We start from the raw sequence: 223,618 nt of genomic DNA on the forward strand, positions 1-223,618 counted from the left end.
GGAAACGCCCGGACCCATTCCGAACCCGGAAGCTAAGACTCGCAGCGCCGATGGTACTGCAGGGGCGACCCTGTGGGAGAGTAGGACACCGCCGGACATCCTTCACAGAAGAGCCGCCCAACGCCGGGCGGCTCTTCTGCAGTTAACGCGACACCCGGCGCGCCTACGCTGGGGCCATGGGGAACCGCCTGGCCGATGCGCTGAGCCCGTACCTGCGCGCCCACGCCGACAACCCCGTGGACTGGTACCCCTGGGGAGAGGCCGCATTCGACGAGGCCCGGCGCCGGGACGTTCCCCTCCTCGTGTCGATCGGGTACGCGACGTGCCACTGGTGCCATGTGATGGCGCGCGAGAGCTTCAGCGACCCGGAGACGGCGTCGGCGATCAATTCGCGGTTCGTCGCGATCAAGGTCGACCGGGAGGAGCACCCCGAGGTCGATGCCGCCTTCCTCGCCGCCGCATCCGCGTTCACACGTCAGCTCGGCTGGCCGCTCACGGTGTTCGCACGACCCGACGGGCGGGCGTTCTACGCCGGCACCTACTTCCCACCCCGCGCGACGTCCGGGATCCCCGCCTTCGTCGACGTGCTCGATGCCGCGGACGAGGCATGGCGAACGCGTCGCGGCGACCTGGACCGCACCGCTGAGGCCGTCGGCGATGCGCTGGCCTCCGCCTCCCGGGCCGCGACGCATGGAGGACTGCCCGACCGGTCGGCGCTCGACAACGCCGTCCGCCGCCTCGCGGACGACGAGGACCCGGTGCACGGCGGATTCGGGACGGCGCCCAAGTTCCCCGTCGCACCCGTCCTCGGGTTCCTGGCCTCATCCGGGCCGGACGGTCGAGGGCTCGCGACGCGGACCCTGAAGCGGATGGGCGCATCGCCGCTGCGCGATCCGGTCGAGGGCGGATTCTTCCGCTACGCGACGAGGGCGGACTGGTCCGAGCCGCACTACGAGCGCATGCTCACCGACAACGCCCTGCTCCTCGCCGTCGCGGCGGACCTGGCCACGGGCGAGGATCCGCCTCCGTTCCTGGACGACCTCGCGGCCGGCCTGGTCGCGTTCCTCACCGAACGCCTGCAGCTTCCGAGCGGTGGCTTCGCGAGCGCGCAGGACTCGGAGAGCGTGATCGACGGACGTCGCGACGAGGGCGGGTACTACCGACGCGACGAGGTGGGGCGTGAGGGCCTGGATCCGCCGAGTCTCGACGAGAAGCTCCTCACCGGATGGAACGGCCTCGCGATCGGGGCAGCCGCCCGGGCCGGGCAGGTCTTCGCCGACGAACGAGCACTGGCGGCCGCGCGGCGCGCGGCCGACCTGATGCTGGCGTCCCATATGCGCGCGGACGGCGCACTCGTGCGCGCGTCACTCGGCGGCGACGCGTCGGGGGCACCGGCGACCCTCGAGGACACGGGGATGCTCGCGGGCGGGCTCCTCCGGCTGGCACTCGCGACCGGATCGGTCGAGTACGCGGTCGCGGCCCGCGACCTCGTGGACGCGGCCGCCGAGGGGGCCCGGCAGCGCGGAGTCGACGCGGCGTTCTCCGCTCCGGGCGGCGGCGATCCGGTGCTCGCGGCACGGGGGCTGAGCTTCGCCGACGACCCCGCCGAGGGTGCGACCCCGTCGGGGATCTCGGCCTGCGCGGACGCGGCGCTGCTGCTCTCGGCGATGGGGTCCGGGGCGCGCTACGGCGAGCTGGCGGCGGCGGCGATGCGAGGCGTGGCGGGCATCGCGCCCGAGCGCCCCATCGCGTTCGGCGGTGCGCTGGGCGTGATGGCCCGGCTCGCGGAGCCCCCCGTCCAGCTCGTCGTGGTCGTGCCCGACGACCTCGAGGACGTCGCCCGGCGCGACTCCCGTGCCGTCGACGGTGCCGCGGACCGTCGGAGTCGATCCGCGGAACTCGTTCGCGCGGCTCGGCGGGTCGCGTCCTCGCTGACCGCCGTCGTGACGGCTTCCCAGGCCGACGGGTTCACGGACGCGGGATTCGAGCTGTTCGCCGGCCGCTCGATCGGACGCGACACGGCCACCGCCTACTTCTGCCGGGCCTTCGTCTGCGAACTGCCCGTGACCGACGCGGCCGCGCTCCGGGAGCTCTCGTCCGGACCCGGTGCGACACGACCTACGATCGAGGGATGACCCGAACCCCGCCCGGCCGCGGCATCGCCGCCGCCTTCTTCGCACTGGACGCCGTCCTCGTCGTGGTGTTCGCCGGGATCGGCCGTGCGAGCCACCAGGAGGGGCTCGACGCCGCGGGGGTCTGGGCGACCGCGTGGCCGTTCCTGCTCGGCCTCGGCGCCGGATGGCTGCTCGTTCGCGCGTGGCGCCGCCCGGCCGCGCTGATCCCCACGGGCATCGCGGCCTGGCTCGCGACGGTCGTCATCGGCATGCTCGCGCGCATCGCGACCGGGGAGGATGCGGCCGCGGCCTTCGTCATCGTCGCCACGGCGACGCTCGCGCTGCTGCTGCTCGGCTGGCGCGCGCTCGTCGCCCTCGTTCGCCGCATCCGAGCGTCCAGGGGACCGGCACTCGCGGGCTGACGCGGTCGCGCCCGCTCACCAGGTCGAGGGCACCCGCCCGATCAGTGCCCAGACCGCCGAGCTGAGTTCGGGGTGATCCAGCGCGATCTCGCGGAGGAGTTCGTACTCGAAGCGCTCGACGGCGCCCCGCCGAGCCGTCGGGTGGTACGCGCGGGCGCGTGCCGGACCCCACTTGTCGGAGTGCAGCCGCTCCTCGCGCAGGGTCGCGACGACCTGCTCGTCGACCGACGGCATCTCGGGCAGGAACGCCCACGGGTCCTCGCCGAGCCGGCAGCGCAACTCGATGAGCGCGGCGAGTTCGTCGCGTGCGTCCTGTCGCAGCCGTTCCAGCGTCCGCGGCTCCGCCATGTGCGACCTCCCCTCGCTCGTCCGATGGTAACCGACCGTACGCGGCCCGTGTGTCGTGCGGGTTACACGGCGCGGCCGGGCCGTGGACCCCGGATGACGGGCGGGTGACCGTCGGGTGTCCGCGGCCCCGTGCGTCCGACCCGCTCGCCGGGGAGGCTGGTTGAATGGTCCGGTGACGACGCTGCGCGGGGAGCACCCCGTGGACCCCGCCGGCCGCGACGCGGATCCGGCCCTCATCGATCGCCTCGCCGCCGACCTCGAGGCCGCCGGCTTCGCGGTCGGTCGGATCGAGGCGCTCTGGGAGCGGGGTGCCGCCGCCACATCGACGCATCCGGGTGCTGCGCTCCGCCGCGGGCACCGCGTCCCCGCGCTCCGCGCGCTCGACCACGTCGATGCGCCGGACCGGGCCCTCGCGACCCTGGTGCGCTGCGTCGTCCTCGGCCGGTCCGTTCCGGAGGCGGACCTCGCCGAGGCGCTGCCGAGCCTGGGCCTCGAGGGCGCGGTCGGGCTCGGGCTCATCCGCCTCGACGGCGGGCGCGCTCGGCCCGCGATGGACCTGCGACCCTATGCCTTCTCCGACCCCGCCGGAGCGGGCGAATGGTGGATCGCGTCGGACCCCGGCGAGCTCGCCACGGGTGGCGCGCTTCCCGAGGAATACGTCCTCGGCGTCGGCGGTGCGTCCACGACGCTGAGCGGACAGCTGCTGCAGCGTCGCACCGGGACCACGCTGGACCTGGGCACCGGGTGCGGCATCCAGGCGATGCACGCCGCCAGGTTCAGCGACCGCGTCATCGCGAGCGACATCTCCGAGCGGGCACTGCGCTTCGCCCGGTTGAATGCGCGGCTCAACGGCGTCGACGGCGTCGACTTCCGGCTCGGCAGCCTCTACGACCCGCTCGGCGGCGAGCGGGTCGACCGCATCGTCTCGAACCCGCCCTTCGTGATCACGCCGCGGGTCGCGGGCGTGCCCGCATACGAGTACCGGGACGGCGGGCTCGTCGGCGACTCGATCGTGGAGGCGGTCGTACGGGGCGCGGGCGATCACCTGCGCAGCGGCGGGATCGCGCAGCTCCTCGGCAATTGGGAGTACCGGCGCGCCGCCGACGACCTCGAGGACGGGCTCGAGCGGATCGCGGGCTGGGCGGCGGACGCTGGCCTGGAGTACTGGATCGTCGAACGCGAGCGGCAGGACCCGAGCGAGTACGCCGAGACCTGGATCCGAGACGGCGGAACCCGTCCAGGGACGTCCGAGTTCGAGGACCTGCACGACGCGTGGCTCGAGGACTTCGCCGCGCGCGGCGTCGAGTCGGTCGGGTTCGGCTACGTGCTCCTCCGCCGCCCGGTGGCCGGCCGCGCGCCGACGCTCGCGCGCGCGGAGCGCCTGCACGGGCCGCTCGGCGACACCTCTGGAGGACTCGCCGCCCACCTCGACGCGTGCCTCGCGGCATCCGACCTCGTCGACGCCCTCGACGACGCGGCCCTGCGCGCCCTGCGCGTCGCCGTGGCCGACGACGTGACCGAGGAGCGGCACCACTGGCCGGGCGCCGAGCAGCCCACCGTCATCCTGCTGCGCCAGGGCGGCGGATTCGGTCGCGTGGTCGACGCCGGCACCGGACTCGCGGCGCTCGTCGGCGCCGCCGACGGCGAGCTGCCGCTCGGCGTGCTCGTCGACGCCATCGCCGACCTGCTCGAGGTCGACCGCGCCGCCCTGTGGGACGAGCTCGCGGCCGCGACGCGCGAACTCGTGGCGGGCGGGATGCTCCGCCCGGTGGTCGACTGACCGGACGGCCCGCGCACCGGCCCGCGGTCAGGTCGTCCCGGCCGGCGGCCACACGCCGATGATGACGGCCATGACGAGGAAGGTCACGGCCTCGTGGGCCACGTTCACCGCCGTGAGCCCGGCGGGCCTGCCCTCGAAGGCGTCGTGGGTGAGGAACCGCGCCGCCGTGAACCCGGTCCACAGCAGCGCCGCCGTGCCGACCGCCACGAGGACGTAGGGCCCGCCGAACGCCGTCCAGGCGACCCCCACGGCGACCGCGAGCACCCAGGCCGACACCGCGCTCATGAGGACCGTGGTCGCGATGGGGGCCAACGCGCCCCGGTCGCCGGAGTCGTCGACGCGCGCGACGCGCATCCAGTAGTTGCCGAAGACCCGCGGCGTGTACCAGAACGAGCCGATGACGAGCGCCGCGACCGTCGCCACGAGCACGGCCCACCAGTTGACGTCCCACACCATCGCGTCCTCCCGCCCCGGACGATCCGGAGTCTATCCACCGCGGGCGGTCGCGCGCGGGCGACGCTCGGCGACATCCCGGACCGCGACGGTATCCTCGTGCTCGCCCACCGAAAGCGAGCCCATGCCCGACTCCCCGCTCTCCGATTCGCCGTACGAGGTCCTCGGCGTGCCCGCCGATGCCGACCTCACGACCCTGCGGGCGGCGTACCGGCGCGCCCTGCGGCACGCGCATCCGGACACGGGCGGCGACGCGGAGCACTTCCATGCGGTGCAGCGCGCGTGGGAGCTCGTCGGCACGCCCGAGGCTCGCGCGGCATTCGACCGCGGCTCGGGACCGGGCATGGCCGAGCCGCAGCACGCGCCGTGGGCGCCGTCGGCGCCGAGGCCGCGCAGGGATTCGCGTCCGCTCGCGCGCACGTACGGACATCCGGGCGGCTGGTCGAGGCAGCGCTACCTCGACCTGATCCGGGAGTGGGCCGGTCGGGGCGTCACCCTCGACGACCCGTACGACCCGGCGCTCGTCCGGAGCGCGCCGCGCGACATCCGGCACGTCCTGGCCGATGCGCTCGCGGAGGAGGAGACGGCGAGGTCGCTCTCCACGCTCGGGATCGCATACACGGTCTGGCACGACCTCGCGACCGACGCCGCGGGCCCGTCGCTGCCGCCGAAGCTCGACCACCTCGTGCTCGGGCCGACGGGCCTCATCGCGATCCAGTCGGAGGACTGGGGCGGGCCCGTCGCGTTCAAGCGCGGCGAGCTCGTCGGCGAGGCGCTGGCGGGGGAGCGGCCGATGCGAGAGCTCGCGGCACGGGCCAAGTCGGTGACCCGGCCGGCCCGGGTCAAGCCCACCGCGCTCGTCGTGGCGGTGCCCGACGACGACGCGTCGACCCCGCTCGAGATCGGCGGATCGGTCCGCGGCGCCGCCGTGGCCCTGGTGCGTCGCTCGCGGCTCGCGAGCGCCATCCGCGAGGGCATCCCCGGCGCGCCGGTGCTGGGCGGGTCCGACGCGATGGAGGTGCGCGCGCGGCTGCAGGCCGCCGTGCGGTTCGCCTGAGCGGAGCCGCGCGGGCGCCGGGTCCGCCGGCGCCACGGGTTTGCGAAGATGGGGGGATGGGCATTCCCGACGTCGACGCGTACCTCGATGACTTCTCCGCATTCGTGACGGCTTCGCCGTCGTCGTACCACGCCGCCGCCGAGGTGGCTCGGCGGCTCGAGGAGGCGGGCTTCGAACGGCTCGACGAGCTCGACGCGTGGCCGTCGGGCCCGGGTCGGCGCGTGGTGGTCCGCGACGGCGCGGTGATCGCCTGGGTGCAGCCCGACGGCGCCACCGCGACGACGCCGTTCCGGATCCTCGGCGCGCACACCGACTCGCCGTCGTTCAAGCTCAAGCCGAACCCCTCGAGCGCAGCCGCCGGCCTCGCGCAGGCGAACGTGGAGGTCTACGGCGGCCCGCTGCTGAACTCGTGGCTCGATCGCGAGCTGCGGCTGGCCGGGCGCCTGTCGACGCGCGACGGCGCGATGCACCTCGTGGCCACCGGGCCGATGCTGCGGATCCCTCAGCTGGCCGTCCACCTGGATCGCGGCGTGAACAAGGACGGCCTCGTGCTCGACAAGCAGCGCCACGTGCAGCCGATCTGGGGGGTGGAGCCCGTGGGCGGCGAGCCGTCGGACGTGGTCGCGCACCTCGCCGCGCTCGCCGGGGTGGCGCCGGAGCACGTCGCCGGCCACGACGTGCACGTCGTCGACGCCGCGGCGCCCGCGCGCTTCGGCCGCGGCGACGTCTTCTTCGCGTCCGGTCGCATGGACAACCTGACCTCGGTGCACGCGGGCGCCACCGCGCTCGTCGACACGCCGTCCGACGTGGACCACATCAGCGTGCTCGCCGCCTTCGACCACGAGGAGCTCGGATCGGCGTCCCGCTCGGGTGCGAGCGGCCCGTTCCTCGAGGACGTCCTCGCGCGCATCGGCGCCGGGTTCGGCGCGAGCATCGAGGAGTCGCGTCGCGCCTTCGCGGCCTCGTGGCACGTCTCGAGCGATGCCGGCCACGCCGTGCACCCCAACTACCCGGAACGGCACGACCCGGTGAACCGGCCGGTGCTCGGAGGCGGCACCCTGCTGAAGCTCAACGCGAACCAGCGGTACGCGACGGATGCCGCGGGCGCCGCGCTCTGGGCGGCCGCCTGCGATGCGGCGGGCGTGCCGATGCAGCCCTTCGTCTCGAACAACACCATCCCGTGCGGTTCGACGATCGGCCCGCTCACGGCGACGCGCCTCGGCATCCGCACCGTCGACGTCGGTCCGCCCCTGCTGTCGATGCACTCGGCGCGCGAGCTCGCGCACGTCGACGACCTCGCCGCGCTCGGCGGGGCCGTCGCGGCGTTCCTCGCCGGGGCCTGATCCGTCCGCGCGGGCATTGGCGCGATCTCCTGCATCGACGACCGGATGCGGTGGGGCTGCAGGGCGGCCGGGATGCGAGCATCGTCACCATGACGACCGCCACGCCCTCCACCGCCAGCACGCCGCACGGCTCGGCCGACGCCGCGTCGGACGCCCTCGCCGACGGACTCTTCGCCCACGTCGCCCCGCCGGAGGAGGCCGTCCGCCACTTCCGGGCGCGACTGTCGTTCGAGACCGACGTCTCGGACGTCGCGAGCGGCCTGTCGAGGGGCGCGCCCGGGTTCGCGCTCGTCGACACGCGCAGCGATGCGGCGTGGTCCGCAGGCCGCATCCCGGGCGCCCTGCACCTGCCCGGCCGACGAATCCTCGAGGAGGGCCGGGGTCGCCTCGCGCCCGGCACGCCCGTGGTCGTCTACTGCTGGGGTCCCGGCTGCAACGGCGCGACGCGAGCCGCGCTCGCGTTCGCGACCCTCGGTCACCCGGTCAAGGAGATGCTCGGCGGATTCGAGTACTGGGTGCGCGAGGGCTTCGACGTCGAGACCGATGAGGGACGCGCCCGTCGCGAGGTCGACGTGCTCACCAACGTGGCCGGAACGGCTCCGGCGGTGACCTGCGCCTGCTGACCTGGCCCGCCCGGATCAGCGGATCGGGCCGCGCCGCTGCTCGAGCCAGAGGGTGTGCTCGCGGAGCCCGTTCCGGACGGCGGCCTTGATGACCAGGTAGCCGATCCAGATGCTGAGGGCGAGGATCGCCAGGTAGATCAGCGAGCCGATGAGGAGGGCGGCGAAGCCGGCGCCGGTGAGGTAGTCGAGGTCCACCCGGCCTACCCTGTCAGGCCCACTGGCCGCCGAGGAAGGAACCCGTTCGGGGGACAGGAACGGCCACGGGCGTCCTCAGCACTCGATCACGTTCACCGCGAGGCCGCCCTCGCTCGTCTCCTTGTACTTCGTCATCATGTCGATGCCGGTCTGGCGCATGGTCTCGATCACGGTGTCGAGCGAGACGATGTGGGTGCCGTCGCCGTGCAGTGCGAGCCGTGCCGCGGAGACCGCCGTCGAGGCGGCGATGGCGTTGCGCTCGATGCACGGCACCTGCACGAGGCCGGCGACGGGGTCGCACGTGAGTCCGAGGTGGTGCTCCATCGCGATCTCGGCCGCGTTCTCGATCTGCTGCGGCGTCCCGCCGAGCACCGCGCACAGGCCGCCGGCGGCCATCGCGCACGCCGAGCCGACCTCGGCCTGGCATCCGCCCTCGGCGCCGGAGATCGAGGCGTTCTTCTTCACGAGGCTCGCGATCGCCGACGCGGTGAGCAGGTAGCGCCGGATGCCCTCGCGGTCGGCACCGGGGACGAATCGAAGGTAGTAGTGCCCGACGGCCGGGATGATGCCGGCGGCGCCGTTCGTGGGCGCGGTGACCACACGCCCGCCGGACGCGTTCTCCTCGTTCACCGCGAGCGCGAACGCGTGCAGCCATTCGGTGGAGGTGTCGCGCAGGTGCTCGTCGCGGTCGTGCTCCTCGAGCCGGCGCCGCACCTCGGGCGCGCGGCGCTTCACCCGGAGGCCGCCCGGCAGTGTGCCCTCGGTGTGCAGGCCGTGCTCGACGCACTCGGCCATCGCATCCCAGATCGCGTCCAGGCCGGCGACGATGCCCTCCTCGCCGTGCGCGGCGACCTCGTTGCGCCACGCGATGTCGCAGAGGCTCACGCCGTGCTCCTCGCAGAGCTCGAGCAGCTCCGCGGCGGTGGAGTAGGGCAGCGGATGGCGCAGCGCCTCGGCCTGCTCGGGCGCGTCGCCGTCGCGGCGGATGAACCCGCCGCCGACGGAGTAGTAGGTCTCCTCGGCGATCGGCAGGGCGTCGTCGTCGCCCCAGGCCTGCAGTGCGAGCGCGTTCGGGTGGCCCGGCAGCCGCGTCCGCGGCTCGAGCGACACGTCCGACTGCGCCATCCGGATCGGGTGCCGCCCTGCGAGGTGCACCTCGGCACCGTCGGCCAGCCTCGTCCACGCGCTGCGCACGTCGTCAGGGTCGCAGTCGTGCGGCGCGAGCCCGCCGAGCCCGGCGATGACGGCGTCCGGGGTGCCGTGCCCGAGGCCGGTGGCGCCGAGCGAGCCGTAGAGCGAGCAGGTGACCCGGCGCACGCGGTCGAGGTGTCCGCCCTGGTCGAGCGCGTCGACGAAGATCCGAGCGGCCCGCATGGGTCCGACCGTGTGCGAACTCGAGGGGCCGATGCCGATCGAGAACAGGTCGAGGGCTGAGACGAACGCTGTCACCCTCCAAGGCTACGTCGCAGCACGCGCAGGGATTCGCCGCGGATTCGAAGAATCGTGCGCGGCCGGGCGTCACGTGCCGCGCTGGGCGCGGCGGCGGCGGTAGGCGAGCATCGCGACCCCGTGGGCGACGACGAGGATGCCGACGAGCCACGCGAGCGCGACCCAGAGCTCCGGGCCCACCGGCTGCCCGGCGAACAGCGCGCGGATGGTGTCGACGATCGCCGTCACCGGCTGGACCTCGGCGAACACGCGGACCGGCCCCGGCATGCTCTCGGTCGGCACGAACGCCGAGCTGATGAAGGGCAGCAGGATGAGCGGGTACGAGAAGGCGCTCGCCCCGTCGACGGACTTCGCCGTGAGGCCGGGGATCACCGCGAGCCAGGTCAGGGCGAGCGTGAAGAGGACCATGATCCCGCCGACCGCGAGCCAGGCGGCGACGCCGGCACCGGTGCGGAAGCCCATGAGCAGGGCCACTCCCACGACGATCGCGAGGGAGGCGAGGTTCGCGACGAGCGACGTGAGCACGTGCGCCCACAGCACGCTCGCGCGAGCGATGGGCATCGACTGGAATCGCTCGAAGATCCCGCCCTGCAGGTCGAGGAACAGGCGGTAGGCGGTGTACGACACCCCGGACGCGACGGTGATGAGCAGGATGCCGGGCAGCAGGTAGTCCACGTAGGCCGCGTCGGAGCCGGTGTCGATCGCGCCGCCGAAGACGAACACGAACAGCAGCATGAAGGCGATCGGCATGATCGCAGTCGTGATCACGGTGTCGAGGCTGCGCGTGATGTGCCGGAGCGAGCGGCCGGTGAGCACGGCCGTGTCGCCGAGGACGTGGGTGGACGTCGTCATCGTCGGAGTCGTGGTGGTCATCATCGTTCCGTTCCGGTCGTGGGGCGGGCGGCCGTGTCGGCCGGGTCGTGGACGGAGCGGCCCTCGCCGACGAGCGCCAGGAAGACCTCCTCGAGGGTGGGCTGCTTCTCGACGTACTCGACCGTCGTCGGCGGCAGGAGCCGCTTCAGCTCGGCGAGCGTGCCGTTCACGAGGATCCGGCCCTCGTGCAGGATGGCGATCCGGTCGGCGAGGTGCTCGGCCTCGTCGAGGACCTGCGTCGTGAGCAGCACGGTGGTGCCGTTCGCGGCGAGCTCCTTCACCGCCTGCCACACCTCCAGTCGCGACTGCGGGTCGAGCCCGGTCGTCGGTTCGTCGAGGAAGATGACGGGCGGCTCGCCGATGAGGCTCATCGCGAGGTCGAGGCGACGGCGCATGCCGCCCGAGTACTCCGAGACGCGCCGACCGCCGGCCGCGGTGAGCGAGAACCGAGCGAGGAGGTCGTCGGCGATCCGGCCCGGGGCCGGCAGGTGCCGCAGCCGCGCCACCAGGATCAGGTTCTCGCGTCCGCTGAGCACCTCGTCGACGGCGGCGAACTGCCCGGTCAGGCTGATCGACGCGCGGACCGCCGCCCCGTTCGCGGCCACGTCGAGGCCGTTCACCTCGGCCGATCCCGCGTCGGCGCGGAGCAGCGTGGAGAGGATCCTGACGACGGTGGTCTTGCCGGCGCCGTTGGCGCCGAGGAGGGCGAAGATGCTGCCCGGTGCGACGTCGAAGTCGACGCCGCGCAGCACCTGTTCGTCCTTGCGGTAGGACTTCTCGAGGCCGCGCGCGCGGATGGCGGGGGCCCGGGTCTGGTCGATGGTCATGGTGGATGCTCCGTCTCTCGTCGGACCGCGTGGCACGGTCGTGCCGTGCGCGGCGGGGTTCGTGGATGGTGGTGCGGGCGCGCTCGACCGCCCCGACGTCGGACTCGGTGGTCCGGCGCCTGGTGCGGTCCCGGTTCGGCGGGGCTAGCGGGCGGGCGCGGAGCTCGGGCGGCGGATCAGGATGTCGCCCCAGCTCGTGCGGGCGTGCAGTTCGACGGTGGTCTCGTCGGCGTCCGGTGCGTCGGCGGGTTGGAGGGTGTTGCGGACCGCCCCGTGCTGGCTCGACACGTCGAGCCAGGCCGCGGTGCCCTCGGCGACGCCCACCTCGATGCCGCCGTAGCCCGCCTCGAGCCGGACGCTGCCGCCGTCGATGCGCTCGACGAGCAGGTTGCCGTGGCTGGTCCGCGCGGTGACCGAGCCTCGGGCGTCGGCGACGGTGACGTCGCCGTGGGCGCCCCGGACGACGAGGGTGCCGGTGACCTCGCCGATGGTCGTCGAGCCGTTCGGGTTCTTGATCAGCGCCTCGCCCGAGAGCTCGCGGATGCGGATGCTGCCGGCCGACGACGTGAGCTCGACGGCGCCGGTCGCGCGACCGACGATGATCGAGCCGGACGAGGTGCGCGCCGTGACGCGTTCGGCCTCGTCGACCCGGACGTCGCCCGCGCCCGTGCGGTACCCGACGGCGCCGAACGCGCCCTCGGCGAGGAGCCGGCCGGCGCCGGCGGCGCCGCGCACCTCGGACCCCTCGGGCACCCGGATCAGCACCTCGACCTGCCCCGCGCCGCCGAACGGCGTGTAGTGCAGCCATCCCCTCGTGGTGCGCACGGTGAGCACGTCGCCGACGAGATCGACCGCCGCGTCGGCGGCGGCCCTGACGTCGGCCGGCTTCTCCGGGTCGGCGGGCAGGACCTCGACGTGGGTGTCCGAGCGCTCCGATGCGACGACATGGAGGTCGCCCCAGCCGAGGTCGACGTCGACGACGACGGGTTCGGGGGTCTGGTACGCGGTCATGACGGCTCCTCGAAGGTGATCGTTCAGCGGACCCAGCCGGTGATGCGGTTCGCGTCGCCACCGGCCGGGCGGGTGTCGGAGGGTCGCCGCGCGGGGGGCGGGGCGACGGCGGCGGCGATCGCCCGGACGAGCCAGGTGTTCACGGAGACGCCGTCGCGGGATGCCGCCTGCTCGACCTGCGCCTTCAGCTGGTCGGGCAGGCGCAGGGTGGTGCGCGCCGTCGCTGCGGACTCGTCGCTCGTCGCCGGCGGGGGGATGATCGCCGCCGCGCCGTCGTCGGCGGCCGGCTCGAACGTCGTCGACGCGGGCGTGGTCACGACGAACTCGGGATCGCGGCCGCGCAGGCGGACGTCGACGGACCCGGGAGCGAGCTCGGCCGTGATCTCGCCGGCCGCGGCGGACAGCGCCTCGAGCAGCACCAGCCTGGTCGCGGCGTCCAGCGGCGCGCTCAGACGCCGGGCGAGTTCCAGGGCCTCGTCGCCGCCCATCTCGGCGGCGACGGTGAGCCGTCGCTGGAGGTCGTCGACGTACGGGTTCAAGTCCATGACGCCAGAGTGACACCATCGTGGTGTCATGTCAAGTGTCACTGGGGGGAGGGCATGGTGTCACGGTGCTGTCGTCGCGTGGTCCGGTCTCGGCGGAGCCACAGGCACGCGCGCCTAGGCTGGTGGGGATGTCCACGATCGATCCGTCTCCCGGGCGTACACCGTCCACCCCCGCCGCCGGCGGCCTGCAGTTCCGACGCATGCGCGACGACGAGACGCGACTGGTCGGGCGGCTCGTCCGCGACGCCTACGCCGGCGACTACGAGCTCACCGACGCGTACCTCGACGAGATCGAGGCGGTCGGCGACCGGGCTCGCGAGCACGAGGTGTGGGTCGCCGCCGACGCGGCGACCGGCGAGGTGCTCGGCACGGTGACGACGCCCCGCCCGGGCCGGCGCATGTCGGCGGTCGCGCGCCAGGAGGACGAACTCGACTTCCGCTTCCTCGGCGTCTCCGGTGCGGCCCGCGGACGCGGGGTCGGCGAGGCGATGGTGCGGCACGTCGTCGCGCTCGCCGCCGCCCGCGGCCTCCGCCGGGTCGTGCTGAACACGGGCGAGCAGATGGCCGCTGCCCGTCGGCTGTACGAGCGGCTCGGCTTCGAGCGCCTGCTCGAGCGCGAGTTCACCTTCGAACGGCCCGACGGCACGCCGGTGCACATCCTGGCCTTCGGCATCGACGTGCGTGGGAGCATCTCCGGCCCGGCCGTCGCCACGGCGCCCGCCGCCTGACGCCCGTCCACCCGGCGTAGTCTCGTGGCGTGGCCACCATCGACGACGTTCGAGACGCCGCTGCGCGGCTGCCCGGCAGCGAGGAGCGTGCGACCACGGGCGGCGCCGCCTGGTTCGTGCGTCGGAGGCTCTACGCGTGGGAGTGCCATCCGTGGCCCAGCATCCCCGCCGAGATCCGAGAGATCATCGCGGCCGAGCCCGTGGTGGGCGTCAAGGTCGCCGACCGGGTCGATGCCCTGGCCCTCGTCCAGATGGCGCCGGACGTCTTCCTCCGGACGACGACGCCGTGGGGCGAGCCGAAGGTCGCGTTCCGCCTCGCCGCCATCGAGCGCGACCACCTCGTCGAGCTCGTGACCGAGGCCTGGCGGGTGCAGGCGCCGAAGTACCTGCGCGCCGAGCACGACGCAGCCACGGCCTGAGTCCGGACGGCGATCGCGCGCCGTCGCGACTCAGCACCCGCGGCGGCTTCGTCCCCGCCGCGTCTCAGCGCCCGCCGCGACGGCTCGAGATCTGCCCGGTGTCGAAGCCGAGCAGGTGCAGGCCGCCGTGGAAGCGCGCGTGCTCGACCTTGATGCACCGGTCCATCACGACCGTGAGGCCCTGCTCCTCGGCGGAGTACGCGGCGTCCTCGTTCCAGATGCCGAGCTGGACCCAGATCGCCTTCGCGCCGACCGCGACGACGTCGTCGACGACCGACGGGATGTCGCTGCCGCGCCGGAACACCACGACGACGTCGGGGACCTCGGGGAGGTCGGCCAGGCTCGCATACGCGGGCTGCCCGAGGATCTCGGTCTCGTTCGGGTTGACGAAGTACACGCGATAGCCGCTCGACTGCTGGAGGTAGGTGCCGACGAAGTAGCTCGAGCGCTGCGGCTTCGGCGAGGCGCCGACGATCGCGACCGACGATGCGGCGTCGAGGATCCGGCGACGCTGCTTCGCGTCAGGTCCGGTCCACGTGCGCTGGGACTTCAGCAGCTTCGCCAGGGGCGAGCTCGCCGGGAGCTCGCACGACAGTCCGTTGACCAGTCGCACCGTCTCGAGGTCGGTGGCGCCCTCCGCCGTCGCCGTGGCCAGGTCGGTCTCGTTCACGATGCTCATCGGTCGCCTCCCACGGCGGTCAGGGCGCGCTCGCGCGTCGCGCTGGTCAGGGCCTGGTCGAGGTCGGCGACGATGTCCTCGACGTCCTCGATGCCCACCGAGAGGCGCACGACGCCCGGCCGTACGCCCGCGTCGACGAGCTGCTGGTCGGTCAGTTGCGCGTGCGTCGTCGAGGCCGGGTGGATGATGAGCGTCTTCGCGTCGCCGATGTTCGCGAGGTGACTCGCGAGCCGGACCGATTCGATGAGCTTGCGTCCGACCTCGCGGCCGCCCTTCACCTCGAAGCTGAACACCGAGCCCGGCCCCTTCGGCAGGTACTTCCCAGCGCGCGCGAAGTGCGGGTGGTCGGGCAGTCCGGCCCAGAGCACGCGCTCGACGCGCGGGTCGGCGGCGAGCCACGCCGCCACCTCGCGCGCGTTGTCCAGGTGCGCCTGGATGCGGTACGGCAGGGTCTCGACGCCCTGGGCGAGGAGGAACGCCGAGTGCGGTGCCAGGGCCGGGCCGATGTCGCGCAGCTGCTCGGCCCGGAGGCGCGTGAGGAACGCGTACTCGCCGAAGTTGCCCGACCACTGCAGCCCGCCGTAGCTCGGTACGGGCTCGCCGAACAGCGGGAACTTCTCGGAGTGCCAGTCGAACCGGCCCGACTCGACGACGACCCCGCCGAGCGTCGTGCCGTGCCCGCCGAGGAACTTCGTCGCCGAGTGCGTGACCAGGTCGGCGCCCCACTCGATCGGCCGGTTCAGGTACGGCGTCGCGATCGTGGAGTCGACGATGAGCGGGATGCCGTGCGCGTGCGCGACGTCGGCGAGGCCCTCCAGGTCGGCGATCTCGCCCGACGGGTTCGCGATCGTCTCGACGAAGATCGCCTTGGTGCGCTCCGTGATCGCGGGGGCGTAGTCGGCCGGGTCCGACGAGTTCACGAAGGTGGTCTCGACGCCGAATCGGCGGAGCGTGACGTCCAGCTGGGTGATCGAGCCGCCGTACAGGTTCGCCGAGGCGACGATGTGGTCGCCGGAGCCGGCGAGGCTCGCGAAGGTGATGTACTGCGCCGACAGGCCGCTCGCGGTCGCGACCGCGCCGAGGCCGCCCTCGAGGCTCGCGATCCGCTCCTCGAACGCCGCGACCGTGGGGTTCGCCAGGCGCGAGTAGATGTTGCCGTACTTCTGCAGCGCGAAGCGCGCCGCCGCGTCGGCCGTGTCGTCGAAGACGAATGCGCTCGACTGGTAGATCGGGAGCGCGCGGGCGCCCGTGTCCGCGTCGGGGATGTTGCCGGCGTGGATTGCGCGGGTCTTGAAGCCGTATTCGCGGTCTGCCATGGCGCCACGGTAGCCGCGCCGGGCGCCCCGGCCGCTGTCGTCCGTAACGGGGGGCAACGGATGCCGCGTGCGCGACCTACCCGCCCAGCACGTCGTCGGTCGTCGCGACGGTGGCGAAGCCGCCGCCGTGGAGGTTCACCGCAGTCGCCCGAGCGAGGTCGGCCGCGGCGAGGCGGATGCCGCCGGGTCCCTCCATCTCGAACGTGTGCGTCGCGTCGATCGGCAGCACGACGTCGTAGCCGAGGTTGCCCGCCATCCGGGCGGTCGTCTCGACGCACTGGTTCGTCTGGATGCCGCAGACCACGAGCCGGCGGATGCCGCGCTCGTCGAGCCACGCCTGCAGGTCGGGGTCGCCGTAGAAGGCCGAGTTCACGTGCTTCGTCACGAACAGGTCGTGCGGGGCGTCGGCGACGACGGGCTTCAGGGCGTTGCCGGGCGTGCCGGGCTCGAGCGGCGATCCGGGCGTGCGCGAATCGTGGCGCACGAGCACGATCGGCGCCTCGGCCTCCGCCCACGCTCCGACCAGCCTGCCGATGTTCGCCTCGGCGTCGGGGTTGTCGCGCTCGCCCCAGTACGGGTCGTCGAACCCCTGCTGCACGTCGATCACGATGAGGGCGGTCTCCCGGTCCAGGTCCATGGGTCCATCGTGGCGCCCCGGCGTCGCGCCCGCGTCGGCGGCGGCTGCCAATCCTGCGCGACCGCCTGCCAACGGGCGCGGTAGCGTTGGCGCGTGATCCTGGAGCACCTGCGCGCGGTCGCGTCGGAGCGGCCCGGGGGCCGGTGACATGACCGGCGTCGTCGGCGTCGAGACCGTCGTGGTCGGCGGCGGTGCGATGGGCGCCGCCACCGCCTGGCAGCTGGCGCGGCGCGGGCGCGAGGTGACGCTGCTCGAGCGGTTCGAGCCGGGCCACCGGAACGGGTCGTCGCACGGGGCCTCGCGCAACTTCAACGTCGGGTACGCCGACCCGGCGTATGTCGCGATGCTCGTCGAGGCGCTGCCGCTGTGGCGCGAGCTCGAGGCCGAGTCCGGTGCGTCGCTGCTCGACCTGGTCGGCGTGGCGAACCACGGCCCGACGCCGCACTTCGACGTCGTGCACGCGGCGCTCACGGCGGCCGGGATCCCTGCGGAGTTCCTGCCCGTCGAGGAGGCGTCCCGCCGCTGGCCCGGCATCCGCTTCGACACCCGCGTGCTGTTCAACGAGCGCGCGGGCCGGGTGGATGCCGATGCCGCGGTCGCGGCACTGCACGCCCGGGCCGCCGCGCTCGGCGCCGACGTGCGGCACCGGACGCGAGCCACGGCGATCGAGGTCGTCGGCGGCGACCGCGTGCGGGTCGCGTCGACGTCGGACGACGGGGCCGAGCAGGTCTTCGAGGCCCGCACGGCGGTCGTCACGCTCGGCGCGTGGACGACGAAGTTCATCGGGGCACTCCCGCTTCCGCCGCTGGTGGTCACCCAGGAGCAGCCGGCGCACTTCGCGGTGCGCGACGACGGCATGCCCTGGCCGAGCTACAACCAATTCCCCGGGAGCCCGGCCGACGGGTACGGCTACTGGCGCTCGCCGGTCTACGGCATGCTGACGCCGGGTGAGGGCGTCAAGGCCGGATGGCACGGGGTCGGCCCACTCGCGGATCCCGACGCGCGTGACTTCCTCCCCGTGCCCGACCAGCTCGCCGACCTGCAGCGCTACGCGCGCGACTGGCTCCCCGGCGTGGACGCCGACGCGGTCACGCCGATCAGCTGCACCTACACCACCACGCCCGACGAGCACTTCGTGCTCGACCGGATCGGCCCGATCGTGGTCGGTGCCGGGTTCTCCGGCCACGGGTTCAAGTTCACGCCCGTCGTGGGGCGGATCCTGGCCGACCTCGCGGACGGGACGGGTCCGGCGCCCCCCAGGTTCGCGGCGGACCGCGCGGCCGTGCCCGGCAGCAGCTCGCCGACGGAGCTCGCGGGGCGCTGAGCAGTCGCCGTCCGTGCGCGCGCTGCCGGTGCACAGGCCGTGATCAGGGCCCGTTGCTAGCCTTCGAGCAGGTCGCCGCACGGCGGCCCCGGACGAGGGAACCCAGTACCCGGAACGCGACAAGACTGGCCGAAGGAGTGTCGTCATGTCGTGGATCGTCCTCATCGTCTCAGGCGTGCTGGAGGCCGTCTGGGCCACCGCCCTCGGGAAGTCCGAGGGGTTTACCAGGCTCTGGCCGTCGATCGTGTTCGGCGTCGCGCTGGTCGTCTCGATGGGCGGCCTCGCCTGGGCGATGCGCGGCATCCCGGTCGGCACCGCCTACGCGGTCTGGGTCGGGATCGGCGCGGCGCTCACCGTGGGCTGGGCGATGCTCACCGGCGAGACGGAGGTCTCGTGGGCGCGGCTCGCGCTCATCGCGGGACTCGTCGGCTGCGTCGTCGGCCTGAAGCTGGTCGGCGGCGCCGAGCACTAGCCGCGCTGCCCGGCGCTGCCCCGAGGCAGGTGCGCCGCCCGGCGGCGCGGTCCGCTCTGTAAAGAATACTTGACACCATGTCGATTCTGCTTGACACTGGATGTCAAGCATTCTTGACATCCGGAAGGGAAGACGACATGGACGCGAACGGAGCGGGCGCGACGCGCACCGCGGAGGGGCCGATCGGGTGGTTCGCCTCGGCGGGCGCCCTGGCGCTCATGGCCGTGCTCGGATTCGCGGCGCTCGGCGCGATCGCGGAACTCGGATCGACGGCGGCACCCGACGAGGTCATCGCCCGGTCGGACGGACGGTTCGGCTGGGTGGTCCTCGCGCTGTACGGCATCGCGGTCCTCGACGTCGTCGTCGCCTGGGGACTCTGGGTCGTGCTGCGCACCCGGGACCCGCGCGGTGCCGTCCTCGCCGCGGCGCTGCGCCTCGTCTACGCGGCGGCGTTCGTCGCCGCGATCGGCCACGTCGGCCACGCCGTTCGGATCGCCGACGGTGCGGACGCCCCGGCGATCGGCCGCGCCGATCGCGCCGCGCTCGTGCAGGAGCAGCTGCAGGCGTTCGACGCGGCCTGGAACGGCGCGCTGCTGGTCTTCGGCGCGCACCTCGTCGTGGTCGGGGTCCTCCTCGTCCGACGCGCGGGCGTCGCCGCGACCGTGGTCGGCGTGCTCGTCGGCGTGGCAGGCCTCGGGTACGCGGCCGACACGGTCATCCGGCTCCTCGCGTCGCAGGCCGACCCGGGCATCGCGATGTTCACCTTCATCGGGGAGGTCGTGCTCATCGGATGGCTCGTGGCCGGCGGCATCCGTTCGGCGCGATCCCGCGGCGAGGTCGACGACCCGCCGACCTCGCGCCCGTCACGCCGGGCGCTCGCCGGGGAAGGGGCGTGAGCATGTCGTACGAGGAGAAGGGCACCTGGGTCTACCTCGTCGTCTCCGTCGTCGGATACGGGGTGTACCTCTCGCTGGTCCTGCCCCAGCTCGCGGGTGGTGTCGCGGTCGGCGACATCGGCTACGTGGCTCCGATGCTCTGGACGATCGGCGGCGCGATCGTCGCCTCGATCGTCGGCCGGATCCTGGTCGAGATCGTGTTCCCGAGCGAGAGCACGAAGGGCGACGTGCGGGATCGCGAGATCGACCGGCTCGGCAGCCGCGTCGGCAGCTCGTTCGTCGTCATCGGCGCGCTCGGCGCGCTCGTGCTGTCGATGCTCGAGGCCGACTGGTTCTGGATCGCGAACGTCATCTACCTGTGCTTCCTGCTCGCCGCGGTGCTCGAGAGCGTGACGCGGCTGTTCGCCTATCGCCGGGGGGTGCCCGCATGGTGAAGCCCACGCGGGTCACCAACGAGATCCGCGCGCTCCGCTTCCGCCACGGCGAGATGACCCAGGCGGAGCTCGCGACTCGGCTCGGCGTCACGCGACAGACCGTCATCGCCATCGAGCAGGGTCGGTACTCGCCGTCGCTCGAGATGGCCTTCCAGATCGCTCGGGTGTTCGGGGTGCCGCTCGACGAGGTCTTCCAGTACCCCCATGAGGAGGTGTCGGCGCCATGAGGATCGCCGCATATCACCGGTACGGTGCCCCCGAGGTCGTCGGGGTCGAGGAGCGGGAACGTCCGGAACCGGGCCAGCGCGAGGTGCGCGTGCGCGTGCATGCGGCCTCGGTCGGGGCGGCGGATGCGGCGGGGCGCTCGGGTTCGCCCTGGTTCGCCCGGCTCGCCTTCGGGCTGCGCCGCCCGCGCAACGCGGTGCTGGGCTCGGACTTCGCCGGCGTCGTCGACTCGGTCGGCGCCGAGGTCACGCGGTTCGCGGTCGGCGACCGGGTCTTCGGGGCGACGGGCGCCGACGGCGGCGCGCACGCCGAGGCCGTCGTGGTCCGTGAGGACGGCGCGATCGTGCCGTTGCCGGGCGACGTCTCCGTCGAGACCGCCGTCGCGATCTGCGACGGCGCGATGACGGCCCTGCCGTTCCTGCGCGACGCCGGGCGGGTCGGAGCGGGCAGTCGCGTGCTGGTGAACGGCGCGTCGGGCGCGGTCGGGGCGGCTGCGGTGCAGATCGCCGCGCACCTCGGCGCCGAGGTGACCGCGGTGTGCGGTCCGGCGCACGTCGACCTCGTCGGAGGGCTCGGCGCCGCCCGCGTCGTCGACTACTCCCGCGAGGACCCGATGCGGTCGGATGCCGCGGGCGCACCGTTCGACGTCGTGTTCGATGCGGTCGGCAAGGCGACCTACCGGCGGGCCCGCGCGGTGCTCGCGCCGGACGGCCGGTACCTGACGACCGTCCCGTCGTGGACCCTGCTGGCGCAGCAGGCGGCCTCGCGGCTGGGCCGCCGGCGCGCGATCGTCAGGTTCACGGGGCTCCGCTCCGCCGAGGCGAAGCGACCCGACCTCGAGCAGCTCGCCGCGCTCGCGGCCGCGGGCGCGTTCACCCCCCTCGTCGAACGGGTGCTCCCGCTCGACGACATCGCCGGTGCGCACCGCATCGTCGACACCGGACACAAGGCCGGCACGGTCGTCGTCACGCCCGTGCCCGAGTACCAGGAGGCATGATGCGCGCGATCGTCCAGACCGGCTACGGGGGCCCCGAGGTGCTCGCGGTCGCCGAGGTGCCGGAGCCGGCCCGGCCCGGCGCCGGCGAAGTCGCCGTCGCCGTGACCGCTGCCGGCGTGCACGCGGGCGACGTGTGGATCATGCGCGGCGAGCCGCTCATGATCCGCGCCGCCTTCGGCCGGACCAGGCCGCGCCGTCCCGTCGCCGGGCGCGACATCGCCGGCGTCGTCTCCGTCGTCGGCGAGGGCGTCACCGCGCTCGCCGTCGGCGACCGCGTGTACGCCGAGTCGGATCGGGGAGGCTTCGCCGAGACGGTGGTGCTGCGGGCGACCCACGTGCGACGCGCCCCTGCGAACCTCGACGACGCGCACGCCGCGGTCATCCCGGTGTCCGCGGCGACCGCGCTGCAGGCGCTGCGCCTCGGCCGCGTCGGACCGGGCGATCGCGTGCTGGTGATCGGTGCGTCCGGCGGCGTCGGCACGTACGCCGTGCAGCTCGCGACCGCGCTCGGTGCCGCGGTCACGGGCGTCGCGAGCGGCGCGAAGGCCGACCACGTGCGCGCCGCGGGCGCGATCCGGGTCATCGACCACCGGACCGAGGACCCGACGACCGACGGCGCGACGTACGACGTCATCCTCGACCTCGTCGCCGCGCAGTCGCTCGCCGCGCTCGTGCGCATCCTCGCGCCCCGCGGCACCCTCGTGCTGTCGGCGGGCACGGGCTCGCGGGTGCTCGGACCCCTGCCGCGCATGGTCGCGGCCGCGCTGCGAGCGCCGTTCACGAGACGGCGATTGAAGCCGCTCGCGGCCGCGCACCGCGGCGACGACCTCGACGAGCTGCGCGGGTTCGCGGAGGCGGGCCGCCTACGGCCCGTGGTCGACGAGGTCTTCCCGATGGACCGGGGGCCGGAGGCGCTCGCCCGGCTGGCGTCGGGCGGGGTGCGCGGCAAGGTCGCGATCCGCATCCGAGCGGACGCGGGGACGGACGGAGCGGGCGGCGCCGCGGGCGCCGCCGGAGTTCAGCCGAGCAGCACCGCGCCGTAGGCGAGCGCGGCGACCAGCACCCACGACGCCAGTCCGGTGACGAGGGCGCGCCACCCGGTGTGCAGCAGCGCGGCGACCCGGATGGAGGCGCCGAGCGCGAACAGCGCCATCGCGAGGAGCGTCGTCTGCACGACGTCGGCCGCCGTCAGCACCGCCTCGGGCACCGGCAGGAACGTGCGCACCAGCACGGCCGCCAGGAAGCCGACGATGAACAGGGGCACGATCGCCGGCCGCGGGCCGGTCGCCTCCACGGCGCGCCGGCGCTCGACGGCCGCCGTGATGGCGACCATCGGCGCGAGCAGCAGCACGCGCGTGAGCTTCACGACGACCGCGACGGCCAGCGCCGATGCGCCGGCGATCTGCGCGGTCGCGACGACCTGCCCGACGTCGTGCACCCCGGCGCCCACCCAGTGCCCGAACTGCGGCGCCGTGAGGCCGAGCGGATGCCACAGCGCGGGCAGCACGGCGATGGCGAGCGTGCCGCACAACGTCACGAGCGCCACCGGCCGGGCCTGCTCCTCGTCGCGCGCGCGGACGGTCGCGGCCATCGCACCGATCGCCGAGGCGCCGCAGATCGCGAAGCCGCTCGCGATGAGCAGCGGTTCGTGGCCCGGCAGGCGCATCGCGCGCCCCAATCCCAGGGTGCCCGCGAAGGTGAGCACCACGACCCCGACCGTCGTGAGGATCGTGAGCCAGCCGAGCCCGGCGATGTCGCCGAGGCTGAGCTTCAGCCCGAGGAGCACGATGCCCGTCCGCAGGAGGGTGCGCGCCGAGAACGCCAGCCCCGGGCGCAGGGCGCCGTCCAGCGTGGGACGCAGGCTCGGGACCTGGCCGACCACGATGCCCGTCGCCACGGCGACGGTGAGCAGCGGCAGTACGGGCGCCCCGAGGTGCACGAGCCACGCGAACGCCGCGGCGAGCGCGGCGACGCCGACTCCGGGCATCCGCTCGCGCCATCGGTGGATGGTCGGCCGGGCGCCGATCGGCCCCGTGCCGCTCACCACCACTCCGACGATCCCGCCCCGTGGCCCCATCCCGGGAGCCAGAAGTGCAGCTGGCGGAACTCGGGGCTGACGGGCATCGCGCTCCAGAGCGGGAAGAAGAACGCCGAGACGGCGACCGCGACGCCGAGGAAGACGGCGGTCGTCGCGAGGCCCTGGCTCCGACGCCATCGCGGCGCGTCCCGCGGACCGAGCACGACGCCGATCACCGCGGCGAGCGCGAGCAGCACGTACGGCTCGTAGGCGATCGTGTAGAACTGGAACACGGTCCGGTCCAGGTAGAGCAGCCACGGCAGGTAGCCGGCGGCGACGCCCGTGAGGATCGCGCCCGCGGTCCACTCGCGGTACCGGGCGAACCGGTAGACGAGGTACCCGGCGGCCAGGGTCGCCGCCCACCAGATGAGCGGGTTCGGGATCCCCATGATCGACGACCAGCACTCCGCCTGCCCGCACCCGCCCGAGCCGTCGTCGGTCGAGGCGAAGTACATGTTCGTCGGACGCCACGTGATCGGCCACGCCAGCGGGTTCGACTGCCACGGGTGCGCCGAGTGCACGCCGAGGTGGTAGCCGTACGCCGCCTGGTGGTAGTGCCAGAGGCTCTGCAGCGAATGCGGCACCCACGACCAGAACCCGGTCGCCGCGTTGCCGGCCTCGTCGGCCCAGTGCCGGTAGTACCCGCCGCCGGTGACGAGCCATCCGGTCCACGACGCGAGGTAGGTGACGAGGGCGACGGGGACGAGCAGCAGGAACGTGACCGGCGCCTGCTTGAACAGCGCGCCCTCGATCCAGAACGACAGGCCCGCCCGGCGCCGGGCGAGGAGGTCGACGAGCACGAGGTAGATGCCGAAGGCGGCGAGGAAGTAGAGCCCGGACCACTTCACGGCGGCCGCCGCGCCGAACGCGACCCCGGCCGCGATCACCCATGGCCGGGCCCAGATCGCCGGGCCCCACTGCGGATCGCCGCCCGCTGCGCGGCGCTCCTCGATGCGCTCGCGCAGGTGCGACTCGGTGCGCGCGCGGTCGAGCAGCACGAAGAGGAACCCGAGCAGGCAGAACAGCATGACCCAGTTGTCGAGCAGCGCGACCCGGCTCATGACGATCGCGTTGCCGTCGATCGCGAGGAGCAATCCGGCGATGACCGCGACGAGGGTCGAGCGGAAGAGCAGTCGGCCGGCCATCGTCATGAGGAACACGGCCGCCGTACCCGCGAGTGCGGTCGAGGCGCGCCACCAGAACGCGCTGTCGGCGCCGAAGAGCGCCATGCCGAGACCGATCATCCACTTGCCGAGGGGCGGGTGCACGACGTACGAGGGGTCGTCGCCGAAGACGTCGGTGTCCCCACGCGCGAAGTCCTCGTTCGCACCCTCGGGCCACGACGACTCGTAGCCGTTCGCGAGCAGGGTCCAGGCGTCTTTGACGTAGTAGGTCTCGTCGAACACGATCGCCTGCGGGTGCCCGAGGTTCCAGAACCGGAGGACCGCGGCGAGCAGCGTGACCGCGATCGGGCCGCCCCAGGTCCAGAGCGCGCGCCGACGCGGCGTGGAGTGGAGTCCGGACCACCAGTCGTCGAGCCGACTGCCGACCGGCTCCCGCGCGTGACCCGGGGACGTCGAGGTCGCGCCGGTCGTCGCCGTGCCGACCGGCCCGGTCGCAACGGGCCGGGCCCCGGCCGGCTCCGGTTCCGCAGTCGCCTCCGCGGTGCCGCGGCGGTCGATCGGCTCGAGCGTGGCTCCCGGGTGCTCGTCGCGCGCGCCCGCGCCGACCCCGTGGAGATCCATGCGGTCCACTGTATCCGCGGCGCCGCCGGCGCCCGTGCGTCAGACTGGAGCGGTGATCATCCTCGCCGCCACGCCGATCGGCAACCTCGGCGACGCCTCGACGCGCCTCCGTCAGGCGCTCGAGGACGCGGACGTCGTCGCCTCGGAGGACACGCGCGTCACGCAGCGCCTGCTCGCCGCGCTCGGCATCGCCAACCGCCCTCGCCTCATCGCGCTCCACGAGCACAACGAGCGGGCGAGGGCCGACGACCTCGTGGCGCTCGCCCGCGACGGCGACCTGCTCGTGCTGAGCGACGCCGGCATGCCGACGGTCTCCGATCCGGGGTTCCCGCTCGTGCAGGCGGCGGTCGCGGCCGACGTCGAGGTCACCGCGATCCCCGGCCCGAGCGCGGTGATCACCGCGCTCGCCGTCGCCGGGCTGCCGACCGATCGATTCGCGTTCGAGGGGTTCCTGCCCCGGAAGGCCGGGGACCGGTCACGGCGTCTCGCCGAGCTCGCCGGGGATCGCCGCACCCTCGTCTTCTTCGAAGCGCCGTCCCGCCTCGCGGCGAGCCTGACCGCGCTCGCCGAGGCGTTCGGGGGCGACCGGCCCGCCGCCGTGTGCCGCGAACTGACCAAGCTGCACGAGGAGGTCCGGCGAGGCCCGCTGGCCGACCTCGCGGAGTGGGCCGCGGGCGGCGTGCGAGGCGAGATCTGCCTGGTGGTCGGCGGCGCACCGGAGGGGCCGGGGGCGGATGCCGGCGACGCCGTCGCACGCGTCGTCGCGCTCGCCGCATCCGGGACCCGACTGAAGGAGGCGGCCGCGCTCGTGGCCGCCGAGACCGGGCTGTCGAAGCGGGATCTCTACGAGGCGGCACTCGACGAACGCGGAGCCCGCTCCCAGTGAATTCGCACGCCCCGGGAGCACGATGAAATCAGTCGAGTCTCGGGGGTGCGACATGACGCAGGCGGTTCGGTTCTCATCGTTCGGAGGGCCCGAGGTCCTCGAGGTCGTCGAGGTCGACGACCCGAGTCCCGGCCCGGGCGAGGTGCTCGTCGAGGTGTTCGCGAGCGGGATCTCCCCGGTCGAGACGGCGGTCCGGACGGGCGACCACACCGACCACTGGCCGGTCGACTTCCCGTCCGGCCAGGGCCGCGAGTTCGCGGGCGTCGTCGACGCGGTCGGCGAGGGGGTGACGCGCTTCCGGCGCGGCGACGAGGTCATGGGCTACATCGATCGCGGCGCCCAGGCCACCTACCTCGCGGTGCCCGAGGCGCAGCTGGTCCGCAAGCCGATCTCCCTGTCGTGGGAGGTCGCCGGCTCGCTCTACGTCGCCGGGACGACCGCGCTCGGCGCGGTCGACGGACTGAACCTCGGCGCGGGTGACCTCGTCGTCGTGACCGCCGCGGCCGGTGGCATCGGGTGCCTCGCCGCCCAGCTCGCGCGGGCGCGCGGTGCCGAGGTGATCGGCACGACCGCCGAGGAGCGCTTCGACTTCATCCGCCAGTTCGGGATCACGCCCCTGGAGTACGGACCCGACCTCGCGGCGCGCGTGCAGGCCGTCGCGGGCCGGCCCGTGACCGCCTTCCTCGACTTCCTCGGCGGTGGGGCCGAGGTGGCCGCCGAGCTCGGGGTGCCGGCGTCGCGAGTGTTCACGACCACCGACTGGGCCGCGGTCGAGGACCATGGCGCGGTCAAGCTGTACGCGGGGGACACCATCGCGCTCGGCCGGATCGCGCAGCTCGTCGCCGACCGCCAGGTGCGCCTGCCGATCGCCGACGTGTTCTCGCTCGCCGAGGTCGCCGACGCCTACCGGCAGCTCGACCACCGCGATTCCGCCGGGAAGATCGTGATCGGCATGAAGCTGGTCGACTATCCGGGGCAGAAGGTGCGGGGAGCCCGAGGGCTCCGCGAGCAGGACCTCACGATCGGCGTCCCCACGCCGCACGAGCGGATGGTCGTCGAGGAGCAGGTTCCGCCGGTCATCGGCGACGGCCGCGCCCGGCAGCGCCGGGGCCCCGCGGAGGACGCGCTCGGGAACGGCACGGACGCCGCCTGAGCCCTGCTCCCACGCGCTGGGCGGCGGCGACCCGCCCGGCGTCTCGGTGCCGTGAGCGCCCGTAGGATTGAGCGCATGGCCGACGCCTCCTCGTTCTACATCACGACCCCGATCTTCTACGTCAACGACGTGCCCCACATCGGGCACGCCTACACCGAGGTCGCCGCCGACGTGCTCGCCCGGTGGAACCGGCAGGCGGGTCGCGACACGTGGATGCTCACCGGCACCGATGAGCACGGCCAGAAGATCCTGCGCACCGCGACGGCCAACGGCGTGAGCCCCCAGGAATGGGCCGACAAGCTCGTCGCCGACGCGTGGAAGCCGCTGCTCGACACGGTCGGCGTCGCGAACGACGACTTCATCCGCACGACCGACGAGCGGCACGAGCGCAACGTCCAGAAGTTCCTGCAGCACCTCTTCGACGAGGGATGGATCTACACGGGCGAGTACGAGGGCTACTACTGCGTCGGCTGCGAGGAGTACAAGCAGCAGTCGGAGCTCGTCGAGGGCACGGGCGAGTACGAGGGGCAGCTCGTCTGCGCCATCCACTCGAAGCCGGTCGAGCTGCTGCACGAGAAGAACTACTTCTTCCGGATGTCGGCCTTCCAGGACCGCCTGCTCGAGCTCTACGAGACGCAGCCCGACTTCGTGCGCCCCGACTCCGCCCGCAACGAGGTCGTGAGCTTCGTGCGCCGCGGCCTCGACGACCTGTCGATCTCGCGCTCCACGTTCGACTGGGGCGTGAAGGTCCCCTGGGACGAGACCCACGTCGTCTACGTCTGGTTCGACGCGCTCCTGAACTACATCACGGCCGTCGGGTACGGCGAGGACGACGAGCAGTTCGCCCGCCGCTGGCCCGCCCTGCACCTCGTCGGCAAGGACATCCTGCGCTTCCACGCCGTCATCTGGCCGGCCATGCTCATGGCCGCGGGCCTCGAGGTGCCGAAGGGCATCTTCGGCCACGGATGGCTGCTGGTCGGCGGCGAGAAGATGTCGAAGTCGAAGCTCACCGGCATCGCCCCCTCGCAGATCACCGACACGTTCGGCTCCGACGCCTTCCGCTACTACTTCCTGTCGGCGATCTCGTTCGGCCAGGACGGCTCGTTCTCGTGGGAGGACCTCGCCGCCCGGTACCAGGCCGAGCTCGCCAACGGCTTCGGCAACCTCGCCTCGCGCGTGGTCGCCATGATCGGCCGGTACTGCGGCGGTGAGGTTCCCGCGGGCGAGGCGGGGCGGACCGAGGCCGACGAGGCGATCCGGCGGATCGAGGTCGAGGCCACGGAGGCGGCATGGCAGGCGATCGAGCGGCTCCAGGTGCACGAGGCGATCGCCGCGACCTGGACCCTCGTCGACGCGCTGAACGGCTACCTCACCGAGCAGGAGCCGTGGACGCTCGCGAAGGACGAGGCCCGGCGCGATCGGCTCGAGGCGGTGCTCGCGACCGCGTACCACGGACTCGGCACGCTGGCCGTGCTGCTCTCGCCGGTGCTGCCCGAGTCGACGGCGAAGCTCTGGACGGCGCTCGGCGCGCCGGGCACCGTGCAGGAGCAGCGGATCGACCGCGCCCACGAGTGGGTGGTCGGTTCGCGGGTCGAGGCCCTGCAGCCGCTGTTCCCCCGCGTGGAGGCCACCGCGTGACGGCGGGCGCCGACCACCTGCGCACCCGCTCGGACGGCGGTCGCGCCGCCGAGTACCCGCCGCCGCCCGAGCCGCTCGCGGTCCCCGTCTACGACAACCACACCCACCTCGAGATCGCCGACGGTGCGCTGCCGCTGACCGCGCACGAGCACCTCGAGCGCGCCGCGGCGGTCGGCATCGCCGGTGCCGTGCAGGTCGGAACGGACGTCGCGACCAGCCGCTGGTCCGCCGAGATCGCGGCACGCGAGCCCCGGCTGCTCGCCGCCGTCGCGCTCCACCCGAACGAGGCGCCGGAGCTCGACGCGCGCGGCGCGCTCGACGAGGCGATCGCCGTCATCGACGGACTCGCCGCGCAGCCGCGCGTGCGAGCCGTCGGCGAGACGGGGCTCGACTTCTACCGGACGGGTGACGACGGGCGCGGCGCGCAGTTCCGGTCGTTCGAGGCGCACATCGACATCGCGAAGCGGCACGGGGTCGCCCTGCAGATCCACGACCGGGACGCGCACGACGACGTCGTGGCCACCCTGCGCCGCGTCGGCGCGCCGGAGACGACGGTCTTCCACTGCTTCTCGGGCGGCGAGGAGCTGGCACGGCTCGCCGCAGACGCCGGCTGGTACTGCTCGTTCGCGGGCAACGTCACGTTCAAGAACGCGGAGAACCTGCGCGAGGCGCTGCGAGTGCTCCCGCGCGAGCGCATCCTGGTCGAGACGGATGCCCCGTACCTCACGCCGGTTCCGATGCGGGGACGTCCGAATGCGCCGTACCTGGTGCCGCACACCATGCGGTTCATGGCCGAGGTGCTCGGCACCGACCTCGACGAGCTCTGCACGGACGTCGCCGCGAACTCCGTCCGGGCGTACGGTTCGTGGGAGGACGGACTCGGGGCGGGTTCGGCATGACGCGGCGTGCCGCGCGCCGGCGCGTCCGCGCGTGGCGGAGCATCGTGAGCGTGCGGGGGAGCAGGGCGTGAACGCGCATCGGCACGAAGCCGAGGGCGGGGCGGTGACGCCGCGCCTGCTCGGTCCGGCCGAGATCCGCGACCTCGCCGAGACGCTCGACGTGACCCCGACGAAGAAGCTCGGCCAGAACTTCGTGCACGACGCGAACACGGTGCGCCGCATCGTGCAGTCGGCCGGCGTGCGCTCCGGTGAGACGGTGCTCGAGATCGGGCCGGGGCTCGGCTCGCTCACGCTCGGGCTGCTCGAGGCCGGCGCCGCCGTGGTCGCCGTCGAGATCGACGCCCGCCTCGCGGCTCAGCTGCCGCACACGGTCCGGCTCATGCAGCCCGGCGCCTCGCTCACCGTGGTCCGCGACGACGCGCTGCGCGTCGAGGAGCTGCCCGGCGAGCCGACCCGGCTCGTCGCCAACCTGCCGTACAACGTCTCGGTGCCCGTGCTGCTGCACCTGCTCGAACGCTTCCCGTCGCTCGGGTCGGGCATCGTCATGGTGCAGTCCGAGGTCGGGCACCGGCTCGCGGCGACGCCGGGGTCCAAGGTCTACGGCGCGCCGAGCGTGAAGGCCGCCTGGTACGGCGACTGGCGGATCGCGGGGCAGGTCTCGCGCATGGTGTTCTGGCCCGTGCCGAACGTGGACTCGGTGCTCGTCGGCTTCGAGCGCGGCGACGCGCCCGGCGACCCGGTCGGCACGGAGGAGGAGCGGACCGCCGTGTTCGCGCTCGTCGACGCGGCGTTCCAGCAGCGACGCAAGATGCTGCGCCAGTCGCTCTCGGGCGTGCTCGGCGGGTCCGCGGCCACGGCGAGCGCCGTGCTCGAGCGTGCGGGCGTCGATCCCCGCTCGCGCGGCGAGCAGCTCTCGGTCGAGGACTTCCTGCGCATCGCCCGAGCCGCGGCCTCGGACTGATCCGGAGCCCACTGCCGATCGCCTCGCGCGCGTGCGACCTGCGATGCAGCGCGTCGGCTAGCGTGGTCCCATGACGTTCCCGGCGACCGACGCGGCAGTGCACGTCCGGGCTCCCGGGAAGGTCAACCTGTTCATGCGGGTCGGTGCAGCCGGCGAGGACGGATACCACGACGTGGCGACCGCCTACCAGGCGGTCTCGCTGTACGAGGACGTCCGCGCGTGGCCCGACGACGAGTTCTCGGTGGGGTTCTCCGGCTCCGTCGACACCACCGACCTGCCGACGGATGCCTCGAACCTGGCGATCCGCGCCGCGAAGCTGCTCGCACGCCACGCCGGCGTGCCGGGCGGCGTGCGCCTCGAGATCGACAAGCACGTGCCGATCGCCGGCGGCATGGGCGGCGGTTCGGCGGACGCGGCCGGCACGCTCGTCGCATGCGACGCGCTGTGGGGGACGGCGCTGCCCAAGGAGGAGCTCCACGCACTCGCCGCGTCGCTCGGCGCCGACGTGCCGTTCGCGCTCACGGGCGGCACCGCGATCGGCACGGGTCGGGGCGACCGGCTGAGTCCTGCGCTCGCGACGGGCTCGTTCCACTGGGTGCTGGTGGTCGCCGACCACGGCCTGTCGACGCCTGCGGTGTACCACGAGGTCGACCGGCTGCGCGACGCGGGCCTCGACCCGGACTGGCGCGACGGCGTGCACGGCGTCCGTGCCGGCCTCGACTCGCCGACCGTCGACGCCGAGGTGCTGCAGGCGCTGCGGGCGGGCGACCCGCGCAAGCTGGCGTCGGCGCTGCACAACGACCTGCAGGCCGCATCCATCTCGCTCGACCCGACGCTGGCCACGACGCTGAACGTCGGCGAGCAGAACGGGGCGCTCGCCGCCATCGTCTCCGGTTCGGGCCCGACCGTCGCGATGCTCGTCGACGATGCCGACTCCGCCCTCGAGCTGCAGGTCGGGCTCTCGGCGGCCGGCCGCAGGGCGCTGCACGTGCACGGGCCCGTGCACGGCGCTCGGGTGATGTCCTTCTAGCGCGCCGCCACGGCCGCGACGACGCCGCGACCACGCCGCACCGGGGCCGCGCCGCGCCGCCGACTAGGGTTGAGGCCGACATGGCTCACCTCCTCGGCGCCGAGCGCCTGCACCTCGAGTTCCCCACGCGCACCGTCTTCGACGCCGTCACCGTCGGCATCGACGAGGGCGATCGCATCGGCGTCGTGGGCCGCAACGGCGACGGCAAGTCGACGCTCCTGAAGCTCCTGGCCGGGCGGCTCGAGCCCGACGCCGGCCGCGTCACCGTGCGCCGCGGCGTGCGCATCGGGATGCTCGACCAGTCCGACACGGCCGACCCCGATGCAACGGTCGCCGAGGCCGTGGTCGGCGGCATCGAGGAGCACGTGTGGGCGGGCGACCCGAAGGTGCGGGACGTCATCGCCGGCCTGCTCGGCGACGTGCCCTGGCAGGGTCGGATCCGCTCGCTCTCGGGCGGCCAGCGCCGCCGGGTCGGCCTCGCGGCGCTCCTGATCGGCGACTGGGACGTGCTGTTCCTCGACGAGCCGACGAACCACCTCGACGTGGAGGGCATCGCCTGGCTCGCCCGCCACGTGAGGTCCCGGTGGGCGTCGAACGACGGGGCACTCGTCGTCGTGACGCACGACCGCTGGTTCCTCGACGAGGTCTGCACGGCGACGTGGGAGGTGCACGACGGGATCGTCGAACCCTTCGAGGGCGGGTACGCGGCATACGTGCTGCAGCGCGTCGAGCGCGACCGGATGGCCGCCGCCGCCGAGGCGAAGCGCCAGAACCTGATGCGAAAGGAGCTGGCCTGGCTGCGCCGGGGCGCCCCTGCACGCACGTCGAAGCCGAAGTTCCGCATCGAGGCGGCGAACCAGCTCATCGAGGACGAGCCGCCGCCCCGCGACCGGGTCGAGCTGAACCGCCTCGCGGTGTCCCGGCTCGGCAAGGACGTCGTCGACCTGCTCGACGTGACCGTCGAGTACCCCGTGGCGGACGCGGTGGCGGGCGACCCGGCCACCCGGACCGTGCTGCACGAACTCGAGTGGCGGATCGCACCGGGGGAGCGCACCGGGATCCTCGGCGTCAACGGCGCCGGGAAGTCCACGCTGCTGAAGCTGGTCACGGGCGACGTGCAACCGACCACGGGTCGCGTGAAGCGCGGCAAGACGGTGCGGATCGCGGTGCTCAGCCAGGAGCTCGCCGAACTCGCCGAGTGGGCCGACGACCGGGTGAGCGCGGTCGTCGCGGCCCAGAAGACGAGCTACGTGCTCGGCAGCGGCTCGAAGGCGGTCGAGCTCACGCCCGGGCAGCTGCTCGAGCGGCTCGGATTCACGAACGCGCAGCTCGCCACCCCCGTGAAGGACCTCTCCGGCGGGCAGAAGCGCCGACTCCAGCTGCTGCTCATCCTGTTGCAGGAGCCGAACGTGCTCATCCTCGACGAGCCGACGAACGACCTCGACACCGACATGCTCGCCGCGATCGAGGACCTGCTCGACGCGTGGCCGGGCACGCTCCTCGTCGTGAGCCACGACCGCTACCTCGTCGAGCGCGTCACGGACCGCCAGGTCGCGATCCTCGACGGGCACCTCCGCGACCTGCCCCGCGGCGTCGACCAGTACCTCGAGCTCCGGAGCCAGCAGGCGACGGACGGCGGGTCCGCGTCCGGCACGCCGGCCACGCGCCCGTCGGCCGCCGCCGGCCCGACGGCGGGGGCGCCGGCCGTCCCGGCACTCGCCGGCGCCGACCGTCGCGCCGCGGAGAAGGAGCTCGCCTCGATCGACCGCCGACTCGAGAAGCTCCAGGGGCAGATCGCGGCGCAGCACGAGAAGCTCGCCCGCCACGACCAGTCCGACTACGTCGGCCTCGGTGCGCTCGGCGACGAGCTGCGCGACCTCGAAGGCGCCGTGGCCGACCTCGAGACGCGCTGGCTCGAAGTTTCCGAGCAGCTCGAAGGGTGACATCGCAGGATCTGTGACTCCTGATGACCAGGCGGTCATTCGCACGCAGATCCTTCGCCTAACGTGGGAGCGCGCCCGCGATCGCGGCACCGATGCCCCACCGCCACCAGCGGTGGGGTTCGTCGTGCCCGAGGCACCACCGCCACCAGCATCCGATCGCGCGCGCCCACGCGAAAGGGAACCCCCGCCATGCCCGGCACCACCACCAAGCTCATCGTGGCGCTCGCCGCCGCACCGCTCGCCATCGGCCTCGCCGCCTGCTCGTCGGCCGGCGCCGCCGAGGGCGGCGACGTCGTCCGCATCGGCGTGGTCGGCAAGTCCGACCCGCAGTGGCCCGCGTTCGAGGAGGCGGCGGCCGACGCCGGGATCGACGTGGAGATCGTCGACTTCGCCGACTACACCCAGCCCAATCCGGCCGTGAGCGAGGGCGAGCTCGACCTCAACCAGTTCCAGCACATCGTCTACCTCGCCGACTACAACGTGTCGGCCGACGCCGACCTCGTGCCGATCGGCGCGACCGCGATCTATCCGCTCGGCCTCTACTCGCTCGGGTACGACTCGGTCGAGGACATCCCCGCCGGCAGCACCGTCGCCGTACCGGACGACCCCTCCAACCTCGCGCGCTCGCTGCTGGTGCTGCAGTCCGCCGGCCTCATCGAGCTCGCCGGCGGCGGCTCGATCTTCTCGACCGTGGACGACATCGTCGAGGCGGACTCGCGCGTGCAGGTCACCCCGCTCGAGGCCTCGCTCACGCCGACGAGCCTGCCCGACGTCGCCGCGGCGATCATCAACAACGACTTCGTCGAGGACGCGGGCCTGACCTTCGCCGACGCCATCGCACAGGACGACCCGAGCGACCCGAACGCGCTCCCGTACGTGAACGTCTTCGCGACCCGGGCCGAGGACGCCGACGATGCGACGCTGCGGAGGCTCGTCGAGATCTTCCAGACCGATCCCGCGGTGCAGGCGGGCCTGCTCCGGGCATCCGGCGACACCGCCGTCGCGCTGACCACGCCGGTCGACGAACTCCTGGCCTCGCTGGCGACCGTCGAGGACGACACCCGCGCGCGGAACTGATCGCCCGCACCGAACCACCCCCCCACGCGCCGGGGGCGGCGCGCGCCCCGACCGGGCGCGCCCGCCCGCGCGCGCGTGCGTGCGACCAGGAGGTACCGCATGGCGCTCGTGACCCTCGAGCACGTCAGCAAGTCCTATCCCGCCGCCGACCGGCGATCCGCACCGGTGACGGCCGTCGACGACGTCACGCTCGACATCGAGGCCGGCGACGTCCTCGGCATCATCGGCTACTCGGGCGCCGGGAAGTCGACGCTCGTCCGCCTGCTCAACGCGCTCGAACCCGCCACCAGCGGCTCGATCCGCATCGACGGCCGCGAGATCACCACCCTGCGCGAGCGTGAGCTCCGCGCCATCCGGCTCGGCATCGGCATGGTCTTCCAGCAGTTCGAGCTGTTCGAGGCCAGGACCGTGCGCGCGAACGTCGCCTACCCCCTGAAGGTCGCCGGCTGGTCGCGTGCCGACATCCGGTCCCGGGTCGACGAGCTGCTCGCGTTCGTCGGGCTCGCCGACCGGGCCGACGCCCGACCCGACCAGCTCTCCGGCGGGCAGAAGCAGCGCGTCGGGATCGCCCGCGCGCTCGCGACCCGTCCCCGGATCCTGCTCGCCGACGAGGCGACGAGTGCGCTCGACCCCGAGACGACGCAGGAGGTGCTGGCGCTGCTCCGGCGCGTCAACGAGGAGCAGGGCGTGACGATCGTGGTCATCACGCACGAGATGGACGTCGTCCAGTCGCTCGCGACGAAGGTCGCCGTGATGGACGGCGGCCGGGTGATCGAGCACGGCGACGTCTTCGACGTCTTCTCGAGCCCGCGGCATCCGTCGTCGCAGCGGTTCGTCGGCACGGTCGTCAAGGGCGTGCCCTCGCCCGCCGAGCTCGCGGTGCTGCGCGAACGGCACGAGGGGCGCATCGTCACGTGCTCGTTCCGCGACGGCGACGCCTCCCAGGCCCGGGTGTTCCTCGACCTCGCCGAGGCCGGGCTCGAGTTCGAGCTCGTGTACGGCGGCATCAACGACATCCGCGGCCGCGCCTTCGGGCACCTGACGCTCGCCGTGCGAGGCGAGGACGCCGCGATCGACCGCGCGCTGGCCGAGGTCGCGGCCCACGCCGACGTCACGGAGGTGCGCTGATGGACCGGCTGATCGAGCTCGGGCCCGAGTTCTGGGCGGCGGCGGGGGAGACCCTCTACATGGTCGCCCTCACGATGCTCTTCGGCGGTGCCGGGGGCTTCCTGCTCGGCGTCGGGCTCTACGCCACCCGCCGCGGCGGACTGCTGCCGAGCACGGCGGTGAGCCAGGTGCTGAACCTCGTCATAAACTTCTTCCGCCCGATCCCGTTCATCATCTTCATCGCAGCGGTCCAGCCCCTGACCCGCGCCGTGATCGGCGTCGGCATCGGCACGGATGCCGCGATCTTCGCGCTGTCGCTCGCCGCGGCCTTCGCGATCGGGCGGATCGTCGAGCAGAACCTCGTGACCGTCCGTCCGGGCGTGATCGAGGCGGCCCGGTCGATGGGCGCGGGACCGTGGCGGATCCTCGCGACCGTGGTGGTGCCCGAGGCGCTCGGCCCGCTGATCCTCGGCTACACCTTCATCGTCATCGCGGTCATCGACATGTCCGCCATGGCCGGTCTCATCGGCGGAGGCGGACTGGGCTACTTCGCCCAGCTCTACGGCTTCCGGCAGTTCGAGCCCGTCGTGACGTGGGCGGCCGTGCTGCTCATCGTCGTGTTCGTGCAGGTCGTGCAAGGGGTCGGGAACCGCCTGGCCGGGCGCGTGCTCCGTCGCTGAGGCGTCCGACGCCGCGAGGTGCTTCCCGGGGCGGTGCGGGGCTCAGGCGAACCCGAGCGAGAGCTTGCGCAGCAGCGCGGCGAGCCGGCGCTGCTCCGCCGCCGGCAGCCCCTCGAGCAGTTCCGCCTCGGCGTCGACGAGTCGCGTGATCGCGGCGTCGACCCGCGTGAGTCCCGCCGGGGTCATCTCCACGAGGATGCCGCGCCCGTCGTGCGGATCGGTCTGGCGGGTCACGAGGCCGCGCGAGACGAGGCGGTCGATGCGATTGGTCATCGTCCCGCTCGAGACGAGCGTCTGCGCGAGCAGCGCCTTCGGCGGCAGCCGGAACGGCGAACCGGCGCGACGCAGGGCGGAGAGCACGTCGAACTCCCACGACTCGAGCTCCGAGCGCTCGAACGCCTGGCGCCGTGCCCGGTCGAGCAGCTTCGAGAGCCGACCCACGCGCGAGAACACCTGCAGCGGCGAGAAGTCCAGGTCGGGGCGCTCGCGTTCCCAGTCATCGACGATACGGTCCACCTCGTCCTGGTCCGTCGTCGCCATGCGGCCAGTATCCCACCCGGCGCCATCCGTCGAGGGGTCGCCCACGCGTTCGGGCGACCCTGGGCACCGTGGCAGACTTGGGATGCGTTTCGGCGGGTGCCGCCGGCGCGGTCCGCCATGGTGTAACGGCAGCACGACAGCCTTTGGAGCTGTGAGGCCCAGGTTCGAATCCTGGTGGCGGAGCATGGACAACAATCTCGCGATCATCGTCCTGGCCGCCGGCCAGGGCACGCGCATGAAGTCGGCGACGCCGAAGATCCTGCATCCGCTGGCCGGCGCCCCGATCGTCGCCCACGTGCTCGCCACCGCGCGCGCCCTCGACGCGGCCCACGTGGTCGCCGTCGTGCGGCACGAGCGCGACCTGGTGGCGAGCGCGATCGAGGCCGAGCTGCCGAACGCGATCATCGTCGACCAGGACGAGGTCCCCGGGACCGGCCGTGCGGTCGAGCAGGCCGTCGCGGCGCTGCCCGACGACTTCGCCGGCGACGTGCTGGTGCTGAACGGCGACGTGCCGCTGTTGAACGCCTCCACGCTCGCCGAGCTGCTCGAGCGGCACCGCGCCGACGAGCTCGCGGCCTCCGTGCTCTCCGCGCGCTACGACGATCCGACCGGCTACGGCCGCATCGTCCGCAGCGCCGAGGGGGCCTTCGACCGCATCGTCGAGCAGAAGGACGCCACCGAGGACGAGCTCGCGATCGACGAGATCAACGCGGGCGTCTACGCGTTCGGCGTGCACGCGCTGCGCGACCAGCTCGCGAACCTCACGACCGAGAACGCGCAGGGCGAGAAGTACCTGACCGACATCATCGCGCTGCTGCGCGCGGCGGGCTCGGAGGTGAAGGCCCGACCGGTCAGCGAGGCCTGGCTCGTGGCGGGCGTCAACGACCGCGCCCAGCTCTCCGAGACCGCGGCGCGGCTGAACGCCCTCATCGTCCGCGGATGGCAGCTGAACGGCGTCACGATCGAGGACCCGGCGACGACCTGGATCGACCTCGCGGTCCGCATCGAGCCCGACGTCACCATCCGCCCGGGGACCCAGCTCAAGGGCGCCACGGCGATCGCGTCGGGCGCCGTCATCGGTCCGGACTCGACGCTGCTCGACTGCGAGGTCGGCGAGCGCGCCGAGATCAGGCGAGCGGATGCCACGCTCGCCGTCATCGGCCCGGATGCGACGGTCGGGCCGTTCGCGTACCTGCGCCCGGGGACGGTGCTCGACGCCGACGGCAAGATCGGCACCTTCGTCGAGACCAAGAACGCGCGGATCGGTGCGGGCAGCAAGGTGCCCCACCTCTCCTACATCGGCGACACCGAGATCGGGCTCGGCTCGAACGTCGGCGCCGGCTCGATCACCGCGAACTACGACGGGGTCGAGAAGCACCGCACGACGATCGGATCGCACGTGCGCACGGGGTCGCACGGCGTGTTCGTCGCGCCCGTTACGATTGGGGACGGAGCGTACACGGGGGCGGGCACGGTCGTCCGGAAGGACGTGCCGGCCGGGTCGCTCGCCGTCAACGTCGCCCCCCAACGCAACATCGAGGGATGGGTCCAGCAGCATCGGGCCGGGTCCGCGGCGGCGAAGGCGGCCGAGGACGCGCGCGAGGCGGGTGAGACCGACGGGGAGTGAGACGACGGCGATGCCGGCGGGAAGGACTGTGACCATGTCGGGAATCGAGACCACCGGATCGAAGCGCCTCGTGCTCGTGTCGGGGCGCGCGCACCCGGAGCTCGCACGGCACATCGCCGCTGAGCTCGGCAGCGAGCTCGTCCCGACCGATGCGCGCACGTTCGCCAACGGCGAGCTGTACGCCCGGTACGACGAGAGCGTGCGCGGCGCCGACGCGTTCGTGATCCAGTCGCACGCGTCGCCCATCAACGAGTGGCTCATGGAGCAGCTCATCATGGTCGACGCGCTCAAGCGCGCCTCGGCCAAGCGGATCACGGTGGTCTCGCCGTTCTACCCGTACGCCCGACAGGACAAGAAGGGCCGCGGCCGCGAGCCGATCTCGGCGCGCCTGGTCGCCGACCTGTACAAGGCCGCGGGCGCCGACCGGATCATGTCGATCGACCTCCACGCCGCCCAGATCCAGGGGTTCTTCGACGGTCCCGTCGACCACCTGTTCGCCATGCCCGTGCTGCTCGAGGAGTTCAAGAACTCGCTCGACCCCGAGACCCTGACCGTGGTCTCGCCCGACATGGGCCGCGTGCGCGTCGCCGACATCTGGTCCGACAAGCTGGGCGTGCCGCTCGCGATCATCCACAAGCGCCGTGACCCGCTGGTGCCGAACCAGGTCTCGGTCCACGAGATCGTCGGCGAGGTCGACGGGCGCGTCTGCCTGCTGGTGGACGACCTCATCGACACCGGCCGCACGATCGTGAAGGCCGCCGAGGCGCTCAAGGCCAACGGCGCGACCGGCGTCGTCGTCGCAGCCACGCACGCGGTGTTCTCGAACCCGGCGACCGAGATCCTCCAGTCCGACTTCATCGACCGGGTCGTGGTCACCGACACGCTGCCGCTGCCCGCGGAGAAGCGCTGGGACCGCCTGACGGTGCTGCCGATCGCGCCCCTGCTGGCGCGTGCCATCCACGAGGTCTTCGAGGACGGTTCCGTCACGAGCATGTTCGACGGGGCGGCCTGATGGGCGATGCCATGGCGAAGCCCTGGCTGACGAGCTACCCGCCCGGTGTCCCGCACTCCCTGCCGGCGCCCGAGGGCTCGCTCATCGACCTGATCCACGACACGGTCGCCCGGTACCCGGATCGCCCCGCCCTGGAGTTCTTCGGCCGCACGACGAGCTACCGCGACCTCGGGGAGCAGATCGACCGCGCGGCCGAGGGGCTGCGCCGGCTCGGCGTGCGAGCGGGCGATCCGGTCGCGATCGTGCTGCCGAACTGCCCGCAGCACATCGTCGCGTTCTACGCGGTGCTCCGGCTCGGAGCCATCGTGGTCGAGCACAACCCGCTCTACACGCCCCGCGAGCTCCGCCACCAGTTCGAGGACCACGGCGCCCGCGTGGTGATCGCGTGGGACAAGGTCGTGGCGAGCCTGCAGGACTTCCCCGGCGACCTCGCACTGCGCCACATCGTGTCGGTCGACCTCACCCGGGCCATGCCGTTCCGCACGCGTGCCGCGCTGCGGCTGCCGATCGCGCGCGCACGTGAGGCCCGCGCGGCGCTCACGACCGAGGTGCACGGCACCACGACCTGGCGAGACCTGCTGGCCTCCGATCGCATCTCGGCGGACGTGCCGGCGCCCGGCGTCGGCGACGTCGCGCTCATCCAGTACACCAGCGGGACGACCGGCAGCCCGAAGGGCGCCACGCTCACGCATGCCAACCTGCTCGCGAACGCGGCGCAGGCGCGCTCGTGGGTGCCGGAGCAGGCGCGCGGCGAATCGGTCGTGTACGCGGTGCTGCCGATGTTCCACGCCTACGGCCTGACCCTCTGCCTCACGTTCGCGATGAGCATGGGCTCGCGGCTCGTGCTGTTCCCGCGGTTCGACCCGGACCTCGTGCTGCGTGCGGTGCGTCGCCATCCGCCGACCTTCCTGCCTGCCGTGCCGCCGATCTACGAGCGGCTCACGCGTGCCGCCGCCGAACGCGGCGTCTCGCTCCAGGGCATCGGCATCGCGATCTCCGGTGCTATGCCGCTCTCGGCATCGGTCGTCGAGCCGTGGGAGGAGCGTACGGGAGGGTACCTCGTCGAGGGCTACGGCCTGTCGGAGTGCTCGCCGGTGCTCATGGCCAACCCGGTCGCCGACAACCGGAAGGCCGGCACGGTCGGCCTTCCGCTGCCCGACACCGAGTGCCGGGTCGTCGACCCCGACGACCCGATGCGCGACGTGCCCGCGGGCGAGCGCGGCGAGCTCGTCGTGCGCGGGCCCCAGGTGTTCGGCGGCTACTGGCACAAGCCGGAGGAGACGGCGGCGGTGTTCGTCGACGATCCCGCCGGCGGTGCGCCGTGGTTCCGCACGGGCGACATCGTGACGATCGACGAGGACGGCTTCGTCCGCATCGTCGACCGGATCAAGGAGCTCATCATCACCGGCGGGTTCAACGTCGCGCCGAGCGAGGTCGAGGACGCGATCCGGCAGCACCCCGATGTGGAGGACTGCGCGGTCGTCGGCATGCCCAGCGAGCACTCGGGCGAGGAGGTCGTCGCCGCGGTCGTGCTGCGCGAGGGCGCCGCGCTCGACGCCGACGGGATCCGCACCGAGGTCCGCGACCGGCTGACGCCCTACAAGGTGCCGCGGCGGGTCGTCGCGGTCGACGAGCTGCCGCGCTCGCTGATCGGCAAGGTCATCCGCCGCGAGGTCCGGGAGCAGCTGGGCTCCGAGTGACCGGGCGCCGCGCCGCCGGGTGCCGCGCGGCGCGCAGCGGCGGCGGTCGCGCCTAGGCGTCGCGTCCGGGGAGGGCCGGCTTCGGCGCGGCGGGCATGAGCCCGAGGTTGCCGATGACGATCGAGCCGCCCGACGGGGAGACGGCGAGGCACAGCCAGCCCGGACCGCCCTGCGCGAACAGGTCGAACTCGACGCGCGACTCGTCGATCCGGCTGACGTCGGCGACGTAGGCGTCGCACGCGCGCGCCGCGGCGGACCGGGCGACGCCGATGCCGGAGAGCACGATCGGCAGCACCATCGCGGCGAGCGCGAGCAGCACGGCGATGCGCAGTACGCGCCGCCGCCGTTCGCCGAAGACCGGCCCGTCGAGCTCGTCCCACTCGTCCCGGTCGCCGGCGCCGCGGTCGCTGCTCACCAGGTGCTCCCGGCCAGGATCGACCAGACCGCGGCGACGCCCGCGAACAGGGTGGCCCCGAGCACCGTCCAGGCCAGCGGGAGCGGCAGCGGCGCCGGCTCGCCGAGCGCATCGAGTACGCGCCGGCGCTGCCAGCCGGCCGCGAGGATCACGACGGCGCCGACGAAGACCACCGCCGACGCCGCGACGAGCGACGGCCGGTCGCCGACGAGCCCCTCGCGCAGCACCAGCATCCCGTTCACGGCGATGGCGAACGAGGTCCGCGACCACGCCAGCGCGGTGCGCTCGGGCTGCAGGCCCGGGTCGCGTGGCGGGGTCGCGGCATCGCTCACGCGGTCACCACGAAGAGGACCGCGAGGACGGCTGAGGCGATAAGACCGACTCCGCCGATCACGGGCAGCACCCAGCTGAACGGCAGCGGGCCGTTGCGGCGCATCGCGATCTCGTTGGCGCGCCAGCGCGTGTAGGCGCCCACGCTAAGCGCGGCGGACGCCACGGCGAGCAGGATCGCGAGCCCCAGGACGACGACGCGGGGCTCGAGCGCCGTGGCGAACTGGTGGAGCAGCACGCCGCCGGCGAGCAGCGCGAGCGCCGTGCGGATCCACGCCAGGAACGTGCGCTCGTTGGCGAGGGTGAACCGGTAGTCCGGTTCGACGCCGTCACGGCGCCACGACGGTTCGCGCACGCGGCGCTCCCTTCCTCGGGTGGGATGCCGGGCCGCCCGGTCGACCCGGGCGGCCCGTCGGCCGGGTCGGCCTCAGCTCGACGGCGTGACGTCGACCTCGGTGCGATCGCCCGACCACAGCGTGTGGAAGACGCCGGGCTTGTCGACCCGCCGGTAGGTGTGCGCCCCGAAGAAGTCGCGCTGCCCCTGCACGAGGGCCGCGGGCAGGCGGTCGGCGCGCAGCGCGTCGTAGTACGCGAGCGAGGACGAGAACGCGGGGGTCGGGATGCCGGCCTCCGCGGCCGTGGCGACGATGCGGCGCCACGCGGACTGGCCGCCCGTGATCGCGTCGCGGAAGTACGGTGCGACCGCGAGCGCGACCAGCGACGGGTCGTCGGCGTAGGCGTCGGCGATGCGGTTGAGGAAGCGGGCGCGGATGATGCATCCGGCGCGCCAGATCTTCGCGATGTCGCCCTTGTGCACGTCCCATCCGAACTGCTCGGCGCCGGCGATGATCTCGTCGAACCCCTGCGAGTAGGCGACGATCTTCGAGGCGTACAGCGCGAGGCGCACGTCCTCGATGAACGCGTCGACGTCATCGACCGTCCACTCGGTCTCCGGGCCGGGAAGGTCGGTTGCCGCATCGCGCTGCGCGCGGCGCGAGGAGAGGCTCCGGGCGAAGACCGCCTCCGCGATGCCGGAGACGGGCACGCCGAGGTCGAGCGCGTTCTGCACGGTCCAGGCGCCGGTGCCCTTCGCGCCGGCCTCGTCGAGGATGACGTCGACGAGGGGCTCGCCCGTCTCGGCGTCGACCTGGCGCAGCACCTCGGCCGTGATCTCGATGAGGTAGCTCTCGAGTTCGCCGGTGTTCCACTCGGCGAACACGTCGGCGATCTCGGTCGGAGACTTGCCGGTGCCGCGGCGGATGAGGTCGTAGGCCTCGGCGATGAGCTGCATGTCGGCGTACTCGATGCCGTTGTGCACCATCTTGACGAAGTGGCCCGCGCCGTCGGTGCCGACGTGCGTCACGCAGGGCTCGCCGTCGGGCGCGACCGCGGCGATGGTGCGCAGGATCGGGCCGAGCGTCTCGTACGACTGCGCCGTGCCGCCCGGCATGAGCGAGGGTCCGTGCAGGGCGCCCTCCTCGCCGCCGGACACGCCCATGCCGACGAAGTGGATGCCGCTGGCCTTCAGGTCGGCTTCGCGGCGGATCGTGTCGTGGAAGTTCGCGTTGCCGCCGTCGACGATGATGTCGCCCGGTTCGAACCGCGACGCGAGCTCGGAGATCACGGCATCGGTCGGCGCTCCCGCCTTCACCAGGATGATCGCGGTGCGGGGCCGCGCGAGCGAGGCGACGAAGTCGTCGTAGCTCTCCGAGGGGACGAATCCGGCCTCCGGGTGCTCGGTGACGAGGTCGCGCGTCCGGCCGGGGTGGCGGTTGAAGACCGCGACCGTGTTCCCCTCGCGCCCGGCGAGGTTGCGGGCGAGGTTCGAGCCCATGACGGCGAGGCCGACGACTCCGATGTTCGCGCTGGCGGTGGTGGTGCTCTCGGACATGCTCACGGCTCCTGCGTCGGTGGGGTTCGGCACCACGCTAGCAGGGCGGCGCCGTTCGAGAATCTGACGTCAACCAGTATTGCAGGCAATACGTATGATTTAAAAGGCTACGACGCCGGCCAGGACCGGGGGAGATCCTGCCACGTCCGCTCCACGTCGTCGGCGGTCCGGCCCAGGACCCGGAGCATGGCCTCCCGCGCCGCGTCGGGCCTCCCGGCGAGGATCGCGTCGGCGACGTCGACGTGCCACTGCATCGCGTCCTCGCTCGGGCGCGCCGGCATCAGGCCGCTGGAGGCGCGGCCGGACAGCACCTCGCCGATCGCATCGCCGAGGCCCGCGAACATCTCGTTGCCCGACGCGCGCAGCACGGCGCGGTGGAAGGCGATGTCGCGCTCCAGGAACGCCTCGGCATCGCCCGCCCTGCCCGCCGCCCGCATGGCGGCCGCGATCGCCATGAGGTCGGTCCCGTCATCCGGCCGCGCGAACCGGGCCGCGAGCTCGGCCGCGACCGGCTCCACCGCCGTCCGAAGCTCGGTGAGCGAACGCAGTTGCTCGCCCTTGCGTCCGGACCCGAGGCGCCAGCGGATCACCGACGGGTCGAACAGGTTCCATGCGTCCATCGTCCGCACGCGGATGCCGACGCGCCGAACGGACTCCACCAGTCCGAGCGACTGCGCGACGCGGACCGCCTCGCGCACCACCGACCGCGACACCTGCAGGTCCGCCTCGAGCACCTCGGTGCGCAGCACGGTCCCCGGCGCGAGCTCGCCCGAGACGATCCGCGAGCCGAGGTGCTCGACGGCGAGATCGTGCAGGCGGGAACCCATGCGGCGAGCATATCGGCGGGCCGGCACGGGTCCGGCGGCGACCCGGATATCGTGAACCATGCCTGCGAGCCCGCTGCGCGATGCGATCGTCGTCGGTGCTGGACCCGTCGGCCTGCTGCTCGCCTCCGAGCTCTGCCGGCGCGGACTCGACGTCGAGCTCCTCGAACGGCGCGCCGCGGCCGGGCGCGGAAGCCGCGCCGTGGGCGTGCATCCGCCGGTCCTCGCCGCGCTCGAGCCGTCCGGGATCACCGACCGCCTCCTCGCGGGCGCCGTGCGGGTCTCGCGGGGCGAGGCCCGTTCGGGCGGCGCCCTCCTCGGCGTGGTCCGCTTCGACCGCCTGGGGGTGCGGTTCCCGTTCGTCGCGACCCAGCCCCAGCACCGGACCGAGGCGGCGCTCGCCGCGGGCGGCCCGGAACCGGTGCGGGGCGCGACGGTGCTCGCGCTCGTGCGCCGTGCGGACCACGTCGTCGTGCGGGTCGAGGTCGAAGGCCGGGTCGTCGAGCGCCGGGCGCGGATCGTCGCCGTCGCCACGGGCGGGGCGGGGCGCGGCCTCGTGTTCCGGCACGGCGCGGCGGCGGCTCGCGACTACGACGACCGCTACCTCATGGCGGACGCCGGCGTGGGCGAGCGGGACGACGCCGACATGGCGGTCGTGCACCTGCACCGGGCGGGCGTGCTCGAGTCCTTCCCGCTCCCCGACGGCCGGCGGCGGTTCGTCGCCTGGGACCCGCCCGGCGGCGAGACCGACGACGCGACTCGGGCCTCGCGCCTGCGCCGGGCGCTCGCGGCGCGCGGCGAGCCCGGCGCCGCCGACGCGATCACCGAGGCCGCCGCGTTCGGCGTTCGGCGGTTCGTGGCATCGTCGATGCGGCGCGGGCGCGTGTTCGTGCTCGGCGATGCCGCGCACGAGGTCAGCCCGATCGGCGGACAGGGCATGAACCTCGGCCTCCTCGACGCGGTCGCGCTCGCGCCCCTGCTCGAGCGCTGGATCGCCTCCGGGAGGGAGCCGGGACCCGAGCTCGCGCGCTGGGAGCGGCGACGGGTGTCCTCCGCGCGGATCGCCGCCGGGCTGGCGGGCGCGAACACGGCGCTCGGCCGCCCCCGGTCGGGCGCCGCCGACGCCCTGCGCCGCACCGCGCTTCGCACCGCGTTCGCGCCGCCGCTCGATCGGCTCTTCGCGCACGCGTACGCGATGGGATTCGACCGCGACGGGTGATCGGCGACGGGCCCGGGGGGCGCGACGGTCAGTCGTCCGCGACGCCCCGCTGTCGCCGCCACCGCAGCGCCGCCCGGCTCCTCCGGGTGAGCAGCCGGTCGAGCCGGCGGAAGTCCCTCGCGAGGATCAGGTGGTGGGTCGCCCAGTCGGGCAGCCATCCGACCTGCCAGCGCAGCGCGCCGGAGAGTTCTCCGAAGTAGTCCGCCCGGATCCGCGTGATGCCGCCCGACGCGCGGCACGCGTACTCGACACGGGCGTTCCAGGGCGCCGAGGACCACCACACGACGCACCGGTCCTCCTCGAGGTGCTCGAGCGTGTCGATGAAGTGCGCCCGGAACGGGCCGATGCGGTCGGTGGCCATCCACCTCGTGCCGACCCGGACGGGCCCGTCGTCGAAGCGCCGCCGGAATGCGACCGCCGGGGCGAACTCGTGCCAGCGCATCGGATCGGCCAGGTACGGGAACACCACCTCGACGGGGTGGTGGACGGTCGCGTCCACCACGATGTGGCGCTCCCAGCGGCGTCTCCTCGCCGCGGGATCGGGCCGACTCGGACGGGTGGCGTGCGCACCACCCGTGGGCGGTTCCTCCACGGCGCGAGTGTATTTCCCGGCCGCCGTCGCCCGCAATCGACTTCGGTCCCGCGCGACGCTCGTCCCCGCCGTCCGGTGCGGGCCAGGTGTAGACTCCGGGCGTTCGCCGCGGGATGCGGCAGGCTGCCGCCGCCCGTGACGGGATCGGGGTGGACATGGTCGAGAAGCTGCCCTCCTCCGGCGCGCTGCCGGCCGGGGAGGTCGCCGGATGCGACACGTCGGGCATGATCCTCGTCCACCGCATCTTCCGCTGGCTGTACCGTGAGCTTCCCCTGCTCGTGCGCGACGTCGACGACGGCGACGTGGCCCGCGCCGAGGTCGTGGCCGTCTACGCGCGGCTCGACTTCTTCGCCCTCCACCTCCATCACCGCACCGAGGACACCGTGCTCTGGGACCGCCTGTCCGCCCGGGCGCCCGGCTGCGCCGCGCACGTCGAGCTGATGCGGGCGCAGCACGCCGAGGTGGCGGCGCGGCTCGAGCGCATCGAGCCCCAGCTCGACCCATGGGTCGGGCACGCGGACGCCGCGCGGCGCGACGCGTTCGCCTCCGACATCGAGGAGCTCCGCGACACGCTCGCCGTGCACCTCGGCCGTGAGGAGCAGGACATCCTCCCGGTCGCCGGAGAGGTCATGTCCCAGCGGGAGTGGGACCAGCTGGAGGCCCACACGCGGGCCGAGCTCATGGCGCGACGGAAAGAGTTCCCGAGGGACGTCCTGTCGCTCCAGCTCGGCCTGCTGCTCGCGAGCGTCCCGGAGGACGAGCGCGAGGCGTGGTACCACGCCAACGTCCCCGCGCCGATCCGCGTGCTCTACCTGCTGCTCATGCGCCGGCGGTACGACCGGGCCATGCAGGAGCTGTACCCGGACCGTCCCGTTCCCTCGATGTTCTGACCGGGACCGGACCGCACCTTGGCCTCAGCTCGCGAGCACGCGGCCCGCGGCGACCAGCTGCACCGCCAGGAGCAGGGCGGCCAGCATCACGAGCCGGAAGAGCGCGCGCGACGGCGGCCGGAGGACGGCCATGGCGAGCGTCGCCGCCGCGACGATCACGACGGCGGCGAAGCACGCCCAGGAGAACGGGGGGATCGCGGAGGCGTCGCCGCCGGAGGGGCCGACGAGCGCCGCCAGTCCGCCACCCACGACCGCGATGGCGGCGACGGCGGCCGAGGTCCTCGGCCCCCACCGGTGGGGGAGTCCGCGCACCCCGGTCGCCGCGTCCTGCTCGAGGTCGGGCAGCACGTTCGTCAGGTGCACCGCAGCGCCGAGGGCCGCGCCGGCGAGCCACGCCCACGCCGGGGCGACGACCGGCATCGGGCCCGAGAGGGTCGCGAGGCTCGGGAAGATCCCGAAGCTCACGAGGAACGGGACGATCGACGCGACCGTCGACTTCATGCCCGCGTTGTACGCCCAGGCCGACCCCAGGGCGAGCGCATGCGCGCCGAGCATGCCCCAGCCGAGGAGCGCGGAGAGCAGCAGCGCCGCGCCGAGCGCCGCGAGGGCCGCTCCCCAGGCGACGCCGGTCGTGACGTCACCGCGTGCGATCGGCTTGTCCCGTCGCGCGGCGGCGCGATCCCGCGGGGCGTCGATCGCGTCGTTCGAGATGCCGACCGACAGCTGGCCCGCGAACACCGCGAGCGCGAGCAGCGCGAGGCGTGCGGGATCGAGCGCGGCCGACCAGCCCAGCGCGACCGCGAGCGAGGTGACGACGGTCGTCGGACCGGGGTGCGACGACCGCCAGAGGGCGCCCGCGGTGCTCACGCGCACGATGCTCTCACGACATCCGGTAGACTGAGCGATTGAACTTCGGCGAGGGATGCCGCCGGAGGCCGGTTCGTCCGGCTGCGGCATCCGTGATCGACGCGGTGGAACGAGACTCACGGCTGTTCCTCACGCTGGCTGCGCCCGACGCAGTGCCGGTCGTTCGAGATGACACAACAGAACCCACTCTGGGCCGCGAGCCCGCAAGGAGCCATCACCATGGACGAAGACAACAAGATCGTCGCCGAGCTGCGCGAGTCCTTCGGCAAGGGCGCGGCGCGCAAGATCCGCGCCGCCCACAAGATCCCCGCCGTCCTGTACGGCCACGGCGGCGAGCCGAAGCACGTGACCCTGCCCGGCCACGAGACCGCCCTGCTCATCCGCAAGGCCAACGCCGTGATCGACCTCCAGCTCGAGGGCAAGAGCCAGCTCGCCCTGGTCAAGGACGTCCAGAAGGACCCGGTGCACCAGATCATCGAGCACATCGACCTCATCGTCATCAAGCGCGGCGAGAAGGTCCAGGTCGAGGTGCCGGTGCACGTCGAGGGCGAGCCGGTCTCCGGCACCATCGCCGACCTCGACGCGCACACGCTGCTCCTCGAGGTCGAGGCGACCCACATCCCCGAGAACGTCGTCGTGAGCGTCGAGGGCCTCGACGAGGGCTCGCAGGTCCTGGCCAAGGAGGTCGAGCTGCCCAAGGGCGCGACCCTGGTCACCGACGAGGACGTGCTCGTCGTCAACGTCCACGTGCCGCAGAAGGTCGACCTGGGCGAGGAGCCCGAGGAGGCCGAGGGCGAGGAGGCCGCCGAGGCCGAGGCCGCCGAGGACGAGGCCGCCGAGGGCGAGTCGGCCGAGTAATCGATCCCGCTTCGTCGCGAGGGTCCGCGGCACCGCATCCGGGTACGCTCGGATCGCGGGGCCGCGGGCCCTCCGCCGTTCCCACCACCACCCGCCCGGAGGCATCCGTGAACCTCATCGAACGCCTCCTGCACCGCCGGAAGGACGAGGCCGTGTCCGAGAACACCTGGCTCGTGGTCGGCCTCGGCAATCCGGGGGCCCAGTACGCCGGCAACCGCCACAACGTCGGCCAGATGGTGACCGACGAAGTCGCCGCGCGCATCGGAGCGACCTTCAAGAGCCACAAGACGCCCTCGCGCGTCGCCGAGGGATTCCTCGGCCCGGGCCGTCCGAAGCTCGTGCTCGCGAAGCCCAACAGCTACATGAACACCTCCGGCGGGCCCGTCTCGGCGCTGCTGAAGTTCTACTCGCTCGGCGTCGATCGACTCGTCGTCGTGCACGACGAGCTCGACATCCCGTTCGACACCGTGCGGCTGAAGCGCGGCGGCGGTCACGGCGGCCACAACGGCCTCCGCGACATCCAGAAGGCGGCCGGATCGCCCGACTTCACGCGCGTCCGGGTCGGCATCGGCCGACCGCCCGGCCGGATGGATGCCGCCGACTACGTGCTGCGCGACTTCGCCGGGCCCGAGCGCGCCGCGCTGCCGAACCTGCTGTCGGATGCCGCGGACGCCGTGGAGGCCGTCGTCGAGCTCGGCCTCGTGGCGGCACAGCAGCGCTTCCACTCGCCGGCCTGACGGCGGGCCGCGGACGCCGTGACGGCGCCGACCTCGTCCGGGGTCACCCCGACGGCTGCGTGCAGCGGCTCGTCGACGTCAGGATGATCCGCGGGGACCCGCTCTCGATGCTCGCCGTGATCCGCGTGACCAGGAGCCGCCGGTCGACGAGCTTGGCCCGGAGCGGCTCCGTGCGGTACGCCGGTCCGCGGTACTCCCAGCCGTCCGCGGGGGCGAATTCCTGCCCGAGCGCGTTGATCCACGCCATCCGGTCGAGGGCCGGATCGAGGTCGACGACGCGGCGCACGTGTACCTCGCTTCCGCCGTTCCCGGTCACGCAGTCCTCCACCTCGCTCGACTGGGTCGAGTCCAGCACCATGGCCGCGGGGATGGTCCGCTCGACCTCGTCGAACACCTCGGTGAGCTCGCCCTCGGCGGCCGCGGTCGTGGCCGGCCTCGGATCGGGCACGGAGCGCGTGGCGATCCAGGCGATGAGGACGAGCACGGCGACGGCGATGACGGAGACGAGGGTCAGGCCGGGTCGCCGTCGTGCAGGGCGACGGGTCATGCGCCGACGGTATCCGAACGCGACTCGCCCGCGGGTCGCAACGCGCCGACGGATCCGGCACGTACCCTGCGGCAATGACCACTCCTCCTCCCGCCCCGGCCGGCGACCGCTGGAACCTGTGGGCGATCGTCGCGTTCGTCACCGTCTGGTTCACCGGCATCCTCGGCCTGGTGTTCGGCTACATCGCGCTCTCGCAGATCAAGCGGACCGGGGAGCGGGGTCGGGGCCTCGCGCTCGCCGCGGTGATCCTCGGATGGATCGGGGTGCTCATCGGCGTCCTCATCCTCATCCTCGTGCTGGTCTCGGGCGGCCTGTACGTCGCAAGCACGACGTCCGGCTGAGCTCCGCCCGGTCAGGCCATGGTCGTCGGCGTCTGCGCGATCGCGCTGCTGCTGCTCAACGCCTACGCGCTCCTGCTGATCGGGCTCCGGGCCCGGCTGTACGGGGTGCGGGTGTACCGGCCGATGCTCGTGAACCTGGCGCTGTCGCTGGTCCCGGTCGGCGGGGCGGTGCTCGTGTTCGTGTTCCTGTTCGCGCTGGTGCCGGTGCTGGTCTCGCTCCCGGGGCCGCTCGCCGCCGCGGCGCCGGTCCTCGAGTGGGCGTACCTCACCGTCGCGACGGGGCTGTGGGTCCTGTTCTTCCCGAACTCGATCTACCTGATCACGGAGCTGAACCTGAGCCACCGCGGTCCGGACGACACGGTCCCGCTCTGGTACGACCTCGTCCAGACCCTGGCGCTCACCCTCTCCGGGATCGCGAACGCGGTGCTCGGCCTCGGCATCGTGCAGACCGGGTTCATCGTGCTCGTCGACGACCCGGCGGGCGGCGCAGGCGGGCCCCCGTCGTGGAGCTGGTGGTTCGCGGGCGCCGTGATCCTGCTGGGTGCGGTGGGCGTCTACCTCGGCCGATTCCTCCGGTTCAACAGCTGGGACGTCCGGCATCCCGGGTCCATGCTCGTGAAGCTGCGCGAGCACTTCGCGCATCCGGGTCGTGCGGTCGACGCGATCGGCTTCGTCGTCACCCACGCGGTGCTCGTGGGACTCGTGTACGTGCCGCTCTACGTCGCCGGGTACGTCGCCGCGACGATGCCGGCGGGCACCTGACTGCGACGGCGGGGACGTCTAGATCAGCCCGCGCAGGAACTCCTCCGGCGTCAGTCCGGCGTCGCGGGCGCGTTCGACCAGGCGCGTGTGCTCCTCGGTCGTGAGCTCGAGCGAGAGCGTGCGCCAGTCCGCGCTCGGGTCGTCGAAGTCGAACAGCGCGGCGTCCTCCGCCTCGCGGTCCGCGACCACGGCGGACGCCGGCACGGGATCCGCGACGGCCGCCGCGCTCGTCGCGGCCGACGAGCGCGCGAGCCCTGGGGCGTCCGCGCCGTCCGGCTCGCACGATCGGGTCCAGCCGGGACCGCGGGGGACGTCGCTGCCGGCGCGGTACGCGGTCGCGGCCGCGCGGGCACGATCGTCGGCCGCCTCGTTCGCGGGGTGCCCCGCGTGGCCGCGCACCCACTCGAACCGGTAGCGGCGACCGGCGAGCTCGGCGTCGAGCGCCTCCATCAGGTCGCGGTTCAGCACGGGGGAGCCGTCGGCCTTGCGCCATCCCTTGCGTTTCCAGTTCGGCATCCACTTCGTCACGGCGTTGATCACGTACTGGCTGTCGCACTGCACGAGCAGCTCGTCGTCGAGGTGCGCGGTCGCGCGGAACAGCTCGAGCACGGCGGTGAGCTCGCCCTGGTTGTTCGTGGCCCGCGGCCAGCCGCCGGCGGCCCAGCAGCCGTCGTCGACGTACCAGCACCAGCCTGCCGGGCCGGGGTTGCCGAGGGCGGAGCCGTCTGCGGCGGCGATGATCATGCGGGTCCTTCCGGTGGGTACGGGCGGCGACCATGCTAGCGGCGCGCACCGACCCGGCCCGCTGTCGGACGGCGCGCGTAGACTGCTCCGGTGATCCTGCAGGGCTTGAACACGGCGCTCTCGCGCGCCTCCACGATCGACCGAGCCCTCGCCGAGGCGGAGCGGAACGCCGACTTCTCGGCCGTCGCCGGACTCGATGCGCCGTTGCTGGCCGGGCTCCTCCGGCGCCGCGCCGAGGCCGGCCGGCCCGCGGCGCTGCTGGTCGTCACCGCCACGAGCCGCGAGGGCGAAGCGCTCCGCGCATCGCTCGCGCCGTACCTCGAGACGGCCGAGATCCTCGAGTTCCCCGCCTGGGAGACGCTGCCGCACGAGCGGCTGAGCCCCAGCGCCGAGACCGTCGGCCGGCGCCTCCACGCCATCCGCCGCATGTCGACCTGGGCGGCCGATGGCGCACGTCATCCGCTCGTGGTGGTCGCGTCGGTGCGCGCGGCCCTGCAGCCGGTCGCGGACAACCTCGCCGGCCGCGAGCCGATCGAGCTCGTCGCCGGAGGTCGCGGATACGATCTGGCGGCGATCGCCGAGGAACTCGTCGACCTCGCCTACGCACGGGTCGACATGGTCTCCCGACGCGGCGAGTTCGCCGTCCGGGGCGGCATCCTCGACGTGTTCCCGCCCACCGCCGACCATCCCGTCCGCGTCGACTTCTTCGGCGACGAGGTCGAGGAACTGCGCGCGTTCTCCGTCGCCGACCAGCGGTCGCTCCCCGATCCGGTGGAGCGCGTGACGCTCGCCCCGAGCCGCGAGCTGCTGCTCACCGACCCCGTGCGCCAGCGCGCCCGCGAGATGGTGCACGAGTTCCCGAACCTCTCCGGCATGCTCGAGCGGATCGCCGAGGGCATCCCCGTCGAGGGCATGGAGTCGCTCGCGCCCGCCCTGCTCGACCGGCTCGTGCCCATCACGTCGTACCTGCCCGAGGGCGCGGCGGTCGCCGTCGTCGGCCCGGAGCGCGTCGCGGGCCGCGCGGTGAGCCTCGCCGAGACCAACCGCGAGTTCCTGGCCGCGGCGTGGAACGCCGCGACCGCGGGGGCGGCGGCGCCGATCGACCTCGCCGCCGGCGACTTCCTCACGTTGCGCGAGCTGCGCGAGTCCGCCCTGTTCAGCGCGCCGGGCGCACCCGACCCGCAGCGGGTGTGGTGGACCTTCTCGAGCTTCGACCAGGGCGACGCGGTCGAGGCCGTCGGCCAGGCGCCGGGCGATTCGGATGCCGCATACGTGCGTGTCGCGGCGACCCCCGTGCCGAGCTTCCAGGGGAACGTCGAGGGCGCGGTCGCGCACGTCGGCGAACGCCTGCGCGAAGGTTGGAGCCTCGTCGTCGCGGCCGCGGGCCACGGCCTGGTCGAGCGTGCGCGCGACGTGCTCGCCGAGCACGGCCTGGCCGGCCGTCTCGTCGACGCCGTGCCCGAGGCGCTCGAGCCGGGCGTGGCGTACCTCGTCCAGGCGCAGGCGTCGGCCGGCTTCGAGGTGCCGGAGGCGAAGCTCGGCCTGCTCGCCGAGGCCGAGTTCTACGGCCGCTCGGCCGGGTACGACACCCGGCAGGTCAAGAAGCTCGCGAGCCGTCGGCGGAACGTGGTCGATCCGCTGCAGCTGAAGGCGGGCGACCACGTCGTGCACTCCACGCACGGCATCGGGCGCTTCGTCGAGCTCGTGCAGCGCGAGGTGGCCGGCGCCCGGCCCACGGGACCGCGGCGAACGGGGGGCCTGCAGCCCGCGCCCAAGACGGTCCGCGAGTACGTCGTGCTCGAGTACGCGGCATCCAAGCGCGGCCAGCCGGGCGACCGCCTCTACGTGCCCATGGACCAGCTCGACCTGCTGAGTCGCTACGTGGGCGGCGAGGCGCCGAGCCTGTCGAAGATGGGCGGCAGCGACTGGGCGCAGGCGAAGAGCCGTGCCCGCAAGGCGGTGCGCGACATCGCCGTCGAGCTCGTCAAGCTCTACTCGGCGAGGATGGCCGCCAAGGGCCACGCCTTCGGGTCCGACACGCCCTGGCAGCACGAGCTCGAGGAGGCGTTCCCGTACGCCGAGACCCCCGACCAGCTGCAGACCATCGACGAGGTCAAGGCCGACATGGAGCGGCCGATCCCGATGGATCGCCTGCTCGCGGGCGACGTCGGCTTCGGCAAGACCGAGGTCGCCGTCCGCGCGGCGTTCAAGGCGATCCAGGACGGCAAGCAGGTCGCGATGCTGGTCCCGACGACGCTCCTGGTGAAGCAGCACTTCGAGACCTTCTCGGAGCGGTTCGCGGGCTTCCCGGTCCACATCCGCGCCCTGAGCCGCTTCCAGACCGACAAGGAGGTGCGCGAGACCCTCGCGGGCCTCGCCGACGGCACGGTCGACATGGTCATCGGCACCCACCGCATCCTCACCGAGAAGGTTCGGTTCAAGGACGTGGGCCTGCTCGTCATCGACGAGGAGCAGCGCTTCGGCGTCGAGCACAAGGACGCGCTGAAGAAGCTCAAGACGAACGTCGACATCCTCGCGATGAGCGCGACGCCGATCCCGCGGACGCTCGAGATGGCCGTGACCGGCATCCGCGAGATGTCCACGCTGGCGACGCCGCCGGAGGACCGGCACCCGATCCTCACCTTCGTCGGCCCGTACTCCGACCAGCAGGTCGCCGCCGCCATCCGACGCGAGATGCTCCGCGAGGGACAGGTGTTCTTCGTGCACAACCGCGTCTCGTCGATCAACCGGGTGGCCGCGAAGCTCGCGGAGCTCGTGCCGGAGGCCCGCATCGCCGTCGCGCACGGCCAGCTCAACGAGCACGCACTCGAGCAGATCGTGGTCGACTTCTGGGAGCGCAGGTTCGACGTGCTCGTCTCGACGACGATCATCGAGACCGGCCTGGACATCTCGAACGCGAACACGATCATCATCGACCGGGCCGACAAGTACGGCCTGAGCCAGCTCCACCAGCTGCGCGGTCGCGTCGGTCGCGGCCGCGAGCGCGCCTACGCGTACTTCCTCTACGATCCCGCGAAACCGCTCTCCGAGACCGCGCACGACCGCCTCGAGACGATCGCGGCGAACAACGAGCTCGGCAGCGGCATGCAGGTCGCGCTGAAGGACCTCGAGATCCGCGGCGCGGGCAACCTCCTCGGCGCCGAGCAGGCCGGCCACATCGCCGGCGTCGGCTTCGACCTCTACCTCCGTATGATCGGCGAGGCCGTGAGCGCGTTCCGCGGCGAGGTCGCCGAGGGCCAGACCGAGCTGCGGCTCGAACTGCCGGTCGACGCCCACATCCCCGAGGACTACGTCGACAGCGAGCGCCTGCGGCTCGAGGCGTACCAGAAGCTCTCGGCGGCGAGCGGCCCGGCCGCCAAGGACGGCCAGATCGACCTCGTGGTCGAGGAGCTGGTCGACCGGTACGGCGAGCTCCCGGAGCCCGTGGAGCACCTCGTGGCGGTCTCCCGCCTGCGCCGGAAGGCGCAGGTCGCCGGCCTGTCGGAGGTCATCGCGACCGGCTCGAAGCTGCGCATCGGGCCCGCGAAGCTGCCCGATTCCCGGCGCGTGCGCCTCGAGCGCATGTTCCCGGGCGCGCGGCTCTTCCCGCAGAACGACGTCGTGCTCGTGCCGTTCCCCACACCGGGCGGCGAGGCTCCCGGCGATGCCGACCTGATCGAGTGGGTCTCCAACCTCGTCGGGGCGATCTTCCCGGTCGAGCAGCCCGCCGAGGGCGCCGCGGCCGCCGCGCGCTGACGCGCCGCGTCGACCGTCCGCCCCGCGCCGGTCGCGTCAGTGCGCGAGCGGCCCGCCGACGCCCTCGGCGGCGCCTCGGCGCCGGTAGGCCCTCGACTTCAGGCTGACGAACACGGCGGAGACGACGATCGCGACCGCCGATCCGAGCAGGACCGCGACGACCCCCTGGTCCGCCACCTCGGGGTACTCCCGGAACGCGAGCTCGTTCATGAGCAGCGACACCGTGAAGCCGATGCCGCCCAGGGCGCCGACCATGGCGATGTCCGACCAGGTGAGCGGCTTGTTGCCCGTCTTCCGGTGCACGAACAGCGTCGCGATGCCGCCGATGAGCGTGATGCCGATGATCTTGCCGACCGGCAGCCCGACGAGGATGCCCCAGAAGGCGGGGTCGAGTTCGCTCGGGCGCACCTGCGGAATGGCCACGAGCGCCGCCGAGAACGCGAACAGCGGCAGGATGACCCCGTTCGACCACGGCTCGAGCGAGTGCGCGGCGCGGCCAGCCGGGCGGCGCGACATCACGAGGCCGAGCATCACACCGGCGATCGTGGCGTGCACGCCCGAGAGGTAGACGAACGACCAGGTCAGGATGCCGAGCACGTACAGGGAGGCGATGATCGGCCAGAGCGGACGGCGTGCGAGCACGTAGGGCGAGCGCGGTCGGAGCAGCCGGCTCATCATCCCGAACGTGGTGACGCTGATCGCCGCGAAGCCGAGCCAGGCCAGGTCGGCGTCGCTGGTGAAGAAGAACGCGATGATGAGGATCGCCACGAGGTCGTCGAGGACGGCGAGCGCGAGCAGGAACACGCGGACGCGGGTGGGGATGAACCGGCCGAACATCGCGAGCACGCCGAGCGCGAAGGCGATGTCGGTCGCGGTCGGGATGGGCCACCCGTCGGCCGTCGGTCCGTTCGCCGCGAAGGCGAGGAACACCAGCGCCGGCGCGATCACGCCGCCGAGCGCCGCGATCGCGGGGAGCGCCGCCTTCGACAGCGTGTTCAGCTCGCCGATCACCAGTTCGCGGCGCAGCTCGATCGCGACGATGAAGAAGAAGATCGCGAGCAGCCCGTCGCTCACCCAGTGGCCGAGCGAGAGGTCGAGCCCGGTGAAGGGGACCGCCAGGTGCACGTGCTTGAACTCGACCAGGTCGTGGCCGATCGGCGAGTTGGCGAGCACCAGGCCGAGGACGGCGGCGGCGAGCAGGAGGAACGCGGAGATGCGCTCCGAGCGGAGGACGTTCATGGACACCTCGGGGTCGGGGACGGCGGTCGGCGCCGCGCGGGCACGATACGACGCGCTGCGTCGGCCGACCAGACTTCCCGGCACCCCTGACGACGAGTCTATCGGGCGCGGATAGGCTCGCTTCGACGGGCGTGCACGACGGCGCCCGGGGGAGGCGTGGCGAGATGACGCGATCGGATGCCGCAGGCGAGACGACCACGGAGCCGCCCCCCGCGGGAGCGGGCGCGAACGACCCGGGCGCCCCGGGCGACGGCCTCCTCGGGCTGGTCGAGATGGTCGGGCGCCTCCGCGGCCCGGGCGGGTGCCCGTGGGACGCGGAGCAGACCCACGAGTCGCTGGTGCAGTACCTCGTCGAGGAGTGCTGGGAGCTCATCGACGCGATCGAGTCGGGCAGCCGCGAGGAGATGATCGAGGAACTCGGCGACGTGCTCTACCAGGTGCTCTTCCATGCCGACCTCGCGGCGCACACCCCCGGCGAGGACTACGACATCGACGACGTCGCGCGCCACATGACGGCGAAGATGGTCGCTCGCCATCCCCACGTGTTCGGGGATCGCGAGGCCGAGACCGCGGCCGACGTCGTCGCGTTCTGGGACGACCTCAAGGCGAGCGAGAAGCCGCACCGCACGAGCGTGCTCGACGGCGTCCCGCAGGGCATGCCTGCGCTCGCGCTCGCCCAGAAGCTGCTGGGCAAGGCCGAGAAGGTCGGCGTCACGCGGGCGCCGACGGATCCTGCGACCGCGCCCGCGACGGAGGCCGAGCTCGGCGAGACGCTGATGGCCCTCGTCGCCGGTGCACGGGCGCAGGGGCTCGACGCCGAGCGGGCGCTCCGCGACGCCGTGCGGGCGCTCCAGCAGGACGTGCGCTCCGCCGAGGCGTGATCGGCTCGGCTCAGGCGATCCGGCTTCCCCGGGGGAGCCGGGTGGCCGGCGTCGCCGTGCGTCGAACGGCCCACGCCAGCGCGCCGGTCGCGAGCAGCACGTGGATGCCGAGGCCGACGAACCACGACGGAACCGAACGCCGGTGCAGTTCCTCGGGGGTCTCGGCCCGGTCCGGCACGATCGCGCCGGAGGGTGTCCAGCCCGCGCACTCGTCGAAGACCTCCTCGAGCTCCGGGGCGTGCTGCGCCTGCCGCACGCCCACGGCGATCCAGGTGAAGAGGTCGGTCGGCGTCCCGTTCCGGTCGAAGACCGGAGGCGCCGCATCGGCCACCACCACGTAGGGGTTCGCGGCCAGGACGCCCCACACGTGGTCGAACCGCGGAACCTCGTAGGTCCACGTCTCCGGCGGCAGGCAGGGCGCGTCCGCGCCCGGCGGGACGCCGTCCCGCTCGACGGCCGCCCAGTCCACGTACGTGTTCGTGGCTCGGACCTCGGACTGCGCCGACGCCCCGCCCAGCCCGAAGGCGATGAGCGTGCCCACGGAGAGCGCCGCGATCACGAGGTACGTCACCGCGACGGAGAACAGCGGACGGTTCAGCAGGCCCGACAGTCCCACGCCGATCGCGGCGACCACGCCGAGCTCCACCGCCGTGACGAGCGTCGAGACGAGGATGGTGGACACGGGCACCTCGCCCAGGGTGACGGCGAAGACGAGGAACGGCAGGGCGGCGGCCAGGAAGGCCAGCGCCGTGATCCACGCGGCGATCCACTTGCCGAGCACGATCTGGGTCGTGGTCAGGAGCGTGACCTGGGTCGTCGCGAGGGTGCCGGCGTCGCGCTCGCCGTTGATGGCGTTCGCGCTCAGTGCGGGGGAGACGAGCGTGCCGAGCAACAGCACGAAGAACACGATCGAGGAGAAGACCCCGCCCCCGCCCTCGAACATCGCGTCCGTGGCGAGCACGAGCAGCACCGTGACCCCGGCGACGAGCGCCACGAAGACGCCGAGGAGCACGTACCAGGCCACGGTGCGCACGCGCTGGCGCAGGTCGAGCGTGACGACGAGCCACAGGCCCTGCAGGAATGCGCTCATGCCCGCTCCTCCCCGTTGCGGCTGAGATCGAGGAAGACGTGTTCGAGGTCACCGACGGCCGGGGCGAACGACGACACCGGCACCCCGGAGCCGACGAGGTGCGCGAGCAGCTGTGCGGCATCGGCCTCGGAGGCGAGCGGCACGACCGCGCCGAGGTGGTCGATGCGCGCCGCCTCGCCCCACCCGGCGGCGTCGAGCACGGCGCGGAGCCGGTCCGGGTCGAGCGACCTCAGGCGCCAGTCGCGCTCGGTGCGCTCCGCGCGCGCCACGTCGTCGGCTGCAGCGGTCACGCCCCCCGAGAGGTAGACGGCCTGGTCGGCCATCTCCTCGAGTTCGGCGAGCACGTGGCTCGAGACGAGCACCGTGCGCCCCTCGGATGCGAGGCGCCGGACGAGCGAGCGCAGCCGCACCCGCGCGGCCGGATCGAGTCCGGACGCCGGTTCGTCGAGGAGCAGCACGTCGGGATCGTGCACGAGGGCGCGTGCCAGGCTCAGCCGTTGCTTCTGGCCGCGGGAGAGCACGCGCGTCGGGCGGTCGGCGAGCTCGTCGAGGTCGACGAGCCCGATCAGCTCGTCGGCGCGCCGGGACGCGGCGTCCTTCGATCGCCCGTACATCCGCGCGCTCGCCGCCAGCGCCTCGCGGACCGTGAGCGACGCCCACGAACCCAGCAGGTCGGGCATCCACCCGATGCGGGCCCGGACCTCGCCGGCATCGGTCACCGGATCGAAGCCGGCGACGCGGATGGCGCCCGCGTCGGGTCGGAGCAGCGTCGCGAGCATGAGCAGCAGCGTCGTCTTGCCCGCGCCGTTCGGACCGATCAGGCCGGCCACGTGGCCCGGCTCGACCGTGAACGTCGCATCCCTGACGGCGTGCACGTCGCCGAACGCGCGTGCGACCCCGGACACCTCGATGCCGGTCATCCGACCTCCCTCGGTCGGCGATGCACCGACGATCCGGCAGCCTATCGACGCCGAGGAGGCCGTGGACCCGGGTCCGCCCGGATGTGGAGAACCGGTGGGTCGCGCCAGTGGGACGGTCCGGTTCGGAGCGCGCGATCCGCTGCTGGAAGAATGGAGCGCATGGCCCAGACCGTGACGCCCCCGCGCGGCATGCGCGACTTCCTGCCCGCCGAGAAGGCCCGCCGCGAGCACGCCCTGTCGATCATCCGCGAGGTGTACGCGACGCACGGGTTCGACGAGATCGAGACGCCGGTCATGGAGGACTCCTCGCGCCTGCACGCCGGGCTGGGCGGCGACAACGAGAAGCTGGCGTTCGCGGTCATGAAGCGGGGGCTGACGCCCGACGACCTGGCGGCGGCCGCCGAATCGCACGATGCGCTCGCGCTCGCCGACCTGGGCCTGCGCTACGACCTGACCGTGCCGCTCGCACGGTTCTACGCGACCCACCGCGCGGCCCTGCCGCCGGTGTTCCGCGCCATCCAGATCGCCCCCGTGTGGCGCGCCGAGCGCCCGCAGAAGGGCCGGTACCGGCAGTTCGTGCAGTGCGACATCGACGTCATCGGCGAGGCCGGGCCGATGGCCGAGCTCGAACTGCTCACCGCGACGGTGGCCGCGCTCGACGCGCTCGGCCTCGAGGGATGCCGCATCCGGTTGAACGACCGGCGGATCCTCGCCGGCATCCTCGACTCGTGGGGCGTGCCCGACGAGCTGCGCGAGCGCGCGCTGATCACGATCGACAAGCTCGACAAGATCGGGCCGGAGGGGGTCGCGGCCGAGCTGGCGACGCTCGGCGTCGAGAAGTCCGACGTCGCCGACGAACTGCGCCAGCTCGCGGGCGCCGACTGGTCGCTGCTCGACGACCCCGCGGCCGCGCCGGCCTGGCTCGACGCGGACGCGTTCGGCGACCTCGTCGCGCTCCGCGACGCGGTGCCCGGCACCGGCGTCGATTTCGATCCCACGCTGGTGCGCGGCATGGGCTACTACACGGGCACGATCTTCGAGATCGCCCACCCCGACCACGGCTACTCGCTCGGCGGCGGCGGACGCTACGACCACATGATCGGCCGTTTCCTCGGGCAGGAGGTCCCGGCCTGCGGGTTCTCGATCGGCTTCGAGCGCATCGTCGACCTGCTCGCCGTGCGCGACGAGGGCCGCCCGCGCTCGGTGGTGCTCGTGCACGACCGCGACCTCGCGCCCCGCGACCTCCTGGCGCTGAAGCACGAGCTCGTCGCCTCCGGCACCCGGGTGCGCTTCGAGCGGCGCACCAAGAACCTGCGCGGCCTCCTCGAGCGCGTGACGGCCGACGGCTTCGACGCGTGGGCTCCGGTAAGCTCGTCGACGACGGATGCCGCGTCGCTGGAATTCCGCGACCTCGGCGCGTAGCGCGGCCGGGCTCCGACATACGCGAGCGGGCCTCGGAACCGGGTCCTAGACTGTCGAGCGGGCAACGACGGAGTCGTCCACGCACATCCCCATCACAGAGGAGTTCACTGTGGCATTCATCGAAGCTGTCGGCGCACGGGAGATCCTGGATTCGCGCGGCAACCCCACGGTCGAGGTCGAGGTGCTCCTCGACGACGGGACCGTCTCGCGGGCCGCCGTGCCCTCGGGTGCGTCGACCGGCGCCTTCGAGGCGTACGAGCTGCGTGACGGCGACTCGGACCGCTACCTCGGCAAGGGCGTGCAGAAGGCCGTCGACGCCGTGCTCGACGAGCTCGGTCCGGCCATCGAGGACCTCGACGCCGCCGACCAGCGGGTCGTCGACGCCGCCCTCATCGAGGCCGACGGCACCGACAACAAGGGCCGCCTCGGCGCCAACGCCATCCTGGGCGTGTCGCTCGCGGTCGCCAAGGCCGCGGCCGACTCGGCCGACCTCCCGCTGTTCCGCTACCTCGGCGGCCCGAACGCGCACGTGCTGCCCGTGCCGATGATGAACATCATCAACGGCGGTGCGCACGCCGACACCGGCGTCGACATCCAGGAGTTCATGGTGCTGCCCGTCGGCGCGCCCACCTACTCCGAGGGTCTGCGCTGGGGCGTCGAGACCTACCACTCGCTGAAGAGCCTGCTGAAGTCGAAGGGGCTCTCGACCGGGCTCGGCGACGAGGGCGGCTTCGCCCCCGACCTCGAGAACAACCGCGCGGCGCTCGACCTCATCTCCGAGGCGATCGAGAAGGCGGGCTTCACCGTCGGCACCGACATCGCGCTCGGACTCGACGTCGCCTCGACCGAGTTCTTCGAGAACGGCGTCTACCGCTTCGAGGGCCAGGACCGCACGGCGGCCGAGATGAGCGCGTACTACGCCGAGCTCGCCGCCGCCTATCCGCTGGTCTCGATCGAGGACCCGCTGGCCGAGGACGACTGGGAGGGCTGGGCGACGCTCACCTCCGAGCTCGGCGCCAAGCTGCAGCTCGTCGGCGACGACCTGTTCGTCACCAACCCGGCCCGCCTCGCCGACGGCATCGCCCAGCACGCCGGCAACTCGATCCTGGTCAAGGTGAACCAGATCGGCACGCTCACCGAGACGCTCGACGCGGTCAAGCTCGCGCAGCGCGCCGGCTACACCGCCGTGCTCTCGCACCGCTCGGGCGAGACCGAGGACACGACGATCGCCGATCTCGCGGTCGCGACCGACTGCGGTCAGATCAAGACGGGCGCGCCCGCCCGGTCCGAGCGGGTGGCCAAGTACAATCAGCTGCTGAGGATCGAAGAGGAGCTCGGCGAGGCCGCGGAGTACGCGGGCCGCTCGGCATTCCCGCGTTTCACGGCCTGACACGCCGGTGACGCGCACGACGGGGGTGGCCGGCGGCCGCCCCCGTCGGTCGTTCCCGGGGAGGTGAGGAGGACGATGAGCGCTGCACGACGCCCGTCGCGCACCTCGCGCACCGCCGACGCCCGCCCGGCCGGGAAGGGCCGGGGACGCCCGTCGATCCGCCAGGTCGCCGAGACGTGGCTCGCCGGCATCCGCTTCTCGGGCTTCTCGATCATCATGATGGGGATGCTCGTGCTCGCGGTGATCGTGCTCGCGCCGAGCATCGCGGCCTACGCGGCCCAGCGCCAGCAGATCGCCGAGGCGAAGGCCGAGGTCGCGCGGCAGGAGGCCGAGGTCGCCCGGCTCACCGAGGAGCGCGAGCGCTGGAACGACGAGACGTTCATCGTCACCCAGGCGCGCAACCGCCTGTACTACGTGCTTCCGGGGGAGGTGAGCTACCTCGTGATCGACGACCGCGACCCCGCGACCATGACCGCCGACCGCCTGGTCTCGGCGGAGGTGACGGAGGCGCACGGCGACTGGATGCAGACCATGCTGCGCTCCGTGATGACGGCCGGCCTCGCCCCGAGCGCGACGGATGCCGCGGAGCCGGACCCCGGCGCGCCCGGCACCGACGGGCCGGCAGCCGGAGACCCGGCCGACGACGAGGGAGCCCGATGACCCGCCCGCCCTTCGACCCCGTGACCGAGCGCGACCTCCGGATCGTGTCGGCGCAGCTCGGCCGGCCCGCCCGCGACGTGGTGGGCATCGCCGCGCGCTGCGTGTGCGGCGCACCGACCGTGGTGTCCACCAGGCCCCGGCTCTCGGACGGCACCCCGTTCCCCACCTTCTACTACCTCACGCACCCCGTCGCGACGGCCGCGATGTCCTTCCTCGAGGCGGCGCAGCTCATGGTCGAGTGCACGGAGCTGCTCGAGCGCGACGACGAGGTGCGCGACGCCTACCGTTCGGCGCACGAGCAGTACCTCGCCGACCGCGGGACCTACGGCGAGGTGCCGGAGATCGCCGGCGTCTCGGCGGGCGGCATGCCGACCCGGGTGAAGTGCCTGCATGCGCTCGCCGGCCACGCGCTCGCCGCGGGACCCGGCGTCAACCCGATCGGCGACCTCGCCCTCGAGCGCTCGACGTGGTCGCCCGACGTGTGCCGCTGCCCGGACTACGGCGTCGACGACGTCGGCTCCGAGGAGCCGGCGTGAGCGGAGACCGGACGACGCGCGCACGCGACGCCGCGGCATCGCGCCCAGCCCGCCGTCCGGCGCGTCGCCGGACCGGGTGGCGCGCGATCGTCGGCGCGCTCCTCGCCGGGACGCTCGCGCTCTCGGGTTCCGCCGCGGCGCGAGCGGACACCGTCCGCGACCTGCAGTACTGGCTCGCCGACTACGGCTTCACCCAGGCCTGGACGATGTCGCGCGGCGACGACGTGACGGTCGCGATCATCGACACCGGCGTGAACGGCGACGTCGCCGAGCTGCAGGGCGTGGTGGTCGGCGGAACGGATGCGTCGGGCATCGGCTCGCCCGACGGGCAGACGCCGGTCGGCGAGGAGGACGAGCACGGCACGCTGGTCGCGTCGCTGCTCGCCGGTCGCGGCACCGGGGAGGGCAACGGCGTGATCGGCGTGGCGCCGGGCGCCGACCTGCTGTCGGCATCCGTGGCGTTCGGCCTGGACACGGGCGCCGAGAAGACGAACGACGACCAGATCGCGGAGGCGGTGCGCTGGGCGGTCGACAACGGGGCGGACGTGATCAACATGTCGCTCACGCGGAACACGCCCGACTGGCCGGAGAGCTGGGACGACGCCTTCCGCTACGCGTTCGAGAACGACGTGGTCGTCGTCGCGGCGGCCGGCAACCGCGGCTCCGGCACCACGCAGGTCGGTGCGCCCGCCACCATCCCCGGCGTGCTCGCGGTGGCCGGCGTGGACCGCGACCAGAACGCCAGCTTCGACGCGAGCTCGCAGGGCATCACGATCGCGGTCGCGGCCCCGAGCGAGGACCTCGTCGGCGTGCTGCCGGACGGCAGCCACGTGGTGTGGTCGGGGACGAGCGCGGCCGCGCCGCTCGTGTCGGGCCTCGTCGCCCTGGTTCGCGCGCAGTTCCCGGAGCTGGACGCGGCGAACGTCATCAACCGGATCATCCGCACCGCGGACCCGAAGGGCGAGGAGGTCCCCGGCCCGCTCTACGGGTACGGGATCATCGACCCGGTCGCCGCGCTCACCGCCGACGTCGAGACGGTCGAGCGCAATCCGCTGGGGAGCCTCGACGAGTGGATCCGCGTGCACCGCCGGGCGGACATCCCCGACCAGGAGACCTCGGGCGAGGACGGCCGGCAGGAGATCGTGCCCATCGCCGACCCGCCGCCACCGCGGGCGGAGAACGCGAAGACGCTGCTGCCGACGCCCTGGACGCTCGCGTATATCACGGTGCCGCTCTCGCTCGTCGCCGGGTTTGGTACGCTAGCAGCGCTGTTGGGCATCGGCGCCACTCGGCATATCAGGCGATCCACGCGCCCGAACGCGTAGGGACGCAGTCATCACAGATCCAAGGAGTCCATTCACCGTGCCCAAGATTCTCATCGTCGGTGGCGGCTATGCGGGGTTCTACACGGCCTGGAAGCTCGAGAAGTGGCTGCGGCCGGGCGAGGCCGAGGTGACGGTCGTCGACCCGCTTCCGTACATGACCTACCAGCCGTTCCTCCCCGAGGTGGCTGCAGGCTCGATCGAGCCCCGTCATTCCGTGGTCTCGCTGCGTCGTCACCTGAAGAAGACCAACGTCGTGACCGCGAAGGTCACCGGCATCGACCACGCGTCGAAGTCCGCGACCATCACCCCCGAGGTGGGCGAGCCGTGGCAGTTCGACTACGACGTGGTCGTCGTGACCGGCGGCGCCGTGTCGCGCACGTTCCCGATCCCGGGCGTGGCCGACCAGGCGTTCGGACTGAAGACCATCGAGGAGGCCGTGGCCATCCGCGACCGCCTGCTCACGAACTTCGACAAGGCGGCCAACCTGCCCGCCGGACCTGAGCGCGACCGCCTGCTCACGGTCGTCGTCGTCGGCGGCGGCTTCGCCGGCATCGAGGTGTTCGCCGAGCTGCGTTCGTTCGCGAGCGCCCTGCTCGAGTTCTACCCGCAGCTCAGCTTCGACGACACCCACTTCCACCTCATCGAGGCGATGGGCCGGATCATGCCCGAGGTGTCGCTCCCGACGAGCCACTGGGTCATCAAGCACCTCGCCCAGCGCGGCGCCGAGATCCACCTCGACACCCAGCTCACGAGCGCGCTCGACGGTCGCATCGAGCTGTCGACCGGTGAGACGTTCGAGACCGACCTCATCGTCTGGACGGCCGGCGTCATGGCGAACCCGGCGATCGTGCGCACGAGCGATCTCCCGGTCGAGGAGCGGGGTCGCATCAAGGCCCGTGCCGACCTCCGGGTCGGCGACGAGGACGAGATCGTCCCCGACGCCTGGGCCGCCGGCGACATCGCCGCGGTGCCCGACCGCTCGGGTGGCGGCGTGGGCGGCTACTGCGTCCCGAACGCGCAGCACGCGGTGCGCCAGGGCAAGCTCATGGCCAAGAACATCGTGGCCGTGCTCCGCGGCGAGGAGCCGAAGGAGTACTTCCACAAGAACCTGGGCGCCGTCGCCGGCCTCGGCGTGGGCTCGGGCGTCTTCCAGTCCGGCAAGCTCGCGATCAAGGGCCTGCTCGCCTGGTTCGCGCACCGCGGCTACCACGGCCTCGCGATGCCCACCTGGGAGCGGAAGTTCCGCGTGTTCTGGGGCTGGTGGAACAACTTCTGGCTCGGCCGCGACATCGTCTCGCTCGAGGCGGTGCAGCACCCTCGCGCCGAGTTCGAGCGCTTCGCGGCGCGTCCGAAGCCGGCCGCCGAGGTCGCCGCTCCCGCTGCGCCCGCGAAGGCCGACGGCAAGAAGGCCGGTGCGTCCAGGGCGAAGTCCGCCGAGAAGGCCGTCGCCGCCAAGTAGGCACCCTATGCTGTGACGCGGCGTCGGCCCTCGGGCCGGCGCCGCGCTCCCGTAGCCCAACCGGTAGAGGCAGGCGGCTTAAACCCGCCCGAGTCTGGGTTCGAATCCCAGCGGGAGCACCGTCGACGCACGATCGCTCGGCCGCGCCCTGTCAGGAGAGCCGGTCGATCCGGCGGAGGATCAGGCCCTCGCGCAGCGCCCACGGCGAGACCTCGAGGGACTTGACCTTGAAGGCGCGCATCGTCTCGGAGAGCACCACGGCCCCGGCCACGATCTGGAAGGTGCGGTCGGCGGTGATGCCGGGGAGGTTCGGTCGCGCATCCGCGGGGATGTTGGCGAGTCGCGGGATCCAGTCGTCGAGGCGCGAGAGCTTCAGGATGCTGCGCTCCTCGGAACCGACGCCGTCCTCGGTGCTGCCGGCCAGCCGCGCGAGCGAGCGGATCGTCTTGGACGACCCGACGACGTGGTCGACCTCCGGGATCCCGTCCATGTCGTCGATCGCCTTCTTCAGGACCTTCTTGGCATGCGATCGCAGGCGATCGACCTGCTTCTCCTTGGGCGGGTCGGTGGGCAGGTACTCGATGGTGGAGCGGCCGGCACCCAGCGGCACGGAGCGGGCGGCATCCGGGACCTCGTCGCCGCCGTGCGCGATCTCGAGCGAGCCGCCGCCGATGTCGAAGAGGAGGATGCGGCCGGCCGACCAGCCGTACCACCGGCGGACGGCGAGGAAGGTGATCCGTGCCTCGTCGGCGCCGCTCAGCACATCGAGGTGGATGCCGGCGGCCTCCTCGATCAGCTCGAGCACCTCGGCTCCGTTCGCCGCCTCGCGGATCGCGGAGGTCGCGAAGGCGAGCAGTTCGTCGATCCCGGATTCCTCGGCGACCTTCGACGCCTCCCGCACCGCCTCGAGGATCGCGTCGATGCCCTCCTGGCTGATCGCGCCGTCGTCGTCGAGGTAGCGCATGAGGCGGAGGACGGCCTTGTGCGAGGCCGCCGGGATCGGGCGCGCACCGGGATGGGCATCGACCACGAGCAGGTGGACGGTGTTGGAACCGACGTCGAGGACCCCCAGGCGCATGGTGCGAGCGTACCGGGAGGCTGGCGTGTCATGGGGGACCCGTGCATACTGGTGCGACTGGGACGATCGTCCCACTTCTACGCGGCGACGAGGTCGAGAGGAGCACCATGGCCCGAATGCCCGCCGCCGAGCGGCGCGCGGCGCTCATCGAGGCGGGACTGCGCGTGGTCGCGCGGGAGGGCATCGCCGGGGCATCGACCCGAGCGATCGTCGCCGAGGCGGGGATGTCGCTCGCGAGCTTCCACTACGCCTTCGAGTCGCGCGACGCGTTCCTCGACGAGATGATCGCATCGGTCGTCGCACGGGAGGGTGCGGCGGTGCTCCCCGTCGCCGACGCCGTGACGGACGGCGACCTCCGAGACGTGCTCGAGTCCGGCCTGCTCGGGTACCTCGACCACCTCCGCGCGGATCCCGGGCACGAGCAGGCGATGCTCGAGCTCACGCAGTACGCGCTCCGCGACCCCGAGCGGCACCCGCTCGCGCGCGACCAGTACCGCAGGTACGCCGAGCTCGCCCGGGAGGCGCTCGAACTCGCGGCCGCGCTCACCGGGTCGACCTGGCGCCGCCCGGTCGACGAGGTCGCCGCCGTGCTCGTCGCGTTCACCGACGGCCTCACCATGACCTGGCTCGTGCACCGCGACGACGCCGCAGCGCGGGCGACGGCGACCGCCGCCGCCGACGCCATCGCGCGGATGGCGGAGCGATCGTGAGCAGCGCGACGGCGCTCGACCTGGCCGCGGGGGCGGATGCCGCATCCGGGAGCCCGTGGACGGACCCGGCGCGGTACTGGCCCGCACTGACCGAGGCGACGCGCCACCTGGACGCCCCGGTCGGCGCGCTCCACCTCGGTGCGCTGCGCTGGAACGCGGCCGAGATGACGCGTCGCGCGGGCGGAACGCCGATCCGCGTCGCGACGAAGTCCGTGCGGGTGCGGTCGGTGGTCGAGGCGCTGCTCGCGCTGCCCGGGTACCGCGGCGTCCTCGCGTACACCCTGGCCGAGGCGGTCTGGCTCGCCGAGCGCCTCCCCGACCTCGACGACCTCGTGGTCGGCTACCCGACGACGGCGGCCGGTGCCATCCGTCGCCTCGCGACGGACCCTGACCTCGCGCGCCGGATCACCCTGATGGTCGACTCGCCCGCGCAGCTCGACGTCGTCGACGCCGTGCTCGCCGCCGGGTCGCGCGAGGAGATCCGGGTGTGCCTCGAGCTCGACGCCTCGTGGGAGGCCCCCGTGCTCGGCCACCTCGGGGTGCGTCGCTCGCCGATCCACGAACCGGAGGACGCCGCCGCGCTCGCCGCCTACGTCGCGTCGCGACCTGGGTTCCGCCTCGTCGGCGTCATGGCGTACGAGGCGCAGGTGGCCGGCGTGGCGAACCGCCCGCCCGGCCGCCCGGTCGACGGCGCGGTGAACCGCTGGATGCAGGCCCGCTCGATGCCCGAACTCGTCGAGCGCCGCGCTCGCGCCGTCGCCGCCGTGCGCCGGCATGCGGACCTCGAGTTCGTCAACGGCGGCGGCACCGGCTCGCTCGAGGCCACCGCGGCCGACCCGGTCGTGACCGAGCTCGGTGCAGGGAGCGGCATCCTGGCGGGGCACCTGTTCGACGGCTACGCGCACTTCACGCCCGCACCCGCCGCGGCGTTCGCCCTCGATGTCGTGCGCTCGCCGAGTCCGCGGCACGCGACGATCCTCGGCGGCGGCTGGGTCGCCTCGGGCCCGCCCGGCACCGATCGACTGCCGCGCCCCGTCTGGCCCGAGGAGCTCCGGCTGCTCCCGCGCGAGGCGGCGGGCGAGGTGCAGACGCCCGTCCGCGGAGCTGCGGCGGGCCGACTCCGTGCCGGGGACCGGGTGTGGTTCCGGCACGCGAAGTCGGGTGAGCTCGCCGAGCACCTGGAGGAGTTCACCGTCGTCGACGGCGAGGACGTGGTCGGCACGCTGCCGACCTATCGAGGCGAGGGGAAGGCGTTCCTGTGACGGCGAGCGGCGCGGTCTGGCGCAACTGGGGTCGAACCGAGGCGGTGCGACCGAACCGCATCGAGCGGCCGGCGGACGAGGGGGCCGTGCAGCGGGCAGTGCTCGCCGCCGCGGCATCCGGGCGTCGGATCAAGCCCGTCGGGTCGGGGCACAGCTTCACGGGGATCGCGGTGGCGCCCGACATCCAGCTCGACCTCGACGACCTGTCGGGTCTCGTCGCCGCGGATGCCGCCACCGGGCGGGTCACGCTCGGAGCAGGGACCCCGCTGCACCGACTGCCGCACCTGCTCGCGCCGTACGGCCTGGCGTTGCCGAACATGGGCGACATCGACCGCCAGACGATCTCGGGAGCGACGTCGACTGGCACGCACGGCACCGGCCTCGCCTTCGGCGGCCTCGCCACCCAGGTCGTCGGCGCGAGGCTGGTCGCCGGCACGGGCGACGTGCTCGCCGTCAGCGAGACCGAGCGGCCGGAGCTGCTGCCCGCCGTCCGCATCGGGCTCGGCGCGCTCGGCGTGCTCACCGAGCTCACCCTGCAGCTCGTGCCGCGGTTCGTGCTCGAGGCCGTCGAACGGCCCGAACCGCTCGAGGAGGTGCTCGACGGCTGGACGGAGCGCGTCCGCCAGGCCGACCACTTCGAGTTCTACTGGTTCCCGCACACGGCGACGGCGCTCACCAAGACGAACACGCGCCTGCCCGGCGACGCGCCGCTCGAGCCGCTCGGCCGGTCCGCCCGGTGGGTCGAGGACGAGCTGCTCGCCAACGGCGTGTACCGCGCCATGTGCGCGCTGGGCAGCGTCGTGCCGGCGGTGACGCCGCCGCTCACCAGCCTCGCCGCGCACGTGACCGGCCACCGCCGGTTCACGGACCTCTCGCATCGCGTCTTCACGACCCACCGCGCGGTGCGGTTCCGCGAGATGGAGTACGCCATCCCGCTCGAGCGGGTGCCGGAGGCGCTCCGCGAGATCGACTCGCTCATCCGCGAGCGCGGGTGGCGCATCAGCTTCCCGATCGAGGTCCGAGCGGCCGCAGCCGACGACATCTGGCTGTCGACGGCGACCGGCCGCGAGACGGGCTACGTGGCCGTGCACCGGTACGTCCGGGAGGACCCCGCCGAGTACTTCGCGGCCGTGGAGTCCGTGCTGCGCGCGCTCGGCGGCCGGCCGCACTGGGGCAAGCTGCACACGCTCGACGCGATGGCGCTCCGGGAGGCCTACCCGCGGTTCGACGACTTCCTCCGCGTGCGCGACGAGCTCGACCCCGAGGGACGCTTCGCGAACCCCTACCTCGACCGCGTGCTCGGGCGCGGCCCGGGTCGCGCGGACCGCGCGCGGGCCGACACGATCGACGACGCGGCCTGATCCGAAGCTCCCTCGGGTCCGAGGCGCTCGGCCGGGTTCCGAACCGCCGTCGTCGTCCCCCGGAGGGCGCCCTCCGATCGCTCGGAGTCTCATGGGAGTTCGGTATCCGACGGCGGCGCCCTCGATAGGATGAGATGTCCAGAACGTCGCCGAGGCCACAGGAGACCCCGCCATGGAATGGCTGATCCCGCTCATCATCGTCGTCGTGCTCGTGTTGGTGATCGGCATCTACCTCTGGGCGACGTACAACTCGCTCGTGACGCTGAACGTCCGCGTCGACGAGGCGTGGAGCGACATCACCGTGCAGCTCAAGCGCCGGGCCGACCTCATCCCGAACCTGATCGAGGCCGTCAAGGGCTACGCCGCGCACGAGAAGTCCGTCTTCGAGAACGTCACGAAGGCCCGTGCCGAGACGCTGTCGGCGAGCGGTCCCGCTGAGGCGTCCGCGGCCGAGAACCACATGCAGCAGGCCCTGAAGTCGATCTTCGCGGTCGCCGAGGCGTACCCGCAGCTGCAGGCGAGCCAGAACTTCCTCCAGCTGCAGTCCGAGCTCGTCGACACCGAGGACAAGATCCAGGCCGCCAGGCGCTTCTACAACGGCGGGGTCCGCGAGCTCAACACCAAGATCAAGGTCTTCCCGAACACCCTGTTCGTGCGGAGCCTGGGCTTCCACGAGCGCGAGTTCTTCGAGGTCACCGAGGCGGCGGCGATCGCCGAGCCGCCGCGGGTGCAGTTCTAGCCGCCGATGTACCGAGCGATCGCCCGGAACAAGCGCAATACGGTCTTCACGATCCTGATCTTCCTCGCCATCGTCGGCGGGCTCGGCTACCTGGCCGCCGTCATCTACGGCGACCTCACCATCGTGATCGTCACGATCGCGATCGCGATCGCCTACGCGCTGTTCCAGTACTTCACCGCCGACCGGCAGGCGCTCGCGATGTCGGGCGCCGTCGAGATCCGGAGCGTCTCGGACCATCCGCGCCTCTGGCGGACCGTCGAGAACCTCTCGATCACGACCGGCACGCCCATGCCGCGCGTGTTCGTCGTCTCCGACCCGGCTCCGAACGCGTTCGCCACCGGGCGCGACCCCGAGCGCGCGGTGGTCGCCGCGACGACCGGGCTGCTCGAGATCATGGACGACTCCGAGCTCGAGGGCGTGATGGCCCATGAGCTCGGCCACGTGCGCAACTACGACATCCGGTTGTCGATGATCGTCTTCGGCCTCGTCGTGGCGGTCGGGTTCATCGCCGACCTGTTCGTGCGCATGGCCTTCTTCGGCCGCAACAACAACGGCAATCCCGTCGTGATGGTGTTCGGGCTGGTCGCGATGCTCATCGCCCCGCTCGTCGCGAGCCTCGTGCAGCTCGCCGTCTCACGCCAGCGCGAGTACCTCGCGGATGCGACGGGCGCGATGACCACCCGGCATCCGGATGCGCTCGCGCGCGCCCTGCTCAAGCTCGAGCAGTACGGGCGACCGATGCGACGCCAGAACTCCTCCATGGCGCACCTCTGGATCGCGGACCCGCTGAAGCCCGGCGTCATCGACCGGCTCTTCGCGACCCACCCGCCGATCCCGGAACGGGTCAAGCGCCTGCACGAGATGGGTCGCAGCTTCTAGGCGCTCACGTCGCTCCGAAGCGCCGACTCGATCGCCGGTGAGAGGTCGCCGCGCCCCGCGACCGTCACGTCGTCGAGCCCCTGCCATTGCGCGGCCCGGCGAAGCACGGGGGCGAGGCGGTCGGCGGTGTCGTCGGGCGCGCCCGGCTCGGCCCACGCCGACTGCACGCGCAGGACCCCCGCGGCGCGATCCCGCTTGAGGTCGACCCTGCCGACGACCCGGTCGTCGACGAGCAGCGGCAGCGAGTAGTACCCGAAGACCCGCTCGGCCTCGGGGGTGTAGATCTCGATGCGGTAGTGGAAGTCGAAGAGCCGTTCGGTCCGGGGTCGGAACCACACGACCGGATCGAACGGCGACAGCAGTGCGACGCCCTCCACGCGCCGTGGCCTGCGGGCGTCGCGGTGGACCCACGCCGGCGTGGCCCGCGAGCCCGTCCGCCAGCCGGGTACCTCGACCGGCACCAGCGTGCCCGCGTCGACGAGGTCGGCGATCGCGGGACGCACCTGCGCCTGCGTCATCCGCCAGTAGTCGGCGAGGTCGGCCGCGGTCGAGATGCCGAGTGCCGAGGCGGCACGATCGGTCAGCATGCGAACGGCGTCGGACTCGGTCGGGCCGTGCTCGAGCAGCCCCGGCTCGAGACCCTGCTCGGGCAGTGCGTAGATCCGCTCGAAGCGGCGCCGCTCGACGCACACGACCTCTCCGGTGCGGAACATCCACTCGAGCGTGCGCTTCACGGCGGACCAGCCCCACCACGGGCCCCGGCGCTCGTTCGCGTCGTGCTCGATCGCCCCGGCGGGCATCGGGCCGTTCGCCGCGAGTTCGGCGCGGAGCCAGTCGGCGAGGGCTCGGTTCTCGCTGAGCCACCCGCCCCACTCCGAGGCCCCCTCTCGGCGGTAGGCGGCGCGGCGGAACTCGAAGAGCGGCCAGAGCTCTCGCGGGATGAAGGCCGCCTGGTGCGCCCAGTACTCGACGAGCCTGCCGCGGCGGCCCCACGCCATGCGGTCGAGCAGGGCGCGGTCGTAGGCGCCCAGCCGGCTGAACGCGGGCAGGTAGTGACTGCGCTCGAAGACGTTCACCGAGTCGATCTGCAGCACGCCGAGCCGGTCGACGAGGCCCGAGAGGGCGCGCGTGCCCGGCGTCGACGGCATCGGCCGGCCGAACCCCTGCGCGGCGAGGGCGATGCGTCGGGCGAGCGCGGGGGAGACGGTGTCGGCCATGATGCGACGACCCTATCGGCGTCCGCCGACATATGGCCCGTCGGCCATATCGCCCGGTCCTAGACTGGGACGGTGACCGAGGACAAGGGGACCTCGCGCGCACGACGGGTGCGCGTGCGGCGCTCGCCCGCGTCGCCGCGGCCCGTCGAATCACCGCGCGACGCCGTCGAATCCGTGCCGTACGGGATGCGCGTCGCGGCCGCCTGGTCGTGGCGGCTCCTGCTCGTCGGCGGAGTGCTGGCGGTGGTGATCTTCCTCGTCATCCAGCTCCGCCTCGTGATCATCCCCGTCCTGGTCGCCATCCTGCTCTCGGCGCTCCTGGTGCCCTTCTCCGCCTACCTGCAGGCGCACCGCTGGCCGAAGTGGCTCGCCGTGACCGTGTCGATGGTCGCGACCCTCGCGTTCGTGGGCGGGCTGCTCACGCTCGGCATCTCGCAGATCGTGCGCGGCAGCGCCGACCTCGCCGAGCAGAGCGTGGTGGCGTGGAACGACTTCCGCACCTGGCTGCTCGACGGGCCGCTCCACGTCACGCCCGACCAGTTCGACCAGGCCGTGCAGCAGCTCGTCGAGTCGGTGCAGCGCGACAGCGACATCCTCGTCTCGGGGGCGCTCTCGGTCAGCTCGTCGATCGGGCACTTCGTCGCCGGACTGCTCCTCGCGCTCTTCGCCACGCTCTTCATCCTCATCGACGGCCGAGGGATCTGGAACTGGGTCGTCAGCATCTTCCCGCGGCGGGCGCGCGCCGCGATCGACGGTGCGGGCCGCGCCGGATGGTCGACGCTCGAGAACTTCGTGCGCGTGCAGATCTTCGTGGCCGCGATCGACGCGGTCGGCATCGGGCTCGGTGCGCTCGTGCTCGGCGTGCCGCTGGCGATCCCGATCGCGGTCCTGGTCTTCCTCGGCTCGTTCGTGCCGATCGTGGGTGCGGTCGTCACGGGAGCGCTGGCCGTGTTCGTCGCGCTGGTCTACAACGGCTGGGGCATCGCCGTGGCGATGCTCGGCGTGGTCCTGGTCGTGCAGCAGGTCGAGGGGCACGTGCTGCAGCCGCTCATCATGGGGACGGCCGTGAAGGTGCACCCGCTCGGCGTCGTGGTCGCGGTCGCGACCGGATCGCTGCTCGCGGGCATCCCCGGGGCGCTCTTCGCGGTCCCGGTCGCGGCGGTCCTGAACGTCATGGTCGTGTACATCTCGGGGGGCTCGTGGCGGAAGGCCGCGCCGCCCGACCTCGAGGACACCCATTCGCCGCTGTGGCGCACGGTGCCGCAACGACCCGGATACGGACGGTGAGATGAACCACGCCATCGGCACGACCTCCGACGACCTCCGCGCCCCGGGTCCCGGCCGGCCGGCGGCGCGCGCCCCGATCCCCGGCCCGACCCTCGAGGACTTCGAGCGGGCGCAGCGCACGGTCGCCCCGATCGCCCGCCGCACGCCGATGGAGACCTCGCGTCACCTCGGCACGATCGCGGGCGTGCCCGTGCACCTCAAGTGCGAGAACCTGCAGCGGACCGGTTCGTACAAGCTCCGGGGCGCGTTCAACCGCATGTCGGCGCTCTCGGCCGAGGAGCGCGCCCGCGGGGTCGTCGCCGCGTCGGCCGGGAACCACGCCCAGGGCGTCGCCTTCGCCGCGCGCGAGCTCGGCATCCGCGCGACGATCTTCATGCCCGTCGGCGTCGCCCTGCCCAAGCTCGAGGCCACGCGCGCGTACGGCGCCGACGTCGTGCTCCGGGGCGACTCGATCGGCGAGACGCTCGAGGCGGCCGCCAGGTTCGCCGCCGAGACCGGTGCGACGATCATCCCGCCGTTCGACCACCCCGACGTCGTCGCCGGCCAGGGCACCCTCGGCCTGGAGCTCCTCGAGCAGGCGCCGGATGCCACGACGATCGTCGTGCCGATCGGCGGCGGCGGGCTCGCGGCGGGCGTCGCGAGCGCGGCGCGGCAGAAGGCCGCAGCGCTGGGCCGCTCGATCCGGGTGATCGGCGTCCAGGCCGAGAACGCCGCGCCCTACGTTCCATCGCTCGCCGCGGGCGAGGCCGTGTCGGTGCCGGTGGTCCCGACCATCGCCGACGGCATCGCCGTCTACCGCCCGGGCGAGCTGAACCTCGAGATCATCCGCGAGGCGGTCGACGAGGTCGTCACCGTGAGCGAGGACGACATCGCGCGCGCCCTGCTCGTGCTGCTCGAGCGGGCCAAGCTGGTGGTCGAGCCGGCGGGCGCGGTGGGCGTCGCCGCGCTGATGACCGGCAAGGTGCGCTCGGACGGACCGCTCGTCGTCGTGCTCTCCGGGGGCAACATCGATCCGCTGCTCATGCAGCGCGTGATCGCGCACGGCCTCGCGGCGTCCGACCGGTACCTGACACTGCGCATCGGACTCCCGGACCGTCCGGGACAGCTCGCCCGCATCGCCGAGCTCGTCGCCGACGCGAACGCGAACGTGGTCGAGGTGCTGCACACCCGGCACGGCGCGGGCATGCAGATCTCCGAGGTCGCGCTGCAGCTGTCGGTCGAGACGCGTGGGCCCGAGCATCGCGCCGAGGTCGTCGACGTGCTGCGCCGCGCCGGCTACGAGCCCGAGATCATCGAGGAGTGAGTCCTGCCCCGACCGGCGACGCGGAACGGCCCCGTCGAGGACGGGGCCGTTCTGCGCGTGCGGTTCAGGGGATCACTGACCGGACCAGGTCTCGACGCCCCGGACCTCGACCGCGATCTCGCGGCCGTTGGGGGCGGTGTAGGTCGCCGAGTCGCCGACCTTCAGGCCGAGGATCGCGGCGCCCAGGGGCGACTGCTCGCTGAACACGTCGAGCTCCGAGTCGCCGGCGATCTCGCGGCTGCCGATGAGGAAGCGCTCCTCGTCGCCCGCGACGACGGCGGTGATGACGGTGCCGGGCTCGACGACGCCGTTCGAGGCCGGGGCGTCGCCGACCTCGGCGTGCCGGAGCAGTTCGGTGAGCTGACGGATGCGGGCCTCCTGCTTGCCCTGCTCGTCCTTGGCGGCGTGGTACCCGCCGTTCTCCTTGAGGTCGCCCTCCTCACGCGCGGCTTCGATGCGCTTCGCGATCTCCTCGCGGCCCGTGGTGGAGAGGTGCTCGAGTTCGGCGTTCAGCCGGTCGTAGGCGTCCTGGGTGAGCCAGGTGACGGTGGCGTCCTGCGCCATGGTGCACACTCCCGTGAATAGACGTGTCGCCCCAGCGAATGCCGGGGCGAATCACTCATTCTAGACGACCCAGCAATCGAAGACCAAACCAGTGTTGGCCTCCTGGGCGGTGCGGACGGTCTCCGTCAGGGTGCGCAGCGGGCGGTCGGAGGCGGGGACCTCGACGATCTTCCAGCCGACCACCGTGAAGTCCTCGTTGAGCGCCTGCACGGCGCAGACGGTCGGCGTGCCCACCGGCACCGAGAGGCGCCAGGTCACCTCGACCGCGCGTTCGTCGAGCAGGCGATGCCCGAGGTCGGTCGCCTCGACCTGCGGCCGGCTGCCGTCGAGTCCGGCCCAGACGACCCAGGCCACCAGGACGGCGGCGAAGGCGACGGCCGCCCCGACCAGGATGAACCGATCACGCCGACGACGTTCGGGGGTGCGCCCGTAGCGACTCGCCAGGTCGGTGGCGGCGGCGTCGGCACGGACCGGGGCCGGGCGATCGGCCGGCCCCGGGCGGTCGTCGAGGGCGGCGTCCTCGGCCGCCGCGTCGGCGGATTCGCGCTGGGGCACCGAGCGGCTCCTTCCGGGGGCGATCGTCTAGGCTGGAATCAAGCCTACTGCCGCCTCCCTGAAGGGAATCCGATGCCCGTCGCGCCCGCCGTCCCCGCTCGCGGAGTCCGCCGATGACCCCCGCGATCGCGTCGGTCCTGACCCTCGCGGCCGCGGCGGCGGAGGAGTTCGACGAGGATGACGTGACGCCGGGCGTGGTGGGGTTCGTCCTCACCATCCTCGTGATGGTCGCCGTGCTCCTGCTCATCCTCGACATGGTCCGGCGGATCCGCAGGGTGAACTACCGAGCCGAGGCCCGAGAGCGGATCGCCGCCGAGCAGGCGGCCGCCGAGGGCGGCGACCCGGCCGGGACGACGAACGGGCCCGGCGGCTCGCCCGACGAGGGCGTCGGCGACGCCCCGCCGGTCGACAAGGACTGACCCCGACGCCGGCCGCCGCTCCCACGCGCCGGGAGACCGGATGCGCCTGGAACGCGGCCGGGCCGCGCCCGGAGCGCGGCCGTGGCCTCAGCCGCCGTGGTACGCCGGCGCGATCGCGATGAGCAGCGTCGCCGTCCAGTGGCACATGAACGCCAGCACCGTGCACACGTGGAAGATCTCGTGGAATCCGAAGTGGCCGGGCCACGGGTTCGGCCGCTTGAGGCCGTAGACCACGGCGCCGAGCGTGTAGAGCACGCCGCCCACGAGCACGAGCACCATCATCGCGACGTTCGCGTTGACGAGGTCGACGATGTACATCATCGCGGCCCAGCCGAGGAGCACGTAGATCGGGACGTAGAGCCACCGCGGGGCGGTGATCCAGAAGACGCGGAAGGCGATGCCCACGAGGGCACCGCTCCACACGAGGACCAGCAGCACGAGCCCCTTCTCGGGCGGGAGCGCGAGGATCGACAGCGGCGTGTAGGTGCCGGCGATCAGCAGGAAGATGTTCGCGTGGTCGATGCGCTTCAGGATCACCTTCGTGCGCGGGGACCAGTTGAAGCGGTGGTAGAGCGCCGAGTTGCCGAAGAGGAGCATCGACGTGAGCATGAAGACCGCCGACGCCCACTTCGCGGCCGGGCCGTCGGCGAGGGCGATGAGCACGATGCCGGCGGCCGTGGCGATCGGGAAGGTCGCCGCGTGGATCCAGCCGCGCCAGGTCGGCTTCAGGTCCTCCGGGCGCTCCGGCGACGCGTCGATGAGGGGGAGGTTCGGGAGGTCGGGGCCGCGGCGTTCGTCGACGGCGACGGCGGCGTCGGCGCGGTCGAGCTCGGAGGCCGGTCGGGTGAGGTGTTCGGCGACGTCCTCTTCGCGCTGGGTCATGGACTCAGCGTAGGGCCGGCCGCATCACGGCTTGCTGTGAGTGCTCGACGCGCTCGCGGGGAGTACCGTAGTCGGGTGCACTCGAGCGACCAGCGCCCCGGTCGTGGCCTCCTCTACCGGCTCTACCAGAACCGGCTCCGCCGCGAACTCGACGAGGCGGAACTCCCGCGACACGTCGCGATGATCATCGACGGCAACCGGCGCTGGGCGAAGCAGCTCGGCTACGACTCGGCGGCCCACGGCCACCGGGCGGGCGCGGCGAAGATGCGCGAGTTCCTCGAGTGGTGCGACGACCTCGGCATCCAGATCGTCACCCTGTACCTGCTCTCGAGCGACAACCTCGGCAACCGCACGTCGGACGAGCTCGCCGAGCTCATCGAGATCATCGCCGAGCTCGCCGAGGAGCTGAGTCACTACCGCGACTGGCGCGTGCAGCATGTCGGTTCCGACACGGGGCTGCCGGAACCGCTCGTGGCCGCCCTCGACGCCGCCGAGCACCGCACCGCGGGCAAGCGCGGCATGCACGTGAACCTCGCCGTCGGCTACGGCGGACGGCGCGAGATCACCGACGCGATGCGCTCGATCGTCGCATCCCATCACGCCGAGGGGCGCAGCCTGGAGGACCTGGCCGAGTCACTCACCCCGGAGCTCATCGGCGAGCACCTGTACACCGGTGGGCAGCCCGACCCCGACCTCGTCATCCGGACCTCGGGTGAGCAGCGGCTCAGCGACTTCATGCTGTGGCAGGCCGCGCACAGCGAGTTCTACTTCGTCGAGGCGCTCGGCCCGGACCTGCGCGAGGTCGACCTGCTGCGCGCCGTCCGCGACTACACGCAGCGCCACCGGCGGTTCGGCGCCTGACTCCGCGAGGTCGCATCTGTCAGGATGGGCCTCGGAGAAGGGGGCACCGCCCATGGGCATGGACGACTACCTCGCCGGGTTCACCGCAGAACCCGGATACCTCGACTACGCGCGCTTCGGACCGCTGGCGAGGGCCGCCGCAGAGGAGACCCTCGCGTTCACCCAGGTGCTCGAACGCGCCCGGCACGGTGCGACCGACGCCTTCGGCCAGCAGGACCGTCGGGTGCGCGACGCGGCGGCCGCGCTCGTCCGCGTCCCCGCCGAGCGGGTGGTGGCGGTGCCGAACACGACGACCGGCCTGATGCACGCGATGTTCGGGTTGACCGGCACCGTCCTGCTCTCGGCCCGCGAGTTCCCGAGCCTGCCCATCTCGGCGGTCCGGGCCAACGAGGCGCTCCACTCGGTGCAGCCGGCGTGGCTCCAGACCGACCACGGCAAGGTCACGCCGGGAAGCATCCGCGACCAGCTCGAGTCGAACGTCGCGGCCGTCGCGGTCAGCCTCGTCGACAGCCGCACCGGGTACCTCTGCGACCTCGAGGGCATCCGCCAGGTCATCGGCGACCGGCTGCTGGTCGTCGACGCCATCCAGGGGTTCGGCATCGTGGACGCCCCGTGGGAGGTCGCGGACGTCATCGTCACCGGCGGCCAGAAGTGGTGCCGGGCGGGGTGGGGGACCGGGATGATGGCGCTCTCGGAGCGCGCGGCCAACCAGCTGACCCCCGTGTTCTCGGGCTACACCGGCACCGAGGACGACGAGGTGTGGGACGAGGTGCCGCCGCCCGCGGCCGGCGCGAGGGCCTATCGCGTCTCGAACCCCGACCCGATCGCCGAGGCCCGATTCGCCGCAGTGCTGGAGGAACTCGCCGACGTCGGCGTCCCCGAGGTCGGAGCCCGCGTCGCCGACAACGTGAGCCGGGTGATCGAGCTCGCCGACGAGTTCGCGGTCCCCGTCTCGAGTTCGCGCGACGAGCGCGAACGCGCGGGCATCGTCGTGCTCGAGCCGGAACCCGAGCACGTCACGGTGCTCTCGGCGTCGCTGCACAACCACGGCGTCACGGCGACCACACGGCTCTCGTCGGTGCGGCTCAGCGTGCACGCCATGCTCGACGGGGAGACGCTCGAGATGCTGCGTGGCGCGTTCGTGTCGTTCAGCACCGCGGTCACGTACTGACGACGATCCGCCCCGTCTCGTCGTCGACGCGGCACCGAGTGTGAACAGCGGATGACGCTCCGCGTGTCGCGAGCCGGATGTCGCCGGTCGGACGTAGCTTCGGGGCATCGGGCAAGTCGCCCGATCGAGTCGGCTCGTGAACCGCTCGTTGGAGGATCGCCCGCCGGCGCGTGAGCCGAGCGAGAGCTCGGGGCAGGAGCGATCGTGACCTCTGTCGATCCCATCAAGCCCCTCGGTCAGGTCGAGCCGGACGCCCAGCGCGAGCGGCGTCCCGACGACCACGTGCCCGGGGGTGCCGCGCAGGCCGAACGCACCTACGTGCTCGACACGTCGGTGCTGCTGTCCGACCCGCGCGCCCTGTTCCGATTCGCGGAGCACCCCGTGGTGCTGCCGGTCGTCGTCATCACGGAGCTCGAGTCGAAGCGGAACGACCCCGAGATCGGCTACTTCGCCCGCGCCGCGCTGCGGATCCTCGACGATCTCCGCGTGCAGCACGAGCGGCTCGACTTCCCGATCCCCGTCGGCGACGGGGGGTCGCTGCGCGTCGAGCTGAACCACTCGAGCCTCTCGGTGCTGCCGAGCGGCCTGCGGTTGAACGACAACGACTCGCGCATCCTCGCGTGCGCCATGAACCTCTCCAACGACGGCATCTCGGTGACCGTCGTCTCGAAGGACCTCCCGCTGCGCATCAAGGCCGCCTCGATCGGCCTCGACGCACAGGAGTACCGCGCCGAGCTCGCGGTCGACTCGGGCTGGACGGGAATGGCCGAGCTCGCACTCGGGTCGAACGAGATGGCCTCGCTCTACGAGCACGATCGGCTCGAGACCGACGTGCGCGGGCTGCCGGTGAACACCGGGCTCGTCATCCACTCCGACCGCGGGTCCGCGCTGGCACGGGTGACCGGCGAGCACGAGGTGCGGCTCGTGCGCGGCGACCGCGAGGCGTTCGGGTTGCACGGCCGCTCGGCCGAGCAGCGGCTCGCGATCGACCTGCTCCTCGACCCCGAGGTGGGCATCGTGTCGCTCGGCGGTCGGGCCGGCACCGGCAAGTCGGCGCTCGCGCTGTGCGCGGGCCTCGAGGCGGTGCTCGAACGGCAGCAGCACAAGAAGATCATGGTCTTCCGGCCGCTCTACGCCGTCGGCGGGCAGGAGCTCGGCTACCTCCCGGGCGACCAGGGCGAGAAGATGAACCCGTGGGCCCAGGCGGTCTTCGACACGCTCGGCGCGCTCGTCTCGGACAACGTGCTCGACGAGGTCGTCGACCGCGGCATCCTCGAGGTGCTCCCGCTCACCCACATCCGGGGGCGGTCACTGCACGACGCGTACGTGATCGTCGACGAGGCGCAGTCGCTCGAACGCAACGTGCTGCTCACGGTGCTCAGCCGCGTCGGGCAGAACTCGCGGGTCGTCCTCACGCACGACGTGGCGCAGCGCGACAACCTGCGCGTCGGTCGCCATGACGGGGTGGCGAGCGTGATCGAGACGCTGAAGGGGCATCCGCTCTTCGCCCACATCACGCTGACCCGGTCCGAGCGCTCCGCGATCGCGGCGCTCGTCTCCGAGATGCTCGACGGCGGCGAGCTCGCCTGATCCGACCGCGCCGGCTCGCCGGCGACATGCGACGGCCCCGGAACGATGGGTTCCGGGGCCGTCGCGGCGTCGGGTACGGATGCCGCGGGCTCAGCCCTGCTGCGGCGGCCGCGTCATCGAGAGCAGGTCGAGGGCCGCGTCGAGCTGCTGCTCGGTCAGCTCGCCGCGCTCGACGTAGCCCAGGGCGATGACGGCCTCGCGGACGGTGATGCCCTCGGCGACCGAGTGCTTCGCGATCTTCGCCGCCGCCTCGTAGCCGATGACCTTGTTCAGCGGCGTGACGATCGAGGGCGACATGCCGGCGAGGGCCGTGGTGCGCGCCTCGTTGACCCGCAGGCCGTCGATGGTCTTGTCGGCGAGGACGCGGACCGAGTTCGAGAGCAGTCGGATCGACTCGAGCAGGGCGGTGCCCATGACGGGGATCTGGACGTTGAGCTCGAAGGACCCCGAGGCGCCGGCCCAGGCGATGGCCGCGTCGTTGCCGATGACGCGGCTCGCGACCATCAGGACGGCCTCCGGCACGACCGGGTTGACCTTGCCCGGCATGATCGAGGATCCCGGCTGGAGGTCGGGGATGAGGAGTTCGCCGAGGCCGGTGTTCGGGCCCGAGCCCATCCAGCGCAGGTCGTTGCACACCTTGGTGAGGCTCACGGCGATCGTGCGGAGGGCGCCGGACGCCTCGACGAGGCCGTCGCGGTTCGCCTGCGCCTCGAAGTGGTCGGCGGCCTCGGTGATCGGCAGCTCGGTCTCCTGCTGCAGCAGCTCGATGACCAGCTGCGGGAAACCCGCCGGCGTGTTGATGCCGGTGCCGACCGCCGTGCCGCCGAGCGGGACCTCGGCGACGCGCGGCAGCGCCGAGCGGACGCGCTCGATGCCGAGGCGCATCTGGCGGGCGTAGCCGCCGAACTCCTGGCCGAGGGTCACGGGAGTGGCATCCATGAGGTGCGTGCGACCCGACTTCACGACGCCCGCCCACGCCTCGGCCTTGGCCTCCAGCGCCACCGCGAGGTGGTCGAGGGCGGGGATGAGCTCGTCGATCAGGGCGGCCGTCACGGCGATGTGCACCGAGGTCGGGAACACGTCGTTGGAGGACTGCGACGCGTTGACGTGGTCGTTCGGGTGCACCGCGCTGCCGAGCTTCTGCGTCGCGATCGTCGCGAGGACCTCGTTCATGTTCATGTTCGACGAGGTGCCCGAACCGGTCTGGTAGACGTCGACCGGGAAGTGCTCGGCGAACGAGTGCCGGCCGGCGATGACCTCGTCGGCGGCGTCGGCGATGGCCTGCGCGAGCTGGGCGTCGAGCACGCCCAGGCGGGCGTTCGCGAGGGCGGCGGACTTCTTGATGCGGGCGAGCGCGGCGATCTGCGCCGGCTCGAGCCCGGCACCCGAGATCGGGAAGTTCTCGACCGCCCGCTGGGTCTGCGCACGGTAGAGCGCCGACGCGGGGACCCGCACCTCGCCCATCGTGTCGTGTTCGATCCGGTAGTCGGCGGCGTTGTCCACCACGGTGTGCTCCCCTTCGATTGGAACGTTCGGCGCGGCGGTGGAGTCCCGCCGGCGGGGTCAGATGCGACCGACGACGACGTCGGTCTCGGCGCGACCCTCGAGCAGCCGGTAGTTCGCGCCGACGACAGCCAGCGTACCCGCTGCGATCGCGTCGCTGATCACCTCGGATCGCTCGAGGAGCTCGGCGACGGTCTTGCGCAGGTGCTCGCGGCCGACGTAGCCCGCATCGAGGTCGGCGGGGTCGATCGGGCCCTCGGGGACGCCCGCGACGCTGCGCACCGCGGGCACGATGTGGTCGACGAGGCCGCGGATGTGCGCGGGCAGCGGCTCGGCGTCGGGGCCCTGCGAGTCGATCGCGGCGCGCACGGCGCCGCACTGGTCGTGGCCGAGCACGAGCACGAGCGGCACGCCGAGCACGCCGACCGCGTACTCGAGCGAGCCGAGCACCGAGTCGGACGGCACCTGGCCGGCGTTGCGCACGACGAACGCATCCCCGAGGCCGATGTCGAAGATGATCTCGGCCGACAGTCGCGAGTCGCTGCAGCCGAAGATGGCGACGAGCGGGCGCTGGTGGTCGGCGAGCTCGGTGCGCCGATCGACGTCCTGTCGTGGATGCAGGGGCGTGCCGGCGACGAATCGCGCGTTGCCGGCGCGCAGCTCGCGCCAGGTCTCGGCGGGGGTGCTCGGTCGTGCGGGTGCGGGCTGGCTCACGGCCGCTCCTCTCAGCGCTGTGCGGCGACGGCCGGCGCGATCGCGCCGGCCAGGGTCTCGAACTCCTCGGGCGAGGCGGTGCCGAGCAGCACGAAGGTGCTGTCCCCCGACTCGGTCACGAGGCCGTAGCGTGCGTTGCCGACGTCGGCGTCGGTCTCGCGGTTGTCGTAGACGGTCCACTCGACCCCGCCGACCGTGACCACGCCCGTCGCGATCGTGCGCTTGAGCAGGTCGGCCGTCCAGGTCGGGTTGGCGCCGAGGCCCTGGTACATCCCGGCGTACTCGTCGCTCGGTGTGAGGTAGCCCGCGTACCAGGCGGTGATGCCGTCGGTCTCGCTCTGCCGGAGCTCGGCGGCATTCGCGCGCCATCCCTCGGGCAGTTCGGGCACGGCCAGCTCGGCATCGACGCCGACCTGCGCCTGAGCGGCGACCTCGGCGACGTCGATGTCGCGCTCGATCGGGGTGTCGCTGCGCGGGACGAGCAGCACGATGAGTGCGACCGCGGCGACGCACGCGAACAGCGAGCCGAGCAGGTTGCGCAGTGTCTGGCGCTGCCGGTGCTTGCGGGAGTTCTCGGCCCGGCGCGCGGCCGTCTCCTCGGGGGTCTCGGGCCGGCCCAGTTCGGCGACCACTCGCGGGGCGCGCGCCATCAGGCCTCGCCGCCGTCGAGGTCGAGCTCGTCGGCGTCGCCCGCATCGGACGACGCCGATGCGGCCGGACCTCCCGTCGAGGACCCTGCGGTGCCGGTCGCACCCGAGCGGGCCGCGTCGAGGCGGGCCTTCGCGCCCATCAGCCACTCCTCGCACCGCTGCGCGAGCGCCTCGCCGCGCTCCCACAGCGCGAGCGACTGCTCGAGCGTGGCGGATCCCTGCTCGAGCTCGGTGACGACGCGGACCAGCTCGTCGCGGGCCTGCTCGTAGCTGAGCTCGGCGACGTCGGGGGAGGGTGCGGGCATGGAGGGCATTCTATTCGGCGTCGCCGTCCGTTCCCCGCGAGACCGCTGCCAGCCGCCCCTCTGCGAGCGTGATCCTGAGCCCGGTGCCCTCCGGCGCCTGGTCGGGGTTCGTCAGGACCCCGTCGTGCTCGCGCTGCACGATCGCGTACCCGCGCTGCAGCGTCGCGAGCGGCGAGAGGGCTCGCAGCTGCGATCGGAGCTCGGCGGTGCGCACCGCGGCCCGCTCGACCGCGCGCTCCGCCAGCTCGGTGCCGCGGGCCACCCAGCGGGTCACGTCCTCGGCGCGCCGGTCGAGGATCCATCCCGGATCCGCGAGCGCCGGGCGCGAGCGCAGGTGCCCGAGCCGGTCGACCTCGTGCGCGACCAGCGTGGTCACCCTCGTGCGCAGGCGCGAGCGTGCCTGCCCCACGCGCGCCAGCTCATCGGCGACATCCGGGACCACGCGCTTCGCGGCATCCGTCGGGGTCGACGCCCGGAGGTCGGCCACCTCGTCGAGCAGCGGCCGGTCGGCCTCGTGGCCGATGGCGCTCACGATCGGGGTGGAGGCCGCGGCGGCGGCGCGCACGACGCGCTCGTCGCTGAAGCCGAGCAGGTTCTGGAAGTCGCCGCCCCCGCGCGCCACGATGATGATCTCGACCTCGGGGTCGGCGTCGAGGCGGCGGATGGCGGCCACCACCTCTGGCGCGCACCGGTCGCCCTGCACGGCCGCGTACGCCGGTCGGAACTCCACCGCCGGCCAGCGCAGCCGCGCGTTGCGCAGCACGTCCTGTTCGGCGTCGCTGCCCTGCGCCGTCACCAGGCCGACCACGCGGGGCAGGAAGGGGAGGGGGCGCTTGCGGTCGGCTGCGAACAGCCCCTCGGCCGCGAGCTGCGCCCTGAGCCGCTCGAGCCGCTCGAGCAGGTCGCCGAGGCCCACGTGCCGCAGGTCGAACACCTGCATCGTGAGGGAGCCGCCGCGGACCCACCAGTTGGGCTTGACGAGGGCCACCGCGTGATCGCCGGCCTTGAACTGCTCGGTCAGCTTGGCGCGGGTCGACGACCACACGGTGAAGGACACCGTGGCGTCAGCCTCGAGGTCCTTGAGCTTGCCGTAGACGTTCCCGGCCGACACCCCCCACTGGGTGATCTCGCCCTCGATCCAGACGGTGCCGAGGCGGTCGAGGTACTCCTTGAGCTTGCCCGACAGCATCGACACCGACCACGGCGTCTCGCGGGTGGTGGGACCCTGTGGCATGCGCCTCCCAGCAGCCCGTCCTCTCGGCCCGCGTAGGATGGCAGCCGTGACGAGCTTGACGGATGCCCCGCGGATCGACCTCGGCATGCCTCGGATTCCGAGCGTGCGCGGCCGGCTCAAGGATATCCCCGCAGAGGGGCCGAAGAAGGTGCTGCTCGCGGCGCCGCGAGGCTACTGCGCGGGCGTGGACCGGGCGGTGATCGCGGTCGAGAAGGCCCTCGACCACTACGGCGCGCCGGTGTACGTGCGCAAGCAGATCGTGCACAACATCCACGTCGTGACCGAGCTCGAGAAGCGCGGCGCGATCTTCGTGGAGGAGGTCGACGAGGTGCCGGAGGGCGCCCACGTCGTCTTCAGCGCCCACGGCGTCTCGCCGGCGGTCGTGAACTCGGCCTCGGAGCGCGGGCTGCACGCGATCGACGCCACGTGCCCGCTCGTGACCAAGGTGCACCGCGAGGCCGTGCGCTTCGCGCGCGACGACTACGAGATCCTGCTCATCGGCCACGAGGGCCACGAGGAGGTCGAGGGCACGGCGGGCGAGGCGCCCGACCACGTCACGCTCGTGAACAGCCCCGACGACGTGCCGAACATCGAGGTCCGCGACCCCGACAAGGTCGTGTGGCTCTCGCAGACCACGCTCTCCGTCGACGAGACGATGGAGACCGTGCGCCGACTGCGCGAGCGCTTCCCGAACCTGCAGGACCCGCCCTCGGACGACATCTGCTACGCCACGCAGAACCGCCAGGTCGCGATCAAGAAGGTGGCGCAGGGCGCCGACCTCGTGATCGTCGTCGGTTCGGCGAACTCGTCGAACAGCGTGCGCCTCGTCGAGGTCGCGCTGGAGTACGGCGCCAAGGCCGCCTACCGGGTGGACTACTCGACCGAGGTCAGGCAGGAGTGGCTCGACGGCGTGCGCACGGTCGGCGTGACCAGCGGCGCCTCGGTGCCGGAGGGCCTCGTGAAGGAGGTCCTGCTCGAGCTGGAGGACGCCGGCTTCGCCGACGTCGAGGAGGTCAAGACGGCGGAGGAGGACCTGATGTTCTCCCTGCCCAAGGAGCTCCGCAAGGACCTCGCCGGCAACCGCGACGCGCGCGCCCTCGGCGGGCGCACGCGGGCCGCGCAGGCCTGACGCGCCGGGGGGGGGGGGGGGGAACCCGGCGCCGGGCGCCGCAGGCTCAGCCTGCGAGGCCCTGCACGTACGCCTGGAACGTCGGGTCGGTGAGGAAGACGACGGCGCTCAGCACCATCATCGCGAGGAACGCGACGACGCCGCCGACGAGCGGGACCCAGAAGGCCACCTTCCGGGCGCGCAGGCGGAGGATGGCCCATCCGAGGATCGTCGCGTAGAGCGCGAGCATGAACACCGTCCCGACGAACGTGAGCGTCGACAGCCACGGCTGCGGCGTGTAGGTGCCGATGCCCTGGTCGGTGTAGAGCGCCTGGATGGCGCCGGGCAGCTGCTGCAGGCTCGCCGAGGTGTTCCAGGCGCCCACGGCGCCGATGGCGAGCAGCAGGATCGTGAAGAACCGGTCCGTCGTGCGCGGGGCGCGCGCCGCGGCCGCCGCGGCGTCGTCGCTCCGAGGAGCGGTCGCCGCAGGCGGGGGCGGCGGTGCGGGGGCGGCCGCCGCGGCATCCGCCCGATCATCGGCCGGGGGCTGCCACGACCAGCCCTCCGGCGCGTACTCGCCGTAGCGCGGACGGGGCCGCTCGTCGGGTCGGGGCGGGGTGCCGGCGTCGCCGGCCGGCTGCCCCGGGGTCTCGTCGCGAGCGGCCTCGTCCTGCGCCATCCGTCGCCCTACGCCGAGATCGAGTTGCCGGCGGAGCCGAGCTGGCTGGTCGCCTCGCCGACGCGGACCGCCATGGCCGACTCGGCCACCTTGCCCCACGCGCGCGGGTCGTACTGCTTCTTGTTGCCGACCTCGCCGTCGACCTTGAGCACGCCGTCGTAGTTGCCGAACATGTAGCCGGCGACCGACCGGGTGAACGCGTACTGCGTGTCGGTGTCGATGTTCATCTTCACGACGCCGTTCGCGACCGCCTCGGCGATCTCCTCGTCGGTCGAGCCCGAGCCGCCGTGGAACACCAGGTCGAGCGGCTTCGCGCCGGTGCCGTACTTCTCGGCGAGGCCGTCCTGGATCTCCTTCAGCAGCGCCGGGCGCAGCTTCACGTTGCCGGGCTTGTACACGCCGTGCACGTTGCCGAAGGTGAGCGCGGCCATGTAGCGGCCCTGCTCGCCGAGGCCGAGCGCCTCGACCGCCGCGATGGCGTCGTTGAGCGTCGTGTAGAGCGCCTCGTTGGAGCCCTCGTGCTGGACGCCGTCCTCCTCGCCGCCGACGACGCCGATCTCGACCTCGAGGATGGCGTTGATGGCCTTCATGCGCGGGAGGATCTCCTTCGCGATCTCGAGGTTCTCCTCGAGCGGCACGGCCGAGCCGTCCCACATGTGCGACTGGAAGATGGGGTCGCGACCGGCCTTGACCTCTTCCTCGGAGGCCGCGATGAGCGGGTACACGAAGTCGTCGAGCGCGTTCTTCGGGCAGTGGTCGGTGTGCAGCGCGACCGTGACCGGGTAGGCCTTCGCGACCTCGTGCGCGAACCGGGCGAAGGCGAGGGCGCCGGCGGCGCGGGCCTTGACGGTGTGGCCGGCGAAGTAGTCGGCGCCGCCCGTGGTCACCTGGATGATGCCGTCGGAGCCGGCCTCGGAGAGACCCTGGAGCACCGCGTTCAGCGTCTGCGAGCTCGAGACGTTGATCGCCGGGAAGGCGAAACCCTTGGCCTTGGCGGTGTCGAGCATCTCCGCGTACTGCTCGGGCGTTGCGATGGGCATACCTTGCTCCTTCGGAAGAGAGTGGGATCGGCACGAGTCTAGCGAGGTGCCGAGTCGGCCTCAGGTGCGGTGACGGATGCCGCGGCAGCGGGGAGGATGGTCGGCATGACGATGCTTCCGCTCGATGAGCACCCCCTCGCCGTCCGCTTCGCGGAGGCGACCCGTGCCGCCGCGCTCGCCGCCATGCCGCTGGTCGGCGGCGACGATCGTGACGCGGTCGACGCCGTGGCCGTCGCGGCGATGCGCGCCGCGCTCGCCGACGTGCCCGTCGACGGACGCGTGGTCGTGGGGGAGGGCGAGAAGGACGACGCGCCGATGCTCCACCTCGGCGAGCGCTTCGGCACGGGCGCCGGGCCGGCGCTCGACCTCGCGGTCGACCCGGTCGACGGCACGAGCCTCGCCGCGGCCGGTCAGCCCGGGGCCATGGCTGTGCTCGCGGTGGCGCCGCGCGACGCGTTCGCCGAGATCGGGCCGGCGCACTACATGGCGAAGCTGGTCTCCCACGTGCACGGCCTCGAGATCGACGCGCCGATCCGGGAGGCGGTCGCCGTGATCGCGGCCGCCCGCGGCGTACCGGTCGATCGCGTCCGGGTCGCCGTGCAGGATCGACCGCGCAACGCCATGCTCGCCGACGCTGCGGAGGCGGCGGGCGCCCAGGTCGAGCGCTTCGTGCACGGCGACGTGGAGCGGTGCCTGCGCGCGGCGCGCGCCGACGGCGGGCTCGACCTCGTGGCCGGCATCGGCGGCGCGCCCGAGGGGGTGCTCACGTCCGCCGCGGTGCGCGCACTGGGGGGCTCGATGCAGGCGCGACTCGCCCCCCAGTCGGCGGAGGAGTCCGAGCGGGTCGCCGCCGCGGGGATCCCGCTCGGTCGCGTCCTCGGGATCGACGACCTGTGCGGCGCGCCCGCGGCCGTGTTCCTGGCCGCCGTGACGGCGTGCGACCTCGGTGGGGGCGCCCGACTCTCGCCGGGGGAGGCCTGGCGCGTCGGCGATGGTCGGGCGCTGGGAGCGGCGGGGCTCGGGTGACCGCGGGCCGAGCCGATCGGGGCGCGCGCCGGACGCGTTAAGAATCCCGGAACTTTCATCGCTCCATGCGACTGCTCCGGCCCGCTCGCGTCGTCCCGTCAGTAGGCTCGAACGTGACGCCGCGAACGCGCCGATCGCGCGGGGCGACCGCATCCACGATCTCCGGGAGGAACCCTCGATGGCGAGCAACGAGTCCGAACGCCTCTACGTGCACCCCGACCGCAACATCGCGCTCGAGCTGGTGCGTGCGACGGAGGCCGCGTCCATCCGCTCCTACCCGTGGATCGGCCGCGGCGACAAGATCGGCGCCGACCGGGCCGCGGTCGACGCCATGCGCGCGTTCCTCAGCACCGTCGACTTCGATGGGGTCGTCGTCATCGGCGAGGGCGAGAAGGACGAGGCGCCCATGCTCTTCAACGGCGAGCACGTCGGCAACGGCCGCGGGCCCGCCTGCGACATCGCGGTCGATCCGATCGACGGCACCTCGCTCACGGCCGCCGGGCGCCACAACGCGCTCTCGGTGATCGCGGTCTCCGACCGCGGCACGATGCTCGATGCGTCGTCGGTCTTCTACATGGACAAGATCGTCACGGATGCCACGGGCCACGGCGTCATCGACATCCGCCGTCCGATCGGCGAGAACCTCCGCGCCCTCGCGAAGGCGAAGGGCCTCGAGGTGAGCGACCTGCGCGTCGCCGTCCTCAACCGGCCGCGTCACGACCGACTGATCGAGGAGATCCGCGAGGCCGGCGCCGGCACCCGCCTGATGAGCGACGGTGACGTCGCGGGCGGCATCAACGCCGCGCGCTACGAGTCGCGCATCGACATGTGCGTCGGCATCGGCGGCAGCCCCGAGGGCATCACGACCGCGTGCGCGATCAAGGCGCTCGGCGGGTTCATGCAGGGCCGGCTCGCCCCGAAGGACGACGAGGAGCGCGCTCGCGGCGAGGCCGCCGGGCTCGACTGCGACCAGGTCTACGAGCTCGACGACCTCGTGCGGGGCGACAACACGTTCTTCGTCGCCACGGGCGTCACCGACGGCGAGCTCGTGGACGGCGTCCGCAAGAAGGGCCCCATCATCCGGACCGAGTCGATCGTGCTGCGCGGCAAGTCGGGCACGATCCGACGGGTCACGGCCGACCACCTCGTCGAGAAGTGGCTCGACTCGGACCACGACTGAGCTGATCGCGCGGCGACGACCCGGCGAGCGCCGGGTGGCCAGGATGTCCGGGGATCGCGGCAGACTGGTGCGGTGAGCACCGAGCGGCGCGTGCCGCGTGCGCTGAGACCATTCGCATCCGGCCAGTACCGGTTGCTCGTCGTCGCGCTCGCGGCGTCACTGCTGTCGGCGGGTGCGTGGATCGTCGCCGCCGCGTGGCAGGTCATCGCGCTCGGCGGCACGCCCGTCGACCTGTCGGTCGTCGCCGTGGGGGCGGCACTCGGTCTCGTCGCAGCGGTGCTCGTCGGCGGGGTGGCGGCGGATCGCGTGCCGCAGCGACGCATCCTGCTCGTCGTCGGCGGGGTGCGCGTCATCGTGTTCACCGGTGCCGGGCTGCTCGCCCTGAGCGGGGTCCTCGAGGTCTGGCAGCTCGCGGTGCTCTCGTTCCTCCTCGGCGCCGCGGACGGCTTCTTCTACCCGGCGTACTCGGCGTGGTTGCCGGCGCTGCTGCCCGCCGACCAGCTGCTCGCGGCCAACGGAGTGGAGGGGGCGCTGCGTCCGGCGGCGCAGTTCGCCGCGGGGCCGGCGCTCGCGAGCGTGCTCATCTCGGTGCGCGACCCGTGGCTCGCGTTCCTCACCGTCGCCGGTCTGCAGGCGCTTTCGCTCGGGGCGCTCGCACTCATGCGCACCACGCCGCTGCGGCGTGATCTCGACGACGCCGAGTCGCATCCCGTGCGGCGGATGGCGACGGACCTGCGCGACGGGTTCGCCTACCTGCTTCGCACCCGGTGGCTGTTCGCGACGCTCGCGTTCGCGGTGCTGCTGGTCCTCGCGATCATGGGGCCGCTCGAGGTGCTCCTGCCGTTCGCCGTGCGCGACCGAGCGGGCGGCGGTCCGGGGGAGTTCGCCATCGTGCTCGGCGCGTTCGGGATCGGCGGCGCGCTCGGCTCACTCGTCGTCGCATCCATGCGGCTGCCCCGTCGCTACCTCACGGTCATGGTCCTCGCATGGGGGTTCGGCAGCCTGCCCTTCGCGGTGATCGGCCTCACGTCCTGGCTCTGGGTGATGATCGCCGCGGCGCTGCTGGTCGGGTTCATGTTCGACGGCGCGCAGGTCGTCTGGGGAACGCTCCTGCAGCGACGGGTTCCACCGGCGATGCTCGGCCGGGTCTCGAGCCTGGACTTCTTCGTGTCGCTCGCGCTGATGCCGCTCTCGATGGCGATCGCCGGCCCGGTCGGCGAATGGCTGGGGCTCACGCCGGCCTTCCTGATCGCCGGATTGGTCCCACCGGTCGCCGCGGTCGTGACGCTGGCCTGGGCGCGGCTGGGCCGGGACGAACTGGCGCATCCGCTCGACGGTCCGCTCGACGCCACTCCGGTGACCGGTGCCGAGGCGGCGGCCGGCCTCGCGTCGCCCGTCGACGAACCTCACGACGCGTGGGAGCCGCCCGACGCAACCCGGTGACGGCACGCGCACCGAGGTGGAAGGCTGTCGACGACGGAAGGAGCGACCATGGTCGCGATTCGAGACGCCTTCCCGGGGTTCAGCGTCGACGACGTCGGCGCGGCACGGGAGTTCTACGGGGCCACCCTCGGGCTCGAGGTGGAGGATGCACCGGGAGCGGGCGGGATCACCGTCCGGTTGCCATCGGGCCAGGGAGTGCTGGTGTACCCGAGCCCGGCGCACGAGCCCGCGCGCTACACGATGCTCAACCTGGTGGTCGACGACATCGACCGGGCGGTCGACGACCTGAACGCCGCCGGCGTGGTGACGAAGATCTACTCGGGCGAGGAGTCGTACGGCACCGACGAGCGCGGCATCAACCGCGGCTCGACGTCAGGCGACGGACCGGACATCGCGTGGTTCCGCGATCCCGCCGGCAACGTCCTGAGCGTGCTGGTGGACTGAGTCAGTTCGAGGCGGACCGGCGGATGTGCTCGTCGAGGTCCGCGCCATCGAAGTCGGCCTCGATCTCGAGTTCGAATCCGGTGGCGTCGTTCGCCTCGGGTGCGGCCGCGTCGTCGTCAGGCCGAGCATCCGCCGCGCCCGGCGCGGGCTCGTCGGTGAATTCCGGTGCGGAGAGCCGGCGGGGCGCCTCGTGGATCGGCTCGGGCTCCGCGACGAGCGAGAGCTTCGTCTCGTTGATGCCGGGGAACTGCCGTGCGGTCACGAGCACGCGCGACTCGAGCGAGCTGGCGAACTTGTTGTAGCTCTCGACGGTCCGCTCGATCGCCTTGCGGAGCGAGTCCGCGTGACCCGTGAGGACCCCGATGCGCTGGTACAGGGTGTTGCCGAGGTCGAACAGCTTCTTCGCCTCGTCGGAGACGGCCTGCTGCTGCCACGCGTAGTCGATCGTCTTCAGCACGGCGAACAGGTTCACCGGGGAGGCCAGGGCCACGCGGCGCTCGAACGCGTAGTTGAGGAGGCCGGCGTCGGCCTCGAGTGCCGCGGAGAGCAGCGACTCGTTCGGGATGAACGCGATGACGAACTCGGGGCTGGCGTCGAGGCCCTCCCAGTAGCTCTTCTTGCCGAGGGCGTCGATGTGCGAGCGCATCGCCTTCACGTGCTTGTCGATGAGGCCCTTGCGCCGGGCCCCCTCCTCGCCGGTCGCGGTCTCGGGGATCGTCGACGCCTCGAGGTAGTCGCCGAGCGGCACCTTCGAGTCGAGCGGGATGTACTTGCCCCCGGGCAGGTGCACGACCATGTCGGGGCGACCGCGCCCAGAATCCGTCGTGACCTGCGTCTGCTCGCTGAAGTCGACGTGGTTCAGCAGGCCCGCGGCCTCGACGACGCGGCGCAGCTGCGTCTCGCCCCAGACGCCGCGCGTGCTGTTGTTGCGCAGCGCGCTCGCGAGCGACTCGGTCGTGGCCCGGAGCTCGGCGTCGGAGAGCTGTGCGCGCTTGAGCTGCTCGGCGAGCGAACCGTACTGCTCGCTGCGCTGCTGCTCGAGCTCGGACACCTTCCGCTGCATGGTCGCGAGCGTCTCGCGGACCGGGCTCAGGGCCTGCAGCACCTGGCTCTCGCGTCGTTCGCGCTCGGTGCGCTCGGCCTGGTCGCGGCGCTGCTGCTCGACGAGCTCGCGCTGCTGAGCCCCCTGGTGCTCGAGCTGTTCGCGCAGCCCGGCGGCCGCGGCCTCGGCGGCGGCCAGCTCGGCTCGCAGCGTCGCCTGCATGCCCTGCTGCTCGGCCAGCATGCGCGACCGCTCGGACTCGGCGGACGCCCGCAGCTCGAGCATCGCGCGCTCGTGGCGCGCCTCGACGAGCGCCGGGTCTTCCGAGGGCACCTCGTCTGGGCGGGACCGCTGCATGACGACGTGCATGACCAGGGCGCCGAGCGCGCCGCCGACGACGAGCCCGATGACGAGGAGGAGGATGTCCATGGCGATCAGTGTGGCAGCGTCCGCCGACATCCCCGGCGAGGCGCCGCGGCGGGCCGGTGACGGGGAGGGAACGGCTACTGCAGCGCCATCGGGCCGTGCTGCGACGAGCGCTCGCGGGAGGCGGCCGCGCCGATCGCCCCGACGCGCACGCGCGTGACGTGCGCGAGTCGCTCGAGGTCGTCGACGCCGTGCCGCCCGGCGGCGTGGACGATGATCGCGGCGCACGCCTCGGCGTCGGCGAGCGCGTCGTGGTGGCTGAAGTCGTCGAACCCCGCGGCGGCGGCCGCCGACGGCAGTCGGTACGAGTCGAGGTGGTACGTGCGCCGGGCGACCTGCAGGCTGCACACGTACCGGAAGTCGGGGACCGGCAGCCCGAGCGCCTCGCTGGTGGCGCGGATGACGCCGGTGTCGAAGCCCGCGTTGTGCGCGACGAGCCAGTCGTCGCCCGCGAACGCCCGGAGGAACGGCAGGTGGACCTCCCACCCGTCGGCGTCCGCGACGCGGTCCGGGGTGATGCCGTGGATGCGCACGTTCCAGGGCGAGAAGTCGCCGTGCGGGAACGGCGGCCGGATGAGCCGATGCTCGCGCGCCACCACCCGGCCGTCGACGACCTTCACGAGTCCGACCGAGCACGCCGACGCGGGTGAGGGGTTGGCGGTCTCGAAGTCGATCGCGGTGAAGCTCACTGGCACGCGGGCATCCTCGCACGGGCGGCCGACGTCGGCGGCGGAGCGCCCCGGCGCGTCCCGTAGGCGCCCGACGGGCGTCCCGGTGGCGCGGTTGACGCGCGCGGCGCGGTGGCGTGGAATGTCGCCAGGGGATGCGGAGGGCGCGATGGCCGGCGACGACGACATGCTGGGCGGCCTCGTCGCCGACCCCGCGGAACCCGCCCGCCGCGCCGTGCCCGACCGCGAGGTGCGCGCCCGATCGTTCGGAGCGGCGGCCGCGGTCTACGGCGCCGCCCGGCCGGGCTACCCCGTGGAGGCCGTGGACTGGCTCGTCGGCGACGCGCGTCGCGTGCTCGACCTCGGGGCGGGGACGGGCCGGCTCACCGAGTCGCTCGTCGCGCTGGACCTCGACGTCGTGGCGGTCGATCCGGTCGAGGAGATGCTCGAGGAGCTCGAGCTGCGCGTGCCCGGGGTGCCCAGGATCCTCGGCACCGCCGAGGACCTGCCCGTCGAGGACGACTCCTTCGACGCGGTCGTCGTCGGCCAGGCGTGGCACTGGTTCGAGCGCGATCGCGCCACCGCCGAGATCGCGCGGGTGCTGCGCCGGGGCGGGGTGCTCGGGCTGGTCTGGAACTCCCGGGACACGGCCGCGGCGCCGTGGCTCCGGGAGGCCGGCGAGCTGATCGGCGAACGGTACGACGCCTCGAGCTCGTTCGCGTCGTCGGCGCGCGTGGGCGCCCCGTTCGGTCCGCTCGACGAGCATCAGGTCCGGTGGGTCGAGCGGATGTCGCGGGCGCGGTTCCTCGACCTCGTGCGATCACGCAGCCACTGGCTCACGTCGCCGCCGGACGAGCAGCGCACGGTCGTGGCCGCCGTCGAGACGCTGCTCTCCACCCACCCGGACCTGGCCGGGGCCGACGAGCTCGCGGTGCCGTACGTCACGCACTGCTTCCGCACCGTCCGCAGGTGATGCCGGGCCCCTCGCGGTCGGACCCTGTCGGCCCGGCTCAGGCGGCCGCCCGCGCGTCGGGGTGCCCGTAGACCGCGTATCCGAGCGCGCACGCATCCCCGGCCGCGCGCGCCGTCTCGCGCGCACGGCGCGAGGCCCGATCGAGCGGGGCACCGCTCGCGAGCTCCGACGCGAACGCATCCAGGAACTTCGCGCTCCCGGCGGCATCGGGCTGCCCACCGCATTCCACGACGACGCCCGCGCCGTTGCGCATGGCCTGGGCCGCCCCGGCCTGGGCCGATCCGGCGCCCACGCCGAGCGCCACCACGGACGCCGAGGCGATGGCGGTGGGATCGCGCGGCGGCGCCATCCCCTCCGGGCCGGACGAGAGTCGGACCGATGCGGGGTTGGTGACATCCGTGAGCCAGCGGACGACGCCGAACCCGCCGAGGAAGGGATCCGTCGGTGCGGGGTGGCGTCCGTGTCCGCGCAGGACCATGAACTCCCACGGCAGTGCCGTCTCGCCGGTGGTCTGCAGCACCATGCCCTCGAGGTCGTCCTGCCGGCGCCAGAGCAGGTCGCGGGCGCGACGGTCGAGGAGCCGGTCGGCGAGCCGGGTACCCACCTCGCGAAGGCGGTGCTCGATCTCGTGCGCCGCGTCGGGTCGGTGCGGGTGCGTGCCGGCGCCGCGGGCCTCCACGATGGACGTGCGCACCTGATCGGCGAACGCCGGGGCATCGGTGAGCCGGACGTGCCAGCCGTGGCGCTCGTCGCCGACCGAGAGCGACAGGTGCAGGATCGACCGGCCGCGCGACGTCTCCTCCTCCACGCAGAGCGTGGGCCGACGTCCGATCGCGGCGTCCGCCGGCATGAGCGGAACGGTCGCGCGCGCGAGTCCCGCCTGGTCGTGGTCGTCGGACTCCACCACCTCCGTCGTGAGCCGGACGGTCGCCATCGGCGGTTCGCCGTCGCCCCGCGCGAGCACCGTCACCTCGCCCGGGCCGTGGTCGGTCGCGATCATCGGGAACCGCAGCACGACCGCACCGCGGGACGGGATGCGCACCCTGCGGCTGCGTCGCACGCCCACCACGAGGCGGAGGCCTCGAGGAACGACCGTCACGGTCACCGTCGCACCGCCCCGAGCGGCGCCCGTCGCCGGGCGCTCGTCGGAGGCGACCAGACGCACCACGAGGGTCGCCGTCGACCCCACGGGGACGATCGGGCTGAGCTCGGCCTGCAGGCTCGCCGCAGTGGCCGTCTCCGCCACGACGCGTCGATCCTGCAGCATGCCGTCCCCCTTCGCCGGCGTCCGCCGGATGCATCACGGGGGCGCCCAGCGGGCGCGCCCGAATCGACGGTACGTCGGCCCGGGCGCGCCCGCCTCAGGGTGAGCCCCGATGACGGTCAGCCGTCGCCCTGCTCCAGGAGGTCCGCCGTCGCGCGCAGGATCGACACGATCGCCGCCGTGCGACGATCCGTTCCGCGCGCAGGTCCCTGCCCCGGCTCCGGGCCCGGGGCCCCGGTCGCCGCGGTCGGGTCGGTGGCGGGCGAGAGCAGCAGGCGCCCGCCGAGCACGTCCTCGCCGTGGAACTCGGGCGTCTGGCGCCGGTTCGCTCCGAACTGCTCGACGATCGTGTCGACGAACGCGCGGTTCGAGACCGAGCCGATGCTCGCGGCGAGCAGCGGGACCGCCCGGCTCGTGAAGTCCCCGTGCCCGTTCGACTCCCACGCGACCTCGGTCGCCCGGCAGGCGCTCAGCAGCACCTCGCGGCGCGGCCCGGCGGCGCGGCCCGCGGGAGCGGTCGCGGGGAGCTCGGCGCCGGCGATCGCCGCGGCCGCGGCCGCCCGCACCGGCCCGACACCGTCCTCCTCCACCGGTGCGCCCCGGTCCGCCCGGTACGCCTCGCGGTCCGCCCGGGTGAGCGTCACCACGCGCGCCCGGCTGCCCTCGGGCGGAGGCGGCACGTCGGGTGCGCGGTTCGCCGATCCCGAGTGGCAGCTGTCGAAGAACGCGGTGAGGCTCACGCCCTCGGGGATGACGTCCCAGATCCGCGCCAGGTCGTCGTCGATGACGAGCCGGCCCGTGCCGCGGAAGTCGACGGGGCAGAGCGCCTCGTCGTTCGCGACGTCGCCGTCGTCCTCGTCGCCGTCCAGGTCGGGCACGAAGGTCCCGTGCCCGGAGTACTGCACCGCGAGCACGTCGCCGGGCGAGGAGTTCGCGACGAGGTCGAGGATGCCCATCACGATCGCGTCGCGCGTGGCCGCGGCATCCGTCAGCTCGGTCACGTCGAACCCCTGCCCGCGGAACGCCTCGGCCCACTGCCGGGCATCGGCGACGCAGCCGGAGAGCCGGTCGTTGTCGTCCGGGTACTCGTCGATCCCGATGCACAGCGCCACGCGGCGCGTGACGCCGGCGCCGGTCGTGGCGTCCCTCGCCGCGACCGCCGGCGCGTCGACGCCCAGGTCGGCCTCCCACGGCACGACCTCGCGGTGCCGCAGGCCACCGGGGAATCGAGTCAGGTCGCGCTCCGCGATGCGGCCGATGCGCATGGCCACGCTCTCCATCGTGGAGGCGTCGTTGTCGAAGCCGCCGTGGGACGTCGACGCGCTCGCCGAGGGCCGCCGGTTGTCGCGGGGCGCGATCACGAGGTCGCATCGGGGCCGCGCGCCCGTGAACAGGCGCGCGCACACGGGGTCGGTGGTCAGGTACTTCTGCATCCCGAGGATCGGGGTGTCCTTCTGCGGCTCGAACGACGCCGCCACGAGGTAGAGCAGCGACTTGCGGTACACCTTGCAGTCGTCGTCGCGCTCGGTCCGGTCGTCCATCTCGAACACCGCGAGGTGCTGCACGCGGCCGTCCTCCACGAGCGGCACGAGCTTCGTGCGGAACGTGTCGATCCGGACTGCGGGGGCCAGGAGGTCGACGTGCTCGAACTCGGGCACGCCGGCGTCGATCGCGCGCGGCACGAAGTAGGAGTGGAAGATCGAGCCGGCGCTGTGCCCGACGGCGTTCGCGGTCACGCGGTCGCGGTTCGCGGCATCCTTCATGAACGCCGCGAGTTCGTCGGCGAGCTTCGCGGCCCCGCCGCCGTCGACCGACGCGGCGGCCGCGTCGAGCTTCATGTCGTTCCAGATCCCGCCGCCGCCGAGCAGTCGTGCCGCGGTCTCGAGGAACCCGTCCCAGGCCTCGTCGACCCAGCCGCGTCGCCCCTTCGCCCACCGCCCGAGCGCGTCCCACAGCGCCGTGCCGAACGCGGTCTGCCAGACGATGTGGATCGGGTAGATGCCGTTGGCCTTCCACCAGTCGACCTGCTGCCAGGCGATCTCGAACCCCGAGGCGCGGTCGACCAGCCCGCCGTGCGCGTAGACGACGATCGGCACGTTGCCCGGCCGATGCTCCTCGAGGAAGGCGGGCAGGTGCGTGCGGAAGATCTCCTCGATGTCATGCGCGGTGGTCGTGAACTCGGCGACGCTCGCAGGTGCGTCGACCTGGCGGTCCGAGAGCGCGCCGTCCTCGAGCAGGATCACGTGCGGACGGAGCGCCTCGAGCTCGGCCGCGGTGAAGGTGCGGCCGGCAGCGCGCGGCGCCGTGGCCCGCAGGTCCGGGCTGACTCCGGGTGGGCGGGTGGTGGCCATGGTGCGTTCCTTCCGGTTCGGGGCCGCGGGGCGGCCGATGGATGCTCGGACGAGGGATCGGGTCAGGTCAGGTGCAGCCGCGCGCGCGGGTGGGCGTAGACGGCGAACGCGAGATCGGTGGCGTCGGCGGCGGATGCGGCCGCCCGGCGGCCACGGCGGGTCGCCTCGGAGATGTCGGCGCCGTCGACGAGCGCGGCGTAGAACGCACGGACGAAGCTTCCCGCCGGGTCGTCGCCGACCGACCACGAGCAGCCCACGAACGCGGCGGCGCCGCCCCGGAGGAAGGCCTCGGGGAAGCCGCCCAGCGAGCGGTCGGTCGCGGGCAGTCGCCCGAGGTCGCACGCGTTGAGGAAGACGAACGGCCCCGACGCGTCCTCCTCGATGACGCCGAGGTCGGGCAGGTCGGTGCGCAGCTCCTCATCCGAGTAGAACCACTCCGGCGCCGGCACCTGCGCGTCGTACTCGGCGAGGATGAGCTCCTGCGTCGGCGGATCGGCGGAGCTCCAGTGCCCGTGCCCCGCGAAGTGCAGCAGGTCGAAGCCGGCCTGCACGACCGCGCTGATGCCGCCGGCGTCCTCCGGCTGCACGAGCGCGGCCTGCAGCCGGTCCTCGAGCAGGCGCCGTTCCTCGGCCGTCGCGGTCAGCCGGAAACGCGCGAGGCGGTACTCGGGGCAGATGACGCGCGCGTTGCCGTGAGCGACGCGGATCTCGGTGGGGTGCGCGGTGCCGTACACCCAGCGCGTGAGTCCGAGCCGGCTGAGGAACAGCTCGTCGTCCGCGTCCTCGTCGACCACGGCATCGGCCGGGTCGATCCCGTCCGGCGGCACGAGGTGCACGATCTCCCACGGCAGGTCGACCTCCCCGGTCGTCTGCAGCAGGAGCCCGTCGAGCTCGGTGCGGTGCGCCCACAGCAGCGCGCGCACGTTCGGCGGGAGCAGGTCGCGGGCCATCGTGCGGCCGAGGGCGCCGAGCTGCCGTGCGGCGATCCGGCCCCGCGCGGCGGTGTCGCGCGTGGTGCGGAGCTGCTCGCGGATGCCGTCGATCAGGCGGTAGGTGCGGGCGACGTAGGCGCGCTTGTCGCGCAGGCGCACCTGTCCCTCGGCGGACTCGTCGCCCACCGTGGCGCGGATGGCGAGGGTCGAGGTCCCGTCGACGAACTCCTCGTCGATGCGGATGGTGGGAAGCGCCTGCAGCTCGGGGTCGGGACGGGTCACGGCGGCGACGCCCGACCTGGGTGCGTCCGCGGTATCGTCGACGGCGGAGGCGATCGCCGTGAGCCGCAGCGTCGCGAGCGGCAGGTCGCCGCCCTGCCGCACGACGAGGGCGACCTCTCCGCGGCCCGGCCGGGGGGCGACGAGCGTGAACTCGTGCCAGGCGACCCGGTCGTCCTCCGGCAGGCTGAGCTCGACCGTGCGCGGCTCGTCCGCCGCCATCCGGAACCCGCGCGGCACGATCGTGACGGTCACCGGCCGGGCGGCGTCGAGGTCGGGGATGACCGTGCGATCCGCGGTGTGCCCCGGCGACGCGTCGATGCGGCGCCGGGAGAGCCCGAAGCGGACGGCGAAGGGCACCTCCACGCGCACGTGCTCGGGCATCTCGCCGAGGAGGTGGGCGATCGTGGGGCGGGCAGGGCCCGGCGTGGGTTCGGCTCGGTCAGGGGTGCCGGGCACCGGCGCCGCCTCGGGTGGGGGCTCGGCCTCGGGAGGTGCGGCCCCGACCGGCGGCGGTGGTGGCGACGGGGCGGCCGGCGGCGGGGGCGGTGCGGCCTCCGCCGGTTCCTCGCCCATGCCGAAGACCGGGCCACGGCGGGCGGGCGGAAGGTGTCGCGTGCGGGGCCGCGGGGGTGCGGCGGCGCCGTCCTCGCCGTCGGCGTGCTCGGCGCGTCCGGCATCCTCGTCGGTCGCCTCGTCGGTCGCCTCCTCGGCGTCTTCCGGCCCTTCCATGCGCGGCGGCCCCTGCGGTTGCGGTGCCGCAGCCTCGAGGGCGCGCACGGTCTCGAACACGAGCAGCGCGAGGACGGCGATCCCGCTCGGGATCCGCAGGTGGAGGACCCGACCGAGGCGACCCTCCTCGAGTTCGTGCGGCAGGTCGAGGAGGCGGAGGACGCCGGCGCGGTGTTCGTCGCGCAGCCGGACGCCGACGAGATCGAGGTCGATGTCCGAGGCGGATGCGGGGAAGCGCACCTCGAGCGTGCGCCGTGCCGGGCGCGGGTCCTGCCGTGGCAGCCGCCAGCAGCCGAGCAGTCGCGCCCCGTCGACCGCCGCGGCCTCGACCGCGTCGGCGTCGTCCGCGGGCAGCGGCGGGATGACGCCGACTCCGGCGTCGATCACCATGACATCCATGTCCGGTCCCCTCCCCGGATCACGAACAACTGAGTGATGCTCTCGTTCGGAGCATATTGCGCCGGACGCGGCCACGGCCAGCGATCGGCCCCGATTTCAGGGGGCGCCCTGACCGCGGCATCCGTCACTCGGGCGTCGGCGGGTACGATGGACGCCCGTGGCACTCACCATCGGAATCGTCGGGCTCCCGAACGTCGGCAAGTCGACCCTCTTCAACGCCCTCACCAAGAACACCGTGCTCGCGGCGAACTACCCGTTCGCGACCATCGAGCCGAACGTGGGCGTGGTGAACCTGCCCGACCCGCGCCTCGAGGTGCTCGCCGGCATCTTCGGCTCCGAGCGCATCCTGCCCGCGGCCGTCTCGTTCGTCGACATCGCCGGCATCGTGAAGGGCGCCTCCGAGGGCGAGGGCCTCGGCAACAAGTTCCTCGCCAACATCCGCGAGGCCGATGCGATCGCGCAGGTCGTGCGCGGCTTCGAGGACTCCGACGTCGTGCACGTCGACGGCAGGGTCGACCCGAAGAACGACATGGAGACGATCAACGCCGAGCTGATCCTCGCCGACCTCGAGACCCTCGAGCGCGCGATCACGCGCTACGAGAAGGAGGTCAAGGGCAAGAAGCTCGACCCGTCCGTGCTCGCCACCGCCACGGAGGCGCAGGAGGAACTGCAGAAGGGCACCCCGCTGTCGGCGTCGAAGGTCGACCTCGCGCCGATCGCCGAGCTCGGCCTGCTGACCGCCAAGCCCTTCATCTACGTCTTCAACGTCGACGAGGCGGTGCTGACGGATGCCGCGAAGAAAGCCGAGCTCGCCGCCCTGGTCGCTCCCGCCGAGGCGGTCTTCCTCGACGCGAAGATCGAGTCGGAGCTGATCGACCTCGACCCCGAGGACGCGGCGGAGCTGCTCGCCTCGACCGGCCAGGAGGAGTCGGGCCTCGACCAGCTCGCCCGCGTCGGATTCGACACGCTCGGCCTGCAGACCTACCTGACGGCCGGTCCCAAGGAGTCGCGCGCCTGGACCATCCGCAAGGGCGACAAGGCTCCGCAGGCGGCCGGCGTGATCCACACCGACTTCGAGAAGGGCTTCATCAAGGCCGAGGTCATCTCGTTCGACGACCTCGTCGAGACGGGGTCGGTCGCCGAGGCGCGCGCGAAGGGCAAGGCCCGCATGGAGGGCAAGGACTACGTGATGCAGGACGGCGACGTCGTGGAGTTCCGCTTCAACGTGTAGCGCTCCATCGCCTTTTCACTGGCACGATCCTCATCGCGGCGTCTTCCACGCCGCATAATGGTGCGATGGGTCGCGGCAAGAAGCAGGCGACGTCGGCGTATGTGCTTCCCGACCCGGAGCTACGGTCATACGATCACGGGTTGGGGACGCTGCGGGTCGACGGAGAACTCGAGGGCTATCTCGCAAGCATCGTCGGCAAGATGAGTTTCCCATCAGCTCAGTTATGGCCGTGGTTCGTCATTGTGTGGGTCGACGGGCTCAAGGAGAGTTCGTTCGAAGATTACGGGCCCGACTGGTGGACAGTTCGTGAGCTCGATGCTGGCTACCTCCAGCATCACGGGCCTAGTGTCCCGAGCGAGCAGCGGATCTTAGGAAAGCGATTTGCCGGTTCTGTCCCTGGGCCGCCGCGTAGGTTCGAGTTCGAATGGCTGCCGCCAGCTGAGGCGGCATCCAAGTGGCAGGAGCTGGGTCTCGTAGATACCGACTTTTGATGCCTAACTCTGACGCAATCCGGTGGAGTTCCGCTTCAACGTGTAGCGCTCCATCGCCTTTTCACTGGCACGATCCTCATCGCGGCGTCTTCCACGCCGCATAATGGTGCGATGGGTCGCGGCAAGAAGCAGGCGACGTCGGCGTATGTGCTTCCCGACCCGGAGCTACGGTCATACGATCACGGGTTGGGGACGCTGCGGGTCGACGGAGAACTCGAGGGCTATCTCGCAAGCATCGTCGGCAAGATGAGTTTCCCATCAGCTCAGTTATGGCCGTGGTTCGTCATTGTGTGGGTCGACGGGCTCAAGGAGAGTTCGTTCGAAGATTACGGGCCCGACTGGTGGACAGTTCGTGAGCTCGATGCTGGCTACCTCCAGCATCACGGGCCTAGTGTCCCGAGCGAGCAGCGGATCTTAGGAAAGCGATTTGCCGGTTCTGTCCCTGGGCCGCCGCGTAGGTTCGAGTTCGAATGGCTGCCGCCAGCTGAGGCGGCATCCAAGTGGCAGGAGCTGGGTCTCGTAGATACCGACTTTTGATGCCTAACTCTGACGCAATCCGGTGGAGTTCCGCTTCAATGTCTGATCGGCTCCGGCCGCGTGCCGTCGCCTACTCGAGTCTGCGGACGACGGTCGCCCGGAACGGCGCGGCCAGGAAGTCGGCGAGTGGAGCGTACTCGCCGGTCTTCGCGGCCTCCGCCATGTGCGCTGCGCGGGCCTCGGCCGATTCCCACTCGGCGATCTCGACCAGCGTGTCAGGGTCGTCGACCACCTCGTACCGGGCGCTGCCGAGGAACCCGACCTGATCCGACCCGTGCTCCGCGACGAGACCGTCCATCCAGGCCCGGAGTTCGTCACGTCGACCGCGATGCGCCTTCAGTTCGACGATCACCGTGATGGCCATGTGCGTTCCCTTCACGCCGTGAAATACCGACCGGTGCCGGACTCCGAACTCAATTGAGACCGAACGCGTACAGCTTGTTGTTCTGCGTCGTGAAGCCGGAGCCCACGCCGAGGTCGCGGTAGCCGGAGCCCCAGTAGACGTTCCCGTTCGAGATCGCCGCACCTGACACGCAGGACCCGCCGCTCGCGAACTCCCAGAGCACCACGCCGGTCGCGGCGTCCATCGCGTACATGTAGCCCTGCGGATCGAGCGCGCATCCGAAGACGACGCCGTTGGCCGCCGTGACCGGACCGAGCGTGGAGCCGCCGTGCGGGGGCCTCGTCTGCCAGCGGACCTCGCCCGTCACGGCGTCGAGCGCGCTCCACACGCCGTCCGTGCTGCCGAGGTAGTCGATCAGGTTGCTGTTGGCGTTCGCGGTGTACACCCGCGACCCGTCGGTCGCCGAGCCCTGCCCCAGGCCACCGAACGTGCCGCCGGGACCGGCCTGGGATACCCATCTGATCTGCCCGGACGCGGGATCGAGCGCCCAGAACTTCCCGCTCTCCTGACCCGCGCCCACGAACTCGATGTTCCTGGTGCGACTGGTCTTCGCCGTCGCGAGCATCGGCGCCTGCGCGAAGTCGTAGCCGCGGCCGGCCGGTTCGGGGCAGTTCTCGGCGTTGCCCAGGCCGGGGATGCATGCGAAGTTCCAGGCGTCATACGGCTGCGTCCGGGTGACCCACGTGATCCGACCCGTCTGCAGGTCGACGGCGACGATGGAGTCGAAGTGGTCGGCGGGATCCATGCACGCACGTTGGGCGTTCTCGTCGGAGCCGGCCGCCGCCACGCAGTCGAGCACGAAGTCGGGAAGGTCGTAGTTGCTCCCCGTCGCGACGTAGACCGACTTGCGCTTCGCGTCGATCGCGGGCGAGTCGCCCACGAGTGCGACGCCGGGATATCCCTCGGGCGCGAAGAACGTCTTCCAGAGCATCGCACCGGTGGCGAGGTCGAGCGCCGCGAGGCTGCCGCGGAAGCTGCAGCAGTCGTAACCCGGGAGCGCTGCGGCGAGGAAGTCCTCCGTCGAGTCGGTGCCGACGTAGACGACCCCGTCGAACACGGTCGCGGACTGCGTGATCGTCGCGGCGGCATGGTCCTCGACCTGCGTCTTCCACAGCAGTTCGCCCGTCGACTTGTCGACCGCCATCACCGCGCCGCCGCCGAGGCCGAAGGGGCCGACGTCCCCGAAGACCAGGGCGCTGTCGGTGACCGCCGGCGTCGCGATCGCGAGGTCGCCCGCGAGCCCGGTGTACGACCCGATCTCCGTGGCCCACACCTGTTCCCCGGTGGCGCGGTCGACGGCGTACAGGTTGCCCTCCCAGTCGGGGACGTAGACCCGCGTGGCGTCGACGGCAGGTGTGGCCGTGACATCCCCCTCGGTGGTGAAGACCCACTCGGGAGCGAGGGTGTGGACGTTCAGCGCCGAGATCCTCCGCTCGGATGCCGCGTACCGCGTGTCCTGCCGGTCGCCGCCGGCCACGGGCCATCCGTTGCCGCCGGCGCTGCCGCCGGCCTTGCCGCCCGGAGCAGCGACCGCGGCCCCAGCGGCGAGGAGCAGGACGCCGATCGCCCCCGTCGCGATGACGATCCGTACCGAGTTCCGCAATGTCTTGCGCATCAGGGCGCTCCTTCCCACCGACCGAACGGCCATGCGTGGAACATCGCAACGCTACGACCGCGGTCTCCCCACGGAAAGGACCCCATACAGGGGATGGCGCGGCGACGTCGAGCCCGAGCAGACGCGGGTCAGATCACGCCCGCGGGGAGCGGCTGCATGGTGCGGCTCCACTGCTTGGGGGACTGCCCGTACGTGCGCTTGAACTCGCGGCTGAACTGGGACGCGCTCGCGTAGCCGACCTCCATGGCCGCCTCGTTCACGGTCATGCCCCCGGCCATCCGCATCGCGGCGGTGTTCAGTCGGATCGCCTTGACGAACTGCAGGGGCGACATCGCGGTGGCCTCCTTGAACCTGCGGTGGAACACCGCCCGGCTCATCCCCACTTGGGCGGCCATGTCGTCGATCGTGACCGGCTCGTCCAGGTGCGCCGACACCCGCTCGATCACCCTGGCGATCTCGTTGCCCATTCCGAAGGCGCGCCGAGCCGCGGGCCCGGCCTCACCCTTCAGCAGGGCGTAGTACACCTCGCGGAGGCGGCCCTCGCCGAGCACGGCGGCGTCGGCGGGGCGGTCCGCGAGCTGCACCAGCCGGAGCAGCGCCTCGGTGAACTCGTCGTCCCACCGGGCCAGGGCCCACCCCGGCGGGAGTGCGCCGCTCCGGCGTTCCCGGACGGCACCCGGTGCGACGTCGATCTCGCGCGACAGTTCGCTCATCACACGCGGGTCGAGCGCGATCTGCACCCCCACCAGCGGATCGTCGGGGGACGCCGTGGGGGTCCCGGCCTCGACCGGCATCGACAGGGCGCAGCACAGGTACCGGCTGCGGTCGTACACGTACGACGTGCCGTCCATGATCACTTCCTTGGCCCCGCTCACGACGGCCACCAGCGTGGGTTCGTACACCGCCGGTGAGCACCGCACCGATTCGCCGACCCGGAAGAGTCCGACGCCCTCCACCCCGATGTCGACCATGCCGCGGTCGCCGACGTGGTCCTCGACCAGACGGCGGATCTGCTCCCTGCTCATGTCGCGAACATATCATGACCGACTATTCGAAGCGCGATAGATACGAATAGGCATGTTTTCGCGAGTTTTCGGTCTGGTAGTGACCGAGTAGGAGACGTACGGTCGTTTCCGACACACCAGAGCAAGGAGTCTGAACACATGACGATCGAACGAACCCACGGCGCGACGGGCTGGACCCCGGCGCGACTCGGCTCCCTCGACGGGAAGACCTACGTCATCACGGGTACCACCAGCGGCGCGGGCCTCGAGGCCACGCGCATCCTGCTGTCGAAGGGCGCGCGCGTCGTGATGCTGAACCGCAACGCCGGGAAGTCCGCCGCGGTGATCGCGAACCTGAAGCAGGAGTTCGGCGCGGACGCCGCCGTGACGGCCATCCGGATGGACCTGGCGGTGCTGGACTCGGTGCGGCAGGCGGCCGCGGAGGTGCTGGCGCAGGTCCCGCGGATCGACGCCCTCATCTGCAACGCCGCGATCGCGCAGGTGGCGACGCAGCAGTTCACCGCGGACGGCTTCGAGAGCCAGCTCGGCGTGAACCACTTCGGGCACTTCCTGCTGTCGGGGCTGCTGTTCGAGCGGATCGACGAGTCGCAGGGCCGCATCGTGGTCGTCGGGAGCAACGGCTACCGGATGGGCGAGCAGCGGATCCAGTTCGAGGACCTGGACTTCGATGGCAACTACACACCGTGGAACTCCTACGCGCAGAGCAAGCTGGCGCAGATGATGTTCGGCTACGAGCTCCAGCGCCGCGTCAGCGCCGCCGGCAGGAGCGTCCAGGTGCAGGTCTGCCATCCGGGTGCATCACGCACCAACCTGCTGCAGGACACGGCGAGCACCTTCCAGAAGGGACTCTGGTCCGTGCTCTCGATCTTCGCCCAGTCCGCCGAGAAGGGGTCCTGGCCCGAGGTCATGTGCGCCACGGAAGACGGACTGGAGCCCGCGAAGTACTACGGTCCGACCCGATTCGCGATGGTCGGGCCCGTGGGCGAGTGCCCCCTGGAGGAGTTCGCCCTGGACGAGGGCATGGCCGCCGAACTCTGGGCCGTCTCGGAGGAGAAGACGGGCCTGAGCTGGACGGTCTGACCCCTGAGGCCGGCGGCCGCCCGCCGCGGGATCGCTCCCGAGCCGTGACCATTCGCCGGCCGCTCCCGTGCAAGACTCGGCACACGCCCGACACAAGCACGGTGTGAGGATCGCCAGCACCGACGCCGCCGCCGAGACGACCCGGGGGGTTCCGATGCCCGAGCGCGCCGAACCACCCGTGCCGGCGGCGGACGACCTCGCCTGGTTCACGCAGGTGGTGCGCGAGCACTCCACCGCCATCGTGAAGTACTTCGCACGCCGGGGACCGCGCCAGGACGCGGAGGACCTCGCCGCGGAGGTGTTCGCGACGGCGTGGCGGCGGCGCGACGACGTGCCGCGCGACGCGGTGCTGCCATGGCTCTACCGCACGGCGGGGTTCACGCTCGCCAACCACCGTCGCAAGGTCGTCGACCTCCCGGTCGACGACGTCCCCGAAGCGGGCGAGGCGCGCGTGCGCGCCGATCCGGAGCTCAGCGCGCTCTTCGACGCCGAGCTGCGCGGTGCGCTCCTGAGCGTGGGCGAGCGCGATCGCCGCATCCTGCTCCTGCACGCCTGGGAGGGCCTGGACGGCGAGGAGCTCGGGCAGGTGCTCGGGATCTCCCGATCGGGGGCGGATGCCGCGCTCTCCCGGGCCCGCAAGCGCCTCCGCGAGGCGTGGGGCGACCGCCTGTCGTTCTAGCGGTGCAAGGTCCGGTCCGTCGGTGACATAGGCAGAGGGAGACCGGATGCCACGAGAGGGTGAGGCGACATGAGCGACGAGCAGCGCGACCCGCTGGAGCGGCTGCGCGCGGCCGATCCCGCGGCCGGCATCGAGCCCCGTGACGGATTCGCGGACGAGGTGATCTCGCGGACGACGGATGCGACGATCGGTTCCTCCGGGACCGCGGCCCCGGACGCCCCGGTCGCGGACCTCGACGCGGCGCGGGCGCGCCGGCGTCGATGGAGCCTCGTGGCCGCCGCCGCGGCATCCGCCCTCGTCGTCGGGGCCGCCGGCTACGGGCTCGGCGCGGCCGTCGGCGATCCCGTGAACCTCGCAGGCGGCGCCGAGCCGCCGGTGTCGCTGCAGGGCGCAGGCGCCGGCACGACCGAGCAGGCCGGCGCTCCCGGCGCGGCGGGCGGCGACCTCTCGCTCACCGAGCCCGACGCGAGGGGACTGTCGTACCCGTACGGCTTCGGCCGGAACGAGTTCAGTTCGTCCGGCCTGTCGACGACCGCCGGGACCGCGGCCGCCTACGCCTTCGATGCGCGCACCGGCTCGACGGAGCCGCGCATCGCGGCGCTCGCCGACGCGCTCGGCGTCGAGGGCACGCCCACCCTGGCGGACGGCGGATGGAGCGTCGGCCCGCGCGACGGCACGGCTCCCTCCATCTGGGTCTCGCTGGACGGCACGCTCAGCTTCTCGTACTTCGACCCGACCCGGGATCCGTGGCGCTGCGAGACCGGTGAGGAGCCGTGCGAACCGAGCGGCGACCTGCCGAGCGAGCAGGCCGCGATCGACGCGCTGCGTTCGCTCGTGAGTTCGACGGGCCGGGACCCCTCGGGCTACGAGTTCGGCGCCGAGACCTGGGAGGGCGCGGTCACGCGCAGCGCCCAGGCGTGGCCGGTCGTCGACGGGCAGCGCGTCGACCAGGCGTGGACCCTCGAGCTCTCGACGGACGGCATCGTCAGCGCCTACGGGCCGCTGGCCGATCTCGTGGACCTCGGCGACGTGCCGATCGTGAGCGAGCAGGCGGCCTTCGAACGGCTCTCCGACCCGCGTTTCGGCGCCCAGGTCATCGCGCTGCCGTTCGCCGCGGAGGCCGGGGTGACGGCGGACGTCGACGAGTGGGTCCCGCCGACCGAGGCCCCCGCAGCACCCGCGCCTGGAACGCCCCTCGCGTGGCCCGTGCACCGTGTCGAGATCGTCGAGGCGCGACTCGGCCTCGGGAGCCAGTGGCAGCCCGACGGCAGCGTCGTGGTCGTCCCGGGCTACGAGTTCACCGACGCCGACGGGGCGACGTGGTCGATGATCGCCATCGCCGATGAGGCCCTCGACTTCTCGGCGGAGTAGGCGCCCGCCGGGCTGCGCCGCCGCGGTTCGGCGGAGTAGCCTCGGTCGCGTCGGCGCGACGGCGCGCCGGGCGAGGGGAGCGGAACGTGAGCAACCACACCTACCGGGTCACCGAGATCGTCGGCACGTCGCCGGAGGGCGTCGACACCGCCATCCGCAACGGGCTGACCCGCGCGTCGGCGACGCTGCGTCACCTGGACTGGTTCGAGGTGATGTCGATCCGTGGCGAGCTGGCCGACGGCGAGGTCGCCCACGTCCAGGTGACGATGAAGGTCGGCTTCCGGCTGGAGGAACCGGCGTAGGCGCGAGCCCGCGCCGGACGGCTCAGCGCGCCTCGTCGGCGCCGGACGGCTCGTTGCGCAGGCGCGGCTCGGTGCGCAGCTCCGGGCGAACGCCGGCCTTGTCGGCGTAGAAGGACCGGATGCGCTCCATGTCGGCCTTGACGTCGCCGGTCAGCTCGAACGTGGGGCCGAGCCCCGTCGTCATGGTCGTGCGGTCGACGAAGCCGAGGGTGACCGGCATCCCGGTCTCGCGGGCGATCCGGTAGAAGCCGGACTTCCAGTAGTCGTTCGCGCCCCGGGTGCCGTCGGGCGTCACGACGAGGCCGAACACCTCTCCGGCGCGGATGTGCTCGACGACCTCGCCGACCACGCGGCTGGGATCCTTCCGGTCCACGGGGATCCCGCCGAGGCCGCGCATGATCGGGCCGCGCCATCCGGCGAACAGGCTCTTCTTCCCGAGCCACCGCACGTCGATGCCGTAGCGCCATGCGATGCCGAGCATGAGCACGAAGTCCCAGTTCGAGGTGTGCGGCGCGCCGATGAGCACCGAGGGCCGCCCGGGGGCCGGCTCGCCCGCGAGGGTCCACCTGCTCAGGGCCCAGTAGAGGCGGGACACGAGTCGTCGGAGCATCCGCCCACCGTACGTCAGCGTGCATGCCGACGGCGGCATGCACTCCTCTCGCCGGCGCGCCTACCGGGCGAAGAACTCGTTCGCCGCCCTCGTGTAGAGCAGGATGATCCCGATCAGCGCGAGCAGCGCCGCGACGAGGGCCGCCCAGAACGCGCCGGGCACGGTGAACATCGCCCAGACCGCGGCGGCGAGGTTCAGCACGAACACGAGTCGTTGCTCCTCTCGCGGCCGTCGGACGCGGCCGACGCGGTCACCGTACCCGCAGGGCCCCGGTCCCGCCCTCCGGACATGCCCTGCCGTATCGATCCGGTCTCGACCCGATGCCCGGGCGGCAACCGGCCGTCGAGCCGGACTCGGACGTCCGTAGGATCGCCACGTGGACCCGAACGCCGCCCGCGCGACCCTGCAGATCCCCGTCGACCAGCCGCTGACCGTCGAGGTCATCGACGCCGCGTACCAGCGCGAGCTGTGGCAGCGCCATCCGTCCCGGTACCCCGATGCGGAGGGCCGCCGGGCGGCCGAGGCGTGGCGCGAGACGCTCGGTCGGGCGCGCGGCGCCCTCGTCGCGGAACTCGCCGCGCCGCCCACGCACGCGGACGAGGGCGCCTCGCCCGGTCGTCCGCGCCGCCGGCTGGGGGCGGCTGCCGTCGCCGGCATCGTGGCGGGCGGCGTGCTCGTGCTCGCGCTCGTCGTGGCCGGTGGGATCGGGTTGTACTCCGCGGTGCGCGGCGTCACCGAGACGGCCATCGCCGAGGCCGAGGCGGCCGCGGTCGAGCGCTACCAGGCCGGCGAGACGCTCTACGCGTTCCCGGCCGCCCTCGAGATCTACGCGGACGACCGCTACTTCGACGACTGCGCGATCGGCTACATGCAGGGCTGCTGGCAGATGGCGCTGTTCACGGAGTCGGACTGCTCCGCGCTGGAGGTCACGCTCTCGTTCTACGGCGACGGGGACTCCTGGACGCCGGCCGAGACGCGCACGATGCTCATCAGCGAGGTCGTCGCGAACCGGGCGACGCCCGTGGTGTTCGGCAACGACGACTACTCGTGGGGTGACGTCTCAGAGGTCGTGTGCCTCGACGACCCGGTCGCCTGAGGAACGCCCGGCTCGGGGCAGTGGAGGTGCGTCGGCGTCACGGCGTCGCCGCGGTCGATGCGATGCGCGGACATCCGTGCGCCGCAGAGCGGGCAGGCCGGGTCCGTCGGCGGCACGTACGGCGCCTCGGGTCGACCGATGCCGACCTGCGCCGGCCCGGCGATCGGGTAGATGAGGCGATTGACCCGCGCCCAGAACCCCGGGACGCCCCGCCACGGGTTCGGCAGTTTCTGTTCGTGCACGAATGATGAGTGTACATACTATTCTCGAGGGATGACCGATCTCCTCGAGCTCGACCGGCAGCTCTGCTTCGCGCTCGCCGCGACCAACCGCGAGGTGATCCGGATGTATCGCCCGTCGCTCGAGCCCCTCGGCCTCACGCACCCGCAATACCTGGTGATGCTCGCGCTCTGGGAGGAGAGCCCGCTTCGGTTGGGTCGGATCGCCGAACGGCTCCACCTCGAACCGGCGACGGTGAGCCCGCTCGTCGGGCGCCTGCAGGAGGCCGGACTGCTCACGCGCCGCCGCAGCGCCGCCGACGAACGCGCCGTCGACATCGCGCTCACCGAGGACGGCGCTGCGCTGCGCGAGCGGGCGACGGCGGTTCCCGGCGAGGTCGTCGACCGGCTCGGCGTGCCCCTCGAGCGCCTCGAGCGGCTCCGCGACGAGCTGACGTCGTTGCTCGAGGCCGCGCACCGGGTTCCCTGACAGCTCCCGGATCACGCTGGAGGCCCCCGTGTCAAGACCCTCCCGCAGATCGGGATGAGCGCATAGAACTGTCTGCGCGGGTCCCCGAAGCCCGCCACAGGCCGTCGGTCGGCGTGGTCACTCCACGCGCTCCCGGTTCCACCGGGATCGACCGGCGGCCTGCCCCGTTCATCGCCCCCGCCCGAAGGGAGCCCTGTCTTGGGCACGCTCGACCTCGGCCGCATCATGCGGATCGAACTCCCCGACGACCTCACCCACCACGTCCACGCGATCGTGATCGCGAAGCTGCGGCTCAACGAGCCGATCCTGGTCGGATGGACGACGCCCGACGGCCACCACGACGAACTGCTGGTGCATCCGTCGATGCCGGTCATCGTCAGCTACGAGGACGAGCGCAACCTGGGCCTCGACCGCCGTCGGCTCGAGTTCCTCATGCGGGCGGCCAACGGCATCCGCGGCCTGCAGGTCACCCCCGAGCTCATCACCGCACTGGACGAGCTCGACGGCGAGCGCTCCGCCGGACGCCGGGCGCGCGTGGCCGAGTGATGTGACGCGGGGCGCGGACCCGCCCGCTACGGCCGCTCGCGGATGTCCGGCCGCGGTGCCAGCATGGACGCGTGCCCGAGATGCCCGAGGTGGAGGCGCTCGCCGGATTCCTGGCCGAGCGCACCGCCGGTCGCGCGGTGACTTCGGCGAAGGTCGTCGCGTTCGCCGCGCTGAAGACCTTCGACCCGCCGCTCACCGCGATCGACGGGCGCACGATCACGGCCGTCCGCCGGCACGGGAAGTTCCTCGACCTCGAGTTCGGGTCGACCGATGATCCCGCGGTCGGCCCGCTGCACCTGGTCTTCCACCTCGCCCGAGCGGGATGGCTGCGATGGCACGACGGGGTTCCGACGACCGTGCTGCGTCCCGGTCGCTCGCCGATCGCGCTCCGCGTCGTCCTGGACGACGGGTCCGGGTTCGACCTGACCGAGGCCGGGACCAAGAAGTCGCTCGCCGTGTACGTGATCCGAGATCCGGAGGAGGTGCCGGGCATCGCCCGCCTCGGGCCGGATCCGATGGCCGACGGGTTCACGCTCGATCGTTTCGCGGCACTGCTCGACGGCCGGCGGACGCGGATCAAGGGACTCCTGCGCGACCAGGCCGTGCTCGCGGGCATCGGCAACGCCTACTCCGACGAGATCCTGCACGCGGCGCGGATGTCGCCCTACAAGATCGCCGCCACGCTCGACGATGAGGAGGTCGAGCGGCTGTACGCGGCGATGCGGGAGACGCTGGGCGACGCCCTCGCCGCCGCAGCCGGGAAGCCGGCGGCAGAGCTCAAGGATGCGAAGCGGCGGAGCCTGCGGGTGCACGGGCGGACCGGCGAGGCCTGTCCCGTCTGCGGGGACACCATCCGGCAGGTGGAGTTCCACGACTCGACCTTCCAGTACTGCCCGACCTGCCAGACCGGCGGAACGCCGCTCGCGGATCGGGTCCGTTCCCGCCTGGTCAAGTGACCGGCTCCGAACCGGCTGGGCGGATGCCGCGAGCCCACTGAGGACCCGCCCGCTCGCGGCCCTCGCGTGCTTGCATGCTCCCATGGGCGAGTTCGCGATGTTCCCGCTCGGCAGTGTCCTCTTCCCGCACATGCCGCTCGCCCTCCGCGTCTTCGAACCCCGCTACCTCGTGATGATGTCGCGGGTGCTCGGCGACCGGCCGAGCGAGTTCGGCGTCGTCCTCATCGAAAGCGGGAGCGAAGCGGGCGGAGCCGACGGACAGCGCCGGTTCGGCGTGGGGACCGTGGCCCGGGTGACGGAGCTCGGAGCGACCGACGGCGACCTCGCGGTGATCGCGCGCGGCGCGCGCCGGATCGAGGTCGTCGAATGGCTTCCCGACGACCCGCACCCGACCGCCGTCGTCCGGGACCTCCCGGACCTCGAGTGGGACGAGTCCCTCCGCCCCCTGTACGAGAAGGCGGAGCTCGTGGTGCGGCGCACGATCGCCCGCGCGAGCGAGTTCGTCGAGCTGCCGTGGGATGCGAACGTCGAACTCAGCGACGAGCCCGCCGAGGCCGCCTGGCAGCTGGCCGGGATCGCGCCGCTCACCCAGCTCGACCAGGTGCGGCTGCTCGGATCGAGGAGCCTGCACGCGCTGCTGACCGACCTCGTCGACCTGACCGTCGGGGCGGGAGAGGTGCTCACCATCTCGTGGGCCACCGAGGATCACCTCGATGCCGAGATCGCCGAGGCGCTCGAGACGACGGACGACGACCACCGCAGTGACCCGAACCCCGAGGAGGATCCTCCGTGACCGACCGATGGACCCGCGTGACGTGCCCGTCCTGCGGCGCGACCGCCGCCGCGCTCGTGACCGTCGTGCCCACGATGGGCGATGCCGGGCTCGCCGTCGCCGAATACCGGTGCCCGGGCGGATGCCGCCTCGACGAGGTGCACGCCGCGGTCGACGACGCGCTCGGGATCAGGCACGTCTTCGGCTGAGTCACGCGCCTGAGGACGGCCCGGGCGGCCGGGGCCGTCCGGCGCGCCCGGGGGCGGCACGGACGGTCCCGGCGTCGGGTCAGGCGTCGCGCGCGTGGCGCGGGGCGTGCGCGTCGTGCGGCTCCGCGGTGGCGTCGTCGACCCGGTCGTGGTCCGCCGGGACCGGGTCGGTCGAGGCAGGCTCGTCGTGCACCCGCGGCTCGTCGTGCTCCGCCGCGACGGCCTCGGCGTGCTCCTCCGCACGGTCGGCGTGCTCGTCGGCGCGCTCGGCGTGCTCCTCGGCCCGCTCGGCCCGTTCCTCCGCCCGTTCCTCGACGGGCTCGGCGCGGTGCTCGTGCTCGTCGTGCTCATCCGCGTGGTGCTCGGCGGCGACGCGATCCCCGTCCGGGTCGATCTCGGCGGCGCGGGCCTCGTGCTCCGCCTGCTCGGCACGCAGCTGCTCGGCGTCGCTGCGGTGATCGCGGCCGGTGTCGGCCAGTCGCTCGGCCTCGAGCTTCGCCCGGGCCGCGTCGGCCTCGGCGGCGCGCGCCGCGGCATCCGCCTGCATGGCCTTCACCTCGCGCTCGCGCGCGGCGCTCTCGGTGCGCGCGGCCTCCTCGCGGATCTCGGCGGCCTTCTCCCGCTGGGCCTCGGCGCGCGCCTCCCGGCGGCGGCCCGCGGTGGCGACGAGCACGATCGCCGCGACCACGACGAGGAACGCCACGATGCCGACGATGATCCAGATGATGGTGGTCGTGTCCACGTCCACAGTCCTTTCGTCCGTTCGCGCTCACGCAACCGCAGACGGACGAGCGCGGGCCAGCCCTTGCGCGCGATGCCGCGGATGTGGTTAGCGCGCACACGACCGGTGGACGGGAATTCGTCGATCGCTCACGTTCGCATACACTGGCACCACCCTTCCCCCTGAACGGGGGAGCCCGTTCAGACTGGGATTGGCAACTCACGGAGTGCCGATCGGCTTGGAGTGCCCGTGGGACGTCATAGCGTCGCGGCTCCGGCGAAGATGCCGAGCCGCCGATTCATCCTGTCCGTCATCGCCGGTGTCGCCGTCATCGGCATCGTCGCGTCCGGCGTGTACCTGTGGGTGGGCGGACACCTGAACCCCATCTTCGCGACGGCGGACGAGAACGCGTGCGAGGAGGTCGAGCAGCTCGACATCGTCGCCGATCCCTCCATCTCGGGGTCGATCGCCGAACTCGCCTCCGACTTCGACGCCGACCCGAAGCGATGCGTCGAGACCGCGGTCCGCGCGCAGGACTCCGCCGACACCGCCGCCGAGCTGGCCGCGGGCACGCTCTCCGCCGACGCCTGGGTCCCCGACTCGAGCGTCTGGCTCGCCCGCACGGCCGCGACCGCGTCCTCGCTCGGCCTCGGCGAGCCCGATGCCGCCGTCGGCGCGTCGATCGCGAGCTCGCCCATCGTGTTCGCGGCCCCCGCGAAGGACGCGCAGGAGCTCGCCGCCGAGCCGGTGAGCTGGGCCCGCGTGCTGAACGGCACGCTTCCCGCGCTCCTCCCTGACCCCGAGGCATCCGCGGCGAGCCTCGCGAGCCTCTACGCGCTGCAGGGGCAGGCATCGCCAGACGACCCCCGCCAGTTCGCCGGCGCGCTGATCGCCCTCGGCAAATCGATCCCCTCGACCGCCGATGCCGCGATGGCCACCGTGGCCTCGGCGGGCACGCCGACCGTCGTGCTGACGAGCGAGGCGAGCGTCGCCGCGCACAACGCCGACGCCTCCGCCGAGCCGCTCGTCGCCGCCTACCCGGAGGAGGGGACCGTCGCCCTCGACTACCCCTTCGTGCGCATCGGCGACGGCGAATCGTCCAACCTCGAGGACCTCGAGGCGGCGCTCGGCACCGCGACCGACCTCTTCCTCGAGGCCGGGTTCCGCGGACCCGACGGCGCGGGCGAGGTCGAGTCGCCGGGCGTCACGCCGACCGCGCCCCCGGCCCAGACCGAACTGGACGGCGCCGCGCAGATCGAGATCCTCCGTTCGTGGGGCGTCCTGACCCTGCGCTCGCGCATGCTCGCGGTCATCGACGTCTCCGGCTCCATGGAGGAGCCGGCCGAGAACGGGCTTCGCCGCATCGACATCTTCCAGCAGGCCGCCGTCGGCGCCATGTCGAAGTTCTCCGGCGAGGTCGAGCTCGGCGTATGGGTCTTCTCGACCGCGCGCAACGGCGACCTCGACTACGAGGACCTCGCGCCGATCGCGCCCCTCGCCGACGCCGGCCACACGCAGCAGATCCAGCAGATCATCGGGTCGCTGCCGGCGCGCCTCGGTGGCGCCACGGGCCTGTACGACACGACGCTCGCGGCGTTCAAGCGAGTGCAGGAGTCGTACGACCCCGACAAGGTCAACTCGGTGCTGGTCATCACCGACGGCAAGAACGAGGACGACAACGGCATCAACCTCGACCAGCTGCTGGCCCAGCTGAAGAAGCTCGAGGACCCGGCCAAGCCGGTCGCCGTCATCATGATCGGGTTCGGCCCCGACACCGATCTGGCCGCGATGAAGAAGATCGCGGCGGCCACCGACGGCGGCGCGTACTCGGCGACCAAGCCGGAGGACCTCGGGACCGTGCTGGTCGACGCCCTGTCGCAGCGCACCTGCCGACCGAACTGCGACTGACGCCGGCATCGATCGCGGCCCAGCCGCGAGCGCCCCGCGACGACCGATCGGGCCCCCTCCCACGCGGGAGGGGGCCCGATCGGTTCGCGGTGCGTCGTCCGGATGCGCGCGCCGACGCCGTGCGTCAGTGCGCGGCCGGGGCGCCTTCGGTCATGTCCGCCGGTCGTCGAACCATGGCCGCGCCCGCGATCGCGAACAGCGACACGATCGCTCCGACGAGGAACGCGCTGCGCACGCCCGCGGCCTCCGCGGCGATCACGTCGGTTCCGCCGGCCCGCTCGGTGACCGACACCGCGGTCATGACCGTGATGAAGGCGGCCGTTCCCGCGGCACCGGCGAGCTGCTGGAGCGTGCCGACCATGGCCGAGCCGTGCGAGTAGAGGTGCGGCTCGACCGATCCCAGTGCGCTCGTGAACAGCGGCGTGAACATGAGGGCCAGGGCTGTCGACAGCACGACGTGGGCGAGGAGGATCATCCAGACCGGGGTGGTCGGGGTGAGCATCGTGAACGACCACAGCACCGCGCTCACCCCGATGCTGCCGGGGACCAGCAGCGGGGTCGGCCCGACGCGGTCGTAGAGCCGGCCGACCGTCGGCCCGAGCAGGCCCATGACGAGCCCACCGGGCAGCACGAGCAGCCCCGCGGCGAGGGGCTCCAGGCCGTGCACCTGCTGGAGGTAGATCGGCAGGAGGATGAGCGTGCCGAACAGCGCGGCCATCATGAGGGCCATGAGCCCGATCGAGACCGAGAAGTTCCGCGAACGGAACGTGCGCAGGTCGAGCAGCGCGCGGTCGCGCCGCTGCAGGCGCACCTGCCGGAGCAGGAACGCCGTGACGCCGGCGACGCCGACCGCGAGCGAGATCCACATGGTCGCGGGGCCTTGCGCCGCGGTGCCGCTGACGACCTCGCCGACGAGGCTCAGGCCGTAGACGAGGCCGCCGAATCCGAGCGCCGAGAGGACGACGGAGAGCACGTCGATCGGGACCGCGCGGGTCTCGCCCACGTTCACGATGCGGCGAAGCCCGAGGACGAGCATGCCGACGGCGATCGGCAGTACGAGCCAGAACATGTACCGCCACCCGAGGGTGTTCAGGATGAGTCCGGAGACCGCGGGGCCGATGGCGGGCGCGACGGACAGCACGATCGACACGCGCCCCATGAACCGTCCGCGGTCGGCGGGCGACACGACCGTCATGAGGGTGGTCATGAGCAGCGGCATCATGATGGCCGTGCCGGAGGCCTGGATGATGCGGGCGCCGAGCAGCACCTCGAAGCCCGGGGCGACGGCGGCGATCAGGGTGCCGACGGAGAAGAGCCCCATCGCCGCGCCGAACATCGGCCGCGTGGCGAAGCGCTGCAGGAGGTAGCCGGTGACGGGGATCACGACGGCCATGGTGAGCATGAACGCGGTCGTGAGCCACTGCGCGGCGGAGAGCGACACCCCGAGGTCGTCGGAGAGCTCTGGGATCGCCACGCTCATGATCGTCTCGTTCAGGAAGACCACGAACGTCGCGGCGATGAGCAGCCACAGCACCCGGCCGTTGCTCGCGCCCTGGTCGGGCCGGCCGGCGCGGACGTGCTGGTCGAGCGCCCGCTCGGCGGCGTCGGAGTCGCCGTCGGCGGGTCCGGGGTCCGGCAGCCCGGTGGAGGCGGTGTCGGGGACGGGTCGTTCGCTCACGGTGGTCCTGTCGTTCGTCGCTGTGCGCGCTGGTCGGCGGTTCCGAGCCGGATGGTCGGTTCCGGCGTCGGTGCCGGGAGGGTCGCGTGCACGGACACGCAGTACCGATGTGCAACTTCCGCCGGCCCCGCGGCTATTCCCGTGCGGCCGACTGCATGCGCTCGCATGCGGCTCGACCGCGCCCCCGGACGGGCCCGGCTGCGTCGCGAAGCCCGCTCAGCCGACGATATCCCGGACCGCCGACACGGCGGCTGCGAGCGCCGCGGCGGCCGCCTCGGCATCCGCGATCGTCGTCTCGTGGCCGAACGAGAAGCGGACCGCGGTCCGCGCGAGCTCGGGCGAGACGCCCATCGCGGTGAGCACGTGCGAGGGCTCGTCGCTGCCGGCCGCGCACGCCGAGCCGCTCGAGACGAGGACGTCGCGCCGTTCGAGCTCGAGCAGCACCGCCTCGCCGCCGGTGCCGGGGAACACGTACGAGACGGTGCCGGGCAGCCGGTTCCCCGGATGTCCCGTGGGCAGGGCGTCCGGGACGGCCTCGGCCACGAGCTCGCGGAACCGGTCGGTCGCGGCGGCGACGCGGGCGGCGGCCTCCGCACGCTCGTCCTCGGCGAGCCGGAGCGCCGTCGCGAAGGCGACCGCCCCCGCGACGTTCTCGGTCCCGGAGCGGCGCCCGCGCTCCTGTCCGCCGCCGTGCAGCACCGGCTCCAACGGGAGCCGTCCGCGCACCACGAGCACGCCCGTGCCCTTCGGCGCGCCCACCTTGTGGCCCGCGAGCGAGAGCGCGTCGACCCCGAGCTCGTCGAGGTCGAGCGGGAGCCATCCGGCCGCCTGCACCGCATCGGTGTGGATCGGCGCTCCCGCCTCGTGCGCGACGCCCGCGAGTGCGGCGACCGGGTTCACGGTGCCGACCTCGTTGTTCGCGAGCTGCAGCGACACGAGGGTCGTGTCGCGGCGGAGGACCCGGGCCAGCGCGTCGGGGGTGACGCTGCCGGTCTCGTCGACGTCCGCGTCGTCGACCTCGAACCCGTGCAGTCGGCGCAGCGCGTCGGCGGCCCCGAGCACCGCCTCGTGCTCGACGCGCGAGATCACGACGTGACGACCGCGCGGCGTCGCCAGCGCGAGGCCCTTCACCGCGAGGTTATCGGCCTCGGTGCCGCCGGACGTGAAGACGACGTCGCCGGGCCGCGCTCCGACCACCCCGGCGACGGTCTCGCGTGCCCAGGCGAGGGCCCGAGCGGCCTCCTCGCCGACGCCGTGGTGACTGGACGCGTTGCCGAACGCGCCGGTCAGGTACGGCCACATGGCCTCGAGCGCCTCACGGCGCACCGGGGTCGTGGCGGCGTGGTCGGCGAAGATCACGTCCGGCCCCCGGCGGTCGCGCCGGCCGGTGCGGCCGGTTCGGCCGCGATGACCACGTCGAGGCCGAGGTCGAGCGCCCGGGCCGAGTGCGTGAGCGCGCCGACCGAGACGACGTCGACGCCCGTCGCGGCGATGTCGGCCACGGTGTCGAGGTTCACGCCGCCGGAGGCCTCGACGATCGCGCGGTCGCCGATCAGGGCGACGCCCTCGCGCAGCGCGTCGAGGTCGAAGTTGTCGAGCATGATGGTGTCGGCCCCACCGTCGAGCACGGCCGGGATCTGGTCGACCCGGTCGACCTCCACCTCGAGGTGCGCGGTGTGCGGCATCCGCTCGCGGGCGGCCCGCAGGGCCTCGGCCAGGTCGGCCCCGCCCGCCGTCAGCACCGCGAGGTGGTTGTCCTTGGCCATGATCGCGTCCGAGAGCGACCTCCGGTGGTTGCGCCCGCCGCCGTCGCGCACGGCCTGCCGCTCGAGGCTGCGCAGGCCGGGGGTCGTCTTCCGCGTGTCGACGATCCGTGCGCGCGTGCCGGCGACCTCGGCGACGTACCGTGCGGTGAGCGTGGCCACGCCCGACATCCGCTGCACGAGGTTCAGGGCGACGCGCTCCGCGCGCAGGATGCCGCGGGCCGGTCCGTCGACCGTGGCGAGCACGTCGCCCGCGGCGAACCGCGCGCCGTCGGCGGTGCGGACCTCGACCCGGATGCGCGGGTCGACGAGCCGGAAGGCGGCCTCGACGACGCGCGCCCCGCTGAACACGCCCGCTTCGCGGGCGACGAGCTCCGCGGTCGCGGTCGCGGCCTCGGGGATGAGCGTTTCGCCGGTGAGGTCGCCCCAGGGTGCGTCCTCGTCCAGCGCCATGAGCACGATCCGCTCGATCTCGCGGGCGTCGGTCATCAGGCGGCCTGCCTCTCGGAGACGGATGCGGTCACGCGCGACTCGTCGGGCGCATCGCGGCGGGTGTGGGCTCCGACGCTCGCGGTGCGCGCGAGCGCCGCGGCGACGGTGAGCCGCGCCAGGCCGAGCAGGTTGCGGTCCTCGACCGAGCGCCGGTCGACGGGGTCGGAGGCGTGCCATCCGTCGAGCCGCTCCGCGGCCGCGGCCAGGCCGACCGCATCCCGCTCGAGGCCCACGTGCTCCCACATCAGTCGCCGCAGGGCGTCGCGGTCGACCGGCCGCGTCGGCCGCGCGGAGCGCGCCGCGGGCGACGCGTCGAGTGCGCGGCCGCGACGGTCGGCGCGCTGCGCGATCGATCCTCGCGACCGCTCGGCCGGCTGTGCCGCGACGTCGCGTGCGACGCGTTCGGCGAAGACCGCGCCCTCGAGGAGCGAGTTCGACGCGAGCCGGTTGGCCCCGTGCACGCCGGTGCGGGCCGCTTCGCCGACGGCCCAGAGCCCCGGCAGGCTCGTCCGGCCGTCGAGGTCGGTGCGGATGCCGCCCATGGCGTAGTGCGCGGCCGGCACGATCGGCACCGACTCCCGCGCCCAGTCGAATCCGGCTTCGCGGCACGCACGGTCGATGGAGGGGAAGCGGCGGGCGAGGAACCCGGCGCCGAGCGCGGTGGCGTCCAGGCGCACCGGCTCACCGCCCTGGTCGGCCATGCGCCGCCACACTGCGCGCGCCACGACGTCGCGCGGGGCGAGTTCGGCGCGAGGGTCGACCTCGAGCAGGAATCGCTCGCCGGCCGAATCGCGGAGCACGGCGCCCTCGCCCCGCACCGCTTCGGAGATCAGGGGCGTGCCGGGCACCGCGAGCGCGGTGGGGTGGAACTGCACGAACTCGAGGTCGGCGACCTCGGCGCCCGCCCGCGCGGCGGCGGCGACGCCGTCGCCGGTCGCGACGTCGGGGTTGGTGGTGTGCGGGTAGAGCATCCCGGCGCCGCCGGTCGCGAGCACGACCGCGTCGGCGTACAGCTCCCGCATCGTCGGACGTCCGCGCCCGGATGCCGCTGCGCCGCCGTCCGCTGCGCCGGACCCGTCACTCGAGTGCTCGAGCACCCGGATCCCGGCCACGCGTCCGTCGTCGACGACGAGGTCGACGAGGCTCGTGTGCTCGAGCACGCGGAGGCCGCGGCGGCGCACCGTCGCGACCAGCGCCGCCTCGATGGCGGCCCCGGTGGCGTCGCCGCCCGCGTGCAGGATCCGCGGGCGCGAGTGCGCCGCCTCGAGGCCACGCGCGAGGCCGGACTCGTCGGCGTCGAACGCGACGCCGAACCGGATGAGGTCCCGGATGCGTGCCGGCCCCTCCTCGACGAGCACGCGCACGGCGGTCGGGTCGCCCGCGCCGGCTCCCGCGGCGAGCGTGTCGGCGGCGTGCCGTGCGGGCGAGTCGACCGGATGCATCGCGGCGGCGACGCCGCCCTGCGCCCACCGGGTCGAGCCGTCGCCGACGACGCCCTTGGTGACGACGGTGACGTCGCACCCCGCCTCGGCGGCGCGGATCGCCGTCCAGAGCCCGGCGATGCCGGACCCGACGACGAGCACGGCGGTCATGTCAGGCTCCGCTCGCCGGGGCGGCGGCGGCCGCCGCGGCATCCGTCGCCTGTGCGATCGTCGAGCCGGCGGGCACCGGCACCGACGCCGGGGGCTTGGCCGCGAGCATGCGCTCGAGTGCCAGTCGGGCGGGCTCCGCGACGTCCTCGCCCACCGAGATGCGGTTGACGATGCGACCGGCGACGAGTTCCTCGAGCACCCACGCGAGGTAGCCCGGGTGGATGCGGTACATCGTCGAGCACGGGCAGACCACCGGGTCGAGGCAGAAGATCTCGTGCTCGGGATGCTCGGCCGCGAGCCGCTGGACGAGGTTGATCTCGGTGCCGATCGCGAAGGTCGACCCGGCCGGCGCGGCCTGGATGGCCTTCACGATGAAGTCGGTCGAGCCGGCGGCGTCCGCGGCGTCGACGACCGGCATCGGGCACTCGGGGTGCACGATGACCTGCACGCCGGGGTGCTCGGCGCGGGCCCGGTCGATCTGCTCGACCGTGAACCGTCGGTGCACCGAGCAGAAGCCGTGCCAGAGGATGACGCGCGCGTCGGCGAGCTCCTCCGCGGTGTTGCCGCCGAGCGGGCGGTGCGGGTTCCACATCGGCATCCGCTCGAGCGGGACGCCCATCGCCTTCGCCGTGTTGCGGCCGAGGTGCTGGTCGGGGAAGAACAGCACCCGCTGTCCGCGTTCGAAGGCCTGGTCGAGCACGGTCCTGGCGTTCGACGAGGTGCAGACGATGCCGCCGTGGCGGCCGACGAACCCCTTCAGTGCGGCGGAGGAGTTCATGTACGTCACGGGGATCACGGGGACGCGCCCGTCGGCGTCGGTCGCCTCGAGGTCGCCGTACACCTCGGCGAGCTGCTCCCAGCACTCCTCGACGCCGGATTCGTCGGCCATGTCGGCCATGGAGCATCCCGCGGCGAGGTTCGGCAGGATCACGGCCTGGTCGGGGCGGGAGAGCATGTCGGCGGTCTCGGCCATGAAGTGCACGCCGCAGAAGACGATCGCCTCGGCCTCCGGACGGGTCATGGCCGCGTTCGCGAGCTGGAAGGAGTCGCCCGTGAAGTCGGCGTGCTGCACGACCTCGTCGCGCTGGTAGAAGTGCCCGAGGATCACGACCTTCTCGCCCAGCGTCGCCTTGGCGGCGCGGATGCGATCGTGCAGCTCGGCGTCGGAGGCCTCGCGGTACTCGGCGGGCAGGGCGCCCTGGCGCGGCGCACCCGTGGGGATGACGTCGCCCATCGACGAACCGGGACCGTAGCCCGCGGGGCCGGCGTCGAACTCCCACGGCCCCTTCGCGAGGTCGGGCGTGCAGGTCTCGCCCGCGGCCTTCCCGGTGGTGATGAGCCGGATGGTGCGGTCGACGGAGGCCGCGCGGCGGATGTCGCGCTCGCGCTCGGGGCTGGTGACGGTGGCGTTGCTCATGGCAGTTCCTTGCTGTGCGTGCCGGGCCTGGTCTGGGCGACGGCCGAGGCGGCCGCCGGCGGCGTCCCCGTCGACGCCGGTGAGGGCGACGTCGCGGGGGAGTGGGCGGGATCGAAGCGGTAGAGCGCGGGAGGGCGGTGGCGGGTGCCGGCGAGGCGCACGCCCGTGTCGACGAGGGTGCCCGTGGCCTCCATCGTGCGGCGGAAGTTCGCGGGGTCGAGCCGGCGGCGGAGCACGGCCTCGTGGACGTGGCGGAGCTCGGCCATGGTGAAGGTCTCGCCGAGCAGGGCGTGCGCGATGCGCGAGTACTCGAGCTTGGTGCGCAGCCGCCGCAGCGCGTAGTCGAGGATCGCGGCGTGGTCGAACGCGAGCTCGGGCAGCGCGTCCTCGTCGAACCAGCAGACGTTCTCATCGGAGACCGCGCGCTCGACCTCGTCGGAGTGGACCAGGGCCCAGTAGACCACCGAGACCACGCGCTCGCCCGGTGAGCGCTCGGGGTCGCCGAAGGTGTAGAGCTGCTCGAGGTAGCGCGGCGCGAGGCCGGTGGTCTCGTGCAGCGTGCGCGCGGCGGCGGCGTCGAGCGCCTCGTCGACGGGGAGCCAGCCTCCGGGCAGCGCCCAGCGGCCGAGTCCGGGCTCGCGCAGGCGCCGGACGAGCGGCACCCGCAGGCTCGCCGGGCGCTCCCGGCCCGGACGACCGGAATCGGCCTGGTCGGGGGCGAGCGCGAAGATGACCGTCGAGACGGCCAGGCGCGCGTGCGCGTCGTGCTGCGACATCGATCGCCCCCTTCTCGTCGGCTCGGGTGGACTTCGAGTCACTGTGACGCGAAGTCGACGATGCCCAGCTTACAGTCACCGTGACACGAACGCGAATCGGATGAAGCGGGCTCCGCGCCGGCGGCGACGCGCCCGCGCGGGCGCCCACGCGCCCCGCGCGTTGCTAGACTGCCCCCGACAACCTCATACCGGGCCATCGACGCATCGCGGGAGAGCCGGCCGGGTCCGCTGCGGCGGAGACCGACCGGCACCGAAGGAGCAAGCCTCCCCGCCAATCTCTCAGGTCGCATCACCGCGATGACGAGGCCACTCTGAAAAGCGGATGCCGCCACGGCGGACCTCCCGCCGAAGGTGAAAGCTCCGCCCACGGGCGTCGCGAAGCTCTCAGGCCCATGACAGAGGGGGAGTTCCTTTGAGCGGCGACCGCCGCGCGATCCGCGCGATCCAGGAGAACTCGTGACCGACGCACCCGGAACCACCCACCAGGCCCCCACTGAGCGCCGCAGCCCCCTCGACGAGGTGCACCGCGCCGAGGGCGCGTCGTTCACCGACTTCGCCGGCTGGCAGATGCCGGTGCGCTACTCCAGCGACCTCGCCGAGCACCACGCGGTGCGGCAGCACGCCGGGCTCTTCGACCTCTCGCACATGGGCGAGATCGTCGTGGTCGGCCCCGAGGCGCCGGACGCGCTCGACTACGCGCTCGCCGGCAAGCTCTCCGCGATCGCCGAGGGCCAGGCGAAGTACTCCCTCCTCCTCGCCCGCGACGGCGGCGTCATCGACGACCTCGTCGTCTACCGCACCGGCGAGGATCGCTACATGGTGGTCGCGAACGCGGCGAACCGGCACGTCGTCGCCGAGGAGCTCCGCGCCCGCACCGCACCGTTCGAGACCGAGGTGTTCGACGAGTCCGACGACATCGCGCTCATCGCCCTGCAGGGTCCCGAGTCGCTCGAGGTGCTGCAGCAGACCGAGGGATTCGGCATCGACGGACCCGGCAACGACGAGGAGGACTTCGTCGCCGCCGTCGCCGCGATGAAGTACTACCGCGCGCTCCCCGCGACCTTCCAGGGCGTGCCCGTGCTCGTCGCCCGCACCGGCTACACCGGCGAGGACGGCTTCGAGCTCTACGTCGCCCCCGAGCGGGCCAGGACGCTCTGGGACGCGCTGCGAGAGACCGGCGGCCCGCGCGTCGTCCCGTGCGGCCTCGCGAGCCGCGACACGCTCCGGCTCGAGGCGGGCATGCCGCTCTACGGTCACGAGCTCGGCCGCGACGTCTTCCCCGTGCAGGCCGGTCTCGGCCGGGTGGTCGCCCTCTCCAAGGAGGGCGACTTCGTCGGACGCGAGGCGATCGAACAGGGCCCCGCGGACGACGCGCCCGTGCTCGTCGGCCTCACCGCCGAGGGCCGCCGCGCTCCGCGCGCCGGCTACGCCGTCTTCGACGGCGACGGCGACGATGCCCGCCGGGTCGGCGAGATCACCTCCGGCGCCCTCTCGCCGACGCTCGGGTACCCGATCGCGATGGCCTTCGTCGCGCACGACGTGTCGGACCCCGGCGTGACGCTCTTCGTCGACGTGCGCGGCACGCGCATGCCGGCATCCGTCACCGCCCTGCCCTTCTACAAGCGCGGCGCCTGACGCCCGCGACCCCGGACCGCACCGCACCGATCAGCACGAGGAGCACCCCATGACCGACCGCAGCGAACTGCAGTACACCGAAGAGCACGAGTGGGTGAAGGTCGACGGCGAGACCGTCACGATCGGCATCACCGACTACGCCGCCGAGAAGCTCGGCGACGTCGTCTACGTCGACCTGCCCGACCCGGGCAGTACGGTCACCGCCGGCACCGTCGTCGGCGAGATCGAGTCGACGAAGTCGGTAGGCGAGCTCTACGCGCCCGTCGACGGCGAGGTCGTCGAGTCCAACCAGGCCGTCGTCGACTCGCCCGAGCTCGTCAACAGCGACCCGTTCGGCGACGGATGGCTGCTCAAGGTGACCACCTCCTCGCTGCCCGCCCTCCTCACCCACGACGAGTACCGCGCCCTCACGGGCGAGTAGTCGCCCCTCCGCCGGCGAGGCCGGCACGGCGACCCGCGACAAGGAAACCAGCACGCACATGCCCAGCACCTCCACGGCCTTCGACGTCGACGCCTTCGGGCGCCGCCACATCGGCACGACCCCGCGCGACCACGAGTGGATGCTCGCCGCGCTCGGCTACGACTCGCTCGACGCGCTCATGGACGCGGCGGTGCCGAGCGCCATCCGCATGCACGAGGTCGTCGACTCGGCGATCCCCGCCGCGGCGACCGAGCGCGAGGCACTCGCCGAGCTGCGGGAGCTCGCCGACGCGAACACCGTGCGCACCGCGATGATCGGCCTCGGCTACTCCGGCACGATCACGCCCGCGGTGATCCAGCGCAACGTGCTGGAGAACCCGAGCTGGTACACGGCGTACACGCCGTACCAGCCCGAGATCTCCCAGGGCCGGCTCGAGGCGCTGATCAACTTCCAGACGACGGTCTCCGACCTGACGGGCCTCGACACGGCCAACGCGTCGATGCTCGACGAGGGCACTGCGGTCGTCGAGGGCATGCTCCTCGCGCGCCGTGCGTCGAAGAACCGCACGAATCGGTTCGTCGTCGACGCCGACGCGATGCCGCAGACGCACGCGCTGCTCGCGTCGCGGGCGGAGGCGGTCGGCATCGAGCTGGTCGTCGCCGACCTCGACGAGACGACGGACGTCGCGGCGCTCGGCGAGCACTTCGGCGTCTTCGTCCAGTACCCCGGGGCGTCGGGTCGCGTGTGGAACCCGTCGGCGGTGATCGCCGGATCGAAGGAGCAGGGCGCGCTCGCGGTCGTCGCGGCCGACCTGCTCGCCATGGCGCTCGTGACGAGCCCGGGCGAGCTCGGGGCGGACGTCGCCGTCGGCACGTCGCAGCGGTTCGGGGTGCCGATGGGCTTCGGCGGCCCGCACGCCGGGTACATGGCGGTGCGCAAGGGCCTCGAGCGGCAGCTGCCGGGCCGCCTGGTCGGCGTCTCGCAGGACGCCGCCGGCCACCCGGCTTACCGGCTCAGCCTCCAGGCGCGCGAGCAGCACATCCGCCGCGAGAAGGCGACCTCGAACATCTGCACCGCGCAGGTGCTGCTCGCCGTGATGGCCTCGATGTACGCGGTGTACCACGGCCCTCGCGGCATCCGGCACATCGCCGTGACCACCGCGGCCAAGGCGAAGGCCCTGGCCGACGTGCTGACCGGCGACGGGCTCGAGCTCGAGCACGACGCCTACTTCGACGCCATCCGCGTGCACGTGCCCGGCCGGGCGCGCGACGTGGTCGAACGGGCCCGGGAGCTCGGCATCCACCTCTGGGAGGCCGATGAGGCGACCGTGCACGTCGCGGTCGACGAGACGACCACCGAGGCGGAGCTCTCGCTCGTCGCGCAGGCGTTCGGCCTCGGCGAGCGAGTCGACGTGCCGGTGTCGCTGCGCGAGCTGCCGGCCAGCCTGCCCGAGGCGCTGAAGCGCACGACGCCGTACCTCGAGCACCCGGTGTTCAACACCCACCACTCCGAGACGCAGATGATGCGCTACCTCAAGCAGCTCGCCGACCGCGACTACGCGCTCGACCGCGGCATGATCCCGCTCGGCTCGTGCACGATGAAGCTCAACGCGGCGACCGAGATGCAGGCCGTCACGTGGCCCGAGTTCGCGAACCTGCACCCGTTCGCGCCGGAGGCCGACGTGGTCGGCTCGCTCGGGCTCATCGAGCAGCTCGAGTCGTGGCTCGCCGAGGTCACCGGGTACGACACCGTCTCGCTGCAGCCGAACGCGGGCAGCCAGGGCGAGCTCGCGGGGCTCCTCGCCATCCGCGGGTACCACCTCGCCAACGGCGATGCCGAGCGCGACGTCTGCCTCATCCCCTCCAGCGCGCACGGCACGAACGCGGCGTCGGCGGTGCTCGCGGGCATGCGCGTCGTCGTCGTCGCGTGCGACGAGCTCGGCAACGTCGACCTCGACGACCTGCGCGCGAAGATCGCCGAGCACGGCGAGCGCATCGCCGCCCTCATGATCACGTACCCCTCGACGCACGGCGTGTACGAGCACGACGTGAAGGACATCACGCAGGCCGTGCACGACGCCGGCGGTCAGGTCTACATCGACGGCGCGAACCTCAACGCGCTGCTCGGCTTCGCCCGCTTCGGCGACGTCGGGGGCGACGTGTCGCACCTGAACCTGCACAAGACGTTCTGCATCCCCCACGGCGGCGGCGGACCCGGGGTCGGCCCGGTCGCGGCGAAGGCCCACCTCGCACCGCACCTGCCCGGTCACCCGATGGCGCAGCGCGCCGACCACGCGGGCGGCGTCACGCACGACGGCGGCCCGGTCTCCGCGGCGCCGTACGGCAGCCCGTCGATCCTGCCGATCTCGTGGGCGTACGTCCGGATGATGGGCGCCGAGGGGCTCAAGCAGGCGACCGCGTCGGCCGTGCTCGCGGCCAACTACGTCGCCGCGCGGCTCCGCGACCACTTCCCGGTGCTCTACACGGGCGAGAACGGCCTCGTCGCACACGAGTGCATCCTCGACCTGCGGCCCCTGACGGCCGAGACCGGGGTCACGGTCGACGACGTCGCGAAGCGACTCATCGACTACGGCTTCCACGCCCCGACGATGTCGTTCCCGGTCGCGGGCACGCTCATGGTCGAGCCGACCGAGTCGGAGGACCTCGCCGAGCTCGACCGGTTCATCGAGGCGATGATCCAGATCAAGGCCGAGGCGGATGCCGTGGGCCGCGGCGACTGGCCCGCAGAGGACAACCCGCTGCGCAACGCCCCGCACACCGCCGAGTCGGTCATCGCGGGGGAGTGGAACCACCCGTACACGCGCGAGCAGGCGGTGTACCCGGTGCACTCGCTCGTGCGCAACAAGTACTGGGCGCCCGTCCGGCGCATCGACCAGGCCTACGGCGACCGCAACCTCGTCTGCGCCTGCCCGCCGATCGAGGCGTTCGCGTAGCGGGGGGCGGACGCGGCCGTCGACGGCCGCGTCCGCTCGCGTCATCCGAGCAGCCCGCCCCAGACCGCTCGCGCGCCCGAGTCGCCGGCCAGGACCACGGCGACCACGCTGCCGACGCCGGCGACGGCCACCGCGACGCCCAGCACGACGGTCCCCGTGACCCGGATGCCGTGTCGTTCGCCCAGGGCGGGCACGCCGACACGGAACCACGTCCATTGGGCCGCCGCGACGACGAACAGCGCCGTCGTCCAGATCGGCACGGCACGACCGAACTGCTCGTGCTGCGCCGTGCCCGGGACCGGGCCGACACGGGCGAGGAGGTCCGCGCCGGCCTGCATGGTCACCGGCGCCAGCACCGCCACCGCGAGGGCCGCGAGGAAGGTGAGGATGCCGAGGCGCCGGCGCGCCGCCGGCCACCACTGGCCGAGCATCAGGAGGAGCGCGGTGAGCGGCACGAGCACCACGACGGCGTGGACGAGCAGCGGATGCAGCGGAAGCCCGATCAGTTCGGAGATATCGTCCATACCGAGGGCACGAGACCGGTCGGCCTCCGGTTCATCCGCTCGGTGAACCGTTCGGGTCCCGGCCTCGTGGTCCCGGTGGAGGTCCCATGCCGAGCGACGACGATTCCGCGCTGCGGGCGCTGCACGACGCGCACGCGCCGGCGATCCGTCGTTACGTCATGCACCTGACCGGCGGCAGCGCGAGCGTGGACGACGTCGTGCAGGAGACGCTGCTGCGCGCCTGGCGCAGCCCGCAGATCATGGCCGAGGGGCCGGATGGCACGCGGGCGTGGATGTTCACCGTCGCCCGGCACCTCGTGGTCGACGAGCAGCGCAGCGCACGGCGGAGACACGAGCTGGGCACGGCGGACCCGCCCGAGCGTGCGGTCGACGATCGCACCGACGCGCTCTTCGAGCGACTGATCGTCGAGGAGGCCCTCGCCTCGCTCAGTGCGGACCACCGTGCCGTCATCGTCGAGGCGTACTACGGCGGGCGCAGCACCGCGGAGCTCGCCGATCGCCTCGGCATCCCGGAGGGCACGGTCAAGTCGCGCCTGCACTATGGACTGCGCGCGCTGCGCCTGGCCCTGCAGGAGAAGGGGGTGACCCGGTGAACGACGACCACGAGCGCTACGCGGACTGGGATGCCGCGTACGTGCTCGGCGCGCTCACGCCAGTCGACCGGCGAGCGTACGAATCGCATCTCGATGGCTGCGAGCGGTGCCGCGCCGCGGTCGCCGAGCTGGCGCCGATGCCGGGACTGCTCGCGCGGCTCGACGCGGAATCGGCTGCCCGCGTCGGCACCGGGTCGACCGGGTCTCCTGCGCCCGTCGCGCCGGTGGCCCGAGCGGAGGCGACCGAGGCGCGCGACCGTCCGGGTGCGGCGAGGGCGCCGTCGCGACCGCGGCGCGCTCGGGTCCTCGCCGCGGTCGCGGCGGTGGTGCTGCTCGTCGGCGCGGTCGTCGCCGGCGTGGTCACCGCGGTGCTCCCGAACGGCGAGACGGAGACGATCGCCATGCAGCCCGTCGGCGACACCCCGCTCACGGCGTCGGTCGAGGTCGAGAACGTCCCGTGGGGCACCCGCCTGTCGATCACCTGCCGGTACGGGACCGGCGAGTGGACGGGCGAGGGCCGGACGTGGGAGTACGGCCTCTACGTGACGGATGCGTCCGGCGAGGAGTCGCGGGTGTCGACCTGGCACGCAGGCGAGGGCCAGGTGATCCGCCTCGAGGCGGGAACCGCGCTCGACCGCGACGACCTCGTCTCGATCGAGGTGCGTGCGCTCGGCTCCGGCGAGGCGCAGCTCGAGGCCGACCTGCCCTGACGGCCCGTCGGAGCGCCGCGGCTCGTGAACCGCGACGGCACCCGCCTCGTGTCACGGGTGATCGCACCTCGCGATCATCGAACGGAGGGTTTCCATGGATTCCAGGATCATGCTTGGCGCGGCGGTCGCCGCGGCGGCACTGCTCGGATTGGCCGGATGCTCCACCGGGGACGACGGCGGGCCGACCTCGTCGAGCGTCGAGTCGAGCGGGTCCGCGTCGGATGAGGCGACGGCGGAGGACACGGCGACGCCGGACGCGTCAGACGACGACGGCTCGTCGGGCGTCACCGGACTGGCGACCGCCGAGACAGACCTCGGCACCATCGTCGTCGATGCGGACGGCAACACCGTGTACCAGTTCGACAGCGACACGCAGGGCGGTGACGCATCCACCTGCGAGGGACAGTGCGCCGACAACTGGCCGCCGGTCCACGGCGACGACGGCGAGGTCGAGCTCGACGGCGTCACGGGCGAAGTCGGCTCCATCACGGGGATCGACGGTGAGGCGCAGCTCACGCTCGACGGATGGCCCCTCTACTACTTCGCGGGCGACGCCACCGCGGGCGACACCGCGGGACAGGGCGTCAACGACGTCTGGTGGGTGCTGACGCCGGCGGGCGAGCCGATCCGCGGCTGACGGGCGAGCGCGTCCCGCGCTCCCCTCGGGCGGCCCTGCGCCGGTCAGGCCGTGCGCGGGGCCGCGTGGCGTCCCTGCTCGACGTAGACGACGCGGGACTCGATCTCGGCGGCCCGGCGGCGCAGCACCCGGCGCTCGGCCTCCGCGATCTCGGCCTCGGTCGCGGTGAAGCGGTGCGCAGTGCGACGGCCGGCGAGTCCGCCGGCGTGTGCGGCATGTGCGAGGTCCATGGTCTTCCTTCCGCTGGGCCGACGGTTCGCGGCGGCTCAGGCCAGCGTGCGCCGCGGGCGGTCGTGCGGCATCCGGGCGGTCCCCGCGTCGGTGCCCGGGGGTACACTGAGGATCACTCGCACTAAGGGGGGTGCGCATGATCCCGATCGACCTCGTTGGGCTGCTGGCCACGCTCGGTTTCGTGGGCGTGATGGTCGGCTGCACGATCGGCGCGTCACGGATGACGGGCCTCGAGCAGCGCGCCGGCATGCTCGATCGCCGGAACCCGGGGCTCGCCGACGCGCTGCGTCGAGCCGAGTCCTTCAGCGACATGAGCCGCGGTGGCTTCTACGGCGGCGCCGAGCAGTTCTCCTCGGTCTGCACGCCGGGGCGCCGCAGCTGGATCGACGGCGCGCGCGTGCGCGCGAACGACTCCGACCTGCGCGTCGAGCCGCCGGAGGAGTCGCTGCCGCCGATGCCGGCGACGGTGGTCGCCCTGGCCGGGTCGCGCCACGTCGCCGAGGCGCCTCGACCGCGGCATCCGTCACCGGTGCCGGCCCGCCCGGCGTCGCCGGTGGCTCACTCGGCCGGCGGTGCGAACAGCTCGGGCCACCAGCCGACCGCGAGCGGGTAGCCGACGAACGACACGACGTCGAGGAGCCAGTGCGCGATGACGAGCGGCATCGTGCGGCCCCATCGCGTGTAGGCCCAGCCGAAGACGACGCCCATGACGGCGTTGCCGATGAAGCCGCCGAACCCCTGGTACAGGTGGTAGCTCCCGCGGAGCAGCGCGCTCGAGAGGATCGTCGCCCACGGACCCACGCCGAGCTCGCGGAGCCGGGTGAACAGGTAGCCCACCGCGATGACCTCCTCGGTGAGCGCCGCCTTCAGCGCGGCGAGCACGAGGATCGGCACGGTCCACCAGTAGGCGTCGAGGGGCTGCGGGACGACCGCCACGGTGAACCCGAGCGCGCGCCCCGCGGCGTAGAGCGCGAGCCCCGGCACGCCGATGACCGCGGCGAGCAGGACGCCGGACCCGAGGTCCCGGCCGGGCCGGGTGAGGTCGAAGCCGATCCTCCGGAAGGGGCTGCGGCCCGGCTGCCAGAGGAGGTAGAGGACGAGGGCGACGACCGCGAGGCCGAACACGACGTCCAGGAACTGGTAGGTGAAGTCGAGCCACTCGCGCGTCGACCGCGATTGGTTGAGGGCGGCGCTCTGCTGGCCGAGCGGCCGGTCCGCGGTCAGGCGTGCCACGATCGCGACGATCGAGTAGACGGCCGAGGCGCCCAGGGAGAGGGCCAGCACGATCGCGATCTCGATCCGAAGGCGGCGGGCATCGGCCATGCGGCAATCCTCGCACGGGGGCGCGCGGCGCAAGAATCGTGCGTCGGGCCGTGCTCATCTGCGCACGCGCGCCTCGCAAGATTGCGCCTCGGTAACGGTTCCGCCGTGAAGTTTGTTCGGCCCGGGGCCGCTTATAGTCTCGATTCACCTACCAGCGCCCCCCTGCTCGACCGCCAATCGAACAGGCGTGCGCTCATCTCACAGGAGGAACATTGAAGATCAAGAGAATCGGCGTCGCAGCCATTGCTCTTGCGGCGGCCGGCGCGCTCACGCTCGCCGGTTGCTCGTCCAGCAGCGAGCCCACCGCACCCGCCGGTGACACCACCGCGATCATCACCACGAACGGTTCCGAGCCCCAGAACCCGCTGGTCCCGACCAACACCAACGAGACCGGCGGCGGCAAGATCCTCGACTCGATCTTCGCTGGCCTGGTCTACTACGACGGCGAGGGCGCTCCGCACAACGACATGGCGGAGTCGATCGAGACCGAGGACGCTCAGACGTACACGATCACGATCAAGGAAGGCCAGAAGTTCACGAACGGCGAGGACGTCACCGCCGAGTCGTTCGTGAAGGCCTGGAACTACGGCGCCGCGCTCGACAACGCGCAGCTCTCCAGCTACTTCTTCGAGTCGATCGAGGGCTTCAGCTACGACGAGAACCGCGACGAGCTCGAGGGCCTCGAGGTCGTCGACGACCGCACCTTCACGGTGACGCTGTCGCAGCCGGAGTCGGACTTCCCGCTCCGACTCGGCTACTCGGCCTTCTTCCCGCTGCCCGAGGCGGCGTGGGAGGACCTCGACGCCTTCGGTGAGAACCCGATCGGCAACGGCCCCTACATGCTCGACGGCGAGGGCGCCTGGAAGCACAACGAGCGCATCGACCTCGTGAAGAACGAGGACTACCAGGGCGACCGTCAGCCCGCCAACGGTGGTCTCTCGATCATCTTCTACGCGACGCAGGACGCGGCCTACGCCGACCTGCAGGGTGGCAACCTCGACGTGCTCGACGCCATCCCGGACAGCGCGCTCTCGACCTTCCAGGACGAGTTCGGCGACCGTGCCGTCACCCAGGGTGCTGCGATCTTCCAGTCGTTCACCATCCCGGACCGCCTCGCGCACTTCGAGGGCGAGGAGGGCCAGCTCCGCCGCGCCGCGATCTCGCACGCGATCAACCGCCAGGAGGTCACCGACGTGATCTTCTCCGGCACCCGCACCCCGGCGCACGACTTCACCTCGCCGGTCATCGACGGCTACTCGGAGGACATCCCGGGCAGCGACGTGCTCGACTACGACGCCGAGATGGCGAAGGAGCTGTGGGCCGAGGCCGACGCAATCAGCCCGTGGGAGGGTTCGTTCCAGATCGCGTACAACGCGGACGGCGGCCACCAGGGCTGGGTCGACGCGGTGACCAACCAGATCAAGAACGAGCTCGGCATCGACGCCTCGGGTGCTCCGTACCCGACGTTCGCCGAGATGCGCACCGCCGTCACCGACCGCACGATCGAGACGGCCTTCCGCACCGGTTGGCAGGCCGACTACCCGTCGCTCTCCAACTTCCTCGCGCCGATCTACGCGACCGGCGCCGGCTCGAACGACGGCGACTACTCGAACCCCGAGTTCGACGCGCTGATGGACGAGGGTCTCGGTGAGACCGAGGTCGAGGCCGGCATCGAGAAGTTCCAGCAGGCGCAGGAGATCCTCTTCGAGGACCTTCCCGCGATCCCGCTCTGGTACTCGACGGTGAACGGCGCCTGGAGCGAGCAGGTCGAGAACGTCCAGTTCGGCTGGAACTCGGTGCCCCTGTACTTCCAGGTCACCAAGAGCGAGTAATTCTCGGTCGGGGCGACTGAGGGTTAGACTCTCTGACGCCCGTGGGGCGGCGGTCCGGTCGGATCGCCGCCCCACTCCCACGTATCCGGGGTGTGCCGAGGCGCGTAACATCGTGTGTGCGCACTCCCATAACGGTGAGGTTTCTTCAACTATGTCTACACACGCAGATCGCGGGGCCTGATCCATGGCCGGCTACATCGCGCGCCGACTCCTGCAGGCCATCCCTGTGCTGCTCGGCACCACCTTCCTGATCTACTTCATGGTCTTCGCAATGCCGGGCGACCCGGTCGTCGCCCTGTTCGGCGACAAGACCCCCCCGCCCCAGGTGCTCGAGGCCGTCCGGGAGCGGTACAACCTCGACCAGCCGTTCATCGTGCAGTACCTGCTCTTCCTCGGCGGCATCTTCCGCGGTGACTTCGGCGTCTCGTTCTCGGGCCAGCCGGTCGGCGACATCCTCGCCGAGACGTTCCCCGTCACGCTGCGCCTGGCCGTGCTGGCCGTCTTCTTCGAGATGGTCGCCGGCATCACCATCGGCCTCATCTCCGGTCTGCGCAAGGGCGGCATCTTCGACGCCAGCTTCCTCGTGCTCAGCCTGATCCTGATCTCGCTGCCGATCTTCGTGGTGGCGTTCGTCGCGCAGTACGTGCTGGGGATCCAGCTCGGTCTGTTCCGAACGACGGTCGGACCGGGTGCTCCGATCCAGGACCTGATCATGCCGGCCATCGTGCTCGCGACGATCAGCTTCGCCCAGATCGTTCGACTGACAAGGGCGTCGGTCATCGACACGGGAGGACAGGACTTCGTTCGCACCGCCGCGAGCAAGGGCCTGGCCCGTCGCCGTATCGTCCCCGTGCACATCCTGCGCAACTCGCTCATCCCGGTCGTGACCTACCTCGCCGTCGACTTCGGCACGCTCATGGTGGGCGCGACGGTGACGGAGGGCATCTTCAACGTGCCTGGCGTCGGCCGAACGCTGTACCAGGCCATCATCCGCGGCGAGGGACCGACCGTCGTCTCGTTCGTGACCGTCATGGTGCTGATCTACCTCGTCATCAACCTCCTGGTGGATCTGCTGTACGCCGTGCTCGACCCGAGGATCCGCTATGCCAAGTAACACCAGACCGACTCAGGCGCACTACGTCGCGCCGATCGACGAGACGCCGCTCGTCGCGATCGACTCCGTCAAGGCCGAGGGCAAGCCCTCGAACCTGTGGCGCGACGCCTGGCGCGACGTCCGCAAGCGGCCGATGTTCTGGATCTCGGCGACGATGATCTTCCTCATCGTGATCGTCGCCCTCTTCCCGACGCTGTTCACGAGCCTCGACCCGCGGTACTGCCAGCTCTCGCTGAGCAACCAGGGTCCCGGCGACGGCAGCGTGCTCGGCTACAACCGGCAGGGCTGCGACATCTACGCGCGGATCATCTACGGCACCTCGACCTCGCTCTCGGTGGGGATCATCGTGACCACGATCGTCGCCACGCTGGGCATCATCATGGGCTCGCTCGCAGGCTTCTACGGCGGATGGGTCGACGCGGTGCTCTCGCGCCTCGGCGACATCTTCTTCTCGATCCCCTACATCCTCGCCGCCGTCGTCATCATGTCGGTGCTCTCGCAGTACGTGAGCGTGTGGACGATCTCGCTCGCGATCGGCATCTTCGCCTGGCCGGCCACCGCCCGTGTGCTGAGGGCCGAGATCCTGCGGGTCAAGAACTCGGACTTCGTCATGGCGGCCACCGCCGTGGGCGTGACCCGGTTCCGCATCCTGCTCCGGCACGTGCTGCCGAACTCGATCGCGCCGGTCATCGTCATCACGACCATCTCGCTGGCGTCGGCGATCGTCGCGGAGGCGACCCTGTCGTTCCTCGGCGTCGGACTCCCCTCGAGCCAGATGTCGTGGGGCAATGACATCAGCCAGGCCCAGGTCGACCTGCGCACGAACCCGCAGACCCTGATCCTGCCGTCCATCGCGCTGTCGGTGACCGTCCTGAGCTTCATCATGCTCGGCGAGGTCGTCCGTGACGCGCTCGACCCGAAGGCGAGGGCGCAGCGATGACCACCACCGTGAACGGAACCGACGTGCAGCAGACGACCCCGCAGGGCGAGGAGCGCCCGCTCCTCGAGATCAAGGACCTCAAGGTGGACTTCACCACCCAGGAGGGCAAGGTCACGGCCGTCGACGGCGTGAACATCACGCTGTACCGCGGCCAGAGCCTCGCGATCGTGGGTGAGTCCGGCTCGGGCAAGTCCACGACCGCGCACGCGATCATCAACCTCCTCCCGGGCTCCGGCCAGATCGCGGGCGGGCAGATCCTCCTCGACGGCCAGGACATCTCCAAGGCCTCGAAGAAGGAGATGGAGGCGATCCGCGGTCGCAAGATCGGCTTCGTGCCGCAGGATCCGATGTCGAACCTCAACCCGGTCTGGTCGATCGGCTTCCAGGTCGAGGAGGCCGTGAAGGCCAACGGCATCGCCTCGGGACGCAAGGAGGTTCGCGCCCGCGCGATCGAGGTGCTGAAGCAGGCCGGCCTGCAGGACGCCGACCGCCGACTGAAGCAGTTCCCGCATCAGTTCTCGGGCGGCATGCGCCAGCGCGTGCTGATCGGCATCGGCCTCTCCGCCGACCCGCAGCTGCTCATCGCGGACGAGCCCACCTCGGCGCTCGACGTGACCGTCCAGCGCGTCATCCTCGATCACCTCGAGTCGCTCACGCGCGAGCTCGGCACGACCCTGCTGTTCATCACGCACGACCTCGGCCTCGCCGCGGAACGTGCCGAGCAGCTCGTGGTCATGTACAAGGGCAAGGTCGTGGAGTCGGGTCCCTCGCTCGAGATCCTCCAGAACCCGCAGCACCCCTACACGAAGCGGCTCGTCGCCGCGGCGCCGAGCCTCGCCTCGCGCCGCATCCAGTCGAGCCACGGGCACGGCGAGGAGGCCGAGCCGGCCGCCGACGCCGATGCGTCGCCGACGACCGATGCGATCGACCTGATCGCGACGGCGGAGGCGCGCGCGGAGGCGCACGAGGCGCTCGCGTCGAAGCCGCCCGCCGTGATCGTCGAGGACCTGACGAAGGTCTTCAAGATCCGCGGCTCGGGTGACTTCACCGCGGTCGACAACGTGTCGTTCCAGATCCCCAAGGGCACCACCATGGCGCTCGTGGGCGAGTCCGGCTCGGGCAAGTCGACCGTCGCCAAGATGCTGCTGAAGCTCGAGGATGCGACGAGCGGCAAGATCATCGTGGGCGGCAAGGACCTGGAGCAGGTCAGCTCGAAGGAGCTGTTCGAACTCCGCAGCCGGATGCAGCCGGTGTTCCAGGACCCGTACGGGTCGCTGAACCCGCTACGGAACATCGGCAACACGATCGCCGAGCCGCTGTCCACGCACGACGTCGGCGACCGCCGGTCGCGGCGCGAGCGCGTGTTCGAGCTGCTCGACCAGGTCTCGCTGCCGCGCACCCTGGTCGGCCGCTACCCGAACGAGCTCTCCGGCGGACAGCGGCAGCGCATCGCGATCGCGCGTGCGCTCGCGCTCAAGCCCGAGATCGTCATCCTCGACGAGGCCGTCTCGGCGCTCGACGTGCTCGTGCAGGCCCAGATCCTGCGCCTGCTCGCCGACCTGCAGGCGGAGCTCGACCTCACCTACCTCTTCATCACGCACGACCTCGCGGTCGTGCGCGTCATCGCCGACAACGTCTGCGTGATGCAGAAGGGCAAGATCGTCGAGGCCGCCGCCACCGACGAGGTGTTCGAGAACCCCACGGAGCAGTACACGAAGGACCTCCTCGCGGCCATCCCGGGAGCGAACCTCCAGCTCGGCGCCTAGTCGCCGACGCACTGCACCGGACGCCCGGTCCCCGCTCGGGGGCCGGGCGTCCGGCGTCCGCGCGACCGGCGCCGCCGGGCCCCCGCCTCCGACGTGCTCCGCGACGCGGTAGTCTGGACTGGCGCGAACCGTGTGCATCGGTCGCTCGCGCTCCCACCGACTCCCATCCAGCGCAGTGCGCTGCCGATCCGCGCCCCGGAGCCGTTCGACTCCGGTGGCCACGCGAGGACTCCACCATGGCCAAGGCCACCCGCAACGACCTGCGCAACGTCGCGATCGTCGCCCACGTCGACCACGGCAAGACGACGCTCGTCGACGCGATGCTCCAGCAGACCAACTCCTTCGACGCGCACGCGCACATCGAGGAGCGCGCGATGGACTCGAACGAGCTCGAGCGCGAGAAGGGCATCACGATCCTCGCCAAGAACACGGCGATCTCGTACAACGGGGTGCACGCGGGCGACTCCCCGGTCACCATCAACGTCATCGACACCCCTGGTCACGCCGACTTCGGCGGCGAGGTCGAGCGCGGCCTGTCGATGGTCGACGGCGTCGTGCTCCTCGTCGACGCGAGCGAGGGGCCGCTCCCGCAGACCCGCTTCGTGCTGCGCAAGGCGCTCGAGGCCCGCATGCCGGTCATCCTGCTCGTGAACAAGACCGACCGGCCCGACGCGCGCATCGACGAGGTCGTCGCCGAGAGCCAGGACCTGCTCCTCGGCCTCGCCTCCGACCTCGCGGACGACGTCCCCGACCTCGACCTCGACGCGATCCTCGACGTGCCCGTCGTCTATGCGTCGGGTCGCAACGGCGCGGCGAGCCGCACGCAGCCCGCGAACGGCGCCCTGCCCGACAACGACGACCTCGAGCCCCTGTTCGAGGCCATCCTCGAGCACATCCCGGCCCCGACCTACGATGACGAGCACCCGCTGCAGGCGCACGTGACGAACCTCGACGCGTCGCCGTTCCTCGGTCGCCTCGCGCTGCTCCGGGTCTTCCACGGCACCATCAGGAAGGGCCAGACCGTCGCGTGGGTCAAGCACGACGGCTCGGTCCAGAACGTGCGCGTGACCGAGCTCTTCCTGACGAAGGCGCTCGACCGCTTCCCCGCCGAGAGTGCCGGCCCGGGCGACATCGCCGTGGTCGCCGGGTTCGAGGACATCATGATCGGCGACACGCTCGCCGACCCCGAGGACGTCCGCCCGCTGCCCGTGATCGCGGTCGACGAGCCCGCGATCTCGATGACGATCGGCACCAACACGTCGCCGCTCGTGGGCAAGGTCAAGGGTCACAAGCTCACCGCGCGCATGGTCAAGGACCGCCTCGACCGCGAGCTGATCGGCAACGTGTCGCTCCGCATCGTCGACATCGGCCGCCCCGACGCGTGGGAGGTGCAGGGCCGCGGCGAGCTCGCGCTCGCCATCCTCGTCGAACAGATGCGGCGCGAGGGCTACGAACTGACCGTCGGCAAGCCCCAGGTGGTCACGAAGCACGTCGACGGCAAGCTGCACGAGCCGTTCGAGCACCTCACCATCGACGCGCCGGAGGAGTACCTGGGTGCGATCACGCAGCTCCTCGCCTCGCGCAAGGGTCGCATGGACAACATGTCGAACCACGGCACCGGATGGGTCCGCATGGAGTTCGTGGTGCCCAGCCGCGGCCTCATCGGCTTCCGCACCGAATTCATGACCACCACGCGCGGCACGGGCATCGCGAACGCCATCTCGCACGGCTACGACGAGTGGGCGGGCCAGATCGTGACGCGGAACAACGGTTCGATCGTCGCCGACCGGGCCGGCGTCGTGACGCCGTTCGCGATCATCGCCCTCCAGGAGCGCATGACCTTCTTCGTGAACCCCACCGAGGAGGTCTACGAGGGCATGGTCATCGGCGAGAACTCGCGCAACGACGACATGGACGTGAACATCACGAAGGAGAAGAAGCTCACGAACATGCGTTCGTCGACGGCCGACACCTTCGAGTCGATGACGCCGTCGCGCCAGCTCTCGCTGGAGGAGTGCCTCGAGTTCGCCCGCGAGGACGAGTGCGTCGAGGTCACGCCGACCGCCGTGCGGATCCGCAAGGTGGAGCTCGACGCGACCGCTCGTGCCCGCGCGGCATCGCGACTGAAGAAGCAGGGCTGAGCCGCTCGGCTCGCCGCCGTGGAACGGCCCCCGCCCGCACGTCGGGCGGGGGCCGTTCCGTCTCGGCGGCCGCACGCGGGGCGCGGGGCGGCGAACTGAGGAAGCTTTCAGAAACAATCCCGTAGAGTGCTCGGGTTCTTCAACTTCGTTGATTCGTTACGTATTCGTTACCTGAGATTTCGTCCCCGCCTATGAACCCCACTTCCCACGGCCGCCGTGCCTCCGGCCGCCCCCAGTACCGTCGTGCCGCGACTCCCGTCTCCGCTGCGACTGCGAACGCGGAGCGCGAGGCCGCGGCGCCCGCCGCGCCCGCCCGGGCCGCCCGTCGCCGCACCGCGGCGCTGCTGCGCCCGGCCATGACGCTCGGCGCGATGACCCTCGCCGGCGGCATGCTGCTCTCGACGAGCCTCCCGGCGCTCGCGGTCTCCGCGACCGACGCGGAGGCGCGAGCCTCCGTCTACGCCCCGGACGGGGACACGCTGTCGCTGCGTCCGCAGTCGCTCGAAGTGGGCGCCGAGGTCGCGCTCGAGCCCATCGAGCCCGGCTCGTTCGACGTCGAGAAGGCGCCGCCGCCCATCCAGTCGAGCGTCGCCGGCCTCGGCAGCGTCTCGCTCGTGCAGGCCGACCGCGTCGTCTGGCCGGTCGACCCGTCGCGCACCTCCGACGGCTTCGGCCCGCGCCTCGCGCCGTGCGCCGGCTGCTCGTCGGTGCACGACGGAATCGACTTCAACCCCGGCCAGGGCGCCACGATCAGCTCGATCGCGGACGGCGTGGTGATCACCGCGACCGAGTCCGGCGGCGGGTTCGGCGCCTACGTCGAGGTCCAGCACAACATCGACGGCGTGGTCGTCACGTCGCTCTACGCACACATGCTCTACGGCTCGGTGAGCGTGTCGGCCGGCCAGCGCGTCACCGCGGGGCAGGCCCTCGGCGCGGTCGGCTCGACCGGCCAGTCCACCGGCCCCCACCTGCACCTCGAGATGTACGGCGCCGACGGCGTCCGCTTCGACGGGATGGCCTGGCTCAGCTCGCACGTCACGGGCTGATCCGGCCGGCCGCCGCGACGCCGGGCCGCGCCTCGGGTTCCGGCGTCGTCAGCGCCCGCTGAACCGCGGCTCGCGCTTCTCGACGAAGGCGGCCACGCCCTCGCGCATGTCGTCCGTCCGGAATGCGTCGGCGAATCCGGCCACCTCGAGCTCGGAGGCGACGGCCGTCGGCGTTCCCGACGCTTCGACGAGGACGCGCTTGGCCAGCGCGACCGCCGTCCAGGCGTTCTCGGCGACCTCGTCGATCGTGGCTCGTGCGCCGGCGAGCAGCGCGTCGCGGTCGGCGAACCGGCGTGCGACCAGCCCCGCGGCCTCCGCGGTCGCCGCGTCGATGCGGCGCCCGGTGTAGATGAGCTCCTTCGCCAGCGGAAGCCCGACCGCTCGCGGCAGCCGCACGGTGCCGCCGAAGCCCGGGATGAGGCCGAGGCGGACCTCGGGCTGGCCGAACGCCGAGGCGTCGGTCGCGTAGATCATGTCGCAGGCGAGCGCGAGCTCGAGGCCGCCGCCCAGCGCGAAGCCGTCGACGCAGGCGATCACCGGGGCGGGGAAGGCCTCGATCGCCGCGGCCACCGCGTGCCCGAGCAGGGCCGACTCGGCGCCTTCCTCCGGTGTGAGGCCGGCGAGTGAGCGGATGTCGGCGCCCGCGACGAATGCCCGTCCGCCTTCGCCGACCACGATCACGCCGCGAACGGCGTCGCCCTCCGCCACGAGGGCCGCGAACGCCTCGGCCAGGGCGCGCAGGACGTCCGGGGAGAGCGCGTTGAGCGCCTTCGGTCGATCGACGACGATGGTCGCCACGTTCCCGTCGCGTTCCACGCGGACGGGCGGGCGGTTCTCGGCGTCGCCGGGCTGTTCGGTCATCCTCGATCGTCCTTCCCGCGGCACGACGCCGCACCGCCGACCACGCTACGCCATGCGGCGCGGGCGCTCGCGCAGGACGGCGTCGCCGGACGGGTGTTCGGCGCGGGGCGCTCCCGAGCGGCGGAGGATAGACTCCCGCCCATGCCAACTCCCCGCCCACGTGATCGCGCGGCGCGCGCGTCGCTCGGCTCCCGCATCGGCGTCTGGGCGATCGCGTTCGCCGTGGGCGCCGTCTACGGCGTGATCGCCACGATCGGCCACCGCCACGCGTGGCAGGTCGGCGAGGTCTCGATCCCGTGGGGGCTCGTCGCCGCGCTCGTCGGCGTCGCCGCGCTGCTCGTGGGGATCCGCACCGTCGCGGGCGGGCGCGGGGCCGCGATCGCGGCCGCAGTGGGGCTGGTGGCCACGGTCGGGCTCCTGGCGCTGCCCGGTCCGGGCGGATCGGTCCTCGTCGTCGACGGCGTCGTCGGGACGATCTGGGCGGTCGCGCCCGCCCTGATCGCGGTTCTGGTCGTCGCGTGGCCGTCGTTGCCGTCACGCGGGCCGCAGCGCGCATAGACTGGCCTTCCAGCTTCACCGAAGGGACTGCGACCCACCGTGACCTATGTCATCGCCCTGCCGTGCGTCGATGTGAAGGATCGTGCCTGCATCGACGAGTGCCCCGTCGACTGCATCTACGAGGGTGAGCGGTCGCTCTACATCCACCCCGACGAATGCGTGGACTGCGGCGCCTGCGAGCCGGTCTGCCCCGTCGAGGCCATCTACTACGAGGACGACCTCCCCGAGGAGTGGGCCGACTACTACAAGGCCAACGTGGAGTTCTTCGACGAGGTCGGCTCACCCGGCGGAGCCGCGAAGGTCGGCGTGATCCCGAAGGACCACCCCGTCATCGCCGCGCTGCCGCCGCAGGGTCACTGACATGGCGCTCGGGGTCCTTCCCGAGTACCCCTGGGACCGGATGGTCCCGTACCGGGATCGCGCCTCGGCGCACCGCGAGGGAATCGTCGACCTGTCGATCGGGTCTCCCGTCGATCCGACCCCTCGGCTCATCCGCGAGGCGCTCGCGTCGTCCACCGACGCGCACGCCTACCCGACGACGACCGGCACGCCTGCGCTGCGCCGAGCGATCGTGGACTGGTTCGCGCGACGCCGAGGAGTGACGGGACTCGACCCGGAGGCCGTGCTGCCGACCATCGGCTCCAAGGAGCTCGTGGCGCTGCTGCCCTTCATGCTCGGGGTCGGCGCAGGCGACATCGTCGTGCACCCGCGCGCGGCCTACCCGACCTACGCGATGGGCGCCGTCTTCGCCGGCGCCGAGGCCGTCGCATCCGACGACCCGGGCGAATGGCCCGAGCGCACCCGGCTCGTCTGGCTCAACTCCCCGGGCAATCCGGACGGTCGGGTGCTCGGGGTCGACGCGCTCCGGCGCGCGGTGGCGCGGGCGCGCGACCTGGGTGCGATCCTCGTCGGCGACGAGTGCTACGCGGAACTCGGCTGGGAGGACCCGTGGGGCGACGGCGCGGTGCCGAGCGTGCTCGATCCCGCGGTCACGGGGGGCGATCCGGCGGGCGTCCTCGCGATCTACTCGCTCTCGAAGCAGTCGAACATGGCCGGGTACCGCGCCGCCTTCGTCGGCGGTGATCCGGACCTCATCGCACGGCTGACGACGGCGCGCAAGCACGCCGGGCTCATGGTGCCGGCGCCACTGCAGGCGGCGATGACCGTCGCGCTCGGCGACGACGCGCACGTGCAGGAGCAGAAGGCGCGCTACCGCGCGCGACGCGACCGCTTGAAGCCGGCCCTCGAGGCCGCGGGGTTCCGCATCGACGGCAGCGAGGCCGGCCTCTACCTGTGGGGGACCGAGGGGCGGGACGCCTGGGAGTCGATCGAGCGACTCGCGGACCTCGGGATCCTCGCGGGCCCGGGTCACTTCTACGGTCCGTACTTCCCCGAGCACGTGCGGCTCTCGCTGACGGCCGCCGACGAGCGCATCGAGCGGGCGGCCGCACGGCTCGACGCCGTCGCGGTCCGCTGACGCCGAACCGGAGAAGCGGGCCGGATTCTGTAGCATCCCTCAGTCGAATCCGCTCCATCGTTGGCGAATGCGACAGTGGGAGTGCGACCCGTCTAGGCTGTACTCGGGCCGCGCGCGCCGACCTGTGCCGGCCGGAGAGCAGAGCAGGGAACCGCGAACAGTGACGATCACAGGAGATGCCGTGAGCAACGTCGTGAATGGAGCGGCCGGGGCCAGCCCCGACGCCGCGATGCTGACCTTCCCGGGCGGCACCGCGGAGTTCCCGATCCGGGGCGCGGCGGAGGGCACCTCGAGCCTCGACCTTTCCACGCTGACGCGCCAGACCGGCTTCACGGGTCTCGACTACGGGTTCGTCAACACCGCCTCGACCCGATCGGCGATCACCTACATCGACGGCGAGCAGGGCATCCTGCGCTACCGCGGGTACCCGATCGAGCAGCTCGCCGAGCACTCGACCTACCTCGAGGTCGCGTGGCTGCTCATGTACGGCGAGCTCCCGACGGCCGACCAGCTCGCCGAGTTCGACGACAAGATCCGCCGCCACACGCTGCTGCACGAGGACCTCAAGCGCTTCTTCTCCGCGCTGCCTCACACCGCGCACCCGATGGCCGTGCTCTCCAGTGCGGTGGCCGCGCTCTCGACCTACTACGAGGACTCGTCCGACCCGCACGATCCCGATCACGTCGAGCTCACCACCATCCGGCTCCTCGCCAAGATGCCCGTCATCGCGGCGTACGCGCACAAGAAGAGCATCGGCCAGGCCTTCCTGTATCCCGACAACTCCCTGAACTTCGTCGAGAACTTCCTGCGGCTGAACTTCGGGAACATGGCCGAGCCGTACTCGATCGACCCGACGCTGGCGAAGGCGCTCGATCGGCTGCTCATCCTGCACGAGGACCACGAGCAGAACGCGTCGACGTCCACCGTTCGCCTCGTCGGCTCGACCGGCGCGAACCTGTACGCGTCGATCTCCGCCGGCATCCAGGCGCTCTCGGGCCCCCTGCACGGCGGCGCCAACGAGGCCGTGCTGCAGATGCTCGCGCGCATCCGCGACTCGGGCGAGGGCGTCGGCAAGTTCGTCGAGCGCGTGAAGCGCAAGGAGGACGGCGTCAAGCTCATGGGCTTCGGCCACCGGGTCTACAAGAACTACGACCCGCGCGCGAAGATCGTCAAGCAGAGCGCGGATGCGGTGCTCGAGGGCCTCGGCGTGAACGACCCGCTGCTCGACATCGCGAAGGAGCTCGAGCAGTTCGCGCTCGAGGACGACTACTTCAAGCAGCGTCGCCTGTACCCGAACGTCGACTTCTACACCGGGGTCATCTACAAGGCGATGGGCTTCCCCACGCGCATGTTCACGGTGCTGTTCGCGATCGGTCGCCTGCCGGGATGGATCGCCCACTGGCGCGAGATGAACCTCGATCCGCAGACGAAGATCGGCCGCCCGCAGCAGCTCTACACGGGCTCGCCCGAGCGGCAGTACCCGCTGCACTGAACCTCGCGCACCGAGCCGTACGAGGAACGGGCCCGTCCTGATGGACGGGCCCGTTCTCGTCGACCGGCGGGGGCCGGTCAGATGGCGGGGACCTCATCGGCCGCGGCGTCGCCCACGCGATCGGCGCGGCGATCCAGCAGGCCCGGGCGCGGGTCGAGGTGCACCCCGGCGAGCATGCAGCGGACCGACCCGCCTGCGAGCTCGATCGTGGGCACGTCGAGCGGCAGGAGCCGCGCGGAGCGCTCGATGCGGGCGCGCTGCTCCGGGGTGAGCGCGTCGTGCGCCGTCCGGGAGAGCGCGAGCACCCGGCCTCCGGTGCCCCACACCTCGAGCGCGTTGCCGGCGAACGCATCCACCTGGGCGTTGTCGAGCGTGATGACGTCGCGTCGTCCACGCGCCGAGAGGCGGTCGAGGACCTCCTGCCGCCGGGCGGAGGAGACGAACATGTCGGCGGCGACGAGCGCGTACTCGGTCGCGATGCTCAGGATCACGTTGGTGTGGTACACGGCGACCCCGCGGCCGTCGACGGCGTCGAACACCATCGGCTCGTAGCCGAAGTTCGTGCAGAACCGCTCGAGGGCGATCGGGTCGGCCCGGTTGGAGCGCGCCGCGTACGCGATGCGGGCCTCGTGGTCGAGCACCATGGCGCCCGTGCCCTCGAGGAAGACGTCGTCGTACTCCAGGCCGGAGTAGTCGATCACGTCCTGCACCCGGTAGGTGGTCTTCAGGAGCTCGACGATGTCGGCCCGGCGCTCCGTTCGGCGGTTCGGGGTGAACATCGGGAAGAGCGCGATGTGCCCGCCCGAATGCGTCGACAGCCAGTTGTTCGGGAACACGCTGTCGGGCCGGTGCGTGGCGTCGTCCTCGAAGAGGTGAACCGTCACGCCCGCGGCCTCGAGGGCGGCGGCCGCGCGGGTCACCTCCTCGTAGGCGGCGGCGGCCACGCGCCCGGCGTCGAGGCCGCCGGCGTCCGGCTGGAAGCCGTTGTCGGCGAGCGTCTGCGGGTTGGGCGCGAAGTGGTGCGGCCGGACCATGACGACGGCGGCCGGCGACTGGACGGACATCGCTCAGCCCACCGGGGAGAACGCGCCCATGAGGCCGAACAGGTCCTTCGGATCGTCGGGATCGGCGACGAGGTCGATCCGCTGCTCGTAGCGGGTGCCCGCGACCTGGTCGCGCACGTACCGCAGCGCCGAGAAGTCCTCGATGGCGAAGCCGACGGAGTCGAACAGCGTGATGGCGTCCGGCCCGGAACGACCCGCGGTGCGGCCCGTCAGGACCTCCCACAGCTCGGTCACGGGGAACTCGGGGTCCTTCGCCTGGATCTCGCCCTCGACGCGCGTCTGCGGCGTGTACTCCACGAACACCTCGGCACGGTCGAGGATCGCGGCGTCGAGCTCGGTCTTGCCCGGGCAGTCGCCGCCGATCGCGTTCAGGTGCATGCCGGGTCGGACCCACTCGTCGGCGACGACCGTCGCCCGCGCCTTGTCGGCGGTGCAGGTGGTCACGATGTCGGCGCCGCGGAGCGCCTCCTCGGCCGTGCCGGCGACCTCGATCTCGAAGCCGAGCGGCAGCATGTTGCGGACGAACTTGGCGATGGCGTCGTGGTCCACGTCGTACACGCGCAGCTTCGTGATGCCGAACGCGTGCCGGAACGCGAGCGCCTGGAACTCGGCCTGGCTGCCCGTGCCGATCATCGCCATGACCTCGGAGTCCGGCCGGGCGAGCAGCTTCGCGGCGAACGCGGAGGTCGCGGCGGTGCGCAGGGCCGTGAGCACGGTCATCTCGGCGAGGAAGGTCGGGTAGCCGTTGTGGACGTCGGCGAGCACGCCGAACGCCGTCACCGTCTGGTACCCGCGGGCGGGATTGGACGGGTGCCCGTTGACGTACTTGAACGCGTAGGAGTCGTGATCGCTCGTGGGCATCAGCTCGATCACGCCGAAGGGCGTGTGGCTGGCCACACGCGGCGTCTTGTCGAAGCTCTCCCAGCGGGCGAAGTCCTGCTCGAGGTACTCCATGATCCCGGCGATGATGGCCTGCGGGCCGGTCGCGGCGACCCATCCGACCATGTTCCGTACGTCGACGAAGCTCGTCATCCACATTCCCTTCCGTTCGGTGATTCGAGGGTACGATCCGTCGATATGCAACAGCAACGACCGTCCTGTTCACGGATCGTCGGTGCGGCGAGCACTTTGCACGGTCCATCGATACCATGTGCACATGGACATGCTCGACGACCTCGATCGGCGCCTGCTCGCCCTGCTGCGCGAGGACGGACGGGCGCCCGTGGCCGACCTGGCGAGGCGGCTCGGCGTCGCCCGGGCGACCGTGACGGGCCGGATCGACCGGCTCGTGGCCTCCGGGATCATCATCGGATTCTCGGTGCGGGTCCGTGACGAGCTCGACCCGCTCGCGATCCACGCGATCTCGTTCATCGAGGTCGAGGGGCGCACCACCGACGACGTCATCCGCCGCCTGCGGGGGTTCCCGGAGATCATCGCGCTGCACACGACCAACGGCGGCTGGGACCTCGTCGCGGAGCTGCGCACCGAGACGCTCGGCGAGTTCGACGGCGTGCTCGGTCGCATCCGCTCGATCGACGGCGTCGTCAACAGCGAGACCAGCCTCCTGCTGAGCTCGGTGCTGCGCTGACGCCCGCCGCGCGCCGCGGCGTCGTCAGTCGATCGGCTGCAGCACGAGCGCGTCGCGAGCGCTCGAGCGGACCGCCGCGATCGTGGAGGGCCACTCCAACGTCTCGCCGCGCTGCCACAGCGGCGCCTGGTCGTCGTAGTGCCCGTGGAACGCGTGGCCCGACGCGCCGGTGAGGTTGATCCACGTCGAGCGATCGAGGTCGGCGAGGTCGACGACCATCCGCATCGAGGGGACCCAGTGCACCTCGTAGCCCTCGCGGGCGTCCCAGCCGATCGCATTGACGATCGCCGAGCCGCCGCCGGTCTCGTACGGGCCGCGGTTGAAGAGCCATTCGATCGGCCCGATGCCCGAGCGGCCGAAGGTCTGGTTCGTCAGGGTCAGCGTGTGCAGTTCGCCCCATCGCCAGCCCGCGGGGTCGTCGCCCATCGACTCGGTCGCCTCGGCCCAGGCGGCCGCGAGGGAGGCCGCGAGCACCGCATCGCGACCGGTGCCGCCGCCGACGGTGTCGACCCACAGCGGGTCCTCCGGCTGGCCGAGCACGCCGCCGACCACCGCGAACCAGCGGTCGCCGCCGACCGGCTGCGCCGATTCGGGCAGGTCGCCGAACATCCGATCCAGGAGGTTGCGCCAGAAGACCGCGAAGTAGGCGGCCTCGGCGCTGTCGGCGTCGGAGGCGGCGTCCCAGTCGGCCAGCAGGCGCGCGCCTCGCGCGGCGTCGCCGTCGAGCTCGAGCGCGGCGATCACCGGCAGGAAGGCCTCCGCGTTGGCATCCCGCGTGTCGAACTGGATGTCGCTCATGTCCTCCGCCGTGATCGGCTCGCCCGACGCGATGAGTTCGCCGATCCGCCGCTCGATGCCCTCCGCGCGGTAGCCGAGGTCCCAGTCGCGGGTCAGCAGCGGCCCGCCTTCCTCGACGGCGTTGTTGGCGGTCACGAGGTAGCCGCGGTCCGGGTTCTGCACCGAGGGCAGGTCGGCGAACGGGATCCATCCGGTCCAGCCGTTCTCGCTGGTCCAGCCCGGGAGCGGTACGGTGCCGTCGCCCGAGGCGCGGACGGGGATGCGACCCGGCGCCTGGTAGCCGATGTTGCCCTCGACGTCGGCGTAGACGAGGTTCTGGGCCGGGACGTCGAACAGCTCGGCGGCCGCGCGGAACTGCTCCCAGCCCTGCGCCCGGTCGAGCGCGAAGATGGCCTCGGCGGTGCTGCCCGGCTCCAGCGCCGTCCACTGGAGCGAGACCTCGATGTCGACCTCCTCCGCTGCGTCGCCGGACTCCTCGGTCGCCTCGTCCTCCGTCGACGAGGCGCCCTCCGCGGTCGCGCCCTCGGCGACGGGAGCGCCGAACTGCTCGGCGACGGCGGCGAAGCCCGACCCGACTCCCGTCACGATCGGGCCGCGGCCCGTCGAGCGCACCGTGATCGTCACCGGGTCGCCGCCGGCCACCTCGATGACCTCCTCGCGGATGTCGAGCGGGACGAGCTCGCCGTCGAGCTCGTAGGCGTCGCCGGTGACCCGTTCGAGGTAGAGGTCGGCGACATCCGGGGCGAGGTTCGTGAACCCCCAGGCGATGCGGTCGTTGTGGCCGATGACGATGCCCGGCAGGCCCGAGAAGCCGAAGCCGCCGACGTCGAGCGTGCATGCGGTGGTGAGCTGCGTGCAGTGCAGGCCCATCTGCACCCAGATCGAGGGCATGGCCGGGCCGAGGTGCGGGTCGTTGGCGAGCAGCGGCATGCCGGTGTCGGTGAGCGCGCCCGAGACGACCCACGAGTTCGAGCCGAGGTCGCCGTCCTCCGGGCCGAGCAGCTCGGGGAGCGCGTCGATGGCCTCGGCGAGCCCGGCGAGGGCCGCGGCCGACTCGGCGTCGATGCCCTCCGACGGCAGGGCGTTGGTCGCCGCGGTCGTCGCCGCCGCGTCGACGGCGTGCACCTCGAGGCCGGCCGGGGAGGCGGGCGGCGGGCCGCCGACGATGGTCGGCTTGGCATCCCACGGGAAGTCGGGGTGCAACCGCGCGACCGCCTCCGCCTCCAGGCCGGAGCCGAGCAGCACGGCCCGGTCGATCTCGTCGCCCAGGTTGGAGCGGAGGTCCCACGCCATCGCCTTGAGCCACGCGATCGAGTCGACGGGCGTCCACGGCTCGGGCCGGTAGCCGGGCCGCTGCAGCGCCAGGACGCTGTACTCGAGGGAGAGCTCGGGTGCCGATCGCTCGGCGAGGTAGGCGTTCACGCCGTCGGCGTAGGCCTCGTACAGCCCGCGGGTCGCCTCGTCCATCTGCTCGTACTCCCGCGTCGCGACGCCGCGCCAGTCGAGGGTCCGGATGAACGTGTCGGTGGGCACCTGGGACTCGCCGAAGAGCTCCGCGACTCGCCCGGCCGTGACATGCCGGCGGAAGTCCATCTCCCAGAACCGGTCCTGCGCGTGCACGTACCCCTGCGCGAACAGCAGGTCGAGGTCGGTCTCGCCGACCAGCTGGGGGATCCCGGCCTCGTCGCGATAGACGGTGACCGGCGCCTGGAGACCCGCCACGTCGATGCGGCCCGAGGTCGTCGGGAACGCGCGCTGCACCGACCACCAGCCGACCCCGGCCGCCACGGTCGCGAGCACCAGCACGGTCACGAGCGCGCCGACGAGGAGCTTCGTCCAGCCGCGTCGTCGGGTCCTCGGCGCGTCGGTTCCCACGTCACTCCCTCGTGTCGGCGCAAGCGTCGGGCCGCCTCCGGCGGCCCCGGGTGATCACCATACCTCGCGGGGCCGGGCGTGGATCGCGCCGCGAGCGCCGGTCAGGCGTGCAGTGCGGCGTTGAGGGCGACGCCCTCGCCGGTGCGGGAGAGCACCTCCACGCTGCCGTCGAGCGAGTTGCGCCGGAACAGCAGGTTCGGCAGGCCCGACAGCTCGACGGCCTTCACGACGCGGTCGCGCTCGCCGGCGCCGCCGCGCAGGACGACCTTGGTGCCCGCGGTCACGTACAGGCCCGCCTCGACGACGGAGTCGTCGCCGATCGAGATGCCGATGCCGGCGTTGGCGCCGAGGAGGGCGCGCTCGCCGATCGCGACCCGCTGGGTGCCGCCGCCCGAGAGGGTGCCCATGATCGAGGCGCCGCCGCCGATGTCGCTGCCGTCGCCGACGACGACGCCCTGCGAGACCCGGCCCTCGACCATCGACGAGCCGAGCGTGCCGGCGTTGAAGTTCACGAAGCCCTCGTGCATGACGGTGGTGCCCGGTGCGAGGTGGGCCCCCAGCCGCACGCGCGAGGCGTCGGCGATCCGCACGCGCTCGGGGATCACGTAGTCGAGCAGCCGGGGGAACTTGTCGAGCCCGGTGACGTGGATCCCGGCGCGCTGGAGCGCCGGGCGCAGTCGGTCGAGGTCGTCGGGATGCACGGGGCCGGCGTTCGTCCACGCCACGTTCGGCAGGTGCCTGAACACGCCGTCGAGGTTGAGCCCGTTGGGGCGCACGAGCAGGTGCGAGAGCAGGTGGAGTCGCAGGTAGGCGTCCGGGGTCGAGGCGGGGGCCTCGTCCAGTCGGATCGCGATGCGCACGGCCTCGACGCGGACGGCGCGGCGCTCGTCCGGACCGACCGCCCCGGCCGGCGGCGCCCACGTCGGCTCGTCGGCGGCGGGGTCGCCGAGGCGGGGCTCGGGGAACCAGGTGTCGAGGACGGTGCCGTCCGCGGCGACCGTGGCGAGTCCGTCGCCCCATGCGGTCGCGGGCGCGGTGGGGTTCAGCGAGTCAGCGGGCATGCCCCAAGGGTACCGAGCGAGGGTGGCCGGCGGTCCCGGATGACGCCGCGTGGAGCGGCGCCCACGCCCTCGTAGACTCGGGTCATGGCTGATCCCGTCCGGCCCACGGCCGCCCTCGACCTGTCCGCCGACGTCGTCGCCATCACCCGGGCGATCTGCGACATCCCGAGCGTCTCGGGGGAGGAGCGGGTGCTCGCCGATCTCGTGGTCGAGTCGCTGGCGGATGCCGGGCATCTCGAGCTGCATCGCGACGGCGACACGATCGTGGCGCGCACGAACCTCGGGCGCGATCGTCGCGTCGTCATCGCCGGCCACCTGGACACCGTGCCGATCAACGGCAACGTGCCCACCCGGTTCGAGGAGGAGGCCGGTCGCCGCATGCTGTGGGGCCGCGGCACGGTCGACATGAAGGCGGGCGTCGCCGTGCAGCTGAAGCTCGCGCGCGAGCTGGTCGATCCCGCCGTCGACGTGACCTGGATGTGGTACGACCACGAGGAGGTCGCGGCCGACCTCAACGGCCTCGGGCGGGTGCTCGCGGCGCGACCCGACCTCTTCGAGGCCGATTTCGCGATCCTCGGCGAGCCCACGCGCGGCGAGGTGGAGGGCGGATGCAACGGCACCCTCCGCATCGACCTCCGCGCGACCGGTCGCCGCGCCCACTCCGCCCGCAGCTGGGTGGGCGAGAACGCCATCCACCGGCTCGCGCCGGCGCTCGAGCGCCTCGCGGCGTACGAGGCCGAGACCGTCGAGGTCGACGGGCTCGCCTACCGCGAGGGCCTGAACGCCGTCTTCGTCTACGGCGGCGTCGCGGGCAACGTCATCCCCGACGACGCCGTGCTCACGATGAACTACCGGTTCGCGCCGAGCCGGTCGATCGCCGACGCCACCGAGCTCGTGCGTTCGCTGTTCCCCGAGTACGAGCTCACGGTCACGGATGCCGCCGAGGGCGCGCGTCCGGGGCTCGACGACGCCCTCGCACAGGAGTTCGTGCGGGCCGTCGGCGCGGAGGCCAAGCCGAAGTACGGATGGACCGACGTCGCGCGCTTCAGCGCCCTCGGCATCCCCGCCGTGAACTTCGGCCCGGGCGACCCGCTGCTCGCGCACGCCGACGACGAGCGGGTGGACTGCGACCAGATCGTCGCCTGCGAGCGGGCGCTGCGTGCGTGGCTGACCGGCGACGGGCGCTGATCCGGGGGTGAGCGCTCCCGAGGCGGCCGCGGCGCGGCATCCGGATCCGCATCGCGTGGGCCGAACCGCCCCGCGCGTCCGATGGCGGGTGCTGCCGTGGTGGGCGCGCGTGATGCTCGTGTACGCCGCCTCGAGGGCGTTCACGACCGTGGTCGTGCTGTTCCTCGCCCGCGCGCAGCCCGAGAGCGCATGGACCGAGGCGCGGCCGGGGTACTTCGCGTTCGCGAACCTGTGGGACGCGCGGTGGTACGCCTTCATCGCCGCGGCCGGGTACCCGACGGAGCTCCCCTTCGACGACGCCGGGCACGTCGCCGAGAACGCGTGGGCGTTCCTGCCGGTCTTCCCGGGCATCATGCGGATCTTCACGAGCGTGGGCGTCCCGTGGGAGGTCGCATCGGTCATGGTGGCGCTCCTCGCCGGCCTCGGCGCCGCGCTCGTGTTCCATCGGCTCATGTCCCGCTTCCTCGAGCCCGACCGGGCGATGTTCGCCGTCGTGCTCTTCTGCGTGGCGCCGGTCGCCCCGATCATGCAGTTCGGCTACGCCGAGGCGCTCGGCTTCCTCTGGCTGGCGCTCGCGCTGCTGCTGCTCGTGGACCGCAGGTACGGGTGGCTCGTTCCCGTGGTCGGGATCTGGTCGTTCACGCGGCCGGGGGCGCTGGCGTTCGCGCTCACGCTCGGGCTGCACTGGATCGTGCGCTGGGCGACGCGAGCGCGCGATCCGTTCCCCGTCCGAGATCAGCTCGTCGTGGCCTCCGTCGCCGTGTTCTCCGGACTCGCGGGCCTCGCGTGGCCGGCGATCGCCTGGGCGGTCACCGGCGTCCCCACGGCGTACACGGACACCGAGCTCGCCTGGCGGGCGCCCTACATCGGGTACGTGGAACTCGTGCCGCTCACGCCGTGGTTCCAGTCGGGGGACTGGTGGCTCGGCCAGCCGCTGGGCACGATCGCGCCGATCGCGCTGGTCGTGGCGTTCGTGCTCGTGCTCTTCTCGCCGTGGGTGCGACGGCTCGGCGTGGACATCCGCCTCTGGTCCGCCAGCTACGCCCTCTACCTCTTCGCCGTCTTCTTCCCGCAGTCCAGCCTCTTCCGGATCGCCGCCCCGCTGTTCCCGTTGGCGGGGGCGCTCGCGATCCCACGTTCGCGATGGTGGCGGGGCGGGCTGGTGGTCGCGTCGCTCGCCCTCCAGGTGGGGTGGCTGCTGATCGCGTGGCGCATCGACGGACTCGACTGGACGCCGCCCTGATCCACCGGGCACGGGTGACGCGCGGGTGGCCGTCCGCCGTCCGGTCGGTGAATCCGGCGGCCCGGGTTCCACAGCGGGGGCCGCGTGTGCCGGGACGACGCGTCGATACGGGATAATGGAGATTCAGCCACGAAAGGGGTAGCTCAATGGCGGCCATGAAGCCACGCACTGGAGACGGACCGATGGAGGCTGTGAAGGAGGGGCGGCTCATCATCGTGCGCGTGCCCCTCGAGGGTGGCGGTCGCCTCGTCGTCTCGGTCAACGACGCCGAGGCCAAGGAGCTCTACGACGTCCTCGGCGGCGTCGTGAACCCTGCCTAGTCAGGCGCCGAGCTTCACGATCTGCAACAGCCCGTCCCCGGCCGGCGAGATGGCGGTGACCACGGCGGTCGAAGCCGAGAGTTCCATGATGAGCCCACGGAACGCCGTCGCCACGTCATCCCGCCGCGCCGGGTCGGCCACCCTTCCCTTCCAGAGCGCGCGAGCCACGAGCACGCTCCCGCCCGGCTTCGCCAGCCGGAGGCCGTGCTCGACGTACTCGATGACCGAGGCCGCATCCGCGTCGACGACGACCAGGTCGTAGGACTGCTCGTTCATCCGTGGCAGCACCTCGCCCGCGCGACCCGCGATCAGGCGCACCCGGGCCGGCGCGATCCCGGCGTCCGCGAAATGGTCGCGGGCGTGCTGCTGGTACTCGGTCTCGGTGTCGATCGAGGTGAGGTGCGCGGAGCGCGCCGCCTGGAGCATCCACAGTGCGGAGACCCCAACGCCCGTGCCGACCTCGATGATCGTCCGGGCGTCGCACGCCGCGGCGATCACGGCCAGCTGGGCGCCGACGGCGGGGGACACCGGATCGACGCCGAGCTCCAGCGACTGCTGTCGGGCGCGCGCGATCGGGTCCGACTCGACGACCGACTCGTCGACGTACTTCCAGTTCAGGTCGTGCTCGGACACGTGGCGGCTCCCGTCGTGCTGTCGACCCCCAAGCCTAGGGGTCCGTCCGGTGGTCCTCAGTGCGCCCCGCCGCCCAGTATCCTTGAGCGCATGGGTGGCCTCACGTTCGACAAACTCCTCATCGTCGGGGTGATCGCCGTGTTCCTGCTCGGTCCGGAGCGGCTCCCGCACTACGCCGCCCAGCTCGGGCGCTTCGTCCGATCGATGCGCGACTTCGCCAATGGCGCGAAGGACCGCATGCGCGAGGAGATGGGCCCCGACTTCGACGACGTCGACTGGCGCAAGCTCGACCCTCGCCAGTACGACCCGCGACGCATCATCCGCGAGGCCCTGACCGACGTCGACCCGTTCACCGAACCGGCCAAACCCGTCGTCGCCCGGGCGGCCGTGAACGAGAACTCGGCCTACCTGCAGCGCAAGCGCAAGCTCGAGGCGATCACCGCCGGCGAGGCGGCGCCGTTCGACTCCGAGGCGACCTGACGGCTCGCCGATCCGCGGCCGACCGACGGCCCCGCCGACGACGGCCCCCGCCGGGCCCGTCGCAGGCGCTAGGCGCGCCGGATGGCGCGGAGCACGCGCGCGAGCAGCACGAGTGGCCCGATGAGCCGCTCGTACTCCCGCCCCGTCCGGGGGAGCGCGATGATGCCACGGTGCATCGACACGGTCACCGGGTCGACGAACCGCAGCAGGCCCTCGCGGCCGTTGCGGCGCCCGATGCCGGAGGCCTTGACCCCGCCCATCGGCGCGTCGACCGAGCCGAAGCTGCCTCGGTAGCCCTCGTTCACGTTGACGCTGCCGGCCTCGAGCTCCTCGGCGACGCGGAGCGCGCGCCGGGTCGATCCCGAGAGCACGGCGGCGTTCAGGCCGTACTCGGAGTCGTTCGCGGCGAAGACCGCCTCGAGGTCGTCATCGACCACGTGCAGTGACGCGATCGCGCCGAAGGTCTCCTCGTCGAGCGCGCGCATGCCGGGGGCCGCGTCGGCCAGCACGGTCGGCTCGAACGCCCACGGGCCGAGGTCGGGACGCGCCCGGCCGCCGACGAGCACTCGCGCGCCCTTGGCCACGGCGTCGTCGAGGTGCGCACGGACGCGGTCGAGCTGCCCCGTGGTGGTGAGCGTTCCGTAGTCGGCGTCGTGGTCGAGGCCGGTGCCGATGCGAGGGTCCGTCAGGCGTGCGACGAGCGCCCGGGTGAAGGCGTCGGCGACGCCGCGCTCGACGTAGATGCGCTCGGCCGAGACGCACAGCTGGCCCATGGCCGAGAAGCACGCGTGCGCCGCCTCGGCCGCGGCCTGCTCGGGGTCGACGTCGTCGAGCACGATGAGCGCATTCTTGCCGCCGAGCTCCAGCGACGCGCCGACCAGGCGCCGCCCGGCCTTCTCGGCGATGCGCCGGCCGGTCGCGGTCGAGCCCGTGAAGCAGATGTAGTCGGCCTCGTCGGTGAGCGCCTCGCCGGCCTCGGCGGGTTCGCCCGCGACGACCGACCAGAGCGCCTCGGGGACGCCGGCGTCGATGAAGGCACGACGCAGGGCGAGGATCGTGAGGGCGGCCTGGTCGTCGGCCTTCTGCACGACGGCGCAGCCCGCCGCGAGCGCGGGGACGACATCCATCGCCGCCAGTGAGACGGCGTAGTTCCACGGCGTGACGACCCCGACGACGCCCTTCGGCCGATACCGCACCCGGGTCGACAGCACGAGCGGGATGCCGGCGCGGCGGCGCCCACCCGCGAGCACGCGGTGGGCCGACAGCGCGTGCCAGCGCGTCACCGAGAGCGCCTGGTAGACCTCCTCGAACGCCTGGCCACGGGTCTTCCCGCTCTCGATCTGCGTGAGGTCGAGGAGCTGCTCGCGCCGGGCGAGGATGAGGTCGTGGGCGCGCAACAGCACGCGGCGGCGCTCGGCGAAGCCCGCACGCGCCCACGCCACCTGCGCGAGGCGAGCGCGCGAGAACGCGTCCCGCACGTCGGACGCGGAGGATCGCGGCAGGTCGACCAGCGTGTCGCCGGTCGCGGGGGATCGGACCGGCGAGGACGACCCGCTCGTCGCGACCAGGTCGTCGACGAGGTGGCGGTACTCGGGCAGGGCGGGGGCCGGCGTTCGGGTGGCGGCATCGGACACGCCGCCAGTCTAGGCGGGCGACGTGCGGGTGGTCCGCGCGATCCGCCGCTCGGAGCGCGGTCGTTCGGCACCTCGGCGCATGGGTATGCTTCCCCGCATGACTGCACCGGAGCGACGTCTCTCCCGCAGCGACGTCGCCCGGTACGCGATCGGCTCGATCGGCACCGGCGGCTTCGCCACCCTGCCCGGCCTCGTGCTCGTGTTCTACCTGACGGACACCCTCGGGGTGAGCGCGCTGCTCGCGGCGATCGTGGTGGCCGCGGCGAAGGTCTGGGACGTGCTCATCGACCCCTGGATCGGCGAGCGGAGCGACCGCGCGCTGGCGCGGACGGGCACCCGTCGCACGTGGATGCGCATCGGCGCGCTGGCGCTCCCGGTGACGTTCGCCATCACCTTCGCCGTCCCGATCGGGATCGGCCCGGTCGCCGCCGGCGCATGGGTGATGGTCGCATTCCTGGCGACGGCGACGGCCTTCAGCCTCTTCCAGGTGCCCTACATCGCCCTCCCGGCGGAGCTCACCGACGACTACGACGGTCGGACGCGCCTGCTCACCTGGAGGGTCGTCCTGCTCACGGCGGCCATCCTGGCCTTCGGCGCCGGCGGTCCGCTGCTCCGGGGCGTCGGCGGGACCGACGAGGCGCTCGGGTACCTGGTCATGGCCGTCGTCGCCGGGGTCGTCATCGCAGCCGGGATGCTCGTGGCGACCATCGTCGCCCCGACGGGTCGCGCCGTTCCGGCCGCCTCGCCCCGCGGCCGGCTCGCCGGATACACCGAGGGGATCGCGGCGCTGCGCCGGAGCCGGCCCTTCCGCCTCCTGCTCGCGGCGTTCCTGCTGCAGGGGCTGGCGACCGGGGCGATGCTCGCGGGAGCCAACTTCGTCGCGGTGCGGGTCCTGCACTCCGAGGACGCCCTGACCCTGCTCTTCCTGGCGCTCATCGGGCCCGCGCTGGTCTGCGCCCCGATCTGGGGCCGTCTCGCCCGTCGCATCGGCAAGGAGGCGTCGTTCGCGTTCGCGAGCGTCGTCTTCGCCGTGGCGACCGCCTCGCTCGCCGGGATGCTGTGGGCGCCCGGCGCGTGGGTCTACCTGCCGGTCGGCATCGCCGGCGCGGCGTACGCGGGCATGCAGTCGTTGCCCATGGCGATGCTGCCGGACGTCATCGCGCACGACGCCAGGAGCCATGGACCCGGACGCGCGGGGAGCTTCGGCGGGATCTGGACCGCGGGGGAGACCACCGGCATGGCGCTCGGGGCGACCCTGTTCGCGGTCGTGCTCGCCATGACCGGCTACGTCGAGTCGGTCGGCGCGACCGAGGTGACCCAGCCCGCCGCAGCCATCGCCGGCATCATCGTGAGCTTCAGCCTGCTGCCCTCCGCCATCGCGTTCGCGAGCCTCGTCCCGATCCTGCGCTACCCCCTCCGTCGCGTCGATCTCGACGCGGGGGCCGTCGAAGACGATGCCCGCGCGGTCGACGAGCCCGTCCGCTGAGTTCGGACGGCTCGAGGAGGCGGGCGCGAGTCCGCGTCGCTGCGCCCGGGCCGGTCGTGTCAGAGGGCGAGCATCCGCTCCGTGTCGCCGAAGACCTCGAGGCCCGCGCACTCCGCGACGCCGTCGAGCAGGACCCGGCCGTCCGGCGCGAGGTGCCGAAGCCTGATGCGGGCGTCGAGCGTCTCCTCCACCCTGCGGTGCATCGCCGTCCGCAGCGGCGCGTGGAGCAGGCCGCCGCGGACCCGTTCGGCCTCCAGCTCGAGCAGGCCGTCGGGTCCGGACACGCTCCAGCGCACGTGCGAGTCGTCGATCTCGAGGCGTCGCTCCTCCGACCCGTTGTAGGTGGTCCAGCGGTGCAGTCGATCACCGTGCCGGAGGCCCACGATCGAACCGCGGAACGACCCCTTCAGCCATGGGATGATCGCGACCGACGCGATGAGCGAGGCGTCGGGGTGCTCGCCGGCGGCGTGGTCGATGTGGTTGCTCGCCATCCAGACGTAGCCGGATGGGAAGGCCCGGCCCCAGTCCTTCTCGATGTACCCGCGACCGCCGTCGAAGACGACGGCGGTGCCCTCCACGTCCAACGTCCCGGTCAGCCCGTGTCCGAACGAGACGATGCCGTGGAAGCACTCCATGAACGGCACGAGCCCGTACCAGCCCATGATGCCGGGCTCGCGAAGCGTCACCGGCCACGGCTGCATGGGCCCCGTGTAGTCGAGCCGTCCGCGCAACTGGGGCGTGTCGAGCGTCACCCCGGTCGAGTCGAACCGATTGCCGCCGACGGCGACCTCGAAGCCGTGCGCGGAGGCGGAGAACGCGTCGACCGGGTACCGGTGGTACCAGGACCGGCCGGTGAGGCCGTCCAGGACCTGGACGAACGCCTCGTCGCGCGCCCCGTCGTGCTCGTCGAGCCCGCGGAACACGCCGGGGATCACCGCCCACCGGTGCCGGCGGTCCGAGCTGACGAGCTTGACATACCACCCCTCGAAGAAGCCCCGTCGCACGCCGTGCCCGTGGAACGCCTCGGGATGTCGCACGCCTCGCAGCCATTGCGCCGGTGTCCGCATGCGCCCACCCTAGATCAGCCCGACGGGGGTTCCAGCTCGCAGCGCTCGGCGTAGTACGCGTACAGGTCTGCCTTGAGCGAGGGCCCCGCCGCGAACTCGAGCCGGCCTGAGCGGCCGTCCGCAGCGGCGACGTCGAACGGCAGGATGGTGCCCCGCTTGTCGTCCGCGAGCGCATGGGCGTCGCATCGCGCCGGGCGCACCGCGAGCACCGCATCGACCGGTTCGTCGCCCGCGGCGACGTCGATCCCGAGTTCCCAGTCCTGGCCGCCCTCATCGCCGATGAGGGTCGTCGCGGCCACGCCGTCGATCGTCAGCCGGCCGTCCCCGGTCGGGACGGGGGCGACGCGGACGTCGATCCACGCGCGCATCCCGGCACCCGAGCCGCTGGTGCGCAGCCGCTCGGGCAGTTCGATCGCGGCCACCGCGGCCACCGCCTCGGCGAGGCAGTCGGTGTCGGCGATCCGGGCCATCGTGCCGAAGGGGTCCGCGGGTTCGAGCGTACCGGCGAGGGACTCACCGTCGGCGGACGTCACGCGCACGTCGACCTCGACGGCGGTGGGGTCGCCCTCGCAGACGCTGCCCGGGAGGTCGAGACGGATGTCGATGGCGTCGTCGCGTCCGAGGTCGAAGGGTCGGTCGCGCTCCATGCCGGGGGCGAGCGCGGGCGATCGCACCGTGAGCGCCTCGACGGTGAGCGGGTCGCCCGAGTTCTCGAAGTGCACCACCAGCAGGTGCTGGGGCACGTCGAGCCGGCCCTGCCGCACGGTCACGTCGAGTCCGTCGGGAAGCGGTCCGGGTGCATCGGCCGCCGGGGCGCATCCCGCGATCGCGCATCCCACGACGAGCGCGAGCGGAACGACCACCGCACGGGGTGCGGTGCGCCCGGGTCGCGCCATCCGGCTCATCGAACGGAGACGTCCAGGCGACGACCGGCCAGCGAGCGCGGGCGCCGGGCGAGGAACTCCGCCGCCTGCTCGATGGCCCGTGCGGCGGGGTCGTCGGGTTCGCGGACCACGACCGGCTCGCCCTCGTCGCCGCCGCGGCGGAGGGCGACGCTGAGCGGCACGGCGGCGACGAGCGGCACCGGATGGTCGGCGCCCTCGGAGAGCCGTCGGGCGACCTCCTCGCCGCCCCCTGAGCCGAACAGGTCGAGCAGGGTCCCGTCGGGCTGTGCGAGGCCCGCCATGTTCTCGACGACGCCGACGACCCGCTGTCCGGTCTGCCGGGCGACGAGTCCGGAGCGCTCGGCGACGTCGGCGGCGGCCGGCTGCGGGGTCGTGACGACGAGCACCTCGGCGTTCGGCAGCAACTGCCCGAGCGAGATCGCCACGTCGCCCGTGCCGGGCGGCAGGTCGACGAGCAGGACGTCGAGGTCGCCGAAGTAGACGTCGGTGAGGAACTGCTGGAGCGTCCGGTGCAGCATCGGGCCGCGCCAGGCGACGGCGACGGAGGACCCCCGTCCGCCGGGCTCGGTCGGCTCGACGAACATGCCGATCGAGATGACCTTCACCCCGTGCGCGACCGGCGGCAGGATCATCTCGTCGACGCGCGTGGGCCGGACGGCGGTCCCGTGCTCGTCGACGAGCCCGAGCAGCCCCGGGATGGAGAAGCCGTGCACGTCGGCATCGACGAGGCCGACGGAGAGCCCGCGTGCGGCGAGTGCGACCGCGAGGTTCGCGGTGAGGGTCGACTTGCCGACGCCGCCCTTGCCGCTCGTGACGGCGACCACGCGCGTGAGCGTGCCGGGCCCGAACGGGTTGCCGCGCGCCGCTCGGCCCCCGCGGAGTCGCTCGGTCAGGGCGGCCCGCTGCTCGGGCGTCATGACGCCGAGCTCGACGACGGCGTTGCCCGTGCCGACCACCTGCTCCGCCGCGTCGCGCACGTCGCGCTCGATGCGGTCGGAGGCCGGGCAGCCCACGATCGTCAGCCGGACGCCGACCTCGACACCGCTCTCGGTCGCGGTCACGCGCTCCACCATGTCGAGCTCGGTGATGGGCTTGCGGATCTCCGGATCGATGACGCCGGTGAGCGCGGTGCGGACGGCGGCTTCGACGGATGCCGCGTCAGGAGCCGGCATTCGCGGCATCCTCCGCGTCGCGCCGGTCCAGCTCCTCGAGCGCCTGCCGCAGCTCCTGGCGGATGAACTCCTTGGACGCCAGGTCGCGGACCGCGAGCCGCAGCGCGACGACCTCGCGGGCCAGGTACTCGGTGTCGGCGAGGTTGCGCTCCGCGCGTTGGCGGTCCTGCTCGATCTGCACGCGGTCGCGGTCGTCCTGCCGGTTCTGCGCGAGCAGGATCAGGGGTGCCGCGTAGGAGGCCTGCAGCGAGAGCACGAGCGTCAGCGCGATGAAGCCGTAGTCGGCTCGGTCGAACTGCCAGTCGGCGGGCGCCAGCGTGTTCCACAGCATCCAGAGCAGCACGAACATCGTGAGCCCGAGGAGGAACCAGGGCGTTCCCATGCCGCGGGCCACCCATTCGGTGAAGCGGCCGAAGCGGTCGCGGTCGCCCGAGAGGCGGAGCGGGGCGGCGCGCCTGGCGCCCTTGGGGGTGTCGAACCGACGGTCGTCGGCATCAGCGCGGGCCATCTCCTGCCCTCCTTCCGGGTGCGATCGGGATGCTGCCGGTGGCCAGCTGCGCCCTCGCCGTGGCGCGGCGGGTCAGCTCGTGCTCGTCGTCGGGATGACTGCGCCAGTCGTCGGGGAGCAGGTAGTCGAGCACGTCGTCGATCGTGACCACGCCGACGAGGCGGTGCTTCTCGTCGACCACCGGCACCGACACGAGATCGTAGCTGGCGAGGATGCGACTCACCTCGGCGGCCGAGGTGTCGGCGGTGACCGGTTCGAGGCCCTGGTCGATGAGCGAGCCCATGCGCTCGTGCGGCGGGTAGCGCAGCATCCGCTGGAAGTGGACGATCCCGAGGAACCTGCCGGTGGGGGGCTCGTACGGCGGGAGGGTCACGCAGACCGCCGCGCCGAGCGCGGGCGGCAGGTCGTGGCGGCGGATGAGGGCGAGGCCCTCCGCGACGGTGGCGTCGGCCGAGACGATGATCGGCTCGGTCGTCATGAGGCCGCCCGCGGTGTCGGGGCCGTACGAGAGCAGGAAGCGGACGTCCTCCGCCTCCTCGGGTTCCATGAGCTCCAGCAGGTGCTCGCCGCGCTCCTCGGGCAGCTGGGCGATGAGGTCGGCCGCGTCGTCGGGCGACATGTGGTCGAGGACGTCGGCGGCGCGATCGTCGCCGAGCTCGGCGAGGATCTCGACCTGGTCGACCTCGGGCATCTCCTCCAGCACGTCGGCGAGCCGGTCGTCCGAGAGCTCGGCCGCGACCTCCTGCCGACGTCGGGGCGGCAGGTCGAGCAGGGTGTTCGCGAGGTCGGCCGGCTTCAGCTCGGAGTACGTCGCGATCAGCTGCTCGGCCGACTGCGCCTCGCCGGCCGCCGTGGTCTCCCGCACCTCGCGCCAGGTGACGTACGCCGACGGCCCCTTCGCGAAGGGCGAGGCGCTCGTCTTGGGACGGCGCACGAAGAGCTGGTCGACCTCCCACTCGCCGGGATCGCGCTCCTCGATGGCGACGTCCTCGATCGTCGCGGTGCCGGAGCCGTCGTTGAAGGTCACCTTGCGCCCGAGCATCTCGGCGATCACGCGCACCTCGCCGCCGCGCTGCTCGAAGCGACGCATGTTGATGAGGCCCGTGGTGATGATCTGGCCGCCGCCGATCGAGGTCACGCGCCCGATCGACACGAAGACCCGTCGCTTGCCGGGGATCTCGACGATCAGGCCGACGACGCGCGGCGGATCGTCCTTGCGGTACACGACGAGGACGTCGCGCACCTTCCCGACGCGGTCGCCCGCGGGGTCGAACACGGCACACCCGGCGAGTCGGGCGACGAAGACTCTGGTGGCGCTCACGCCTCCCAACCTACCCCGCGGGCCGGACGTTCCGACCGCGCCGCCGGGGGCCATGGGAGAATGGTCGGGTGAGCACCCAGTCGCCGTTCGGCGGCCGTCTCGGCCGCACCTATCCGACGCTGCCCACGGGGGAGACCGTCGCCAGCTACGAGACCTACCTCGAGGCGCAGTCCGCCGTCGACCGCCTCGCGAAGGCCGACTTCCCGGTGAAGGAGCTCGCGATCGTCGGTCACGACCTGACCAGCGTGGAGCGGATCACCGGGACGCGCAGCTGGGGGAGGACGGCGGGCGGCGGGGCGCTCTCGGGGGCGTGGTTCGGCACCTTCCTCGGCCTGCTCTTCTTCATCTTCTCGCCGAGCGGCACCTCGCTCGGCGTCCTCGCCGCCGCCGTGCTCATCGGCGCCGGCTTCGGCATGATCTTCAGCGTCGTGACCTACTCGGTCAACCGCCGGCGGCGCGACTTCACCTCGGTGATGCAGGTGCTCGCCACCCGCTATGCGATCGTCGCGGAGCCCGCGCACGTCGGCCGCGCGCGAGAGGTGCTCGGCGTCACGGAGGTCGCGCCTGCGGCGCCCGCGAGCGACTCGCCCCCGGCACCGCCGCCCGCCCCTCCCGCGGCGGACGCGGCGACGCGCGAGACCGAGGCGGTGGCACCGGCGGACGCGACGCCCGGCACCGCACCGACCGTCGACCCGTCGCGACCGCTCACCTACGGCGAGGCCCAGGACGCGGCCCGCCGCGCCGCGCGCGAGCGCGACGACGCCGACGACTGATCCGTCCGGTCGCCTCCCAGCGGGCGGGCCTATCGTGCTGGCATGGACGCCCTGACCGTCGACCGATCCACGCCGCGACCGACCACGCTCGAGCGCTCGGTCCGTGCCGAGATCGTCGCCGCCGAGCGGCCCGATCGTCCGATCCGCCGGTGGCTGCGCGGCATCCGCCGGTGGATCGATCGTCATCCGCGACTGCGCTTCGCCTACCGGCTCGGCGTCGGAGTGCTCGGCGGCGTGATCGCGGTCGCCGGGCTCGCGCTGGTGCCGTTGCCCGGACCCGGCTGGCTCGTCGTCTTCGTCGGACTCGCCGTGCTGGGCACCGAGTTCGCGTGGGCGAAGCGCCTCGCCCGCTGGGTCAAGCGCCAGCTGGACCGGTTCTGGGCGTGGTGGACGGCGCGTCGGTCCGCGCGCGCGGCGAGCCGCGGTTCGGGCTGACGCGACGCGCGGCAGCACCCGGGCGGACGGGCAGGCTCGAGGTCGGCCGACTCACCGCGAGGTGAGCCGGCCCACCACCGGGGTCAGCCTCGGGCGTCGCGCACCCAGGCCTCGACCTCGTCGACCGTGCGCGGGATGCGGGCGGAGAGGTTCTCGGCGCCGTCGACGGTGACGAGGATGTCGTCCTCGATGCGGACGCCGATGCCGCGGAACTCCTCGGGCACGGTGAGGTCGTCGGCCTGGAAGTAGAGCCCCGGCTCGATGGTGAAGACCATGCCCGGCTCGAGCACGCCGTCCATGTACATCGACCGACGCGCCTGCGCGCAGTCGTGCACGTCGAGTCCGAGGTGGTGGCTCGTGCCGTGCACCATGTAGCGGCGGTGGAACTGGTTCTCGGGCTTCAGCGACTCCTCGGCGGACACCGGGAGGAACCCCCACTCGGCGGTCCGGTGCGCGATGACCTCCATCGCGGCGGCGTGGACCTCGCGGAACACCACGCCCGGCTTCACGATCCGGAACGCGGCGTCCGCGGCCTCGAGCACGGCCTCGTACACCTGGCGCTGCACCGGCGAGAACGTGCCGTTCACCGGGAAGGTGCGCGTGATGTCGGCGGTGTAGTAGGTGTCGCGCTCGACACCGGCATCCAGGAGCACCAGGTCGCCCGGTACCACCGGGCCGTCGTTCCGGGTCCAGTGCAGGATGGTGGTGTGCGGGCCGGCCGCGGCGATCGAGCCGTAGCCGACGTCGTTGCCCTCGATGCGGGCGCGGGTCGCGAACACGCCCTCGATGACGCGCTCGCCGCGCACCTCGCTGGTGATCCGCGGCAGCTCCTCGAGCACCTCGGTGAACCCGCGCTGGGTCGCGTCGACGGCGGCGCGCATCTCGGCGACCTCGAACTCGTCCTTCACCAGCCGCAGTTCGGCGAGCACCCGGGCGAGCTCGGCGTCCGGCTCGTGCTCGGCGTTCACCTCGATGCTGAACGGCGCGTCCGACGCGTTCGTCGACAGCGCCTCCTCGGCCGCGAAGCGCAGGCGCGCCTGGTCGATCCGCTCGGTCAGCGCGACGTCGGCCTCGCGCAGGACGAGGGTCGCCGTGTCGACCGCGTCGACGACGCCGTCGAAGTCGGCGAGGTCGCGAGCGGCGAGCTGCAGGTCGGCGGCGACGTGCTCGAGCGAGGGGCGAGCGCCGATCCAGAACTCGCCGATCGCCGGATTCGCGTAGAACTCGTCGGAGTCGCGGCCGGCCGGGCCGCGGAAGTACAGGGTCGCCTCGTGGCCGGTGTCGCCGGTCGGCTCGAGGACCAGCACGGCGCCGGGCTCGGAGTCCGAGCCCCAGCCGGTCAGGTGCGCGAAGGCGGAGTGCGCGCGGAAGGGGTAGTCGGTGTCGTTGGCGCGCTGCTTCATGTCGCCCGCCGGGATCACGAGGCGCTGCCCCGGGAACGACTCGGACACCGCCGCGCGTCGCGACGCCGCGTGCGCGGCCTGGGCACGCGGCGCCGGAAGCGCCTCGTCGCGCTCGGCCCAGCTGCCGCCGATGAAGGACTTGAAGCCCTCCGATCCCGGGGTCGTCGAACGGTTGGCGTTGCGGCCGGACTCCTCGGCGGTGATCTCGTCGGTGTGGGCCTCGTGGGCCGTCGCGGTGGCGTCGCCGGTGTTCGTCATGGTGTCCATTCTCGCATCGCTCGCCGAGACGTCGCTCCGAGCCCCGACGCTCAGCCGGCCCGGGACAGGACCGCCACGATGGGCCGATGGTCGCTGCCGGAGTCGTCGAGCGCGTCGAGCACGCGGAATGCGTCGACGTGCCATCCGGGGGTCGCCAGCACGTGGTCGATGGGGCTGCCGAGCAGTTCGGGCACATCGGTCGGCCAGGTGCCCATCCCGCCGGCGCCGCCCGCCTCGGCGGCGTCGGCGCACCGCCCGAGGTCGCCGCCGTCGACGCCGCGACCGGCGAAGTGGTCGAGCGTCGCGTTGAAGTCGCCGGCCATGATGACGTCGTCGGCCGAGCACTGCTCGGCGAGCCAGTCCAGGTCGCTGCGCCAGTTCCGCAGCTCCCACCGGATCGGCGCGACCGCGTGCACCGCCACGATGCGCGGACCCTCGCCGCTCGTCGGCTCGGCGACGACGGTCGGCAGCGTGTTCGTGTTCCCTGGCGGGCCCGGCCACGGGGCGCTCACGACCTCGTAGCCGCCGAGGTCGGGCGAGATCAGGATGGTCGTCGACCGCGCCTTCGCGACCTGGTCGAACGACTGCGTGTGCACCCACATCGGGCGGCCGCCCTCGCGCATGGCGACCGCGACCTCCTCGCCGAGGGGCTCCGTGGTCTCCGGGAGGACGACGACGTCCGCCTCCTGCGCCAACGCGAGGTCGGCGATCGTCGCGGCGTCGGGGACCTCGCCGAGCGTGTTCCACGAGAGCACGGTCACCGAGTCCGACGCCGCGGCCGCGGGGTCGCCGCCGCCCAGGCCACGGGCCGCGAGGATCCCGAGGTTGCCGAGGGAGAAGACCACGAGGATGGCGGTCACGGCACCGAGCACGCGACGCGCGCCCCCGATCAGCACCACGATGGCCAGGAGCACCGCCAGCATTCCCGCGCCGGCCGCCGCGGCTCCGCGCAGCGCGACGACGTGCGCCGCGATCCACTGGTCGTTCAGGCCGAACGCCTGCGGCCAGAGCAGCACGGCGGCGAGGGCTGCGGTGCCGAGCACGAGGGCCCAGCCGAGGAGGCGGGGGAACATCCCACCCAGCGTAGGTCAGGCCGCCGGGCCCGTGCCGCGACGACCGCGGAGCGTCCGCTGGGAGTCCGCGGGGAACCTGCTGACGGGTGCGGTCCTACCATGGGTCCATGGCCGACGCCCCGCTCGCCGTCGCAGCTGACCTGCACGCGCACTCCACGGTCTCCGACGGCACCGACGCACCGGCGGACCTCGTCGCCGCGGCATCGCTCGCGGGCCTCGAGGCGGTCGCGATCACCGACCACGACTCGACCGCCGGGTGGGGCGAGGCGGCGGCCGCGGCGCGGGAGCTCGGCATCGGGCTCATCCCCGGTCTCGAACTGTCCACGCGCGTGCAGTTCGCGAGCGTGCACGTGCTCGGCTACCTCGTCGACCCGACGGACCCCGGGCTCGTGGCCGAGACCGACCGGATCCGCGAGTCGCGGCTGACGCGGGCCGAGGAGATCGTGCGGCGCATCGCGGCCGACTACGACCTGACGTGGGACGACGTTCTTGCGCAGACCACCGACGGCACGACGATCGGGCGCCCGCACATCGCCGACGCGCTCGTCGCGCGCGGCCACGCGGAGACGCGCTCGGACGCGTTCGCCGGCATCCTGCACTGGCGGTCCGGCTACGCCCAGCCGCACTACGCGCCGGACCCGCTCACCGGCATCCGCCTGATCCGCGCCGCCGGCGGGGTTCCCGTGCTCGCGCATCCCGGCACGCGCGGGGCGGAGGACGTCATCCCCGAGTCGCGGCTGCGTCGACTCGCGGAGGCCGGCCTGTTCGGCCTCGAGATCGACCACCCGGAGAACACCGCCGCGGCCAAGCTCCGCCTGCGGGAGCTCGCGACGCGGTACGGGCTGGCCACGACCGGCTCGAGCGACTACCACGGGCTCGGCAAGTCGAACCGCCTCGGCGAGCACACCACCGCGCCCGAGGTCGTCGAGCGGATCCTCGGCGAGGGGCGCGGGAGCGAGCCCGTGCTGCCCTGAGCCGCGCCCTCCGCCGCCGGAAGACGCGAACGGGCCGGATGCCACGAGGCATCCGGCCCGTTCGCGTCGGTCGGTCGGTCGTCGTCAGGCCGTGGGGGCCTGCGACGGGGCGCCGGCCGCGCTGCCGCCCGAACGGCCGCCGCGGCGGCGACGGCGCCGGCGCGGCGCCGCGTTGCCGTCGTGGTGCTCCTTGCCCTTGCCGTCGTGGGTGCCGGCGCCCGGCTCCTTCGGCGCCTCCTCCGAGGCGGCGGGCGTCGACGCGGCGCCCTCGCCGGTGGGCTTGCCTCCGCGCGTGCGGCGGCGCGAGCGCGAGCGCGTCGAGCCGTCGGCGGCGTCGCCCGAGCGCTCGCCCTCGCGGCGGCCGGCGGTGCTGGACCGCGACGGCTGCGCGCTCGGGGCGGGCGTGAGCCGGCCCTTGGTGCCCTGCGGGATGTCGAGGTCGCTGAACAGGTGCGGGCTCGACGAGTACGTCTCGGTGGGCTCCGGCTGGCCGAACTCGAGCGCCCGGTTGATGAGGGCCCACTTGTGCAGGTCCTCCCAATCGACGAAGGTGACCGCGATGCCGGTCTTCCCAGCGCGGCCGGTGCGGCCCGCGCGGTGCAGGTACACCTTGTCGTCGTCCGGGATCGTGTGGTTGATCACGTGGGTCACGTCGTCGACGTCGATGCCGCGCGCCGCGACATCCGTGGCGATCAGGACGTCCTTGCGGCCGGCCTTGAACGAGGCCATGGCGCGCTCGCGCTGGTCCTGGTTCAGGTCGCCGTGCACGGCGGCCGCGTTGAAGCCGCGGTCGTTCAGTTCCTCGACGAGCTTCGCGGCCGCGCGCTTGGTGCGCGTGAAGATCACGGTCCTCCCGCGGCCCTCGGCTTGGAGGATGCGCGAGATCACCTCGTCCTTGTCGAGCGAGTGGGCCCGGTAGACGAGGTGCTTGATGTTCGCCTGCGTCAGGCCCTCGTCGGGGTCGTTCGCACGGATGTGGATCGGCTTGGACATGAACCGGCGCGCGAGCGCGACGATCGGGCCGGGCATCGTGGCCGAGAAGAGCATCGTGTGCCGGACCGCGGGCACGCGCGCGAAGATCTTCTCGATGTCGGGCAGGAAGCCGAGGTCGAGCATCTTGTCGGCCTCGTCGAGCACGACCTCGCGCACGTCGGCGAGGGAGAGGATGCGCTGGTTCGCGAGGTCGAGCAGGCGGCCCGGGGTGCCGACCACCAGCTGCGCGCCCGCGCGGAGCTGCTCGATCTGGCCCTCGTACGCCTTGCCGCCGTAGATCGAGACGACCTTCGTCGGACGGTTCGACGTCGCCAGCTCCAGGTCCTCGGTGACCTGCACGGCCAGCTCGCGCGTCGGGACGACGACGAGCGCCTTGACGCCGGGCTCCGGGTCGTCGCCGAGTCGCTGCACCATGGGCAGTCCGAAGCCGAAGGTCTTGCCGGTGCCGGTCTTGGCCTGGCCGATGATGTCCTGGCCCGAGAGGGCCAGCGGGATGGTCTGCTCCTGGATGGGGAAGGCGTCGGAGATGCCCTTCCCGGCGAGGGCCTCGACGATGTCGGGCGCGATGCCGAGTTCGGTGAACGTGGTCAAGATGTGTGCCTGTCCGTGTGGGGTGGATGGTGCGCCCTGCTTCGTTCGACAGGCGCACGGCCGCGGTTCCATCGCCCGCGTGCGCCGTCCAGCCTATCCGAGCGGGCTGGGAGCCCCCGGATATGCTGTCCTACGTGGTGAACAGGTCGATGTCGCGCCGCCCCCGTCCCGAGACGCCGAGGCTGCGCCCGAGGGTCGCTCCGACGGAGCTCACCAGGGTCGACTTCACCGAGATCACCCCGGAGCCGATCGCGTTCCTCGGCCAGGCGGCCTACCTGCAGCTCGAGGTGTTCGAGAACCTCGCGCGCGCGGTCGCGACGGCGCCCGACCTCGCCTCGAAGGAGGGGCTGAGCGCCGCAGCGGGCGTGGCACTGCGCAAGCACCACGAGCTGATCGCCGAGATCCGGCGGCTGGACGCCGCGCCGGACGAGGTCATGGCGCCGTTCGCGCCAGCGCTCGACCGGTTCCGGCAGGCCACGTCGGGGGCGGACTGGTACGAGCTGCTGCTCGGCATCCAGATCACGTCGGGCATGCTCGACGACTACTTCGTGCGTCTCGCCGAGGGCCTACCGCACGAGCTCGGCGCGCGCGTGCGTGCCATCCTGCGTGAAGCGGGTGCGAGCGCGGTCATCGAACAGGAGCTGATCGCCGCGATCGCGAAGGACCCGCAGCTGGACGACCGCCTCGCGCTCTGGGCGCGCAGCCTCGTCGGCGACACGCTGCTCATCGCCAGGTCGGCGATCCACGCCGCGGGGTCGGACCAGCTCGACCCCGACGTGGAGCCCGTCTTCACGGAGCTCATCGCGTCGCACACGCGCCGGATGGACGCGCTCGGGCTCACCGCCTGAGCGCGCGTGCCACGGCGCACGAGCCGACCCGGGCGACGATCGCGCCGAGTGCGGCCCGGTGGTCAGCCGCGGGCGAGGCCGAACCGGGCGAGTCGCTCGAACGTGCGCGCGTCGTCCTCCTCGCGCCGGCGGCCCACGAGGAACGCCGTCGCGGCGGCCGCCGCGGCCGAGAGGACGAGCGAGGCGAGCCAGATCCAGCCGCCGTCCCAGGCCAGGCCGAGCCAGGTCAGGGCGACCCAGGCGACGGCCGCGGCGGCGGCGCCGACGGCGGGCACGAGCACCACGCCGTGGAACTCGCGGCGGGGGAGCGCGTAGCGCGCGGCGAGGCCGAGGATGGCTCCGCCGAGGGTGATGAAGAGCAGTTCCATCAGCCGACGAAGCCGATCTTCCGGGCCTCCTCGGTGCCGATCTCGACGAAGGCGAGCGCCGCGGCCGGGACCATGAACACCGCGCCCTTCGAGTCGGTCAGGCGCAGCACGGGCGACTGCCCGTCGAGTGCCGCTGCGACGGCCTGCTCCACCTCCGCCGCCGTCTGCGAGGTCTCCAGCGAGAGCTCGCGGGGGGAGTTCTGGATGCCGATGCGAAGGTCCACGGTGCGCCTTTCTGTCGTTGACACCACCGTACGACACGCGGGGGTCCGGCCCCGTCGCGTTCACTGTCGGCGGACACGGATACCGTGGGCGGCATGCAGCCGGCAGCGACCCTCGCACCATCCGTCGCCGACCTCGCATCGGAGCTCGCCGAGGGCGGCCACGCCGCCGTCTTCGGGGCTCCGGGCTCCGGCAAGACCCGACTCGCCGTGGAACTCGTCGCGCACCGCGTCGAGCGCGGCCTCGACCCCGCCGAGGTGCTCGTGCTCTCGGCCACGCGTCGTACGGCGGCGACCATGCGCGACGCGCTCGCCCTCCGCCTCGACCGCACGACGCGGGGCGCGCTCGCGCGCACGGCCAATGCGGTGGCGTACGACCTGGTCCGATCCCGCACGGGGCGATCGGTGACCCTGCTCACCGGGGCCGAGCACGACCAGGTGATCGGCGAGCTGCTCGAGGCGCAGGCGCTCGACGGGGGCGGGCCCGAGTGGCCGGAGTCGATCGCGCCCGACGTCCGCGAACTGCGCGGGTTCAGGTCAGAGCTCCGCGACCTGATGATGCGCGCGGTCGAGGAGGGCGTGGGCGGCGACGAGCTCCGGCGCCTGGCCCGGCCGGCGTCGCGGCCCGAGTGGGCCGCGGCCGCCGACTTCCTCGTCGAGTACGACGAGGTGAAGGCGCAGCTCCGCCCGACCCAGTTCGACTCCGCCGAGCTCGGCGCGCTCGCCGCGGCGATCGTCCGCGGCAGCGTGCGCGACGCGGAGGACGAGCGCGCGCTCGGGGTGCTCGCCGGGCTCCGGCTGATCGTCGTCGACGATGCCCAGGAGTCGACCGCGACCACCGCCGCGCTGCTGGCCGCGTTCGCCGCCCGGGGCGTCGATGTGATCGCCCTCGGCGATCCGGATGTCGCGAGCAACGGCTTCCGCGGCGGCCGCGCCGACCTGCTCGGCTCGCTCTCCTCGGTGCTCGACGGCGCGCCCGTGCGGCGCCTCGACCTGCCGGTCGTGCACCGTGGGCGTGCAGCCCATCGTGACCTGCTCGCCGGCGTGACGGCCCACATCGGGGCCGCGCTCGGCGGCACGCACCGCTCGGCCCGCGTCGCCGAGCCCGACGGAACCGACCGGGACCCGCTCGACCCGGTGCTCGGCATCGAAGCGCCCTCGCCGGCGGCCGAAGGGGCGCAGGTCGCGGCGCTGCTGCGCGAGCGGCACCTGCTCGACGGCGTCCCGTGGTCGTCGATGGCCGTCGTCGCGAGGTCCGGTGCCGAGCTGCCGGCGATGGCGCGCGCGCTCGCGGCCGCCGAGGTCCCGGTCGCCGGCGGCGGCGCCCGCAGTGCGCTGCGGGATGCGCCGGGATCGGCCGCGCTGCTCGAGGCCGCCGCCGCGGTGCTGGAACTCCGGCCGGTCGACGCCGAGTCGGCGACCGCGCTGCTGACCGGGCCGCTCGGGCGCCTCGACCGGATCGGGCTCCGTCGACTGCGGCTCGCGCTGCGGCACGAGGAACTCGCGGCCGGCGGAACCCGCACGGCCGACGAGCTGCTCGTCGAGGCGCTCGGCGCCGCCGGCGGCTTCGCCACGATCGACGCTCCGGCGGGGCGGCGGGCGTCGCGCCTCGCCGCCCTCCTCGACGCGGCCCGACGTGCCGCGGCGCGGGGCTCGACGGTCGAGGAACTCCTCTGGCTGCTCTGGCACGACAGCGGGCTCGAGGCGGAGTGGGCTGCGCAGGCGGCCGGCTCCGGCCTGCTCGCCGACGAGGCCAACCGGTCGCTCGATGCCGTCGTCGCGCTGTTCGCCGCCGCGCGTCGGTTCGTCGAGCGCGAGCCCGGCGCACCCGCGCGCCGCTTCATCGACGAGGAACTCCAGAACGCCCTGCCCGAGGATTCGCTCGCGCCCGAGCGCGGCGGCGCATCGGTCGTGCTGGCGACGCCGCCGGCCCTGATCGGGCGCAGCTTCGAGGTCGTGGTCGTCGTCGGCCTGCAGGAGGGCGTCTGGCCCAACCTGCGTCCGAGGGGCGCCCTCCTGCACGCCGCGAAGCTCGCGCGGGTGGTCGCCGCGATACGATCCGGTGCGCCCGCGCCGGAGGAGGAGGGCGCGCCCGAGGTGCGCGCGGCCGTCCGCAGCGACGAGCTCCGGCTCTTCGCCCTCGCGGCCTCACGCGCGACCCGCCAGCTCGTGCTGGCGTGCACCGCGAACGACGACGAGCAGCCATCCGTGCTCATGGGCTTCGCACCGAATCGGCTGCCGACCCGTCGTCGCCGCCCACTGCACCTGCGAGGCATGGTCGGCGCGCTCCGCCGCGACGCCGCCGCGGGTGATCGCGAGGCGGCCGCGGGCCTCGCGCTGCTCGCCGAGCAGGGCGTCGCGGGAGCGCATCCCGACGACTGGTACGGCCTCGTGGAGCCGTCCACGACAGCTCCGCTCGTCGACCTCGAGGGCGACCCCGAGTCGACCGTGCCGGTGTCGCCGTCGCAGATCGATCGAGTCGAGGAGAGCCCGCTCGGCTGGTTCGTCGATCACGTCGCGCAACCCCCGTCGGGCCTGGCCGCCTCGATCGGCACGATCGTGCACGCCGTCGTCGAGGAGGCCGCGCAGCAGGGCGGCGACATCGACGTCGAGACGCTGTGGGCGTCGGTCGAGCGGCGCTGGCGCGATCTCCGCTTCGAGGCCGGATGGGTCGCCGAGCGCGAGAGACGCGGTGCGCGCCGGATGACCGAGGGTGCGGCCGAGTACCTCCGCAATGCGGAGGACGACGGGGTCGTCGTGCTGGGAGCCGAGGGCCGGTTCACGCTCGTCAGCGGTCGCGTGCGCATCACCGGCACGATCGACCGCGTCGAGGCCTCACCGGACGGCACGACCGTCATCGTCGACCTGAAGACGGGCCGCACGCCGCCGACCGCGGCCAAGACCGCCGCGCACCCGCAGCTGGCCGCGTACCAGCTCGCCGCGCGATCCGGAGCGCTCCCGAGCGCCGGCCGCGCCGGCGGCGCCAAGCTCGTGTACGTCGCCCGACCGGTGGGCGGGCGCGCCTACACCGAACGGGCGCAGCAGCCGTTCGACGACGAGGCCGAGGCCGACTTCCGCGTCCGGCTCGACGAGGTCGCCGGGCTCATGGCGGGGGCGCGGTTCGAGTCCCCGGTCGAGTTCGCCCACGGATCCCGGTTCGGCGATTGGCAGTACCGCGTGCACCTGGTTCCGGCGGTGAGCGCATGACCGCGCGGCCCATCGGCGCCGACGCGATCGCCGCACGGCTCGGACTGCATGCCCCGACGCCCGAGCAGCGCGCCGTGATCGAGGCCGACCCCGCCGGCCGGAGCATCGTGGTCGCCGGAGCGGGGAGCGGGAAGACCGAGACGATGGCCAATCGCGTGGTCTGGCTGCTCGCCAACGGCCTCGCGGATGTTCCCGAGGTGCTCGGCCTCACCTTCACGCGGAAGGCGGCGGGCGAACTCGCCGACCGCGTCCGCGAACGCGTGGGACAGCTCGTCGCCGAGGGGATCGCCGACGTGCGCCTCGACCCGCTCGAGTCCGCTGCGGTCTCCACCTACAACGCGTTCGCGGGCGCGATCTACCGTGAGCACGCGCTGCGGATCGGCCGGGAGCCCGACGCGTCGATCCTCGGCGAGGCGTCGGCGTGGCAGCTGGCGCGGAGCATCGTCGCGGCCGCGGCCGACCCGCGCCTGGTCGAGCTCGACGCCTCGCTCGACCGGGTCACCGGTGCCGTGCTGGCCCTCAGCCGCGCGCTCGCCGAGAACGTGACCGACACCCGCGACGTCCGGGCGTTCGCGCGGGAGTTCCTCGCCATGCACGACCTCCCGATCGAGGCGCCGAGGAAGCGGACCCCGTTCGAGTCCTTCACGAACGCGCTCGGCGTCGTCGAGGCCCTGCCGCCCCTGCTCGAGCTGGCCGACGCCTACGCGGCCGAGAAGCAGCGCCGCGGCATGGTGGAGTTCTCCGATCAGGTGGCGCTGGCGCTGCAGATCTGCATCGCCCATCCCGAGGTCGTCGACGAGTATCGCGCGCGGCACGCGACGGTGCTGCTCGACGAGTACCAGGACACCAGCGTCGTGCAGACGCGACTGCTCGCGACGCTGTTCCGCGACCACCCGGTGATGGCCGTCGGCGATCCCGACCAGTCGATCTACGGCTGGCGCGGCGCGAGCGCCGCGAACCTCGCCCGATTCGGCGGCGACTTCTCGTCCGACGGCGGCGCCCGCGCCTACGACCTGTCGACGAGCTGGCGCAACCCGGTGGTCGTGCTCGATGCGGCGAACGCGCTGATCGGCCCGCTCGACGGGGGAATCCCGAAGGCACCGCTCCGGCCGTCTCCGTTCGCCGGCGCGGGGCGACTCGACGTCCGATGGTCCGAGACCATCGACGACGAGGCCGCGGCGGTCGCCGACTGGCTCGCGATCCGCATGCGCGACGGCGACCGCACGGGCGCGCTGCTCTGCCGGACCTTCGCCCACGTCGATCTCTACGCGAGCGCGCTCCGCGCCTGCGGCGTCCCGGTGCACGTGCTCGGCGTCGCGGGTCTCCTCGACCAGCCGGTCATCGCCGACCTCGTCTGCGCGCTCCGCGTGCTGCACGACCCCACCGCCGGGTCGGAGCTGCTGCGCCTGCTCGGCGGCGCCCGGTGGCGCATCGGCCCGGCCGACCTCGCGGCGCTCGGGGCCGTCGCACGCTGGCTCGCCGACCGCGACCTGGCGACCCGGCGGCTGGCCGACGACGTGCGCCGAGGCATCCGAGGCTCGATCGCACCCGACGAGTCGCCGTCCATCGTCGACGCGCTCGACTTCGTGATCACCGCGCCCGACGACCACCGCGCACTGGCGGGCCTCACCGGCGAGGGCCGGGCGCGGATGCGGCGCGCCGGCAGCCAGCTGCAGGCGCTTCGGCGCCGCGCCGGCCTCGGGCTCGTCGACTTCGTCACGCTCGTCCAGCAGGAGCTGCTCCTCGACATCGAGGTCGCCGCGAACCCCGGGCAGCAGCTCGGGGCGGCGAGCCTCGAGTCGTTCGACGACCTGCTCGCGGGCTTCGTCGACACCACCGAGCAGCCGACCCTCGGCGCGTTCCTCGGCTGGCTCGGCGAGGCGGAGCAGCGCGACCGCCTGAGCCCGCGACAGGACGAGCCGGAGCCGGGCGCGGTCCAGGTGCTCTCGATCCACGGCTCGAAGGGCCTCGAGTGGGACGTCGTGGCGATCCCGCGCATGGTGGAGGGCGAACTGCCCTCCCGGCCCCGCAGCAATCGCGGCTGGCTCGCCTTCGGCGCCCTGCCGGACGAGTTCCGCGGCGATCGCGACGAGATCCCGCAGCTGATGTGGCGCGGCGCGCAGAGCCAGGCCGAGTTCGACGAAGCCGTCCGTGCGTACGCGGAGGAGAATCGCGACCGCCATGCGGAGGAGGAACGACGGCTGGCCTACGTCGGCGTGACGCGCGCGAAGTCGGAACTGCTGCTCACCGGGTCGTGGTGGGCCACGCAGCGGGCTCCGCGCGCGCCGAGCCCGTTCCTCCGCGAGCTCGTGGTGGCCGGGCTCGTCGATGCGGACCGCCTCCCTGCGGCGCCGGAGGAGCCGGAGAACCCGCGCTCGTCCGAGGCCGAGCGCGTGAGCTGGCCGCTCGATCCGCTGGGGGCGCGCCGCCCGGCGGTCGTCCGGGCGGCGGATGCCGTTCGGGAGGCGGCGACCATGCCGAGCGGCGCGGGACTCGGCCCCGTCCTCGCCGACGAGCTCCGGATGCTGCTCGAGGAGCGTCGCCGGCGTGGGACGTCCCGGCACGGCGCCGAGGTGCCGACCAGGGTTCCGGCATCGCGCTTCAAGGACTACGTCGACGACCCGGCCGCGGTGGCCGCCGATCTCGCGCGGCCCATGCCGCAGCGACCGTATCGGGCGACGCGCATCGGCACGCTCTTCCACGAGTGGGTGGAGGCGCGATCCGGCGGATCGGCCGCGCGCCCCGCCGGCCCGACGGACTCGAGCACCCCGCTCGACCTCGACGCCTTCGCCGACGAGCTCGACGACGCGATGACGGCCGACGAGGTCGTGGACGCTCCCGTCGAGGCGAGACTGGAGCGGCTTCGCGCGACGTTCGCCGCCTCCGAGTGGGGGACCCGTCGCCCCGTGGCCGTCGAACTCGAACTGCACCTCCCGCTCGACGGCCAGGTCTTCGTCTGCAAGCTCGACGCCGTGTACGACGTCGAGCCCGACTCCGATCTCGGTCGGCGCGGGATCCGCGCGCAGGTGGTGGACTGGAAGACCGGCGCGGCACCGCGTGACGAGCGCGAACTGGAACTGCGGCAGACCCAGCTCGCCCTGTACCGGCTGGCGTACGCGCGCTGGTCGGGCGTCGATGTCGAGGCGATCGATGCGGTGTTCTACTTCGTCGAGGACGACCTCGTGCTCCGCCCGGGCGAACTGTACGACGAGGCCGCGCTGCGGCGGGCCTGGGCGGGCGTGCGTGCCCGCGATGCCGCGGTGCCGATCGCGAGCGTGGCCCCCCGCGGCCACGGCGCGTCCATCCCTGAGGAGGTGCGGGTCACCATCGGCGACGCCTGACCGGCCGGGCGGCCGGCCGGTCGCGACGCGTCGTGCGCGTGGACCTCACGGCGCGGCCGATCCGACGGGATTCGAGCGGAGCCAGGCGAGCACCTGCTGGGCATGGGTGCCGGGAGGGAAGATCGGGTAGAAGACGTGCTCGATCCGACCGTCCCGCACGACCAGCGTCAGCCGCGAATGGAGTCGCGCTCGACCCGGGGCGGCGAAGGTCGGGAGCCCGAGGTGCTCGGCGAGCCGGAATCGTTCGTCCGAGAGCATCGCGAACGGAAGCCGGAGCCGATCGACGAGTTCCGCCTGGTACTCGACGTCCTGGCTCGAGAGTCCGAACACCGCCTGCGCGCCCGCCGACCGGAGATCGTCGTGGTGATCGCGGAAGTCGCAGGCCTCGGGCGTGCATCCGCGGGCTCCGGGGATCGAGTCCCAGCCGTCTGGCAGGTCGACTCCCGGTCGCCCGGAGAGCGGGTAGACGTAGATGATCGTCCGTCCCGGTCGGAGGTCGCCGAGGTGCACGATCGTGCCGTCGGTGCTCGGCAGGCTCAGCTGCGGGAGTTCCATGCCGTGCAGGTGGTCGGCGCCGCCGTCGTCGACGGGAACGGGGAGGCCCTCGGGCATCGTCTGGTAGTCCGTCATCCGTCTCCTCGCGGGTGCTGCGTGGCGCGGGCTGCGTGCCGCGCCACGACGTCGTCCGCTCGGCCCCGCGTGCGCGGAGCCGATGCGCCGGCGCTCACGCCGGACGGTCCTGCGCCGGGCCACGCGCGGGATCGCGCGGCGCCGCATCACCCCAGTCGCTGAGGTCCAGCGGGATCGGCGCCGTGAGGTCCGCCTCGCGCTCGTCGCGCTCGACCCCCTCGGCGAGATGACGGCGCAGTTCCGAGACGTCGAAGCTGTCGGTGAGCATCGTCGTGCCCGACTCGCGGGAGGCCGCCGTGCGGGGCGTCGCCTCGAGCATCCGCTCCACGTCGGCGACGGCGAGGATCGGGCCGGTGTCGGTCGTGAGCGGCTCGGACGAGCGGTCGTGCACGCTCGCCACGAGTCCGTCGAGGAGGCCGACCGCATCCGTCACGATGGCGTCGTCGTGCGTGTCGACCCCGTGCAGCAGCCAGCGCGCGAGCTCGAGCTCGCCGTACAGCAGGGCGCGCCGGGCGATCTCCGCGTCGGCTCCGCCCGAGCGGGCCTCGACGTACGCGTCCAGGGTCTGCTCGGCGGAGGCGCCCGTCGACGCGAGCACCCAGTGCAGGTCGTGCGCCGGATCGTCGTGCGCGAGCCCGGACCATCCGACGACCCCGGTGACCCGGTCGCCCTCGACCAGGAACGAGTCCGCATCGAGCTGGCCGTTCACGACGGTCGGCGCGAAGCGCCACAGCGTGTCGTCGTCGGTGGCCTCCTCCCAGCGCCGCAGGAGCGCCGCCGGGAGCCGGCCGGTGTCGGACGCCCGATCGATCACCGACACGGCCGCCTCGCGGGCCTCGGCCGCGGTGCGGCGCGGCAGGCCCGCCTCGCCGACGAAGCCCGACGGGAGCGAGTGGATGGCTGCGATCGCGCGCCCGACGTCCGCGGCGAGCGCGGGCGTCGCCGTGAGCTCGTCGGCCGTGCGGGCCGCACCGGGGATGAACTCGGTCACCACGGCGCGGGTCGGGCCGATCGGCGCCTGCCCGATGAACTGCGGCACCGCGAAGGGCAGTCGAGACCTGATCCCGGTCGTGAGTGCGCGGATCGCGACGACGTCGGAGGACTGCTCCGACTCGGCCGTCTGCGAGCGCGGAGCTCGGATGAGCAGCCGCCGCCCGTCGGCGGAGTGGAGCTCGACGGCATCGAACGCGCCCCCCGTCCCGCGGGTGTGGGGCCGGGCCGCTCGCACCTCGAGTCCGGCCACCGCGGCCGTGGCCAACGCGGCTAGAGTGAGTGGGGGTCTGGCCATGGCACACAGCCTAAGCAGGTCTTCCCGCCTGCCCGGCGACCGCCACGCGTTCCAGGCGAGTCCGGCCACGCGACTCCGGCCCGACGACTCCGGCTCCGACGAGAGGTGCACCGTGCTCCACCCCGACGCGCCGACCCCGGCCCCGTCCGTCGAGCCCGCCGCGCCGGGCGTGCCCGCTGGGCCGCCGCTGGCGCGCGAGCACCTCGATCGGGATGCGGCCAGCCGCGATCGGCCGGAGCGCGCCGACGAGTTCGACCGCGATCCGCGCGCGCGGGTCCTCGCCGTGCACGACGGGCGCGTGCTCGTGGGCGAGCGCGCGGCGCTGGACCTGCGGCATCCGTCCGGCGTGCCGGCGCCGCAGGTGCGCTGCTACCTGGGTCGCACGCTCGACGACGCCCACCCGGCGGGCGGCGGCGCGGGGCGTGGTTCGGAGCACGGACTGGCGGCGGGGAGCCCGATCGAGGCGTGGCTGTTCGACGACGACGCCGCCGCGGCGCTCGGCGACGGGCGCCGATGGGCCGGCCTCCGCGAGGTCGCCGCCTCCCTCGACGACCGTGACGTCGGGCTTGCGATCGAGGCGGTCGCGCTCGCCAACTGGCACGTGACGCACGCCTTCTGCCCGGGGTGCGGCGGCCCGACCGAGGTCGTGACGTCGGGGTGGGCCCGCCGCTGCCTGCGCGAGGACCGCCTTCGGTTCCCGCGCACCGACCCGGCCGTGATCGTGCTGGTCACCGACGACGACGACCGCGTGCTGCTCGGCTCCAACGCGATGTGGCAGCAGGACCGCTTCTCGGTGCTCGCCGGATTCGTCGAGCCGGGGGAGTCGCTCGAGGCCGCGGTGGTGCGCGAGATCGCCGAGGAGGCCGGGCTCGCGGTCGACCGCGTGGAGTACCTCGGGTCGCAGCCCTGGCCGTTCCCCGCCAGCCTGATGTGCGCCTTCCGTGCACGGGTCGCCGAGGGGGCGGACCCCGTGGCCGTTCCGGACGGCGAGGAGATCCTCGAGCTGCGCTGGTTCGACCGCGAGGGCATGCGCGACGCGCTCGGCCGCGTCGCGCTGCCGGGTGAGACCTCGATCGCCCGTTGGCTGCTCGAGCTCTGGTACGGCGCGCCGCTCGATTCCTCGCTGCCGTGGTCGACGTCGTGACCGGTGACCCACTGCTGGGTGCGCTCGACCACGAGCAGCGCGTCGCCGCCGAGGCCCTGATCGGACCGGTGTGCGTGCTCGCCGGCGCCGGGACCGGCAAGACGCGCGCGATCACCCACCGCATCGCCTACGGCGTGGCGTCCGGCTCGTACGATCCGGCGCGCGTGATGGCGCTCACGTTCACCTCGCGCGCGGCGGCCGAGCTCCGCTCGCGACTCCGCACCCTCGGGGCGGGCGCTGTCGCGGCTCGGACCTTCCACGCCGCCGCGCTCGCCCAGCTCAACCACTTCTGGCCGATCGTCGCAGGCGGACCGGCGCCGCGCGTCCTCGAGTTCAAGGGGCGGCTGCTCGGCCTCGCCGCCGAACGCTGCCGCGTGAAGGTCGACACGGCGACGCTGCGCGACGTGGCCGCCGAGATCGAGTGGCGGAAGGTCAGCCTGGTCGGCATGGACGACTTCCGGGCGCGGCTCACCTCGCGCGGTGCGCCCGGCAGCCTGTCCGTGCCGCAGATGATCGACCTCGTCGAGGCGTACGAGGCACTGAAGGACGAGCGGCGCGCGATGGACTTCGAGGACGTGCTGCTCGCGACCGCCGGGATGATCGAGACCGAGCCGGCCGTGGCGATGCAGGTGCGCGAGGCGTACCGGCACTTCGTCGTCGACGAGTACCAGGACGTCTCGCCGGCGCAGCAGCACCTGCTCGGCCTCTGGCTCGGGGGGCGGCGCGACGTGTGCGTCGTCGGCGACGCCAGCCAGACCATCTACTCGTTCGCGGGCGCGAGCGCGGCGTTCCTCCTCGGCTTCGAGCACGACTACCCGGATGCCACCGTCGTCCGCCTCGAGCGCAACTACCGCTCGACACCCGAGATCGTGGGGTTCGCGAACCGCCTCATGCGCGGGCGTCCCGGTGCCCTTCGGCTCGAGGCGGCCGCACCGGACGGCGGGGATCCCGCGGCGGGTCCGGCCGACGTCGGAGGGGGACGCCGAGGTCGCCCGGCCGGGCGGGCGGACCACGTCGCGCACGGTCCGGAGCCCGTGGTCCGGGAGTTCCCGGACGACCTCGCCGAGGCGCGCGGCGTGGCGACGGCCGTGCGGCAGCGCATCGAGGCGGGCGTGCCGCCCGAGGCGATCGCCGTGCTGCTGCGCGTCAACTCGCAGTCCGCGATGTTCGAGCAGGCGTTCGGCGAGGTCGGCGTGCCCGCTCGCCTGCGCGGCGCGCAGCGGTTCTTCGACCGGCCCGAGGTGCGGGAGGCGGTGCACGCGATCCGGGCTGCCGCCCTCGCGATCAGCGACGAGCCGCTGTTCAAGTCGGTCAGCGACGTGCTGCGCTCGCTCGACTGGACCGTCGAGCCGCCCGCGGGACCCGGCGCGGTCCGCGACCGCTGGGAGTCGCTGAACGCCATCGCCCGGCTCGTCGACGACCAGCCGGCGGGCACGACCTTCCGTGCCTTCGCCGACGACCTGCGAAGCCGGGCCGAGATGCACCACGAGCCCGCGGTCGCCGCGGTCACCATCGCGACGCTGCATTCCGCGAAGGGCCTCGAGTGGGATGAGGTGCACCTGCCGGGCCTCGTCGAGGGCATGCTGCCGATCGCGTACGCGACCGGGCTCGAGGCGATCGACGAGGAGCGTCGGCTGCTCTACGTGGGCGTCACGCGGGCACGGCGTCGGCTGTCGCTGAGCTGGGCGCGCTCCGTCGGGCATCGAGGTGAACGGGAGCCGTCGCGGTTCCTGCGGGAGCTCGACACCCGCAGTCCGGGTGGACGTCGAGCGGCGTCGGCGTCGGAGGCGCCGGCCGCGGCTCGCCGCTGACGACGACGCTCGCGTCGTCGAGCGCGGTGGCCCCCGACCGCAGCAGGTCGTCGACGGCGGATGCCGCGAGGACGAGCGCGTCGTGCCGGGCGCGCGGCCGGAGGGGCGGCGGCGGAGCGATCGCGAGCTGGGCGGCGAGGGCGGGCCACGCGGCATCCGCGTCGCGTCGGGCGAGATGCGTGCAGCGCAGGCAGGGCCCGGAGCCCGGCCGCACGAACGGGCCGACCTCGACGCCGCGCTCATCGAGGACGACCGCCAGGTGCGGGACGTCGGCGGCCAGCCAGGGCAGGTGCATGCTCGGCGGGACGACGCGGGAGCCGATCAGCACGGCCGCATCGGTCGCCGCGCGATCGGCCGACGCGACCGGGGTCGGGTGGTGACCGAGTCGGAGCAGGGCGGTGCCGAGGTCGTCGACGAGGTCGACCGGTCCGGCGAGCACCACGGTGCCGCCGTGGCCCGGTGCGGCGTGCCGGTCGCCGGAGCCCGCTTCGCGCTGCAGGGCGGGGGCCAGCCGGTCGAGCAGCGCGTCGACCGACGCGGGGTCGCCGTCGAGCGCGGCGCCGATCGTGTGCAGCGTGCGGCGGGACGCACCCGCGACCAGCGCGCGGAGCAGGCCCTGCTCGAGCGGGCCCGGGTCCTCGAGCACGACGAGCGGGCGCGCGCCGCCGACCTGGAGCGAGGACGGGGAGCGCCACACGATCGGCAGCGCGGGGTCGAGTCGCGGCGTCATGCCCCGCAGCCTGCCGCAGCGCGCGGCGCCTCGGCCGTAGCCGTCCACAGGCAGCGGCTGCTCGCGACGGCGACGGTCATGGGTCGGGTCGGCACGTCGCCCCGACCGGCCGGATCAGGACGTGCGCGGATCCTCTCCGGACGGGTCATCGCCGGCGTCGTCCTCCGCGTCGGAGGCGCCGCCATCGTCGGATTGCAGGTCGCCGCGCAGCAGGGCCTCGAGCGCCGCATCGAACTCGGCGTCGGCCGCGTCCCCCGTCGATCCGCCCCCGGCGAGCCGCGCCGCGAGCGGCGCCGGGTCGTCGAGGTCGTCGGAGGTCGGCAGCAGGTCGGGGTGCGCCCACAGCGCGTCGCGGCCGCCCACGCCGACGGCGTCGGTCACCGCGCGCCACATCGCGGCCGCGTCGCGCAGCCGTCGCGGCCGCAGCTCGAGGCCGACGAGCGTCGCCAGGGCCGATTCGGCCGGGCCCCCCGTCGCGCGTCGCCGCCGGATCGTCTCGGCGACGGCGTCGGACTTCGGCAGACGCGACGTGGCATCCGCGGTCACCACGTCGACCCAGCCCTCGACCAGTGCGAGCATCGTCTCGAGACGGCCGAGCGCCGCCTCCTGCTCCGGGCTCTTCGGTCGCAGCAGGGCGCCGTTGGCGACGGCGTCGCGCAGCTCGTCGGTGTTCGAGGGGTCGAAGCCCTCGGCCAGCTGCTCGAGGCGCTCGAGGTCGACGTCGATGCCCTGCGCGAACGCCGTGATCGCCGTGATGAGGTGCAGTCGCAGCCACCTGGCGTGGCGGAAGAGGCGTGCGTGTGCGAGTTCGCGGACGGCCAGGTACAGCTCGACCTGATCGTTCGGGATGTCGAGGCCCTCGCCGAACTCGGCCACGTTCTGGGGGAGCAGGGCCGCGCGCCCGTCCTCCAGCAGGGGCAGCCCGACGTCGCCGCCGGAGACCACCTCGGTGGAGAGCTGGCCGACGACCTGGCCCAGCTGCATCGCGAACATGGCGCCGCCGATGCCGCGCATCATGCGGCTCGCGCCCTGCACCATCTCGCGCATCTCCTCGGGCGCCTGCTCGCTCATCACGCGCGTCAGGGAATCGGCGATGCTCGTCGCCACCGGCTCCGCGAGCTGCGACCAGATCGGCATGGTCGCCGCCGCCCACGAGCGGCGGGTGAGCAGCTCGGGGCTGCCTGGCAGCGCCGACAGGTCGACCGCCTCGTCGAGCCACAGCCCCGCGAGGTCGAACGCGCGCTCGAGCCGCTCGGCTTCGGCCGGCTCCACCTGGCGCTGGTCGCCGGACGCGCGCTGCTCCGCCTGGCGCAGCGCCAGCGACCAGTCGATCCCATCGGCCTCGGCGCGCTGCATGGCCTGCTGGAGCTGGCCGAAGATCGCCGCGATGCTCGCGGGATCGTTGGGCAGGCCGGCCGCATCGGCCAGCTTCGACGGGTCGATTCCGCCGGAGCCCGACAGCAGGTCGCGCAGCATGTCGCGGAACTCGTCCTCGGGGCCCCGGTCGGGTTCGTCGTCGCGTTCGGCCACTCGGGCCACCTCCCTCGCTCGGAATTCCACGCTACCGCCGCCGCTCGGTGTGCTTCCCGGGAAATGGCCTAGGCTGACCGATCGGGTGTCCGCCCGTCGCGAACAGCGCCGACCCGCCCCAGGGTCGCCCTCGCGGGCGCTCGGGAAGGACGCACCGCGCATGACGGGCCTCGGCAGCCACGACGATCGACGCGACGACGTCCCCGTGCCGTCCGAGTACCCGGAACGGCCGGCCTGGTCGCGCCGCGAGCGCGTCGGGTGGGGCGCGATCGCGCTCGCCACCGTGCTCGGCCTCGCGCTCGCCCTCCTGCCCTCGCCCTACGTGATCGAGAAGCCCGGACCGGTCTACGACACCCTCGGCACGACCGAGGTCGACGGCGAGGAGATCCCGCTCATCGCGATCCCGGACGAGCAGACCTACGAGACCGACGGGTCGCTCGACCTGCTCACGGTGCTCGTGGTCGGCCGACCCGGCCGCACCCCCGGGTGGCTCGACGTCGCCGCAGCCTGGTTCGATCCGCAGCGCGCCGTGCTCCCGGTCGAGGCGATCTACCCCCCGGGAATCAGCAGCGAGGACCGGGACGCCGCCAACGAGGCGCAGATGGTCGACTCCCAGCAGGATGCGATCGCGGCCGCGCTCGTCGAGCTCGGGTACGACTTCCCGCGCGACGTCGTCGTGCAGGGCGTCGCCGAGGGAATGCCGGCGGACGGCGTCATCGAGGACGGCGACGTCATCCGCTCGGTCGACGGCGAGCCCGTGCACTCCGTGGACGAGCTCCGCGAGGCGCTCCGCGAGCACGGCACCGCGTCGCCGGCCCGGATCGTGGTCGAGCGCGACGGCGAGGAGGTCGAGGTCGAGGCGACCCCGGAGGCGCGCGGCGACCAGGCGGTGCTCGGCATCGGGGTGCGCATGGAGTACGAGTTCCCGATCGACGTCGAGATCCAGCTGAACGACGTCGGCGGCCCGAGCGCGGGCATGATGTTCGCCCTCGGCATCATCGACACGCTCACCCCCGGAGCGATGACCGGTGGGGAGCGCATCGCCGGGACGGGGACGATCGACCCGGACGGCTCCGTCGGCTCGATCGGCGGCATCCGCCAGAAGCTCTGGGGTGCGCTGGACGCGGGCGCGGGGTGGTTCCTCGCACCGGAGTCCAACTGCGAGGAGGTCGCCGGGAACGTCCCCGACGGGCTCGAGGTGTTCGCGGTGGGCACGCTCGACGAGGCGCGCACCGTCGTCGAGACGATCGGGGAGGGCGGCGACACCTCGCAGTTCGCCGGGTGCGACGTCGAGGGGTGACGGGGCATCGGGCCGGGCGCCCGATCGCGGCCTGCTCGCGCGCGCGCCGGGCTCGCTCGTAGCCGGCTCCGGCGGGGTCACCAGCCGTTTCCAAGTCTGCCGACCATAGGATGGAATTCCGCCCGTCCCGACCCGAATGAGGCCGAGAAGTGTCCACAGCACCGTCGCAGGAACCGAGGACGTCGCGTCGTCGCGCGCCGATCGCGATCACGATCGGCATCGTGGCCGCGCTCGTCATCGCGTTCTTCGTCTTCGCCAGTCTCTACGCGGACATCCTCTGGTACGACCAGCTCGGGTTCCTCGAGATCCTCACGACCGAGTGGATCACCCGGATCGTGCTGTTCCTCATCGGCTTCCTCGCGATGGGCATCCCGGTGTGGGCGTCCATCCAGATCGCCTATCGGACCCGTCCGGTCTACGCGAAGCTCAATTCGTCACTGGATCGTTACCAGGAGATCTTCGAGCCGCTCCGCCGCCTCGCGATGTACGGGATCCCGGCGGTCCTCGGCATCTTCGCGGGCGTCTCGACGGCCAGCCAGTGGGACTCGGTGCTCGTGTGGCTGAACCGCACCCCGTTCGGCGCGACCGACCCCGAGTTCTTGTTCGACATCGGCTTCTACGTCTTCGAGCTGCCGTTCTACCGGTCGATCATCGGCTTCGCGTCGGCGGTCGTGCTGCTGTCGGCGCTGCTGGTCATCGCGACCAACTACCTCTACGGCGCCATCCGGATCAGCGGGCGCGAGGTCGTGATCGCCAAGGCCGCGCGCATCCAGGTCGCCCTGACCGTGGGCCTCTACCTCGTGCTGCAGGCCGTGAGCATCTGGCTCGACCAGTACGCGACCGTCACCGAGACGGGCTCGCTCCTCACCGGCGCGTCGTACACCGACATCTACGCGACCATCCCGGGCCGCCAGATCCTCTCGGTCATCGCGGCCGTCGTCGCCGTGCTGTTCTTCATCACCGCGATCCTCGGTCGCTGGCGCCTGCCGCTCGTCGGCACCGCACTGCTCGTCATCTCGGGCCTGCTCATCGGCTCGCTCTACCCGTGGGTCGTGCAGCGCTTCACGGTCGACCCGAGCGCGCGTGCCCTCGAGGCGCCGTACATCGAGCGGAACATCGACCTCACCCGCGACGCGTTCGGCGTCGCCGACATCGAACAGATCCCGTACGAGGCGAAGACGGATGCCGAGCCCGGCGCGCTGCGTGAAGACGCCGTGACCACCGCGAGCATCCGACTGATGGACCCGGCCGTGATCAGCCCGGCGTTCCGCCAGCTCGAGCAGTTCCGCCAGTACTACCAGTTCCCCGAGACGCTCGACGTCGACCGGTACGAGATCGACGGCCAGTCACAGGACACGGTCGTCGCGATCCGCGACCTCAACCTCGAGGGCCTGAACGACGCGCAGACCTGGTTCAACTCGCACCTCGTCTACACCCACGGCTACGGCCTGGTCGCCGCGGCCGGCAACCAGCGCTCGAGCGACGGCCAGCCGGTGTTCCTGCAGTCGGGGATCCCGTCGGTCGGCGACCTGCCCGACTTCGAGCCCCGCGTGTACTTCGGCGAGAGCTCGCCCGACTACTCGATCGTCGGCGGACCCGAGGGCACCGACCCGATCGAACTCGACTTCCCGGCGGGCGGCGAGGGCGAGCCGCAGCAGACGACCTTCGAGGGCGACGGCGGGCCGGTGCTCGACAACCTCTTCACGAAGCTCGTGTACGCCCTGAAGTTCCAGTCGGAGCAGATCTTCCTCTCCGACCAGGTGAACACCGACTCGCAGATCCTCTACGACCGCACGCCGATCGAGCGCGTGCAGAAGGTCGCGCCGTTCCTGACGCTCGACAGCGACACCTACCCGACCGTGGTGAACGACCGCATCGTCTGGGTCGTCGACGGCTACACGCTCTCCGACCAGTACCCGTACTCCAACAAGGTGAGCTACAGCGAGGCGATCTCCGACAGCGAGGGCCTGCAGCAGCCGCTCGCCTTCGACGAGGTCAACTACATCCGGAACTCGGTCAAGGCCACGGTCGACGCCTACGACGGCACGGTGAACCTCTACGCGTGGGACACCGAGGACCCGATCCTCCAGACGTGGGAGAAGATCTTCCCCGACGCGATCCAGCCGATGAGCGAGATGTCGGGCGAGCTCATGAGCCACGTGCGCTACCCGGCCGACCTGTTCAAGATGCAGCGCGCCATCCTCGGCCGGTACCACGTCACCGACCCGGTGACCTTCTACTCGCGCGAGGACGCGTGGACGACGCCCCTCGACCCGACGCAGGGATCGGCGACGTCGTTCCTGCAGCCGGCGTACTACCTCACGATGCAGATGCCGGGCCAGGACGTGCCGTCGTACTCGATCTACTCCACGTTCATCCCCGAGGCGCGCGGCAGCGCGAGCCGCAACGTGCTCCGGGGCTACCTCGCCGTGGACTCGAACGCGGGATCGGTCGACGGTGAACGGGCCGACGACTACGGCAAGCTGAGGCTGCTCGTGCTGCCCGAGGACGAGCAGGTCTCCGGACCGGGCCAGGTGCAGAACATCTTCAACTCCGACCCGACGGTGTCGCAGTCGCTGAACCTGCTGAAGCAGGGCCAGTCCGACGTGATCAACGGCAACCTGCTCACCGTGCCCGTCGGCGGCGGCTTCCTCTACGTGCAGCCCGTCTACGTCCGGTCGACCGGTGAGACGAGCTACCCGCTCCTGCAGAAGGTGCTGGTCGCGTTCGGCGACGAGATCGCCTTCCAGGACACGCTCGACGAGGCGCTGAACGTGCTGTTCGGCGGCGACTCGGGTGCGGCCGCGGGTGACGAGGAGGTCGAGCCGACGACGCCGGACGGCGACGGTACGGGCGAGCCCGGCACCGACACGCCGACGACCGAGGACAGCGAGGTGCAGTCGCTGCTGAACCGTGCCCGCCAGGCGCTCGCCGACAAGCAGCAGGCGCTGCAGGACGGCGACTGGGCGGCGTACGGTGCGGCGGATGCCGAGCTCGCCGAGATCATCTCCGAGCTCATCGTCCTGGCCGACGACGGGGCGAGCACGACCGACGTTCCGGCGACGGAGGCTCCCGCGACCGAGGCCCCCGCGAACGGCTGACGCCGATGGCCGTCGACCTGGGCTCCGGGGAGTGGCTCGACGACAACCGCGCGAACTGGGACGAGCGGGTGGCAACGCACGTCGCCTCGCCGTTCTACGACCGCACGCGCCTGCGCGAGGGCGGCAGCGTGCTCGACCCCATCGCGCGGGCGGGCGTCGACCGGCTCTTCCCGGACGGGCTCGACGGGCTCCGCGTGCTGCACCTGCAGTGCCACTTCGGCTCCGACACCCTCTCGCTCGTGAACCTCGGCGCCACGGCCGTCGGCATCGACTTCTCGCGCCCCGCCGTCGTCGAGGCCCGTCGGATGGCCGAGGAGCTCGGCGTCGCCGACCGCGCCCGCTTCATCGAGGCGAACGTCTACGACGCCCGTCACCGCCTGCCCGAGCCCGAGTCGTTCGACGTCGTCTTCACGACGTGGGGCACGATCGGCTGGCTGCCGGACGTCGCGGAGTGGGCTCGGATCATCGCGTGGTTCCTGAAGCCCGGCGGCCGGCTGTACTTCGCCGACGGGCACCCGAGCGCCTTCGTCTTCGACGGCGACGCCGGTCCGCACGGCCTGCCGGCGTTCGCCTACCCCTACCGCAACGACGACCCCGACGTGATCGAGGACCCGAGCGACTACGCCGACCCCGAGGCGCGGATCGTCCACGCGAAGACGTGGGAGTGGATGCATCCGCTCGGCGAGGTGCACGGCGCGCTGCGCGCGGCCGGACTCGAGGTCGAGTCCCTGACCGAGCACTACCAGGTGCCGTGGCGCATCTTCCCGGTCACGATCGAGCAGGGCGACGGCATGTACGGGTGGCCCGAGCAGCAGTGGCTGCCGCTGTCGTACGAGCTCGTCGCATCCGCGCCGGCCCCGGCGGCGGCCCCTGCCGGCCGCCCCGCGGACGCCTGATCGCGCGACGCGCCCGGGATGCGCCCTCGATTCGACGGCGTCCTGACCCCGTGCTAATGTTTTCTCTTGTGCCGCGGGGTGGAGCAGTTCGGTAGCTCGCTGGGCTCATAACCCAGAGGTCGTAGGTTCAAATCCTGCCCCCGCAACCAAATCGGAAGGCCCCGGTCCAATCGGACCGGGGCCTTTCGCATGTCCGGGTGCCGCGTTCCGGCGCGCGCCGGCGTCCCGCGAATCACTCCCGGGACGGCCGAGGACGCGTCGATTCGCGCGACTCCGCGACCTCAGGATCTCGACCGTTCGAGCGCGGCGACCAGGGCGTCGAGCTGCGGCTTCTCGGTCTCCTCGACCGTGAGCGACATGAACGACGACATCGCCAGCAGCACCTCGTAGTGGCCGGGTCGACCGCGCTTCGGAGGCCGATGGGTGACCCGGATCTCGCGGAAGGTCGACACCGGATTGCGCGCCGCCTCGTCCATCCCGTCGTGCCGGAACTTCGCGACCGAGGCGCCGTCGTACAGGAGTCGCTCGCCGTTGGCGCCCTTGACCTCGATGGTGTCCATGGCCCCACCTTGGCAGATGCGCCGGAGAAGGGGCAGGCCCCCGGTCCCGGAGGGGAACGAGGGCCTGCCGACGGGTCGGGTCAGCGGTCGGCCTAGCGCTTCTTGCCGTTCCCCGTGTTCGTCACGGTGAGCTCGTAGCCCGCGTCGAGCGTGTCGAGGTCACCGGTGGGCAGGTTCGACACCAGGGTCGCGAAGTCGCGGTTCTTGCCCTTCGCGCACGACGTGTCGAGGCCCGCCATGGTGATGTCGTCGCCCTCGAGTCGGTAGACGTGGTTGCCCGCCTCGTCGACGATCTCGAAGTCCGACTCCTCACCGGGCGTGAGATCGCAGCTCGCGACGACCTGCAGCGTCCAGTTGTTGTCCTGGAGCCCCGTCGTCTCGATCCACTCGCCGTCGACCGACGAGAGCGTCGCCGCCTCGCCGTCGACCATCACGTCGTCGACGAACCATCCGGTGTCGAGGTAGGCCGCGTCCGTCGAGTAGCGGAAGCGGACGTCCGTCGTCCCGGCGGGCAGGTCGGCCGTCAGGTGCACGTACTCGGGATCGTCGACGAAGTACTCGCCGCCCGAGGTGCCCGTGAGGCCGTTGCCCTCCTCGTTGTTGCCGTGCGGGTCGTCGTCCGTCGTGACGACGGCGCCCGAGTCATCGGTCAGCGGCACGGTCACCCAGTCGCCGCCGACGAGCGCCTCGACGAACCCGTAGTCCCAGCCCTCCTCGATGAAGCTCCAGCTCCAGAAGTCGAGGGTCGAGGCGGAGCCGTCCGCCACGTCGACGTCGAGGACGTTGTCGGTCTGGCTCTCGTAGCCGCCGTACCAGTGCGTGTCGCCCGTGTGCGGAGCGATCTGCGTGGTGTCGTCGCCGTCCAGCGCGACCGTGACCGTCGGCCCCGGGTTGCGGAACCGCTCGATCTGGATGCTGTACGGCAGCGCCGTGTCGGACTGGCCGTTCTTGCGGCGGTCCCACTTCGCCTCGGGCTGCGCGCCCTGGTTCGACCCGCGGCCGTCCCAGAACTGGTCGTCGGCGATGTCGATCGTCCAGCGCGTCGACGCCGGGTCGCCGAAGTCGACGGCCTTGATGTCGAACCGCTCCGAGTCCTCGTCGTCGAGGTACACGGCCACGGCCCAGTCCTCGTAGAGCTCGGTCGCCGAGCGCAGGTCGCTCCCGGTCTGCGCGTTGAACTCGGCGATCGCCGCGTCGACGCCGGCCATGCCGTCGGCCTGGTTCTCGAAGATGAGCTTGATCAGCAGGTCGCCGCCTGCGCCGTCGTACTCGAGGTCGGGATCGAACGTGCCGTCGCCGTTCCCGCCCGCCTGCTCCCAGAGGTACTGGAAGAAGGTGTACGAGGCGCCGTAGTTCTCCAGGCCGCCCGCCCAGCGGGTCAGCGACGTCTCGGCGTAGAACACCTGGTGGTAGGTCAGGTGCGAGCCGCCCACGTCGTACCCGTTGAGGAACACCGCGAAGTCGGCGAGGCCCTCATCCACCCAGCTCAACTCGCCCGGGTCGCTGTAGTTGTGCAGCAGGTGCTCGAGCTCGTGCGCGATGACGCCCTCGTAGAGGGTCGCCTGGTCGTTCGCCGGGTCGTCGTCGCGCCACTCCGAGTCATCCGGTCCGACGCGGTTCGCCCAGTCGTACGCGTCGATGACGATCGTGTTCATGCCGACCGTGTCGATGAAGTCCGGTGCGAAGTAGCCGGCCGTGTAGCTCGTCACGTCGCAGTCGTAGTACTGCTCGTCCTGCACGTTGTAGACGACCATGACCAGCGAGTCGCTTTCGGGCACCGCCGGGTCGGCGGCATCCATCAGACCGAAGTGCTCCTCGTCGACGGCGACGATCTGGTTCGCGAGCTGGTCGCCCATGTAGTCGATCTGCGCCTGCGTGATCGTGTAGTCCGCGACATCGGCGTCGGCGCACGGCACGAACTCGTCGTCGGGCGCGGTGTGGTCGAACGCGGGGTCGAGGCTGTCGACGCCGACCGGCGCACTGCCGTCGAGCGGAGTCCCCTCGGGCACGTAGATGTAGACCGGGGTGCCGTCCGGCGTGACGCCCGCGTACACGCGCGTGAAGTCCTGGTCGTACGTTCCGCCGGCCGCGCTGTCGTTGATCGGCAGCGTGATGGTCGGTTCGCCCGGGAGGTTCTGGTGGTCGTCGGCCGATGCCGGCGCTGCGGTCGCCGCGATGAAGCTCGCGGCGAAGGCTCCGACGGCGAGGGCGCCGACGGAGCGTCGTGGTGCTCTGAGCACGGGTTTCCCATCTGTCATGGCCCCGGGCCGGAGGGAAGTGACGCTGGTCCGACGGCGTAGGGACCGATCGTGCGCGGCACCGGGTTCGGCCCCCACGCGTGAACCACCCCAGTCCAGCAGGCATCGCGGGTCGACGGGAGGCACTTGCCACACGGGACGCGATCGACTTGACTACGCCCCCGGATCGTCGGCGCGGCAGGCGACGCTCGGTCCCGACCCCCGTAGAGTACGGCCATGCCCGCCGACGCGGCCACGTTCCCGGTATGGGTGACGGCGATCGCCTGGACGTCGCTCGTCATCGGCTTCGCGTGCGCGGGCTGGGTGTGGCTCGACGTGCGGCGGCGGCCGCAGCACATGGGCGTGATGAACGTCGTCTGGCCGGTGAACATGCTCTTCGGCGGCATCCTGTGGCTGCTGGTGTACCTGCGGATCGGGCGCGCGGCGCGACGCGGCGACGACCGACCGCCGCCGAAGCGCAGCATGCCCGAGGCGGTGGCGATCAGCACGAACCACTGCGGCGCCGGTTGCACGCTCGACGACATCGTCGGTGAGTTCCTGCTCGTGCTGGTGCCGGTGCTCGCGGTCGTGACCGGGTACGGCTGGCTGTTCCAGGAGCGCATCTTCGCGGTGTGGGTCTGGGACTTCGTGTTCGCGTTCGCGATCGGCATCGCGTTCCAGTACTTCGCGATCGTGCCGATGCGCGGGCTGGGGTTCCGTCCGGTCAACTGGCTGCTCATCCGCGCCGGCGTCGAGGAGCGGATGTGAGGGCGGCCCGGGCGACGCCGGTGGCCGCGATCGGCGCCCTCGGCGTCGTGTTCGGCGACATCGGGACGAGCCCGCTGTACGCGCTGAGCGCCGCGCTCGCACCGGCCGGCAAGGTCGAGACCGAGACCGTGTACGGCGTGACCTCGATGGTGGTCTGGTCGATCACGCTCGTGGTCTCGGTGCTCTACGTCGGGGTGCTGATGCGATTCGACAACGACGGCGAGGGCGGCCTGCTCGCGCTGCTCGCGCAGGTGCGCCGCGCGCGGCCGAGCGTGCGGATGCGCACGATCGCGACCGTGGTGGCGATCCTCGGTGCCGCCATGTTCCTCGGCGACAGCATGATCACGCCGGCGATCTCGGTGCTGTCGGCCGTCGAGGGGCTCACCACGATCAGCCCGGACCTCGGAGCCCTCGTCGTCCCGCTCACCGTCGCGATCCTCGTCGGCCTCTTCGCCGTGCAGCGGTTCGGCACGTCGCGCATCGGACGGGTGTTCGGGCCCGTGATGCTCGCCTGGTTCGGGCTGCTGGCCGTGCTCGGCGGGTTCGCCATCGCCCGCGGGCCGGAGGTGCTGGTCGCGCTCTCGCCGCACTGGATCGTGCTGCTCGTGGCGGAGCATCCTTGGACGGCCTTCCTCGCCCTCGGCGGGGTCGTGCTCGCGATCACGGGCGCGGAGGCGCTGTTCGCCGACATGGGCCACTTCGGGCGCCGACCGGTCACGATCGCGTGGCTCGCCGTGGTCTTCCCGTGCCTGCTGGTCGCCTACCTCGGCCAGGCCGCCGCCGTGATCGAGGCAGGATCGGCCGGGCCGAACTCGTTCTTCCTCCTCGTCCCGGGCTGGGCGACGGTGCCGGTCGTCGTCCTCGCGACGGTCGCGACCGTCATCGCCTCGCAGGCCGTCATCTCGGGTGCCTTCAGCGCGGTGCACCAGGCGGGCAGGCTGGAGCTGATCCCATCCGTCCGCGTCATCCACACGTCGACGTCGCACCGCGGCCAGCTCTACCTCCCGGCGGTCAACCTGCTGCTCGCGGTCGCGGTCATCGCCCTCGTCCTCGGGTTCCAGAGCTCCTCGGCGCTCGCGTCGGCGTACGGCATCGCGGTCACCGTGACCCTGAGCTCCACGACGACGCTGCTCCTGCTCCTGCTCCACGCGCGGCACCTGCTGACGCCGATGCGGATGCTGGGGATCGTCGCGATCCTGTGCGTGCTGCTCTCGTTCCTCGCGGCGAACCTCACGAAGGTCGTCACCGGTGGATGGGTGCCGCTCGGCGTGGGCGTCATGCTCGTCGTGACGATGTGGACGTGGTGGCGGGGCTCGGGTCGGATGACGATCGCCCGACTGGCCGACGAGCCGCGGTTCGAGTACCTCGTCGGTCGACTCGGCGACGCGCCGCGGGTGCCAGGGACGACCGTGTACCTCGCCCGCAGCAGCGAGACCGCGCCGGTCGCGCTCACGACGATCATCGAGCGGTACCGGGTGCTCTCGGAGACCGTCATCGTGCTGGCCATGCGGACGACGACGGCGCCGTTCGGGATCGAGGCGGAGCCGCGTCGCCTCGCGCCCAGCGTGACCGTCATCGACGCGGGATTCGGATACCGGCAGCCGCTGCGGGTCGCCGACGCGCTGCAACTGGCCGCCGCGAGTCCCGACGCCGAGTTCGCCGCCGCGCAGCTCGAGGACGCGACCTACGTGGTCTCGTCGGACTCGCCGGTCGCGGCCGCCGACTCCACGCTCCCCGGCTGGCAGCAGCGCCTGTTCATCGCACTGCGGCGCGTCGAGGGCTCCCCGGCCGACCTCGCGGAACTGCCGCCGCGCCGCACCGTCATCGTCGGGCGCGAGCTGCCCGTGTGAGGACCGTGGAGCGCGCCTAGGCTGGCCCCATGCAGACGGATGCCGCGCCCCTCGCCGTCGCGGTCGCGCAGTTCGCGCCCGGCGACGACCCCGACGCCAACCTCGCCGAGATCGAACGCCTGGCGCAGCGTGCCGCGCAGCGCGGCGCGCGGCTGGTCGTGTTCCCCGAGTACTCGAGCTTCTTCACGCCCGAGCCCGGCCCGGCGTGGGTCGACGCCGCACAGCCCGTCGGCGGGGCGTTCACGACCGCGCTCGCCGACCTCGCGGACCGGCTCGGCGTGCACGTGGTCGCCGGCATGATCGAGCGTCCGGCGGGGGAGTCGCGCCGGGTGGCCAACACGGTCGTCGCGATCGCTCCGGACGAGGGCGTCGTCGCGAGCTACCGGAAGCTCCACCTCTACGACGCGTTCGGCCAGCGCGAGAGCGAGTGGGTGGCCCCCGGCGAGATCGGCGAACCAGAGACCTTCGCGGTCGACGGCATCCGCTTCGGGCTGCAGACCTGCTACGACGCACGCTTCCCGGAGGTCACGCGCCGGATCGTCGATGCGGGGGCCGACGCGATCTGCATGCCCGCGGAATGGGTGCGCGGTCCGCTCAAGGAGGCGCACTGGCGGACGCTGACCACCGCCCGGGCGATCGAGAACACCGCCTACGTGCTCGCCGCGGACCACGCTCCGCCCATCGGCGCCGGGAACAGCATGATCGTCGATCCGATGGGCGTCGAGGCGGCGACCATCGGCGAGCAGGCCGATGTCGCGATCGCGTGGATCTCGGAGGACCGGATCGCCGAGGTGCGGCGGCGCAACCCCGCGCTCGCGCTGCGGCGGTTCGCGGTGGTCGTCCGGGAAGCGGATGCCGCGACGGCGCCGGGGTAGGAGGATCCGCTCAGCTGAGCGCCGCGAGCCGCTGGGCCGCCGCCTCGAGGACCTCGCGTCGCTTGCAGAACGCGAAGCGCACCAGGCTGCGCACCTCGTCGCGTCGCTCCGGGTGCACGAACGCGGTGACCGGCACGCCGACGACGCCCGCGCGGTGGGGCAGCTCGCGGCAGAGCGCCTCGCCGTCGGGCTCCCCGAGCGGGGCGGCGTCCGCCACGACGAAGTACCCCGAGGCGGGCACGGACGGGTCGAAGCCGGCGCTGCGCAGCCCGGCGACGAGCAGGTCGCGGCGTGCGGCGAGCTCGGCGGCGGCGTCCGCGAAGAAGCGGTCGGGGAGGTCGAGGCCGGCCGCGATCGCGGGCTGGAAGGGCGCGCCGTTGACGAACGTCAGGTACTGCTTGACCGCGAGCACGGCGGTCACGAGGTGCGCCGGGCCGGTGAGCCAGCCGATCTTCCACCCGGTCGTGTTGAAGGTCTTCCCGCCGGAGGAGATCGAGATCGTCCGCTCCCAGGCCCCGGGTCGGGTCGCGATCGGGGCGTGGACCCCGTCGAACACGAGGTGCTCGTAGACCTCGTCGGTCACCACGAGCGCGTCGTGGCGGTGCGCGAGCTCGACGACCAGGTCGAGGGTGGCCTCGTCGAGCAGGGCCCCCGTGGGGTTGTGCGGCGAGTTCACCAGGATCACCCGCGTGCGGTCGGTCACCGCGGCGCGGAGGTCGTCGTGGTCGGGGCGCCAGTCCGGGAACCGGAGCGGCACGGTGCGGTGGATGCCGCCGGCGCGGGCGATCACGGCCCCGTACGCGTCGTACGACGGCTCGAACGTGACGACCTCGTCGCCGTCGTCCACGAAGGCCAGCAGCGTGGCCGCGAGCGCCTCGGTCGCACCGGCGGTGACGAGCACCTCGCGGGCCGGGTCCACTCCGAGGCCGTACCAGCGATCCTGGTGGCGGGCGATCGCCTCGCGCAGCACGGGCATGCCGGGTCCGGGCGGGTATTGGTTGATCCCCGTGGCGATCGCCTCGCGCGCGGCGTCGAGCACCTCGCGCGGTCCGTCCTCGTCGGGGAAGCCCTGCCCGAGGTTGATCGCGCCGGTCGTGACCGCCAGGGCGCTCATCTCGGCGAAGACGGTCGGCGCGACGCCGCCGTCGTCGGCGAGCAGGCCGGCTCCGGCGGCGGTCCGCTGCCAGGGTGCGAGGGGCCGGGTCGGGGTGACGTCCACGTTCACACCGTACGTCACGCTCGCCCCGCTACGCTGTCCCCGGCGTCCGGGCGGTTCACGGTGGCGACATAGCTCCGCCATAGGGACCGCCGACGCGTCGCACAGTTTCGCGCGGGATGCTGGCATCCGCTGGAAGGAGCGAAGATGACCGAGACCAACACCGGCGGGCCCGAGCAGGATCCCGAGACCCGTCCCGAGCCGATGGCCGAGGGTGCGGGCACCGCGGATGCCGCCGCCGAGGTCGAGACCCCGCGCGACGAAGCCCCTGCCGCCGCCGCGTCGACGGAGCCGCGGCCGGAGCCCGTCGCGTCCCCCGAGCCCGCCGTGCAGGACGCTCCGCCGACCGCGACCCCGGCCGCTCCGGCGACCGCGGCCGCTCCCGCGACCCCGCCACGTCCCACGGGCACCGTCTACACGCCCGGCCAGGCTCCGCAGCCCTACGTCGCGGCCCAGTACCGTCACGAGCCCGCGGCGGGCCAGCCCGCGCCGGCCCAGCACGTCGCTGCGCCGCAGACGGCGCAGACCGCGCCCACCGAGCCGGTCGCTCCCATGTCGGGCGTCGCACCGGTCGCCGGCGCCGCGCACGCACCCGCCGGCGGCGGAACCGTGCCGCCAGCCTTCGGCGGCCCCGCCGCTCCTGCGGAGGAGAAGGCCCCGAAGCCGCGCCGCACCGGGCTCGGCGTCGCCGCCGCGATCGTGGCCGCCGCGCTCCTCGGCGGCGCTTCCGGCGCCGGCATCACCGCCCTCATGACGGACGGCGGCGACAGCGTCGTCGAGCAGACCTCGTCCGGCACGCAGCGCATCGTCGTGAGCGACGACGGGTCGGTGAACCAGATCGCCGCGGTCGCCGCGGCCGCGAGCCCGAGCGTCGTCACGATCGAGGTCTCGGGCGGCCAGGGCGCGGGAACCGGCTCGGGCATCGTGCTCTCCGAGGACGGCTACGTGCTCACGAACACCCACGTCGTGACCCTCGACGGCGCGACCGGCGACCCCACGATCCAGGTGAAGGACGACGACGGGCGCCTGTACACGGCCGAGCTCATCGGCACCGACCCGCTCACCGACCTCGCCGTGATCAAGCTCGCCGGTGCCTCGGGGATGACGCCCATGGAGTTCGCGGATTCGAGTGCGTTGAACGTCGGCGACACCGCGATCGCGATCGGCGCCCCGCTCGGACTCTCGGGGACCGTCACGAACGGCATCGTCAGCGCGCTGAACCGCAGCATCGACGTCGAGTCCTCCGCAGCCCCCGAGACCGCCCCCGACGCCGGGCAGGGCGATGAGGGCGACCAGGGCGGCAGCCAGGACAGCCCGTTCGACTTCTGGAACTTCGACATCCCCGGCCAGCAGGGCCAGTCGTCGGGCGGAGGCCTCATCTCGATTCCCGTGATCCAGACGGATGCCGCGATCAACCCCGGCAACTCCGGTGGCGCCCTCGTCGACGGCCAGGGCCGGCTCATCGGCGTGAACGTCGCCATCCTCTCGGCGGGCGGCAACAGCTCGGGCGGCCAGGCCGGGAACATCGGAGTCGGCTTCGCGGTGCCCTCGAACGTCGCGAAGCGCGTCTCCGGCGAGATCATCGAGAACGGGTCGGCCACGCACGGCCTGCTCGGCGCGACCGTCACCTCGGCGCAGGCCAGCGGTGAGAGCGACGTCGTCGGCGCGCTGATCGCCGAGGTCAGCGCCGGCGGCGCGGCCGACGCGGCGGGCCTGCAGGCCGGTGACGTGGTCACCGCGCTGAACGAGATCCCGATCACGGACCAGACCGACCTGACCGCGCAGATCCGTGCGCTCGCCGGCGGTGCCGAGGCCGAGCTCACCTACGTGCGCGACGGGCAGACCGAGACCGTGACCGTGACGCTCGGAACCTACGACGGCTGATCGCTCCGGCTGATCGCATCCGCTCCGTGACGGGGGCCGGGCCGCTGGGCCCGGCCCCCGTCGTCGTCCCGGACGGCCGGGCGCGGGAGCCCGTCCCGGACGGGGTCCGGCTGCTAGGCTCGATCGACCCTGCGCACGAGTGAGGACCATGCCCGACCAGCACCATCCGGGGGACCTGGAGCCGCCGATCGGCGTCTCCTTCGTCATGCCCGTGTTGAACGACGCCTCGCACGTGCGAGCGGCCGTCGAGTCGATCCTCGCGCAGGAGTACGACGGTCCCGTCGAGGTGCTCATCGCCCTCGGCCCGTCGATCGACGGCACGACCGAGCTGGTCGCCGATCTCGCCGCGCGCGATGCACGCGTGAGCGTGCTCGACAACGAGGTCGGATCGACGCCCGCGGGGCTGAACCTCGGCATCCGAGCCGCGCGGTACCCCGTCGTCGTCCGGGTCGACTCGCACTCCATGCTCACGCCCGACTACACGCGGGTCGCGGTCGAGACCCTCGTGCGCACCGGAGCCGACAACGTCGGCGGCATCATGGACGCCCGAGGCGAGACGGCCTTCGAGCGCGCGGTCGCGCTCGCCTACACGACGCCCGTCGGGCTCGGCGGCTCCGCCTTCCACGTCGGCGGCCAGGAGGGACCGGCCGAGACGGTCTACCTCGGCGTCTTCCGGCGCAGCGCGCTCGAGCGCGTCGGGCTGTTCGACGAGACGATCAAGCGCGGCCAGGACTGGGAGCTGAACCGTCGCCTGCGTTCCTCCGGCGGCACCGTGTGGTTCACCCCCGACCTGGCGGTGACGTACCGGCCCCGCTCGAGCGTGGAGCGGCTCGCGCGCCAGATGTTCTCGACCGGGCTGTGGCGGGGCGAGCTCGCCCGGCGCTTCCCCGCATCGAACGGGCTGCGCTACTTCGTGCCGCCCGCGATGGTCGTGGGCGTCGTCCTCGGCACCGTCCTCGGCGTCATCGGCCTCGTGCAGGCCGCCGGGGGCCAGCCGCCGTGGCTGCTGCTCGGCTTCGTCGTGCCGGCGGTGTACCTGCTCTTCGTGCTCCTCGCGACGCTCGCCTACGCGCGGGGCCGTGGTGCGGCGACCGCCGCTTGGTTCGTGCTCGTGCTGCCGACCATCCACGTCGCCTGGGGCGCCGGATTCGTGCTCGGCTACCTGTCGCTCACGAGCAACATCGCCGAGCACACGGGAAGGTGAGCATGTCCGAACCCACGCCGGAACGCGGGATCCCCTCGAGCCTCGCCGAGCAGCGCGCCGTGACGCAGCCGCCCGAGGTGCGCCAGCGCCGCAACGCCGAGCACTGGACGGCGTCGCTGTACCTGCGCGACCTCTCGCCCTACCTGACCTGGCTGTTCCTGCACACGCGCATCTCGGCGAACGGCGTGACGGCGCTGATGATCCTCGTCGGCTGGTCGACGGCCGCGGCGCTGCTCATCCCCGGCATCTGGGGCGCGCTGCTCGCGGTCGTGCTCGGCCAGCTGCAGATGCTCATCGATTGCTGCGACGGCGAGGTCGCCAGATGGCGGCGCACGTCCAGCCCCGCTGGCGTGTTCCTCGACAAGGTCGGGCACTACACGACCGAGGCGCTGATCCCGCTCGCGCTCGGCATCCGCGCGGCGGCGTACCCGCTCGAGTTCCCCGCCGACTTCCTCTGGACCACGATCGCGGCGCTGCTCGCGCTCGTGATCGTGCTGAACAAGGCCCTGAACGACATGGTCCACGTCGCGCGCGCCAACGCCGGGCTCCCGAAGCTCGCCGACACGCACGGCGAGACCGCGCCGCGGCCGGGCCTCGTCGCCACGCTGCGCCGGGCCGCGCGCTTCGTGCCGTTCCATCGCCTCTACCACTCGGTCGAGCTGACGCTCATCGCGTTCGCCGCCGCCGTGATCGGGCTGTTCGCCGGGCAGCCGCTCGTCGACCGGGTCGTGCTCGCGGCCCTGCTGCCGCTGGCCCTGCTCGCGCTCATCGGCCACTTCGTCGCCATCATGGCCTCGCGTCGTGTCCGCTCCTGACGCTCCCGCCGGGGGCTCCCGGCCGCGGGTCGGGGTCGTCGTGCTCACCATGGGCCGACGCCCGGCCGAACTCGCCCGGGGCATCCGGAGCGTGCTCGACCAGGAGGGCGTCGACGTCGAGGTCGTGTGCGTCGGCAACGGTTGGGACCCGGCGACCGCCGAGCCCGCGCTGCCCCCCGAGGTCCGCACGCTCCACCTGCCGCAGAACCTCGGCATCCCGGCCGGCCGCAACCGCGGCGTGCCCGAGGTCGGCGGGGACGTCCTGTTCTTCCTCGACGACGACGCCTACCTGCCGGACCGGGTGTTCCTCGCCGACGGATGCCGCCTGCTCGCCGCGCACCCCGACCTCGGACTCGTGCAGCCGCGCGTCATCGACCCGACCGGGCTCGCGTCGCCGCGACGGTGGATCCCGCGCATCCGCAAGGGCGACCCCTCGCACTCCGGCGACGTCTTCTCCTGCTGGGAGGGCGCGGTCCTCATGCCGCGCCGGGTGTTCGACGCCACGGGAGGGTGGGCCGACCCGTTCTTCTATGCGCACGAGGGCATCGAGCTCGCCTGGCGCGTGTGGGATGCCGGCGCCCGCGCCTGGTACGCCGGCGACCTCGAAGCGGCGCACCCGGTCATCGACCCGGCGCGGCACTCCTACTACTACCGCCTGAACGCCCGGAACCGGGTGTGGTTGGCGCGCCGCAACCTCCCCGCGGTGCTCGTGCCCTGCTACGTCGGGTCGTGGACGGCGATCCAGGTGCTGCGCTGGTTCCGCCATCCGGCCGCGCTGCGGGCGTGGTTCGGGGGCTGGATGGCCGGGTGGCGCGAGGACCCGGGCGAGCGCCGCCCGATGCGGTGGCGCACCGTGTGGCGGATGGCACGGGCGGGCCGTCCTCCCGTGGTCTGAGCGTCACGGGCCGCATGCGGCGGCGGCTACCCTTGGACGGTGGGTTTGAGGAGAGACGCGCGTCGCGCGGTGAAGCTCGTGCAGAACGTCGTCCGGTCGCGGAAGGCGCAGGGCGAGCTCGGCCGGCGGCTCGCGGACCGCGGCGCCCTCCCCGCGCACCGCTTCCGCGTCGGCGTGTACTTCGCCGACGGCAAGGTGAACCTCTACCAGCTCCGCCAGTGGTACCAGCCGCTCGCCACGCTCGCCGAGCGGCACCCCGTGGTGATCCTCAGCCGCGCCTCGGGCGCGGCGCTCGCGCTGCTCGAGGAGTCGCCCCTTCCGGTCGAGTACGTGCGCCGGGTCGCCGACCTCGAACGCGTCATCCACGAGCAGGACCTGCACGTGGTCTTCTACGTGAACCAGAACGCCAAGAACTTCCAGATGATGCGCTACGGGCGCCGGTGGCACGTGTTCATCAACCACGGCGAGTCCGACAAGATGTACATGACCACGAACCAGTTCAAGGCCTACGACTACGCCCTCATCGCGGGGGATGCCGCACGGGCCCGCCTCGACAAGGTGCTCTGGGACTACGACTTCGACAAGCGCGCCATCCCGATCGGTCGCCCGCAGGCCGACCACTACCTCGACGGCCGGCCGCTGCCGTACCCGGACGACGACCGCGAGGTCGTGCTGTACGCGCCCACGTGGGAGGGCGACCGCGGCGCCGCCGCCTATGGATCGATCGCCTCCCACGGCGTCGAGCTGGTCCGGGCGCTGCTCGCGACCGGTCGCCACCGCGTCATCTATCGACCGCATCCGCGTTCCGGCGTCGTGGACCCGGAGTACGGTGCGGCGAACCGGGAGATCGTGCGGCTCATCGAGCAGGCCAACGCGGCCGACGCGTCGGCGCACCACGTGTTCGACCAGGGCAAGGAGCTGGGCTGGCAGCTCGCGAGTGCCGACGTCGCGATCGTCGACATCTCGGCGATGGTCTACGACCGCCTGGCCGCCGGCAGGCCGTTGCTGATCACCCGCCCGGTCAGTCCCGACGCGCAGGTGGACACCGGCGGCTACCTCTCGGCGTGCGAGTGGCTCGACGCGGCCGACGGCGCCGCGATGCTCGCACGGGTCGACGAGGTCGCGCACGACCCGCAGGCGCTCGAACGGCTCGGGTACTGGGTCGAGAGGTACTTCGGCGACACGACGCCCGGCGTCACGACGCAGCGCTTCCACGACGCGGTCGACCACCTCATGGCCGAATGGGAGCGGTTCGCGGCGCTGCACGCGACCGACCCCGAGGTCGACGACCACGACGCCGAGGGCGAGGCGGCCGAGCAGTCCGACGAGGTCGAGGTCGACTGACCCGGGCCGGGGTCGATCGGATCAGTTCGCGGTCGGCGCCGACTCCTCCGGCGCGGTCTCCGCCGCATCGTCCGGTGCCGCGGTCACCTCGCGCGGCGCCTCGTCGCGACGCCGTCGGCCGAGGGCCCGCCCCGCCGTGCGGATGCCGCGGCTGGTCGCCGACGCGAGCGCGGCCCCGACCGACGCACCGCGGCGCAGCCCCCGCACGATAGCCGGGTCGCCCGGCTCGCGCGGTTCCAGCTCGATGGGCAGCCACTCCGGTGCCGGGCCGAACCCGAGGCGCGCGTGCTGCAGCACCCGACGACCGAGGATGTGGTTGCCCGCGCCGCCGATCGCGGCGCCGATCCCGAACGGGATGGCCCGGCCGACGATGCCCGCGCCGCCGCGCAGGGCGAACTGCTTGACGAAGACGTGGCGCAGTCGGTCGACCACGGTCGACATGACGGCCTTGGGCAGTCCGGTCGTGATCACCTCGCCCCAGTAGGCATTGCGGGGAACGCCCGTGCCCGTGGCCTGCGCGGCGAACTGGCGCACGAGGTCGACGCCCTCGCGGCCCATCATGAGCGTCATGACGAGGGCGCGGGCCCGATCCGGGTTCTCGATGTGGAGGCCGTGCACCTCGGCGACGGACTGGGCGAACAGGGCCGTGGCCTCGAGGAAGCCCGCGGTCTCGACGCCCGAGAGCGCGAGCGTGATCCCGGTCCCGATGCCGGGCACCACGGCCGTCGCGCCGACGGCGGCGCCGCCCGTGGTCACGGCGGCGAGGTAGCGCCGCTCGAGCACCCGGATCAGCTCGGCCGGGGTGGCGTCGGGGTGGGAACGGCGGATGGTGCGAAGGTGCGCGAGGACGATCGGCCGCTGGATCGAGAGGAGCCGGTCGAGGCCGCGTTCGAGGCCCACCGCCCGATCGGCCGGATCGGTGGCAGGCGGCGGCTCGGGCGGGGTGTCCCGGAGGGCAGGCGGCCCGTCGGCGGGCGCGGCCGGGCCCATCGTCGTGATCCGGTGCACTGGTTCGGACATGCCGACGATCCTAGGCGGGCCGGCTCGGAACGTCGTGGGGACCCGCCAACGGGGACGGGGGCTTGACGTCAGCGCTTTCCGTAGTCGGCGTTGTAGCGCTCGAGCACCTCGTCGATTCCGGCGTCCTCGACGAGGGCGCCCTTGTCGAGGTACAGCCCGCGCGTGCAGAACCGGCGCAGGTCGCGCTCGTTGTGCGAGACGAAGAAGAGCGTGCGGCCGCCGGCCAGGAGCTCCTCGATGCGGCGGTAGCACTTCTCGCGGAACGCCTTGTCGCCGACGGCGAGCACCTCGTCGACGAGGAGGATCGGCTCCTCGAGCTGGGAGATGACCGCGAACGCGACGCGCACCTTCATCCCGCTCGAGAGGTGCTTGTAGGGAGTGTCGAGGAAGTCGCCGATCTCGGCGAAGTCGATGATCTCGTCGAACTTCGCATCGATCTGGGCGCGGGTCATCCCGTGCAGGCCGGCAGTGAGGTACACGTTGTCGCGCACCGTCAGGTCGTCGACGAAGCCGCCGGTGATCTCGATGAGGGGCGCGACGCCGCCGGTCACGGTCACGGCGCCCTCGTCGGGGATCAGCACGCCGGCGACGAGCTTCAGCAGCGTCGACTTGCCCTGGCCGTTCCGGCCGACCACGCCGATCGCCTCGCCGGGCCGGACGTCGACGGTCACCTCGCGCAGGGCCCAGAACTCGCCGGGCCGCGTTCGACGACGCCGGCCCGCCAGGAGGTCCTTGAACGATCGCCGTGCGCGTCGGTTGCGGCGGAACCGCACGCCCAGGCCCTGGACGCGGATCGCGTACTCGGCGGGCGACGCCGGGGGAGCGGATGCTTCGGGGCCCATCAGATCTCCTTCAGCACCTGTCGCTCGGACGACCGGAAGATCCAGAGCCCGAGCGCGAGCAGTGCGAGCGACATGGCCGCCGACACTCCGACGTCGAACCAGTTGAGTTCGCTGGGGAAGAACCCCGCGCGATACAGGCTGAACACCCCGCTCAGCGGGTTGAAGGCGGCCCAGAACTGGAAGCTCCCGGGCAGGTCGCTCGTGCCGTAGATGATGGGCGAGGCGTAGAACAGGAAGCGCAGCGCGAGCTTCACGGCGCGCTCGAGGTCTCGGAAGAACACCACGAGCGGCGCGACGATGAGGCTGACGGCGACCGTCAGCACCGCCTGCAGGAGCACACCCAGGGGGAACAGCACCAGTTCCCACGACACGGTCGCGCCGAAGACGACGGCGAAGAACGCGAGGACCGGGAGGGCGAGGATGAACTCGATGCCCTTCGAGAGGACGATCCGATTCACCCAGATGGTGCGCGGGATCATCGTCGAGCGGACGAGCTTGGCATCCTTCAGGAACGCCCGGGTCGAGTCGCCCACCGCTCCGTTGAACCACATCCAGGGGAGCAGGCCCGCGAGCAGGAAGACGATGTACGGCGGATGGCCGACCCCGCGCTCGAACACCTGCGTGAAGACGAACCAGTAGATGCCGGCCATCACGAGCGGGTCGAGCACCGACCACACGTAGCCGAGCGCGGACGTCGAGTAGCGGACCTTGAGGTCCCGGGTGGTGAGGAGCCAGAGCGAATGGCGATAGCCGCTCCATGGCGTCCGCGTGAACGGATGCGAGTCGGCGTAGCTCATCACGATCTCATCGTAGAGGGCCGGAGCCTCGCCTCCGAACCGCCCGGATCGGTGCGCTGGCGCGGGAATCCGCCGGAGATGCGAAGAGCGGATGCCGTCACCGGCATCCGCTCTCCACGCTGTTGGCGGCGCAGGTCACACGAAGTGGTTCGCGCGGTCGAGGTCCTCCGCGAAGTCGATCTCGACGGCGTACAGGTCGGAGACGTCCATCGGCTCGACGAGCAGGCCGTTCTGCTCGATCGCGAGCTCGAGGCCGCGCTCGAAGTAGTCCTGGGCGCCGACGCGCTGCAGGTGCGCGAGGAACACGGCCTTGTCGCGCGCGGAGATGTAGTTGATGCCGACCGCCTCGCCGAGACCGCCCTTGACGGTCTTGGACAGCTCCTTGATGTAGCCCTCGGCGGTCGTCGTGTACTTGACCTCCTCGTCGGACACCTTGGCGGTGTTCACGGTGACGAAGGACTGGTCGCGTGCGATGTACGCGAGCGCCCGGTCGAGGATGCGCGGGTCGAAGACGACGTCGCCGTTCATCCAGAGCACGCCGCCGGGCTGCGAGGCCTGGAGCGCGCGCATGAGCGACTTCGACGTGTTCGTCTGGTCGTACTCCTCGTTGTAGACGAAGGACGCTTGCGGGAACGCCTCGATGATGTGCTCGAGCTTGTAGCCCACCACGAGCGTCACGGCGGCGTTGCGGCCGAACGCATGCTCGATGTTGTCGAACTGCTGGCGCATGATCGTGCGGCCGTCGCTGAGCTCGGTGAGCGGCTTGGGGAGGGAACGCCCGAGCCGGCTCCCCATGCCGGCTGCGAGGATCACGATCTGGGTGGTCACTGCATCTCCTTGTTCGATCGGATGCAGCATCGCCCCCGCGTCAAGGCGAGTTCGATTGCTGTTCACCCGTAAGTTCACTGCTGGACACGCCGTTATGCCGCCTAAAGGATACCCGACCGGGGGATCTCGTGCTGGGGGTTGCATTCGTCCGTAGTGCGATCGTGATGCGGCGATCCGGTCGGCCGGCCTCCGAGGCTCGTCACGACGCGGCGTGAATTCACTGTGCACGTCCGCGGCCCGGAGCGCAGTCGTTGGTAGGTTGTCGTGGTGACTTCCGTTTCGCGAGCAACTGCTGACGACGAGACTCCCGAAGGCACCGGCACGGGGGTGTCCGCTGATCGGGGGGAGTCCGGCGCGTCCGCGAAGGGACGTCCCGGCGGTCGGTCGAACCGTTCCGGCGGCGGCTCGGGATCCCGCACCAACGCCGCCGAGGCCTCGGCGGCCCGGACCAGCGCGGCGAGCACCGCGGCGAAGAAGGCCTCGAGGTCGAGGACGACCACGTCCGCGCAGAGCTCCTCCTCCTCGGCTCGATCGAACGCGGCGAAGGCGACGGCTGCCAAGCGGGCGTCGGCCGCGGCGGCGCGCGACGCCGCGGCGAGCGAGGCGTCGCCGACCGCCGACGCCGTGGAGCCGGCGGCGTCGTCGACCGGCTCGCGGTCGTCCGCATCGCGTTCGACGACGGGGACGCGTCGGACGACGTCGACCGCCAAGCGGCCCGCGACGGGTGCTGCGGCCAAGCGCGACTCGGCCAAGAACGCCTCCGCGAAGAGCGCCCCGAAGAAGCGCACCACGACGAAGGGCGCGGATACGCCGAGCGCCTCAACCGGCGCGGACGGGACCGACCGCGCAGCCGAGGGCGAGCCGACCGGCGAGGCCGCGGCGGCCCCGACCGGCTCCACGAGCTCGAAGGCGGCGTCCTCGACGCGCAGCACGAAGGCCAGCGCATCCGCGGCGAAGACCGGCGCGGCCAGGTCGGGCCGGGCCGCGGCGGCTGCCGCCGCGCGCACCCGGGCCGCCGAGGCCCGCAAGGCCGCGACGGCGGCGCGAGCGCAGGTGGCGGCGTCGATGACGACGGACACCACCGAGGCCGAGCGCGCCCCGCGCCGATCCACCGGCCCGATCGAACCGGTCGTCGAGGATCCCGCGACCACGACCGACGCCGTGGAGGATGCCGACCTCGCTGCGCTCGCCGTGAGCGATGCGCAGGCCGAGCCCGACGTCGACGTGTCGGAGCCCGCAGGGGACCCGCCGACCGAACCCGCTGCCGCGGCGACGACCGGCACGCTCGTCGACGACGAGCCGGCGACCGGCGACGCCGAGGCGGCCCTCGGCGATGACGCGGCCGACGCGCCCACGGAGGCCGACGTCGTCCGGGCGGCCGAGGTGACGAGGACCTGGCACCCCGGCGGCCCCGAGGACGGACCCGCGACGGGCGGCTCGTCGGCGGGCGACGACGAGCCGGACGCGGCGGCGGACGACGCCGACGAGCAGGATTCCGTGGCCGAGGGCGCGTCGGCGATCCTCGAGTCGGCCACCGCGGAGGACGCGGACGACCGGGGCGACGTCGAGGACGCGTCCGTCGGGGTGGCCGGGACCGAGGCGGACGCCGATGCCGACGCCGACGCCGAGCGAGGCGTCGCGGTGATCCCGCTCGGCACGATGCCGAGGCCGACGCCCTCCCCGGCTGCGCCGGGGCGGAACAAGCGGACCATCCGGGTGGCGCGCGACGCGCCTTCGGCCGACGCGCCGACCGTCCTGGCGATCGACGGACTCGTCAAGCGCTTCGGCGATACGACGGCGGTGGACTCGATCCGCCTCGACATCCGCGCCGGCTCGTTCTACGGCATCGTCGGCCCGAACGGCGCCGGCAAGACCACGACCCTGTCGATGATCACCGGGCTGCTCCGGCCCGACGGCGGGTCCGTGCACATCCACGGCATCGACGTCTGGAAGGAGCCGCGCGCCGCGAAGCGGATCACGGGAGTGCTGCCCGATCGCCTCCGGCTCTTCGACCGGCTCACCGGCGCCGAGCTGCTGTACTACTCCGGCTCGCTGCGCGGGCTGGACCACCGCACCGTGCTCGAGCGCAGCGCCGACCTCGCCGAGGCGTTCGCCCTCGACGACGCCCTCGACCGGCTCGTCGCGGACTACTCGGCCGGCATGACCAAGAAGATCGCGCTCGCGTCGGCGATGATCCACTCGCCGCGCGTGCTCGTGCTCGACGAACCGTTCGAGTCGGTCGACCCGGTCTCGGCCGCGAACCTCACCGACATCCTCGAGCGCTACGTGGCCGGCGGAGGCACGGTGCTGCTCTCGAGCCACAGCATGGACCTCATCGAGCGGGTGTGCGACTCGGCCGCGATCATCGTCGGCGGCCGGGTCCTCGCCTCGGGCACGCTCGACGAGGTGCGCCGGGGCGACACCCTCGAGGACCGGTTCGTGGAGCTCGCGGGCGGGCGCAAGGCGGCGGAAGGCATGGAATGGTTGCACAGCTTCTCCGACTGAAGCTGCGGCTGCTCGGGAACATCTTCCGGCGCAGCGCCTGGCAGGTCGTCGGGCTCTCGCTCGCGATCGCGTACGGGCTCACCGTGTCGGTGCTGCTGTTCCTCGCGCTGGTCGGCCTGCGGTCGGTCGAGGACGTGGCGCTCGTGCGCGACGTGCTCGTGGTGTGCGGTTCGGCGACCGTGCTCGGCTTCCTCGTCGTACCGCTCGTCTTCGGAGTCGACGACACGATGGACCCGAGGCGGTTCGCCCTCTTCGGCATCCCCGATCGGACGATCGCGCTCGGACTCGCGATCGCGGCGCTCATCGGGGTCCCCGCGCTCACGCTCGCGATCGTGCTGACCGGCACGGTCGTCACCTGGTCGCGCGGGTTCGGCGAGACGGTCTTCGCCGTCCTCGGGGCGGCGCTCGCGTTCGCGACGTGCATCCTCGGGGCGCGGCTGGCCGCCGGCGTCGCCGGGCTCCTGCTCGAGACACGTCGCGCGCGCGACGTCGGCGCGGTCCTCGGCGTGCTCCTGGTGGTGATGCTCGCGCCCATCGCGGTCGGCCTCACCACCGTCGACTGGGTCGCCTCCGGCCGGCGTGCCGTCGAGGTGTTCGCCTCGGCGCTGTCGTGGACCCCGCTCGGTGCGGCGTTCGCGGTGCCCGGAGAGGCGGCCACGGGAGCGTGGGGTCTCGCGGCCCTGAAGCTGCTCATCGCGGCGGGCACCGTGTGGCTCGCCTGGATCTGGTGGAACGCGCTCGTGGCCAAGATGCTGGTGACCCCGGGGCGCGAGGCGAGCGCCCGCAGCTACCACGGGCTGGGCTGGTTCGGTCGGACCACGCACGGTCCGACCGGCGCGATCGCCGCCCGGAGCACGACCTACTGGTTCCGCGACGGCCGCTACTGGGTGCCGATGCTCATGGTGCCCGTCGCGCCGCTGCTCGTGGTGTTCCCGTTCAGCCTCGCGGGCGTGCCGCCGATGTACCTCGGCCTGATCCCGGTGCCGTTCATCTGCCTGCTGCTGGGGTGGACCCTGCACAACGACACGGCCTACGACGGCACGGCGGTCTGGCTGCATGTGGCCTCCGGCGTGCGCGGCATGGCCGACCGCTTCGGGCGGGTCGTGCCCGTGCTCGTGACCGGCATCCTCGTGATCGGCATCGGCAGCTCGGTGACGGTGTTCGTGCTCGACGACTGGCGCCTGCTGCCCTCGCTCCTCGGCGTGAGCACCGCGCTGCTGCTCGGCGGACTCGGCATCGGCTCGATCACGTCGGCCGCACTGCCGTACCCCGTCGCCAAGCCGGGCGACAGCCCGTTCCAGCAGCCCCAGTCCACGGGCGCGGTCACCGCGTTCGTGCAGTCGCTCGCGTTGCTCGCCGCGCTCCTCGTCGCGGCCCCGGCGCTCGCGTTCGCCGCGCTGGGGATCTTCGAGGACCCGGAGTGGCACCTCGCCGCCCTCGGCGCCGGCGCGGGCTTCGGGCTGCTGGTGTTCGTGCTCGGCATCTGGGGCGGCGGGCGCATCTTCGAGCGTCGCGGTCCGGAGATCGTCGCCGCCGCCGTGCGGGCCTGAGCCCGGCGTAGACTCGAGCCCATGATCCGACCCGCGCAGGCGAGCATCGCCGACCCCGACGCGCCCGGCGGCGGCACCTCGGTGCTCGATCGCGAACTCGAGAAGCTCCTCGAGGAGGAGGGCGTCGAGCCCGGCGACCACGAGCGGTTCTCGCACTACGTCAAGAAGGAGCAGATCCTCGAGTCCGCCGTCACCGGCAAGCCGGTGCGGGCGCTCTGCGGGAAGAAGTGGACCCCCGGGCGCGACCCGGAGAAGTTCCCGGTCTGCCCCATGTGCAAGGAGATCTACGAGCGGATGAAGAAGGGCTGAGCCCCCTCCGCTCGACTCGCACGCCGGTGGGCCCGCTCACCGGTAGACGGTCGGGATCGCCGGCTCGCCGCGGCCGAGCCGGAACGCCTCGATCGGCAGTTCCTGCATGACCTCGCGGTGGTGCGCCCGGGCGGCCTCGACGCCCGTGACGCCGGTGTACGCGCCATCCGCCCGGCCCTCGTGCATGAGGCACACCATGAGCGGCCGGAGCCGGTCGTCGCCGGCGAGCTCGTCGACGCCCTCCGGCCCGTCGCCGACGAACACGAGCTCCTCACGAGCGGTCCGCGTGCCGTCGAGGCGACGCGCGGCGTTCTTGCGGCCGCCCACGCTGAGCTTGCTCGTGGACGCCTTCGCGACGCCCACCCACGCGCCGTCGTCGCCGCGTCGCGCGACCAGCTTGTAGACGAGCCCCGAGGCGGGCGAGCCGGAGCCGGTCACGACCGACGTGCCGACGCCGTACGCGTCGACCGGTGCGTTGGCGAGCGCGGCGATCGCGTGCTCGTCGAGGTCGCTGGTGACCGTGATGCGGGTCCGCGTCGCGCCGAGCCCGTCGAGCTGCTCGCGCACCGCGGCGGCGACTGTCGGGAGGTCCCCGGAGTCGATGCGCACCGCGCCGAGTCCGGTGCCGGCCACGCGCACCGCCGTCTCGACGCCGGCGGCGATGTCGTACGTGTCGACGAGCAGCGTCGTCTCCGGCCCCATGGCCTCGACCTGGGCGCGGAACGCGTCCTCCTCGGTGTCGTGGAGCAGGGTGAACGCGTGGGCCGCCGTGCCCATCGTCGGGATGCCCCACGTGCGACCGGCCTCGAGGTTGCTCGTCGCGTCGAAGCCGGCGATGTACGCGGCCCGCGCTGCGGCGATCGCGGAGCGCTCGTTGGTGCGGCGCGATCCCATCTCGGCGATGGGCCGGCCGAGGGCCACCGACACCATGCGCGCCGCGGCGCTCGCCACCGCGGTGTCGAAGTTCAGCACCGACAGCACGACCGTCTCGAGCATCACGGCCTCGGCGAACGGCGCCTGGATCGTCACGAGCGGCGAGCCCGGGAAGTAGGCCTCACCCTCCCGGTAGCCCCAGACGTCGCCGCGGAACCGGTAGTCGGCGAGCCAGTCGAGGGTCTCATCGCGCACCACGCCGTGTTCGCGCAGGAACTCGAGCTCGGCGTCCTCGAACCGGAACGACTCGACCAGCTCGAGCAGTCGGCCGGTGCCCGCGACCACGCCGTACCGCCGCCCCTCGGGCAGGCGCCGCGCGAAGGCCTCGAACTGGCACTCGCGGTGCGCGGTGCCGTCGAGGAGGGCGGCATCGACCATCGTCAGCTCGTAGCGGTCGGTGAACAGCGCGGCGGACCCGGTCACCCGCCCAGCCTAGCCGCGGGCCTCAGGGTGCCGCGGCGGCGGCGCGCGGCGGACGTCGCCGGCCGGCGCGGCGCACGCTCCCGCGCCGTCGCGCCGGAGCGCGGGCGCCGGTGCCGACCGCCAGGACGTTCGCGACGGTGACGAGGGCGAGCCCCGCGAGCTGCCACGAGCCGAGCGCCTGACCCAGTACGAGGAGTCCCGCGAGCGCGGCGGCCGCGGGGTGCACGCTCTGCAGGACGCCGAACCGCTGCCGCGGCATCCGGCGCAGCACCATGAGGTCGATCGAGTAGGGCAGCGCGGAGGAGAGGAGGCCGGCGACCACGCCGACGCCGACGACGAGCGCGATCGCGCCGGGTTCGAGCCCGAGCAGGGCGATGACGAGCAGTGGCGAGGTCAGCAGGGCCGCGACCGTGCTCGCGATGGCGGTGCCCTGCACCCCTGGCAGCGTGCGCCCGGCGCGCTGGCTGAGCACGATGTACCCGGCCCACGCCGCGGCGGCCGTGAGGGCGAATGCGATGCCGAGCGGGTCGATCCCGGGCACGGTGCCGGTCAGCAGCGCGACGCCGGCCGCGGCGAGGAGCGCCGCGAGCAGGTCGACGCGGCGGCGGGAGCCGAGCAGCGCGACCGCGAGCGGGCCGAGGAACTCGAGGGTCACCGCCGGGCCGAGGCCGATGCGCTCGATCGCCGCGTAGACCGCGACGTTCATCACGACGAGCACGCCGCCGAGCAGGACGGCGGGTCGGATGGCCTGCCAGGTCAGGTCCCGTCGGCGGGGCCGGCTCACCGCGAGCAGCGCGATGGCGGCCACGGCCTGGCGGAGGGCGACGACGCCGCCGGGTCCGACGAGCGGGAAGATCGTGGCGCCGATCGCGGCCCCGAGCTGCACCGAGGCCGCTCCGCCGACGACCGCCGCCGCTCCGCCCGTCCCACTCCGCCCCATGCCGAAACGGTACGTCGCGACAGTCTCGCGCGGAAATGCAATCCGCGCCGATCGATACGCTGAACGCATGGATCTGCAACTGCGGTGGCTGCACGTGCTCGTCGCCGTCGACGAGGAGCGCTCCTTCACGGCCGCCGCCGACCGGCTGGGGATGTCGCAGGCGGCGGTGTCACGCGCACTGGCCGCCCTCGAGCGCGAGGTGGGCGCCGCCCTCATGCACCGCACGACCCGTCGCGTCGAGCCGACCGAGGCCGGAGCGGCCTTGGTCGCGACCGCGCGACGCGTCCGGGCCGAGCTCGACCGCGCCGTCGCCGGCATCCGAGGCGACCTGCGCGTCGTGCGCATGGGGTATGCGTGGGCCGCCCTCGGGTCGCACACGACGCCCGTGCTGCGGGACTGGAAGCGCGAGCATCCCGATGCGCCGCTCCGGATGGTGCGGGTCAACGCGCGCGACGCGGGGCTGTCCGAGGGACTGGTCGACGTCGCCGTGCTGCGGCATCCGCTCGAGCGCGCCGACCTCGACGCCGAGCTCGTCGGCGTCGAGCAGCGCGTCGCCGCGATGCCCGTCGACCATCCGCTCGCCGAGCGCCGCTCGGTCGCGCTCGCCGACCTCGTTCCCTTCGTCGTCGCGGTCGATCGCCGCGCGGGCACGACCGGCCCCGCGCTGTGGGAGGAGCGCGGACTCGACGCGCCGCCCATGACGGAGACGTCCGACGTCGAGGAGTGGCTCGACCTCATCGCCGCGGACGACGCGATCGGGGTCACGAGCGAGGCCGCGGCCCACCACTACCCGCGGCCCGGCGTGGTGTTCGTGCCGATCGCCGACGCGCCGCCCATCGAGGTGCGCGTCGCGTGGCACCGGAACCACCGCCATCCGGCCACCGGCCGCATCGTGCGGGCCGTGCGCACCGCGCTCGCCGAGCGCGGCTGATCTAGGCTGGTGCCTCGTGAGTGATGCACCGATCGGGATCTTCGACTCGGGCGTCGGCGGGCTCACCGTCGCGCGCGCGGTGCGCGACCAGCTCCCGAACGAGGAGATCCTCTACGTCGGCGACCTCGAGCACTCGCCGTACGGTCCGAAGCCGATCGCCGACGTGCGCCGCTACGCGCTCGCCGTACTCGACGACCTCGTCGCCCAGGGCGTGAAGATGCTCGTCATCGCGTGCAACACCGCGAGCTCGGCCATGCTGCGCGACGCCCGCGAGCGGTACGACGTCCCGGTCGTCGAGGTGATCCAGCCGGCCGTCCGGCGCGCGGTCGCCGCGACCCGCAACGGACGGGTGGGCGTGATCGGGACGGCGGGCACCGTGCAGTCGCGCGCGTACGACGACGCGTTCGCCGCGGCGCCGCACCTCGAGCTCGTGTCCGCCGCCTGCCCGCGCTTCGTCGAGTTCGTCGAGGCCGGCGTCACGACCGGCCCCGAGGTGCTCGCCGTCGCCGAGGAGTACCTCGCGCCGCTCCGAGCGGCACGCGTCGACACCCTGGTGCTCGGCTGCACGCACTACCCGTTCCTGAAGGGCGCCATCTCGTACGTCATGGGGGAGGGCACGACCCTCGTCTCGAGCGACGTCGAGACCGCCAACGACGTGTACCGGGTCCTCGTGTCGCAGGGCCTCGAGCGGCGCAGCCCCGAGCCGCCGGAGCACCGCTTCGAGGCCACGGGTCGTTCCAGCGCCGCCTTCCTCGACCTCGCCCACCGGCTCATCGGGCCCGAGATCTCGCAGGTCGAGCTCGTGCAGACCGGCGCCATCACGCTTCCCGCCGCCACCGCGGCATCCGCCACCGACAGGAGACACCCGTGACCGAGACCCCCGACCTCGTGCGCGCCGACGGCCGCACGCCCGACGCCCTGCGCGACATCACGATCGAGCGCGGCTGGAGCACGCACGCCGAGGGCAGCGCGCTCATCTCGTTCGGGAACACCAAGGTGCTCTGCACCGCGAGCTTCACCAACGGGGTCCCGCGCTGGCTCACCGGCAAGGGCAAGGGCTGGATCACCGCCGAGTACGCGATGCTCCCGCGCTCGACGAACACGCGCAACGACCGCGAGTCGGTCAAGGGCCGCATCGGCGGTCGCACGCACGAGATCAGCCGGCTCATCGGCCGGAGCCTGCGCGCGGTCGTCGACACGAAGGCGCTCGGCGAGAACACCATCCAGATCGACTGCGACGTGCTGCAGGCCGACGGCGGCACGCGCACCGCCGCGATCACGGGCGCCTACGTCGCGCTCGCCGACGCGATCGAGTGGGCGCGCGGGAAGAAGTTCATCGGGCAGAAGGCGACGCCGCTCATCGACACGGTCGCGGCCGTGTCGGTCGGCATCATCGACGGCACGCCCATGCTCGACCTCGCCTACGTCGAGGACGTGCGCGCCGAGACGGACATGAACGTCGTCGCGACCGGTCGCGGCCTGTTCGTCGAGGTGCAGGGCACCGCCGAGGGCGCGCCGTTCGACCGCCGGGAGCTCGACGCGCTGCTCGACCTCGCGCTCGCCGGCACCGCCGACCTCGCCGCGATCCAGCGCGCCGCGCTCGAGGCGCAGCCCGGCGACGCGGGCGCGGGCGCCGCGGGCTGAGCGAGGGCCGACGGATGCCGCAGCCGCTCGAGGTCGTCCTCGCCACGCACAACGCCCACAAGGTCGCCGAGTTCCAGCAGATCCTCGGGTCCGCGCTGCCGGGGCTCACGGTGCTGCCCTACGACGGGCCGGAGCCCGTCGAGGACGGGACCTCGTTCGACGAGAACGCCTTCATCAAGGCGCGTGCCGCGGCAGCACACACCGGCCGCGTGGCGCTCGCCGACGACTCTGGCATCTCGGTCGACGTGATGGGCGGGTCGCCCGGCATCTTCTCCGCCCGGTGGGCCGGGCCGGGACGCGGGGCCGAGGCCAACCTCGAGCTCCTGCTCGCCCAGCTGGCCGACATCCGCGACCCGCACCGCGCGGCCCGCTTCCACTGCACCATCGCGCTGGTCGTGCCGGATGCCGCGGGCGGCGAGCCGCACGAGTTCGCCGCCGTCGGCGAGTGGCCCGGGCGCATCGCCGCGGAGCGCGCGGGCGTGAACGGATTCGGGTACGACCCGATCTTCCTGCCCGACGGGTTCGAGGTCTCGGCGGCCGAGCTCGCGCCCGAGGTGAAGAACGCGCACAGCCACCGGGCGCGCGCGTTCCGCGCGCTGCTCCCGGAACTGGAGCGGATCGCGCGCGAGCGCTGACCGGGCCCGGCCGGCGAGAACGCGTCTCATTCCCATCTGCGTCCGGGTGCGCGATCCGTGCCTACGCTGGAGGGGATGGGACACTCGCACGACCACGCCGCCGACGCGCACGCCGCCGGCCGCCGCCGACTCGGGATCGCGATCGCGATCATCGGATCGTTCGTCGTCGTGCAGGTCGTCGGCGGGCTGCTGAGCGGATCGCTCGCGCTGCTCGCCGACGCCGGCCACATGACGAGCGACCTGCTCGGCCTGGTCGTCGCGCTCGGCGCCGCGATCGTCGCCTCGCGTCCCGCCAACGACCGGCAGACGTACGGCTTCCGGCGCTTCGAGGTGTTCGGCGCGCTCGTGAACGGCGTGCTGCTGATCGCCGTGGCCGTCGCCGTGACGACCGGCGCCGTGGGCCGGCTCCTCTCCGGGGCGGAGGGCGAGGCGCACGAGGTCGCCGGCGGCCCCATGCTGGTGATCGCCGTCGCGGGCCTGGTCGCGAACGTGGCGGCACTGCTGGTCCTGCGCGGCGGCGCGTCGCAGTCGATCAACCTCCGCGGCGCGTACCTCGAGGTGCTCGGCGACACGATCGGCTCGGTGCTGGTGATCGCCGCGGCCATCGTGATCCTCACGACCGGATGGGACGCGGCCGACCCGATCGCGTCCCTGCTCATCGCGGGCCTCATCGTGCCGCGAGCGATCGTGCTCCTGCGCGACGTCATGCGCGTGCTCAGCCAGTCGGTCCCGGCCGAGACGGATGTCGCGGAGATCCGCGAGCACATCCTGCGTACCGTTGGAGTGGTCGCCGTGCATGACGTGCACGTCTGGGCGATCACGACCGGCGCGCACGTCTTCAGCGCGCACGTCGAGGTCGAGCCGGAGGTCTTCGCCGAGGAGCGCGTGGGGGCGCTGCTCGACGAGCTGGGCGGCTGCCTCGACGAGCACTTCGACGTCGAGCACTCCACCTTCCAGCTCGAACCGTCGGGTCGCGGCCGTCACGAGTCGGCCGCGCACGCCTGACGGTCCGATCGGGTGCACGATGCCGGCTCCGGCCGGCGGCGTCAGTCGCCGGACGGGCGGTCGCCGTGGTGGTGCTCGCCGTGGTGGTGCTCGCCGTGGTGGTGCCCGTCGTCGCCGTGCTCGCCGTCGAGGTGCGGGGGGCGATCGAACACGTCGGGATCGAGCACGAGTTCCTCGGCCTCCTCCTCGTCGGTCACGACGTCTTCGCCGGCGGCCGCGGCGCGCTTGGCCTTGCGTCGCTCGCTGAAGTAGTGCCACGCCGTGACGAGGGCGGTGCCGCCGACGGCGACGAGCAGGATCAGGTCGATGTACTCGCGCACGAGGTCGGCGATCGGCGGGATGAAGCTCACGGCGTAGCCGAGCATCGTCAGGCCGAAGCCCCACAGCACGGCGCCGGTGAAGTTGTAGAGCGTGTAGCGCGCACGGTTCATGTGGCCGACGCCCGCGGCGACCGGGGCGAAGGTGCGCACGATGGGCACGAAGCGGGCGAGGATGATCGTGAGCCCGCCGAAGCGCTCGAAGAAGGCGTTGGTCCGTTCGACGTTCCTGACGCTGAAGAGCCCGCTCTCGCGCCTCTCGAACACGCGTGGGCCGCCGCGATGGCCGATCTCGTAGCCCACCTCGCCGCCGAGGAACGCCGCGAGGCCGATGAGCAGCGCGACGATCCACACCGAGACGCCGAACACGCCGTTCGGGGGCACCACCTCGGAGTTCGACAGCAGCCCCGAGATCACGAGCAGCGTGTCGCCGGGCAGGAGGAACCCGACCAGGAGGCCGGTCTCGGCGAACACGATGAAGCACACGACCAGCAGGGCCCAGGGCCCCGCCGTCTGGATGATCGTCTCGGGATCGAGCCAGGGGATGAGCGCGGCGTGGATCACGACCTGATGCCCCCCATCCTCGGACCGACG

Annotated in this window: 211 protein-coding genes, 3 tRNA genes, 1 rRNA gene, 1 pseudogene and 2 riboswitches; of the genes and pseudogenes, 127 read left to right on the forward strand and 89 right to left on the reverse strand. The window is 72.7% G+C overall.

Annotated elements, in window-relative coordinates; all coding sequences use genetic code 11:
* The 3 genes from rrf to ABME01_RS04195 form a co-directional block, all read left to right on the forward strand.
* Positions 1–97, forward strand: a 5S ribosomal RNA gene (rrf, locus tag ABME01_RS04185); the annotation flags it as partial.
* 79 nt (positions 98–176) lie between these two features.
* Entirely contained in the window at positions 177–2,135 is a 1,959-nt protein-coding gene (locus ABME01_RS04190; RefSeq protein WP_353827108.1) for a thioredoxin domain-containing protein, read from the forward strand.
* Positions 2,132–2,536: a DUF3054 domain-containing protein gene (locus tag ABME01_RS04195; RefSeq protein ID WP_353827109.1), complete on the forward strand. Its 405-nt coding sequence runs from the start codon at positions 2,132–2,134 to the stop codon at positions 2,534–2,536. Before ABME01_RS04190 ends, ABME01_RS04195 begins: the two co-directional genes overlap by 4 nt.
* Before the next feature lie 15 nt (positions 2,537–2,551).
* On the opposite strand, the gene ABME01_RS04200 is transcribed toward ABME01_RS04195, so the two are convergent.
* Positions 2,552–2,884, reverse strand: coding sequence for a hypothetical protein (locus ABME01_RS04200; protein WP_353827110.1), 333 nt, complete (start codon positions 2,882–2,884; stop codon positions 2,552–2,554).
* Positions 2,885–3,083: 199 nt separating this feature from the next.
* On the opposite strand from ABME01_RS04200, the gene ABME01_RS04205 reads away from it, so the two are divergent.
* Positions 3,084–4,664 carry a DUF7059 domain-containing protein gene (locus ABME01_RS04205; RefSeq protein WP_436407397.1) on the forward strand — a complete coding sequence of 527 codons (1,581 nt, stop codon included), beginning with the start codon at positions 3,084–3,086 and terminating at the stop codon, positions 4,662–4,664.
* Positions 4,665–4,691: 27 nt separating this feature from the next.
* Here the strand turns inward: ABME01_RS04205 and ABME01_RS04210 are convergent, their stop codons facing one another.
* Positions 4,692–5,120: a DUF1761 domain-containing protein gene (locus ABME01_RS04210; protein ID WP_353827112.1), complete on the reverse strand. Its 429-nt coding sequence runs from the start codon at positions 5,118–5,120 to the stop codon at positions 4,692–4,694.
* A 121-nt stretch (positions 5,121–5,241) separates the two neighbouring features.
* Here ABME01_RS04210 and ABME01_RS04215 point away from each other — a divergent pair, with 121 nt between their 5' ends.
* The 3 genes from ABME01_RS04215 (at position 5,242) to ABME01_RS04225 (ending at position 8,140) form a co-directional block, all read left to right on the forward strand.
* On the forward strand, positions 5,242–6,174 hold the full coding sequence (locus ABME01_RS04215) for a J domain-containing protein (protein ID WP_353827113.1): 933 nt from the start codon (positions 5,242–5,244) through the stop codon (positions 6,172–6,174).
* A 56-nt stretch (positions 6,175–6,230) separates the two neighbouring features.
* Positions 6,231–7,517, forward strand: a complete 1,287-nt coding sequence (locus ABME01_RS04220) for a M18 family aminopeptidase (RefSeq protein ID WP_353827114.1) — start codon at positions 6,231–6,233, stop codon at positions 7,515–7,517.
* 89 nt (positions 7,518–7,606) lie between these two features.
* A complete protein-coding gene (locus ABME01_RS04225) occupies positions 7,607–8,140 on the forward strand; it encodes a rhodanese-like domain-containing protein (RefSeq protein ID WP_353827115.1) in 534 nt (177 codons plus the stop codon).
* A gap of 15 nt (positions 8,141–8,155) precedes the next feature.
* Here the strand turns inward: ABME01_RS04225 and ABME01_RS04230 are convergent, their stop codons facing one another.
* From ABME01_RS04230 to ABME01_RS04255, 6 genes are all read right to left on the reverse strand, one after another.
* Positions 8,156–8,335 carry a hypothetical protein gene (locus ABME01_RS04230; protein ID WP_353827116.1) on the reverse strand — a complete coding sequence of 60 codons (180 nt, stop codon included), beginning with the start codon at positions 8,333–8,335 and terminating at the stop codon, positions 8,156–8,158.
* 75 nt (positions 8,336–8,410) lie between these two features.
* Positions 8,411–9,784, reverse strand: coding sequence for an L-serine ammonia-lyase (locus tag ABME01_RS04235; protein ID WP_353827117.1), 1,374 nt, complete (start codon positions 9,782–9,784; stop codon positions 8,411–8,413).
* 69 nt (positions 9,785–9,853) lie between these two features.
* Complete coding sequence (locus tag ABME01_RS04240; RefSeq protein ID WP_353827118.1) at positions 9,854–10,636, reverse strand: ABC transporter permease; 783 nt, start codon at positions 10,634–10,636, stop codon at positions 9,854–9,856.
* Positions 10,637–10,656: 20 nt separating this feature from the next.
* Complete coding sequence (locus ABME01_RS04245; RefSeq protein WP_353827119.1) at positions 10,657–11,484, reverse strand: ABC transporter ATP-binding protein; 828 nt, start codon at positions 11,482–11,484, stop codon at positions 10,657–10,659.
* 144 nt (positions 11,485–11,628) lie between these two features.
* Entirely contained in the window at positions 11,629–12,495 is an 867-nt protein-coding gene (locus tag ABME01_RS04250) for a DUF4097 family beta strand repeat-containing protein (RefSeq protein WP_353827120.1), read from the reverse strand.
* A gap of 23 nt (positions 12,496–12,518) precedes the next feature.
* Positions 12,519–13,040, reverse strand: a complete 522-nt coding sequence (locus ABME01_RS04255; protein WP_353827121.1) for a histidine kinase — start codon at positions 13,038–13,040, stop codon at positions 12,519–12,521.
* Between the two features lie 128 nt (positions 13,041–13,168).
* Between ABME01_RS04255 and ABME01_RS04260 the strand changes: the two genes are divergently transcribed.
* Positions 13,169–13,768, forward strand: coding sequence for a GNAT family N-acetyltransferase (locus ABME01_RS04260; RefSeq protein ID WP_353827122.1), 600 nt, complete (start codon positions 13,169–13,171; stop codon positions 13,766–13,768).
* Between the two features lie 29 nt (positions 13,769–13,797).
* Positions 13,798–14,187: an MmcQ/YjbR family DNA-binding protein gene (locus tag ABME01_RS04265; RefSeq protein WP_353827123.1), complete on the forward strand. Its 390-nt coding sequence runs from the start codon at positions 13,798–13,800 to the stop codon at positions 14,185–14,187.
* A gap of 64 nt (positions 14,188–14,251) precedes the next feature.
* Here the strand turns inward: ABME01_RS04265 and ABME01_RS04270 are convergent, their stop codons facing one another.
* The 3 genes from ABME01_RS04270 to ABME01_RS04280 all read right to left on the reverse strand — a co-directional run bounded on the left by ABME01_RS04270 (position 14,252) and on the right by ABME01_RS04280 (position 16,819).
* Positions 14,252–14,866 carry a CoA-binding protein gene (locus ABME01_RS04270; protein ID WP_353827124.1) on the reverse strand — a complete coding sequence of 205 codons (615 nt, stop codon included), beginning with the start codon at positions 14,864–14,866 and terminating at the stop codon, positions 14,252–14,254.
* Positions 14,863–16,182, reverse strand: a complete 1,320-nt coding sequence (locus ABME01_RS04275) for an O-acetylhomoserine aminocarboxypropyltransferase/cysteine synthase family protein (RefSeq protein ID WP_353827125.1) — start codon at positions 16,180–16,182, stop codon at positions 14,863–14,865. The genes ABME01_RS04270 and ABME01_RS04275 overlap by 4 nt, the downstream gene beginning before the upstream one ends.
* Positions 16,183–16,258: 76 nt before the next feature.
* Positions 16,259–16,819 carry a cysteine hydrolase family protein gene (locus tag ABME01_RS04280; RefSeq protein WP_353827126.1) on the reverse strand — a complete coding sequence of 187 codons (561 nt, stop codon included), beginning with the start codon at positions 16,817–16,819 and terminating at the stop codon, positions 16,259–16,261.
* A 148-nt stretch (positions 16,820–16,967) separates the two neighbouring features.
* Here ABME01_RS04280 and ABME01_RS04285 point away from each other — a divergent pair, with 148 nt between their 5' ends.
* The 7 genes from ABME01_RS04285 to ABME01_RS04315 all read left to right on the forward strand — a co-directional run bounded on the left by ABME01_RS04285 (position 16,968) and on the right by ABME01_RS04315 (position 22,210).
* Positions 16,968–18,143 carry an FAD-dependent oxidoreductase gene (locus ABME01_RS04285; RefSeq protein WP_353827127.1) on the forward strand — a complete coding sequence of 392 codons (1,176 nt, stop codon included), beginning with the start codon at positions 16,968–16,970 and terminating at the stop codon, positions 18,141–18,143.
* 67 nt (positions 18,144–18,210) lie between these two features.
* Positions 18,211–18,277: riboswitch (guanidine-III (ykkC-III) riboswitch) on the forward strand.
* 11 nt (positions 18,278–18,288) lie between these two features.
* On the forward strand, positions 18,289–18,615 hold the full coding sequence (locus ABME01_RS04290) for a DMT family transporter (RefSeq protein ID WP_353827128.1): 327 nt from the start codon (positions 18,289–18,291) through the stop codon (positions 18,613–18,615).
* A 137-nt stretch (positions 18,616–18,752) separates the two neighbouring features.
* Positions 18,753–19,511: a DUF4386 domain-containing protein gene (locus tag ABME01_RS04295; protein ID WP_353827129.1), complete on the forward strand. Its 759-nt coding sequence runs from the start codon at positions 18,753–18,755 to the stop codon at positions 19,509–19,511.
* 2 nt (positions 19,512–19,513) lie between these two features.
* Positions 19,514–19,945 (forward strand): hypothetical protein, encoded by a 432-nt coding sequence (locus ABME01_RS04300; protein WP_353827130.1) that lies wholly within the window; start codon positions 19,514–19,516, stop codon positions 19,943–19,945.
* On the forward strand, positions 19,939–20,172 hold the full coding sequence (locus ABME01_RS04305; protein ID WP_353827131.1) for a helix-turn-helix transcriptional regulator: 234 nt from the start codon (positions 19,939–19,941) through the stop codon (positions 20,170–20,172). The genes ABME01_RS04300 and ABME01_RS04305 overlap by 7 nt, the downstream gene beginning before the upstream one ends.
* Complete coding sequence (locus ABME01_RS04310) at positions 20,169–21,167, forward strand: NAD(P)-dependent alcohol dehydrogenase (protein ID WP_353827132.1); 999 nt, start codon at positions 20,169–20,171, stop codon at positions 21,165–21,167. The genes ABME01_RS04305 and ABME01_RS04310 overlap by 4 nt, the downstream gene beginning before the upstream one ends.
* The gene (locus ABME01_RS04315; RefSeq protein WP_353827133.1) at positions 21,164–22,210 is read left to right on the forward strand and encodes an NAD(P)-dependent alcohol dehydrogenase; all 1,047 of its coding nucleotides are present in this window, start codon (positions 21,164–21,166) and stop codon (positions 22,208–22,210) included. The genes ABME01_RS04310 and ABME01_RS04315 overlap by 4 nt, the downstream gene beginning before the upstream one ends.
* Here the strand turns inward: ABME01_RS04315 and ABME01_RS04320 are convergent.
* Both ABME01_RS04320 and ABME01_RS04325 read right to left on the reverse strand, forming a co-directional pair.
* Positions 22,186–23,154, reverse strand: coding sequence for a YeiH family protein (locus ABME01_RS04320; RefSeq protein WP_353827326.1), 969 nt, complete (start codon positions 23,152–23,154; stop codon positions 22,186–22,188). The two genes, ABME01_RS04315 and ABME01_RS04320, sit on opposite strands and share 25 nt — an antisense overlap.
* A 53-nt stretch (positions 23,155–23,207) precedes the next feature.
* Positions 23,208–24,989, reverse strand: coding sequence for a dolichyl-phosphate-mannose--protein mannosyltransferase (locus ABME01_RS04325; RefSeq protein WP_353827134.1), 1,782 nt, complete (start codon positions 24,987–24,989; stop codon positions 23,208–23,210).
* A gap of 52 nt (positions 24,990–25,041) precedes the next feature.
* Between ABME01_RS04325 and rsmI the strand changes: the two genes are divergently transcribed.
* The 10 genes from rsmI (at position 25,042) to ABME01_RS04375 (ending at position 36,363) form a co-directional block, all read left to right on the forward strand.
* Positions 25,042–25,875, forward strand: coding sequence for a 16S rRNA (cytidine(1402)-2'-O)-methyltransferase (rsmI, locus tag ABME01_RS04330; RefSeq protein WP_353827135.1), 834 nt, complete (start codon positions 25,042–25,044; stop codon positions 25,873–25,875).
* Between the two features lie 52 nt (positions 25,876–25,927).
* On the forward strand, positions 25,928–27,028 hold the full coding sequence (locus ABME01_RS04335; RefSeq protein WP_353827136.1) for an NADP-dependent oxidoreductase: 1,101 nt from the start codon (positions 25,928–25,930) through the stop codon (positions 27,026–27,028).
* A gap of 75 nt (positions 27,029–27,103) precedes the next feature.
* Entirely contained in the window at positions 27,104–28,666 is a 1,563-nt protein-coding gene (gene metG, locus ABME01_RS04340; RefSeq protein WP_353827137.1) for a methionine--tRNA ligase, read from the forward strand.
* Positions 28,663–29,565 carry a TatD family hydrolase gene (locus tag ABME01_RS04345; protein ID WP_353827138.1) on the forward strand — a complete coding sequence of 301 codons (903 nt, stop codon included), beginning with the start codon at positions 28,663–28,665 and terminating at the stop codon, positions 29,563–29,565. Before metG ends, ABME01_RS04345 begins: the two co-directional genes overlap by 4 nt.
* Positions 29,566–29,668: 103 nt before the next feature.
* A complete protein-coding gene (rsmA, locus tag ABME01_RS04350) occupies positions 29,669–30,526 on the forward strand; it encodes a 16S rRNA (adenine(1518)-N(6)/adenine(1519)-N(6))-dimethyltransferase RsmA (RefSeq protein ID WP_353827327.1) in 858 nt (285 codons plus the stop codon).
* A 70-nt stretch (positions 30,527–30,596) separates the two neighbouring features.
* The gene (locus tag ABME01_RS04355; RefSeq protein WP_353827139.1) at positions 30,597–31,556 is read left to right on the forward strand and encodes a 4-(cytidine 5'-diphospho)-2-C-methyl-D-erythritol kinase; all 960 of its coding nucleotides are present in this window, start codon (positions 30,597–30,599) and stop codon (positions 31,554–31,556) included.
* Between the two features lie 80 nt (positions 31,557–31,636).
* Entirely contained in the window at positions 31,637–33,499 is a 1,863-nt protein-coding gene (locus tag ABME01_RS04360) for an ABC-F family ATP-binding cassette domain-containing protein (protein WP_353827140.1), read from the forward strand.
* 189 nt (positions 33,500–33,688) lie between these two features.
* Positions 33,689–34,576, forward strand: a complete 888-nt coding sequence (locus ABME01_RS04365; RefSeq protein WP_353827141.1) for a MetQ/NlpA family ABC transporter substrate-binding protein — start codon at positions 33,689–33,691, stop codon at positions 34,574–34,576.
* A 99-nt stretch (positions 34,577–34,675) separates the two neighbouring features.
* On the forward strand, positions 34,676–35,704 hold the full coding sequence (locus ABME01_RS04370) for a methionine ABC transporter ATP-binding protein (protein ID WP_353827142.1): 1,029 nt from the start codon (positions 34,676–34,678) through the stop codon (positions 35,702–35,704).
* Complete coding sequence (locus ABME01_RS04375) at positions 35,704–36,363, forward strand: methionine ABC transporter permease (RefSeq protein ID WP_353827143.1); 660 nt, start codon at positions 35,704–35,706, stop codon at positions 36,361–36,363. Before ABME01_RS04370 ends, ABME01_RS04375 begins: the two co-directional genes overlap by 1 nt.
* Positions 36,364–36,405: 42 nt before the next feature.
* Here ABME01_RS04375 and ABME01_RS04380 read toward each other — a convergent pair whose 3' ends face one another.
* Positions 36,406–36,903 (reverse strand): MarR family winged helix-turn-helix transcriptional regulator, encoded by a 498-nt coding sequence (locus tag ABME01_RS04380; protein ID WP_353827144.1) that lies wholly within the window; start codon positions 36,901–36,903, stop codon positions 36,406–36,408.
* A 111-nt stretch (positions 36,904–37,014) separates the two neighbouring features.
* Here ABME01_RS04380 and ABME01_RS04385 point away from each other — a divergent pair.
* The 4 genes from ABME01_RS04385 (at position 37,015) to ABME01_RS04400 (ending at position 41,242) form a co-directional block, all read left to right on the forward strand.
* Positions 37,015–37,086: transfer RNA gene (locus ABME01_RS04385), tRNA-Gln, on the forward strand.
* A 1-nt stretch (position 37,087) separates the two neighbouring features.
* Positions 37,088–38,530, forward strand: coding sequence for a bifunctional UDP-N-acetylglucosamine diphosphorylase/glucosamine-1-phosphate N-acetyltransferase GlmU (gene glmU, locus ABME01_RS04390; RefSeq protein WP_353827145.1), 1,443 nt, complete (start codon positions 37,088–37,090; stop codon positions 38,528–38,530).
* A 34-nt stretch (positions 38,531–38,564) separates the two neighbouring features.
* Entirely contained in the window at positions 38,565–39,542 is a 978-nt protein-coding gene (locus ABME01_RS04395; RefSeq protein WP_353827146.1) for a ribose-phosphate diphosphokinase, read from the forward strand.
* A complete protein-coding gene (locus tag ABME01_RS04400) occupies positions 39,542–41,242 on the forward strand; it encodes a long-chain-fatty-acid--CoA ligase (protein WP_353827147.1) in 1,701 nt (566 codons plus the stop codon). Before ABME01_RS04395 ends, ABME01_RS04400 begins: the two co-directional genes overlap by 1 nt.
* A 52-nt stretch (positions 41,243–41,294) precedes the next feature.
* Here the strand turns inward: ABME01_RS04400 and ABME01_RS04405 are convergent, their stop codons facing one another.
* The 5 genes from ABME01_RS04405 to ABME01_RS04425 all read right to left on the reverse strand — a co-directional run bounded on the left by ABME01_RS04405 (position 41,295) and on the right by ABME01_RS04425 (position 44,705).
* Entirely contained in the window at positions 41,295–41,657 is a 363-nt protein-coding gene (locus ABME01_RS04405; protein WP_353827148.1) for a hypothetical protein, read from the reverse strand.
* A complete protein-coding gene (locus tag ABME01_RS04410; protein WP_353827149.1) occupies positions 41,654–41,989 on the reverse strand; it encodes a DUF202 domain-containing protein in 336 nt (111 codons plus the stop codon). Before ABME01_RS04410 ends, ABME01_RS04405 begins: the two co-directional genes overlap by 4 nt.
* Positions 41,986–42,342, reverse strand: coding sequence for a YidH family protein (locus ABME01_RS04415; RefSeq protein ID WP_353827150.1), 357 nt, complete (start codon positions 42,340–42,342; stop codon positions 41,986–41,988). The genes ABME01_RS04410 and ABME01_RS04415 overlap by 4 nt, the downstream gene beginning before the upstream one ends.
* Positions 42,343–42,414: 72 nt before the next feature.
* A complete protein-coding gene (gnd, locus tag ABME01_RS04420; protein ID WP_353827151.1) occupies positions 42,415–43,878 on the reverse strand; it encodes an NADP-dependent phosphogluconate dehydrogenase in 1,464 nt (487 codons plus the stop codon).
* Between the two features lie 107 nt (positions 43,879–43,985).
* On the reverse strand, positions 43,986–44,705 hold the full coding sequence (locus ABME01_RS04425) for a FadR/GntR family transcriptional regulator (RefSeq protein ID WP_353827152.1): 720 nt from the start codon (positions 44,703–44,705) through the stop codon (positions 43,986–43,988).
* 58 nt (positions 44,706–44,763) lie between these two features.
* Between ABME01_RS04425 and ABME01_RS04430 the strand changes: the two genes are divergently transcribed.
* Positions 44,764–45,921 carry an FAD-dependent oxidoreductase gene (locus ABME01_RS04430; RefSeq protein ID WP_353827153.1) on the forward strand — a complete coding sequence of 386 codons (1,158 nt, stop codon included), beginning with the start codon at positions 44,764–44,766 and terminating at the stop codon, positions 45,919–45,921.
* A 28-nt stretch (positions 45,922–45,949) separates the two neighbouring features.
* Here ABME01_RS04430 and ABME01_RS04435 read toward each other — a convergent pair whose 3' ends face one another.
* Positions 45,950–46,513: an SRPBCC family protein gene (locus tag ABME01_RS04435; protein ID WP_353827154.1), complete on the reverse strand. Its 564-nt coding sequence runs from the start codon at positions 46,511–46,513 to the stop codon at positions 45,950–45,952.
* 155 nt (positions 46,514–46,668) lie between these two features.
* Between ABME01_RS04435 and ABME01_RS04440 the strand changes: the two genes are divergently transcribed.
* Positions 46,669–47,403 carry a hemerythrin domain-containing protein gene (locus ABME01_RS04440; protein WP_353827328.1) on the forward strand — a complete coding sequence of 245 codons (735 nt, stop codon included), beginning with the start codon at positions 46,669–46,671 and terminating at the stop codon, positions 47,401–47,403.
* 24 nt (positions 47,404–47,427) lie between these two features.
* Here ABME01_RS04440 and ABME01_RS04445 read toward each other — a convergent pair whose 3' ends face one another.
* Positions 47,428–48,270 (reverse strand): UbiA family prenyltransferase, encoded by an 843-nt coding sequence (locus ABME01_RS04445; protein WP_353827155.1) that lies wholly within the window; start codon positions 48,268–48,270, stop codon positions 47,428–47,430.
* Positions 48,271–48,489: 219 nt separating this feature from the next.
* Here ABME01_RS04445 and ABME01_RS04450 point away from each other — a divergent pair, with 219 nt between their 5' ends.
* Together ABME01_RS04450 and pth are read left to right on the forward strand one after the other, a co-directional pair.
* Positions 48,490–49,128, forward strand: coding sequence for a 50S ribosomal protein L25/general stress protein Ctc (locus ABME01_RS04450; RefSeq protein WP_353827156.1), 639 nt, complete (start codon positions 48,490–48,492; stop codon positions 49,126–49,128).
* A gap of 107 nt (positions 49,129–49,235) precedes the next feature.
* Positions 49,236–49,865, forward strand: coding sequence for an aminoacyl-tRNA hydrolase (pth, locus tag ABME01_RS04455; RefSeq protein ID WP_353827157.1), 630 nt, complete (start codon positions 49,236–49,238; stop codon positions 49,863–49,865).
* Between the two features lie 43 nt (positions 49,866–49,908).
* On the opposite strand, the gene ABME01_RS04460 is transcribed toward pth, so the two are convergent.
* Positions 49,909–50,412, reverse strand: a complete 504-nt coding sequence (locus ABME01_RS04460) for a hypothetical protein (protein WP_353827158.1) — start codon at positions 50,410–50,412, stop codon at positions 49,909–49,911.
* Between the two features lie 74 nt (positions 50,413–50,486).
* Here ABME01_RS04460 and ABME01_RS04465 point away from each other — a divergent pair, with 74 nt between their 5' ends.
* Positions 50,487–50,753 carry a DUF4190 domain-containing protein gene (locus ABME01_RS04465; protein WP_353827159.1) on the forward strand — a complete coding sequence of 89 codons (267 nt, stop codon included), beginning with the start codon at positions 50,487–50,489 and terminating at the stop codon, positions 50,751–50,753.
* 18 nt (positions 50,754–50,771) lie between these two features.
* Complete coding sequence (locus tag ABME01_RS04470; protein WP_353827160.1) at positions 50,772–51,515, forward strand: DUF1361 domain-containing protein; 744 nt, start codon at positions 50,772–50,774, stop codon at positions 51,513–51,515.
* An 18-nt stretch (positions 51,516–51,533) separates the two neighbouring features.
* Here the strand turns inward: ABME01_RS04470 and ABME01_RS04475 are convergent, their stop codons facing one another.
* Positions 51,534–52,259, reverse strand: coding sequence for a ribonuclease H family protein (locus tag ABME01_RS04475; protein WP_353827161.1), 726 nt, complete (start codon positions 52,257–52,259; stop codon positions 51,534–51,536).
* Positions 52,260–52,349: 90 nt separating this feature from the next.
* On the opposite strand from ABME01_RS04475, the gene mfd reads away from it, so the two are divergent.
* Positions 52,350–56,015 (forward strand): transcription-repair coupling factor, encoded by a 3,666-nt coding sequence (mfd, locus tag ABME01_RS04480; protein WP_353827162.1) that lies wholly within the window; start codon positions 52,350–52,352, stop codon positions 56,013–56,015.
* Positions 56,016–56,051: 36 nt separating this feature from the next.
* Here the strand turns inward: mfd and nhaA are convergent, their stop codons facing one another.
* On the reverse strand, positions 56,052–57,338 hold the full coding sequence (nhaA, locus tag ABME01_RS04485) for a Na+/H+ antiporter NhaA (RefSeq protein ID WP_353827163.1): 1,287 nt from the start codon (positions 57,336–57,338) through the stop codon (positions 56,052–56,054).
* A gap of 80 nt (positions 57,339–57,418) precedes the next feature.
* On the opposite strand from nhaA, the gene ABME01_RS04490 reads away from it, so the two are divergent.
* Positions 57,419–58,135: a nucleoside triphosphate pyrophosphohydrolase gene (locus ABME01_RS04490; RefSeq protein WP_353827164.1), complete on the forward strand. Its 717-nt coding sequence runs from the start codon at positions 57,419–57,421 to the stop codon at positions 58,133–58,135.
* Between the two features lie 10 nt (positions 58,136–58,145).
* On the opposite strand, the gene ABME01_RS04495 is transcribed toward ABME01_RS04490, so the two are convergent.
* Both ABME01_RS04495 and ABME01_RS04500 read right to left on the reverse strand, forming a co-directional pair.
* Entirely contained in the window at positions 58,146–59,225 is a 1,080-nt protein-coding gene (locus tag ABME01_RS04495) for an ABC transporter permease (RefSeq protein ID WP_353827165.1), read from the reverse strand.
* Positions 59,222–60,145: an ABC transporter ATP-binding protein gene (locus ABME01_RS04500; protein WP_353827166.1), complete on the reverse strand. Its 924-nt coding sequence runs from the start codon at positions 60,143–60,145 to the stop codon at positions 59,222–59,224. Before ABME01_RS04500 ends, ABME01_RS04495 begins: the two co-directional genes overlap by 4 nt.
* 159 nt (positions 60,146–60,304) lie before the next feature.
* Here ABME01_RS04500 and hisS point away from each other — a divergent pair, with 159 nt between their 5' ends.
* From hisS to ABME01_RS04535, 7 genes are all read left to right on the forward strand, one after another.
* A complete protein-coding gene (hisS, locus tag ABME01_RS04505) occupies positions 60,305–61,567 on the forward strand; it encodes a histidine--tRNA ligase (RefSeq protein WP_353827167.1) in 1,263 nt (420 codons plus the stop codon).
* Between the two features lie 109 nt (positions 61,568–61,676).
* Entirely contained in the window at positions 61,677–62,957 is a 1,281-nt protein-coding gene (eno, locus tag ABME01_RS04510) for a phosphopyruvate hydratase (protein WP_353827168.1), read from the forward strand.
* 75 nt (positions 62,958–63,032) lie between these two features.
* Positions 63,033–63,617 (forward strand): FtsB family cell division protein, encoded by a 585-nt coding sequence (locus ABME01_RS04515; protein WP_353827169.1) that lies wholly within the window; start codon positions 63,033–63,035, stop codon positions 63,615–63,617.
* The gene (locus ABME01_RS04520; protein ID WP_353827170.1) at positions 63,614–64,153 is read left to right on the forward strand and encodes a DUF501 domain-containing protein; all 540 of its coding nucleotides are present in this window, start codon (positions 63,614–63,616) and stop codon (positions 64,151–64,153) included. The genes ABME01_RS04515 and ABME01_RS04520 overlap by 4 nt, the downstream gene beginning before the upstream one ends.
* Positions 64,150–65,478 (forward strand): S8 family serine peptidase, encoded by a 1,329-nt coding sequence (locus ABME01_RS04525; RefSeq protein ID WP_353827171.1) that lies wholly within the window; start codon positions 64,150–64,152, stop codon positions 65,476–65,478. Before ABME01_RS04520 ends, ABME01_RS04525 begins: the two co-directional genes overlap by 4 nt.
* A 37-nt stretch (positions 65,479–65,515) precedes the next feature.
* Positions 65,516–66,937 (forward strand): NAD(P)/FAD-dependent oxidoreductase, encoded by a 1,422-nt coding sequence (locus ABME01_RS04530; RefSeq protein ID WP_353827172.1) that lies wholly within the window; start codon positions 65,516–65,518, stop codon positions 66,935–66,937.
* A 45-nt stretch (positions 66,938–66,982) separates the two neighbouring features.
* Positions 66,983–67,056, forward strand: a tRNA-Leu gene (locus ABME01_RS04535).
* Positions 67,057–67,088: 32 nt separating this feature from the next.
* On the opposite strand, the gene ABME01_RS04540 is transcribed toward ABME01_RS04535, so the two are convergent.
* Positions 67,089–68,015, reverse strand: coding sequence for a Ppx/GppA phosphatase family protein (locus tag ABME01_RS04540; RefSeq protein ID WP_353827173.1), 927 nt, complete (start codon positions 68,013–68,015; stop codon positions 67,089–67,091).
* A 107-nt stretch (positions 68,016–68,122) separates the two neighbouring features.
* On the opposite strand from ABME01_RS04540, the gene ABME01_RS04545 reads away from it, so the two are divergent.
* The 5 genes from ABME01_RS04545 (at position 68,123) to ABME01_RS04565 (ending at position 72,966) form a co-directional block, all read left to right on the forward strand.
* The gene (locus ABME01_RS04545; protein WP_353827174.1) at positions 68,123–68,725 is read left to right on the forward strand and encodes a TetR/AcrR family transcriptional regulator; all 603 of its coding nucleotides are present in this window, start codon (positions 68,123–68,125) and stop codon (positions 68,723–68,725) included.
* The gene (locus tag ABME01_RS04550; RefSeq protein ID WP_353827175.1) at positions 68,722–69,987 is read left to right on the forward strand and encodes an alanine racemase; all 1,266 of its coding nucleotides are present in this window, start codon (positions 68,722–68,724) and stop codon (positions 69,985–69,987) included. The genes ABME01_RS04545 and ABME01_RS04550 overlap by 4 nt, the downstream gene beginning before the upstream one ends.
* Complete coding sequence (locus tag ABME01_RS04555; protein ID WP_353827176.1) at positions 69,984–71,348, forward strand: D-arabinono-1,4-lactone oxidase; 1,365 nt, start codon at positions 69,984–69,986, stop codon at positions 71,346–71,348. The genes ABME01_RS04550 and ABME01_RS04555 overlap by 4 nt, the downstream gene beginning before the upstream one ends.
* Positions 71,349–71,520: 172 nt before the next feature.
* Positions 71,521–72,087, forward strand: coding sequence for a LemA family protein (locus ABME01_RS04560; RefSeq protein ID WP_353827177.1), 567 nt, complete (start codon positions 71,521–71,523; stop codon positions 72,085–72,087).
* 6 nt (positions 72,088–72,093) lie between these two features.
* Positions 72,094–72,966, forward strand: a complete 873-nt coding sequence (locus ABME01_RS04565) for a M48 family metalloprotease (RefSeq protein WP_353827178.1) — start codon at positions 72,094–72,096, stop codon at positions 72,964–72,966.
* Here the strand turns inward: ABME01_RS04565 and ABME01_RS04570 are convergent.
* Complete coding sequence (locus ABME01_RS04570) at positions 72,963–74,183, reverse strand: winged helix-turn-helix domain-containing protein (RefSeq protein ID WP_353827179.1); 1,221 nt, start codon at positions 74,181–74,183, stop codon at positions 72,963–72,965. The two genes, ABME01_RS04565 and ABME01_RS04570, sit on opposite strands and share 4 nt — an antisense overlap.
* Before the next feature lie 72 nt (positions 74,184–74,255).
* Between ABME01_RS04570 and ABME01_RS04575 the strand changes: the two genes are divergently transcribed.
* Positions 74,256–75,470, forward strand: a complete 1,215-nt coding sequence (locus ABME01_RS04575; RefSeq protein ID WP_353827180.1) for an AI-2E family transporter — start codon at positions 74,256–74,258, stop codon at positions 75,468–75,470.
* A gap of 1 nt (position 75,471) precedes the next feature.
* Complete coding sequence (gene ilvA / locus ABME01_RS04580; RefSeq protein ID WP_353827182.1) at positions 75,472–76,773, forward strand: threonine ammonia-lyase; 1,302 nt, start codon at positions 75,472–75,474, stop codon at positions 76,771–76,773.
* 72 nt (positions 76,774–76,845) lie between these two features.
* Here the strand turns inward: ilvA and greA are convergent, their stop codons facing one another.
* Positions 76,846–77,337, reverse strand: coding sequence for a transcription elongation factor GreA (gene greA, locus ABME01_RS04585; protein ID WP_353827183.1), 492 nt, complete (start codon positions 77,335–77,337; stop codon positions 76,846–76,848).
* Positions 77,338–77,397: 60 nt separating this feature from the next.
* Positions 77,398–77,892, reverse strand: coding sequence for a DUF4307 domain-containing protein (locus tag ABME01_RS04590; RefSeq protein WP_353827184.1), 495 nt, complete (start codon positions 77,890–77,892; stop codon positions 77,398–77,400).
* A 113-nt stretch (positions 77,893–78,005) separates the two neighbouring features.
* On the opposite strand from ABME01_RS04590, the gene ABME01_RS04595 reads away from it, so the two are divergent.
* Positions 78,006–78,311, forward strand: coding sequence for a hypothetical protein (locus tag ABME01_RS04595; RefSeq protein WP_353827185.1), 306 nt, complete (start codon positions 78,006–78,008; stop codon positions 78,309–78,311).
* 87 nt (positions 78,312–78,398) lie between these two features.
* Here ABME01_RS04595 and trhA read toward each other — a convergent pair whose 3' ends face one another.
* Entirely contained in the window at positions 78,399–79,193 is a 795-nt protein-coding gene (trhA, locus tag ABME01_RS04600) for a PAQR family membrane homeostasis protein TrhA (RefSeq protein ID WP_353827186.1), read from the reverse strand.
* Positions 79,194–79,268: 75 nt separating this feature from the next.
* Here trhA and ABME01_RS04605 point away from each other — a divergent pair, with 75 nt between their 5' ends.
* The 3 genes from ABME01_RS04605 (at position 79,269) to phoH2 (ending at position 82,815) form a co-directional block, all read left to right on the forward strand.
* Complete coding sequence (locus ABME01_RS04605; protein ID WP_353827187.1) at positions 79,269–80,054, forward strand: isoprenyl transferase; 786 nt, start codon at positions 79,269–79,271, stop codon at positions 80,052–80,054.
* A gap of 52 nt (positions 80,055–80,106) precedes the next feature.
* Positions 80,107–81,225 carry an aminotransferase class V-fold PLP-dependent enzyme gene (locus ABME01_RS04610; RefSeq protein WP_353827188.1) on the forward strand — a complete coding sequence of 373 codons (1,119 nt, stop codon included), beginning with the start codon at positions 80,107–80,109 and terminating at the stop codon, positions 81,223–81,225.
* Positions 81,226–81,507: 282 nt separating this feature from the next.
* Complete coding sequence (gene phoH2 / locus ABME01_RS04615) at positions 81,508–82,815, forward strand: RNA 5'-3' helicase PhoH2 (RefSeq protein WP_353827329.1); 1,308 nt, start codon at positions 81,508–81,510, stop codon at positions 82,813–82,815.
* A gap of 90 nt (positions 82,816–82,905) precedes the next feature.
* On the opposite strand, the gene ABME01_RS04620 is transcribed toward phoH2, so the two are convergent.
* From ABME01_RS04620 to xseA, 5 genes and pseudogenes are all read right to left on the reverse strand, one after another.
* Entirely contained in the window at positions 82,906–84,321 is a 1,416-nt protein-coding gene (locus tag ABME01_RS04620; protein WP_353827189.1) for a class II fumarate hydratase, read from the reverse strand.
* A gap of 57 nt (positions 84,322–84,378) precedes the next feature.
* On the reverse strand, positions 84,379–85,032 hold the full coding sequence (locus tag ABME01_RS04625) for a carbonic anhydrase (RefSeq protein ID WP_353827190.1): 654 nt from the start codon (positions 85,030–85,032) through the stop codon (positions 84,379–84,381).
* A gap of 11 nt (positions 85,033–85,043) precedes the next feature.
* Positions 85,044–85,682 (reverse strand): DUF4245 domain-containing protein, encoded by a 639-nt coding sequence (locus tag ABME01_RS04630; protein ID WP_353827191.1) that lies wholly within the window; start codon positions 85,680–85,682, stop codon positions 85,044–85,046.
* Positions 85,682–85,996, reverse strand: a complete 315-nt coding sequence (locus ABME01_RS04635) for an exodeoxyribonuclease VII small subunit (RefSeq protein WP_436407398.1) — start codon at positions 85,994–85,996, stop codon at positions 85,682–85,684. The genes ABME01_RS04630 and ABME01_RS04635 overlap by 1 nt, the downstream gene beginning before the upstream one ends.
* Positions 85,976–87,221: pseudogene (gene xseA / locus ABME01_RS04640) on the reverse strand (exodeoxyribonuclease VII large subunit); the annotation flags it as partial. The gene ABME01_RS04635 and the pseudogene xseA, both read right to left, overlap by 21 nt.
* Before the next feature lie 85 nt (positions 87,222–87,306).
* Here xseA and ABME01_RS04645 point away from each other — a divergent pair.
* Positions 87,307–88,350: a 4-hydroxy-3-methylbut-2-enyl diphosphate reductase gene (locus ABME01_RS04645; protein WP_353827332.1), complete on the forward strand. Its 1,044-nt coding sequence runs from the start codon at positions 87,307–87,309 to the stop codon at positions 88,348–88,350.
* 46 nt (positions 88,351–88,396) lie between these two features.
* Here ABME01_RS04645 and ABME01_RS04650 read toward each other — a convergent pair whose 3' ends face one another.
* A complete protein-coding gene (locus tag ABME01_RS04650) occupies positions 88,397–89,008 on the reverse strand; it encodes a DUF6264 family protein (RefSeq protein ID WP_353827192.1) in 612 nt (203 codons plus the stop codon).
* A gap of 8 nt (positions 89,009–89,016) precedes the next feature.
* Complete coding sequence (gene fbaA / locus ABME01_RS04655; protein WP_353827193.1) at positions 89,017–90,048, reverse strand: class II fructose-bisphosphate aldolase; 1,032 nt, start codon at positions 90,046–90,048, stop codon at positions 89,017–89,019.
* A gap of 105 nt (positions 90,049–90,153) precedes the next feature.
* Here fbaA and ABME01_RS04660 point away from each other — a divergent pair, with 105 nt between their 5' ends.
* The 4 genes from ABME01_RS04660 (at position 90,154) to ABME01_RS04675 (ending at position 94,141) form a co-directional block, all read left to right on the forward strand.
* On the forward strand, positions 90,154–91,074 hold the full coding sequence (locus ABME01_RS04660; protein WP_353827194.1) for a fructose-bisphosphatase class II: 921 nt from the start codon (positions 90,154–90,156) through the stop codon (positions 91,072–91,074).
* 178 nt (positions 91,075–91,252) lie between these two features.
* Positions 91,253–92,254: a class II fructose-bisphosphatase gene (gene glpX / locus ABME01_RS04665; protein WP_353827195.1), complete on the forward strand. Its 1,002-nt coding sequence runs from the start codon at positions 91,253–91,255 to the stop codon at positions 92,252–92,254.
* 72 nt (positions 92,255–92,326) lie between these two features.
* Positions 92,327–93,697 carry an MFS transporter gene (locus tag ABME01_RS04670; protein WP_353827196.1) on the forward strand — a complete coding sequence of 457 codons (1,371 nt, stop codon included), beginning with the start codon at positions 92,327–92,329 and terminating at the stop codon, positions 93,695–93,697.
* Between the two features lie 48 nt (positions 93,698–93,745).
* Positions 93,746–94,141 carry a VOC family protein gene (locus tag ABME01_RS04675; RefSeq protein WP_353827197.1) on the forward strand — a complete coding sequence of 132 codons (396 nt, stop codon included), beginning with the start codon at positions 93,746–93,748 and terminating at the stop codon, positions 94,139–94,141.
* Between the two features lies 1 nt (position 94,142).
* On the opposite strand, the gene ABME01_RS04680 is transcribed toward ABME01_RS04675, so the two are convergent.
* Positions 94,143–95,612, reverse strand: a complete 1,470-nt coding sequence (locus ABME01_RS04680; RefSeq protein ID WP_353827198.1) for a DNA recombination protein RmuC — start codon at positions 95,610–95,612, stop codon at positions 94,143–94,145.
* Positions 95,613–95,686: 74 nt separating this feature from the next.
* Positions 95,687–96,304 (reverse strand): exonuclease domain-containing protein, encoded by a 618-nt coding sequence (locus tag ABME01_RS04685; protein WP_353827199.1) that lies wholly within the window; start codon positions 96,302–96,304, stop codon positions 95,687–95,689.
* A 142-nt stretch (positions 96,305–96,446) separates the two neighbouring features.
* Here ABME01_RS04685 and ABME01_RS04690 point away from each other — a divergent pair, with 142 nt between their 5' ends.
* A complete protein-coding gene (locus tag ABME01_RS04690; protein ID WP_353827200.1) occupies positions 96,447–97,250 on the forward strand; it encodes a class I SAM-dependent methyltransferase in 804 nt (267 codons plus the stop codon).
* A gap of 37 nt (positions 97,251–97,287) precedes the next feature.
* On the opposite strand, the gene ABME01_RS04695 is transcribed toward ABME01_RS04690, so the two are convergent.
* The 3 genes from ABME01_RS04695 to ABME01_RS04705 all read right to left on the reverse strand — a co-directional run bounded on the left by ABME01_RS04695 (position 97,288) and on the right by ABME01_RS04705 (position 103,207).
* The gene (locus ABME01_RS04695) at positions 97,288–98,517 is read right to left on the reverse strand and encodes a DUF7363 domain-containing protein (protein WP_353827201.1); all 1,230 of its coding nucleotides are present in this window, start codon (positions 98,515–98,517) and stop codon (positions 97,288–97,290) included.
* A gap of 116 nt (positions 98,518–98,633) precedes the next feature.
* Positions 98,634–100,865, reverse strand: a complete 2,232-nt coding sequence (locus ABME01_RS04700; RefSeq protein ID WP_353827202.1) for a caspase family protein — start codon at positions 100,863–100,865, stop codon at positions 98,634–98,636.
* 62 nt (positions 100,866–100,927) lie between these two features.
* Complete coding sequence (locus ABME01_RS04705; protein ID WP_353827203.1) at positions 100,928–103,207, reverse strand: DUF7363 domain-containing protein; 2,280 nt, start codon at positions 103,205–103,207, stop codon at positions 100,928–100,930.
* Positions 103,208–103,364: 157 nt separating this feature from the next.
* On the opposite strand from ABME01_RS04705, the gene ychF reads away from it, so the two are divergent.
* The 3 genes from ychF (at position 103,365) to ABME01_RS04720 (ending at position 105,466) form a co-directional block, all read left to right on the forward strand.
* Positions 103,365–104,438: a redox-regulated ATPase YchF gene (ychF, locus tag ABME01_RS04710; protein ID WP_353827204.1), complete on the forward strand. Its 1,074-nt coding sequence runs from the start codon at positions 103,365–103,367 to the stop codon at positions 104,436–104,438.
* 65 nt (positions 104,439–104,503) lie between these two features.
* Positions 104,504–104,929: a hypothetical protein gene (locus ABME01_RS04715; protein WP_353827205.1), complete on the forward strand. Its 426-nt coding sequence runs from the start codon at positions 104,504–104,506 to the stop codon at positions 104,927–104,929.
* A 111-nt stretch (positions 104,930–105,040) separates the two neighbouring features.
* A complete protein-coding gene (locus tag ABME01_RS04720; RefSeq protein ID WP_353827205.1) occupies positions 105,041–105,466 on the forward strand; it encodes a hypothetical protein in 426 nt (141 codons plus the stop codon).
* Positions 105,467–105,536: 70 nt separating this feature from the next.
* Here ABME01_RS04720 and ABME01_RS04725 read toward each other — a convergent pair whose 3' ends face one another.
* The 3 genes from ABME01_RS04725 to ABME01_RS04735 all read right to left on the reverse strand — a co-directional run bounded on the left by ABME01_RS04725 (position 105,537) and on the right by ABME01_RS04735 (position 108,509).
* Complete coding sequence (locus ABME01_RS04725; protein ID WP_353827206.1) at positions 105,537–105,830, reverse strand: antibiotic biosynthesis monooxygenase; 294 nt, start codon at positions 105,828–105,830, stop codon at positions 105,537–105,539.
* Positions 105,831–105,879: 49 nt separating this feature from the next.
* Complete coding sequence (locus ABME01_RS04730; protein ID WP_353827207.1) at positions 105,880–107,484, reverse strand: outer membrane protein assembly factor BamB family protein; 1,605 nt, start codon at positions 107,482–107,484, stop codon at positions 105,880–105,882.
* A 128-nt stretch (positions 107,485–107,612) separates the two neighbouring features.
* Positions 107,613–108,509, reverse strand: coding sequence for an AraC family transcriptional regulator (locus tag ABME01_RS04735; RefSeq protein ID WP_353827208.1), 897 nt, complete (start codon positions 108,507–108,509; stop codon positions 107,613–107,615).
* 138 nt (positions 108,510–108,647) lie between these two features.
* On the opposite strand from ABME01_RS04735, the gene ABME01_RS04740 reads away from it, so the two are divergent.
* The 4 genes from ABME01_RS04740 (at position 108,648) to ABME01_RS04755 (ending at position 111,941) form a co-directional block, all read left to right on the forward strand.
* Entirely contained in the window at positions 108,648–109,589 is a 942-nt protein-coding gene (locus ABME01_RS04740; RefSeq protein ID WP_353827209.1) for an SDR family oxidoreductase, read from the forward strand.
* Positions 109,590–109,692: 103 nt separating this feature from the next.
* The gene (locus tag ABME01_RS04745; protein WP_353827210.1) at positions 109,693–110,268 is read left to right on the forward strand and encodes an RNA polymerase sigma factor; all 576 of its coding nucleotides are present in this window, start codon (positions 109,693–109,695) and stop codon (positions 110,266–110,268) included.
* 69 nt (positions 110,269–110,337) lie between these two features.
* Entirely contained in the window at positions 110,338–111,639 is a 1,302-nt protein-coding gene (locus ABME01_RS04750) for a hypothetical protein (protein WP_353827211.1), read from the forward strand.
* 86 nt (positions 111,640–111,725) lie between these two features.
* The gene (locus tag ABME01_RS04755) at positions 111,726–111,941 is read left to right on the forward strand and encodes a dodecin (RefSeq protein WP_353827212.1); all 216 of its coding nucleotides are present in this window, start codon (positions 111,726–111,728) and stop codon (positions 111,939–111,941) included.
* 22 nt (positions 111,942–111,963) lie between these two features.
* Here ABME01_RS04755 and ABME01_RS04760 read toward each other — a convergent pair whose 3' ends face one another.
* On the reverse strand, positions 111,964–112,551 hold the full coding sequence (locus ABME01_RS04760; protein ID WP_353827213.1) for a 1-acyl-sn-glycerol-3-phosphate acyltransferase: 588 nt from the start codon (positions 112,549–112,551) through the stop codon (positions 111,964–111,966).
* Positions 112,552–112,611: 60 nt separating this feature from the next.
* Positions 112,612–112,758 (reverse strand): hypothetical protein, encoded by a 147-nt coding sequence (locus tag ABME01_RS04765; RefSeq protein ID WP_353827214.1) that lies wholly within the window; start codon positions 112,756–112,758, stop codon positions 112,612–112,614.
* A gap of 169 nt (positions 112,759–112,927) precedes the next feature.
* Here ABME01_RS04765 and ABME01_RS04770 point away from each other — a divergent pair, with 169 nt between their 5' ends.
* The 6 genes from ABME01_RS04770 to ABME01_RS04795 all read left to right on the forward strand — a co-directional run bounded on the left by ABME01_RS04770 (position 112,928) and on the right by ABME01_RS04795 (position 116,838).
* Positions 112,928–113,647: a hypothetical protein gene (locus tag ABME01_RS04770; RefSeq protein WP_353827215.1), complete on the forward strand. Its 720-nt coding sequence runs from the start codon at positions 112,928–112,930 to the stop codon at positions 113,645–113,647.
* A gap of 273 nt (positions 113,648–113,920) precedes the next feature.
* The gene (locus tag ABME01_RS04775; RefSeq protein ID WP_353827216.1) at positions 113,921–114,355 is read left to right on the forward strand and encodes a MarR family winged helix-turn-helix transcriptional regulator; all 435 of its coding nucleotides are present in this window, start codon (positions 113,921–113,923) and stop codon (positions 114,353–114,355) included.
* Positions 114,356–114,553: 198 nt separating this feature from the next.
* Positions 114,554–114,901, forward strand: a complete 348-nt coding sequence (locus ABME01_RS04780; protein ID WP_353827217.1) for a DUF7882 family protein — start codon at positions 114,554–114,556, stop codon at positions 114,899–114,901.
* Positions 114,902–114,972: 71 nt separating this feature from the next.
* Positions 114,973–115,857, forward strand: coding sequence for an Fpg/Nei family DNA glycosylase (locus tag ABME01_RS04785; protein WP_353827218.1), 885 nt, complete (start codon positions 114,973–114,975; stop codon positions 115,855–115,857).
* 82 nt (positions 115,858–115,939) lie between these two features.
* Positions 115,940–116,650: an LON peptidase substrate-binding domain-containing protein gene (locus tag ABME01_RS04790; RefSeq protein WP_353827219.1), complete on the forward strand. Its 711-nt coding sequence runs from the start codon at positions 115,940–115,942 to the stop codon at positions 116,648–116,650.
* Positions 116,647–116,838 (forward strand): hypothetical protein, encoded by a 192-nt coding sequence (locus tag ABME01_RS04795; RefSeq protein ID WP_353827220.1) that lies wholly within the window; start codon positions 116,647–116,649, stop codon positions 116,836–116,838. The genes ABME01_RS04790 and ABME01_RS04795 overlap by 4 nt, the downstream gene beginning before the upstream one ends.
* A 79-nt stretch (positions 116,839–116,917) precedes the next feature.
* Here ABME01_RS04795 and ABME01_RS04800 read toward each other — a convergent pair whose 3' ends face one another.
* Positions 116,918–117,580 carry a hypothetical protein gene (locus tag ABME01_RS04800; RefSeq protein WP_353827221.1) on the reverse strand — a complete coding sequence of 221 codons (663 nt, stop codon included), beginning with the start codon at positions 117,578–117,580 and terminating at the stop codon, positions 116,918–116,920.
* Positions 117,581–117,841: 261 nt separating this feature from the next.
* Here ABME01_RS04800 and ABME01_RS04805 point away from each other — a divergent pair, with 261 nt between their 5' ends.
* Positions 117,842–119,467 carry a VWA domain-containing protein gene (locus ABME01_RS04805; protein WP_353827222.1) on the forward strand — a complete coding sequence of 542 codons (1,626 nt, stop codon included), beginning with the start codon at positions 117,842–117,844 and terminating at the stop codon, positions 119,465–119,467.
* Positions 119,468–119,591: 124 nt separating this feature from the next.
* On the opposite strand, the gene ABME01_RS04810 is transcribed toward ABME01_RS04805, so the two are convergent.
* The 6 genes from ABME01_RS04810 to ABME01_RS04835 form a co-directional block, all read right to left on the reverse strand.
* The gene (locus ABME01_RS04810) at positions 119,592–121,145 is read right to left on the reverse strand and encodes an MDR family MFS transporter (RefSeq protein WP_353827223.1); all 1,554 of its coding nucleotides are present in this window, start codon (positions 121,143–121,145) and stop codon (positions 119,592–119,594) included.
* 216 nt (positions 121,146–121,361) lie between these two features.
* Entirely contained in the window at positions 121,362–122,504 is a 1,143-nt protein-coding gene (locus tag ABME01_RS04815) for a cysteine desulfurase family protein (RefSeq protein WP_353827224.1), read from the reverse strand.
* Positions 122,501–123,397: a carboxylating nicotinate-nucleotide diphosphorylase gene (nadC, locus tag ABME01_RS04820; RefSeq protein WP_353827225.1), complete on the reverse strand. Its 897-nt coding sequence runs from the start codon at positions 123,395–123,397 to the stop codon at positions 122,501–122,503. The genes ABME01_RS04815 and nadC overlap by 4 nt, the downstream gene beginning before the upstream one ends.
* Positions 123,397–124,992 carry an L-aspartate oxidase gene (gene nadB, locus ABME01_RS04825; protein ID WP_353827226.1) on the reverse strand — a complete coding sequence of 532 codons (1,596 nt, stop codon included), beginning with the start codon at positions 124,990–124,992 and terminating at the stop codon, positions 123,397–123,399. Before nadB ends, nadC begins: the two co-directional genes overlap by 1 nt.
* 1 nt (position 124,993) lies before the next feature.
* Positions 124,994–126,409, reverse strand: coding sequence for a quinolinate synthase NadA (gene nadA, locus ABME01_RS04830; RefSeq protein ID WP_353827227.1), 1,416 nt, complete (start codon positions 126,407–126,409; stop codon positions 124,994–124,996).
* Positions 126,406–127,185: an NUDIX hydrolase gene (locus ABME01_RS04835; protein WP_353827228.1), complete on the reverse strand. Its 780-nt coding sequence runs from the start codon at positions 127,183–127,185 to the stop codon at positions 126,406–126,408. The genes nadA and ABME01_RS04835 overlap by 4 nt, the downstream gene beginning before the upstream one ends.
* Positions 127,186–127,382: 197 nt before the next feature.
* A riboswitch (glycine riboswitch) is annotated at positions 127,383–127,490 on the forward strand.
* 151 nt (positions 127,491–127,641) lie between these two features.
* Here ABME01_RS04835 and gcvT point away from each other — a divergent pair.
* The 3 genes from gcvT to gcvP are packed head-to-tail and all read left to right on the forward strand — an operon-like array spanning position 127,642 to position 132,194.
* On the forward strand, positions 127,642–128,820 hold the full coding sequence (gene gcvT / locus ABME01_RS04840; protein WP_353827229.1) for a glycine cleavage system aminomethyltransferase GcvT: 1,179 nt from the start codon (positions 127,642–127,644) through the stop codon (positions 128,818–128,820).
* 49 nt (positions 128,821–128,869) lie between these two features.
* Positions 128,870–129,241, forward strand: coding sequence for a glycine cleavage system protein GcvH (gene gcvH, locus ABME01_RS04845; protein WP_353827230.1), 372 nt, complete (start codon positions 128,870–128,872; stop codon positions 129,239–129,241).
* Between the two features lie 58 nt (positions 129,242–129,299).
* Positions 129,300–132,194 (forward strand): aminomethyl-transferring glycine dehydrogenase, encoded by a 2,895-nt coding sequence (gene gcvP / locus ABME01_RS04850; RefSeq protein ID WP_353827231.1) that lies wholly within the window; start codon positions 129,300–129,302, stop codon positions 132,192–132,194.
* A 41-nt stretch (positions 132,195–132,235) separates the two neighbouring features.
* Here gcvP and ABME01_RS04855 read toward each other — a convergent pair whose 3' ends face one another.
* Positions 132,236–132,718 carry a DUF2231 domain-containing protein gene (locus tag ABME01_RS04855; protein ID WP_353827232.1) on the reverse strand — a complete coding sequence of 161 codons (483 nt, stop codon included), beginning with the start codon at positions 132,716–132,718 and terminating at the stop codon, positions 132,236–132,238.
* A gap of 86 nt (positions 132,719–132,804) precedes the next feature.
* Between ABME01_RS04855 and ABME01_RS04860 the strand changes: the two genes are divergently transcribed.
* From ABME01_RS04860 to ABME01_RS04870, 3 genes are all read left to right on the forward strand, one after another.
* Positions 132,805–133,311, forward strand: a complete 507-nt coding sequence (locus tag ABME01_RS04860; protein WP_353827233.1) for a sigma-70 family RNA polymerase sigma factor — start codon at positions 132,805–132,807, stop codon at positions 133,309–133,311.
* Positions 133,308–134,021: an anti-sigma factor family protein gene (locus tag ABME01_RS04865; RefSeq protein WP_353827234.1), complete on the forward strand. Its 714-nt coding sequence runs from the start codon at positions 133,308–133,310 to the stop codon at positions 134,019–134,021. The genes ABME01_RS04860 and ABME01_RS04865 overlap by 4 nt, the downstream gene beginning before the upstream one ends.
* A gap of 94 nt (positions 134,022–134,115) precedes the next feature.
* Positions 134,116–134,658, forward strand: coding sequence for a COG4315 family predicted lipoprotein (locus ABME01_RS04870; protein ID WP_353827235.1), 543 nt, complete (start codon positions 134,116–134,118; stop codon positions 134,656–134,658).
* A 44-nt stretch (positions 134,659–134,702) separates the two neighbouring features.
* Here ABME01_RS04870 and ABME01_RS04875 read toward each other — a convergent pair whose 3' ends face one another.
* Positions 134,703–134,888, reverse strand: a complete 186-nt coding sequence (locus ABME01_RS04875) for a hypothetical protein (protein ID WP_353827236.1) — start codon at positions 134,886–134,888, stop codon at positions 134,703–134,705.
* A gap of 137 nt (positions 134,889–135,025) precedes the next feature.
* On the opposite strand from ABME01_RS04875, the gene ABME01_RS04880 reads away from it, so the two are divergent.
* The gene (locus tag ABME01_RS04880; RefSeq protein ID WP_353827237.1) at positions 135,026–135,502 is read left to right on the forward strand and encodes a hypothetical protein; all 477 of its coding nucleotides are present in this window, start codon (positions 135,026–135,028) and stop codon (positions 135,500–135,502) included.
* Here the strand turns inward: ABME01_RS04880 and ABME01_RS04885 are convergent.
* On the reverse strand, positions 135,448–136,212 hold the full coding sequence (locus ABME01_RS04885; protein WP_353827238.1) for a CPBP family intramembrane glutamic endopeptidase: 765 nt from the start codon (positions 136,210–136,212) through the stop codon (positions 135,448–135,450). The genes ABME01_RS04880 and ABME01_RS04885 overlap by 55 nt on opposite strands.
* 212 nt (positions 136,213–136,424) lie before the next feature.
* Here ABME01_RS04885 and ABME01_RS04890 point away from each other — a divergent pair, with 212 nt between their 5' ends.
* The 6 genes from ABME01_RS04890 (at position 136,425) to ABME01_RS04915 (ending at position 145,051) form a co-directional block, all read left to right on the forward strand.
* A complete protein-coding gene (locus ABME01_RS04890; RefSeq protein WP_353827239.1) occupies positions 136,425–138,044 on the forward strand; it encodes a peptide ABC transporter substrate-binding protein in 1,620 nt (539 codons plus the stop codon).
* A 184-nt stretch (positions 138,045–138,228) separates the two neighbouring features.
* Positions 138,229–139,158 carry an ABC transporter permease gene (locus tag ABME01_RS04895; protein WP_353827240.1) on the forward strand — a complete coding sequence of 310 codons (930 nt, stop codon included), beginning with the start codon at positions 138,229–138,231 and terminating at the stop codon, positions 139,156–139,158.
* On the forward strand, positions 139,148–140,098 hold the full coding sequence (locus tag ABME01_RS04900) for an ABC transporter permease (RefSeq protein ID WP_353827241.1): 951 nt from the start codon (positions 139,148–139,150) through the stop codon (positions 140,096–140,098). The genes ABME01_RS04895 and ABME01_RS04900 overlap by 11 nt, the downstream gene beginning before the upstream one ends.
* Complete coding sequence (locus ABME01_RS04905; protein ID WP_353827242.1) at positions 140,095–141,864, forward strand: dipeptide ABC transporter ATP-binding protein; 1,770 nt, start codon at positions 140,095–140,097, stop codon at positions 141,862–141,864. Before ABME01_RS04900 ends, ABME01_RS04905 begins: the two co-directional genes overlap by 4 nt.
* A 236-nt stretch (positions 141,865–142,100) precedes the next feature.
* On the forward strand, positions 142,101–144,005 hold the full coding sequence (gene typA, locus ABME01_RS04910; protein WP_353827243.1) for a translational GTPase TypA: 1,905 nt from the start codon (positions 142,101–142,103) through the stop codon (positions 144,003–144,005).
* Positions 144,006–144,196: 191 nt separating this feature from the next.
* Positions 144,197–145,051, forward strand: coding sequence for a M23 family metallopeptidase (locus tag ABME01_RS04915; RefSeq protein WP_353827244.1), 855 nt, complete (start codon positions 144,197–144,199; stop codon positions 145,049–145,051).
* Positions 145,052–145,099: 48 nt separating this feature from the next.
* Here ABME01_RS04915 and ABME01_RS04920 read toward each other — a convergent pair whose 3' ends face one another.
* The gene (locus tag ABME01_RS04920; RefSeq protein WP_353827245.1) at positions 145,100–145,912 is read right to left on the reverse strand and encodes an enoyl-CoA hydratase/isomerase family protein; all 813 of its coding nucleotides are present in this window, start codon (positions 145,910–145,912) and stop codon (positions 145,100–145,102) included.
* A gap of 141 nt (positions 145,913–146,053) precedes the next feature.
* Between ABME01_RS04920 and ABME01_RS04925 the strand changes: the two genes are divergently transcribed.
* The 4 genes from ABME01_RS04925 (at position 146,054) to ABME01_RS04940 (ending at position 149,439) form a co-directional block, all read left to right on the forward strand.
* Positions 146,054–146,470 carry a histidinol dehydrogenase gene (locus ABME01_RS04925; RefSeq protein WP_353827246.1) on the forward strand — a complete coding sequence of 139 codons (417 nt, stop codon included), beginning with the start codon at positions 146,054–146,056 and terminating at the stop codon, positions 146,468–146,470.
* Positions 146,471–146,509: 39 nt separating this feature from the next.
* On the forward strand, positions 146,510–146,830 hold the full coding sequence (gene fdxA, locus ABME01_RS04930; protein ID WP_344369871.1) for a ferredoxin: 321 nt from the start codon (positions 146,510–146,512) through the stop codon (positions 146,828–146,830).
* A gap of 1 nt (position 146,831) precedes the next feature.
* Entirely contained in the window at positions 146,832–147,947 is a 1,116-nt protein-coding gene (dapC, locus tag ABME01_RS04935) for a succinyldiaminopimelate transaminase (RefSeq protein WP_353827247.1), read from the forward strand.
* A 229-nt stretch (positions 147,948–148,176) separates the two neighbouring features.
* Positions 148,177–149,439: a citrate synthase gene (locus tag ABME01_RS04940; RefSeq protein ID WP_353827333.1), complete on the forward strand. Its 1,263-nt coding sequence runs from the start codon at positions 148,177–148,179 to the stop codon at positions 149,437–149,439.
* Positions 149,440–149,516: 77 nt separating this feature from the next.
* Here the strand turns inward: ABME01_RS04940 and ctlX are convergent, their stop codons facing one another.
* Complete coding sequence (gene ctlX / locus ABME01_RS04945) at positions 149,517–150,503, reverse strand: citrulline utilization hydrolase CtlX (RefSeq protein WP_353827248.1); 987 nt, start codon at positions 150,501–150,503, stop codon at positions 149,517–149,519.
* A gap of 3 nt (positions 150,504–150,506) precedes the next feature.
* Complete coding sequence (gene ocd, locus ABME01_RS04950) at positions 150,507–151,535, reverse strand: ornithine cyclodeaminase (protein WP_353827249.1); 1,029 nt, start codon at positions 151,533–151,535, stop codon at positions 150,507–150,509.
* Positions 151,536–151,659: 124 nt separating this feature from the next.
* On the opposite strand from ocd, the gene ABME01_RS04955 reads away from it, so the two are divergent.
* Positions 151,660–152,091, forward strand: a complete 432-nt coding sequence (locus tag ABME01_RS04955) for an Lrp/AsnC family transcriptional regulator (RefSeq protein WP_353827250.1) — start codon at positions 151,660–151,662, stop codon at positions 152,089–152,091.
* A gap of 24 nt (positions 152,092–152,115) precedes the next feature.
* Here ABME01_RS04955 and ABME01_RS04960 read toward each other — a convergent pair whose 3' ends face one another.
* Together ABME01_RS04960 and dapD are read right to left on the reverse strand one after the other, a co-directional pair.
* Positions 152,116–154,764, reverse strand: coding sequence for a penicillin acylase family protein (locus ABME01_RS04960; protein ID WP_353827251.1), 2,649 nt, complete (start codon positions 154,762–154,764; stop codon positions 152,116–152,118).
* Between the two features lie 101 nt (positions 154,765–154,865).
* Positions 154,866–155,825 carry a 2,3,4,5-tetrahydropyridine-2,6-dicarboxylate N-succinyltransferase gene (gene dapD / locus ABME01_RS04965; protein ID WP_353827252.1) on the reverse strand — a complete coding sequence of 320 codons (960 nt, stop codon included), beginning with the start codon at positions 155,823–155,825 and terminating at the stop codon, positions 154,866–154,868.
* A gap of 84 nt (positions 155,826–155,909) precedes the next feature.
* Here dapD and dapE point away from each other — a divergent pair, with 84 nt between their 5' ends.
* The 3 genes from dapE (at position 155,910) to ABME01_RS04980 (ending at position 158,576) form a co-directional block, all read left to right on the forward strand.
* On the forward strand, positions 155,910–157,013 hold the full coding sequence (gene dapE, locus ABME01_RS04970) for a succinyl-diaminopimelate desuccinylase (RefSeq protein WP_353827253.1): 1,104 nt from the start codon (positions 155,910–155,912) through the stop codon (positions 157,011–157,013).
* 7 nt (positions 157,014–157,020) lie between these two features.
* On the forward strand, positions 157,021–158,256 hold the full coding sequence (locus ABME01_RS04975; RefSeq protein ID WP_353827254.1) for a hypothetical protein: 1,236 nt from the start codon (positions 157,021–157,023) through the stop codon (positions 158,254–158,256).
* Positions 158,257–158,402: 146 nt separating this feature from the next.
* Positions 158,403–158,576 (forward strand): DUF3117 domain-containing protein, encoded by a 174-nt coding sequence (locus ABME01_RS04980; RefSeq protein WP_067875042.1) that lies wholly within the window; start codon positions 158,403–158,405, stop codon positions 158,574–158,576.
* Here ABME01_RS04980 and ABME01_RS04985 read toward each other — a convergent pair whose 3' ends face one another.
* On the reverse strand, positions 158,577–159,209 hold the full coding sequence (locus tag ABME01_RS04985; protein ID WP_353827255.1) for an O-methyltransferase: 633 nt from the start codon (positions 159,207–159,209) through the stop codon (positions 158,577–158,579).
* 90 nt (positions 159,210–159,299) lie between these two features.
* On the opposite strand from ABME01_RS04985, the gene ABME01_RS04990 reads away from it, so the two are divergent.
* Entirely contained in the window at positions 159,300–159,689 is a 390-nt protein-coding gene (locus ABME01_RS04990) for a twin-arginine translocase TatA/TatE family subunit (protein ID WP_353827256.1), read from the forward strand.
* 68 nt (positions 159,690–159,757) lie between these two features.
* Here ABME01_RS04990 and ABME01_RS04995 read toward each other — a convergent pair whose 3' ends face one another.
* Positions 159,758–161,323: a succinic semialdehyde dehydrogenase gene (locus ABME01_RS04995; protein ID WP_353827257.1), complete on the reverse strand. Its 1,566-nt coding sequence runs from the start codon at positions 161,321–161,323 to the stop codon at positions 159,758–159,760.
* A gap of 97 nt (positions 161,324–161,420) precedes the next feature.
* Here ABME01_RS04995 and ABME01_RS05000 point away from each other — a divergent pair, with 97 nt between their 5' ends.
* A complete protein-coding gene (locus tag ABME01_RS05000) occupies positions 161,421–162,809 on the forward strand; it encodes an MFS transporter (protein WP_353827258.1) in 1,389 nt (462 codons plus the stop codon).
* A 59-nt stretch (positions 162,810–162,868) separates the two neighbouring features.
* Here the strand turns inward: ABME01_RS05000 and ABME01_RS05005 are convergent, their stop codons facing one another.
* From ABME01_RS05005 to ABME01_RS05025, 5 genes are read right to left on the reverse strand one after another with little or no spacing between them, the layout of a single operon-like run.
* Complete coding sequence (locus ABME01_RS05005; RefSeq protein WP_353827259.1) at positions 162,869–163,876, reverse strand: tocopherol cyclase family protein; 1,008 nt, start codon at positions 163,874–163,876, stop codon at positions 162,869–162,871.
* 14 nt (positions 163,877–163,890) lie between these two features.
* Complete coding sequence (locus ABME01_RS05010) at positions 163,891–164,772, reverse strand: hypothetical protein (RefSeq protein ID WP_353827260.1); 882 nt, start codon at positions 164,770–164,772, stop codon at positions 163,891–163,893.
* 5 nt (positions 164,773–164,777) lie between these two features.
* Positions 164,778–165,953, reverse strand: coding sequence for an Mrp/NBP35 family ATP-binding protein (locus tag ABME01_RS05015; RefSeq protein ID WP_353827261.1), 1,176 nt, complete (start codon positions 165,951–165,953; stop codon positions 164,778–164,780).
* Entirely contained in the window at positions 165,940–166,461 is a 522-nt protein-coding gene (locus tag ABME01_RS05020; RefSeq protein ID WP_353827262.1) for a DUF1003 domain-containing protein, read from the reverse strand. Before ABME01_RS05020 ends, ABME01_RS05015 begins: the two co-directional genes overlap by 14 nt.
* Positions 166,448–167,782 (reverse strand): magnesium transporter MgtE N-terminal domain-containing protein, encoded by a 1,335-nt coding sequence (locus tag ABME01_RS05025; RefSeq protein WP_353827263.1) that lies wholly within the window; start codon positions 167,780–167,782, stop codon positions 166,448–166,450. The genes ABME01_RS05020 and ABME01_RS05025 overlap by 14 nt, the downstream gene beginning before the upstream one ends.
* A gap of 68 nt (positions 167,783–167,850) precedes the next feature.
* On the opposite strand from ABME01_RS05025, the gene ABME01_RS05030 reads away from it, so the two are divergent.
* Together ABME01_RS05030 and ABME01_RS05035 are read left to right on the forward strand one after the other, a co-directional pair.
* Positions 167,851–168,555 carry a YflT domain-containing protein gene (locus ABME01_RS05030; RefSeq protein ID WP_353827264.1) on the forward strand — a complete coding sequence of 235 codons (705 nt, stop codon included), beginning with the start codon at positions 167,851–167,853 and terminating at the stop codon, positions 168,553–168,555.
* Between the two features lie 42 nt (positions 168,556–168,597).
* Complete coding sequence (locus ABME01_RS05035) at positions 168,598–168,990, forward strand: TIGR02611 family protein (protein WP_353827265.1); 393 nt, start codon at positions 168,598–168,600, stop codon at positions 168,988–168,990.
* Between the two features lie 83 nt (positions 168,991–169,073).
* On the opposite strand, the gene ABME01_RS05040 is transcribed toward ABME01_RS05035, so the two are convergent.
* Positions 169,074–170,651 (reverse strand): aminopeptidase P family protein, encoded by a 1,578-nt coding sequence (locus ABME01_RS05040; RefSeq protein WP_353827266.1) that lies wholly within the window; start codon positions 170,649–170,651, stop codon positions 169,074–169,076.
* Positions 170,652–170,701: 50 nt separating this feature from the next.
* A complete protein-coding gene (locus ABME01_RS05045) occupies positions 170,702–171,724 on the reverse strand; it encodes an endonuclease/exonuclease/phosphatase family protein (RefSeq protein ID WP_353827267.1) in 1,023 nt (340 codons plus the stop codon).
* Between the two features lie 107 nt (positions 171,725–171,831).
* Between ABME01_RS05045 and ABME01_RS05050 the strand changes: the two genes are divergently transcribed.
* Positions 171,832–172,698 (forward strand): PHP domain-containing protein, encoded by an 867-nt coding sequence (locus tag ABME01_RS05050; RefSeq protein ID WP_353827268.1) that lies wholly within the window; start codon positions 171,832–171,834, stop codon positions 172,696–172,698.
* Between the two features lie 84 nt (positions 172,699–172,782).
* On the opposite strand, the gene ABME01_RS05055 is transcribed toward ABME01_RS05050, so the two are convergent.
* Positions 172,783–174,282 (reverse strand): DEAD/DEAH box helicase, encoded by a 1,500-nt coding sequence (locus ABME01_RS05055; protein WP_353827269.1) that lies wholly within the window; start codon positions 174,280–174,282, stop codon positions 172,783–172,785.
* Positions 174,283–174,419: 137 nt separating this feature from the next.
* Here ABME01_RS05055 and ABME01_RS05060 point away from each other — a divergent pair, with 137 nt between their 5' ends.
* On the forward strand, positions 174,420–175,130 hold the full coding sequence (locus ABME01_RS05060) for a ferritin-like fold-containing protein (RefSeq protein ID WP_353827270.1): 711 nt from the start codon (positions 174,420–174,422) through the stop codon (positions 175,128–175,130).
* A gap of 62 nt (positions 175,131–175,192) precedes the next feature.
* Here ABME01_RS05060 and ABME01_RS05065 read toward each other — a convergent pair whose 3' ends face one another.
* Together ABME01_RS05065 and ABME01_RS05070 are read right to left on the reverse strand one after the other, a co-directional pair.
* Complete coding sequence (locus ABME01_RS05065) at positions 175,193–175,498, reverse strand: hypothetical protein (protein ID WP_353827271.1); 306 nt, start codon at positions 175,496–175,498, stop codon at positions 175,193–175,195.
* Entirely contained in the window at positions 175,498–175,722 is a 225-nt protein-coding gene (locus ABME01_RS05070) for a DUF3107 domain-containing protein (protein ID WP_353827272.1), read from the reverse strand. Before ABME01_RS05070 ends, ABME01_RS05065 begins: the two co-directional genes overlap by 1 nt.
* Before the next feature lie 93 nt (positions 175,723–175,815).
* On the opposite strand from ABME01_RS05070, the gene ABME01_RS05075 reads away from it, so the two are divergent.
* Together ABME01_RS05075 and ABME01_RS05080 are read left to right on the forward strand one after the other, a co-directional pair.
* Complete coding sequence (locus ABME01_RS05075) at positions 175,816–178,926, forward strand: PD-(D/E)XK nuclease family protein (protein ID WP_353827273.1); 3,111 nt, start codon at positions 175,816–175,818, stop codon at positions 178,924–178,926.
* Positions 178,923–182,267 carry an ATP-dependent helicase gene (locus ABME01_RS05080; protein WP_353827274.1) on the forward strand — a complete coding sequence of 1,115 codons (3,345 nt, stop codon included), beginning with the start codon at positions 178,923–178,925 and terminating at the stop codon, positions 182,265–182,267. Before ABME01_RS05075 ends, ABME01_RS05080 begins: the two co-directional genes overlap by 4 nt.
* A 45-nt stretch (positions 182,268–182,312) precedes the next feature.
* Here ABME01_RS05080 and ABME01_RS05085 read toward each other — a convergent pair whose 3' ends face one another.
* Entirely contained in the window at positions 182,313–182,897 is a 585-nt protein-coding gene (locus ABME01_RS05085) for a peroxiredoxin (RefSeq protein WP_353827275.1), read from the reverse strand.
* 94 nt (positions 182,898–182,991) lie between these two features.
* Positions 182,992–184,185, reverse strand: a complete 1,194-nt coding sequence (locus ABME01_RS05090; RefSeq protein ID WP_353827276.1) for a phosphotransferase — start codon at positions 184,183–184,185, stop codon at positions 182,992–182,994.
* Between the two features lie 112 nt (positions 184,186–184,297).
* On the opposite strand from ABME01_RS05090, the gene nudC reads away from it, so the two are divergent.
* Both nudC and ABME01_RS05100 read left to right on the forward strand, forming a co-directional pair.
* Positions 184,298–185,329: an NAD(+) diphosphatase gene (gene nudC, locus ABME01_RS05095; protein ID WP_353827277.1), complete on the forward strand. Its 1,032-nt coding sequence runs from the start codon at positions 184,298–184,300 to the stop codon at positions 185,327–185,329.
* The gene (locus ABME01_RS05100) at positions 185,326–187,140 is read left to right on the forward strand and encodes an ATP-dependent helicase (protein WP_353827278.1); all 1,815 of its coding nucleotides are present in this window, start codon (positions 185,326–185,328) and stop codon (positions 187,138–187,140) included. Before nudC ends, ABME01_RS05100 begins: the two co-directional genes overlap by 4 nt.
* 844 nt (positions 187,141–187,984) lie before the next feature.
* Here ABME01_RS05100 and ABME01_RS05105 read toward each other — a convergent pair.
* Positions 187,985–189,346: a zinc-dependent metalloprotease gene (locus ABME01_RS05105; protein WP_353827335.1), complete on the reverse strand. Its 1,362-nt coding sequence runs from the start codon at positions 189,344–189,346 to the stop codon at positions 187,985–187,987.
* Positions 189,347–189,560: 214 nt separating this feature from the next.
* On the opposite strand from ABME01_RS05105, the gene ABME01_RS05110 reads away from it, so the two are divergent.
* The 4 genes from ABME01_RS05110 to ABME01_RS05125 all read left to right on the forward strand — a co-directional run bounded on the left by ABME01_RS05110 (position 189,561) and on the right by ABME01_RS05125 (position 194,846).
* Positions 189,561–190,700 (forward strand): YlbL family protein, encoded by a 1,140-nt coding sequence (locus ABME01_RS05110; RefSeq protein WP_353827279.1) that lies wholly within the window; start codon positions 189,561–189,563, stop codon positions 190,698–190,700.
* A gap of 149 nt (positions 190,701–190,849) precedes the next feature.
* On the forward strand, positions 190,850–193,801 hold the full coding sequence (locus tag ABME01_RS05115) for a UPF0182 family membrane protein (RefSeq protein ID WP_353827280.1): 2,952 nt from the start codon (positions 190,850–190,852) through the stop codon (positions 193,799–193,801).
* Between the two features lie 5 nt (positions 193,802–193,806).
* A complete protein-coding gene (locus ABME01_RS05120) occupies positions 193,807–194,697 on the forward strand; it encodes a class I SAM-dependent methyltransferase (protein WP_353827281.1) in 891 nt (296 codons plus the stop codon).
* 72 nt (positions 194,698–194,769) lie between these two features.
* Positions 194,770–194,846, forward strand: a tRNA-Met gene (locus ABME01_RS05125).
* A gap of 132 nt (positions 194,847–194,978) precedes the next feature.
* Here the strand turns inward: ABME01_RS05125 and ABME01_RS05130 are convergent.
* Positions 194,979–195,257 carry a hypothetical protein gene (locus ABME01_RS05130; protein WP_353827282.1) on the reverse strand — a complete coding sequence of 93 codons (279 nt, stop codon included), beginning with the start codon at positions 195,255–195,257 and terminating at the stop codon, positions 194,979–194,981.
* Positions 195,258–195,349: 92 nt separating this feature from the next.
* Entirely contained in the window at positions 195,350–197,497 is a 2,148-nt protein-coding gene (locus ABME01_RS05135; protein WP_353827283.1) for a hypothetical protein, read from the reverse strand.
* Positions 197,498–197,731: 234 nt separating this feature from the next.
* Here ABME01_RS05135 and ABME01_RS05140 point away from each other — a divergent pair, with 234 nt between their 5' ends.
* From ABME01_RS05140 to ABME01_RS05150, 3 genes are read left to right on the forward strand one after another with little or no spacing between them, the layout of a single operon-like run.
* Positions 197,732–198,262: a DUF4396 domain-containing protein gene (locus tag ABME01_RS05140; RefSeq protein ID WP_353827284.1), complete on the forward strand. Its 531-nt coding sequence runs from the start codon at positions 197,732–197,734 to the stop codon at positions 198,260–198,262.
* Positions 198,259–200,112 carry a KUP/HAK/KT family potassium transporter gene (locus ABME01_RS05145; protein WP_353827285.1) on the forward strand — a complete coding sequence of 618 codons (1,854 nt, stop codon included), beginning with the start codon at positions 198,259–198,261 and terminating at the stop codon, positions 200,110–200,112. Before ABME01_RS05140 ends, ABME01_RS05145 begins: the two co-directional genes overlap by 4 nt.
* Before the next feature lie 29 nt (positions 200,113–200,141).
* Positions 200,142–200,987, forward strand: a complete 846-nt coding sequence (locus ABME01_RS05150) for a carbon-nitrogen hydrolase family protein (protein WP_353827286.1) — start codon at positions 200,142–200,144, stop codon at positions 200,985–200,987.
* A gap of 10 nt (positions 200,988–200,997) precedes the next feature.
* Here ABME01_RS05150 and ABME01_RS05155 read toward each other — a convergent pair whose 3' ends face one another.
* Entirely contained in the window at positions 200,998–202,206 is a 1,209-nt protein-coding gene (locus ABME01_RS05155) for an aminotransferase class I/II-fold pyridoxal phosphate-dependent enzyme (protein WP_353827287.1), read from the reverse strand.
* 144 nt (positions 202,207–202,350) lie between these two features.
* Between ABME01_RS05155 and ABME01_RS05160 the strand changes: the two genes are divergently transcribed.
* The 5 genes from ABME01_RS05160 (at position 202,351) to ABME01_RS05180 (ending at position 208,345) form a co-directional block, all read left to right on the forward strand.
* Positions 202,351–204,087, forward strand: a complete 1,737-nt coding sequence (locus ABME01_RS05160) for a S1C family serine protease (RefSeq protein ID WP_353827288.1) — start codon at positions 202,351–202,353, stop codon at positions 204,085–204,087.
* A 148-nt stretch (positions 204,088–204,235) separates the two neighbouring features.
* A complete protein-coding gene (locus tag ABME01_RS05165) occupies positions 204,236–205,291 on the forward strand; it encodes a glycosyltransferase family 2 protein (protein WP_353827289.1) in 1,056 nt (351 codons plus the stop codon).
* 2 nt (positions 205,292–205,293) lie between these two features.
* Positions 205,294–206,106 carry a CDP-alcohol phosphatidyltransferase family protein gene (locus tag ABME01_RS05170; protein ID WP_353827290.1) on the forward strand — a complete coding sequence of 271 codons (813 nt, stop codon included), beginning with the start codon at positions 205,294–205,296 and terminating at the stop codon, positions 206,104–206,106.
* A 49-nt stretch (positions 206,107–206,155) separates the two neighbouring features.
* Entirely contained in the window at positions 206,156–207,001 is an 846-nt protein-coding gene (locus tag ABME01_RS05175; protein ID WP_353827336.1) for a glycosyltransferase family 2 protein, read from the forward strand.
* 39 nt (positions 207,002–207,040) lie between these two features.
* Positions 207,041–208,345 (forward strand): CDP-glycerol glycerophosphotransferase family protein, encoded by a 1,305-nt coding sequence (locus ABME01_RS05180; RefSeq protein ID WP_353827291.1) that lies wholly within the window; start codon positions 207,041–207,043, stop codon positions 208,343–208,345.
* 21 nt (positions 208,346–208,366) lie between these two features.
* Here ABME01_RS05180 and ABME01_RS05185 read toward each other — a convergent pair whose 3' ends face one another.
* The 5 genes from ABME01_RS05185 to ABME01_RS05205 form a co-directional block, all read right to left on the reverse strand.
* A complete protein-coding gene (locus tag ABME01_RS05185; RefSeq protein ID WP_353827292.1) occupies positions 208,367–209,365 on the reverse strand; it encodes a hypothetical protein in 999 nt (332 codons plus the stop codon).
* Between the two features lie 68 nt (positions 209,366–209,433).
* On the reverse strand, positions 209,434–210,207 hold the full coding sequence (locus tag ABME01_RS05190; RefSeq protein WP_353827293.1) for an ABC transporter ATP-binding protein: 774 nt from the start codon (positions 210,205–210,207) through the stop codon (positions 209,434–209,436).
* Complete coding sequence (locus ABME01_RS05195; RefSeq protein WP_353827337.1) at positions 210,207–211,004, reverse strand: ABC transporter permease; 798 nt, start codon at positions 211,002–211,004, stop codon at positions 210,207–210,209. Before ABME01_RS05195 ends, ABME01_RS05190 begins: the two co-directional genes overlap by 1 nt.
* A 135-nt stretch (positions 211,005–211,139) precedes the next feature.
* Positions 211,140–211,832 carry a phosphocholine cytidylyltransferase family protein gene (locus tag ABME01_RS05200; protein WP_353827294.1) on the reverse strand — a complete coding sequence of 231 codons (693 nt, stop codon included), beginning with the start codon at positions 211,830–211,832 and terminating at the stop codon, positions 211,140–211,142.
* 101 nt (positions 211,833–211,933) lie between these two features.
* Positions 211,934–212,911 carry a hypothetical protein gene (locus ABME01_RS05205; protein ID WP_353827295.1) on the reverse strand — a complete coding sequence of 326 codons (978 nt, stop codon included), beginning with the start codon at positions 212,909–212,911 and terminating at the stop codon, positions 211,934–211,936.
* A 580-nt stretch (positions 212,912–213,491) separates the two neighbouring features.
* Here ABME01_RS05205 and ABME01_RS05210 point away from each other — a divergent pair.
* Genes ABME01_RS05210 through ABME01_RS05220 form a run of 3 tightly spaced genes read left to right on the forward strand, consistent with a single transcriptional unit; the run spans position 213,492 to position 216,196 of the window.
* Positions 213,492–214,337: an ABC transporter ATP-binding protein gene (locus ABME01_RS05210; protein WP_436407399.1), complete on the forward strand. Its 846-nt coding sequence runs from the start codon at positions 213,492–213,494 to the stop codon at positions 214,335–214,337.
* Positions 214,313–215,887, forward strand: coding sequence for a hypothetical protein (locus ABME01_RS05215; RefSeq protein WP_353827296.1), 1,575 nt, complete (start codon positions 214,313–214,315; stop codon positions 215,885–215,887). The genes ABME01_RS05210 and ABME01_RS05215 overlap by 25 nt, the downstream gene beginning before the upstream one ends.
* 21 nt (positions 215,888–215,908) lie before the next feature.
* Complete coding sequence (locus ABME01_RS05220) at positions 215,909–216,196, forward strand: DUF3039 domain-containing protein (protein ID WP_353827297.1); 288 nt, start codon at positions 215,909–215,911, stop codon at positions 216,194–216,196.
* A 36-nt stretch (positions 216,197–216,232) separates the two neighbouring features.
* On the opposite strand, the gene ABME01_RS05225 is transcribed toward ABME01_RS05220, so the two are convergent.
* Together ABME01_RS05225 and ABME01_RS05230 are read right to left on the reverse strand one after the other, a co-directional pair.
* On the reverse strand, positions 216,233–217,552 hold the full coding sequence (locus tag ABME01_RS05225; RefSeq protein ID WP_353827298.1) for a nicotinate phosphoribosyltransferase: 1,320 nt from the start codon (positions 217,550–217,552) through the stop codon (positions 216,233–216,235).
* A 22-nt stretch (positions 217,553–217,574) separates the two neighbouring features.
* Positions 217,575–218,492, reverse strand: coding sequence for an EamA family transporter (locus tag ABME01_RS05230; protein ID WP_353827299.1), 918 nt, complete (start codon positions 218,490–218,492; stop codon positions 217,575–217,577).
* A gap of 67 nt (positions 218,493–218,559) precedes the next feature.
* On the opposite strand from ABME01_RS05230, the gene ABME01_RS05235 reads away from it, so the two are divergent.
* The 5 genes from ABME01_RS05235 to ABME01_RS05255 all read left to right on the forward strand — a co-directional run bounded on the left by ABME01_RS05235 (position 218,560) and on the right by ABME01_RS05255 (position 222,707).
* A complete protein-coding gene (locus ABME01_RS05235; protein WP_353827300.1) occupies positions 218,560–219,423 on the forward strand; it encodes a LysR family transcriptional regulator in 864 nt (287 codons plus the stop codon).
* Between the two features lie 16 nt (positions 219,424–219,439).
* Entirely contained in the window at positions 219,440–220,294 is an 855-nt protein-coding gene (murI, locus tag ABME01_RS05240) for a glutamate racemase (protein ID WP_353827301.1), read from the forward strand.
* Positions 220,291–221,067 (forward strand): ribonuclease PH, encoded by a 777-nt coding sequence (gene rph / locus ABME01_RS05245; protein ID WP_353827302.1) that lies wholly within the window; start codon positions 220,291–220,293, stop codon positions 221,065–221,067. The genes murI and rph overlap by 4 nt, the downstream gene beginning before the upstream one ends.
* Before the next feature lie 14 nt (positions 221,068–221,081).
* Complete coding sequence (gene rdgB / locus ABME01_RS05250; protein WP_353827303.1) at positions 221,082–221,702, forward strand: RdgB/HAM1 family non-canonical purine NTP pyrophosphatase; 621 nt, start codon at positions 221,082–221,084, stop codon at positions 221,700–221,702.
* 75 nt (positions 221,703–221,777) lie between these two features.
* Complete coding sequence (locus ABME01_RS05255) at positions 221,778–222,707, forward strand: cation diffusion facilitator family transporter (protein ID WP_353827304.1); 930 nt, start codon at positions 221,778–221,780, stop codon at positions 222,705–222,707.
* 41 nt (positions 222,708–222,748) lie between these two features.
* On the opposite strand, the gene ABME01_RS05260 is transcribed toward ABME01_RS05255, so the two are convergent.
* The gene (locus ABME01_RS05260; RefSeq protein WP_353827339.1) at positions 222,749–223,585 is read right to left on the reverse strand and encodes a DedA family protein; all 837 of its coding nucleotides are present in this window, start codon (positions 223,583–223,585) and stop codon (positions 222,749–222,751) included.
* Positions 223,586–223,618: the final 33 nt, after the last annotated feature.

Source organism: Agromyces litoreus, assembly GCF_040496015.1.
GTDB lineage: Bacteria > Actinomycetota > Actinomycetes > Actinomycetales > Microbacteriaceae > Agromyces > Agromyces litoreus.

Excerpts from the sequence above, each read along its gene's own strand:
- ABME01_RS04190 (WP_353827108.1), top strand. The coding sequence starts at position 177 with ATGGGGAACCGCCTGGCCGATGCGCTGAGCCCGTACCTGCGCGCCCAC.
- ABME01_RS04195 (WP_353827109.1), top strand. The coding sequence starts at position 2,132 with ATGACCCGAACCCCGCCCGGCCGCGGCATCGCCGCCGCCTTCTTCGCA.
- ABME01_RS04200 (WP_353827110.1), bottom strand. The coding sequence starts at position 2,884 with ATGGCGGAGCCGCGGACGCTGGAACGGCTGCGACAGGACGCACGCGAC.
- ABME01_RS04210 (WP_353827112.1), bottom strand. The coding sequence starts at position 5,120 with ATGGTGTGGGACGTCAACTGGTGGGCCGTGCTCGTGGCGACGGTCGCG.
- ABME01_RS04215 (WP_353827113.1), top strand. The coding sequence starts at position 5,242 with ATGCCCGACTCCCCGCTCTCCGATTCGCCGTACGAGGTCCTCGGCGTG.
- ABME01_RS04220 (WP_353827114.1), top strand. The coding sequence starts at position 6,231 with ATGGGCATTCCCGACGTCGACGCGTACCTCGATGACTTCTCCGCATTC.
- ABME01_RS04225 (WP_353827115.1), top strand. The coding sequence starts at position 7,607 with ATGACGACCGCCACGCCCTCCACCGCCAGCACGCCGCACGGCTCGGCC.
- ABME01_RS04240 (WP_353827118.1), bottom strand. The coding sequence starts at position 10,636 with ATGACGACGTCCACCCACGTCCTCGGCGACACGGCCGTGCTCACCGGC.
- ABME01_RS04245 (WP_353827119.1), bottom strand. The coding sequence starts at position 11,484 with ATGACCATCGACCAGACCCGGGCCCCCGCCATCCGCGCGCGCGGCCTC.
- ABME01_RS04250 (WP_353827120.1), bottom strand. The coding sequence starts at position 12,495 with ATGACCGCGTACCAGACCCCCGAACCCGTCGTCGTCGACGTCGACCTC.
- ABME01_RS04255 (WP_353827121.1), bottom strand. The coding sequence starts at position 13,040 with ATGGACTTGAACCCGTACGTCGACGACCTCCAGCGACGGCTCACCGTC.
- ABME01_RS04260 (WP_353827122.1), top strand. The coding sequence starts at position 13,169 with ATGTCCACGATCGATCCGTCTCCCGGGCGTACACCGTCCACCCCCGCC.
- ABME01_RS04270 (WP_353827124.1), bottom strand. The coding sequence starts at position 14,866 with ATGAGCATCGTGAACGAGACCGACCTGGCCACGGCGACGGCGGAGGGC.
- ABME01_RS04275 (WP_353827125.1), bottom strand. The coding sequence starts at position 16,182 with ATGGCAGACCGCGAATACGGCTTCAAGACCCGCGCAATCCACGCCGGC.
- ABME01_RS04280 (WP_353827126.1), bottom strand. The coding sequence starts at position 16,819 with ATGGACCTGGACCGGGAGACCGCCCTCATCGTGATCGACGTGCAGCAG.
- ABME01_RS04285 (WP_353827127.1), top strand. The coding sequence starts at position 16,968 with ATGACCGGCGTCGTCGGCGTCGAGACCGTCGTGGTCGGCGGCGGTGCG.
- ABME01_RS04290 (WP_353827128.1), top strand. The coding sequence starts at position 18,289 with ATGTCGTGGATCGTCCTCATCGTCTCAGGCGTGCTGGAGGCCGTCTGG.
- ABME01_RS04295 (WP_353827129.1), top strand. The coding sequence starts at position 18,753 with ATGGACGCGAACGGAGCGGGCGCGACGCGCACCGCGGAGGGGCCGATC.
- ABME01_RS04300 (WP_353827130.1), top strand. The coding sequence starts at position 19,514 with ATGTCGTACGAGGAGAAGGGCACCTGGGTCTACCTCGTCGTCTCCGTC.
- ABME01_RS04305 (WP_353827131.1), top strand. The coding sequence starts at position 19,939 with ATGGTGAAGCCCACGCGGGTCACCAACGAGATCCGCGCGCTCCGCTTC.
- ABME01_RS04310 (WP_353827132.1), top strand. The coding sequence starts at position 20,169 with ATGAGGATCGCCGCATATCACCGGTACGGTGCCCCCGAGGTCGTCGGG.
- ABME01_RS04315 (WP_353827133.1), top strand. The coding sequence starts at position 21,164 with ATGATGCGCGCGATCGTCCAGACCGGCTACGGGGGCCCCGAGGTGCTC.
- ABME01_RS04320 (WP_353827326.1), bottom strand. The coding sequence starts at position 23,154 with ATGCCCGGAGTCGGCGTCGCCGCGCTCGCCGCGGCGTTCGCGTGGCTC.
- ABME01_RS04325 (WP_353827134.1), bottom strand. The coding sequence starts at position 24,989 with ATGGATCTCCACGGGGTCGGCGCGGGCGCGCGCGACGAGCACCCGGGA.
- ABME01_RS04335 (WP_353827136.1), top strand. The coding sequence starts at position 25,928 with ATGACGCAGGCGGTTCGGTTCTCATCGTTCGGAGGGCCCGAGGTCCTC.
- metG (WP_353827137.1), top strand. The coding sequence starts at position 27,104 with ATGGCCGACGCCTCCTCGTTCTACATCACGACCCCGATCTTCTACGTC.
- ABME01_RS04355 (WP_353827139.1), top strand. The coding sequence starts at position 30,597 with ATGACGTTCCCGGCGACCGACGCGGCAGTGCACGTCCGGGCTCCCGGG.
- ABME01_RS04360 (WP_353827140.1), top strand. The coding sequence starts at position 31,637 with ATGGCTCACCTCCTCGGCGCCGAGCGCCTGCACCTCGAGTTCCCCACG.
- ABME01_RS04365 (WP_353827141.1), top strand. The coding sequence starts at position 33,689 with ATGCCCGGCACCACCACCAAGCTCATCGTGGCGCTCGCCGCCGCACCG.
- ABME01_RS04370 (WP_353827142.1), top strand. The coding sequence starts at position 34,676 with ATGGCGCTCGTGACCCTCGAGCACGTCAGCAAGTCCTATCCCGCCGCC.
- ABME01_RS04375 (WP_353827143.1), top strand. The coding sequence starts at position 35,704 with ATGGACCGGCTGATCGAGCTCGGGCCCGAGTTCTGGGCGGCGGCGGGG.
- ABME01_RS04380 (WP_353827144.1), bottom strand. The coding sequence starts at position 36,903 with ATGGCGACGACGGACCAGGACGAGGTGGACCGTATCGTCGATGACTGG.
- glmU (WP_353827145.1), top strand. The coding sequence starts at position 37,088 with ATGGACAACAATCTCGCGATCATCGTCCTGGCCGCCGGCCAGGGCACG.
- ABME01_RS04395 (WP_353827146.1), top strand. The coding sequence starts at position 38,565 with ATGTCGGGAATCGAGACCACCGGATCGAAGCGCCTCGTGCTCGTGTCG.
- ABME01_RS04400 (WP_353827147.1), top strand. The coding sequence starts at position 39,542 with ATGGGCGATGCCATGGCGAAGCCCTGGCTGACGAGCTACCCGCCCGGT.
- gnd (WP_353827151.1), bottom strand. The coding sequence starts at position 43,878 with ATGTCCGAGAGCACCACCACCGCCAGCGCGAACATCGGAGTCGTCGGC.
- ABME01_RS04425 (WP_353827152.1), bottom strand. The coding sequence starts at position 44,705 with ATGGGTTCCCGCCTGCACGATCTCGCCGTCGAGCACCTCGGCTCGCGG.
- ABME01_RS04430 (WP_353827153.1), top strand. The coding sequence starts at position 44,764 with ATGCCTGCGAGCCCGCTGCGCGATGCGATCGTCGTCGGTGCTGGACCC.
- ABME01_RS04440 (WP_353827328.1), top strand. The coding sequence starts at position 46,669 with ATGGTCGAGAAGCTGCCCTCCTCCGGCGCGCTGCCGGCCGGGGAGGTC.
- ABME01_RS04450 (WP_353827156.1), top strand. The coding sequence starts at position 48,490 with ATGGACGAAGACAACAAGATCGTCGCCGAGCTGCGCGAGTCCTTCGGC.
- ABME01_RS04460 (WP_353827158.1), bottom strand. The coding sequence starts at position 50,412 with ATGACCCGTCGCCCTGCACGACGGCGACCCGGCCTGACCCTCGTCTCC.
- ABME01_RS04465 (WP_353827159.1), top strand. The coding sequence starts at position 50,487 with ATGACCACTCCTCCTCCCGCCCCGGCCGGCGACCGCTGGAACCTGTGG.
- ABME01_RS04470 (WP_353827160.1), top strand. The coding sequence starts at position 50,772 with ATGGTCGTCGGCGTCTGCGCGATCGCGCTGCTGCTGCTCAACGCCTAC.
- ABME01_RS04475 (WP_353827161.1), bottom strand. The coding sequence starts at position 52,259 with ATGATCATCGCCGCCGCAGACGGCTCCGCCCTCGGCAACCCCGGCCCG.
- ABME01_RS04490 (WP_353827164.1), top strand. The coding sequence starts at position 57,419 with ATGACGCGATCGGATGCCGCAGGCGAGACGACCACGGAGCCGCCCCCC.
- ABME01_RS04495 (WP_353827165.1), bottom strand. The coding sequence starts at position 59,225 with ATGAGCGCATTCCTGCAGGGCCTGTGGCTCGTCGTCACGCTCGACCTG.
- ABME01_RS04500 (WP_353827166.1), bottom strand. The coding sequence starts at position 60,145 with ATGACCGGCATCGAGGTGTCCGGGGTCGCACGCGCGTTCGGCGACGTG.
- hisS (WP_353827167.1), top strand. The coding sequence starts at position 60,305 with ATGGCCCAGACCGTGACGCCCCCGCGCGGCATGCGCGACTTCCTGCCC.
- ABME01_RS04515 (WP_353827169.1), top strand. The coding sequence starts at position 63,033 with ATGAGCGCTGCACGACGCCCGTCGCGCACCTCGCGCACCGCCGACGCC.
- ABME01_RS04520 (WP_353827170.1), top strand. The coding sequence starts at position 63,614 with ATGACCCGCCCGCCCTTCGACCCCGTGACCGAGCGCGACCTCCGGATC.
- ABME01_RS04540 (WP_353827173.1), bottom strand. The coding sequence starts at position 68,015 with ATGCGCCTGGGGGTCCTCGACGTCGGTTCCAACACCGTCCACCTGCTC.
- ABME01_RS04545 (WP_353827174.1), top strand. The coding sequence starts at position 68,123 with ATGGCCCGAATGCCCGCCGCCGAGCGGCGCGCGGCGCTCATCGAGGCG.
- ABME01_RS04560 (WP_353827177.1), top strand. The coding sequence starts at position 71,521 with ATGGAATGGCTGATCCCGCTCATCATCGTCGTCGTGCTCGTGTTGGTG.
- ABME01_RS04565 (WP_353827178.1), top strand. The coding sequence starts at position 72,094 with ATGTACCGAGCGATCGCCCGGAACAAGCGCAATACGGTCTTCACGATC.
- ABME01_RS04570 (WP_353827179.1), bottom strand. The coding sequence starts at position 74,183 with ATGGCCGACACCGTCTCCCCCGCGCTCGCCCGACGCATCGCCCTCGCC.
- ilvA (WP_353827182.1), top strand. The coding sequence starts at position 75,472 with ATGAACCACGCCATCGGCACGACCTCCGACGACCTCCGCGCCCCGGGT.
- greA (WP_353827183.1), bottom strand. The coding sequence starts at position 77,337 with ATGGCGCAGGACGCCACCGTCACCTGGCTCACCCAGGACGCCTACGAC.
- ABME01_RS04595 (WP_353827185.1), top strand. The coding sequence starts at position 78,006 with ATGACCCCCGCGATCGCGTCGGTCCTGACCCTCGCGGCCGCGGCGGCG.
- trhA (WP_353827186.1), bottom strand. The coding sequence starts at position 79,193 with ATGACCCAGCGCGAAGAGGACGTCGCCGAACACCTCACCCGACCGGCC.
- ABME01_RS04610 (WP_353827188.1), top strand. The coding sequence starts at position 80,107 with ATGGGCATGGACGACTACCTCGCCGGGTTCACCGCAGAACCCGGATAC.
- ABME01_RS04630 (WP_353827191.1), bottom strand. The coding sequence starts at position 85,682 with ATGGCGCGCGCCCCGCGAGTGGTCGCCGAACTGGGCCGGCCCGAGACC.
- ABME01_RS04635 (WP_436407398.1), bottom strand. The coding sequence starts at position 85,996 with ATGCCCTCCATGCCCGCACCCTCCCCCGACGTCGCCGAGCTCAGCTAC.
- ABME01_RS04645 (WP_353827332.1), top strand. The coding sequence starts at position 87,307 with ATGCCTCGGATTCCGAGCGTGCGCGGCCGGCTCAAGGATATCCCCGCA.
- ABME01_RS04650 (WP_353827192.1), bottom strand. The coding sequence starts at position 89,008 with ATGGCGCAGGACGAGGCCGCTCGCGACGAGACCCCGGGGCAGCCGGCC.
- fbaA (WP_353827193.1), bottom strand. The coding sequence starts at position 90,048 with ATGCCCATCGCAACGCCCGAGCAGTACGCGGAGATGCTCGACACCGCC.
- ABME01_RS04660 (WP_353827194.1), top strand. The coding sequence starts at position 90,154 with ATGACGATGCTTCCGCTCGATGAGCACCCCCTCGCCGTCCGCTTCGCG.
- glpX (WP_353827195.1), top strand. The coding sequence starts at position 91,253 with ATGGCGAGCAACGAGTCCGAACGCCTCTACGTGCACCCCGACCGCAAC.
- ABME01_RS04675 (WP_353827197.1), top strand. The coding sequence starts at position 93,746 with ATGGTCGCGATTCGAGACGCCTTCCCGGGGTTCAGCGTCGACGACGTC.
- ABME01_RS04680 (WP_353827198.1), bottom strand. The coding sequence starts at position 95,612 with ATGGACATCCTCCTCCTCGTCATCGGGCTCGTCGTCGGCGGCGCGCTC.
- ABME01_RS04690 (WP_353827200.1), top strand. The coding sequence starts at position 96,447 with ATGGCCGGCGACGACGACATGCTGGGCGGCCTCGTCGCCGACCCCGCG.
- ABME01_RS04695 (WP_353827201.1), bottom strand. The coding sequence starts at position 98,517 with ATGCTGCAGGATCGACGCGTCGTGGCGGAGACGGCCACTGCGGCGAGC.
- ABME01_RS04700 (WP_353827202.1), bottom strand. The coding sequence starts at position 100,865 with ATGGCCACCACCCGCCCACCCGGAGTCAGCCCGGACCTGCGGGCCACG.
- ABME01_RS04705 (WP_353827203.1), bottom strand. The coding sequence starts at position 103,207 with ATGGATGTCATGGTGATCGACGCCGGAGTCGGCGTCATCCCGCCGCTG.
- ABME01_RS04715 (WP_353827205.1), top strand. The coding sequence starts at position 104,504 with ATGGGTCGCGGCAAGAAGCAGGCGACGTCGGCGTATGTGCTTCCCGAC.
- ABME01_RS04720 (WP_353827205.1), top strand. The coding sequence starts at position 105,041 with ATGGGTCGCGGCAAGAAGCAGGCGACGTCGGCGTATGTGCTTCCCGAC.
- ABME01_RS04725 (WP_353827206.1), bottom strand. The coding sequence starts at position 105,830 with ATGGCCATCACGGTGATCGTCGAACTGAAGGCGCATCGCGGTCGACGT.
- ABME01_RS04730 (WP_353827207.1), bottom strand. The coding sequence starts at position 107,484 with ATGCGCAAGACATTGCGGAACTCGGTACGGATCGTCATCGCGACGGGG.
- ABME01_RS04735 (WP_353827208.1), bottom strand. The coding sequence starts at position 108,509 with ATGAGCAGGGAGCAGATCCGCCGTCTGGTCGAGGACCACGTCGGCGAC.
- ABME01_RS04740 (WP_353827209.1), top strand. The coding sequence starts at position 108,648 with ATGACGATCGAACGAACCCACGGCGCGACGGGCTGGACCCCGGCGCGA.
- ABME01_RS04750 (WP_353827211.1), top strand. The coding sequence starts at position 110,338 with ATGAGCGACGAGCAGCGCGACCCGCTGGAGCGGCTGCGCGCGGCCGAT.
- ABME01_RS04760 (WP_353827213.1), bottom strand. The coding sequence starts at position 112,551 with ATGCTCCGACGACTCGTGTCCCGCCTCTACTGGGCCCTGAGCAGGTGG.
- ABME01_RS04775 (WP_353827216.1), top strand. The coding sequence starts at position 113,921 with ATGACCGATCTCCTCGAGCTCGACCGGCAGCTCTGCTTCGCGCTCGCC.
- ABME01_RS04790 (WP_353827219.1), top strand. The coding sequence starts at position 115,940 with ATGGGCGAGTTCGCGATGTTCCCGCTCGGCAGTGTCCTCTTCCCGCAC.
- ABME01_RS04805 (WP_353827222.1), top strand. The coding sequence starts at position 117,842 with ATGCCGAGCCGCCGATTCATCCTGTCCGTCATCGCCGGTGTCGCCGTC.
- nadC (WP_353827225.1), bottom strand. The coding sequence starts at position 123,397 with ATGACCGACGCCCGCGAGATCGAGCGGATCGTGCTCATGGCGCTGGAC.
- nadB (WP_353827226.1), bottom strand. The coding sequence starts at position 124,992 with ATGACCGCCGTGCTCGTCGTCGGGTCCGGCATCGCCGGGCTCTGGACG.
- nadA (WP_353827227.1), bottom strand. The coding sequence starts at position 126,409 with ATGAGCAACGCCACCGTCACCAGCCCCGAGCGCGAGCGCGACATCCGC.
- ABME01_RS04835 (WP_353827228.1), bottom strand. The coding sequence starts at position 127,185 with ATGTCGCAGCACGACGCGCACGCGCGCCTGGCCGTCTCGACGGTCATC.
- gcvH (WP_353827230.1), top strand. The coding sequence starts at position 128,870 with ATGACCGACCGCAGCGAACTGCAGTACACCGAAGAGCACGAGTGGGTG.
- gcvP (WP_353827231.1), top strand. The coding sequence starts at position 129,300 with ATGCCCAGCACCTCCACGGCCTTCGACGTCGACGCCTTCGGGCGCCGC.
- ABME01_RS04855 (WP_353827232.1), bottom strand. The coding sequence starts at position 132,718 with ATGGACGATATCTCCGAACTGATCGGGCTTCCGCTGCATCCGCTGCTC.
- ABME01_RS04860 (WP_353827233.1), top strand. The coding sequence starts at position 132,805 with ATGCCGAGCGACGACGATTCCGCGCTGCGGGCGCTGCACGACGCGCAC.
- ABME01_RS04870 (WP_353827235.1), top strand. The coding sequence starts at position 134,116 with ATGGATTCCAGGATCATGCTTGGCGCGGCGGTCGCCGCGGCGGCACTG.
- ABME01_RS04875 (WP_353827236.1), bottom strand. The coding sequence starts at position 134,888 with ATGGACCTCGCACATGCCGCACACGCCGGCGGACTCGCCGGCCGTCGC.
- ABME01_RS04880 (WP_353827237.1), top strand. The coding sequence starts at position 135,026 with ATGATCCCGATCGACCTCGTTGGGCTGCTGGCCACGCTCGGTTTCGTG.
- ABME01_RS04885 (WP_353827238.1), bottom strand. The coding sequence starts at position 136,212 with ATGGCCGATGCCCGCCGCCTTCGGATCGAGATCGCGATCGTGCTGGCC.
- ABME01_RS04895 (WP_353827240.1), top strand. The coding sequence starts at position 138,229 with ATGGCCGGCTACATCGCGCGCCGACTCCTGCAGGCCATCCCTGTGCTG.
- ABME01_RS04900 (WP_353827241.1), top strand. The coding sequence starts at position 139,148 with ATGCCAAGTAACACCAGACCGACTCAGGCGCACTACGTCGCGCCGATC.
- ABME01_RS04905 (WP_353827242.1), top strand. The coding sequence starts at position 140,095 with ATGACCACCACCGTGAACGGAACCGACGTGCAGCAGACGACCCCGCAG.
- typA (WP_353827243.1), top strand. The coding sequence starts at position 142,101 with ATGGCCAAGGCCACCCGCAACGACCTGCGCAACGTCGCGATCGTCGCC.
- ABME01_RS04915 (WP_353827244.1), top strand. The coding sequence starts at position 144,197 with ATGAACCCCACTTCCCACGGCCGCCGTGCCTCCGGCCGCCCCCAGTAC.
- ABME01_RS04920 (WP_353827245.1), bottom strand. The coding sequence starts at position 145,912 with ATGACCGAACAGCCCGGCGACGCCGAGAACCGCCCGCCCGTCCGCGTG.
- ABME01_RS04925 (WP_353827246.1), top strand. The coding sequence starts at position 146,054 with ATGCCAACTCCCCGCCCACGTGATCGCGCGGCGCGCGCGTCGCTCGGC.
- dapC (WP_353827247.1), top strand. The coding sequence starts at position 146,832 with ATGGCGCTCGGGGTCCTTCCCGAGTACCCCTGGGACCGGATGGTCCCG.
- ABME01_RS04940 (WP_353827333.1), top strand. The coding sequence starts at position 148,177 with ATGCTGACCTTCCCGGGCGGCACCGCGGAGTTCCCGATCCGGGGCGCG.
- ctlX (WP_353827248.1), bottom strand. The coding sequence starts at position 150,503 with ATGTCCGTCCAGTCGCCGGCCGCCGTCGTCATGGTCCGGCCGCACCAC.
- ocd (WP_353827249.1), bottom strand. The coding sequence starts at position 151,535 with ATGACGAGCTTCGTCGACGTACGGAACATGGTCGGATGGGTCGCCGCG.
- ABME01_RS04955 (WP_353827250.1), top strand. The coding sequence starts at position 151,660 with ATGGACATGCTCGACGACCTCGATCGGCGCCTGCTCGCCCTGCTGCGC.
- dapD (WP_353827252.1), bottom strand. The coding sequence starts at position 155,825 with ATGCCCGCTGACTCGCTGAACCCCACCGCGCCCGCGACCGCATGGGGC.
- dapE (WP_353827253.1), top strand. The coding sequence starts at position 155,910 with ATGGCTGATCCCGTCCGGCCCACGGCCGCCCTCGACCTGTCCGCCGAC.
- ABME01_RS04980 (WP_067875042.1), top strand. The coding sequence starts at position 158,403 with ATGGCGGCCATGAAGCCACGCACTGGAGACGGACCGATGGAGGCTGTG.
- ABME01_RS04990 (WP_353827256.1), top strand. The coding sequence starts at position 159,300 with ATGGGTGGCCTCACGTTCGACAAACTCCTCATCGTCGGGGTGATCGCC.
- ABME01_RS05000 (WP_353827258.1), top strand. The coding sequence starts at position 161,421 with ATGACTGCACCGGAGCGACGTCTCTCCCGCAGCGACGTCGCCCGGTAC.
- ABME01_RS05005 (WP_353827259.1), bottom strand. The coding sequence starts at position 163,876 with ATGCGGACACCGGCGCAATGGCTGCGAGGCGTGCGACATCCCGAGGCG.
- ABME01_RS05010 (WP_353827260.1), bottom strand. The coding sequence starts at position 164,772 with ATGGCGCGACCCGGGCGCACCGCACCCCGTGCGGTGGTCGTTCCGCTC.
- ABME01_RS05015 (WP_353827261.1), bottom strand. The coding sequence starts at position 165,953 with ATGCCGGCTCCTGACGCGGCATCCGTCGAAGCCGCCGTCCGCACCGCG.
- ABME01_RS05020 (WP_353827262.1), bottom strand. The coding sequence starts at position 166,461 with ATGGCCCGCGCTGATGCCGACGACCGTCGGTTCGACACCCCCAAGGGC.
- ABME01_RS05035 (WP_353827265.1), top strand. The coding sequence starts at position 168,598 with ATGGACGCCCTGACCGTCGACCGATCCACGCCGCGACCGACCACGCTC.
- ABME01_RS05040 (WP_353827266.1), bottom strand. The coding sequence starts at position 170,651 with ATGACGAACACCGGCGACGCCACCGCGACGGCCCACGAGGCCCACACC.
- ABME01_RS05045 (WP_353827267.1), bottom strand. The coding sequence starts at position 171,724 with ATGTTCCCCCGCCTCCTCGGCTGGGCCCTCGTGCTCGGCACCGCAGCC.
- ABME01_RS05050 (WP_353827268.1), top strand. The coding sequence starts at position 171,832 with ATGGCCGACGCCCCGCTCGCCGTCGCAGCTGACCTGCACGCGCACTCC.
- ABME01_RS05065 (WP_353827271.1), bottom strand. The coding sequence starts at position 175,498 with ATGGAACTGCTCTTCATCACCCTCGGCGGAGCCATCCTCGGCCTCGCC.
- ABME01_RS05075 (WP_353827273.1), top strand. The coding sequence starts at position 175,816 with ATGCAGCCGGCAGCGACCCTCGCACCATCCGTCGCCGACCTCGCATCG.
- ABME01_RS05080 (WP_353827274.1), top strand. The coding sequence starts at position 178,923 with ATGACCGCGCGGCCCATCGGCGCCGACGCGATCGCCGCACGGCTCGGA.
- ABME01_RS05085 (WP_353827275.1), bottom strand. The coding sequence starts at position 182,897 with ATGACGGACTACCAGACGATGCCCGAGGGCCTCCCCGTTCCCGTCGAC.
- ABME01_RS05090 (WP_353827276.1), bottom strand. The coding sequence starts at position 184,185 with ATGGCCAGACCCCCACTCACTCTAGCCGCGTTGGCCACGGCCGCGGTG.
- ABME01_RS05105 (WP_353827335.1), bottom strand. The coding sequence starts at position 189,346 with ATGCTGCGCGACCTGCTGTCGGGCTCCGGCGGAATCGACCCGTCGAAG.
- ABME01_RS05110 (WP_353827279.1), top strand. The coding sequence starts at position 189,561 with ATGACGGGCCTCGGCAGCCACGACGATCGACGCGACGACGTCCCCGTG.
- ABME01_RS05120 (WP_353827281.1), top strand. The coding sequence starts at position 193,807 with ATGGCCGTCGACCTGGGCTCCGGGGAGTGGCTCGACGACAACCGCGCG.
- ABME01_RS05130 (WP_353827282.1), bottom strand. The coding sequence starts at position 195,257 with ATGGACACCATCGAGGTCAAGGGCGCCAACGGCGAGCGACTCCTGTAC.
- ABME01_RS05140 (WP_353827284.1), top strand. The coding sequence starts at position 197,732 with ATGCCCGCCGACGCGGCCACGTTCCCGGTATGGGTGACGGCGATCGCC.
- ABME01_RS05150 (WP_353827286.1), top strand. The coding sequence starts at position 200,142 with ATGCAGACGGATGCCGCGCCCCTCGCCGTCGCGGTCGCGCAGTTCGCG.
- ABME01_RS05160 (WP_353827288.1), top strand. The coding sequence starts at position 202,351 with ATGACCGAGACCAACACCGGCGGGCCCGAGCAGGATCCCGAGACCCGT.
- ABME01_RS05165 (WP_353827289.1), top strand. The coding sequence starts at position 204,236 with ATGCCCGACCAGCACCATCCGGGGGACCTGGAGCCGCCGATCGGCGTC.
- ABME01_RS05170 (WP_353827290.1), top strand. The coding sequence starts at position 205,294 with ATGTCCGAACCCACGCCGGAACGCGGGATCCCCTCGAGCCTCGCCGAG.
- ABME01_RS05175 (WP_353827336.1), top strand. The coding sequence starts at position 206,156 with ATGGGCCGACGCCCGGCCGAACTCGCCCGGGGCATCCGGAGCGTGCTC.
- ABME01_RS05185 (WP_353827292.1), bottom strand. The coding sequence starts at position 209,365 with ATGTCCGAACCAGTGCACCGGATCACGACGATGGGCCCGGCCGCGCCC.
- ABME01_RS05190 (WP_353827293.1), bottom strand. The coding sequence starts at position 210,207 with ATGGGCCCCGAAGCATCCGCTCCCCCGGCGTCGCCCGCCGAGTACGCG.
- ABME01_RS05195 (WP_353827337.1), bottom strand. The coding sequence starts at position 211,004 with ATGAGCTACGCCGACTCGCATCCGTTCACGCGGACGCCATGGAGCGGC.
- ABME01_RS05210 (WP_436407399.1), top strand. The coding sequence starts at position 213,492 with ATGCCGAGGCCGACGCCCTCCCCGGCTGCGCCGGGGCGGAACAAGCGG.
- ABME01_RS05215 (WP_353827296.1), top strand. The coding sequence starts at position 214,313 with ATGGTTGCACAGCTTCTCCGACTGAAGCTGCGGCTGCTCGGGAACATC.
- ABME01_RS05220 (WP_353827297.1), top strand. The coding sequence starts at position 215,909 with ATGATCCGACCCGCGCAGGCGAGCATCGCCGACCCCGACGCGCCCGGC.
- ABME01_RS05230 (WP_353827299.1), bottom strand. The coding sequence starts at position 218,492 with ATGGGGCGGAGTGGGACGGGCGGAGCGGCGGCGGTCGTCGGCGGAGCG.
- ABME01_RS05235 (WP_353827300.1), top strand. The coding sequence starts at position 218,560 with ATGGATCTGCAACTGCGGTGGCTGCACGTGCTCGTCGCCGTCGACGAG.
- rdgB (WP_353827303.1), top strand. The coding sequence starts at position 221,082 with ATGCCGCAGCCGCTCGAGGTCGTCCTCGCCACGCACAACGCCCACAAG.
- ABME01_RS05255 (WP_353827304.1), top strand. The coding sequence starts at position 221,778 with ATGGGACACTCGCACGACCACGCCGCCGACGCGCACGCCGCCGGCCGC.